The 230,686-nt window shown below is 35.2% G+C and carries 150 protein-coding genes (2 of these 150 only partly in view); 58 read left to right on the forward strand and 92 right to left on the reverse strand.

What is annotated here, in order from left to right; genetic code table 11:
- Positions 1-26, forward strand: partial view of a hypothetical protein gene (locus KFE69_11930; GenBank protein ID UTW42184.1) — the 3' end only. 1,843 nt of this gene lie to the left of the window's left edge; the window shows 26 of its 1,869 coding nt (coding positions 1,844-1,869); its start codon lies beyond the left edge, outside the window; it ends in the stop codon at positions 24-26.
- 18 nt (positions 27-44) lie between these two features.
- Here the strand turns inward: KFE69_11930 and acnA are convergent, their stop codons facing one another.
- A complete protein-coding gene (gene acnA / locus KFE69_11935; GenBank protein UTW42185.1) occupies positions 45-2,735 on the reverse strand; it encodes an aconitate hydratase AcnA in 2,691 nt (896 codons plus the stop codon).
- A 223-nt stretch (positions 2,736-2,958) separates the two neighbouring features.
- Between acnA and KFE69_11940 the strand changes: the two genes are divergently transcribed.
- From KFE69_11940 to KFE69_11950, 3 genes are all read left to right on the forward strand, one after another.
- A complete protein-coding gene (locus KFE69_11940; GenBank protein ID UTW42186.1) occupies positions 2,959-4,104 on the forward strand; it encodes a cation transporter in 1,146 nt (381 codons plus the stop codon).
- A 203-nt stretch (positions 4,105-4,307) separates the two neighbouring features.
- Entirely contained in the window at positions 4,308-5,657 is a 1,350-nt protein-coding gene (locus KFE69_11945; GenBank protein UTW42187.1) for a hypothetical protein, read from the forward strand.
- Between the two features lie 275 nt (positions 5,658-5,932).
- Complete coding sequence (locus tag KFE69_11950; protein ID UTW42188.1) at positions 5,933-7,033, forward strand: hypothetical protein; 1,101 nt, start codon at positions 5,933-5,935, stop codon at positions 7,031-7,033.
- A 4-nt stretch (positions 7,034-7,037) separates the two neighbouring features.
- Here KFE69_11950 and pgsW read toward each other — a convergent pair whose 3' ends face one another.
- From pgsW to sucC, 7 genes are all read right to left on the reverse strand, one after another.
- Positions 7,038-8,168, reverse strand: a complete 1,131-nt coding sequence (pgsW, locus tag KFE69_11955; protein UTW42189.1) for a poly-gamma-glutamate system protein — start codon at positions 8,166-8,168, stop codon at positions 7,038-7,040.
- An 11-nt stretch (positions 8,169-8,179) separates the two neighbouring features.
- Complete coding sequence (gene pgsC / locus KFE69_11960; GenBank protein ID UTW42190.1) at positions 8,180-8,644, reverse strand: poly-gamma-glutamate biosynthesis protein PgsC; 465 nt, start codon at positions 8,642-8,644, stop codon at positions 8,180-8,182.
- Positions 8,644-9,882, reverse strand: a complete 1,239-nt coding sequence (pgsB, locus tag KFE69_11965; protein UTW42191.1) for a poly-gamma-glutamate synthase PgsB — start codon at positions 9,880-9,882, stop codon at positions 8,644-8,646. Before pgsB ends, pgsC begins: the two co-directional genes overlap by 1 nt.
- Positions 9,883-10,009: 127 nt before the next feature.
- Positions 10,010-11,683, reverse strand: coding sequence for a hypothetical protein (locus KFE69_11970; GenBank protein UTW42192.1), 1,674 nt, complete (start codon positions 11,681-11,683; stop codon positions 10,010-10,012).
- A 134-nt stretch (positions 11,684-11,817) separates the two neighbouring features.
- A complete protein-coding gene (locus KFE69_11975; protein ID UTW42193.1) occupies positions 11,818-13,683 on the reverse strand; it encodes a hypothetical protein in 1,866 nt (621 codons plus the stop codon).
- Between the two features lie 142 nt (positions 13,684-13,825).
- Complete coding sequence (gene sucD / locus KFE69_11980; GenBank protein UTW42194.1) at positions 13,826-14,698, reverse strand: succinate--CoA ligase subunit alpha; 873 nt, start codon at positions 14,696-14,698, stop codon at positions 13,826-13,828.
- The gene (gene sucC / locus KFE69_11985; protein UTW42195.1) at positions 14,695-15,870 is read right to left on the reverse strand and encodes an ADP-forming succinate--CoA ligase subunit beta; all 1,176 of its coding nucleotides are present in this window, start codon (positions 15,868-15,870) and stop codon (positions 14,695-14,697) included. The genes sucD and sucC overlap by 4 nt, the downstream gene beginning before the upstream one ends.
- Before the next feature lie 282 nt (positions 15,871-16,152).
- Between sucC and KFE69_11990 the strand changes: the two genes are divergently transcribed.
- The gene (locus tag KFE69_11990; GenBank protein ID UTW42196.1) at positions 16,153-16,863 is read left to right on the forward strand and encodes a hypothetical protein; all 711 of its coding nucleotides are present in this window, start codon (positions 16,153-16,155) and stop codon (positions 16,861-16,863) included.
- Between the two features lie 13 nt (positions 16,864-16,876).
- On the opposite strand, the gene murG is transcribed toward KFE69_11990, so the two are convergent.
- Positions 16,877-17,971, reverse strand: a complete 1,095-nt coding sequence (gene murG / locus KFE69_11995; protein ID UTW42197.1) for an undecaprenyldiphospho-muramoylpentapeptide beta-N-acetylglucosaminyltransferase — start codon at positions 17,969-17,971, stop codon at positions 16,877-16,879.
- A 111-nt stretch (positions 17,972-18,082) separates the two neighbouring features.
- On the opposite strand from murG, the gene purD reads away from it, so the two are divergent.
- On the forward strand, positions 18,083-19,378 hold the full coding sequence (gene purD, locus KFE69_12000; protein ID UTW42198.1) for a phosphoribosylamine--glycine ligase: 1,296 nt from the start codon (positions 18,083-18,085) through the stop codon (positions 19,376-19,378).
- Between the two features lie 13 nt (positions 19,379-19,391).
- On the opposite strand, the gene KFE69_12005 is transcribed toward purD, so the two are convergent.
- Together KFE69_12005 and KFE69_12010 are read right to left on the reverse strand one after the other, a co-directional pair.
- Positions 19,392-20,063 carry an HAD-IB family phosphatase gene (locus KFE69_12005; protein UTW42199.1) on the reverse strand — a complete coding sequence of 224 codons (672 nt, stop codon included), beginning with the start codon at positions 20,061-20,063 and terminating at the stop codon, positions 19,392-19,394.
- Positions 20,064-20,089: 26 nt separating this feature from the next.
- On the reverse strand, positions 20,090-20,875 hold the full coding sequence (locus KFE69_12010) for a hypothetical protein (GenBank protein UTW42200.1): 786 nt from the start codon (positions 20,873-20,875) through the stop codon (positions 20,090-20,092).
- A 12-nt stretch (positions 20,876-20,887) separates the two neighbouring features.
- On the opposite strand from KFE69_12010, the gene KFE69_12015 reads away from it, so the two are divergent.
- Together KFE69_12015 and KFE69_12020 are read left to right on the forward strand one after the other, a co-directional pair.
- Positions 20,888-21,607: a ComF family protein gene (locus KFE69_12015; GenBank protein ID UTW42201.1), complete on the forward strand. Its 720-nt coding sequence runs from the start codon at positions 20,888-20,890 to the stop codon at positions 21,605-21,607.
- Positions 21,608-21,928: 321 nt separating this feature from the next.
- Positions 21,929-22,261, forward strand: coding sequence for a hypothetical protein (locus KFE69_12020; protein ID UTW42202.1), 333 nt, complete (start codon positions 21,929-21,931; stop codon positions 22,259-22,261).
- 186 nt (positions 22,262-22,447) lie between these two features.
- On the opposite strand, the gene KFE69_12025 is transcribed toward KFE69_12020, so the two are convergent.
- Both KFE69_12025 and KFE69_12030 read right to left on the reverse strand, forming a co-directional pair.
- Positions 22,448-23,719, reverse strand: a complete 1,272-nt coding sequence (locus tag KFE69_12025; protein ID UTW42203.1) for an MFS transporter — start codon at positions 23,717-23,719, stop codon at positions 22,448-22,450.
- Between the two features lie 137 nt (positions 23,720-23,856).
- Positions 23,857-24,711, reverse strand: coding sequence for a hypothetical protein (locus KFE69_12030; protein ID UTW42204.1), 855 nt, complete (start codon positions 24,709-24,711; stop codon positions 23,857-23,859).
- 113 nt (positions 24,712-24,824) lie between these two features.
- Here KFE69_12030 and KFE69_12035 point away from each other — a divergent pair, with 113 nt between their 5' ends.
- Positions 24,825-25,709 (forward strand): LysR family transcriptional regulator, encoded by an 885-nt coding sequence (locus KFE69_12035; GenBank protein UTW42205.1) that lies wholly within the window; start codon positions 24,825-24,827, stop codon positions 25,707-25,709.
- Between the two features lies 1 nt (position 25,710).
- Here the strand turns inward: KFE69_12035 and KFE69_12040 are convergent, their stop codons facing one another.
- Together KFE69_12040 and KFE69_12045 are read right to left on the reverse strand one after the other, a co-directional pair.
- On the reverse strand, positions 25,711-27,219 hold the full coding sequence (locus KFE69_12040) for an MFS transporter (protein ID UTW42206.1): 1,509 nt from the start codon (positions 27,217-27,219) through the stop codon (positions 25,711-25,713).
- A gap of 71 nt (positions 27,220-27,290) precedes the next feature.
- Positions 27,291-28,328, reverse strand: coding sequence for a DUF481 domain-containing protein (locus KFE69_12045; protein ID UTW42207.1), 1,038 nt, complete (start codon positions 28,326-28,328; stop codon positions 27,291-27,293).
- 348 nt (positions 28,329-28,676) lie between these two features.
- On the opposite strand from KFE69_12045, the gene KFE69_12050 reads away from it, so the two are divergent.
- The 3 genes from KFE69_12050 (at position 28,677) to glpX (ending at position 33,740) form a co-directional block, all read left to right on the forward strand.
- Entirely contained in the window at positions 28,677-30,572 is a 1,896-nt protein-coding gene (locus KFE69_12050; protein ID UTW42208.1) for an AsmA family protein, read from the forward strand.
- Between the two features lie 22 nt (positions 30,573-30,594).
- Positions 30,595-32,655, forward strand: a complete 2,061-nt coding sequence (recG, locus tag KFE69_12055) for an ATP-dependent DNA helicase RecG (protein UTW42209.1) — start codon at positions 30,595-30,597, stop codon at positions 32,653-32,655.
- Between the two features lie 107 nt (positions 32,656-32,762).
- The gene (gene glpX, locus KFE69_12060; protein ID UTW42210.1) at positions 32,763-33,740 is read left to right on the forward strand and encodes a class II fructose-bisphosphatase; all 978 of its coding nucleotides are present in this window, start codon (positions 32,763-32,765) and stop codon (positions 33,738-33,740) included.
- A 6-nt stretch (positions 33,741-33,746) separates the two neighbouring features.
- On the opposite strand, the gene KFE69_12065 is transcribed toward glpX, so the two are convergent.
- Positions 33,747-34,961 (reverse strand): hypothetical protein, encoded by a 1,215-nt coding sequence (locus tag KFE69_12065; GenBank protein ID UTW42211.1) that lies wholly within the window; start codon positions 34,959-34,961, stop codon positions 33,747-33,749.
- Positions 34,962-35,100: 139 nt separating this feature from the next.
- Between KFE69_12065 and dsbG the strand changes: the two genes are divergently transcribed.
- From dsbG to mnmA, 5 genes are all read left to right on the forward strand, one after another.
- Positions 35,101-35,922, forward strand: a complete 822-nt coding sequence (dsbG, locus tag KFE69_12070) for a thiol:disulfide interchange protein DsbG (GenBank protein UTW42212.1) — start codon at positions 35,101-35,103, stop codon at positions 35,920-35,922.
- A 6-nt stretch (positions 35,923-35,928) separates the two neighbouring features.
- Positions 35,929-36,291, forward strand: a complete 363-nt coding sequence (locus KFE69_12075) for a hypothetical protein (GenBank protein UTW42213.1) — start codon at positions 35,929-35,931, stop codon at positions 36,289-36,291.
- Positions 36,288-37,406, forward strand: a complete 1,119-nt coding sequence (locus KFE69_12080; GenBank protein ID UTW42214.1) for an anhydro-N-acetylmuramic acid kinase — start codon at positions 36,288-36,290, stop codon at positions 37,404-37,406. The genes KFE69_12075 and KFE69_12080 overlap by 4 nt, the downstream gene beginning before the upstream one ends.
- Before the next feature lie 69 nt (positions 37,407-37,475).
- A complete protein-coding gene (locus KFE69_12085) occupies positions 37,476-39,488 on the forward strand; it encodes an NADPH-dependent 2,4-dienoyl-CoA reductase (protein UTW44072.1) in 2,013 nt (670 codons plus the stop codon).
- A 98-nt stretch (positions 39,489-39,586) separates the two neighbouring features.
- A complete protein-coding gene (mnmA, locus tag KFE69_12090; protein ID UTW44073.1) occupies positions 39,587-40,663 on the forward strand; it encodes a tRNA 2-thiouridine(34) synthase MnmA in 1,077 nt (358 codons plus the stop codon).
- On the opposite strand, the gene KFE69_12095 is transcribed toward mnmA, so the two are convergent.
- The 3 genes from KFE69_12095 to KFE69_12105 form a co-directional block, all read right to left on the reverse strand.
- Positions 40,656-41,546, reverse strand: a complete 891-nt coding sequence (locus tag KFE69_12095; GenBank protein ID UTW42215.1) for a hypothetical protein — start codon at positions 41,544-41,546, stop codon at positions 40,656-40,658. The genes mnmA and KFE69_12095 overlap by 8 nt on opposite strands.
- 193 nt (positions 41,547-41,739) lie before the next feature.
- Entirely contained in the window at positions 41,740-42,210 is a 471-nt protein-coding gene (locus KFE69_12100) for a DUF523 domain-containing protein (protein ID UTW42216.1), read from the reverse strand.
- Positions 42,210-42,458 (reverse strand): hypothetical protein, encoded by a 249-nt coding sequence (locus KFE69_12105; protein UTW44100.1) that lies wholly within the window; start codon positions 42,456-42,458, stop codon positions 42,210-42,212. The genes KFE69_12100 and KFE69_12105 overlap by 1 nt, the downstream gene beginning before the upstream one ends.
- A 284-nt stretch (positions 42,459-42,742) precedes the next feature.
- On the opposite strand from KFE69_12105, the gene KFE69_12110 reads away from it, so the two are divergent.
- Entirely contained in the window at positions 42,743-44,233 is a 1,491-nt protein-coding gene (locus KFE69_12110) for a DEAD/DEAH box helicase (GenBank protein UTW42217.1), read from the forward strand.
- 72 nt (positions 44,234-44,305) lie between these two features.
- On the opposite strand, the gene KFE69_12115 is transcribed toward KFE69_12110, so the two are convergent.
- Positions 44,306-44,998, reverse strand: a complete 693-nt coding sequence (locus KFE69_12115) for a response regulator transcription factor (GenBank protein UTW42218.1) — start codon at positions 44,996-44,998, stop codon at positions 44,306-44,308.
- A gap of 65 nt (positions 44,999-45,063) precedes the next feature.
- On the reverse strand, positions 45,064-46,587 hold the full coding sequence (locus KFE69_12120; GenBank protein ID UTW42219.1) for a DUF4118 domain-containing protein: 1,524 nt from the start codon (positions 46,585-46,587) through the stop codon (positions 45,064-45,066).
- Positions 46,588-46,962: 375 nt separating this feature from the next.
- Here KFE69_12120 and KFE69_12125 point away from each other — a divergent pair, with 375 nt between their 5' ends.
- The 3 genes from KFE69_12125 to KFE69_12135 all read left to right on the forward strand — a co-directional run bounded on the left by KFE69_12125 (position 46,963) and on the right by KFE69_12135 (position 52,385).
- On the forward strand, positions 46,963-48,444 hold the full coding sequence (locus KFE69_12125) for an oligopeptide:H+ symporter (protein UTW42220.1): 1,482 nt from the start codon (positions 46,963-46,965) through the stop codon (positions 48,442-48,444).
- A 201-nt stretch (positions 48,445-48,645) separates the two neighbouring features.
- On the forward strand, positions 48,646-50,091 hold the full coding sequence (locus KFE69_12130; protein ID UTW42221.1) for an oligopeptide:H+ symporter: 1,446 nt from the start codon (positions 48,646-48,648) through the stop codon (positions 50,089-50,091).
- 98 nt (positions 50,092-50,189) lie between these two features.
- Complete coding sequence (locus KFE69_12135) at positions 50,190-52,385, forward strand: primosomal protein N' (protein UTW42222.1); 2,196 nt, start codon at positions 50,190-50,192, stop codon at positions 52,383-52,385.
- A gap of 3 nt (positions 52,386-52,388) precedes the next feature.
- On the opposite strand, the gene KFE69_12140 is transcribed toward KFE69_12135, so the two are convergent.
- Together KFE69_12140 and secA are read right to left on the reverse strand one after the other, a co-directional pair.
- Positions 52,389-53,558, reverse strand: coding sequence for an MFS transporter (locus KFE69_12140; protein ID UTW42223.1), 1,170 nt, complete (start codon positions 53,556-53,558; stop codon positions 52,389-52,391).
- 9 nt (positions 53,559-53,567) lie between these two features.
- Positions 53,568-56,324, reverse strand: a complete 2,757-nt coding sequence (gene secA / locus KFE69_12145; protein UTW42224.1) for a preprotein translocase subunit SecA — start codon at positions 56,322-56,324, stop codon at positions 53,568-53,570.
- A 107-nt stretch (positions 56,325-56,431) separates the two neighbouring features.
- Here secA and KFE69_12150 point away from each other — a divergent pair, with 107 nt between their 5' ends.
- The gene (locus KFE69_12150; protein UTW42225.1) at positions 56,432-56,926 is read left to right on the forward strand and encodes a hypothetical protein; all 495 of its coding nucleotides are present in this window, start codon (positions 56,432-56,434) and stop codon (positions 56,924-56,926) included.
- Here the strand turns inward: KFE69_12150 and KFE69_12155 are convergent.
- The 8 genes from KFE69_12155 to KFE69_12190 form a co-directional block, all read right to left on the reverse strand.
- A complete protein-coding gene (locus tag KFE69_12155; GenBank protein UTW42226.1) occupies positions 56,907-57,674 on the reverse strand; it encodes a glycosyltransferase family 2 protein in 768 nt (255 codons plus the stop codon). The two genes, KFE69_12150 and KFE69_12155, sit on opposite strands and share 20 nt — an antisense overlap.
- A 23-nt stretch (positions 57,675-57,697) precedes the next feature.
- Entirely contained in the window at positions 57,698-60,121 is a 2,424-nt protein-coding gene (gene gyrB / locus KFE69_12160) for a DNA topoisomerase (ATP-hydrolyzing) subunit B (protein UTW42227.1), read from the reverse strand.
- 174 nt (positions 60,122-60,295) lie between these two features.
- Complete coding sequence (locus KFE69_12165; protein ID UTW42228.1) at positions 60,296-60,739, reverse strand: MaoC family dehydratase; 444 nt, start codon at positions 60,737-60,739, stop codon at positions 60,296-60,298.
- A 40-nt stretch (positions 60,740-60,779) separates the two neighbouring features.
- Positions 60,780-61,493 carry a DNA polymerase III subunit epsilon gene (gene dnaQ / locus KFE69_12170; protein UTW44074.1) on the reverse strand — a complete coding sequence of 238 codons (714 nt, stop codon included), beginning with the start codon at positions 61,491-61,493 and terminating at the stop codon, positions 60,780-60,782.
- Positions 61,494-61,578: 85 nt separating this feature from the next.
- A complete protein-coding gene (locus KFE69_12175; GenBank protein UTW42229.1) occupies positions 61,579-62,409 on the reverse strand; it encodes a purine-nucleoside phosphorylase in 831 nt (276 codons plus the stop codon).
- Between the two features lie 155 nt (positions 62,410-62,564).
- Positions 62,565-63,995, reverse strand: coding sequence for a hypothetical protein (locus KFE69_12180; GenBank protein UTW42230.1), 1,431 nt, complete (start codon positions 63,993-63,995; stop codon positions 62,565-62,567).
- 258 nt (positions 63,996-64,253) lie between these two features.
- On the reverse strand, positions 64,254-64,859 hold the full coding sequence (locus KFE69_12185; protein UTW42231.1) for a peroxiredoxin C: 606 nt from the start codon (positions 64,857-64,859) through the stop codon (positions 64,254-64,256).
- 217 nt (positions 64,860-65,076) lie between these two features.
- Complete coding sequence (locus KFE69_12190; protein ID UTW42232.1) at positions 65,077-65,892, reverse strand: hypothetical protein; 816 nt, start codon at positions 65,890-65,892, stop codon at positions 65,077-65,079.
- Positions 65,893-65,973: 81 nt separating this feature from the next.
- Here KFE69_12190 and KFE69_12195 point away from each other — a divergent pair, with 81 nt between their 5' ends.
- Positions 65,974-66,570: an SIS domain-containing protein gene (locus KFE69_12195; protein UTW42233.1), complete on the forward strand. Its 597-nt coding sequence runs from the start codon at positions 65,974-65,976 to the stop codon at positions 66,568-66,570.
- A 30-nt stretch (positions 66,571-66,600) separates the two neighbouring features.
- Here KFE69_12195 and fur read toward each other — a convergent pair whose 3' ends face one another.
- Positions 66,601-67,029 carry a ferric iron uptake transcriptional regulator gene (fur, locus tag KFE69_12200; GenBank protein UTW42234.1) on the reverse strand — a complete coding sequence of 143 codons (429 nt, stop codon included), beginning with the start codon at positions 67,027-67,029 and terminating at the stop codon, positions 66,601-66,603.
- Positions 67,030-67,141: 112 nt separating this feature from the next.
- Here fur and KFE69_12205 point away from each other — a divergent pair, with 112 nt between their 5' ends.
- Positions 67,142-67,603, forward strand: coding sequence for an outer membrane protein assembly factor BamE (locus tag KFE69_12205; GenBank protein ID UTW42235.1), 462 nt, complete (start codon positions 67,142-67,144; stop codon positions 67,601-67,603).
- A 21-nt stretch (positions 67,604-67,624) separates the two neighbouring features.
- On the opposite strand, the gene KFE69_12210 is transcribed toward KFE69_12205, so the two are convergent.
- From KFE69_12210 to KFE69_12250, 9 genes are all read right to left on the reverse strand, one after another.
- The gene (locus KFE69_12210) at positions 67,625-135,745 is read right to left on the reverse strand and encodes a DUF4347 domain-containing protein (GenBank protein UTW42236.1); all 68,121 of its coding nucleotides are present in this window, start codon (positions 135,743-135,745) and stop codon (positions 67,625-67,627) included.
- Positions 135,746-136,294: 549 nt separating this feature from the next.
- Complete coding sequence (locus tag KFE69_12215) at positions 136,295-136,594, reverse strand: hypothetical protein (protein UTW42237.1); 300 nt, start codon at positions 136,592-136,594, stop codon at positions 136,295-136,297.
- Positions 136,587-136,853, reverse strand: a complete 267-nt coding sequence (locus KFE69_12220; GenBank protein UTW42238.1) for a BrnT family toxin — start codon at positions 136,851-136,853, stop codon at positions 136,587-136,589. The genes KFE69_12215 and KFE69_12220 overlap by 8 nt, the downstream gene beginning before the upstream one ends.
- A 163-nt stretch (positions 136,854-137,016) precedes the next feature.
- Positions 137,017-137,433 carry a type II toxin-antitoxin system VapC family toxin gene (locus KFE69_12225; protein UTW42239.1) on the reverse strand — a complete coding sequence of 139 codons (417 nt, stop codon included), beginning with the start codon at positions 137,431-137,433 and terminating at the stop codon, positions 137,017-137,019.
- Positions 137,433-137,687, reverse strand: a complete 255-nt coding sequence (locus tag KFE69_12230; GenBank protein UTW42240.1) for a type II toxin-antitoxin system Phd/YefM family antitoxin — start codon at positions 137,685-137,687, stop codon at positions 137,433-137,435. Before KFE69_12230 ends, KFE69_12225 begins: the two co-directional genes overlap by 1 nt.
- A 146-nt stretch (positions 137,688-137,833) precedes the next feature.
- On the reverse strand, positions 137,834-138,769 hold the full coding sequence (locus tag KFE69_12235) for an ABC transporter substrate-binding protein (protein ID UTW42241.1): 936 nt from the start codon (positions 138,767-138,769) through the stop codon (positions 137,834-137,836).
- A gap of 92 nt (positions 138,770-138,861) precedes the next feature.
- Positions 138,862-139,914 carry an NAD(P)-binding domain-containing protein gene (locus KFE69_12240; GenBank protein ID UTW42242.1) on the reverse strand — a complete coding sequence of 351 codons (1,053 nt, stop codon included), beginning with the start codon at positions 139,912-139,914 and terminating at the stop codon, positions 138,862-138,864.
- Positions 139,915-139,966: 52 nt separating this feature from the next.
- A complete protein-coding gene (argE, locus tag KFE69_12245; GenBank protein ID UTW42243.1) occupies positions 139,967-141,124 on the reverse strand; it encodes an acetylornithine deacetylase in 1,158 nt (385 codons plus the stop codon).
- Between the two features lie 20 nt (positions 141,125-141,144).
- The gene (locus KFE69_12250) at positions 141,145-141,612 is read right to left on the reverse strand and encodes a DUF805 domain-containing protein (GenBank protein UTW42244.1); all 468 of its coding nucleotides are present in this window, start codon (positions 141,610-141,612) and stop codon (positions 141,145-141,147) included.
- 165 nt (positions 141,613-141,777) lie between these two features.
- Between KFE69_12250 and KFE69_12255 the strand changes: the two genes are divergently transcribed.
- The 4 genes from KFE69_12255 (at position 141,778) to KFE69_12270 (ending at position 145,626) form a co-directional block, all read left to right on the forward strand.
- The gene (locus KFE69_12255; protein UTW42245.1) at positions 141,778-143,052 is read left to right on the forward strand and encodes an MFS transporter; all 1,275 of its coding nucleotides are present in this window, start codon (positions 141,778-141,780) and stop codon (positions 143,050-143,052) included.
- A gap of 144 nt (positions 143,053-143,196) precedes the next feature.
- Positions 143,197-143,550, forward strand: a complete 354-nt coding sequence (locus KFE69_12260; GenBank protein UTW42246.1) for a hypothetical protein — start codon at positions 143,197-143,199, stop codon at positions 143,548-143,550.
- A 5-nt stretch (positions 143,551-143,555) separates the two neighbouring features.
- Positions 143,556-144,194, forward strand: a complete 639-nt coding sequence (locus tag KFE69_12265) for a hypothetical protein (GenBank protein UTW42247.1) — start codon at positions 143,556-143,558, stop codon at positions 144,192-144,194.
- Positions 144,195-144,399: 205 nt separating this feature from the next.
- On the forward strand, positions 144,400-145,626 hold the full coding sequence (locus KFE69_12270; protein ID UTW42248.1) for an MFS transporter: 1,227 nt from the start codon (positions 144,400-144,402) through the stop codon (positions 145,624-145,626).
- Positions 145,627-145,634: 8 nt separating this feature from the next.
- On the opposite strand, the gene recR is transcribed toward KFE69_12270, so the two are convergent.
- The 5 genes from recR to aspS all read right to left on the reverse strand — a co-directional run bounded on the left by recR (position 145,635) and on the right by aspS (position 150,296).
- Positions 145,635-146,234, reverse strand: coding sequence for a recombination mediator RecR (recR, locus tag KFE69_12275; GenBank protein UTW42249.1), 600 nt, complete (start codon positions 146,232-146,234; stop codon positions 145,635-145,637).
- A 23-nt stretch (positions 146,235-146,257) separates the two neighbouring features.
- On the reverse strand, positions 146,258-146,590 hold the full coding sequence (locus KFE69_12280) for a YbaB/EbfC family nucleoid-associated protein (GenBank protein UTW42250.1): 333 nt from the start codon (positions 146,588-146,590) through the stop codon (positions 146,258-146,260).
- Between the two features lie 66 nt (positions 146,591-146,656).
- Positions 146,657-147,694 (reverse strand): cysteine synthase family protein, encoded by a 1,038-nt coding sequence (locus KFE69_12285; protein UTW42251.1) that lies wholly within the window; start codon positions 147,692-147,694, stop codon positions 146,657-146,659.
- Positions 147,695-147,707: 13 nt separating this feature from the next.
- Positions 147,708-148,343: a queuosine precursor transporter gene (locus KFE69_12290; GenBank protein ID UTW44075.1), complete on the reverse strand. Its 636-nt coding sequence runs from the start codon at positions 148,341-148,343 to the stop codon at positions 147,708-147,710.
- A 126-nt stretch (positions 148,344-148,469) separates the two neighbouring features.
- Entirely contained in the window at positions 148,470-150,296 is a 1,827-nt protein-coding gene (gene aspS / locus KFE69_12295) for an aspartate--tRNA ligase (protein UTW42252.1), read from the reverse strand.
- A 184-nt stretch (positions 150,297-150,480) separates the two neighbouring features.
- On the opposite strand from aspS, the gene KFE69_12300 reads away from it, so the two are divergent.
- Entirely contained in the window at positions 150,481-151,341 is an 861-nt protein-coding gene (locus KFE69_12300; GenBank protein ID UTW42253.1) for a DMT family transporter, read from the forward strand.
- Positions 151,342-151,359: 18 nt separating this feature from the next.
- On the opposite strand, the gene KFE69_12305 is transcribed toward KFE69_12300, so the two are convergent.
- Genes KFE69_12305 through maf form a run of 4 tightly spaced genes read right to left on the reverse strand, consistent with a single transcriptional unit; the run spans position 151,360 to position 158,115 of the window.
- On the reverse strand, positions 151,360-152,061 hold the full coding sequence (locus KFE69_12305) for a class I SAM-dependent methyltransferase (GenBank protein ID UTW42254.1): 702 nt from the start codon (positions 152,059-152,061) through the stop codon (positions 151,360-151,362).
- Between the two features lie 59 nt (positions 152,062-152,120).
- Positions 152,121-156,005 (reverse strand): hypothetical protein, encoded by a 3,885-nt coding sequence (locus KFE69_12310; GenBank protein ID UTW42255.1) that lies wholly within the window; start codon positions 156,003-156,005, stop codon positions 152,121-152,123.
- A 38-nt stretch (positions 156,006-156,043) separates the two neighbouring features.
- Positions 156,044-157,519, reverse strand: a complete 1,476-nt coding sequence (rng, locus tag KFE69_12315; protein ID UTW44076.1) for a ribonuclease G — start codon at positions 157,517-157,519, stop codon at positions 156,044-156,046.
- A 17-nt stretch (positions 157,520-157,536) separates the two neighbouring features.
- Entirely contained in the window at positions 157,537-158,115 is a 579-nt protein-coding gene (maf, locus tag KFE69_12320) for a septum formation inhibitor Maf (protein ID UTW42256.1), read from the reverse strand.
- Positions 158,116-158,339: 224 nt separating this feature from the next.
- Between maf and KFE69_12325 the strand changes: the two genes are divergently transcribed.
- Positions 158,340-159,533, forward strand: a complete 1,194-nt coding sequence (locus KFE69_12325; GenBank protein UTW42257.1) for a Bcr/CflA family efflux MFS transporter — start codon at positions 158,340-158,342, stop codon at positions 159,531-159,533.
- A gap of 4 nt (positions 159,534-159,537) precedes the next feature.
- On the opposite strand, the gene KFE69_12330 is transcribed toward KFE69_12325, so the two are convergent.
- On the reverse strand, positions 159,538-159,789 hold the full coding sequence (locus tag KFE69_12330) for a hypothetical protein (protein ID UTW42258.1): 252 nt from the start codon (positions 159,787-159,789) through the stop codon (positions 159,538-159,540).
- A gap of 116 nt (positions 159,790-159,905) precedes the next feature.
- On the opposite strand from KFE69_12330, the gene KFE69_12335 reads away from it, so the two are divergent.
- Positions 159,906-161,183 (forward strand): aminotransferase class I/II-fold pyridoxal phosphate-dependent enzyme, encoded by a 1,278-nt coding sequence (locus tag KFE69_12335; GenBank protein ID UTW42259.1) that lies wholly within the window; start codon positions 159,906-159,908, stop codon positions 161,181-161,183.
- On the opposite strand, the gene pckA is transcribed toward KFE69_12335, so the two are convergent.
- Both pckA and grxB read right to left on the reverse strand, forming a co-directional pair.
- Positions 161,178-162,800 (reverse strand): phosphoenolpyruvate carboxykinase (ATP), encoded by a 1,623-nt coding sequence (gene pckA / locus KFE69_12340; GenBank protein ID UTW42260.1) that lies wholly within the window; start codon positions 162,798-162,800, stop codon positions 161,178-161,180. The genes KFE69_12335 and pckA overlap by 6 nt on opposite strands.
- Before the next feature lie 116 nt (positions 162,801-162,916).
- A complete protein-coding gene (gene grxB / locus KFE69_12345) occupies positions 162,917-163,603 on the reverse strand; it encodes a glutaredoxin 2 (GenBank protein UTW42261.1) in 687 nt (228 codons plus the stop codon).
- 200 nt (positions 163,604-163,803) lie between these two features.
- On the opposite strand from grxB, the gene KFE69_12350 reads away from it, so the two are divergent.
- The 8 genes from KFE69_12350 to KFE69_12385 all read left to right on the forward strand — a co-directional run bounded on the left by KFE69_12350 (position 163,804) and on the right by KFE69_12385 (position 175,758).
- Positions 163,804-164,535 (forward strand): hypothetical protein, encoded by a 732-nt coding sequence (locus tag KFE69_12350; GenBank protein ID UTW42262.1) that lies wholly within the window; start codon positions 163,804-163,806, stop codon positions 164,533-164,535.
- Between the two features lie 33 nt (positions 164,536-164,568).
- Positions 164,569-165,315 (forward strand): hypothetical protein, encoded by a 747-nt coding sequence (locus tag KFE69_12355; protein UTW42263.1) that lies wholly within the window; start codon positions 164,569-164,571, stop codon positions 165,313-165,315.
- A 123-nt stretch (positions 165,316-165,438) separates the two neighbouring features.
- On the forward strand, positions 165,439-166,407 hold the full coding sequence (gene ribF / locus KFE69_12360) for a bifunctional riboflavin kinase/FAD synthetase (GenBank protein ID UTW42264.1): 969 nt from the start codon (positions 165,439-165,441) through the stop codon (positions 166,405-166,407).
- Entirely contained in the window at positions 166,404-169,220 is a 2,817-nt protein-coding gene (gene ileS, locus KFE69_12365; protein ID UTW42265.1) for an isoleucine--tRNA ligase, read from the forward strand. The genes ribF and ileS overlap by 4 nt, the downstream gene beginning before the upstream one ends.
- Positions 169,213-169,713, forward strand: coding sequence for a lipoprotein signal peptidase (locus KFE69_12370; GenBank protein UTW42266.1), 501 nt, complete (start codon positions 169,213-169,215; stop codon positions 169,711-169,713). Before ileS ends, KFE69_12370 begins: the two co-directional genes overlap by 8 nt.
- Positions 169,714-169,866: 153 nt before the next feature.
- On the forward strand, positions 169,867-171,330 hold the full coding sequence (locus tag KFE69_12375) for an LbtU family siderophore porin (GenBank protein UTW42267.1): 1,464 nt from the start codon (positions 169,867-169,869) through the stop codon (positions 171,328-171,330).
- 178 nt (positions 171,331-171,508) lie between these two features.
- The gene (locus KFE69_12380; protein ID UTW42268.1) at positions 171,509-172,696 is read left to right on the forward strand and encodes an efflux RND transporter periplasmic adaptor subunit; all 1,188 of its coding nucleotides are present in this window, start codon (positions 171,509-171,511) and stop codon (positions 172,694-172,696) included.
- Between the two features lie 5 nt (positions 172,697-172,701).
- Complete coding sequence (locus KFE69_12385; GenBank protein ID UTW42269.1) at positions 172,702-175,758, forward strand: efflux RND transporter permease subunit; 3,057 nt, start codon at positions 172,702-172,704, stop codon at positions 175,756-175,758.
- 6 nt (positions 175,759-175,764) lie between these two features.
- On the opposite strand, the gene KFE69_12390 is transcribed toward KFE69_12385, so the two are convergent.
- The 4 genes from KFE69_12390 to KFE69_12405 all read right to left on the reverse strand — a co-directional run bounded on the left by KFE69_12390 (position 175,765) and on the right by KFE69_12405 (position 180,004).
- The gene (locus KFE69_12390; GenBank protein ID UTW42270.1) at positions 175,765-176,967 is read right to left on the reverse strand and encodes a beta-lactamase family protein; all 1,203 of its coding nucleotides are present in this window, start codon (positions 176,965-176,967) and stop codon (positions 175,765-175,767) included.
- Between the two features lie 72 nt (positions 176,968-177,039).
- Positions 177,040-177,825, reverse strand: a complete 786-nt coding sequence (locus tag KFE69_12395) for a hypothetical protein (GenBank protein UTW42271.1) — start codon at positions 177,823-177,825, stop codon at positions 177,040-177,042.
- A 126-nt stretch (positions 177,826-177,951) separates the two neighbouring features.
- The gene (locus tag KFE69_12400; GenBank protein UTW42272.1) at positions 177,952-179,175 is read right to left on the reverse strand and encodes a hypothetical protein; all 1,224 of its coding nucleotides are present in this window, start codon (positions 179,173-179,175) and stop codon (positions 177,952-177,954) included.
- A gap of 151 nt (positions 179,176-179,326) precedes the next feature.
- Positions 179,327-180,004, reverse strand: a complete 678-nt coding sequence (locus tag KFE69_12405) for a cyclic nucleotide-binding domain-containing protein (protein ID UTW42273.1) — start codon at positions 180,002-180,004, stop codon at positions 179,327-179,329.
- 185 nt (positions 180,005-180,189) lie between these two features.
- Between KFE69_12405 and KFE69_12410 the strand changes: the two genes are divergently transcribed.
- Positions 180,190-180,954 (forward strand): ribonuclease Z, encoded by a 765-nt coding sequence (locus KFE69_12410; GenBank protein ID UTW42274.1) that lies wholly within the window; start codon positions 180,190-180,192, stop codon positions 180,952-180,954.
- A 7-nt stretch (positions 180,955-180,961) separates the two neighbouring features.
- On the opposite strand, the gene KFE69_12415 is transcribed toward KFE69_12410, so the two are convergent.
- The 11 genes from KFE69_12415 to KFE69_12465 all read right to left on the reverse strand — a co-directional run bounded on the left by KFE69_12415 (position 180,962) and on the right by KFE69_12465 (position 188,641).
- Positions 180,962-181,732 (reverse strand): hypothetical protein, encoded by a 771-nt coding sequence (locus KFE69_12415; GenBank protein ID UTW42275.1) that lies wholly within the window; start codon positions 181,730-181,732, stop codon positions 180,962-180,964.
- A gap of 143 nt (positions 181,733-181,875) precedes the next feature.
- A complete protein-coding gene (locus KFE69_12420; GenBank protein UTW42276.1) occupies positions 181,876-182,805 on the reverse strand; it encodes a DUF4862 family protein in 930 nt (309 codons plus the stop codon).
- Between the two features lie 38 nt (positions 182,806-182,843).
- Positions 182,844-183,269 (reverse strand): ClpXP protease specificity-enhancing factor, encoded by a 426-nt coding sequence (locus KFE69_12425; GenBank protein ID UTW42277.1) that lies wholly within the window; start codon positions 183,267-183,269, stop codon positions 182,844-182,846.
- 8 nt (positions 183,270-183,277) lie between these two features.
- Entirely contained in the window at positions 183,278-183,868 is a 591-nt protein-coding gene (locus KFE69_12430) for a glutathione S-transferase N-terminal domain-containing protein (protein ID UTW44077.1), read from the reverse strand.
- A 161-nt stretch (positions 183,869-184,029) separates the two neighbouring features.
- The gene (rpsI, locus tag KFE69_12435) at positions 184,030-184,425 is read right to left on the reverse strand and encodes a 30S ribosomal protein S9 (protein ID UTW42278.1); all 396 of its coding nucleotides are present in this window, start codon (positions 184,423-184,425) and stop codon (positions 184,030-184,032) included.
- Between the two features lie 16 nt (positions 184,426-184,441).
- A complete protein-coding gene (gene rplM / locus KFE69_12440) occupies positions 184,442-184,873 on the reverse strand; it encodes a 50S ribosomal protein L13 (GenBank protein UTW42279.1) in 432 nt (143 codons plus the stop codon).
- Positions 184,874-185,014: 141 nt separating this feature from the next.
- Positions 185,015-186,199 carry an FAD-dependent oxidoreductase gene (locus tag KFE69_12445; GenBank protein UTW42280.1) on the reverse strand — a complete coding sequence of 395 codons (1,185 nt, stop codon included), beginning with the start codon at positions 186,197-186,199 and terminating at the stop codon, positions 185,015-185,017.
- A 3-nt stretch (positions 186,200-186,202) separates the two neighbouring features.
- Complete coding sequence (locus tag KFE69_12450) at positions 186,203-187,222, reverse strand: tRNA pseudouridine(13) synthase TruD (GenBank protein ID UTW42281.1); 1,020 nt, start codon at positions 187,220-187,222, stop codon at positions 186,203-186,205.
- The gene (locus KFE69_12455) at positions 187,215-187,616 is read right to left on the reverse strand and encodes a DUF1043 family protein (GenBank protein ID UTW42282.1); all 402 of its coding nucleotides are present in this window, start codon (positions 187,614-187,616) and stop codon (positions 187,215-187,217) included. The genes KFE69_12450 and KFE69_12455 overlap by 8 nt, the downstream gene beginning before the upstream one ends.
- 165 nt (positions 187,617-187,781) lie before the next feature.
- Positions 187,782-188,261, reverse strand: coding sequence for a 2-C-methyl-D-erythritol 2,4-cyclodiphosphate synthase (ispF, locus tag KFE69_12460; GenBank protein ID UTW42283.1), 480 nt, complete (start codon positions 188,259-188,261; stop codon positions 187,782-187,784).
- On the reverse strand, positions 188,258-188,641 hold the full coding sequence (locus tag KFE69_12465) for a sulfurtransferase (GenBank protein UTW42284.1): 384 nt from the start codon (positions 188,639-188,641) through the stop codon (positions 188,258-188,260). Before KFE69_12465 ends, ispF begins: the two co-directional genes overlap by 4 nt.
- A gap of 129 nt (positions 188,642-188,770) precedes the next feature.
- Here KFE69_12465 and trxB point away from each other — a divergent pair, with 129 nt between their 5' ends.
- Together trxB and infA are read left to right on the forward strand one after the other, a co-directional pair.
- Entirely contained in the window at positions 188,771-189,730 is a 960-nt protein-coding gene (gene trxB / locus KFE69_12470; protein UTW42285.1) for a thioredoxin-disulfide reductase, read from the forward strand.
- A 98-nt stretch (positions 189,731-189,828) separates the two neighbouring features.
- A complete protein-coding gene (infA, locus tag KFE69_12475; GenBank protein UTW42286.1) occupies positions 189,829-190,047 on the forward strand; it encodes a translation initiation factor IF-1 in 219 nt (72 codons plus the stop codon).
- Positions 190,048-190,123: 76 nt separating this feature from the next.
- On the opposite strand, the gene rpoZ is transcribed toward infA, so the two are convergent.
- Positions 190,124-190,336: a DNA-directed RNA polymerase subunit omega gene (gene rpoZ, locus KFE69_12480; protein ID UTW42287.1), complete on the reverse strand. Its 213-nt coding sequence runs from the start codon at positions 190,334-190,336 to the stop codon at positions 190,124-190,126.
- 200 nt (positions 190,337-190,536) lie between these two features.
- Here rpoZ and KFE69_12485 point away from each other — a divergent pair, with 200 nt between their 5' ends.
- The 3 genes from KFE69_12485 (at position 190,537) to KFE69_12495 (ending at position 193,467) form a co-directional block, all read left to right on the forward strand.
- A complete protein-coding gene (locus tag KFE69_12485) occupies positions 190,537-191,583 on the forward strand; it encodes a glycosyltransferase family 4 protein (GenBank protein UTW42288.1) in 1,047 nt (348 codons plus the stop codon).
- A gap of 80 nt (positions 191,584-191,663) precedes the next feature.
- Complete coding sequence (locus KFE69_12490) at positions 191,664-192,956, forward strand: MFS transporter (GenBank protein ID UTW42289.1); 1,293 nt, start codon at positions 191,664-191,666, stop codon at positions 192,954-192,956.
- A 157-nt stretch (positions 192,957-193,113) separates the two neighbouring features.
- Positions 193,114-193,467 carry an isochorismatase gene (locus KFE69_12495; GenBank protein UTW44078.1) on the forward strand — a complete coding sequence of 118 codons (354 nt, stop codon included), beginning with the start codon at positions 193,114-193,116 and terminating at the stop codon, positions 193,465-193,467.
- Between the two features lie 26 nt (positions 193,468-193,493).
- Here KFE69_12495 and KFE69_12500 read toward each other — a convergent pair whose 3' ends face one another.
- The 6 genes from KFE69_12500 to KFE69_12525 all read right to left on the reverse strand — a co-directional run bounded on the left by KFE69_12500 (position 193,494) and on the right by KFE69_12525 (position 197,705).
- Complete coding sequence (locus KFE69_12500; GenBank protein ID UTW42290.1) at positions 193,494-194,408, reverse strand: SGNH/GDSL hydrolase family protein; 915 nt, start codon at positions 194,406-194,408, stop codon at positions 193,494-193,496.
- Between the two features lie 95 nt (positions 194,409-194,503).
- Entirely contained in the window at positions 194,504-194,821 is a 318-nt protein-coding gene (locus tag KFE69_12505; GenBank protein UTW42291.1) for a hypothetical protein, read from the reverse strand.
- Positions 194,822-194,871: 50 nt separating this feature from the next.
- Positions 194,872-195,771 (reverse strand): ParB/RepB/Spo0J family partition protein, encoded by a 900-nt coding sequence (locus KFE69_12510; protein UTW42292.1) that lies wholly within the window; start codon positions 195,769-195,771, stop codon positions 194,872-194,874.
- A 66-nt stretch (positions 195,772-195,837) separates the two neighbouring features.
- Complete coding sequence (locus KFE69_12515) at positions 195,838-196,476, reverse strand: ParA family protein (protein ID UTW44079.1); 639 nt, start codon at positions 196,474-196,476, stop codon at positions 195,838-195,840.
- A 119-nt stretch (positions 196,477-196,595) separates the two neighbouring features.
- On the reverse strand, positions 196,596-197,123 hold the full coding sequence (locus KFE69_12520) for a carboxymuconolactone decarboxylase family protein (protein ID UTW42293.1): 528 nt from the start codon (positions 197,121-197,123) through the stop codon (positions 196,596-196,598).
- A gap of 12 nt (positions 197,124-197,135) precedes the next feature.
- Positions 197,136-197,705 carry a peroxiredoxin gene (locus tag KFE69_12525; GenBank protein UTW44080.1) on the reverse strand — a complete coding sequence of 190 codons (570 nt, stop codon included), beginning with the start codon at positions 197,703-197,705 and terminating at the stop codon, positions 197,136-197,138.
- Between the two features lie 247 nt (positions 197,706-197,952).
- On the opposite strand from KFE69_12525, the gene KFE69_12530 reads away from it, so the two are divergent.
- Positions 197,953-198,468: a cytochrome b/b6 domain-containing protein gene (locus tag KFE69_12530; GenBank protein UTW42294.1), complete on the forward strand. Its 516-nt coding sequence runs from the start codon at positions 197,953-197,955 to the stop codon at positions 198,466-198,468.
- Between the two features lie 287 nt (positions 198,469-198,755).
- Here the strand turns inward: KFE69_12530 and fabF are convergent, their stop codons facing one another.
- From fabF to KFE69_12570, 8 genes are all read right to left on the reverse strand, one after another.
- On the reverse strand, positions 198,756-200,003 hold the full coding sequence (fabF, locus tag KFE69_12535; protein ID UTW42295.1) for a beta-ketoacyl-ACP synthase II: 1,248 nt from the start codon (positions 200,001-200,003) through the stop codon (positions 198,756-198,758).
- 136 nt (positions 200,004-200,139) lie between these two features.
- The gene (acpP, locus tag KFE69_12540; protein UTW42296.1) at positions 200,140-200,373 is read right to left on the reverse strand and encodes an acyl carrier protein; all 234 of its coding nucleotides are present in this window, start codon (positions 200,371-200,373) and stop codon (positions 200,140-200,142) included.
- Positions 200,374-200,460: 87 nt separating this feature from the next.
- Complete coding sequence (gene fabG, locus KFE69_12545) at positions 200,461-201,207, reverse strand: 3-oxoacyl-ACP reductase FabG (GenBank protein ID UTW42297.1); 747 nt, start codon at positions 201,205-201,207, stop codon at positions 200,461-200,463.
- A 41-nt stretch (positions 201,208-201,248) separates the two neighbouring features.
- Complete coding sequence (gene fabD, locus KFE69_12550) at positions 201,249-202,196, reverse strand: ACP S-malonyltransferase (protein UTW42298.1); 948 nt, start codon at positions 202,194-202,196, stop codon at positions 201,249-201,251.
- Between the two features lie 51 nt (positions 202,197-202,247).
- The gene (locus KFE69_12555) at positions 202,248-203,216 is read right to left on the reverse strand and encodes a ketoacyl-ACP synthase III (protein ID UTW42299.1); all 969 of its coding nucleotides are present in this window, start codon (positions 203,214-203,216) and stop codon (positions 202,248-202,250) included.
- Between the two features lie 3 nt (positions 203,217-203,219).
- Complete coding sequence (gene plsX, locus KFE69_12560) at positions 203,220-204,275, reverse strand: phosphate acyltransferase PlsX (GenBank protein UTW42300.1); 1,056 nt, start codon at positions 204,273-204,275, stop codon at positions 203,220-203,222.
- 31 nt (positions 204,276-204,306) lie between these two features.
- Positions 204,307-204,489, reverse strand: coding sequence for a 50S ribosomal protein L32 (rpmF, locus tag KFE69_12565; GenBank protein UTW42301.1), 183 nt, complete (start codon positions 204,487-204,489; stop codon positions 204,307-204,309).
- Positions 204,490-204,546: 57 nt separating this feature from the next.
- Entirely contained in the window at positions 204,547-205,071 is a 525-nt protein-coding gene (locus tag KFE69_12570; GenBank protein UTW42302.1) for a DUF177 domain-containing protein, read from the reverse strand.
- Positions 205,072-205,179: 108 nt separating this feature from the next.
- Here KFE69_12570 and KFE69_12575 point away from each other — a divergent pair, with 108 nt between their 5' ends.
- The 5 genes from KFE69_12575 to KFE69_12595 all read left to right on the forward strand — a co-directional run bounded on the left by KFE69_12575 (position 205,180) and on the right by KFE69_12595 (position 212,223).
- Positions 205,180-205,644: a peroxiredoxin gene (locus KFE69_12575; protein ID UTW42303.1), complete on the forward strand. Its 465-nt coding sequence runs from the start codon at positions 205,180-205,182 to the stop codon at positions 205,642-205,644.
- 77 nt (positions 205,645-205,721) lie between these two features.
- Positions 205,722-209,195: a transcription-repair coupling factor gene (gene mfd, locus KFE69_12580; protein ID UTW44081.1), complete on the forward strand. Its 3,474-nt coding sequence runs from the start codon at positions 205,722-205,724 to the stop codon at positions 209,193-209,195.
- Between the two features lie 88 nt (positions 209,196-209,283).
- A complete protein-coding gene (locus tag KFE69_12585; protein UTW42304.1) occupies positions 209,284-209,814 on the forward strand; it encodes a sel1 repeat family protein in 531 nt (176 codons plus the stop codon).
- A 114-nt stretch (positions 209,815-209,928) separates the two neighbouring features.
- Entirely contained in the window at positions 209,929-210,945 is a 1,017-nt protein-coding gene (locus tag KFE69_12590) for a succinylglutamate desuccinylase/aspartoacylase family protein (protein ID UTW42305.1), read from the forward strand.
- A 3-nt stretch (positions 210,946-210,948) separates the two neighbouring features.
- Complete coding sequence (locus KFE69_12595) at positions 210,949-212,223, forward strand: MFS transporter (protein ID UTW42306.1); 1,275 nt, start codon at positions 210,949-210,951, stop codon at positions 212,221-212,223.
- Here the strand turns inward: KFE69_12595 and KFE69_12600 are convergent.
- The 4 genes from KFE69_12600 to KFE69_12615 form a co-directional block, all read right to left on the reverse strand.
- Positions 212,217-213,272 (reverse strand): hypothetical protein, encoded by a 1,056-nt coding sequence (locus KFE69_12600; protein UTW42307.1) that lies wholly within the window; start codon positions 213,270-213,272, stop codon positions 212,217-212,219. The genes KFE69_12595 and KFE69_12600 overlap by 7 nt on opposite strands.
- Before the next feature lie 156 nt (positions 213,273-213,428).
- Entirely contained in the window at positions 213,429-214,823 is a 1,395-nt protein-coding gene (locus KFE69_12605) for an ABC transporter permease (protein UTW42308.1), read from the reverse strand.
- 4 nt (positions 214,824-214,827) lie between these two features.
- Positions 214,828-215,805: an ABC transporter permease gene (locus KFE69_12610; GenBank protein UTW42309.1), complete on the reverse strand. Its 978-nt coding sequence runs from the start codon at positions 215,803-215,805 to the stop codon at positions 214,828-214,830.
- 77 nt (positions 215,806-215,882) lie between these two features.
- Entirely contained in the window at positions 215,883-217,154 is a 1,272-nt protein-coding gene (locus KFE69_12615) for an MFS transporter (protein UTW42310.1), read from the reverse strand.
- 93 nt (positions 217,155-217,247) lie between these two features.
- On the opposite strand from KFE69_12615, the gene KFE69_12620 reads away from it, so the two are divergent.
- On the forward strand, positions 217,248-218,393 hold the full coding sequence (locus KFE69_12620; GenBank protein UTW42311.1) for an outer membrane protein transport protein: 1,146 nt from the start codon (positions 217,248-217,250) through the stop codon (positions 218,391-218,393).
- On the opposite strand, the gene KFE69_12625 is transcribed toward KFE69_12620, so the two are convergent.
- On the reverse strand, positions 218,377-220,779 hold the full coding sequence (locus KFE69_12625; protein UTW42312.1) for an EAL domain-containing protein: 2,403 nt from the start codon (positions 220,777-220,779) through the stop codon (positions 218,377-218,379). The two genes, KFE69_12620 and KFE69_12625, sit on opposite strands and share 17 nt — an antisense overlap.
- 147 nt (positions 220,780-220,926) lie before the next feature.
- Between KFE69_12625 and KFE69_12630 the strand changes: the two genes are divergently transcribed.
- Genes KFE69_12630 through KFE69_12645 form a run of 4 tightly spaced genes read left to right on the forward strand, consistent with a single transcriptional unit; the run spans position 220,927 to position 225,254 of the window.
- Entirely contained in the window at positions 220,927-222,534 is a 1,608-nt protein-coding gene (locus KFE69_12630; protein ID UTW42313.1) for an NAD(P)-binding domain-containing protein, read from the forward strand.
- The gene (locus KFE69_12635; protein ID UTW42314.1) at positions 222,531-223,244 is read left to right on the forward strand and encodes a hypothetical protein; all 714 of its coding nucleotides are present in this window, start codon (positions 222,531-222,533) and stop codon (positions 223,242-223,244) included. Before KFE69_12630 ends, KFE69_12635 begins: the two co-directional genes overlap by 4 nt.
- Positions 223,237-224,187, forward strand: a complete 951-nt coding sequence (locus KFE69_12640; GenBank protein ID UTW42315.1) for a branched-chain amino acid transaminase — start codon at positions 223,237-223,239, stop codon at positions 224,185-224,187. Before KFE69_12635 ends, KFE69_12640 begins: the two co-directional genes overlap by 8 nt.
- Before the next feature lie 8 nt (positions 224,188-224,195).
- Positions 224,196-225,254, forward strand: coding sequence for a hypothetical protein (locus tag KFE69_12645; protein ID UTW42316.1), 1,059 nt, complete (start codon positions 224,196-224,198; stop codon positions 225,252-225,254).
- Here KFE69_12645 and KFE69_12650 read toward each other — a convergent pair.
- A complete protein-coding gene (locus tag KFE69_12650) occupies positions 225,244-226,437 on the reverse strand; it encodes a Bcr/CflA family efflux MFS transporter (GenBank protein ID UTW42317.1) in 1,194 nt (397 codons plus the stop codon). The two genes, KFE69_12645 and KFE69_12650, sit on opposite strands and share 11 nt — an antisense overlap.
- Before the next feature lie 62 nt (positions 226,438-226,499).
- Positions 226,500-228,014 (reverse strand): fumarate hydratase, encoded by a 1,515-nt coding sequence (locus KFE69_12655; protein UTW42318.1) that lies wholly within the window; start codon positions 228,012-228,014, stop codon positions 226,500-226,502.
- Between the two features lie 181 nt (positions 228,015-228,195).
- Here KFE69_12655 and KFE69_12660 point away from each other — a divergent pair, with 181 nt between their 5' ends.
- Positions 228,196-228,594: a hypothetical protein gene (locus KFE69_12660; GenBank protein UTW42319.1), complete on the forward strand. Its 399-nt coding sequence runs from the start codon at positions 228,196-228,198 to the stop codon at positions 228,592-228,594.
- A gap of 1 nt (position 228,595) precedes the next feature.
- Here KFE69_12660 and KFE69_12665 read toward each other — a convergent pair whose 3' ends face one another.
- Both KFE69_12665 and grxD read right to left on the reverse strand, forming a co-directional pair.
- Positions 228,596-229,861: a diguanylate cyclase gene (locus tag KFE69_12665; protein UTW42320.1), complete on the reverse strand. Its 1,266-nt coding sequence runs from the start codon at positions 229,859-229,861 to the stop codon at positions 228,596-228,598.
- 126 nt (positions 229,862-229,987) lie between these two features.
- Entirely contained in the window at positions 229,988-230,317 is a 330-nt protein-coding gene (grxD, locus tag KFE69_12670; protein ID UTW42321.1) for a Grx4 family monothiol glutaredoxin, read from the reverse strand.
- A 154-nt stretch (positions 230,318-230,471) separates the two neighbouring features.
- Between grxD and KFE69_12675 the strand changes: the two genes are divergently transcribed.
- Positions 230,472-230,686, forward strand: partial view of a superoxide dismutase [Fe] gene (locus KFE69_12675; GenBank protein UTW42322.1) — the beginning only. Its footprint extends 364 nt past the window's final position; 215 of the gene's 579 nt are visible here — the first part of the coding sequence; the start codon lies at positions 230,472-230,474; the stop codon falls past the right edge of the window.

The following is a 230,686-nucleotide window of genomic DNA, read 5'->3' on the forward strand; positions in this document are numbered from 1 at the left end:
CTAAAGCACAATTACCCCCTTGTTAAAAATGACAATTTAAAAAATTACATCATATTTTTAAGTACGGTTTGTAAGATACCACCATTTTTATAATAATCTAGGTCAATATCAGCATCTAAGCGTGCCAACGCATTAAACTTAACCACTGAGCCATCAGCCTTTTTAGCTTCTACTTCAACATCTGAACGAGGTTGTACGGATGCTAAGTTTTTAATGCTAAAAGACTCACTACCATCTAAGCCCAATGATTTGGCACTATCACCTTTTTTAAACTGTAATGGTAAAACACCCATACCCACAAGATTACTTCTATGAATACGTTCATAGCTCTCTGCAATGACTGCTTTTATACCTAATAAATAAGTTCCTTTAGCTGCCCAGTCACGTGATGAACCAGTTCCATACTCTTTACCTGCTAAAACGATTAACGGTGTATTATTTTCTTTATATTTCATTGCTGCATCATAAACATACATTTGCTCGCCTGTATCATGATACTTCGTAACCCCACCTTCAACACCTGGTGTTAATAAATTACGAATACGAATATTAGCAAATGTACCACGCATCATTACTTCATGATTACCACGACGAGAACCATAAGAGTTAAAGTCTTTTTTCTCAACACCATGTGATATTAAATATTTACCTGCTGGATACTCTGCAGGAATCGCGCCTGCTGGTGAAATATGATCTGTAGTAATACTATCACCTAGTACTAACAATGTACGCGCATCTTTAATATCGTTTAGCTCGCCACTACTATCAGCAAACCCTTCAAAAAATGGCGGGCACTGAATATAAGTTGAATCATTGCTCCACTGGTATAATTTACTTTCTGGTGCATCTAATCGCTGCCATTCTTCTGTACCTTTAAAGACCACTTCATAACAATCTTTAAACATTTCAGCATGAATCACTTGTGATTGAATTTCTGCTATATCATGATTACTTGGCCAAATATCTTTCAAGTAAACATCATTACCGTGCTTATCTTGACCTAATGCATCAGTTTCAGGATTAAAATCAACTGACCCTGCTAATGCATAAGCAACAACATGAATGGGTGATGCTAGATAGTTAGCTTTTACATTAGGGTTAATACGCCCTTCAAAGTTACGATTACCACTGGATACAGATGCAACTACTAAATCACCTTCATCAATAGCCTTAATAACAGGTTCTGGTAATGAACCGCTATTACCAATACAAGTTGTACAACCATAACCGACAATATTAAATTTTAAATCTTCAAGATATTGTAATAAACCTGACTTTTCAAGATAATTGGTCACAACTTGTGACCCAGGTGCTAGTGAAGTTTTAACATAAGGTTTAACTGTTAAACCTTTTTCTACTGCATTTTTAGCTAAAAGCCCCGCACCAATTAGGACAGAAGGGTTTGATGTATTGGTACAAGAAGTAATTGCTGCTATAGCAACAGAACCATGGCCAATATTACAGTCCATACCTTCAACTGCAATTTTTTTAGATACATCTGTTTCTTTTAACCCAAAGCCATGCAAGCCCAATTCATTTGTCAGTGCTTTTTTAAACTCTGATTGTAGCTGACGTAATGGCACTCGATCTTGAGGGCGTTTAGGACCTGCTAAGGTTGAATCAACGGTTGATAAATCTAAAGATAATACAGCGGAATACTCAGGTTCTTCAGCTGAGTCATGACGATAAAGCATTTGTTCTTGTAGTACTTTTTCAACACGATCAACAACATCCGAACGATTTGATTGTTTTAAATAACCAACCGTTACATCATCAACTGGGAAAAAGCCCATTGTCGCACCATATTCAGGTGCCATATTAGCAATCGTTGCACGATCTGGCAGTGACATGTGCTTAATGCCTTCACCAAAAAATTCAACAAATTTACCAACTACACCATGTTGACGCAATAATTCAGTAATCGTTAATACCATATCTGTTGCTGTAACACCTTCACGCAGCTTACCTGTTAATCTTACGCCGACAACATCAGGTAATACCATATAATACGGTTGTCCAAGCATCACGGCTTCAGCTTCAATACCGCCAACACCCCAACCCATTACTCCAATACCATTAATCATCGTTGTATGTGAATCAGTTCCAACAAGCGTATCAGGATAAGCAATTGTTTCACCATGATCTGTTTTTTCCATCACAACCTGAGCTAAATACTCTAAATTCACTTGGTGAATAATACCCATACCTGGCGGAACTACTTTAAAATCGTCAAATGCCTTTTGTCCCCATTTAAGTAAACTATAACGCTCTTTATTGCGTTGATATTCAAGTTTTACATTTAAATCTAGCGCCTTATCATTACCGAAATAATCAACTTGTACGGAATGATCAACAACCATTGCTGTATCTACTAGTGGGTTAATTTTATCAGGATTACCACCGGCATCTTTAAATGCTTTACGCATCGAAGCTAGATCAACTACAGCAGGAACGCCTGTAAAATCTTGCATCACAACACGTGCTGGCATATGAGGGATTTCAGGACGAGACGATGCTTTAGCATCCCACTCTAATACTTTCATTAAATCAGCTTCTTTAACCTTATAGCTATCAATATTTCTTAATTGATTTTCAACTAATACGCGAATTGAATAAGGTAGGCGTTTAATTGATTTTCCAGTAACTGCCTCTAGCTTTTTAAGGCTATAAGCAGAAATGTTTTTGCCATCATCTAATACGATAGCTGCTTTTGTATTTTGTTTAATATCAGACACGATACTCTCCCTATATAAATGTACTTTTATACATAAAATGATTTCGCTATTCTAGCCGAGTTAATTGAACTTGTACAGTCAACGCAAAGTTGCAAATAGTCATACAATCTTTTACACTGAAATACGTTTTTAAGCTTTATGCGCATTATACCTATGAATATGCTTAAAAGCGTAATTATTTATCATTAATTTATAGTTAGATTTTCTAAAGGAAAATCAGAGTATGCATGACAAAGAAGAACGTTATAACATCAGTAAACGAGTTACCTTAGTTGGCTCAGCCATTAATCTTGGTTTAGCGATTATTAAATTGCTTGCCGGTTTTTTTGGACACTCCAGTGCTTTATTTGCCGATGGTATTCACTCATTATCAGATCTTTTTGGTGATTTTTTAGTTTTGATCGCTGCAAAATTTGCTAAAAAAGATGCTGATCATGACCACCCATATGGCCATCAACGCATAGAGACTTTAGCAACGGTTGGTTTAGGTATTTTTCTTATTATCATTGGTATTGGTATTATCTATGATGGTATCTTAGAAGTTGTCAAAGAAGATGCACTTCGTCCTGATTACTTTACTTTAATCGTTGCTGTTATTTCAATTGTTGCTAATGAATGGCTATATCGCTATACCATGAAAGCAGCAGATGAAATTCACTCTGACTTACTACGTGCAAATGCTTGGCACAGTCGTAGTGACAGCCTATCATCAGTAATTGTACTAATTGGTCTAATTGGTTCATTACTAGGTTGGCACTTTATGGACCCAATCGCTGCAATTATCATTTCATTAATGATTATCAAAATGGGAATTAAATGGGGTTGGCGTGGCTTATCTGAATTAGTAGATACCGCAGTTGACCCAAAAACCATTGCTGAGATTGATGCAATTATTGCAAAAACAGAAGGTGTTCGAAGCCACCATCAAACAAGAACGCGATTAATGGCTGGTCATATTTTTTTAGATGCGCATATTTTAATTGATCCATTACTCACAGCATCTGAAGGCCATTATATTGCTGAAACAATTCGTGCACGATTAGCTTGTGAAATTGATCATATTGAAGATGTTACTATTCATATTGATGTTGATGAACACCCAGAGCGAATCCCGACACTTTCTGAGTTACCACCATCACGAGAGAAAATTCTCAATGAATTAATGCCAAAACTGAAAAACTTAATTCCAGAAAATGCAATTGAGCGAATTGATCTTTATTATAATAAAGCAAAAGCTAATGTTAGCCTTATTTTAAATACTGAACACTTATCCTCTCAAGGCTCTTTGGATGTTTTAAAAGCACAGATCAAGAAGATAGCCCGTGAGATTAAAAGTATTCAATCTATTCAAATTCTCTATCTTATCTAAATAGTAAAGTCATTTATCAAACCTTTTCAACAATCAATTAATTTATTTCTATTGAAACAAATATTATCAATATTCTCATTTTACTGCTCAAAAAATCATCTTTAAACAAGCAAAGTTTTAGAAACAATATTCAAATAGCATATTGACTGGCTATTTTTTAAGCTGGTAATGATCATAACAATCTACACCAAGGAGGGATTTAGATGTTGTCTCTAAAAATTCAAAAATTTTTAAATGAACATATTGAAACACTTACACATAAAATAAAAGCAATTGAATTGCTTGAGTCCTCTATTAGCGTAGAAGATAGTATTTATGACTTAAGAGATACACAACAACTTTCTAATCAATATAAAACCTGCTTAACAAAAATTAAAAAATTTATAGATTTACTCAATCAAAAAGCAAATATGCTTCCTATCAAAGATAGCATCTTACCTAGTAAACAAGATCAAGTTATTGCTCGATTAAGAAATTTATATTATCTACAACAAGAGTTGAAAAGCTTAATACCTGAAATTTCTCAACTCAGTGATGAAGATACATTTCATAAATCATTAACTCAATTATCAAGAATACCACCAGAGAGATTAACTACAAATGAAGAACCCTTTTCTTTTGAAAAAGTTTCTCTTAAAACAAAAAGAACTAATTGTATAAACGAGCAAGAGATCATTGAGCTATACAAATCTATACTTCGATCTACCTCTGATAATGACTTGCCATATAGTGAATATTTTAATTATATCCAAAAAATAATCAAAGCATATACAGCTGATAGAGAGCAAGATGATCATACTTCATTTATCAAATTGTTTATCAATTTAACCAATAAATTACAGGATCATAATCAACCCGAAGTTTTTTTAAAAAATCACCTTTTTGTTGGTACGCCCCTTGTAGAAAACATTATTGAAGTGAATAAAGCATTTTTTAATAAAGAACTACAAATAAAACTAGATCAATTACCTGAAACATTACCAGAAGAGATTAAGACAGCTTTAAAGCATGTTTATTTAATGTCAGCTGACTATCAACCCGATAAAAAACGTTCAGAACTTGCAAGTATTGTATTAGCGTTTCATAAAAGGGATAAAGAAGAATTTAATGGCTATTTATACAAAGCATTAGAAAATACGCTTTTAAGATATGAGTCATCCCTTTATGGCTATACCGTTGGTTTCTGTGATGCTGAATATCATATCAATATTAAAAAAGCTAAAGAAATATTTGAACAATTAAAGGAAGATATAATCACTAGCCCCTATGAGATATTATTTATGATCAGTGACAACTGGGATGATAATTCATTTAATGTACTTTTAATGAGTGAATTATTAAAAGTTTTAACGAATGCTACTGATGACGTTGATTTTAAAGCCATTGCTCATAAAGTTTTCACTTTAGTTCCATTGAGCTTAGAAAATAAATCTTTTGTTTGTGACGCTGAAAAACAATGTTCTGATACTGAACAATCAATTCCAAGTATTTTTTGTGATGAAATTATTAAATCAAATAGCCAGCCTCAACTTGATGAAACACCAAACCCTTGATAAAAAAACAAATTTTCCCACCTAAACGATTAATCAAACACCTGATCATAAGTCAAGCATGTTATTTACTTTGTAACAATATTAGTTCAATTTATTTCATTTCTATGGCTATATTTCAAGCAGTAACTTCACTTAAGTTTAGTTATAACTTGTAATAACTTTTAAACATTTTCATATAGTAGAAGAAGGCTAAATATTCTAAGCTATTAAGCGTGTTTATAATCTTTAACACAAGATTTAAAAGGAATTAAAAACCAAACGACAAGGAGTCAATTATGTTACCACAAAAATATCAAACTACGATTGATCAAGCAAATCAATTTATTGAAGAAATGAAAAGGAAAAATAATGGTGAGTTAACAACTAATCAAGCTCGATGGATTGAGATGGTTAATTATCTTGCAAGATTACTAGAAAATAAAATTGAAGCACTTGAAAATGATGGCGATGTACAGAAAGCTAATAGTAAGATTGATGCACAATTTACACGATTTAATGAGCAGTCTATGCCAGGAAAAGTCTACAGAAACCTTCAGCAACTAAATATCCAAATTGACCAAGACTATCTAGCTATTCACACCAAACAAAAAATTGTGCAAGATATTGAATTAAGTACAAGCCAAGACCCAATAACTACACCTCAAAGTGATGTTAAAGAAGAAGTTTTAAATTCAGTTGACTTAACACAATCTAAAGAAAAGCTAACTGAAGTTGAAATAACAGTTGAGGACAAGGTTGAAGTAGTTAAAGATCAAGTTGAAACAGAGATTAAAGAAAAAGAAGAAAAGATTGAAGAGAAGATAGAATGGACACCTGAAAAGTTAGCACAAAGGATTAATGAACTTGGTGATTCTGACTTTGACTTAATTATGAAAAATGCCATGACACAAGGATCAAAAGAATTCCAAGGCTGGGGAATACATGATAAAACTGTTGGCCAACTTACTTGGTTTAATGATCATAAAAAAAGAACACAAGCTGGAGAAAGCCTCCTAGCTAATTTAAATAATCATATTGATAAAGTTGATGATGTAATAAAAATTAGCGGTAGAGAAGCCTTTAAAGCATTAGATACACGTGAAGATGAAGGAAAAGGTGATCTTATTTATGGTCACTGGGAAACAAACCAGCCTGGTATTCTCTATAATACTTATGCATCATTAAATACATGCATTGTAAGAAATGTATGTGAATTAATTGCTGGTGAACCAATCAGTGAGCAAGATGCACTTGCAACTTATGACTTAATTCATCTCCGCCAACCAAAATTGGAAGAAAAAGCTGAGGTATCGAGTAGTTTAAATAGTCCTACTCACTTTTTAGATGAAGGACTTAAACAAGTCGACAAAACACCTGAACGAGTATTAGAACAATAATTATTTATGACTTTTTATAAGTAATCAAATACTTTCTTGATAATACAGCTGCTAATAATAAAACAATAATATTAACAACTAAAGCTAATAAGGCATACATTCTATTATACTCTAGCGCAACATAAATAGGTCCTTGCCCCACTAATGGTTGATATTTAGGTGATTTGGGAAATTGATATTTTTCTACCAGATTTCCAATATCACGCACATTAACAATTGGAATACCTTGTTTTAAATAGCGTACTGCAACATCATCTACCTTGATTAAATCAACTGGTAAGCTTGTAACCACTCCAATACTAATCGATTTAGGTTTAACTGTTGAATCACCAACCTGTTTCAAACCGATTGCAGCCATGGAGCCACCAACATTAATAAAAGCTTTAACACCATCTTTACCTTCATGTTGTTTATATAACTCCATTCGCTTATTGATTGCATCAATAGTACTTTTACTATCGATAAAATGATAACCAGAATCTTTAATCGTATCATTAATAATTTTAATACCTTCTTTTGATAGCCCATAGCCATAATCGCGACTACCACCAATAGAAACACCAACTGGTATATAGTCAAAAATGCCTTGTTTGACTAAGTATTGATACATATCAAGCCAAGTAAGTCCCGGAATATTTGCACCATAATTTGATGCACCAACAGTAAATACCAATAATGGCTTTAACTGTAATTCTTTAATCGCTGCAAGCATTGCTATATCTAAAGCAGGATAAGACCCTGTCATAGTCACTGCAACCGTATCACCTTTTTTTAAACCTAAATCACCTTTTAACCATTGAACAAAAATCGCAGCAAAATTAGGGTTAACACTATCTTGCTTTGCATATATTGAACCATAGTCTGTTGTTATCGGTGATTGTTTGTCACCAATAAGCCCTGATTTAGATAGATCTAACTTTGTATTAATCTTAATATCTTTTTCACTACGTAAACCTTTAATCGCATTATAAGCTGTATAAGTCGTTTTAGCTGCAGCTAACTTATCATAAAAATACTCACCATAACGAACCGTTTTAAATGTTTGCACCAAATATAAACCTAATAAACTAATCAAACAAATTAATAAAATTATATAGCTTGGAAATAGCTTTCTATGCCAATACATTTTCTTCATCATAACGTCCCTTAAACAACTGAAATCGCTGAGCCCATAAGAATAATTAATAATAAACGCACTAAAACAGATGCAATTAATAATGAACCTAGCGTTTCAATAATCCCTTGCCTATCAATTGAAAGCGCAATTAACCCAGGAATAATATAACCAATAACAGTATAAGCTTCACCAAAGTAAGAAACCATATCTCCTGTTGCTAAAGCATCATTAATAATAACCCCAAGTATAAATGCTAACAATACCGTTAATGCAATACGCCTTCTACCATAGATAATTAAAAAATTAGACAAGAATCTAACAATTGCATAGATTAATAGTGCAGAGATAAAAGTAACAAGCACATTACCAGGATGATTCATCTCTAAAGCAATGTATCCAGGTACGACCATACCACCAGCTGATAGGCCAAAGAATGAAACAAAAATTAAACCAACAACCAAACCAACGCCGATTGATAAGGTTAATATATCCATTAGTTTTCCTCTTCTTTATTCTTTTTAATTCCATTAGCTTGATGTAACTGAATAAAATCAATTAACTCTAAGCCAACACCATAAATATTCCCAATTCCTACAAGCAGTACACGCTTAGCTTGAAATTTTTCAGCAATTGTACTGACAATCGCTTGCTCATCTTTTTCTTCCAAATCAATAATCTCTGTCTGAGTTTTTGCCCTACGCTTATAAGCCTTACTAAAAACATCACAACCTGTGCCAATTAGCACAATTGCTTTAGGCTGTCGCCACTTAGGTATCACATCAACAAATTGCAATGTCCTATCTTGACGATCCTCTCGACAGTTAAGCATTAAAACTGCTTCAAAACCATCATGATACTCATCTAATAGCTTATGCCATAAAATCTCAGTTGAAACAGGGTCATTGGCAGCAAAGCCATTGGCAAATAAAATTTCACTACCTTCATAAGCTATATCATGCTTTGTCATCGCCCCTGGATCGGGTTTTGCATCCCACATCCCTTTTAAAGCAACAGCTTTTGCAACACCTAAAGATGCACACACTTTTAATGCTAAGGCAATATTTTCTTTAAATTCTGCATAGCAAAACCCTGCAACATCTTCATCGGTTATCGCATGAATATCATTTTCTGAAATATGAAATAATTCACTTTTTCTATCTTTTGTTGCCATTTGAAACACTGGTAATTGAATACTTTCAGGCGTAAAAAATTTCCCCCTTACTGGTACCGTTGCAGCTAGTGCTAATGCAACATCTTTAGGTTCAGGGCCCATTACATCTAAATGATCTGGTCTTGCATTGGTTAAAACACCATGGGTAGAACGAACAATTTTCAATTCACATAATGACTGTAATAATGGCTGTAGCGCCATACATTCAATTACCAATGCTTGTGTTTGTAGTTTACGTGCTTTACGAATGATTACAACCTGCTCAATAATATTGGTAAAGCCAACACGAAATACAGGTGTTTCATTACCTTTAGTATCAATAAAACGTGCCAATGTCCCTGTTGTTTTACAGCAAGTTGTAATGCCCCCAGATCGAAGGCCTGCTGCAATTAATCTTGCGACTGAAGATTTACCACGCGTACCATTAACATGAATTCGATACGGTATTTTTTTTAATGTATAAAGATGATAAAGCTCTTCTAAAATATAAAAAATCACTAACAGTAAAAAAAATATAATTAAAATCAACAAGATTGGCTTATTGTCAAAAAAAGCAAACATACCCTTGTAGCCCACAATAATTATTATCTCTCTAATGTGTAAATATAGCACAATAAATGCTATTTGAGGGATAGAATTATTAATTGTTTGAATAAAGATATTAAATTATATTTATTTTATAGACGAATTAAGACTTGATCGAAAATGCTACTCTAGGATTATCTGAAGTTTCAGTTGTGTGATGAAATACAGGAACTGGAGAAGCTCCGCCTCCTATCGGTTTTGATAGCTTTTTGAGCTTTATATTATCTGACAATCCTAAGTCATTGATACGCTTACTTATTGAAAATAATGATGATGACTTTGATATCAAATCTGAAACCTCTAAAACCCTCTTAAGCTGAATCATATCTGAATCATTGAGTAGGTCCTCTTGACTAAGATTATCTCTACATATTTTTTCTTCCAAGTTTTTAATCAATATCACTCTATAGTTATCCAACTGTTCTACAATATCAGAATATTGAGATTGCCCATGATTAGCAGATATAATTTGTGAGCTTTCCTTATAAACAGTACTGTACAATGCAGCTTTTAGTGTAAGCGCTTGAACTTGTTGATTCATGTGACCTAATATTGCTAATGCTTTTCCTTGATAAGAAGGGTAGGCTTTCAAATTATGTACAACTTCCTCAATAAAATCATCAAAACTTTCTAATATACTACGCGTTCTAAATCTATCTGAAATTCCTATAAATTCATTAAGATGCACACAACTTATTGCCTCATTTAATGCTTTATTTTTATCACTACCAGATGTAGTTGTTTTTGGTCTATCAGTAAAACGACTTCTAATGCCATGTGCAGCTCTCAAAATTTTTGGATCTTTATGCGTTGGACTAAAGCGCATTGTATCAATAGCATCAAAGAAATCTAAAATTGCGTTTTTAGCCAAGGCCCTAGCTAAATTATCCAAATCAACAGGTGATTTAGTTAATAACTCACTCCATTTATCTACTATAAAGTCATGATCAATCTTGGCAAAAAACTTCTGATCGTCAATCTCACATGAACCAATATTCTCGATATGTAGGTCCTGTTCTTTTAATAAAGCTGCATATAGTAGTACTGAAATAAAGCCTTGAGGTATATTGAACTCTTCTTTATTTAACATTTTCTTATAAGACTCAAACCCATTTAAACCTTTTGATGCAATACCAATAATGTCATTATTGGCACCTATAACTAACACTGACTCTGAAGCAGCTTTACCAATAAAATATCGCCAAAGATGAGAATAGATAATTTCTGCTATTGCATCTTCTCTCTTTTGCTCTAACTCAACAACTCCAAATTGCTTTACAAAATATAAAGTATTATTATATCTATACTTTTTCACATCATGAGCTGATTTAGCCATGTTATTGTCATTTTCAAGTAATGTTAATTCTGATAAATTAATTCTATTTATTTCAGGCTTTGCTATAGAGCTCGGCAAATTCATCGTTATTTCATTTTTAATTTTTAAAAGAGCTTCTCTAAGACCACTATTTTCTTCAATTAATTGTTTCGCATCTTGATTAGTAGTAGTTTGAATATTTTGTACTTTTTTATTAATCACACTTTGATCTAATTGCTCTGAAATTTGACTATGGATTTTAATAACTGTCAATATATGTATTAAACTACTTTCATCTTGATCTATATATGCTGAAATCAATGTTTTTAACTGATGTTCTTCTGATAAGTTAATATAATTTTTCAAGGATTCAACTTTGTTCAGCTGACCAGTTAATAACAATGGTTTTTTATTATTCATTATAAATAATTCAACTGCATTAAGTATTATATTTTTATTCATCATGCGACCCCTTCTGTCTAATTTATAGACAAGAAATCATACATGACAAACAATTAAAACGCAATGCTTTTTATTTTTCTCTTAAGAAAAATATATAAAATCAATGTAGGCTTATCAATTAAAGTAATATTATTCTATTGATTAAAGCTATTTGTATCCTCACTAGTCACTCCTTTTTTATTAGAATCATTATTATGTTCAATCTCATGAAAATAAGGCTTTGGCGATGTTGAAACATGGTTACTACTAGAAGAGTTTGATAATGATACTTGTGAGTAATCCACCACTTTTAAATTTATACTCTCAAGCTGACTACAACTAAATTTTGTTACTTCAACTAATTGTTGTGCCTGTGCAAAGGTTATTTCAGGTTTTATTAGCTCTCCTAATAATGTTTGAGTCAATTTAAGTTTCTGAAATTCCGTATTTTGATGCAAACTCATATTAGAAATACAATCTTCCCCTATTTGCTTTGTAATTGAAGTAATTAATTTATTTCTTTGCTTTAATGTATCTTCTATTAAATCTTTATTTTGGTGAAACTTGTTATAGACTACATTAGTATCATATTGGTAAACCTGACTAAATAGCTGAACCTTCTGAGAAAAATTAACTACTCTAAGAAACATATGATGAAATATTTCATATGCCTTACTACATTGTTGATCATTAAAACCTTCATTAGAGAATGCATTATCGATGTGTTTTTTAAATGCAAATAAATTTTCACTAACCATTTCAAAGTTTTGAAAAGCTTTAAATAACATTTGAAACTCTTCATTAGTCCCTATCGTAGATAGCTCACTTAATACTCTAGCTTGATCTTCCTTAGAAACCGTTGTATCACTTCTATCTGTCAACTTTGATCTTGCATAATGGCCTGTCTGTAAAATTCGACTATTTATTGTCACAGGTGAAAAACGTACTGTTTCAAGCGTATTAATAAATTTAGATAAACTTCCAGTTGCTAATGCTTCTGCTAAATGGTTCATATTAGCAGTTTCTTCTATTTTGGATAGTTTATCCCAATTAGCAATAATCATATCATGATCTATTTTAGAAATATTTTTAATATTCTCTGTTGAAACTATACCAATATTCTCTATTGAGCTTTTACCAATATTATGAATATGTAAATCCTGCTCTTTTAATAATGGTGTTAATAGAAGTATTGTAAGTAAGCCAACTAATCGTCCAAAATTCTCATTGTTATCTAACATACGATACAAAGACTCAAAGCCCTTCAAGCCAATTGAAGCTACTCCAATAATATTTTTTTTATCGTCAATAACTAAAGCTGTTTCTGAAACAATGGCATTATTACCTGCTAATTTTGCAAGTGTCATCCAAAGTAAAGCATATGTTGCTTCAGCAATAGCATCTCTAGCTTGTTGATCCAAATCTTTACTACTATCAAACATTTTCACAAAATATAAATTATCTTGCCCTTCTAGTGTACATACTTGTACCTCATGAGCTGATTTTGCAGCATCTTTGCTTTCTTTTTTTCTGATTAACTTATTATTATCTATTAATTTAATATTAATAGTATCTTGTAAAAAGTTTTTTACATCTTCTTGATTAGTGACTTCAGCAACAGGCGTTGTATCTGCAACATTACTATGAGTATTATTTGCATGAGCTACCATAGTCCTCAATGAAGACTGTTTGTCCTCTCCCTTACACAAATCTGCTGCATGCTTCTGAAGCTCATTTTGAAATTTTTTAACATCTGGATAATTAATATTTCCTGCACTTTTTGAAAGCATCGTACTATTATTGATAAGCAATAATTGTGTCAATATCTCTTGTTTATTTTTATTTAAATATGCAGTAACTAATTCTTCTGCTTGCTTATCATTAGCAAGATTAAGATAATATTTTAACAGATCAGCCCTATCAACTCCATTAAAGCTATTAACTGATATTCTATGGCGTTTTTTACTTTCTACTATTTTAACATAAAGATCAATTGCATCTAATACGGCTTTTTTATTCATAACTCCCCCCTCAAATATTTTATTTTTCCCGATCTATTATAAATAAAATATATATTGTGTCAAATAATAAAAAAAGCCACCACTAAATACTTTTAATGATGGCTTTTATAATGCTATTAAGCAATATTAAGTTAAAACGTACTTACCAACCAGTAACTTCAGCTAAACGCTGACCAATTTCTGCTGGTGATTTTGTAGTTGCAACGCCTGCTGCTTCAAGGTGAGCAAATTTCTCTGCTGCAGTTCCTTTACCACCTGCAATAATCGCACCAGCATGTCCCATACGCTTACCAGCAGGCGCTGTAACCCCTGCAATATAAGAAACAACTGGTTTTGTAACATTTGCTTTAATATATTCTGCAGCTTCTTCTTCTGCTGAACCACCAATTTCACCAACCATGATGATGGCTTCTGTTTGTGGGTCATTTTGGAATAAGGTTAATGCATCAATAAAGCTTGTACCTGGGATTGGATCACCACCAATACCAATACAAGTACTTTGACCAAAGCCTAAAGCTGTTGTTTGGTTAACTGCTTCGTAAGTTAAAGTACCTGAACGAGAAACAATACCAACTTTTCCAGGTTGGTGAATATGTCCTGGCATAATACCAATTTTACATTGTCCAGGTGTAATAACGCCTGGGCAGTTTGGTCCAATTAAACGAGAACCTGAATTTTCAACATAACGTTTGACTTCAAGCATATCTAAAACAGGAATACCTTCTGTAATACAAACAATCAATGGAATACCGGCATCAGCAGCTTCAATGATTGAGTCTTTACAAAATGGCGCTGGTACATATATAACTGTCGCATCTGGCTGAACTTGATCAACTGCATCTATCACTGTATCAAACACAGGCAAACCTAAATGCTCTTGGCCACCTTTACCTGGTGTAACACCACCAACCATTTTTGTACCATATTCAAGTGCCTGCTCTGAGTGAAATGTTCCCTGTTTACCAGTGAACCCCTGACAGATGACTTTCGTTTCTTTATTAATTAATACACTCATGCTTTGGCCTCTTCTTTCACTGCTTCAACTACTTTCTTAGCCGCATCGGTAAACCCATCAGCTGCAATAATATTTAAACCACTGTCTTGTAGTTTTTTAGCACCTAATTCTGCATTAGTCCCTTCAAGACGAACAACCACAGGTACTTTAACACCCACTTCTTCAACTGCTGCAATAATACCTTCTGCAATCATATCACAGCGAACAATGCCGCCAAAAATATTAACTAAAATCGCTTGGACATTTTCATCTGAGAGAATAATTTTGAACGCTTCAGATACACGTTCCTTTGTCGCACCACCACCAACATCTAAAAAGTTAGCTGGCTTACCACCACAAAGTTTAACTAAATCCATTGTTGCCATAGCAAGGCCTGCGCCATTAACCATACAACCAATATTACCTTCTAGGGCAACATAGTTTAAATCCCATTGGGCAGCACGTTGTTCACGTTCATCTTCCTGAGATGGATCATGCATCACTTGAATTTGTGGTTGACGATATAAAGCATTACTATCAATGTTAATTTTTGCATCTAAACAATGAAGATTACCTTCATCTGTAATCACTAATGGATTAATTTCTAAAAGTGCTAAATCTTTTTCTTCAAATATTTTGGCTAAACCTAAGAAGATTTTAACAAACTGCTTAACTTGATCGCCTTTTAAACCCAACTTAAATGCTAAGGCACGACCTTGATAAGGTTGTGCACCTACTAATGGATCAATGGTTGCTTTATGAATTTTATCTGGTGTCTCTTCTGCAACTTTTTCAATTTCAACACCACCTTCAGTTGATGCCATAAAAACGATTCTACGGCTTGCTCTATCAACAACAGCTCCTAAGTATAATTCCTTAGCAATATCAGTACAGGCTTCAATTAATATTTTACTAACTGGCTGACCATTTGCATCTGTTTGATAAGTTACTAGTCTTGAACCCATCATTTTCTTAACAAATGCTGCTATGTCATCTTTAGAAGAAACTAGCTTTACACCACCAGCCTTACCACGACCTCCTGCATGTACTTGGGCTTTTACAACCCACATATTGCCACCAATTTTATCTGCAGCAACTAAAGCCTCTTCTACACTATCAACAGCATAGCCTTTTGATACAGGCAAACCATACTCAGCAAATAGTTGCTTGCCTTGATACTCATGTAAATTCATGACATCTTCTCACTTATCTTTGTTTTACTTTAATTGATTTATTGAAAAACGTAAGCAAGTATAAAGGATATTATCAATATCTGTCACCCTTTTTTGTATAAAAGTAACTCAAATGATCGAAAATATACTTAAATACAGCATTGTCTTAATCTATGATCTAATCAATATTAAAGATGTTCTTTTCTATTAATAAGCTCTATACTCATAGGTTTAATTGTTGAAATATTTAAATTTAACGGCTTAAATTATTAATGATAAGTAAAATAAAGGTGCTTTTAAGAAATGAATAATCAAGTAGTAGACCCGGAACTAAAACTTAAGAAAAAATTTTTAAAAAAGTTTAAACTTTCTAATCCTACTATGATTTTACTTGCTTTAATTATTCTGTTATTAGTCATCATATTAGTACAACAGTTCTCTGACTCTTCCAAAACTAAAGAGCTCCATAATCAAATTAATAAAATTGCTTCATCAATAAAAACCAACCATCAAACACAAAATCAAATCTTATCTAATATAAATAAACAAACAAAAGCCATTACTTCAATTGATAACAATTATAACCAAGTTAATCAAATGATTAATAGTGCAGTCAAAAATCAAAGCCTAATACAAAGTAAACTCAGTCAACAATTTGAACAAACAAATAAAGCCATTAGTAACAATGCTCAATCTTTAGCACAAATTCTTAAATTGTTAAACATGAAACTAGGTCAGTTAAGTGATCAAAATTCATCACTTCATTCTATTTTAAATACTCCTCAAGGCTTTAAACGAACAGATCAATACACCATCAGTAGCATTGCCCCTTACGGTGTAATTATCCAGGACAAACAAGGAAATTTTTTAATTGCTAGATTAAATAAGCAACTATCAGTTGGTGTTATCACTGCCATTACTGAACATTATATTATTGCAGGCAATTATGTAATTACCAATGAAAGCTCTAAAATGCATAATAGTGTCTCTATTATAAAAAAAATGACCCCCTAACTAATCTTTAAGCTTAATGAGATAATACCTGATAAACCGTTTTAATAACTTGCTCTGTGGCATCGATTTTTGCTTGAGCTTTAGCTTGATATGACTTGATACTTAGTACTTCTTTTTGTTTAAGCCAAACTGTTAGAATAGATACTAACTTTTCAGCTGATAACTCAGACTGACGAATACAAATAGCGGCATCTGCATTCACTAACATTTGTGCATTATAATATTGATGATCATCAACTGCATAAGGATAGGGAATAAAGATTGCAGGTAAGCCACAGGCTGCTACTTCAGAAACCGTTAAAGCACCTGCCCTACAAATAATCATATCAGCCCATTGGTAAGCATCGTTCATTCGATCAATAAAAGGCATCACTTGTGCGTTAATTTGATATTTTTGATAATGAGCAGTCGTTTTTTCAAACTCAGCTAAACCACTTTGATGATGCACTAAAATAGAGTGATTTTTTGTAACTTCTTTAAACACTTCAGGTAATAGCTGATTAAATACTTGCGCACCTTGGCTACCACCTGTTACTAGAATACGGCAAGGGCGTTCTATATTGCATTGTTTATCTTTTTTATAAAGATCAATGATATCTGTGCGCAAAGGATTACCTATCACTTGAAGTTTTTTTGATAGATTAGGAACTTCAAAGGCACTTAACACCGCATTAGCAAACTTAGATAATACTCGATTGGTAAGTCCACTTCGAGCATTTTGTTCATGTATGATTAATGGCTTAACTAAAAGTTTTGCAGCTAAACCGCCGGGTGCTGCAACATAACCACCAAACCCCAAAACAAGCTCAATTTTATGCTTTCTAAAAATTTTGACACAAGCTAATATGGACTTTAACAATGTAATTGGCATAAGCATATAGCGTATTAAGCCTTTATTTCTTAAACCTTTCATTTGAATATAATCAATCTGAAAACGACTTTCGATTAATTTTTTCTCTAAGCCTTTCTCTGTACCAAGCCAGAAGATTTTACAACCTAATTGTTCTAATCGTTCAGCGACTGTCTTAGCTGGAAAAATATGCCCGCCAGTACCACCAGCTAAAATCATGATACGTTTATTCTTTAAATATTCCAGTTCATTTTTCATCTAAGTTTAATCTTATCTCTTTGAAAATTTACCAATTTAGCCTAACATATCCATTAATTGACAACGAGTAAAACAAATTAAAATTTTTAACGATCAATAAGTGAGAGTCAAATGAAAATCCTGATTGTTGGTGGAGGTGGACGTGAACATGCATTAGCTTGGAAATGTACACAGTCCAAACACGCAAAAGAAATATTTGTCGCACCTGGTAATGCAGGCACCGCTAAGGAAGATAAAGTAACCAATATTGATATTAAGGCAACTGATATTGACGCATTAGCTCAATTTGCTAAAAGCCACCATATTGATTTGACCATTGTAGGACCTGAACAACCTTTAAGCCTTGGCATAGTTGATTACTTTCAAAGCCAAGGTTTAAGAATATTTGGCCCTAGCCAAAAAGCGGCACAATTAGAGTCATCAAAATCTTTTTCAAAAGATTTTATGAGTGAGTGTCTTATTCCAACTGCGATCTATCAAAAATTTGATGATGCAAATCTTGCAAAAGCTTATGTTTCTAATCAAACATTTCCACTCGTTATTAAGGCCAGTGGCCTTGCATCTGGCAAAGGTGTGATCATTGCGCATACGTTAGATCAGGCACGCCAGGCTATTGATGAAATGTTATCTGGTAATCGCTTTGGTGATGCTGGTAAAGAAATCATCATTGAAGATTTTCTTCAAGGTGAAGAAGCAAGTTTTATTGTAATCTGTGATGGTAAAAATGCTTTACCAATGGCAAGTTCACAAGATCATAAAGCATTAAACGATGGTGATCAAGGACCAAATACAGGCGGTATGGGTGCCTATTCTCCTGCACCCGTTATTACTAGTTATATTCATGAAAAAGTGATGCAAACAGTCATTCAACCTGTACTTGATGGTATGGCTAAACATGGTACACCATTTGTTGGCTTTCTCTATGCGGGGCTTATGATTGCACCCGATGGTAGTATTAAAGTATTAGAGTTTAATACACGCATGGGCGACCCTGAAACACAGCCGATTATGATGCGCTTAGAATCTGATTTAATTGAGCTAATCTCAACGGCTTTAGATGGAAACATAAACCAAGCTAAACCATCATGGAGTAACCAAACGGCACTAGGTGTTGTACTTGCTTCTAAAGGCTATCCTGATACCTTTCTTAAAGGTGAGCCTATTTTAGGTGTAACTAGTGATAATGGTACTACCAATAAAATATTTCATGCCGGCACATCTATGCAACATCATGTAGTCATTACTAACGGCGGTCGAGTATTATGTGCTACAGCTTTAGGTGACAATATTCAACAGGCCTTTGATAATGCTTATCACTTAGCTGAGCGTATTCATTGGGATACCATTTATTATCGCAAAGATATTGGCATGAAAGCCATTAATAGAAAAAAGATGTCTAATTTATAAAGTACATCATTTATTATAACGCGGTACTTTTTTCTAAAATTAATTTTTCAAGCGCTTTAGCTGAACTTATACTTTTATCAGCTAGTGATATCACTTGATCTCTTTGGACATGCTCTGTATAGCAAATAAAATAATCTGCTATGCTTGCTTCTTTTAACTGATAATCTGTATAACCATCGCCAACGATAATCACTGGATTTAGCCATTTTGCTTGATAGTCTTTAGCAGCATCTACTTTTGATAATAAAGCAGGTGTTTTTATGATTTCAACAAAATTACCTTCACTATCCCAGCACCCTTCTAAAGCAATGACTTTTTCGTTTTTAATTCCCAAGTAATTTGCAAATGGTTGAATAACCCTACCCAAGCCACCACTAATAATCCAGATATCAATATTTGATGCCTTAAGCATTGTAAATAGCGTTTTAAACCCATCGCTAATAATACTTGGCAGTGCATTATCAACAAATCTCTCTATATCAGCTAGTGAAGGGGCTGCTAGATCAAATCGCTTTTTAACTGATTCTGAAAATATAATTTCTCCTGCCATGCCCATTGCAGTAATTTGTTCAATTTTTGCTAATACTTTAGGTATATGTTTCAATTTAGGCATAAGCATTAGTTCAAATGACTCACCTTGAATAATGGTTGAGTCAAAATCAAATAAAACCGTTGCTTGATACATGAGTACTAATTCCCTTTGATTTAAGCTTAAGGCTTATTTTTAGTTAGTTTTAATTGATCTAAGCTAATATAAACTTCATTATCTGACTGTACTTGTTTTAACGGTTGTTGCCAAGCATGCCCATAAATAATTTCAACTGGCATTGTTGTTTGGTTTTTTAATTCTAATTCCATATAGAGCACTTTTTTATGCTCTTTATCTAGTCGATTAATCGCTAAAATATCACATAGCATATCTAAATCTTGACTAAATTGTTGTTGGCTTTGATAGCTTATTTTTAATACCTCTGCATCCATCACGGGATCTTTAAATAATAATTTTCTTAAACTATCCCCAAAATCATGCATATCTACCCAATTATTAGGGCGCTGTATTTTACTGGTTTGTGGAAATAATGTAACTGGTCCAATCGTTGTAAAAAACAAGCAGCCATCTTGTGATAAAAGATGCATAAATTGAGTCAGTGGTGATTCAATTGTTTGAAAGTGATGTAAGTACAGATTTGATAAAATCAAATCAAATTTAATATCTGATTGTGCTTGTGTATCGATTAATGTCATTTCGTCAAATTCAGAAGACAAACTAAAATCTTTAGGCACTTGATAAAAAATCTTACTATTTGAAAAGCGTTTAATTAAGGCTTGAATAGCACTTTCACTCCAAAAGCCATCGATAAGAATCGATTGATATGAATGATTAACAAAGTCTAGCTTTTCAAGCAACCTAGATGCAATTTCATCAATTAAATAATAACTTAATTGATTTTGATCATGCTTTTGTGTATCAAAGATAAAATAATTCATTAATGGCATAAAAGGTAACCCATGTTTCAATTTAATGATATTCTAAAAAAGTCTTTTCAACTTGTAAAACCTATTTTTTTAGAGTCTTTATGCCTTAGTTGTGGGCAAAACAGCGATCAATTATTATGTCGCTATTGTTATAAGCTTATTAAAAAACTGACTTACCCAAACAATGCTTGTCAAACTTGTGGCAACTTAACTATAAAAAATAGGCAATGTGATCAATGCCTTTTAAAACCGCCCCCTTGGCAAAGCCTATCAATTGCTTTTTACTATGACAGCTTAATCCAGAACCTATTTCAGTCGTTTAAGTTTAATCATAATTTTAAAGCCGCAGCTTTTTTATGTGAGCAATTTAGTCAAGCAATCATAAAAAAGTCACACTTAGAAGCTGATATTATCATCCCTGTACCCATTCACAGACAAAGAAATATCACAAGAGGATATAATCAAAGCATTATCTTAGCAAATGCTTTAAGTAAGGCATTAAACATTCCTTTGAATACAAAATACATCAAACGCAGCAAATATACAAAGGCGCAAACTTTGCTTGAAGGCAAAGTAAGAAAAGATAATGTAAAAGAAGCATTTTCTATTCGATCAAAAAAAACTTATCAACATATCATCGTTGTCGATGATATTATCACAACAGGTAGTACTTTAACCTCATTTTGTAATACTTTATCTCAAGCTGATAATCCTAAAATACAAACTGTTACTTTTGCAAAGCCTTTAAAATAAGTAAATTTAGCATATTTAAGCTTTAATTAACTCCGTGTTCTATTTGAAATATTTTAAATAGGAGAAAAACCTCAACAGCGCAAAATATTTAGTGATACTACAGGCACACCAAAGTATAAAACTATAGAAAACGCTGCTTACTTATCAAGTAATTTATCAGAGCTATTTGAGTTTTACCAGCAATCACCAGATGGTATTGTTGCAAAAGCAAGTGGTACACTTGGCATAGGTAATCACTTTATCCAACCAAATTTAGCATATGATAAATTTGTTGAAACAGTAAGTTCAACAAAGCCTCCTTTTACACTCGAGTATTTACAAATGGCCTATTCTGAAGAACATAAAAAAAATATTAAACAACGTGCTTTATTTTTTTATGACACTGAAACTGGTAAACAAGTTATTATTCCCATTCATGCAAAATTACTTGGTAACGGAAATTATGACTGTCATAAAATTAGACCTAATTCTAAAGACTATATTGGTTACTTACCTAAGATTACTCAACTTCAAAATCCACTACTACAAAAATGGGCAAAGCAAGTTAGTGAAAAAGTTGTTCAACATTATAAAGAGCATTATAACTCGATTAGTCAAGAAAGTAGTGAAATTATAATAAAATATAAGAGGATATTGGTGGACGCAAATACTTAGGCAGACATTCTCCAAAAGAAGAAAACTGTGATTTCTTTCATTCAGCAAACCCAGGATTACTTACGACACATGACCAATTTGATTACTGTACAGCATTTTCTAATATACAAAGTAAATTTTACTCAAACTTTAACCAACCAACAACACCATTTATACAATATAGTACTCAACCAGCCAAGAGAAGTTTTATACCACCTGAACGTTCGCCGCCTTAATTGGGCTAACTAAAATTTCAGGCTTAATTAAATAAATCATATACATACCAATTACACCAATAACCAATAAAACAAGAATAAAAATACTCATTCCATAAAGTGGATCATAATGGGACAGTATTTCTGCGATTAATGGTGCAGCACCTGCAATACCATTACCGATACTATAAGAAAAAGCACAGCCAGTTGTACGCCAATCCTTATTAAAAACTGAGGCAAATAAAGGTGAAATTGCACCTTGGGTTGCAGCCATTAATAACGTAAAAGCATACAGTGCAATTAAAGCATTAATCATGACCTTTGTCTGAATTAACCACATTAGTGGCATTGTTAAGATTAACAATAAACTCATTGCGATAACAAAAAGTTTTAAATAACCCACTCGATCTGCAACCATACCAAAGATTGGATAGACTAAACAAGCTAATACTAAAGCAAATGTATTAACTAAATAAGCAGACTCAGAACTCACTGATAGATACTCAATCTGATAATTAACAATATAAGTAAAAACAAGAAAATATAATGATGCTGCCATTGTCGTTAAAGCAACAACTGCAACAATTGAACGCCATTGTAACATGAGGGATCGAAGCACATTTTTTTTCTTTTTTACTTCAACTGACTGAGCGCCTGCTTTTATTTGATAACGATTCATATAAAGGAAAATAACAAATAAAATACCACTTAATGCAAAAGGAATACGCCAAATGAGTTGCGATTGTGTTTGAAATACCAATGAAGCTAAAAAGCTTACCAATGATGCGCAAAGAAAGCCTAATGATGAAATACTATAAACCATACCAATGGTAAAGCCTTTGGTTTTTTTATAATCATCAACTGATAAACTTAATAATCCTGGGAATTGCCCACCAACTGAAATACCTTGTGCAATTCTAAAGGCGACAAGTAAAGCTGGCGCTAATATACCAATTTGCTCATATGTTGGTATAAAGGCAACTAGAAATGTTGTAATACCCATTAAAATAACACACAAATTAACAGAGTATTTTCTGCCATAACGATCACCAACCCAGCCCATTAATAAACCACCTAATGGACGTGCAACAAACCCAAGAAAAAAAGTAAAAAAAGCTAATAACATACCAATATAATGATTTTGTGATGGGAAAAATGTTAGCGCAATACTACTGGCAAAATAGATATATAAAGAAAAGTCATACCATTCAAGAATATTACCAAATGAAAGTTTCAAAAATGGTGCAATTTTTTTGTTTTTCATTAAAACTTTAACTTATTTTAATCAAATTGCAGCCTAGTATAACAGATTAATAACCTAAAATAAAATAATACCCTAAAAACAAAACCATCATATAAAATTACCATATAACAATTATTTTAAATTTTAGCTAGAAGTATTTAGGTTTGGTAGTTAAATACAGAGGCATATTGATTGTGTAAATGCCTATTAAGAACCCAAGGACATTTACCATCATTACCCATAGTTTCCTGACATAAAAAATAAACCTTATCATTTAAATAAGCATACCCTATGTTATCTTGGCTACACTGAATATTTGTTATGTCATCACTATTATTTTTTGTATTTATCTCAATTTTACAATAACCTAACATTTTAGTGAATCTAGCATCAATAATTACTGAGTTGCTATAATGGCACATCAAATAAAGCGTACCATCAGGTGCAGGGTATAGATTTCGCCCACAGGCTGTTAAATTGACTTGCCCAATTCCTATGGCATTTATTTTTCCTTTTGCAAAAGGATATCCATTTGGATGAATAACAACATTAACTATTTGAGTAGCGTTATAACCTTTTTTACAGCTGTCACTTCCTGAGACAGCAATATTAGAAATATTCTGGTAGTTCCAACTAAAATCACATGAGTTATAACCACTTTCATATAAAGATACCCCAACATCTCCTGATTCAGCAGATAGAGCTTTTAAATATAACCAAATACTAGATCTGACAAAATGATTACCATCATAAATGATTGTAAATGTCATACTTTTCCCTGGTAATAGTTTTTTTCTTTGATTAAATATCTTAACTAATTGACTCATTTCCCAATATTTACTTGGTGTTACCCAACTAAAGGGCTCACCCCCATTATTATAGCCATTTGGAACTTTTTTAAATGCGCCTGCCATATAGACTGTATTTGTATCATTTGTTATCGTTAGCTTCCATATATGTGCATAGACACAATTAGACATTAGTAAAGTTATTGTGAACAATATTATTTTCATACATATCTTATTAATCTCTTTAGTTAGTTTAAATAAAACTTTTTGCAGTCTACTAATTAATCAACCATAATAAAATTAGAAATAACTTAAGAAATTTGGTTAACTAAAAGTTTATGAAATATACAATCAAACAAATCGAAGTATTTTTAAGTGTTGCTGAAACACTTAGCCTAACTCATTCTGCTGAAAAGCTTTTTATGAGTGTTCCTGCCGTATCAAAGCAATTAAGAAACTTTGAGCAGCTTTGCTCTGAAAAACTATTTACAGTAAAAGGAAAGCAGTTACATATGAGTGCATATGCAACCCAACTTGTTACACCCGCTAAAAACCTACTCGAACAAGCACAAATTGTTCAAGCTTATATGAATCAAAAATCTGCCTCTGAAAAAATTATTAAACTAAATATTGATAGCGCCTATCAACAACTTATTTATCCAATCTTACGTAAATTTAACCAACTTCACCCTGATGTGGTCTTTCGACTTGAAGTTGCTGCTTGGATTCAACAGCATGCGGCTCTTTCTAAAGAAAATGATGTCCTTTTTATTACCCGCGAAAAAGATGTTTATGGTAGAGATTTACACACAGAGACTTTTTCTTTGATGCCATTTGTCTTTATAACAAGTGTCGATCATCCGCTAACTAAAATTGGTGGTTTAACAATCAATCATTTAGTCTCTCAAGTTTGGTGTCTTGCAAAAGAAGTTACCAATACTCAGATTGAACTCAGAAATTGGTTAGATCAATTAAAATTAGAAAAACCGATTCTTTTTGTTAATTCATTAAATTCTATTCCTTATGTTGTCGAATCAGGGCTTGCTGTGGCATATTTACCAGAGAACATCGTTGAAAGTCAACTTAAAGCTAATCAAGTAATTAAATTACATATTCCTAATCTACCTAACCTTTCATTCCCATTGGCATTACTTTATCATCATGATATGCCATTAAATGAAATTACCATTCAATTTATTAAGTTTTTACACCAACATTTATAAATCATTTAAGCACTTTATAAATAACAAATGCTAAAACTGTGATGCATAATAAAATAAATGCAATTGATATATAACCTGACAAAAATGATTGTTGGTAAATTTTAGCTAATTCTGTTGATGGTAATGAAGCTATTTGATCTAAAATTTGCTGTTTCTTTTGAGGGTCATTAACTAATTGATTAATCAAGCTTACTTTTTCTTCAGTTAATTGAACTTCTTTCAGTTTAAATGAACTAATTAAAACTGACTTTTGGATATGATAGAAAATGATACCTGCTAGCGTTAAGAAAATGACGCCTAAGGTATTAAAAACGGTTAATACTGCACCACTGACCACACCAACATCATCATTACTCTCTAATTTCGATAATGATACTGGCATACCAATACCATTACCAGCACCCCAAGCAACACCAAATAAAGCAAAAGCAAAGATTAATACCCACAAATTTGTTGTATAATACAATGCTATAAATAATATATAAGACAGTATCAAAGGGATAAATACTAATCGAACTGCTACATGCAGCCCTTTCTTATCATAAAGCCCTCCTGCAAATGCAGGTATAATTGCCGTAAATACAGTCATTACCAGCATCATTAAACCTATTTCTCCAGGGTTAAATTTAAATACTGTTGCTAAATATAATGGCGAATAAAATGAAATTACCCAGGCAGAACTAACGCAAATCGTATAAATAATACAACCAATTAAAACATAATGATTTTTAAATAAACTTAAAGGTAGTAAAGGAGATTTAGTTTTATATTCAGTGATAATAAAAAAAATAAAAGCGAGTAATGACAGGGTAAATATACTGATGGTCGTTAATGATGACCAGCCATATAAATCACCTTCAGTTAAAATATAAATTATACTTGATATAAAAATCGTTAACCAAAACATGCCCCACCAGTCGATTTTAGGTTTAACGGCCAATTTAGATTCTCTCGCTGTTAAACTAATAATAATAAAGCTTGCAATCATTAATGGTACACTGATATAAAATACCCAACGCCAAGAGGCAACTTCAGTAATTAAACCACCAAGTAATGGGCCAAATGCTAAACCAATACCCATAATGGAACCATAAATACCTAATGCTCTGCCTTCTTCCTCTTTTGGAAATGCATCGACTGTAATTGCCATCCCTGCAGGAAAAATTAAAGCGCCAGCAATTCCCTGTATTAATCGACAAATAATCAGTTGTATTGATACATCAGATACACCTGCACCAATTGAGGCAATCGTAAAAACAAACATACCAACATATAATAATTTTTTACGCCCTAGCATATCAGCTAGCTTACCCATAGTTGTCATAAAGCTACAAAAGGTGATGCCAAAACCTGCAATAAACCATTGAAGTTCATGCATTGATGCACTCAAATCATATTGCATATCACTTAATACTGTATTAACAATTGTAAAATCAAGTGCAACAACTAAACCTGCAATGCAAGTACCTACTAAGACCCACCATTTATGTTTTGTTTGATGATGTGACATAACAACCCCTAACTTTAAAATATTCTTACTAAGTGTAGCAAAGATTCAAATAAATATATTAATGAGCAATTTTAGAAATTATAAACAAATGACAGTTGTGTCGTTGTATCAAGCTTTTTCAATTGACTACCATCAGAATTAACAGGTGGATTTGAATCATAGTTTAATGTAAATGAAGGCTGTAAACCAAAGCTATTATATAATGAAGTCGTTAATGACATGGTTAAACCAACGGTATAATGGCGTGGTGTTTTAATCCATTGTATTGTTTGACTATAACTTGTCTTATCATTCATTTGCCATTTGTATTGTGTTTTTACTTGAACAGATGGTTCATTATGGAAAGTACCACCTGTCTCTTGTGTTTGACGTGTCTGTTGCATACCTGGGCCAAAGAATAAATCTAATGTCATGCCATTATTTTTATATAATCGGCGCTTATACCCTACGTTTTCATTAATTTGATAAACATAACCACTTAATTGGTCATTTAAGTATTGGATATTAAGATATACACCATTATATTGACTAAAATCATATTCGCTTTGACCAGTTGCAAAGAATTTATTTGCCGTTGTCGCATCTTTATTATAATCAAATGCATTTTGATAATTCATAGAAAGCGTATGCAACCAATGCTTATCTGCTTTATAACTAACATTAGTTGACGCTGATAGATTTCGTTGAAACGTATTACCTGTATTATATTGAAAACCTAATGTTGCATTTGTGCCATTCCATGGACTTTGTTTCGGTTTTTTACTTGCATCTGCAGGCTTAGTTTCTGCCTTTTTATCTGCTTTATTTGATTTAGCGTCTGCCTTCTTAAGCGTTTGATCGTCTTGCTTAGCTTTGTCAGACTGGGCATTACTTTGAACCAAAACACCTGCTGTCGCTTGAAATTGAGCTTCATTTTGATGTAATTGGGCTGCCTTAGCTTGGTAGTATTTTGCTAACGCCGTATAAGTGGCAGCTAATTGGCTTGCATCTTCTGCTGTCATCTGGTTATTACTATTTTTAGTATCCGTTGTTTGTGCAAACAGCGGTTGATTAACCAGACAAATCCCAGCTAATATATTTACTGACAATAACTTACGCTTAAAAGTCACACTTAAGACTCCTTAGATTGATTGATATGATCAGAGCTACTAGTAGCATTTGAGACACTGTTTGAGGTTACATTTGAAGTAGATTTGCTCGATTGATTTGTTTGATCATCTTTTGGCAAGTATAGTGGTCCCATTTGCCCACACCCGTTCAAATAAGTAATTAAGCTTAATAAGCTAAGAATTTTTAAAAACTGACTCATTTTTTTAGTTCAATTTGTTTATAATAAGTTCCAATTATTCATTGCATTGTAACGAAAGCCCGTGGCGGATTCAATAATGCAAGAGAAAAGAAAAAATATAGTACTTAAACATTAACGATATAAACGTATAAAAAGGAGCCTAATTACGATGCGTTTGATTCGCTGGATTATTTATACACTGGCAGCATTAATTGTTCTAATACTTATTGGCGTAAGTATTATCTGGTTTAGTGTTGATATTAACCAATATAAACCACAAATTGAAAAACTAGTTAAACAAACAACAGGTAGAACCTTAACACTACAAGGTGATATTCATTGGAGTTTTTCTGGTTTAGATCTTGATATTGATATCGGCAAAGGTAAATTATCTAACCCACAAGGCCTTAGTGGCACATTTGCTCAATGGGATGCTGCTGATATTCATATCAACCCTTGGCCTACGATTGGTTACTATTTAGGACTAACTGATAAAAAAATCATTAAAATAAATCAAATCATCATTGATCGTGCTCAAGCTTATCTTAATATTTATACTGATGGCAAAAATAATTTAAGCTTTAGCCCAGCTCAAACACCTAATGTGCAATCAAAGCAAATTATAAAAAACCAAGACAGCGCTTCTACAGACACATTAAAAATACAAACACCTAATAGAGCGTTATTTTCAAAAACTCAGTGGTTGCCAATATTAACTGGTACTGTGAACATACAACATGCAACGATTCAATATCATGATCAAAGAAACAATCAAAAATTTCGCATTTATAATACTGATTTATTACTTGATTCAGATCAAAACACACCTTCATTGAATCTAATTAACTTAACATTAAAAACAAAGTTACTCCTAAATCAAAAAACCTTTAATATTCATTTAAAATCAGTACTTGCTATTTATCCTCAAAGCATTAACTTTAATAATGTCAATGCAACAATCACCTCACCTAGTAATCAGCAACAACAAAGCCTTTTAGTTTCAACTAAAAAAATTACGCTAAGTTCATCTACCATTTCAACTGAATCTTTAAAATTTGTGGTTAATAACTTACTGTATATCACACTAACAGATCTAAACTTTTTATTTAAAGATTATTCTTATTATGGACATCTAGCACTTAAAGGTGAGAACTTAGAAGATATTTTAAAGTCACTTAATATTAACCTAATGACTTTAGTTAATCCAAAAGCACTAGATGACCCTAGCTTAAATGCTGATTTTTTTGGTGATAAGCAATCTCTACTTTTAAAAAATATTCGAGGAGCTATTGGCCCTAGTAATATCAGTGGTAGTATTAAACTTGCATCATTTAACCCGATAGATTTAAAATATAGCATTGATATTAACCCATTTGTCTTATCTGATTACCTAGATCTTAAAGGTGCATTACTTACATTTAATCTATTACACTCAACTGGCAAGCTTACAATTTCTAAAGATCAAAAGCAAAACTACCTAATCAACGGTGAAAATCAAATTACCTCACCAAAAGCTTTATTAAAAGGTATTGATCTTAATCGTATTGCAACCGATGTTCAAAACTTATTAAAATCACTTAAAACGATGAGTGGTTTTAAGGATTCATTAAATAAAATCAAAGATGAGTTACAAACACTTAATATTAAAGACAAACGCATTAATCCAAATGATGGCCTTACAACTGAAATTGAAAAAATTAATATCATCAATCAGTTTAAAGGTTCTGAAGTTGACACAACTACAATCTCATTAGAAGGCAATAACTTTTATTTAAATGGTAATGGCGAATATAATTTAATAGATAAAGGACTAAATTACAAATTAAAAGCGTTTGTTTATAATCCTAAAAGCCCTAATTTAGAAGATTATCAAAAAGTCTATATCCCCTATCATATCTGGCGTAAAAATACTGATGATGCTATTCACTCAACTGTGAATTACAATGAATTATTTAAACAAGTACAGCCAATTGCACTTCAAGGCTTAGGTAAGCAATTATCTGAGCAGCTTAAAAACAACAAACAATTAAATGATAAAATTAATCAGTTTTTAAATAACCTATAGAAACTAAAAGAGACTAAGTAAAATGCAGTTAGATCAAATTAAAGGTATCGGAACTCATTTAATCAATAAATTTTCAAAGTTAAATATTTATACAGTCAGTGATTTATTATTTCACTTACCAAGAGATTATCAAGATCGAACTAAGCTTAATTCAATCAAAACGTTATATTATGACCAAATGGCTCAGCTTGAAGGTGTAATTACTCATACTCAAGTTGTTAAAACGCGTAGAAAAACGCTTAAGCTTCTGATTACAGATAATGATCAGCAATCATTAGAAGTCATTTTTTTTCATTTTTTTCCAAATCAAATTAGTCAACTTAGAGAAGGACAAAAAATTCGCTTATTTGGTCAAATTAAGCGACAATCACAAAGCTGGCAAATGATTCATCCAGAATACAAAATACTATACCCAAATAAAACCTATGCATTACCTGATCGCCTAACATCTGTTTATCCTGCAACTGATGGCTTAAGCTCACAAGTTATTGCCAAATATATACAGCTTGCTTTAGATAATATTGAGTATCGTTTAAATGAAACATTACCCCAATGGCTAACCAAAAAATACCAATTAACCGAGCTATATGAAGCACTTAAATTTATCCATCACCCACCAAAACAGACAAATCTCAACCAATTAAAAGCATTTCAATATGAATCACAAAAACGCTTAATTATTGAAGAGCTAATTGCGCATCGCTTAAGCATTCAACTAGCTCGCAGTAATAATGAACAATCTCACGCACATACAATAACCAATATCCAATTACTTGGAGAATTTATTCAAAGCTTACCCTTTCAACCAACACAAGCACAACTAAGGGTCATCGATGATATCCAAGCTGATCTAAAGAAATCAAAGCCTATGGCTCGACTAGTTCAAGGCGATGTTGGCTCTGGTAAAACAATAGTTGCCGCTGCTGCTGCTTTATTAATAGCAGAAAATCACTATCAAGCGGCCATCATGGCACCGACTGAAATTTTAGCTGAACAACATTACCATAATTTTAGTCAATGGTTTGAACCACTCTCTATAAAAAGTGCGTTAATCACTAATAAAACCACGCAAAAACAACGTAAATCAATCTTAACTGCATTAACCAGTGGTGAAATTGATATTCTAATTGGTACACATGCACTCTTTCAAGCGCATATTGAATTTAATAGTTTAGCTTTAGTCATTATTGATGAGCAACATCGTTTTGGTGTTCAACAACGTTATGATCTATTAAATAAAGGCAAAAAAGATAATTTTACTCCACACCAATTAATTATGAGTGCAACACCAATTCCGAGAACTTTAACAATGACAATCTATGGTGATTTAAATACCTCAATCATTGATGAATTACCTAAAGGTAGAGCTGGCATTCAAACAGCTGTATTATCAGATCAAAAGCGCAATGACTTAATTAAAAAATTACAAGCTGAATTTAAAAATGGTATACAAGCCTATTGGGTTTGTCCCTTAATTGAAGAATCAGAAGCTTTAAGTGAGTTACAAGCTGCTGAAAATACGCTTGCAATGCTACAAAAAGCTTTTAATGAAGTTGCAATCGCTTTAATTCATGGCAAGATGAAAGCCAAAGAAAAATTAGATATTATGCAGCGCTTTAAACAAAATGAGATTCAGTTATTAGTTGCAACAACTGTCATTGAAGTTGGTGTTGATGTACCAAATGCATCCGTTATGGTGATTGAAAACCCTGAACGGCTTGGCTTATCACAACTACATCAACTAAGGGGTCGTGTTGGTCGCGGCAAACTTAAAGGTACTTGTATTTTATTATATCACCCACCATTAAGCCAAACTGCAAAGGCACGCCTTGATGTTATGAGAAAGCATCATGATGGTTTTATCATCGCTGAAAAAGACTTATCTATTCGTGGCCCTGGGGAATTACTTGGTACACGCCAAACAGGTAATATCACCTTCAAAGTGGCTGATCTAATCCGTGACCGTGATGAATTAAGCTTAGTTGAAACAATCTCCGATCAGTTAATTGAAAAAGAACCAAACATCGTACCGCAATTAATCCAACGTTGGTTAGGTGATGGTGTTAGGTTTAAGGAGATTTAGACTATTTTAAACCTTTATATTGGTTTTTTCTTTGTCTAAAAAGACGCAATCGGCTAAAATAGCCTCCAATTAACCTAGTTTAATAACTTTATGGAGTGATCATACTTATGGATCGTAATCTTGCACTTGAATCTGTTCGTGTTACTGAAGCAGCCGCCCTTTCCGCTTGGAGATTAATGGGTAAAGGTGATGAAAAAGCAGCTGATCAAGCAGCTGTTGATGCCATGCGCCGCGCCTTAAATGGCTTATCGATTGATGGAACGGTTGTGATTGGTGAAGGTGAACGAGATGAAGCACCAATGCTATATATCGGTGAGAAAGTTGGTAATAATCCAACAGGTCCTGAATTAGATATTGCTTTAGATCCATTAGAAGGAACAACCATTACAGCAACAGGTAGACCGAATGCATTAGCGGTGATCGCTATGGCAGAAAAAGGCGGTTTTTTAAATGCACCTGATGTTTATATGGAAAAAATCGCCATTGGTGGTAAGGACGTTCCAGAAGATCTTGTTGATCTTGACTTTACCCCTGAAGAAAATGTTAAACGCTTAGCTGAATATAAAGGTGTGCCAGTTGAAGCATTAGTTGTCTGTATTCTTGATCGTCCTAGACACCAAGAACTTATTCAAGCAATTAGAAAAATTGGTGCTCGCATCGTTTTAATCGATGATGGTGATGTTTCTGCTGTGATTGCTACGGCTCAGTCTGATAGCGGCATTGATCTTTATATGGGTACAGGTGGTGCACCTGAAGGTGTCCTAGGTGCTGCAGCCTTAAGATGTTTAGGTGGCCAAATGCAAGGTAGACTTTTATTTAGAAATGAAGATGAAATTGCTCGCGCACATAAATGGGGTATTTCAGATCTTAATCAAAAGTATAACTTACACGAATTAGCAGGTGGTGATGTCTTATTTGCTGCAACTGGTGTTACTGATGGGCAGTTTTTAGATGGCGTTAGAAGAGATGGCAAACTAGCCAAAACCCATAGCATTGTCATGCGCTCTAAAACCGGTACTGTCCGTCATATTGAAGCACAACATAATTTTAATTTTAAACGTGGATTTGAGTATTTAGAAAACTAAAAAAGACTAAAAAACATATTCAAGTTTTAATTCAATAATATTATCATTTTTTACTTCTGATGCTGCTAATAAGGCATAATCTATACCAACTTTTACACCATAGAATTTAGATTTCACACCAATTAAATATTGGTTATAATGGCCTGTTAATGCATTTAAAGCACTATAATTTAAAAATAATTGATAGCTTTTAGATAGAATACTCGTTTTATAAATCCCTGCAACTAACCAAGCACTTGAATTTCTATCATTGTCTGTCTGTATTGTTTGGGTATATTCGCCACTATACTGTAAAGAATTTTTCGCATTAATTTTAATGATACCACCTGCAAAAATATCCATAGCTGGCGTACGATTATGATCCGTTAATTCAACTGATGTTGAATTTTCAAGTTTTGCTGTTCTTCTAATTGCATTAATATAAGCACCGCCCAAGTGAAATGTCATTTGTGTTGTAGGCTTAAATTGATAGTAAACCGTCTCAGCATGATTAGAAATTTGATCCGTATTGGTGTTGGTTTTACTACTACCATTAAAAACTGTCGCTTGTGCATTTAAGTTTGAACTATAATAGCCACCTTCGATTTGACTAACATCATCTGATATCCAAAAGACGCGATTTAGTGGCTTAATGCTAACACTAAAGCGTTGAAAATTACCAAAATCTACGTATTTTGATCCCGCAATAACATAAAATGAACTCTCACCATTATTAAATAATAAATAATTTTCTTTGGCTGAAACTGATGTACCTCCATCTGTCGCCTGCAAGCTAAAAAACCCACTAAGCCATGGTGATATCCGCGTTAAAAAACCTAATTTTATTTTGGGGCTGAATTGAGTGCTTGAATTATAACTACCATCACTATTTGGCAAATCTGAATTATAGGTTGTCACATGCTCAAGCTTACCACCTAGATAAAGGTGATGATTTTTAACATTATCTGCTGCAATTGCATCAAGTAATAATTGCTCACGCGCATAAGCTGCACCACCTGCTGATAATAACTTTGCAATTACTGGATTAGCCTTAACAAATGACTGTGAATCATTTTCTATAGGCTTGATAGATTTTTGTTGTGCAACTTGTGATTTTAATTGTTCTATTTGATGCTGAATTGCTTTTAATTTAAATTCAGTTTGATCTGAAGCCATCAGTTGATTCGTATAAAAAATACTTAAACAAACAATCATTAATTGAGTTTGTTTTATCATCTTCATCTTTATATCCTTATCCTGCCTAAACTCTTTTATTCTTAATGACAACACTAATGAATTAATTCCCTTGAATATCAGCTAAACTATACGCTATGCTTACAATCAATAACATTATTTATAACTTGATGAAACAGGATCATATATGAAAAAAAAATTCTCCATCAAACAAGGTTTATTGATCGGGCTATTAGCAAGTACTTTAACACTAGCTGGATGTTTTTCATCGAATACAGCAAACCCTAAAAAGGCTGAAAAACTAGTTAATAAAGTGACTTATGGACAAGCTAAAATTATACGCAGTTTTGATGCTAATGATCAATTATATGGCTATGTTATCCAGTCAAAAGGCGGTCAAGAAGGCATTTTATACGTGGCAAAAGATGGTAGTTTCTTATTTAGTGGCTCTTACTATAATCAAGATGGTGTCAATCAACAACGAATTGACTATGAAAAGTATATTCAACCTAAAACTGCGATTGCAGCGTTTAAAGAAGCTAAAAATACACATTATATTGAACAAGGTAAGCAAAATGCTCCACATAAAGCTTATATTATAGCAGATCCAAATTGTCATTTTTGTCACTTACTCTATCAGTCTCTACAACCAGAAATTCAAAGTGGTAATTTGGCTGTTCGTTGGATTTTAATTGGTGCAGTTAAACCAGATAGTGCTGCAAAGACAATGGCTATTTTTGATAGTGCCAATCCATTAAAAGCCTTAGAAGAAAATGAACATAATTTTAATGAAAGTAGAGAAGAAGGTGGCATTGCACCTGATGCAAAGCCATCCGCCCAAGCGAAAGCACAATTAGACAAAAACATGCAATTTATGATGAATAATAAAATGTATGTCACACCAATCATTTTATATAAAACTGTCAACGGCCTTGTTAAAATGGATCAAGGCATGCCACAACAAAATACACAAGCATTAGTTAATAATTTGAGCAATAAGTGGGAATAGGTAAAAATGCTATTTCTACTTTGTTATGCAGTTATTACATTTATCGCTTGGATATTAGCACTGAATATTCGACCAGATCGTTACCTAAATGCATCAACTGAAGCTGTATTTGAATGGAAATACCGCCGTATTAGAAGCTGCAAAATCTACTCTGCTTTAACGCTTATTTTTTTAATTGCATTAATTGCTGTTAATTTTATCGCAAGCTATGTGATTACACCTGAAAATCTTCATGGTACACAAAGCATCCCGCTTTATTTGAGTATTTTTGTTTTTACCATTTATATTTATATGGCATACATGGTGTTTATTTTATGCTATCGCGCATATAAAAATTACCAACTTGGAAAAGATTTAGGCATATTATGACTTATTATATAGGGATTATGAGTGGTACAAGCTTAGATGCCATCGATAGTGTAATTATTTCTTTTAATGATGCACACCCTCAATTATTGGCAACTAACTCGATTGCTTTTCCACAAGAATTAAAAAAAAATTTGACACAGTTGATTACCTCAACTGAAGGGAGTTTAAAAGAGATTGGTACTTTAGATACCCAGTTAGGTGAAATTTATGCTTATGCAGCCACTCAAATTATCCATCAATCAAATCTATCAAGGCATGAAATCACAGCCATTGGCTGTCATGGGCAAACCGTATACCATCAACCAAACCAGCCCTACCCATTCACCTGGCAATTAGGGAACATGCATCTAATTGCTAAAACTACTCAAATTACGACAGTTGGTGACTTTAGAAAACTAGATATGGCTTATGGTGGTCAAGGCGCACCACTTGCCCCTGCTTTTCACAAAGCAGTTTTTAGTGATGATACTGAAAAAAGAATGATTGTTAATTTAGGTGGTATTGCGAATATCTCATGTTTAAATCCTAATAATAAGCATGTTATTGGCTTTGATACTGGCCCAAGTAATGCGCTTTTAGATATCTGGTATCAAAAAAATCATCCAAATCACAATCAGCTATATGATGATCAAGGCTCGTGGGCATCGACAGGTTTAGTCAATGAAAACTTACTTACTTTACTGTTAGCTGACCCATATTTTAAAGCGCCTTTCCCCAAAAGTACTGGCAAAGAGTACTTTAACCTACATTGGTTAGAATACTATTTAGATTTAATAGATCAACCGTTAAAACCTGAAGATATCCAAGCAACTTTAAGTCAGTTAAGTGCTAAAAGTATTGCTGATGCAATTTTTAAAGCACAAGCTGATACAAAAACAATTTATCTTGCTGGTGGTGGCGTATTTAATATTGACTTAGTTAATCGAATTAAAACAGAACTTCACACAATAGCTATCCATACAACTGCAAAGCTTGGTATTGACCCACTGTGGGTTGAAGCATCTCTTATTGCTTGGCTCAGTATGATGCGTCTTGAGCACAGAAGATCAAATATTATTTCTGTTACCGGTGCAAGTGAACAATTAAGCTTAGGCACGATTTATCTTCCAACCTAACTCAGGTAAAATATCCCTTACTAGGTAACTATCAATGGACTTGAAAAGATAAGCATCATGACTGAGAAGATCAATTACTTAAACCAACCACTTGACCTTGGCTTTACACAGTTAAAAAATCGTATCATCATGGGTTCAATGCACACAGGGCTTGAAGAAGATAAAAAAAGCTTACATCGATTAGCTAAATTTTACGAAGCTCGAGCTAAAGGTGGCGTTGGCTTAATTGTTACAGGAGGTATCTCTCCATCTAGGCGAGGTTGGTTAATTCCATTTGGTGCAAAATTAACTACAAAAAAAGAAGCAAAAAAACACAAACTCATTACTGAGAGCGTTCATCAATATGATAGTAAAATCTTACTACAGATTCTACATGCTGGACGCTATGGCTATCATCCACTTATTGTTGCACCTTCAAAAATTAAAGCACCAATTTCACCATTTACACCAAGGGCACTTAATCGTTTTGGCATAAAACGTATTATCAAACAATTTGCTCATAGCGCATCTTTAGCACAACTTGCAGGCTATGATGGTGTTGAAGTAATGGGCTCTGAAGGCTATTTAATCAACCAATTTTTAGTTAAAAGAACCAATCTTCGTGATGATACTTATGGTGGTGATTTTAATAACAGAATGCGTTTTGCCGTTGAAACTGTCAAAGCAATACGTAAAGTGTGTGGTAATGAATTTATTATTATGTTTCGATTATCAATGCTTGATTTAGTTGAAAATGGTTCAAGTTGGGATGAAGTTGTCTTATTAGCAGAAGCATTAGAAGATGCAGGTGTTAGTATTATTAATACAGGCATTGGCTGGCATGAAGCACGTATTCCAACGATTGCAACTATGGTACCACGCGCAGCCTTTAGCCCGATTACAAAAAAACTTAAGCCCTTCGTCTCTGTACCTTTAGTTGCAACTAACCGCATCAATCACCCTGATGTAATTGAGCGAGTATTAAAAGAAGAGCATTGTGATTTAGTTTCTATGGCAAGACCTTTTCTTGCAGATGCTGAATTTGTTAATAAAGCTGTCAGTCATCAAAAAGATGATATCAATACGTGTATTGGTTGTAATCAAGCCTGCCTTGATCATGTATTTTTAAAAAAAGAAGCATCCTGCCTTGTTAACCCACTGGCTTGTCGTGAAACTGAGCTAAGCATAACAGAAGTACAGACACCTAAAAAGATTGCAGTTATTGGTGCGGGGCCTGCAGGTTGTGCATTTGCAATTACAGCCCAGCAACGAGGGCATCATGTAACCTTATATGAAAAAAGTCAATCGATTGGTGGTCAGTTTAATTTAGCCAGTGAAATTCCAGGAAAAGAAGAGTTTAAAGAAACACTACGTTATTTTAAACATAAAATTAATCAATTAAATATTGATTTAAAGCTTAATACTGAAGTTGATTTATCGACATTAAGTAATGGTAGCTTTGATCATGTGATACTCTCTAGTGGTGTTAAACCACGCATTCCAGATATTGATGGTGTTGATCATCCTAAAGTTGCAACTTATATGGAAATTTTAACTAGAAAGAAAGAACCTGGTAAGAAAGTTGCCATAATGGGTGCTGGTGGTATTGGTATTGATGTAGCAGATTATCTTGCTCACGGCACCAAAACCAATGGTTTTGATTGCGGTCATTTTTACAGTGAATGGGGTATCGATATTAATGCTCAATCCAGAGGTGGTCTAACAACGCCAAATATTACCCCATCCCCTTATGAAATTCATTTATTACAACGTAAAAAGGAAAAAATTGGTAAACGCTTAGGCAAAACAACTGGCTGGATTCACCGTATGACATTAAAGCATAAAAATGTCCAATTACATTCAGGCGTTAGTTATCAAAAAATTGATGATGCAGGCTTACATATTACAGTTGATGAAAAACCGCAATGCCTTGAGGTTGATACTGTTATTTTATGTACTGGTCAGCTATCTGTTAACGAATTATATCAACCACTGAAAGATAATAATATAGATACGCATATCATAGGTGGTGCAGATCTTGCTGCTGAATTAGATGCTAAGCGCGCCATAGATCAAGCAACTCGCCTAGCTTTGAGTATTTAAGATATTTTACCCTTTCATTAAAACTATGTTAGAATTGCCTTCGAATAATTCATTTCTATTCATTATTAGATAAGAACAAATAAAAACCAATAAGTAAAATTATGAGTAAAAAAGTTATTTTAGGACTATCCGGTGGTGTTGATTCTTCTGTCTCTGCCCTACGCCTATTAGAAGCAGGTTATGATGTTACAGCTGTGTTCATGAAAAACTGGGAAGAAGATGATAATGATGAATATTGTAGCGCATCAGAAGATATCAGTGATGCCGAAGCGATTTGTCAAAAACTTAATATTCCATTTAAAAAAATTAATTTTGCCAGTGAGTATTGGGATTATGTTTTTGAATATTTTTTAAAAGAGTATAAGGCTGGACGTACACCAAACCCTGATATCTTATGTAATAAAGAAATCAAGTTTAAAGCTTTTTTAGAGTATGCCTATATGCTAGGTGGTCAATATATTGCAACAGGTCATTATGTAAGAAAAGATTTTTATAATGGCAAGTATCGCTTACTTAAGGGGCTAGACCCTCAAAAAGATCAAAGCTACTTTTTATGCGCACTCAATCAACAGCAATTAGAGCCTGCCATTTTTCCAATTGGTGAAATTGAAAAATCTCAAGTTAGAGCAATCGCTGAAAAAGCAGGCCTTATCACACACAATAAAAAAGACTCAACTGGTATTTGTTTTATTGGCGAGCGTAAATTTAAGGATTTTTTAAATCGCTATATTCCAGCACAACCAGGTAATATTGAAGATGAATTTGGTAATGTTATTGGTAAGCATGATGGTTTAATGTATTACACGCTAGGACAACGCCAGGGCTTAGGTATTGGTGGTGTTAAAAATCGTCCTGAAGCACCATGGTTTTCAGCAAAAAAAGATTTAGAGCGAAATGTATTAGTTGCTGTACAAGGTACAGATCACCCACTCCTTTTCTCACAAAACTTAAAAGCCAACCAATTTAATTGGATTTTAGATGCACCCCCTAAATCAGAATTTCAGTGTCAAGCTAAAGTCCGTTATCGTCAAGGTGATCAAAATTGTACAGTTAAAGTACTAGATTCAGGTGATATAGAAGTTTCTTTTGAACAACCTCAACGAGCCATCACCCCCGGACAGTCGGTTGTTTTATATGATGGTGATATCTGTCTTGGCGGTGGGGTGATTATTTAAAGGCTTCCCAATGATTTAAGTTTGATGTGACTGCAGACTTATCATCATGATTATTACAAAATGGACTTGGCACATTTATTTTTTTTGCTGTTGCATTATTTTTTAACTTAAGCTCAGTTAAACTATCAATAATCGCGCTTTCTAGATTTTCTACACTATCTTTTTTGTTGGAATCATATGCTAAATTAACTAAGCGATCTCCTAATAAATATCCTGCTTTTCCACCTGCTGTCTCTAATTTTTGAATAGTTCTAATATTCTTCATTAAATTATTATACTTATCTAAATCAATATTTGGAGCTGCTAATAATCCGCATTCTTTTTTAAATAAGCAACTTACTCTAAAATCAAGTGCACCATCACTTTCTTTATAATATTTACTATAAAAGCTTATAATATTATCAAAATGTGATTTTTGATCTGCCAATAATGTAACATCTTCTGACTTTGCAAAACTTGCAACTCTTCTATTATACTCAATAGAAGAAAGTTTTTGATCAAAATCATCACTTTCAACAGATAGCGCCATTTTTTGTGCTGCTAAATAGCCAGAAACACCATCTTTTATTGCATGTAATCGCTCTAATTGTAGTTGCTGCTCATCTGTTAAGTTTTCATACTCATCTTGCGTAATTCTATTACGCTCATCCCAACCTGAGAATTGATCTTTTTGAATCAATTGTTGTACTTTAATATAAGCCATATTAAGTCGTTGCCAAGTTAAATTATTATGATCAGTATTGGCTGCTGATAAATACCTATCTCCTTCAAGCCTATTATAATATCTTTGACCTGGTTTTTCACCGATAGTGGCTTCTTGTACTGAGCCAATAGTATGCTCAATAGCATATGTTCTAGGAATTTTAATTTTTGTTTTTGGCATTTTACAACTCCCCAATTTTCAAATTAAACCATACTGTTCATATTTCAATCTATCAAAATATGAAGCATTGCGCAATATATTTTTAATGTCTTTGCACCTTTTTTTGTTTTTTCAAGTATCGCAAAAGAATAAATTAATGATATAAAATATATTTTTTATTTATGAAAGAGTATGCTCAATAAAACCTTTTTTGTTAAATATTCTTTAATAATTGATCAATTGTCTCTTCTGAGTAGACTTTGATTCCATGTTTTTTTAATAATCTTGCAGTAATTCCATCACCTTCGATCACCTTACCTTGAAAGCTACCATCATAAATAAAATTAGAACCACAACTAGGACTACGCTCTTTTAATAGAGCATATTTAATTTTATGTTTTTGACATAAAGCTAAAGCTTTTTGAGCACCTTTTTGAAAATAGCCTGTGACATCTTTCCCTTGATTATCTTTAATAACAGGTATTTGATCTTTTAAATCTAAGATGATTTCAGCAGCGGCTCTTGGCGTAAACATACCGCCTGCAACTTCTGGACAAATAACAATTAATTTGAAATGCTCTTTTAATGTCTCTATTTGATCAATTAATTGGCCACTTCCATCATATCTAACTTTATTGCCCATTAAACAAGATGAAATTAATAATTTTTCTTTTACTTTAGCCATTATGCTGACTTTCTACATCGCGCTAATTTACTGTTAAAGCTATCACCTCTTTTGCCATCACTTAACTTATTTACTAATGTTGCAAGCTTATTAGTTGCTGTATCTTTAAATAAAAATGGTAATAAGGCATGAATGAAACATGCAAGACTCGCACAAAAAAGACAAAAACCAAATGATAATGCGTTTTGCATATGTTTAAAATAACTCTCGCCAATGCTATGTGGATGTTCTGTGAATGGATTTTTCATTTATTATCCTTAAGTGTTTATTAAAACCTATACGTTAATTTTGATTTATTCCAGTAATCTTAACTATCTTATATTAAACTGATCAAATGATGATATTCAAATAATTAACTTTTTATTTAAAAAAAATGAATTGCTGTTATAATGCGAGTGCGAAAGAGCCAAAATAGAATAAATTTTAACCATAAAAAGTTACTATTCCGTTTTAAAATGGTATTTCTATATCTTTCAAAAGAAATAAAGAAAACCATTATTTAATATAAACAAATATAAATGAAGATACAATTATGACAGAGAAAACATTCCAAGAATTAAACCTACCTAAGTTTTTACTTAAACCTTTAAATGAACTAGGTTATGAAACACCAACACCAATTCAAGCTGCTTCCATCCCAACCTTATTAGAAGGCAATGACCTATTAGCACAAGCACAAACAGGCACAGGTAAAACAGCTGCATTTGCCCTACCTACCTTATCTAATATTGATTTAACACTTAAAGCACCTCAAGTACTTGTTGTTACACCGACAAGAGAGTTAGCTATCCAAGTAGCTGAAGCTTTCCAACGCTATGCACAAGAACTAAAAGGCTTTCATGTGACTGCTATCTATGGCGGTCAAGATTACTCAAGCCAACTTCGTAGCCTTAAACGTGGTGTACATGTTATTGTTGGCACACCTGGTCGTCTAATTGATCACTTAAAACGTGGTACATTAGTTACTGATGAATTAAAAACCGTTGTCTTAGATGAAGCTGATGAAATGTTAAAAATGGGCTTTATTGATGATGTCCAATGGATTTTTGAACAAATTGAACATCCACACCAACGCGCTTTATTCTCAGCAACCATGCCACCATCGATAAAAGCAATTGCAAAAAAATACCTTAATGCGCCAGAAGAGATTTATATTAAACCAACGCATAACTCAGTTGATTTAATTGATCAAAACTTCATTCGTGTTAATGGCCATCAAAAAATGGATTTATTAACGCGTATTCTTGAGGTTGAACCAGTAACAGCAGCAATTATTTTTGCTCGTACTAAAAATGCATCCGTTGAAGTAGCTGAAAAATTACAAGCACGTGGTTATGCAGCTACGGCGCTTCATGGTGATATGAATCAATCACTGCGCGAGAAAACCATTCAACGCTTAAAGGATGGTTCATCTGATATTATTGTTGCAACTGATGTTGCTGCCCGTGGTATTGATGTTGAGCGTATTAGCCATGTTATTAATTATGATATTCCTTATGACACAGAATCTTATGTACACCGTATTGGTAGAACAGGGCGTGCAGGAAGAACAGGTAAAGCATTATTATTTGTCACACCTAGAGAGTTTCATCTACTACGTACCATTGAGCGCATAACAAAAAAGACTATTAAACGCATTCAACCGCCAACGGCTAAAGAGATAAAATCTTCAAGAAACCGTCGTGTTATTGAAAATATACTGCCAATTTTGCAAGATGATAATGCACTTAATCAATACCGTCATGTAATTGAAGATGTTCAAGCTCAAACAGATGCTCAAATAGAAGATATCGCTGCAGCTTTAATCTACCAATTACAAGGCCCTGAAGCAGAAATTAAAGATCTTGTTGTTGATGAACCAAAGAAAAAGCGTACTAATACTAATAAAAGATATTCTGATCGCAAACATGGCAGCAAACCTTATCACAAATCATCTTCTAGTCGTAATAAGTATTCTAAAGATAAAAGTCCTCGCAAACATCATGCATCAAAATCGCGTACATCTAGTACAAAACAGAAATAACAATCATATCCATCTAGGATACTTTATATCAACAAGCATATAAGGCGCGATAATAAATATCAATCGACGCCTCTATTCTCTATGATCATATTTAGCAAAGCGATAGCCTATACCGCTTTCTGTTTCAATTAATGGCTCAATATTACAATTAGATAGCTTTTTGCGTAATTGACCAACATAAACTCTTAAATACTGTGGCTCATCTGAAAACACACTACCCCAAATTTTTGTTAGAATTTGCTGTTGAGTAACTAACTTACCTGCATATTTAATTAATAAGCTTAAGACCTGAAATTCTTTTTTTGATAATGAGATAATTTCATCATCAATCATAATGCGGTGTTCAGGAATATTCACTGTCATATTAGCAAACTGATAGACTGTATACTCTTGCGTCTCTTGTGTCTGACTTCTTAATACCGCTCGAATACGTGCCATTAATACAGGCATTTCAAATGGTTTTGTTACATAGTCATTTGCACCTAAGTCAAGCGCTTTAACAATTTGACTTTCTTCATCCCGAGCAGATAATACAATAACTGGTACATCTGACCATTGCCGCATTTCATCTAACCATTGAATACCATCTTGATCAGGCAGCCCCAAATCTAAAATGACTAGTTCAGGTTTTTCATTAACAAGTAGTCGAGTCGCATTGGTTGCATCAATCGCTTCAAGAATATCGTAATCATGTGCATTAAGCGTCATTTTTACAAATTTTCTAATTTGTGCTTCATCATCAACAATTAATACTTTCGTTTTCATTCTATCCCCTTGGATAATACATACGCCCTTAACAATAACTTTATACTAATTTGATTGATTCCTCACTATTTTATGTTAACTAATGGTAAGATAATTTCAAAACAACAGCCTTTATTCTTTCCTTCGCTATAAGCATGAATTTCACCTTGATGTGCTTTAACTACTGCTTTACAGATAGCAAGTCCTAAACCTTGACCACCTGTAGGACTATAATCGCGTTTTTCAAATCGATAAAATAAATTAAATACTCGAGATAGTTCAGATTCCGGTAAACCTGGTCCTTGATCAATAACACGTAAGACCGCATTATCATCTTTATGTTCTAGTTTAATCATCACAAGTTTGTCTTTAGGTGAATATTTAACTGCATTTTCAACCAAGTTAACCAAAACTTGTTTAAATAACAAATCATCTACCTTAACAAATAGCTCATGTTCAAAATTAAATTCAAATGGCTGATTTGGATAATATATTTTAAACTGACTAATCACATCTTGAATAATTTCGTTTAATGATGCTAATTCTAATTCTGGGTTGATTTGCTCATGTTCAACACGTACTAATTGCAATACTTTATTAATATACTGCTTTAACCTTTTTGCTTCATTTTGAGCCACATCTAATAATTCATCTCGTTCTTGGGCACTAAACATTTCTCCATATGCTTGTAAACTAGAAATAGCACCCATGATTGATGCAAGTGGTGTTTTAAAGTCATGGGAAACTGAAGATAATAATAGTTTTTGCAAATGTTGCTGTTCTTTTAACATTTCTTGGTGTTTTTCGCGTGCTTCAATTTGATGTTTTAATATTCTATACGCTACCTGTGTTAACATCGTTTTAAATAAATACTGTTGCTCTGGCATTAAGAACTCTTTATGCTTAGCAACTTTTGCAGCCATGATACCTACATATTCATTTGATGCTTTCATTGGCATAAAATACCAATCGATAAAAGGATAAGCTTCCGTGCTAATACCACAAGGTTTTTTATGTTTCCAAGACCATAACATCGCATTATGAACCTTACCCTCTATAGAAAGTTCATCGTTAGTCTCAGGATAAATATCGGTTAATTTTTCTCCTTGGCGATCAGCTGTAATCATAGCAAATGGTATACTAAAATAATAATTCAATAATTGAATCACTATTTGATAAAAATCTTCAATTCGATGTGTTTTTGATAATGATGCTGAAAAGTCATACAGCGTTGATAATTCCGACTCACGAGCTTTCAATTGTTTTAAAGATGATTTTAAGCGTGCGGTTAACTGACCAACTGTCACAGAAACAATGATAAAAGCAACCAATGTAACAACTTCTGACGCTGTATCAATATTAAATGTAAACTGCGGACTGGTAAAAATAAAGACATAGCTTAAAAAAGATAAGAAATTTGCAATTATACTAACAACAAAGCTATATCTAATGGCACACCATACAACTGTTAGTAATAATATCATCACTTGCGTTGTTAAGCTGATATGTTTGGTCAACAATGCAGCAACAATCGTTGCAATTCCGATTAAAACAACCGTTTTAATTATCTCAATTAATAGTAAATGATCAAACTGTATTTTTAATTTCAATCGATTAAACCTTACTAAGTCTTTGTTAATGGTTTAGCATAAAAAAATAAAATATACATAATCATATTTTATCACATAATATAATTATTTTTAGTTATCTTATTCCAAAATAGTATATTAATACTTATAACTTAAAATCACCACTATCAATCGCATTTTTATTCACTTTTAAAATATATATCATAACTTTAACCAAAATTCACAATTAATTACTTGTAAAAAAAATAACATATAAATTAAAAATAATTATTGCCAAAAGAATAAAAACAAGATAAAACTGATTGGATGTGTATTTTATATTTAATTTATAGTAAAACCTAAATTAATGAATATTGGAGGACGGAGCCTATGACAGTAACGGGAGAACAAAACACAATGAAACAAACAAAAAGTGGTTATCCACTACCGTTTTGGGTTGCATGGGCAATTGAGCTATGGGAGCGCTTTGGCTTTTATGGAATGCAAGCAATCATTGCACTTTACTTTGTTCGTTCTCTAGGTTATTCATCACAAGAAAGCTTTTATATTTTTGGTTCATTCTCCGCTTTTTGTTATGGGTTTATATGGGTCGGTGGCTGGGTTGGTGATAAATACTTAGGCGCTAAACGTAGTATTGTTATTGGCTCTGTAATTTTAATGTTATCCTATGCAGCGATGGCACTTGCAACCAAGGAAACTATCTTTTTTGCACTTGCTGGTGTTATTGTTGGTAATGCATTATTTAAAGCTAACCCCTCCTCATTAATTTCTAAAATCTATGGTCAAGGTAACCCTCAACTTGATGGCGCAATGACAATGTATTATGTTGCTGTCAATGTTGGTAGCTTATTGTCGATGTCTATCACCCCAATTATTGCTGAAATCTGGGGTTGGCACTACGCATTTTGGGTCTGTTCATTTGGTCTATTATTAGGTATTATTAATTTCTGTATTTTCTTACCTAAGATGCAGGATTTATCGACTGAAGCTGGTAAGCGCCCTTTTAGTATTGCACGCATCTTAATCGTTATTATTGCATCGATCATAGCAACAATCGTAATTGGTAATATTCTTGAATTGACTGCACTTATTACAACTGCTACGTTCATTATTAGTGGCTTATGCTTTATTTATTTTCTATACTGTGCTTTTAAGCAACCTAGTGAAATTCGAAATCGCATGATTATTTCACTTGTGTTAATGTTTCAAGCAATTGTCTTTTTTACACTTTATCAGCAAATGCCAACAAGTCTTAATTTCTTTGCTGCACATAATATCGACCGTGCTGTTGGCTCCTGGATGATTCCAGCTGCTGAGTTTCAACTACTAAACCCATTAGTTATTGTACTAATGGCGCCCGTATTAGCCTTTTTCTATCGTAAAACACCTGGCACACATGCAACTAAATTCTGCTTTGGGATGACTTTATGTGCTTTCGCATTTCTAGTACTATACATCCCTCAATTTACAGCAGGTAGTGATGGATTAGCCTCCCCATGGTGGTTAGTTTTATCCTATTGGTTACAATCAACAGGTGAGCTTTTAGTCTCTGCATTAGGCCTTGCAATGGTAGCTGAGCTATGCCCTGCTAGTATGAGTGGTTTTGTTATGGGTATCTGGTTTTTAACTTCTATGCTATCTGGTCCTATTGGTGCTTGGGTAGGTAATATGACACAACCTGTTGGCAGTGAAACTTTAACTGCCGTTGAAAGTATTAGTATTTATAGTAATGCATTTGGTGAAATTGGCCTTGCTACTGCCATTGTTGCAGTCATTATGTGGGCAATGCGCCCACTACTTAATCGCTATACAAATCCTGAAATTGAGCAACAAAAAGCCGCTGAAAAAATCTTTGAAGCAAAACCTGCTACCGTTTGATTTTATAAAATAATACTCTTTTCATATCCAAATCATAATTTAACAATATAAACTTAATTTCAAGTTATCTTTATATATTATTTTTCTTTTTATATTGCATTTTTACCTTAAATAGGATAAAAATAGTAATCTTATGCTGTATGGTTACAGCAATGCAGAATATTTAATAAAATAAAAAATAAAATAGCCTAAGGTGATATTTTGACAACTACACTATCAAACCATCTTCATTCAAATACTTTAAGCCAAGAAAAATCAAAAGCATTTCCACTACCTTTTTGGATTGTTTGGTCAATTGAGTTTTGGGAACGTTTTGGTTTTTACGGTGTTCAAGCAATATTAGCCTTATATATGTCAAACCATCTAGGCTATTCGTCAACGCAAAGTATGATCATATTTGGTTCATTTTCTGCCTTTTGTTATGGTTTTGTCTGGGTTGGTGGCTTAATCGGTGATCAATATTTAGGTGCCAAAAGAACCATTTTAATTGGTGGTATTATCTTAATGCTCTCTTATGTGCTATTGGCGCTTGGTGATAAAGCCACTTTCTTTTATAGCCTAAGTGGTATTATTATTGGTAATGCATTATTTAAAGCGAATCCATCTTCATTAATCTCTAAATTATATCAGCCTAGCGATACTCGATTAGATGGTGCAATGACATTATATTATTTTGCCATTAATATTGGTGGCTTTATTTCAGTATTATTTACACCAACACTACCCTATATGGATGCATTTTTACTCTGTGGAATCGGGCTTTTAGTTGGTATTAGCATTTTTAGTATCATGTTTAACAAACTCAATACAGTCTATACTAAAGCAGATCAAAAAAGCTTTCACTTAACTAGATTCATTCATGTTATTGGTGCAGCTATCATTGCTATTATTGTCGTTGCACAGCTACTTAATCACTCTAATTTCGTTACTAGTTGTGCTTTTATTATCAGTAGCCTATGCTTTATTTACTTTATTATAAAATCATTTAATTTTACGACTACTGAACGAAACCGTATGCTCATTGCCTTGATATTAATTATTCAAGCTATTTTATTTTTTGCGCTTTATCAACAAATGCCAACAAGCTTAACCTTCTTTGCTCAACATAATGTCATGCGCGAAGTTGGCAGCTATACGATTCCTAGCGCTTATTTTTTTAATCTTAATCCTTTCTTTATTATGCTAATGTCACCTCTATTAGCTTACTTTTACAAGAAATCACCATCAACTCATGTAACTAAGTTTGCACTCGGTATGACATTATGTGCATTTGGGTTTTTAATCTTATGGGTTAGCCAATTTTATGCAACTGACGGCATTGTTTCACCGTGGTTTTTAGTACTAAGCTACTGGCTACAGTCAACTGGTGAATTATTTATTTCAGCGCTTGGTCTTGCTATGGTTGCAGCCCTTTGCCCTAAAGAAATGAGTGGCTTTGTTATGGGGCTATGGTTCGTCTCAGTAATGTTAGCGGGACCTGTCGGTGCATGGCTTGGAGAATTAACCCAGCCACCACAACATAGTCATTTATCTACCATTGAAGCTCTTTCTCTTTATACGCATGCTTTTGGAGAGATTGGTCTTATTACACTAATTGTTTCATTAGCGATGTGGTTATTTAGACCTTTACTGAATCGCTATATATAAGGTGATTACTTGTTAAATTAATTTCTAGCATCCATTAACAGCCCACGCTATACTTTGACAATCATTTACTTAACTTAAGCCATTAAAATTTATTAAATATGACTAAAATTGCCGAAGTAATCGTCATTGGGCCATTTAAAGAAGGATTAGATTATCTAATAGCTGACAATCAAGCTATAACAATTGGCACTCGAGTACTTGTTCCACTAAGAAATAAAAAAGTTATTGGCTTTATTATCAATATTAAAAATGAAAGTCAGTTTGATACTAAACGATTAAAATCAATTTTAAAAATAATTGATCAACAACCCATTTTAGATACATTACTTATAGATTTAGCCCAATGGTTACGACGCTATTATCATAGTAATTACTATGAAGTATTACAAAGCATGTTACCTAATTTGATTTTAAAAGGTGAGGCATTAACAAGCTTTGAAGCCTATTGGCAAGTGATTAACACACAACTAAATATAAATGAGTGCTTTAGTAAAAATGCTAAAAAACAAATTACAGCCTATCAACTACTTAGGCAGTATCCTAAAGGCATAGCCTATACTCAATTAAAAGAAGAAGGCATTGATCAGCAAATATTAAATAAACTAAAAGCTAAAAACCTTATTGATTCATTTTCTCAAATTAAACCACCAACATTGCCTAAGAATTTAACCAAACAAGTCATACCTAATTTCACCCCCAACGAAGCACAACTAACAACAATAGATAAAATAAAAAATAAACTCGGCCAATATCATACATTTTTACTCGATGGTGTTACAGGCAGTGGCAAAACTGAAGTCTACCTACAGGTTATTGATACGATACTTAAAGCTGAACAACAAGTTTTAATTCTTGTTCCTGAAATTGGCCTAACAAATCAACTAGTCAAACGCTTTGAGAGTCGATTTGACTTACCTGTCATTACTTATCACTCTTATTTATCTGATAAAATACGCTTAAACAACTGGGTTTTAGTTAAAGAAAATCAAGCAAAAATTATAATTGGCACTCGTTCTGCTGTATTTCTTCCATTCGCTAATATAGGGGCAATTGTTGTTGATGAAGAGCATGACCCTTCTTATAAACAACAGAGCCAATTGCGCTATCATGGCCGTGATATTGCAATTCTACGGGCAAAATTTCTAAATATCCCAATTGTATTGGGCAGTGCGACACCTTCATTAGAATCCTTACATAATGCTAATGAGAAAAAATTTACTAAACTTACTTTATCTAAGCGCGCAGGCGATGCACAAGCAATTACACCATTTGTCATTGATATGCGTCATAACGCGGTACGTTGCGGCTTATCCCAACAACTAATTGATCAAATTAAAAGTCATCTTAATGCTAGCAACCAAGTACTATTATTTTTAAACAGGCGTGGCTATGCACCGATTCTAATGTGTCAAAGTTGTGGTCATATTAGTCAGTGTCCAAACTGTGACAACCCGTATACTTATCATATCAACCCTCAACGTTTGTGCTGTCATTTTTGTGAATCAACTAAACCGATTATTACCCATTGCGATCACTGCAAATCAAATGAATTACATTTAGTTGGCCAAGGCACAGAACGAATCGAAGAGTATTTAACTGAAACTTTTACAGAATATCAAATTATTCGTATCGATCGTAATACAACCACAACTGAAAAAGCATTGAACCAATCATTTGAACAAATTAACTCAAATAAAGCTCAGATTATTATTGGTACACAAATGATGGCTAAAGGACACCACTTTCCAAATGTAACTCTAGTTGGCATTATCAATATCGACTCTGGTCTTTATAGCCATGATTTTCGTGCACTTGAACGTACTGGACAATTAATTACCCAAGTTGCAGGCAGAGCTGGTAGAGCCGATAAAAAGGGCCAGGTTTATATACAAACGCATACACCTGATCACCCTTTACTTAAAACATTATTAAATCATGGTTATGCTGAATTTGCTAAAGTGTTAATTGCTGAGCGAAAACTTGCGCAATGGCCTCCCTATACTAACTTAAGCTTAATCAAAGGAGAATCAACATCAGAAGAGTTCTTAGAAAATCAAATGCAGGAAATTAAATATAAAGCACAAGCATTATGTAATGATGAGCAACTAATTATCGGCCCTTTCCCAGCAATTCGTTATAAACAGCAAAGCCGTTATCGTATGATACTATTACTACAAAGCAATACAAAACTGCTGATGCAGCATGCCTTAGCTAATATTGAAACTGTATTATCTAGTTATAATAACCATAAAGTTAGGCTGACACTTGATATTGACCCAAATGATTTAATGTAATGCTCAGTGCCTTTTAGCCACAAAAACAAACCATAAATACACAATAATTGTTACAATAAAATAGCATAATGCTAAAGGCAGAAGTGAGTGTACTTTTAACCAAGTACCAATTAATGAAAATAAACTAAATACAATCCATATTAAAGCAAATAACAAACCATTAGCTGATGCTGCCTGGGCTCTAAAAATAGATAAACATTCCCCCACATAAATTGGAAATAAAAAGCCACCACAAAATATCATAACAAATACTGGAACGATTAATTTGAAAATATTAAGTTCCCCATAGCTTAGTATTAACATGGCAATTGCTGCAATGAGCATAATAATTAGCATAATATTTGTTTTAGCATAGCGAGAATATTTAAAAAATATTCGACTTGTCATATTACCTGAAAACCAAGCAGCGCCCATAACTAGAGCCATATAACCATAAAAAATTGCACTTTTATCTAAAACTTCTTGAATAATAAATGGCCCAACAACATTAAAAATTGCAACATAGCCTAAAAAGAAGCTAACTAAAATACCGCCAGTTAAGAAGAGCTTATTCTCCAAAACTGTCATATAACTTGAAGTGATATGCATAAGCGAAAATGGTTTTTTTTGCTCAATAGACTCATCAATAAATAAGACCATAAAAATAAGCAGAACGATTAAATAAATCAAAACAAAAATAAAATTTGCTTGCCAGTTAAAATAATGTTCAAGATAGCCACCAATAAAAGGTGCAATAATTGGCCCAAGAGCAAATGCTGCGGTAATGTAGGTATATTGTTTTTTTAGTGCATCCCCTTCAAATGTATCATTTAAAATAGCTCGAGCCGGCACCATCATAAATGCTGAACCAAAGCCTTGAAATAATCTTGCAATAATCAATGCATTGACAGAGTGTGTTGTTAAAATAAATATAACGGCAATAATCTGCAATAAAAGCCCAAACAAAAAAGGACGCTTTCTACCTAAAGCATCAGATATGGGACCCGCAACCGCTTGTCCAATGCCTAGACCTAATGCAAATAATGTTACGGTTAATTGGACCATCATTTTTGACACATCAAAATAATGCGCCATTGATGGTAGTGAAGGTAAATAAATATCTGTACTCACTCCACCTAAAGGAATGGTGAAATTAACAAATAATGCAATAATTATCGGATGTTTAATTTTCATTGTCTTTTACTATTGAAGTGCACCATGGCAGTGTTTATATTTTTTACCAGAGCCACATGGACAAGGCTCATTTCGACTGACTTTACGTTCAGGTCGAACAAATGGTTGTGGCTTTTCTTGTGGTTCTTGAGGCCCTTCATCAGAAGGCATATTAACAACATTAGATGCTTGATTTTCTTGCGATTGTTCAAGTGTTGCCACTTCTTCATGATTAAATGCTAAATTACCGACTGAGTGACGCCATTGATCTTCAACTACATGCACCTCTTCTTCAGGGCGTTCAATATGAATTTTAGTCAGTGTCGAGACAACTTCGTATTTAAAGTTATCTAACATACTGGAAAATAGTTCAAATGCTTCACGTTTGTATTCTTGTTTTGGATCTTTTTGTGCATAACCTCTAAGATGGATACTATTTCTTAAATGATCTAAACTACTTAAATGTTCACGCCAGTGTGTATCTAAACTTTGTAATAAAACGACCTTCTCAAATTGATGGACGGCCTTTTGATCCAGTGACTCAATCTTTTGATCATATTCATCCATTAAGGTATTAATAACACGCTCTTTTAATGTTTCTTCATGTAAAGATTCATCATCTTCTAACCATTGATTGATTGAAAGCTTTAATCCAAAGTCACTATCTAGGGTATGCGTTAAACCAGTGACATCCCACTGCTCTTCAATACTCTGCTTAGGTATATGATTATGAAATGTAGCATCAGCAACATCATAACGCATTGATTTTAATACTTCTGAGACATCGATTGATGAGAGTAATTCATCCCGTTGACCATAAATCACTTTACGTTGTTCATTGGCCACATTATCGTACTCTAACACATTTTTACGCATATCAAAGTGATATGATTCAACCTTTGCTTGCGCTTTAGCAATTGCTTTAGTAATCATCTTACCATCAATCACTTCACCTTGTTTTTTCATCATGCCACGCAACATACCAATCATTCTTGGTGGCATAAAGATGCGTAATAAGTGATCATCTAATGATAGATAAAATGAACTTTCTCCTGGATCACCTTGACGAGCTGCACGGCCTCTTAACTGATTATCGATTCGACGTGAATCGTGGCGTTCAGAACCTAAAATACATAATCCACCTGCATCAATTACCTGCTGATTGCGCTTTTGCCAATCACTTTTAATGCGTGCAATTTCAATCTCGGATGGCTCTTCTAACTCATTAATTTCTTCCTGCCAACTACCCCCTAAAATGATATCAGTTCCACGTCCTGCCATGTTGGTTGCAATGGTAACATTACCCGGCTTTCCAGCTTGGGCAATAATTTTTGCTTCTTTCTCATGCTGTTTTGCATTTAACACATTATGTGGAATTTTTCTTTTTCGCATCATGGTTGAAAGTATTTCGGATGTTTCAATGGATGCTGTACCCACTAATATAGGCTGCCCTGTAGCAATACGCGTTTTAATATCATCAATTAATGCTTGAAATTTTTCTTTTTGAGTTGAATAAATCAAGTCAGAATGATCAATTCGTTTCGGTGGCTTATTCGTTGGAATTACAATCACTTCAAGGCTGTATATTTCATGAAATTCTGATGCTTCTGTATCGGCAGTTCCAGTCATTCCTGAAATCTTATCATACAGCCTGAAAAAATTCTGAAAAGTAATGGATGCTAATGTTTGGTTTTCACCTTGTATTTTAACACCTTCTTTTGCTTCAATTGCTTGATGTAAGCCATCTGACCAACGTCTTCCTGGCATTGCACGTCCAGTATGTTCATCGACAATAACAATTTCATTATTTGCCACCATATAATCAACGTTTTGTTGATATAGTGTAGTAGCTCTTAAAGCTGCATTTAAATAGTACATTTTTGTAACATGTTGTGGGCTGTAGAGATTTTCACCCTCCGCTAAAATACCTTCATCAATTAACCAAGACTCAATCTTACTATGGCCTGCCTCTGTCAAATGCGCTTGCTTTGATTTCTCATCTAAGTAATAATCACCTTCGCCTTCACCATCTTTATCTTCACAAATTTCTAATTTTTGAACTAAACGGGTAAATAATAAGTAAAACTGCGAAGAATCTTCTGCTGCACCTGAAATAATTAACGGTGTTCTAGCCTCATCAATTAAGATTGAATCGACCTCATCAATGACAACAAAATTGCGACTTCGCTGTACTTGTTCATCTTTAGAAAAAGCCATATTATCGCGCAAGTAATCGAAACCAAATTCATTATTAGTACCATAGGTAATATCACAAGCATAAGCTTCTTTTCTTTCTTCTGGTGTCAAACCGGAAACAATAACCCCTGTACTTAAACCAAGAAACCCATATAACTTACCCATTAACTGAGCATCACGAGAAGCCAAGTAATCATTGACTGTGACAACATGAACCCCTTTGCCAGATAATGCATTTAAGTAAACAGCTAAGGTTGCAACTAAAGTTTTACCTTCCCCTGTACGCATTTCAGCAATTTTACCCATATGAAGCACCATGCCACCAATCAGCTGTACATCATAATGGCGCATTTCTAATACACGTTTAGATGCTTCTCTAACAACTGCAAATGCCTCAATTAATATATCATCTAACTTAGAAGTTTCTAATTGTGCTTTTAAAGTCTCAGTCTCAGCTTTTAATTCATCATCGGTTAACTTTTCGAACTCTGCTTCTAAGGCATTAATTTTTTCAACTTTTTTTCTTAACCTCTTTAAAATGCGGTCATTACGACTACCAATAACTTTGGTTAATAATGTTTTTGTTAGCATTGATAAATTATCCCATTAATTTCTTTTTAATGCATAAATTTGCATACTATTTTTAGACTGCCTCAAGTATAATCTAAGTTGAAGCATAACTGAATGACCTTTGCACCATGAACACCAAAAAAGATACAAAAAAACGCTTACAATCGATCAATACTCTGATTGATAAAACTTCATTTTTGCATCAAATTGCGAAAAGGTCTGAAAATATCAATAAAGCACAACAATTACTTGATAACGTTAATTTTGCATTATTATCAAATACTAGAGTTTTGAATTATGAAGATTCCAAATTATTACTTGGCACGGAAAGCCAAAGTATTATCGCGAGATTCTATATGCAACGCAGTGAAATTTTAAAACTATTAAGACAAAAACGTGAATTTTGTGATCTTTTAAGTATTGAGCTTAAGTTATTTATTGAACCTATGGCAAAAGTAGAAAAATTAATTCCACCCAAAAGAGATGATATTCCAGATAACATCTCATATAAAGCAAGTAAAACGCTATCTCAGCTATGCAAACAAACTAAAACACCCAAAATCCAAGAGTCATTAACTAAGTTTTTAGCTAAACATGGAAAATTTAAGACTGACAACGATTAAGCTTCTGATTTAATTCTGCTAGCTTAACATATTTCAAATAGGTACCGAGCGCAATAGAGCCTGCCAAAATAAAACCATATTTACCATCTAAAAAGCCACGTTTTATGACATAGCTTCTTATAAAAGACCAAGTGCCTTTAATAACAGCTAAAATTAAAGAAGATTTTTTACCTTTTTTATACAACTTCTGGGCACTTAAACTACTATATTCATTAGCCTTAGCTATCGCATCAGCTATTGTATTATACGTATAATGAAATAAAAATGCTTTTAGCTTTTCTACTTGGCCATCAACGATGATACTCTCATGTACAATCTCATCAGAAAAATGACCTTTAACTCGCTTTAATAGTCGAATAGGTGCATCATCTTTCCAGTCACCATAACGAATCATCTTTAAACCAAAAAAAGATTTTCGAGTAATTTTATAGGCATCTATCTGAGTATCACTTAAGCAAATTGATTGAATTTCTTTAGCTAATGCAGCTGGAACTTCTTCATCAGCATCTAAGGATAATACCCACTTTTTTGTTGCCTTTGATAATGCAAACTGCTTTTGCTTACCATAACCTAACCAATCTTGGTGATAAATAGTATCCGTATATTCTTTTGTAATAGATAGTGTTTGATCGCTACTGCCTGAATCAACCACAATAATTTCACCAGCCCAACTTACTGACTCAAGTGCACGTCTAATATTTTTTTGTTCATTTTTAACAATAATAATTACACTTAAATCAAATGCCATAACTAATCAACTTTTCTATTAAGCTATACATCAATATTTTTAACATTTAAGGCATTTTGCTCAATAAATTCGCGTCTTGGTTCAACGTGATCGCCCATAAGTGTAGAAAATAACTCATCTGCAGCCACAGCATCAGAGACAGAAACTTGAAGCATACGTCGAGTTTCAGGATCCATAGTCGTCTCCCACAATTGCTCAGGATTCATTTCACCTAAACCCTTATAGCGTTGAATACTTTGTCCACGCTTGGCTTCTTTTAATAACCAATCAATTGCTTGCTCAAAATGATCAATTGGCTGTGATTTTTCACCACGTTCAACCCTTGCATTATCACCAATTAAATCATGCAATGACTCACCTAATTCACAAATTACTTTATAATCTTTCCCCTCAAAAAAAGTAAATGGAATAATATAAGCAGTTTCAACACCATGAAAGTAACGCTTAAGCACTAACTGATGGACAGTTTCATTATCATCTTCATGTCGAATGGCTGTTGTTGTCTTATAAGACTCATAGCTTAATGCTCGTTTATTTAAGTGTGCTTCTAGTGTTTGCCACCATTGGTCTAATGCTTGGCTTTCAGAGTGCCAATCAGTCTGATAAGGTTGATAGTAAATTAATGATTTTAAAAATGACTCAGGATAACGCCTAGATAGTTGATTTACAATTTGTATCACTTTTTGATATTGCGTATATAGACTTTCTAAGCCAATACCTGTTATAGGTGGTGCTTGATCATTTGGATAAAGCTTTGCACCTTCAAGACCAATTTGACCTAAATAATCATTTAAGGCTGGATCATCTTTTAAGTACATCTCTTGTTTACCTTTTTTAACTTTATATAACGGCGGCTGCGCAATATAGATATGACCACGACTAACTAATTCAGGCATTTGTCTGTAAAAAAAAGTTAATAATAATGTCCGAATATGTGAACCATCAACATCCGCATCTGTCATAATAACAATATAATGATATCTTAGTTTATCTGGATCATATTCATCACGGCCAATACCACAACCTAATGCTTTGATTAATGTACCCACCTCTTGAGATGATAGCATTTTATCAAATCGTGCTTTTTCAACATTTAAAATCTTACCTTTTAATGGCAAAATAGCCTGACTTCTACGATCACGCGCTTGTTTTGCTGAGCCACCAGCAGAGTCTCCCTCAACAATAAATAATTCCGATTTAGCTGGGTCTTTTTCTTGGCAATCTGCTAATTTCCCTGGAAGCCCTGCAATATCTAGTGCACTTTTTCTTCTTGTAACTTCACGTGCTTTTCTTGCTGCTTCGCGGGCTCTTGCTGAATCAATTACTTTATTGGCAACCGTTTTTGCATCACTTGGATTTTCTTGCAAAAATTCAGATAGTTTTTCATAGATTAATGACTCAACGATTGGTTTAACTTCTGATGAGACAAGCTTATCTTTGGTTTGTGATGAAAATTTAGGATCGGGTACTTTTACCGATAAAACAGCCGTTAAGCCTTCTCTTGCATCATCGCCTGTAACACTGACTTTATGGCGTTTCGCTAAACCTTCTTGCTCAATATATTGGTTAACCGTTCTAGTTAACCCAGCTCTAAAGCCAGATAAATGCGTCCCACCATCTTTTTGTGGGATATTATTGGTAAAACAGAAAATATTTTCTTGATAACCATCATTCCACTGTAATGCAAGTTCTACAACAACACCTTCTTTTTCACCTCTAACAAATACAATTGAGTCATGCAATGCAGTACGTTTAAGATTAAGGTGCTCAACAAATGACTGAATACCGCCATCATACTGAAAAACCTGATCACGATCTTCATTTAGATCTTTTAGATGAATTCTAACGCCAGAATTCAAAAATGCTAATTCTCTAATTCGTTTAGCTAAAATATCGTATTGAAACTCAATTTGACTGAAGGTAATAGGACTTGGTTTAAAGCGAATCATCGTACCTTTTTCATCTGTATTACCTACTTCTTCTAACGGTGCTTTAGGCTCTCCATCATTATAAAATTGTTGATATGCTTTACCATTTTTCCATACCTTTAACTCTAAAGTTTCTGATAGGGCATTAACAACTGAAACACCAACACCATGTAGTCCACCTGATACTTTATAAGCATTATCATCAAACTTACCACCAGCATGCAATACTGTCATAATGACTTCAGCAGCAGAACGCCCCTCTTCTGGGTGAATATCAACAGGTATCCCCCGGCCATTATCTCGAATTGAAACACTACCATCGGTATGTAAAACAACCTCAATATTAGAACAAAAACCAGCTAACGCTTCATCAATCGAGTTATCAAGCACTTCAAAAACCATATGATGCAAGCCTGAGCCATCATCTGTATCACCAATATACATTCCTGGACGCTTACGAACTGCATCTAAACCTTTTAAGACTCGAATATTTGATGAATCGTATTGTGTCTCTGCCATAAATTTATTACTCCACGTATTATCTATTCTCTCATCTTGAAGCATCAGATAAGTTTAAATTTGTCAGTTATTTTATCAGAAATTAGCCACAGATACTCTTATAAAATACCAATGTTATAGATTAAATCAGCATAAATGATTATTATTGTCACCAAAGTGTCAGAAACGGTTAAATTAACCTACTTCTTTTAATGATCGCTCCTTTAATGGTGGCATAACCAATGCATTACCTTCAACGACTAGTTCACCATCTTGGTTATAGCAGAAAGTATCCAATTTTACTCGGTTTTTATCAACATCAACTGATGTAATTTCAACAACCGCCTTAATCGTATCACCAATATAAACTGGCGCTTTAAAGCGAATAGATTGTTCCAAATAAATCGTACCAGGACCAGGTAATTGCATTCCTATGACTGTTGAGATAAAACTAGCTGTTAACATACCATGAGCAATTCGCTTCTTAAAACGTGTATCTTTAGCTTTTTCTTCATTAATATGCGCAGGATTTAAATCACCGCTAACACCTGCAAACAAATAAATATCCGTCTCTGTAATTGTTTTACTAAACGATGCTTTTTGACCGACTTCAATTTCAGTGACATTTTGCCCAATCATACAATCCTCCTTAAATAATAATCCACTGACTTAAGGATTTTTATTTTTTAATTAATCGCCATACTGCCCCGTTTTTTGATTTTTTATCTAATAAATCTATATAAGCTTGATGTGCTTTTTCACTATCTTCTGACAAATTAGCTAGCTTAAAATTAAGCTGGCTAAAATCAAGCGATTTTGATTGATCATTACCTCGCTTAACTTCTGAAGCTTCATTTAAAGCTAGTTGCGTTTGCCCACCTGTCATTGCAAAATAAACTTTTGCAAGTAACTGAGCATCTAATAAAGCTCCATGCAAACTACGATGTGCATTACTAATCATATAGCGTTTACATAACGCATCTAATGAGTTTCTCTGCCCTGGGTGCATCTTACGTGCCATTACCAAGGTGTCAACAATACCACAATGCTCTTTTAGCATACCCCAAGTATTATTTGACATTCGGCTTAGTTCATAATCTAGAAAAGGCACATCAAATCCAGCATTATGAATGACAAGTTCCGCTCCTTTTAAATAATTCATAATCTCATCAGCTTTATCTTCGAACACTGGCTCATTTTCTAGCCGCTGATTTGAAATACCATGAACTTCAAAGGCACCCGCTTCAATCTCAATATCTGGCTTAAAATACAAATGTAAGTCGTTACCAGTTAATTTACGGTTAATTGCTTCAACACCACCAAATTCAATGATTCGATGACCATTTTTAAATTCAAAACCACTGGTTTCTGTATCTACAAATATCTGACGCATACGCACAAAAAATTACATATTCCTTTTTGTATTGTAGGGAAATTATAGGATTTGTAAAGTCGTGACTTAATGATTTTAGTTTTAATTAAGTTGTTAACTGCAATGCTAAACGCTCAATACCAAGCCCAACAAGCTTAATTAATTTTTCACTGGCTTTATTGGCATAGACTAAAACATCTTCATGCGCAATTGGTTCATCAGTAATCCCTGATGCCATATTAGTAACTGCAGCAAAGCCTGTTACTTTCAAACCACAGTGTTTAGCAATGATAACTTCAGGTACCACAGACATCGCCACCACATCAGCGCCCATAAGCTTAAATGCTCGAATCTCTGCTGGTGTTTCAAAAGAAGGTCCTAAAACTGCTAGATAGACACCTTCAGGCAAATCAAACTCCATTTCTTGAGCAATCTCTTTAAATAAAACCCGCGCGCTTTTATCATAAGCTTCTTCCATTGGCACAAATCTTGGTCCAATTAAGTCATCATTCGGACCGACTAATGGATTACCTGGTTGTAAGTTAATATGATCTTTTATCAATACAACATCACCAGGTTTATTCTCTGGATTTAATGAGCCTGCTGCACCTGTTACAATTAAATGCTCTATTCCCAAGCCTTTCATTATACGAATGGGCAAAGCAACTTCTTGAAATTGAGCCCCTTCGTATAAATGTACGCGTCCACTCATACAAATGACTTCAACGCCCTTATAAAACCCAACAATATACTCTCCAGCATGTCCTTCTACACTGGAAGTAAAAAATCCTGGTAGCTCTTCATAAGGCACTTTTGCAACAACATCAACTTCATCCGCTAAAGGTCCTAAACCAGAGCCCAAAACCAAACCAAATTTAGGTCTAAAGTCACCAATTTTTTGCTTTAAAATAGATAAGGCATCATTATAAAAAGTCATTTTCAAATCTCATATAAAGTTATTTTAATAGCAAAGATTATATATTAAATCACTTTATTAATCTAAAAATTTGTTAATAACATTTAAAACGAAAAAAGTCGCCAAAAGGCGACTTAATAATAGATAGTCTATATTGATATAAGCAAAAGCTACAATTAGAAGTAAACTGTAACGTCTGCTTGAACAATATTTGATGCTTGAAGTGAGTTTGTATTAAGCTTACCACCAGCAAAGTTATAAGCAAGACCAAACCACAATGTATCAATAACGTTAGTACGAGCACCAGCTGTAAATTGATAAATATTGTTGTCAGTATCTTGAAATAACTGGCTATAGCTGAAGAAGAACACAGAGTCATGTCCCATCAACGGCATAGAGTAAGATGAATTCACATCCCAAGCTTTTAGAATAGCACCACCACTGAAAGCATTGGTCATTTGGCCTGTATAACCAACAATCCAAGTCCAGTTAAATAAGTTAGTATTCTGCCATGGGCTACCAGAAGAGTTAGTTTGATCAACTGGATTCAACGCACTATTATTTGCTAGACCATAAACACTTTGAGTTGTCATTACAAAGTCAGTTGATAATGCAAAACCTGCAACATCAAAACCAGCATTCGCAGTCCAAGCACCAACACGATCACCATGACCAGTTGCTGTATTATAATTGTCACCACGGAAGCCAGTACCATTAATATAGCCTGTACCAACATGATAAGTAAACTTACCATTTAATGTTTGCTGATACATAACATTAGCAGCAAAGTTATTAAGTTGGCTTTGATCGCCTGGATTAGAAGCATTTAAGCTTCCATTTGCATTACCATTCATTAATGTCACAGTTGCTGTCACACCATAATTATGGAAACCAACACCAAACTGACCACCTGAAGCTAAGAAAGCTGCACGAGTAATTCCAGGGATATAGGTGTTATCCATAGAGAAATCACCGAAGTCAACAGTTTTCACACCACCCCAAGCATAGACAGGTGCTTTATCTAGATTACCGACAACAAAGTAAGCATCCGGCATAACCACATCATTAGTTACAGGGTTAAGTACCGCCATATTAGCATAACCTGTTACCCAGTCACCAATTGTTGATGTAAAGATCACATTGGCATAAGGTAATTCAATTGCAGTTGAATTATCAGCACCAATTTCTGTACCTGTTGTGCCTACAGCAGATCCTGCAGCCACATTATTACCTTGATTGACACTATTCATGCGACGGAATTGAGCTTGAAGCTCACCTTTTCCACCAAGATAGATTGAATTAGATGATAACTGACCACTTTCACGTGAGTGTAAAATAGCTAATTCACGGTTAACACCTGAATCTTGGTTATTTAACATCTTTTGAGTATAGTCAGCATCGTATTTAACAAATGAAACACCACCTGTGTTGCCACTTGATTTGCTCATAGAAGAACTGCTAGATCCGCTGTTCACCTGAGCCTGAAGCTGTTGAATTTGTTGTTGTAGGTTTGCAATTTTAGCGTCGACATCCGAAGAAGCCGCCATTGCTGAACCTGAAACAATCATACCGGCAGTCAATGCAGTAACAATTGTTTTTACTCTCACGTCCTTTCTCCTCATTTTTGTTATGATAAATGTTAACCAAAAGCGTCCTTTTGATTCGGCAACTGAATTTTATGCGCCACTTTCTTCAATTTCAAGCAAAAAATCCAAAACTAGCACTTTATTACCACCTAAGTTAGTCAGTATCAAAATAAAATGCAAGCCTGATTACATAAATTATTTACTTTTTTGCAGCACAAAGATAATTATTACCAAACCCTTAATCTTTAAGTTTCCTAAATTTGTCAAATTTTACTCTATCTATAGCTCTTCAGCATTGCTTTTTAAGTAAGCTGCTACACCTTCAGGTGAGGCAGTCATACCTGTATCACCTTTATTCCATCCAGCTGGACAAACTTCACCATGCTCTTCATGAAATTGTAATGCTTCTACCATACGCACAAGCTCATCCATATTACGACCAAGTGGTAAATCATTAACGATTTGATGGCGAACAATTCCGCCTTGATCAATTAAAAACGTACCCCTAAATGCAACACCAACTTGTGGATGTTCTACACCATAAGCTTTTGTAATCGTATGATCAATATCTGCAATCATCGTATATTTTACAGGGCCAATACCACCTTGGTCAATTGGTGTATTTCTCCACGCATTGTGCGTAAAGTGCGAATCGATTGAAACGGCAAACACTTCAACGCCAAGTGATTGTAGAGCATCAACACGCCTATCCAATGCAATTAACTCTGATGGGCAAACAAAAGTAAAATCAAGTGGGTAAAAAACAATCGCTGCATATTTACCACTACGTGCTTGATTAAAGTTTAATGCTTCAACAATCTCGCCTGTTGCTGAGACAGCCGGAGCAGTAAAGTCAGGTGCTTGACGCCCAACTAATACTGTCATTTTAATTCTCCTTATAAATTAATCCAAATATTGTAATTTTCTAAAAACCAGTCAAATGGTAATTATGGATGCTAGTTTCCCTTAGGCTTAAGAATTTGTCAACTCATTGCAAACAAAAAGCAATACTTTTTCTTCATTTTAGTTGGAAGGTGAAATTATAAGAAAATATGGCTTTTTTTTGATATATTAATTTATTTTATTATTTGTAAAACTATTGTTAATTTAAATTGCTATTTTGAACCTTCAAATTATAGCGTCTAGCTTTTAATGCATAGTATAAAGCTAACTTTAAAATAGCAACCAATGGCCAAACAAATGCAGAAAGAAAAATAGTAACAACTTCATCAATCCCAAATATCAAGGAATTATCCGTACCTGTTGCACTTTGTATTAACCACTCTCCAATTGATGGAATATTAAGTAAAATATAACAGATAAACGCTATACCCAATGACTTAGTATATGCACCAATTGTTAGTTTAAAGCTTTCACTAATTGAACTAAACGCACTTTTTTGATCATATAGTATCAGTGGTATATAAATGATTAAAGCAGCATAAACAAGAATACCTAATATGCCAAAAATCATGCTTGATACCATTACTGAGAGCATTAATAGTAAATAGACAAATAATGTCGCTATTGCAATAACAATAAGACGAGATAAAACAAATTGAACATGTTTAGTTATTGGCTGAGAACGTCCTTGCCAACTCTCATCAACAACGTTTTGAAAAAGTGCTGTTGCAAAAGGAAGAATTACTAAATAAAAAACAATACCAGTAGCAATAACCAAATGCATTGTTGAGGTGACTTTATCTGCAAATGCGGATAAATCTTGACCCTTAGCATTTTCTTGCATCATTTGATAGATCAAATCGATCATACCTGAACGCTGCATAAATATAATAAACAATTGATATAACACTGACACAATCAAGGCAATAATAAACAGCCGTTTAATGTTCTGTCGGTACAATTCCCATGTTCTTTGAATGATTTCACTAAAACTTGGCTCATTCAATAATTTCATCAGATTCCTCGTTTGACCTTTAACCCATATTGTGGCAGAGTACCGAAAGTTTTATCATTTATCAATAACAAAGGGAAAATTATGCTACTGAGCGAACGGGTAAAAGAACATTTCTCAAATAGCATTCAAATGATGATCTCATCAGCTGATACCTTAAGTGAGCCAATTGCTCAAGCTGGTGATTTAATTGTACAAACCTTACTAAATGGTGGTAAAATTTTTACTTGTGGAAATGATGGCGCAGCTGCAAATGCACAACACTTAGCGGCTCAATTATTAAATCGTTATGAGATGGAACGCCCATCATTACCTGCAATTGCATTAACTTCAAACGTCTCAACATTAACTGCTATAGGTAGTGGTGATCATTATCGTGAGATTTTCTCAAAACAAATTTATGCACTCGCTTCTGAAGTTGACATTTTAATTGCAATATCTACTGATAACTTTGCTGAAAATATTATTCAAGCAATCCACGTTGCTCATGAAAAAGGCAGTAAAGTAATTGCCATTACGGGCGGCAAATCAGGCGGCATTGACAATTTATTAGAAAATAATGACATCAATATTTTAGCTCCTTCAGAAAAAATACCACATATTCAAGAGTGCCATACATTAATCATCCATATACTCTGTGACTTAATAGATCAAAAGTTATTTGGCTCAGAAAGCTTTTAAAGCGCTAATATTTTAATAGAACTACAAAAATTATTTTCGTTCTCTTTTCTGACAATCCTTACAAATCACATAAAGACATAAACTATGATCTACCAAATCATAGCCTTTTTGATCAGCAATAATATGCTGACGTTGCTCTATCAGCTCATCATAAAACTCTTCTACCTTACGACAAGAAACACAAATCATATGATCATGATGATGATCAGGTACTAACTCATACACTGCTTGATCATCTCCCAAATTCAATCGATTGACTAACCCTGCACTTTCAAACTGGCCTAATACACGATAAACCGTTGCTAAAGCAACTTGCTCCCCTTGCTTTTGTAATTCATAGTGAACCTCTTCAGCAGAAAAATGACGATCACCTTTAGATGCTTCTAATAATTGCAATATTTTCACCCTTGGCTGAGTTACTCTAAGGCCTGCCTCTTTCAATTCTTGTTGTTTTGACATATTGCTAAACTCGCTTTAATTAATGTAATGTTTTTACTAGTTATTGAGTCATGCGCGTGATTCGATTATCATGTCATAACTTTATAAAATAAAATTAAGTGCGTATTATACTATGATCAGTCAAAAAGCGTTAGCCCCATTATTAGTCGCCATCACTTTAAGCTTAAATGCTTGTAGCTTATTTACACCTTATACCGCTCCCGTACAACAAGGTAAAATTATTACTCAAAAAGATATTAAACAATTAAAACCAGGAATGAGCCAATCACAAGTTCAATTTATTCTTGGCTCACCTGATATTGTCGATCCATTCCATAAAAATACTTGGTATTATGTTTATACCATTAAACACTACAATACAACAATGGAAGAAAAACAGTTACACGTTAATTTTAGTGATGGGAAACTTGTTAGTATCTCTGGTGATTATCCACCACCACAAGTTATTGAGTATACAAAAAAAGACAATGATGAAACTAAAACAGATACGCCACAGAACACTAAAGATAACAAAACCCAATCCTCATCTAAATCTTCATCACCTTCTAATGCTAATACAGCAAAAAATAAATAACTTTACTTTAATCACCTAAGCTTACTTTTTACCAAACAGTTTTAATAAGTAATGTTTGGTTTGCTCTATCTGATAACGATAGCCTAACTCACGCTCTTTATCCCGCTCAGCAATCAACTGCTCAATATCAATTGATTGGTCATTTAAAAGCTTATCTTTAATGCTTTCTAATAAGCCAGGTGTTAAGAAAGTAGTAACATTATCTTGCGTAACTTTATCTAGCAGCTCAGCAATCATTGCTTTAACTTCACCTTGACTACTTTCCACACTAATGTTTTCTAGCTTAGCAATAGCTTCTTCTAAATTAGCGTCATTAAATAACTGATAAACTTCATTAACCTGAGCTTGTTCAATCACTGCACCATTACCATTTGCATGCCCATTACCATTTAGTGCAGCTTGCTCAATTTGCTCTACTTTATCAGAGCTTAATGAGAAATGAAGCTCATGATACATAACATTATCTTTATAAATTCTAGCAATAAAGTTTGTATCTCCATCATAATCAGAGTTACCAACATACTTCACGTTAACCTCATTTGCATTTGTTGATATTTCAAAACTTCCCTGATGAGGCTCAACGCCTTCGATTGACATTGTAACACCAGGCTGATTATAAACTGTAAATAAGTTTATACCATCTGTTTTTGGCACTAACGCTTTGAATGGATCAGATATAGTTCCTTGAGCAGTTAAAGCTGTTTCTATTTCAATTGAAATTGTAATTGATATCGTTGCATCAAGACCTGTAATATCATCACCAATACCTTCAGATGAAACCACTCCTTCATCTGGTGATGTTATGCCAACAAATAATGGTGGCCTATAATCTATAATATCAATTCTACTCAAGCCATCACGAGGTAAGAATACTTGACGATGCACATCAGATATAAAGGTATCACCACGATCAAAGCCATTTAACTGAATTAATCCACTATCTATAACGTGTGTACCATCTGTTACATGAAAGCGGAAGCTTGGTGCATTAAATGAATCATCGTGAAGGAAGCCAACTGTACCATTTAAAATTTCTTGGAAAGTAAATGCAGTGACTGGCGCACCTGTCGCTATATTAACAAATGATGCACTATTAATCTCAGTTAATGTAATAATTAAATTAACTGGAATTGTATCAAGATCAATAATATCAACAATGCTATTATCAAATACAACTAATACACCTCTATCTATCGTAAATGGTGTAACTGTTAATTGTGGTACATCTGCAATGTCAATAACATTAATCGCTACCGTATCAACATCTAAAAGACTTGTTGCATCGGTTGATGTAACAACCAATAAATCTGAACCAAAGTAATTTAAATCACCTAAATACTGTAAGCTTGCTAAGGTCGCATTAATATCTGCTTCACTACCTGTGATAGTTAAATCACCACTGCCATTACTACCGGCACTTATTGTCGCACTGCCTGATAAACTAACCGTTAAGCTACCATTACTTACTTGTAGACGTGTTGATGATAAATTACCATCTGGATCGGTAACACTGATACCGGCTATGGCTGTTAGTGTATCCTCTGGAATACTTTGAGCACCTGGCACTGTATTAATTGGTGCATCATCGGCCGGATTAACCGTAATTGTCACTGTATCTACATCTGTTAAGCTTGTTGGCAAGGTTGCATCGCTTGAAGTTACTGTTAAAGTATCTAAACCATTAAAGTCTTGGCTACCTTGATAAGTTAAACTTGCTAAGGTCGCATTAATATCAGCCTCACTACCTGTGATGGTTAAATCACCACTGCCATTACTACCTGCACTGATCGTTGCACTACCTGATAAGATAACTGTTAAGCTACCATCATTAACTTGTAATTGCGTACTTACTAAATCACCATCAACATCCGTTACACTGATTAAATTACCATTACCCACATTAAAGGCTAAGATTTCATCTTCATTAACACTTTGAGCACCTGGGACACTATTAACTGGAGCATCTGCTGTATTGGTTACTATAATCTCAACCGTATCAACATCACTTAAGCTTGTTGCATCGGTTGAGGTAACCGTTAATATATCTGAACCAATAAAGTCTGTATTACCTTGATAGGTTAAGCTTAATAACGTTGCATTAATGTCAGCTTCACTTCCTGAAATCGTTAAATCACCACTACCATTACTACCACCACTGATCGTTGCACTACCTGATAAAATTACCGTTAATATACCATTATTAACCGCTAATTGAGTGGATGATAAGTTGCCATTTGGATCGGTAACACTAATACTACCAATACCTAATATTGCTTCTTCGGCTACTGCTTGAGCACCTGGAACAGTATTAACTGGCGCATCCGATGGATTCGCTGAATTAACGGTTATACCTAATACATCAACATCTGATAATGCTGGCGCTGCACTGTCAAATGATGTAACTGTTAAGACATCTGCACCAGTAAAGCCTAAACTACCTTGATAAATTAAACTTGATAAGCTTGCATTAATATCTGCTTCACTGCCTGAAATCGTTAAATCACCACTGCCATTAGAACCCGCACTGATCGTTGCACCACCTACTAATATAACAGTCAAGCTACCATTATTTACTTGTAAGCGAGTCGTTGCTAAATTGCCATCAACATCCGTTACACTAATACCTGCAATGGCTAATGGTAATTCCTGATTGGCTGTTTGATTACCTGGTAAACTATTCACTGGTGGATCATTTAATGGATTAACATTAATCGCAACGGTATCTACATCTGATAATGGCGTTGCACTTGAATCTAATGATGTGACCGTTAAGACATCTGAACCATTATAATGTAAGTTAGCTTGATAGATTAAAGTTGCTAACGTTGCATTGATATCAGCCTCACTACCTGAGATGGTTAAATCACCACTGCCATTACTACCTGCACTTATCGTTGCACTACCTGATAAACTAATGGTTAATGTACCATTATTAACCTGTAATTGAGTCGATGATAAATTACCATCTGGATCTGTCACTGTAATGGCATTACCACCACCTAAGTTAAAGGCTAAGGCTGTATCTTCATCTACACTTTGAGCGCCTGGGACACTGTTAATTGGTGGATCATTATCTAATGAAGTAACATTAATCGCAACGGTATCTACATCACTTAAGCTTGTTGCATCGGTTGAAGTAACCGTTAATAAATCTGGACCAAAGTAGTCTTGATTACCCTGATATGTCAATGTCGCTAAGGTGTTATTAATATCAACTTCACTACCTGAAATCGTTAAGTCACCACTACCGTTACTACCGGCACTGATCGTTGCACTACCTGATAAGGTAACGGTTAAGAAACCATTATGCACTTCTAGGCGTGTTGTTGATAAGTTGCCATTTGGATCGGTAACACTGATACCGCCTAATGCTAAAACTGTATCTTCATTAATACTTTGAGCGCCAGGGAAAGTATTAACTGGGGCATCTGATGGATTCGCTGCATTAACTGTAATTGCAACAGTATCTACATCACTTAAGCCTGTTGGTAAGGTTGCATCAACTGAAGTCATCGTTAAGGTATCTGAACCAACAAAGGCTGCATTTCCTTCATAAATTAAGGTTGCTAAGGTATTGTTAATATCAGCTTCACTACCTGTGATGGTTAAATCACCGCTACCATTACTACCACTACTAATTGTCGCACTACCTGCTAAAGTAACCGTTAAGAAACCATTATTAACCTGTAATTGCGTACTTACTAAATTACCATCTGGGTCTGTAACACTTAAGCCTGTAATTGCATGTGGTAATTCTTGATCGGCTGTTTGAGCACCTGGCACTGTATTAATCGGTGCATCATTATCATTCGCTGTAACATTAATCGCCACTGTATCAACATCTAATAAACTCGTTGCATCTAATGAAAGTACCGTTAAGACATCTGGACCAAAGTAATCTTGATTGCCTTGATATTGTACGCTTGCTAATGTCGCATTGATATCCGCTTCACTACCTGAAATGGTTAAATCACCGCTGCCATTACTACCGGCACTTATTGTTGCACTGCCTGATAAGATAACAGTCAAGCTACCATTACTTACCGTTAATTGAGTCGATGATAAATTACCATCTGGATCGGTAACACTGATACCAGCTATGGCTGTTAATGTATCCTCTGGAATACTTTGAGCTCCTGGCACTGTATTAATCGGTGCATCATTATCTACTGCTGTGACAGTAATATTAATCGTATCTACATCAGTTAAACCAGTTGGTAAAGTTGCATCGGTTGACGTCATCGTTAAGGTATCTAAACCAAAGAAGTTAAAGTTACCTAAATAGGTTAATGAGGCTAAAGTTGCATTAATATCTGCTTCACTACCTGTGATGGTTAAATCACCACTGCCATTACTACCGCTACTTATCGTTGCACTGCCAACTAAGATCACTTCTAAAGTACCATTATTAACCTGTAACTGAGTTGAGACTAAGTTGCCATCTGGGTCGGTGACACTTAAGCCATTAATACCACTAGTAAAGGCTAAGGTTTCATCTTCATTGACTACTTGTGGGCCTGGCACTGTATTAATTGGTGCGTCATTATCTACTGCTGTGACATTAATCGCTACCGTATCAACATCTAAAAGACTTGTTGCATCGGTTGATGTAACAACCAATAAATCTGAACCAAAGTAATTTAAATCACCTAAATACTGTAAGCTTGCTAAGGTCGCATTAATATCTGCTTCACTACCTGAAATGGTTAAATCACCACTGCCATTACTACCGGCACTTATTGTCGCACTGCCTGATAAACTAACCGTTAAGCTACCATTACTTACTTGTAGACGTGTTGATGATAAATTACCATCTGGATCGGTAACACTGATACCGGCTATGGCTGTTAGTGTATCCTCTGGAATACTTTGAGCACCTGGCACTGTATTAATTGGTGCATCATCGGCCGGATTAACCGTAATTGTCACTGTATCTACATCTGTTAAGCTTGTTGGCAAGGTTGCATCGCTTGAAGTTACTGTTAAAGTATCTGAACCATTAAAGTCTTGGCTACCTTGATAAGTTAAACTTGCTAAGGTGGCATTAATATCAGCCTCACTACCTGTGATGGTTAAATCACCACTGCCATTACTACCACCACTGATCGTTGCACTACCTGATAAGATAACTGTTAAGCTACCATCATTAACTTGTAATTGCGTACTTACTAAATCACCATCAACATCCGTTACACTGATTAAATTACCATTACCCACATTAAAGGCTAAGATTTCATCTTCATTAACACTTTGAGCACCTGGAACACTATTAACCGGAGCATCTGCTGTATTGGTTACTATAATCTCAACCGTATCAACATCACTTAAGCTTGTTGCATCGGTTGAGGTAACCGTTAATATATCTGAACCAATAAAGTCTGTATTACCTTGATAGGTTAAGCTTAATAACGTTGCATTAATGTCAGCTTCACTACCTGAAATGGTTAAATCACCACTACCATTACTACCACCACTGATCGTTGCACTACCTGATAAAGTTACCGTTAATATACCATTATTAACCGCTAATTGAGTGGATGATAAGTTGCCATTTGGATCGGTAACACTAATACTACCAATACCTAATATTGCTTCTTCTGCTACTGCTTGAGCACCTGGAACAGTATTAACTGGCGCATCCGATGGATTCGCTGAATTAACTGTTATACCTAATACATCAACATCTGATAATGCTGGCGCTGCACTGTCAAATGATGTAACTGTTAAGACATCTGCACCAGTAAAGCCTAAACTACCTTGATAAATTAAACTTGATAAGCTTGCATTAATATCTGCTTCACTGCCTGAAATCGTTAAATCACCACTGCCATTAGAACCCGCACTGATCGTTGCACCACCTACTAATATAACAGTCAAGCTACCATTATTTACTTGTAAGCGAGTCGTTGCTAAATTGCCATCAACATCCGTTACACTAATACCTGAAATGGCTAATGGTAATTCCTGATTGGCTGTTTGATTACCTGGTAAACTATTCACTGGTGGATCATTTAATGGATTAACATTAATCGCAACGGTATCTACATCTGATAATGGCGTTGCACTTGAATCTAATGATGTGACCGTTAAGACATCTGAACCATTATAATGTAAGTTAGCTTGATAGATTAAAGTTGCTAACGTTGCATTGATATCAGCCTCACTACCTGAGATGGTTAAATCACCACTGCCATTACTACCACTACTAATTGTCGCACTACCTGCTAAAGTAACCGTTAAGAAACCATTATTAACCTGTAATTGAGTCGATGCTAAATTACCATCTGGATCAGTTACTGTAATAGCATTACCACCACCTAAGTTAAAGGCTAAGGCTGTATCTTCATCTACACTTTGAGCGCCTGGGACACTGTTAATTGGTGGATCATTATCTAATGAAGTAACATTAATCGCAACGGTATCTACATCACTTAAGCTTGTTGCATCGGTTGAAGTAACCGTTAATAAATCTGGACCAAAGTAGTCTTGATTACCCTGATATGTCAATGTCGCTAAGGTGTTATTAATATCAACTTCACTACCTGAAATCGTTAAGTCACCACTACCGTTACTACCGGCACTGATCGTTGCACTACCTGATAAGGTAACGGTTAAGAAACCATTATGCACTTCTAGGCGTGTTGTTGATAAGTTACCATTTGGATCGGTAACACTGATACCGCTTAATGCTAAAACTGTATCTTCATTAACACTTTGAGCGCCAGGGAAAGTATTAACTGGGGCATCTGATGGATTCGCTGCATTAACTGTAATTGCAACAGTATCTACATCACTTAAGCCTGTTGGTAAGGTTGCATCAACTGAAGTCATCGTTAAGGTATCTGAACCAACAAAGGCTGCATTTCCTTCATAAATTAAGGTTGCTAAGGTATTGTTAATATCAGCTTCACTACCTGTGATGGTTAAATCACCGCTACCATTACTACCACTACTAATTGTCGCACTACCTGCTAAAGTAACCGTTAAGAAACCATTATTAACCTGTAATTGCGTACTTACTAAATTACCATCTGGGTCTGTAACACTTAAGCCTGTAATTGCATGTGGTAATTCTTGATCGGCTGTTTGAGCACCTGGCACTGTATTAATCGGTGCATCATTATCATTCGCTGTAACATTAATCGCCACTGTATCAACATCTAATAAACTCGTTGCATCTAATGAAAGTACCGTTAAGACATCTGGACCAAAGTAATCTTGATTGCCTTGATATTGTACGCTTGCTAATGTCGCATTGATATCCGCTTCACTACCTGAAATGGTTAAATCACCGCTGCCATTACTACCGGCACTTATTGTTGCACTGCCTGATAAGATAACAGTCAAGCTACCATTACTTACCGTTAATTGAGTCGATGATAAATTACCATCTGGATCGGTAACACTGATACCAGCTATGGCTGTTAATGTATCCTCTGGAATACTTTGAGCTCCTGGCACTGTATTAATCGGTGCATCATTATCTACTGCTGTGACAGTAATATTAATCGTATCTACATCAGTTAAACCAGTTGGTAAAGTTGCATCGGTTGACGTCATCGTTAAGGTATCTAAACCAAAGAAGTTAAAGTTACCTAAATAGGTTAATGAGGCTAAAGTTGCATTAATATCTGCTTCACTACCTGTGATGGTTAAATCACCACTGCCATTACTACCGCTACTTATCGTTGCACTGCCAACTAAGATCACTTCTAAAGTACCATTATTAACCTGTAACTGAGTTGAGACTAAGTTGCCATCTGGGTCGGTGACACTTAAGCCATTAATACCACTAGTAAAGGCTAAGGTTTCATCTTCATTGACTACTTGTGGGCCTGGCACTGTATTAATTGGTGCGTCATTATCTACTGCTGTGACATTAATCGCTACCGTATCAACATCTAAAAGACTTGTTGCATCGGTTGATGTAACAACCAATAAATCTGAACCAAAGTAATTTAAATCACCTAAATACTGTAAGCTTGCTAAGGTCGCATTAATATCTGCTTCACTACCTGAAATGGTTAAATCACCACTGCCATTACTACCGGCACTTATTGTCGCACTGCCTGATAAACTAACCGTTAAGCTACCATTACTTACTTGTAGACGTGTTGATGATAAATTACCATCTGGATCGGTAACACTGATACCGGCTATGGCTGTTAGTGTATCCTCTGGAATACTTTGAGCACCTGGCACTGTATTAATTGGTGCATCATCGGCCGGATTAACCGTAATTGTCACTGTATCTACATCTGTTAAGCTTGTTGGCAAGGTTGCATCGCTTGAAGTTACTGTTAAAGTATCTGAACCATTAAAGTCTTGGCTACCTTGATAAGTTAAACTTGCTAAGGTGGCATTAATATCAGCCTCACTACCTGTGATGGTTAAATCACCACTGCCATTACTACCACCACTGATCGTTGCACTACCTGATAAGATAACTGTTAAGCTACCATCATTAACTTGTAATTGCGTACTTACTAAATCACCATCAACATCCGTTACACTGATTAAATTACCATTACCCACATTAAAGGCTAAGATTTCATCTTCATTAACACTTTGAGCACCTGGAACACTATTAACCGGAGCATCTGCTGTATTGGTTACTATAATCTCAACCGTATCAACATCACTTAAGCTTGTTGCATCGGTTGAGGTAACCGTTAATATATCTGAACCAATAAAGTCTGTATTACCTTGATAGGTTAAGCTTAATAACGTTGCATTAATGTCAGCTTCACTACCTGAAATGGTTAAATCACCACTACCATTACTACCACCACTGATCGTTGCACTACCTGATAAAGTTACCGTTAATATACCATTATTAACCGCTAATTGAGTGGATGATAAGTTGCCATTTGGATCGGTAACACTAATACTACCAATACCTAATATTGCTTCTTCTGCTACTGCTTGAGCACCTGGAACAGTATTAACTGGCGCATCCGATGGATTCGCTGAATTAACTGTTATACCTAATACATCAACATCTGATAATGCTGGCGCTGCACTGTCAAATGATGTAACTGTTAAGACATCTGCACCAGTAAAGCCTAAACTACCTTGATAAATTAAACTTGATAAGCTTGCATTAATATCTGCTTCACTGCCTGAAATCGTTAAATCACCACTGCCATTAGAACCCGCACTGATCGTTGCACCACCTACTAATATAACAGTCAAGCTACCATTATTTACTTGTAAGCGAGTCGTTGCTAAATTGCCATCAACATCCGTTACACTAATACCTGAAATGGCTAATGGTAATTCCTGATTGGCTGTTTGATTACCTGGTAAACTATTCACTGGTGGATCATTTAATGGATTAACATTAATCGCAACGGTATCTACATCTGATAATGGCGTTGCACTTGAATCTAATGATGTGACCGTTAAGACATCTGAACCATTATAATGTAAGTTAGCTTGATAGATTAAAGTTGCTAACGTTGCATTGATATCAGCCTCACTACCTGAGATGGTTAAATCACCACTGCCATTACTACCACTACTAATTGTCGCACTACCTGCTAAAGTAACCGTTAAGAAACCATTATTAACCTGTAATTGAGTCGATGCTAAATTACCATCTGGATCAGTTACTGTAATAGCATTACCACCACCTAAGTTAAAGGCTAAGGCTGTATCTTCATCTACACTTTGAGCGCCTGGGACACTGTTAATTGGTGGATCATTATCTAATGAGGTCACATTAATCGCAACGGTATCTACATCACTTAAGCTTGTTGCATCGGTTGAAGTAACCGTTAATAAATCTGGACCAAAGTAGTCTTGATTACCCTGATATGTCAATGTCGCTAAGGTGTTATTAATATCAACTTCACTACCTGAAATCGTTAAGTCACCACTACCGTTACTACCGGCACTGATCGTTGCACTACCTGATAAGGTAACGGTTAAGAAACCATTATGCACTTCTAGGCGTGTTGTTGATAAGTTACCATTTGGATCGGTAACACTGATACCGCTTAATGCTAAAACTGCATCTTCATTAACACTTTGAGCGCCAGGGACAGTATTAACTGGAGCATCTGATGGATTCGCTGCATTAACTGTAATTGCAACAGTATCTACATCACTTAAGCCTGTTGGTAAGGTTGCATCAACTGAAGTCATCGTTAAGGTATCTGAACCAACAAAGGCTGCATTTCCTTCATAAATTAAGGTTGCTAAAGTATTGTTAATATCAGCTTCACTACCAGTAATGGTTAAATCACCGCTACCATTACTACCACTACTAATTGTCGCACTACCTGCTAAAGTAACCGTTAAGAAACCATTATTAACCTGTAATTGCGTACTTACTAAATTACCATCTGGGTCTGTAACACTTAAGCCTGTAATTGCATGTGGTAATTCTTGATCGGCTGTTTGAGCACCTGGCACTGTATTAATCGGTGCATCATTATCATTCGCTGTAACATTAATCGCCACTGTATCAACATCTAATAAACTCGTTGCATCTAATGAAAGTACCGTTAAGACATCTGGACCAAAGTAATCTTGATTGCCTTGATATTGTACGCTTGCTAATGTCGCATTGATATCCGCTTCACTACCTGAAATGGTTAAATCACCGCTGCCATTACTACCGGCACTTATTGTTGCACTGCCTGATAAGATAACAGTCAAGCTACCATTACTTACCGTTAATTGAGTCGATGATAAATTACCATCTGGATCGGTAACACTGATACCAGCTATGGCTGTTAATGTATCCTCTGGAATACTTTGAGCTCCTGGCACTGTATTAATCGGTGCATCATTATCTACTGCTGTGACAGTAATATTAATCGTATCTACATCAGTTAAACCAGTTGGTAAAGTTGCATCGATTGACGTCATCGTTAAGGTATCTAAACCAAAGAAGTTAAAGTTACCTAAATAGGTTAATGAGGCTAAAGTTGCATTAATATCTGCTTCACTACCTGTGATGGTTAAATCACCACTGCCATTACTACCGCTACTTATCGTTGCACTGCCAACTAAGATCACTTCTAAAGTACCATTATTAACCTGTAACTGAGTTGAGACTAAGTTGCCATCTGGATCGGTGACACTTAAGCCATTAATACCACTAGTAAAGGCTAAGGTTTCATCTTCATTAACTACTTGCGGACCTGGCACTGTATTAATTGGTGCATCATTATCTACTGCTGTGACATTAATCGCTACCGTATCAACATCTAAAAGGCTTGTTGCATCGGTTGATGTAACAACCAATAAATCTGAACCAAAGTAATTTAAATCACCTAAATACTGTAAGCTTGCTAAGGTCGCATTAATATCTGCTTCACTACCTGAAATGGTTAAATCACCACTGCCATTACTACCGGCACTTATTGTCGCACTGCCTGATAAACTAACCGTTAAGCTACCATTACTTACTTGTAGACGTGTTGATGATAAATTACCATCTGGATCGGTAACACTGATACCGGCTATGGCTGTTAGTGTATCCTCTGGAATACTTTGAGCACCTGGCACTGTATTAATTGGTGCATCATCGGCCGGATTAACCGTAATTGTCACTGTATCTACATCTGTTAAGCTTGTTGGCAAGGTTGCATCGCTTGAAGTTACTGTTAAAGTATCTGAACCATTAAAGTCTTGGCTACCTTGATAAGTTAAACTTGCTAAGGTGGCATTAATATCAGCCTCACTACCTGTGATGGTTAAATCACCACTGCCATTACTACCACCACTGATCGTTGCACTACCTGATAAGATAACTGTTAAGCTACCATCATTAACTTGTAATTGCGTACTTACTAAATCACCATCAACATCCGTTACACTGATTAAATTACCATTACCCACATTAAAGGCTAAGATTTCATCTTCATTAACACTTTGAGCACCTGGAACACTATTAACCGGAGCATCTGCTGTATTGGTTACTATAATCTCAACCGTATCAACATCACTTAAGCTTGTTGCATCGGTTGAGGTAACCGTTAATATATCTGAACCAATAAAGTCTGTATTACCTTGATAGGTTAAGCTTAATAACGTTGCATTAATGTCAGCTTCACTACCTGAAATGGTTAAATCACCACTACCATTACTACCACCACTGATCGTTGCACTACCTGATAAAGTTACCGTTAATATACCATTATTAACCGCTAATTGAGTGGATGATAAGTTGCCATTTGGATCGGTAACACTAATACTACCAATACCTAATATTGCTTCTTCTGCTACTGCTTGAGCACCTGGAACAGTATTAACTGGCGCATCCGATGGATTCGCTGAATTAACTGTTATACCTAATACATCAACATCTGATAATGCTGGCGCTGCACTGTCAAATGATGTAACTGTTAAGACATCTGCACCAGTAAAGCCTAAACTACCTTGATAAATTAAACTTGATAAGCTTGCATTAATATCTGCTTCACTGCCTGAAATCGTTAAATCACCACTGCCATTAGAACCCGCACTGATCGTTGCACCACCTACTAATATAACAGTCAAGCTACCATTATTTACTTGTAAGCGAGTCGTTGCTAAATTGCCATCAACATCCGTTACACTAATACCTGAAATGGCTAATGGTAATTCCTGATTGGCTGTTTGATTACCTGGTAAACTATTCACTGGTGGATCATTTAATGGATTAACATTAATCGCAACGGTATCTACATCTGATAATGGCGTTGCACTTGAATCTAATGATGTGACCGTTAAGACATCTGAACCATTATAATGTAAGTTAGCTTGATAGATTAAAGTTGCTAACGTTGCATTGATATCAGCCTCACTACCTGAGATGGTTAAATCACCACTGCCATTACTACCACTACTAATTGTCGCACTACCTGCTAAAGTAACCGTTAAGAAACCATTATTAACCTGTAATTGAGTCGATGCTAAATTACCATCTGGATCAGTTACTGTAATAGCATTACCACCACCTAAGTTAAAGGCTAAGGCTGTATCTTCATCTACACTTTGAGCGCCTGGGACACTGTTAATTGGTGGATCATTATCTAATGAGGTCACATTAATCGCAACGGTATCTACATCACTTAAGCTTGTTGCATCGGTTGAAGTAACCGTTAATAAATCTGGACCAAAGTAGTCTTGATTACCCTGATATGTCAATGTCGCTAAGGTGTTATTAATATCAACTTCACTACCTGAAATCGTTAAGTCACCACTACCGTTACTACCGGCACTGATCGTTGCACTACCTGATAAGGTAACGGTTAAGAAACCATTATGCACTTCTAGGCGTGTTGTTGATAAGTTACCATTTGGATCGGTAACACTGATACCGCTTAATGCTAAAACTGCATCTTCATTAACACTTTGAGCGCCAGGGACAGTATTAACTGGAGCATCTGATGGATTCGCTGCATTAACTGTAATTGCAACAGTATCTACATCACTTAAGCCTGTTGGTAAGGTTGCATCAACTGAAGTCATCGTTAAGGTATCTGAACCAACAAAGGCTGCATTTCCTTCATAAATTAAGGTTGCTAAAGTATTGTTAATATCAGCTTCACTACCAGTAATGGTTAAATCACCGCTACCATTACTACCACTACTAATTGTCGCACTACCTGCTAAAGTAACCGTTAAGAAACCATTATTAACCTGTAATTGCGTACTTACTAAATTACCATCTGGGTCTGTAACACTTAAGCCTGTAATTGCATGTGGTAATTCTTGATCGGCTGTTTGAGCACCTGGCACTGTATTAATCGGTGCATCATTATCATTCGCTGTAACATTAATCGCCACTGTATCAACATCTAATAAACTCGTTGCATCTAATGAAAGTACCGTTAAGACATCTGGACCAAAGTAATCTTGATTGCCTTGATATTGTACGCTTGCTAATGTCGCATTGATATCCGCTTCACTACCTGTGATGGTTAAATCACCACTGCCATTACTACCGGCACTTATTGTTGCACTGCCTGATAAGATAACAGTCAAGCTACCATTACTTACCGTTAATTGAGTCGATGATAAATTACCATCTGGATCGGTAACACTGATACCAGCTATGGCTGTTAATGTATCCTCTGGAATACTTTGAGCTCCTGGCACTGTATTAATCGGTGCATCATTATCTACTGCTGTGACAGTAATATTAATCGTATCTACATCAGTTAAACCAGTTGGTAAAGTTGCATCGATTGACGTCATCGTTAAGGTATCTAAACCAAAGAAGTTAAAGTTACCTAAATAGGTTAATGAGGCTAAAGTTGCATTAATATCTGCTTCACTACCTGTGATGGTTAAATCACCACTGCCATTACTACCGCTACTTATCGTTGCACTGCCAACTAAGATCACTTCTAAAGTACCATTATTAACCTGTAACTGAGTTGAGACTAAGTTGCCATCTGGGTCGGTGACACTTAAGCCATTAATACCACTAGTAAAGGCTAAGGTTTCATCTTCATTGACTACTTGTGGGCCTGGCACTGTATTAATTGGTGCATCATTATCTACTGCTGTGACATTAATCGCTACCGTATCAACATCTAAAAGGCTTGTTGCATCGGTTGATGTAACAACCAATAAATCTGAACCAAAGTAATTTAAATCACCTAAATACTGTAAGCTTGCTAAGGTCGCATTAATATCTGCTTCACTACCTGAAATGGTTAAATCACCACTGCCATTACTACCGGCACTTATTGTCGCACTGCCTGATAAACTAACCGTTAAGCTACCATTATTTACTTGTAGACGTGTTGATGATAAATTACCATCTGGATCGGTAACACTGATACCGGCTATGGCTGTTAGTGTATCCTCTGGAATACTTTGAGCACCTGGCACTGTATTAATTGGTGCATCATCGGCCGGATTAACCGTAATTGTCACTGTATCTACATCTGTTAAGCTTGTTGGCAAGGTTGCATCGCTTGAAGTTACTGTTAAAGTATCTGAACCATTAAAGTCTTGGCTACCTTGATAAGTTAAACTTGCTAAGGTGGCATTAATATCAGCCTCACTACCTGTGATGGTTAAATCACCACTGCCATTACTACCACCACTGATCGTTGCACTACCTGATAAGATAACTGTTAAGCTACCATCATTAACTTGTAATTGCGTACTTACTAAATCACCATCAACATCCGTTACACTGATTAAATTACCATTACCCACATTAAAGGCTAAGATTTCATCTTCATTAACACTTTGAGCACCTGGAACACTATTAACCGGAGCATCTGCTGTATTGGTTACTATAATCTCAACCGTATCAGCATCACTTAAGCTTGTTGCATCGGTTGAGGTAACCGTTAATATATCTGAACCAATAAAGTCTGTATTACCTTGATAGGTTAAGCTTAATAACGTTGCATTAATGTCAGCTTCACTACCTGAAATGGTTAAATCACCACTACCATTACTACCACCACTGATCGTTGCACTACCTGATAAAGTTACCGTTAATATACCATTATTAACCGCTAATTGAGTGGATGATAAGTTGCCATTTGGATCGGTAACACTAATACTACCAATACCTAATATTGCTTCTTCTGCTACTGCTTGAGCACCTGGAACAGTATTAACTGGCGCATCCGATGGATTCGCTGAATTAACTGTTATACCTAATACATCAACATCTGATAATGCTGGCGCTGCACTGTCAAATGATGTAACTGTTAAGACATCTGCACCAGTAAAGCCTAAACTACCTTGATAGATTAAACTTGATAAGCTTGCATTAATATCTGCTTCACTGCCTGAAATCGTTAAATCACCACTGCCATTAGAACCCGCACTGATCGTTGCACCACCTACTAATATAACAGTCAAGCTACCATTATTTACTTGTAAGCGAGTCGTTGCTAAATTGCCATCAACATCCGTTACACTAATACCTGCAATGGCTAATGGTAATTCCTGATTGGCTGTTTGATTACCTGGTAAACTATTCACTGGTGGATCATTTAATGGATTAACATTAATCGCAACGGTATCTACATCTGATAATGGCGTTGCACTTGAATCTAATGATGTGACCGTTAAGACATCTGAACCATTATAATGTAAGTTAGCTTGATAGATTAAAGTTGCTAACGTTGCATTGATATCAGCCTCACTACCTGAGATGGTTAAATCACCACTGCCATTACTACCTGCACTTATCGTTGCACTACCTGATAAACTAATGGTTAATGTACCATTATTAACCTGTAATTGAGTCGATGATAAATTACCATCTGGATCTGTCACTGTAATGGCATTACCACCACCTAAGTTAAAGGCTAAGGCTGTATCTTCATCTACACTTTGAGCGCCTGGGACACTGTTAATTGGTGGATCATTATCTAATGAAGTAACATTAATCGCAACGGTATCTACATCACTTAAGCTTGTTGCATCGGTTGAAGTAACCGTTAATAAATCTGGACCAAAGTAGTCTTGATTACCCTGATATGTCAATGTCGCTAAGGTGTTATTAATATCAACTTCACTACCTGAAATCGTTAAGTCACCACTACCGTTACTACCGGCACTGATCGTTGCACTACCTGATAAGGTAACGGTTAAGAAACCATTATGCACTTCTAGGCGTGTTGTTGATAAGTTACCATTTGGATCGGTAACACTGATACCGCTTAATGCTAAAACTGTATCTTCATTAACACTTTGAGCGCCAGGGAAAGTATTAACTGGGGCATCTGATGGATTCGCTGCATTAACTGTAATTGCAACAGTATCTACATCACTTAAGCCTGTTGGTAAGGTTGCATCAACTGAAGTCATCGTTAAGGTATCTGAACCAACAAAGGCTGCATTTCCTTCATAAATTAAGGTTGCTAAGGTATTGTTAATATCAGCTTCACTACCTGTGATGGTTAAATCACCGCTACCATTACTACCACTACTAATTGTCGCACTACCTGCTAAAGTAACCGTTAAGAAACCATTATTAACCTGTAATTGCGTACTTACTAAATTACCATCTGGGTCTGTAACACTTAAGCCTGTAATTGCATGTGGTAATTCTTGATCGGCTGTTTGAGCACCTGGCACTGTATTAATCGGTGCATCATTATCATTCGCTGTAACATTAATCGCCACTGTATCAACATCTAATAAACTCGTTGCATCTAATGAAAGTACCGTTAAGACATCTGGACCAAAGTAATCTTGATTGCCTTGATATTGTACGCTTGCTAATGTCGCATTGATATCCGCTTCACTACCTGAAATGGTTAAATCACCGCTGCCATTACTACCGGCACTTATTGTTGCACTGCCTGATAAGATAACAGTCAAGCTACCATTACTTACCGTTAATTGAGTCGATGATAAATTACCATCTGGATCGGTAACACTGATACCAGCTATGGCTGTTAATGTATCCTCTGGAATACTTTGAGCTCCTGGCACTGTATTAATCGGTGCATCATTATCTACTGCTGTGACAGTAATATTAATCGTATCTACATCAGTTAAACCAGTTGGTAAAGTTGCATCGGTTGACGTCATCGTTAAGGTATCTAAACCAAAGAAGTTAAAGTTACCTAAATAGGTTAATGAGGCTAAAGTTGCATTAATATCTGCTTCACTACCTGTGATGGTTAAATCACCACTGCCATTACTACCGCTACTTATCGTTGCACTGCCAACTAAGATCACTTCTAAAGTACCATTATTAACCTGTAACTGAGTTGAGACTAAGTTGCCATCTGGATCGGTGACACTTAAGCCATTAATACCACTAGTAAAGGCTAAGGTTTCATCTTCATTAACTACTTGCGGACCTGGCACTGTATTAATTGGTGCATCATTATCTACTGCTGTGACATTAATCGCTACCGTATCAACATCTAAAAGGCTTGTTGCATCGGTTGATGTAACAACCAATAAATCTGAACCAAAGTAATTTAAATCACCTAAATACTGTAAGCTTGCTAAGGTCGCATTAATATCTGCTTCACTACCTGTGATAGTTAAATCACCACTGCCATTACTACCGGCACTTATTGTCGCACTGCCTGATAAACTAACCGTTAAGCTACCATTACTTACTTGTAGACGTGTTGATGATAAATTACCATCTGGATCGGTAACACTGATACCGGCTATGGCTGTTAGTGTATCCTCTGGAATACTTTGAGCACCTGGCACTGTATTAATTGGTGCATCATCGGCCGGATTAACCGTAATTGTCACTGTATCTACATCTGTTAAGCTTGTTGGCAAGGTTGCATCGCTTGAAGTTACTGTTAAAGTATCTAAACCATTAAAGTCTTGGCTACCTTGATAAGTTAAACTTGCTAAGGTCGCATTAATATCAGCCTCACTACCTGTGATGGTTAAATCACCACTGCCATTACTACCTGCACTGATCGTTGCACTACCTGATAAGATAACTGTTAAGCTACCATCATTAACTTGTAATTGCGTACTTACTAAATCACCATCAACATCCGTTACACTGATTAAATTACCATTACCCACATTAAAGGCTAAGATTTCATCTTCATTAACACTTTGAGCACCTGGGACACTATTAACTGGAGCATCTGCTGTATTGGTTACTATAATCTCAACCGTATCAACATCACTTAAGCTTGTTGCATCGGTTGAGGTAACCGTTAATATATCTGAACCAATAAAGTCTGTATTACCTTGATAGGTTAAGCTTAATAACGTTGCATTAATGTCAGCTTCACTTCCTGAAATCGTTAAATCACCACTACCATTACTACCACCACTGATCGTTGCACTACCTGATAAAATTACCGTTAATATACCATTATTAACCGCTAATTGAGTGGATGATAAGTTGCCATTTGGATCGGTAACACTAATACTACCAATACCTAATATTGCTTCTTCGGCTACTGCTTGAGCACCTGGAACAGTATTAACTGGCGCATCCGATGGATTCGCTGAATTAACGGTTATACCTAATACATCAACATCTGATAATGCTGGCGCTGCACTGTCAAATGATGTAACTGTTAAGACATCTGCACCAGTAAAGCCTAAACTACCTTGATAAATTAAACTTGATAAGCTTGCATTAATATCTGCTTCACTGCCTGAAATCGTTAAATCACCACTGCCATTAGAACCCGCACTGATCGTTGCACCACCTACTAATATAACAGTCAAGCTACCATTATTTACTTGTAAGCGAGTCGTTGCTAAATTGCCATCAACATCCGTTACACTAATACCTGCAATGGCTAATGGTAATTCCTGATTGGCTGTTTGATTACCTGGTAAACTATTCACTGGTGGATCATTTAATGGATTAACATTAATCGCAACGGTATCTACATCTGATAATGGCGTTGCACTTGAATCTAATGATGTGACCGTTAAGACATCTGAACCATTATAATGTAAGTTAGCTTGATAGATTAAAGTTGCTAACGTTGCATTGATATCAGCCTCACTACCTGAGATGGTTAAATCACCACTGCCATTACTACCTGCACTTATCGTTGCACTACCTGATAAACTAATGGTTAATGTACCATTATTAACCTGTAATTGAGTCGATGATAAATTACCATCTGGATCTGTCACTGTAATGGCATTACCACCACCTAAGTTAAAGGCTAAGGCTGTATCTTCATCTACACTTTGAGCGCCTGGGACACTGTTAATTGGTGGATCATTATCTAATGAAGTAACATTAATCGCAACGGTATCTACATCACTTAAGCTTGTTGCATCGGTTGAAGTAACCGTTAATAAATCTGGACCAAAGTAGTCTTGATTACCCTGATATGTCAATGTCGCTAAGGTGTTATTAATATCAACTTCACTACCTGAAATCGTTAAGTCACCACTACCGTTACTACCGGCACTGATCGTTGCACTACCTGATAAGGTAACGGTTAAGAAACCATTATGCACTTCTAGGCGTGTTGTTGATAAGTTGCCATTTGGATCGGTAACACTGATACCGCCTAATGCTAAAACTGTATCTTCATTAATACTTTGAGCGCCAGGGAAAGTATTAACTGGGGCATCTGATGGATTCGCTGCATTAACTGTAATTGCAACAGTATCTACATCACTTAAGCCTGTTGGTAAGGTTGCATCAACTGAAGTCATCGTTAAGGTATCTGAACCAACAAAGGCTGCATTTCCTTCATAAATTAAGGTTGCTAAGGTATTGTTAATATCAGCTTCACTACCTGTGATGGTTAAATCACCGCTACCATTACTACCACTACTAATTGTCGCACTACCTGCTAAAGTAACCGTTAAGAAACCATTATTAACCTGTAATTGCGTACTTACTAAATTACCATCTGGGTCTGTAACACTTAAGCCTGTAATTGCATGTGGTAATTCTTGATCGGCTGTTTGAGCACCTGGCACTGTATTAATCGGTGCATCATTATCATTCGCTGTAACATTAATCGCCACTGTATCAACATCTAATAAACTCGTTGCATCTAATGAAAGTACCGTTAAGACATCTGGACCAAAGTAATCTTGATTGCCTTGATATTGTACGCTTGCTAATGTCGCATTGATATCCGCTTCACTACCTGAAATGGTTAAATCACCGCTGCCATTACTACCGGCACTTATTGTTGCACTGCCTGATAAGATAACAGTCAAGCTACCATTACTTACCGTTAATTGAGTCGATGATAAATTACCATCTGGATCGGTAACACTGATACCAGCTATGGCTGTTAATGTATCCTCTGGAATACTTTGAGCTCCTGGCACTGTATTAATCGGTGCATCATTATCTACTGCTGTGACAGTAATATTAATCGTATCTACATCAGTTAAACCAGTTGGTAAAGTTGCATCGGTTGACGTCATCGTTAAGGTATCTAAACCAAAGAAGTTAAAGTTACCTAAATAGGTTAATGAGGCTAAAGTTGCATTAATATCTGCTTCACTACCTGTGATGGTTAAATCACCACTGCCATTACTACCGCTACTTATCGTTGCACTGCCAACTAAGATCACTTCTAAAGTACCATTATTAACCTGTAACTGAGTTGAGACTAAGTTGCCATCTGGGTCGGTGACACTTAAGCCATTAATACCACTAGTAAAGGCTAAGGTTTCATCTTCATTAACTACTTGCGGACCTGGCACTGTATTAATTGGTGCGTCAGGTAAATTGGTTACTCGAATATTGGTAAATAAAGCTAACTGATCATTTGTATCATCTCCGCCATTGGCAACCCCACCACTATCTTGAATACTTTCAATTCTAAATGATTTCATAGTCTCAGTTGGTGCTAGGCTTGTATTTTCATAAGCAATTGCATCAACTAATGCTTCTGCCTGAGCCGTTGTTATTGAGGCACTATCAAAAGTAATTGTTGCAATGCTACCAGCAACAGATACACCATAACTAAAACCATTAGTTGCCGTTGTACCTGAATTTAAATCAACCAAGTCAATCGCTGTACCATCAATATGCATTTTCTCATCAATGCCATCAAATACATTAAATAACTTGAATTCAAAGCCTATAATTGATTGTCCTGCTTCAACTGTTGAAACACTGGCATTTTCAAATAAGCTAACTGGGGTATCGCCTTGATTAAAGTCTACAAATACATCATAAACTTGCAACTGTCCTGCATTGGAACCACTACCATCATTTAATGGTGCACCAATAATAATACGAGAGAAACTTTCACTTAATGCAACGGCACTTCCTAAACGGTCACCTGCCGCTTCTCCATTAATGGTTGATCCATATTGGCCCCAAGTAGTACCATTCCACTCAAAGATACGTACCTGACCTGCTTCAGGGCCATTAGCATCATTCTGATCTGCGCCGATAACAACAAAGTTACCTCCTCCACTCATTGAAATTGAGCGGCCTGAGAAATCTTGTGCAGCTGAACCATCAATATCACCGCCTAATTGAACCCAATTAGTACCATCAAAATCAAATATTCTAACACTACCAGCATGTGTACCTGCACCATCATTATTCGGTGCACCTACTGCTATTCTGCCACCATCAAAACTAATAGCAACTGAACTACCAAAACGGTCATCTGAGCCTTCTCCTTCAATGTCTGATCCTACCTGATTCCAGCTAGAACCATCCCAACTATATACACGCACATGTCCGCTATCAAGTCCAGCCACACCGTCATTTAATGGTGCGCCAATAATAACAGTAGTTCCATCATCACTAATTGCTACAGAGCTACCTGAGAAGTCTGTTGAAGACTCACCATTAATTCCTAAACCTAACTGGTTCCAAGAAGAGCCATCCCAATCAAAAATACGTACCTGGCCACTGTTTGAACCATTACTATCATTATTTGGTGACCCAACAACTAAACGATTACCACTACCATTAAATGATACGGCAAAGCCTGCTTCATCACCAGCAGCTAGACCATCAATATCACTACCTGCTTGAACCCAATTTGAACCATCCCAGTCAAATATTCGTACATGACCACTATTTGAACCAGCATCATCATTATGAATTGCACCAATGGCTATACGATTACCATCATCACTCATAGTTAATGAATAAATCATATCACCCGCGGCTTCAGCTGAGATATCACTACCTACTTGTGTCCAATCAATGCCATTAAGCTCATATATTCTAACATAATCACCATTAATTGAGGCTGCTGCAACACGATTACCATTTGCATCTGAAGCAACAGCTGAACCAAAGTTATCACTGCCAGCTAAGCCATCTAAATCACTACCTAACTGTTGAACTGTACCTAATGAATCAGCTGTTAATATTGGTTCATCATTAACTTCTGTAATATCAATTAATATTGTTGCTACATTTGACTGGGCATCACCATCATTAACGTAAAAGTCAACTTGACGCTGTGTTGCATCAGGGTCTTCTGATGTATTTTCATAACGCACTGTTGCTAATAATTGTTCATACTCAGACTTAGTCACATCATTAACTACATCTGAGCTAAAGGTAATTGTATTACCAACTATATTACCAGTAACACCGATTGAAGTTGCAAATGTTGTATCATAAGTTAAGACATCTTCAGCTGCCTGATAACCTGAAGAAATAACAACCGTTGCTGATTCCATAAAGTCATCATCAACATCAGTAATTGAAAATTCAGGATGAATCACTGTTGCTGGATCATTTTCTGTATAGGTAAGTGTTTCTTGTAATGAAACTAGCTCAAAAATTCTAACATGGCCTGCGTTATTACCCGCATCATCATTAAAAGGTGCACCAATGGCAACTCGACTGCCATCACTACTAATCGAAATTGAAGCACCACTACTATCAACTGCTGCTTCTCCATCGATATCCATACCACCTATTTGTATCCAATCTGTTCCATTAAAGTCATAAATACGTACATGACCACTACCTAAACCATTACCATCATTAGAACTTGCACCAATCGCTATTCGAGAACCATCTCCAATTAATGAAATTGAATTTCCACTACTATCATTATCTAATTCACCATCTATGTCCGTACCTACTTGTACCCAAACTGAACCATTCCAATCGAAAACACGAACATGACCACGAAGTGAACCACCACCATCATTAAAAAGTGCACTAATGGCAACACGATTACCATCTGAAGTTAATGAGACTGAAGCTCCACTACTATCACCTGCTGCCTCGCCATCTATATCTAATCCTAATTGTATCCAAGCTGAACCATTATATCGATAAATACGTACATGACCGCTATCTGCACCATTGCCATCATTAGTTCGAGAGCCAATAGCAACTGTACTTCCATCTGTACTTAATGAAATTGCAAGCCCACTTTGATCTCCTGCTGCTTCGCCATCTAGGTCTGCCCCTACTTGTACCCAATTGCTTCCATCCCAATCAAAAATTCGTACATGACCAGAATCTATGCCATTAACTCCATCATTTAAATGAGCACCAATAGCAACCCTTGAGCCATCAGAGTTCATAGCAACAGAATAACCACTACTATCTCCTGCTGCTTCACCACTGATATCTGCTCCTACCTGCATCCAAGCTGAACCATTATATTCAAAAATTCGTACATGGCCACTTGAACTACCAGTATCATCATTAAAGATTGCACCAATGGCAACTCGGTTTCCATCATCACTTAAAGATACTGAGAAACCACTCCAGTCATCTGCTGCTTCTCCATCAATATCAGAACCCAATTGCGTCCAAACACCTGCAATTAATTCATAAATACGTACATGACCACTATTATTACCATTACCATCATTTGTAAATGCACCAACTGCTGCACGAGTTCCATCACTACTTAGTGATACTGAACTACCACTACCATCATCTGCCGCTTCACCATCAATATCTGAGCCTAATTGCTCAAAATCAATCAATTCTAAAACTGGTGCGTCATTCACTGGCGTAATATTTATTAATACTTTTGAAAGATTAGAAGTATCATCTCCATCATTAATATAAAAATCAACATGGCGTGTTGTTAAATCTGGATTATCTGAAATATTCTCATAAGTAATACTTGCAAATAAGTTTTCATATTCAGTTTTAGTCACTGTCTCTACAGTATCTGAAGTAAAGGAAATTGTATTACCAACAATAACACCTGTCACTCCAATTGATGTTGCATATGCCGTATTATAAGATAATCTGTCTTCGCCTGAATGATAGCCTACAGAAATTGTAACTGTTGCTGATTCCATAAAGTCATCGTCAACATCGGTTACTGAGAACTCTGAATAAACAATTAATGCACCATCGCCTTCTGTATAGCTAAGTGCTTCTTGTGTTGAAGTTAAATTATAAACTCGTACATGACCTGCATCTAGCCCAGTTGCATCATTTAATGGTGCACCGATCGCTAACCTTTGACCATCGCGACTTAATGAAACTGAGAAACCACTAATATCATCTGCAGCCTCTCCATCAATATCCATAGAGCCAATTTGTACCCAATCTGTACCATTATAGTCATAAACTCTTACATGACCTGCATTATTACCATTACCATCATTATTAATCGCACCAACTGCTAATCTTTCACCATCGGCACTTAAACTAACTGAATAACCACTTTCATCGTCGGCTGCTTCACCATCAATATCACTACCTAGTTGATTCCAACTACTTCCATCATATTCAAAAATACGCACATGACCGCTGTTGTTGCCGCCATCGTCATTTTCAACAGCACCTATAGCAACCCTTGAGCCAGTTGCATTAAAGCTAACTGAGTAACCACTTTGATCACCTAATGCTTCACCATCAATATCTGCACCTAGCTGATTCCAACTACTACCATCATATTCAAAAATACGTACATGACCACTTTGAGAACCAGTTCCATCATTATAACGTGCACCAATGGCAACTCGATCTCCTACATCATTAAAGGTTACTGAGAAACCACTTTCATCACTATCTATTTCACCATCAATATCTGCACCAATTTGTCCCCATGAAGTACCATTATATTCGTAAACACGGACATGGCCTTGATTCACTCCGCTACCATCATTTGAACTGGCACCAATAGCTACACGTGAACCGCTAGCATTAAAGTCAATTGATGCACCACTGAAATCACCAGCTGCTTCACCAACAATAGCTGAACCTAATATATTCCAACTAGAACCATCCCACTCAAAAATACGTACCTGACCATTACTAGCGCCTGCAGGCTCACCAATAGCTACTCGAGTACCATCAATACTTAAAGTAACACTTCTACCTGTTTGAGCAGATACACCAGTACCATCAATATCAGCTCCCATCTGATTCCAGCTTGAGCCATCCCATTCGAAAATTTGTACTTGACCACTATCAACACCATTACTATCACTAAAGACAGCACCAACAGCCATACGACTACCATCGCCATTTAATGAGACTGACCAACCGAATCGATCACCTAATGCTTGAGCATCAATATCTGAATCTAATTGTTCAAAGTCTATTAATTCTAATACTGGTGCATCATTAACACCAATTACATTAACAAACGTTGATAAGCCAATTTCACCAGTATCATCACCACCATTAGCTGTACCACCATTATCTTGTAAGCTAACAATCTCGATTTCTCTTAAACCATTTGTTGGGTTTTCACTAGTATTTTGATAGCTTAACGTATCAATAACATTATCTATAGCTGCTTCAGAGGCACCACTATGCGTTAAAGTGATTGTCGCAACACCTGCAGCATATGAGATACCAATAGTAAATCCATTTGTTGTTGGCCCTAAAGAGACTGATGATTTTGTAATATCAACTCCATAACCATCAATAACTAAAGATTCATAAGCAATATCAGAGATCTGAGATACTTCAAGAGTCAATGTTGTAATCGTTTGCCCTGATTCAACCGTTGAGGTAACTGTATTATCAAAAATCAAATCAACTGCTGGGTCGCCTTCAGTATAATCAACTGCTGTTGTATATACTTTAACTTCCCCACTATCTAAACCACCACTATCATTTAAAGGCGCACCAACAACAAAGCGTGTACCATCATCATTAATTGCAAGCGCATGACCAAAGTTATCTCCAGCAGCTTGACCATCGAGATCATTACCATGTGCCCATTCAACCCCATCCCACTGATAAACTCTTACTTGACCTGCATTAACACCATTATCATCATTAAACGGCGCACCAATCACTAGGCGATTACCAATTGAATCTAATGATACAGAGAAACCACTTTGATCATTTGCTAACTCCCCATCAATATCACTACCGACTTGATTCCAAGCTGAGCCATCCCAATCATAGACTCTTACCTGACCTGAATTTGCGCCATTATCATCATTGAAAACAGCACCGATGGCAACGCGAGTTCCATCAGCACTTAATGAAACTGAATAGCCAGATGAATCACCACTTGCTTCACCAACTATATCTAAACCTAATTGAACCCATGCTGAGCCATCCCACTGATAAACTTTTGTATAACCTTCATTACCCGTTCCAATTGCACCAATAGCAACTGTATTACCATCATCACTTAATGAAGTTGACCAGCCTAAGATATCTAAAGCTATATTACCATCAAGATCTAGGCCACGTTGTACCCAGCTGCCAGCAATTAAATCATAAATACGTGCATGACCTGCAAATAAGCCTGCATCAGCATTTTCTATAGCACCAATTGCAAGCGTTGTACCAGCTGCATCTAAAGTCACAGAAAAACCACTTCGATCACTTGCTACTTCACCATCAATATCTAAACCTACTTGTGTCCAAACACCTGCAATTAATTCAAAGACACGAACATGACCACTATCAACACCATTTCCATCATTAAATGAAGCACCAATTGCAATACGACTACCATCTGAGTTTAATGAAATACTATCGCCAAAACTATCACCTATGACCTCAGCATCTAACTGACTACCAATTTGAACCCAACCAATACCATTAAACTCATATATTCTAACAAATTCATTCACTAGTGAGCTTAATGCCATGCGTGTGCCATCGCCAGAAATCGATACAGCATAGCCCGTTTGATTACCTGGGCCAATATTGATATCATTTGCCAAGTCAACTGCTGTATCAGTAATTAAGGTTGGTTCATCGTTAACTGATATGATATCAATAAATATCGTTGCGACATTTGATTGAGCATCACCATCATTGACATAGAAATCTACTTGACGTTGTGTTGCATCAGGGTTATCTGAAGTATTTTCATAACGAACCGTTGCTAATAATTGCTCATATTCTGACTTAGTAACATCATTAACAGTATCTGAAGTAAAGGTAATTGTATCACCAGAGATCACACCGGTAACACCAATTGAGGTTGCAAATGTGGTGTTAAAAGTTAAAACATCTTCAGCTGCCTGATAACCTGAAGAGATTGTAACTGTTGCTGACTCCATAAAGTCATCATCAGCATCAGTAATTGAAAACTCTGGATGAAGTACGGTTACTAGATCATTTTCTGTATAAGTAATCGTCTCTTGTAATGAAACCAGTTCAAAGACTCTAACATGGCCAGCATTGTTACCGACGCCATCATTTAACCTTGCGGCAATAGCAACACGCGTACCATCAGAACTAATTGTTGCAACATGCCCAGAGAAATCACTCGCTGCCTCACCATTAATATTAATACCAATCTGAACCCAATCTGAACCATCCCAGTCATAAACTCTAACCTGACCTGCATCTAAGGCCGTAGCATCATTGGTTTGTGCGCCGACTACCAAACGCTCACCATCACTGCTTAGTGATACATAAGAACCTGTATCTTCACCGGCTTCAGTCCCAATAATATCTGTACCTGTTTGTACCCATGCTACACCATTCCAGTCGAACACCTGCACAAAGCCTTCATTAGTACCTACTCCAACATCATAGCCAACACCACCGATTGCAAGGCGATTACCATCTGAATTTAATGAAACACTAAAGCCATACTGGACACCTGCTGCTGGCCCATCAAAGTCAGTACCAACTTGCATCCAATCTGAACCATTGAAATCAAAGACTCGTACTTGACCACTATCAACACCATTGGCATCACTGAATCTTGCAGCAATTGCAATACGATTACCATCAGCTGTAAATGAAAGGCCTTTTTGATCTGCTAATTGATCACTTGCTACACCATCAATATCACTGCCTAATTGTACCCAGGCACTACCATTATATTCATAAATTCTGACATGACCTGCATTAGCACCAGCACCGTCATTATATGGTGCACTAACGGCTAATCGCGTACCATCGCTATTTAAATAAACTGAAGAACCGAGGCCATCACCTGAAGCTTCACCAATGATTTTAGCGCCAACTAAGTTCCAAGAAGAACCATCCCAACTATAAACGCTAGCAGAACCATTAGTTGACTCATCTCCAGGTGCGCCAATGGCAACTGTGAGACCATCGCTACTTAAAGATACGCTCTGGCCTAGAATATCTATCGCATTATCACCATCAATATCTGCACCCATTTGATTCCAAGCTGAACCATCCCATTGATAAATACGAACCTGACCTGCTGATAAGCCTCCTGCATCATTTTCAGGTGCACCAATCGCTACAATTGTGCCGTTTTCATTAAAGGCAACAGAACTACCACTTTCATCATCAGCAGCTTCACCATCAATATCTAAACCTAACTGTTGGAAATCGATTAAAGCTAAATCTGGGGCATCATTAACTGCTGTAATATCGATTAAGACCGTTGCAACATTTGATTGTGCATCACCATCATTAACATAGAAGTCAACTTGTCGTTGTGTTACATCAGGGTTATCTGATATATTTTCATAACGAACGGTTGCTAATAACTGTTCATACTCTGACTTAGTAACATCTTCAACTACATCTGATGTAAAGGTAATTGTATCACCGGAGATCACACCTGTAACACCAATTGAGGTTGCAAATGTAGTATCAAAAGTTAAGGCATCTTCGCTTGCTTGATATCCTGAAGAAATTACAACCGTTGCTGACTCCATAAAGTCATCATCAACATCGGTAACACCAAAGTCTAACTGTAATGCTACTTCTCCATCATTTTCTGTATAGGTAATATTTGATAATACAGCGGTTGTAAATTCATATACTCTTACCGTACCTTCATCTTGAGGCCAGTCTCCAACAAATGGATTATCAGCTAATTTACTTGCAAGTGGAGAGCCAACAATAAAGCGAGTACCATCTCGACTAACCGCAACATTAGCACCATAAAAATCAGTTTCATAGTTTCCTGTTAATGTTCTATTCATCGCTACCCAAGTGACACCGTCAAAATCATAGACTTGAACTAAACCTACATCTGCATCTCCATCAATGTCTAAATCAGTAGAGCTAACAACAAGTCTTAGACCATCACTACTCAGTGAGACACTTGAACCTGTTGCATAATCTGCACCTACCTGAATATTTGAACCAATTTGATTCCAGCTTGAACCATCCCATTGATAAACTTCAACTCTACCTGTATCAGCTCCAAGAGTATCAATTCCTGGTGTACCAATAGCTAATGTATTACCATCTGCACTGAGTGATACACTTGACCCCAGAGCATCACTGGCATTAGTGCCGTTAAAATCACTACCAACTTGTACCCAAGCTGCACCATTCCACTCATAGACACGTACTTGACCACTATTACTAGCAACATCATCATTTCCAGCTTCACCTAATGCAATACGACGACCATCATCACTTAATGCAATAGAAACTAAATTTTGTGATGCACTTTGACCTACAATCGTACCACCAAGTTGATTCCAACTTGAACCATCCCAAGTGTATAAGTTAGTATAGCCACTATCATCACTACTTCTGGCTGATACAGCCAATGTTAAGCCATCTGCACTTAATGCAATTTCACGAGCGAACGCATCATTTGCAGATGCACCGTCAAGCTCTAAGCCCATTTGCACCCAACTACTGCCATCCCACTGAAATACTTTTACACTCCCTGTATCAGTTCCACCATCATCTTTTAGTTCTGTTCCTACCGCTAGGATAGTACCATCTGCACTTAAAGCTATACTACGAGAGAACTGATCATCTGGGTTATCACCAATTAAATCTGAGCCAACTTGGTTCCATGATGAACCATCCCACTCATAAACTCGTGCTATCCCTTTATTAGCATTCGGATCAAATAATAGTTGAGAACCATATTCTCTTGGTAGGCCAACAGCAATACGATCACCATCGCTAGAAATTGCAACAGCAGTACCTAAAAATGATGCATTATTAGGCCCTTGAATCTCTGAACCTAATTGCTCATAATTGATGAAAGCTAAGTTTGGTGAATCATTAACCGGTGTAATATCAATCAATATCGTTGCAACATTTGATTGAAGATCACCATCATTAACATAGAAGTCAACTTGACGTTGTGTTGCATCAGGGTCTTCTGATGTATTTTCATAACGCACTGTTGCTAATAGTTGTTCATACTCAGACTTAGTCACATCATTAACTACATCTGAGCTAAAGGTAATTGTATTACCAACTATATTACCAGTAACACCGATTGAGGTTGCAAATGTTGTATCATAAGTTAAGACATCTTCAGCTGCCTGATAACCTGAAGAAATAACAACCGTTGCTGATTCCATAAAGTTATCATCAACATCAGTAATTGAAAATTCAGGATGAATCACTGTTGCTGGATCATTTTCTGTATAGGCAAGTGTTTCTTGTAATGAAACTAGCTCAAAAATTCTAACATGGCCTGCGTTATTACCCGCATCATCATTAAAAGGTGCACCAATGGCAACTCGACTGCCATCACTACTAATCGAAATTGAAGCACCACTACTATCAACTGCTGCTTCTCCATCGATATCCATACCACCTATTTGTATCCAATCTGTTCCATTAAAGTCATAAATACGTACATGACCACTACCTAAACCATTACCATCATTAGAACTTGCACCAATCGCTATTCGAGAACCATCTCCAATTAATGAAATTGAATTTCCACTACTATCATTATCTAATTCACCATCTATGTCCGTACCTACTTGTACCCAAACTGAACCATTCCAATCGAAAACACGAACATGACCACGAAGTGAACCACCACCATCATTAAAAAGTGCACTAATGGCAACACGATTACCATCTGAAGTTAATGAGACTGAAGCTCCACTACTATCACCTGCTGCCTCGCCATCTATATCTAATCCTAATTGTATCCAAGCTGAACCATTATATCGATAAATACGTACATGGCCGCTATCTGCACCATTGCCATCATTAGTTCGAGAGCCAATAGCAACTGTACTTCCATCTGTACTTAATGAAATTGCAAGCCCACTTTGATCTCCTGCTGCTTCGCCATCTAGGTCTACCCCTACTTGTACCCAATTGCTTCCATCCCAATCAAAAATTCGTACATGACCAGAATCTATGCCATTAACTCCATCATTTAAATGAGCACCAATAGCAACCCTTGAGCCATCAGAGTTCATAGCAACAGAATAACCACTACTATCTCCTGCTGCTTCACCACTGATATCTGCTCCTACCTGCATCCAAGCTGAACCATTATATTCAAAAATTCGTACATGGCCACTTGAACTACCAGTATCATCATTAAAGATTGCACCAATGGCAACTCGGTTTCCATCATCACTTAAAGATACTGAGAAACCACTCCAGTCATCTGCTGCTTCTCCATCAATATCAGAACCCAATTGCGTCCAAACACCTGCAATTAATTCATAAATACGTACATGACCACTATTATTACCATTACCATCATTTGTAAATGCACCAACTGCTGCACGAGTTCCATCACTACTTAGTGATACTGAGCTACCACTACCATCATCTGCCGCTTCACCATCAATATCTGAGCCTAATTGCTCAAAATCAATCAATTCTAAAACTGGTGGGTTATTAACGCCTGCAACATTAATCAATACGGTTGCTATATTCGATACATCATCACCATCATCAACCGTATAATGTACCTCACGTGGTGTCGTATCTGGATCCATAGATGTATTTTCATAACTAATCGTTGCAAATAAAGCCTCATACTCTGCCTTGGTAACTGTATTTGCCACATCTGAAGTAAAGTTAATCACATTGCCAACTACATTACCGGTAACCCCAATTGTGGTTGCAAGCACACTACTAAATGATAAGACATCTTCAGCACCATTATAAGTTGCAAGTGTCATTGAAACTATTGCTGATTCCATAAAGTCATCATCAGCATCAGTAATTGAGAACTCATCATAAATTGGGACAACACCATCGCCTTCGCTATAGCTGACTGTCTCAGAAATTGAAACAAATTCAAAAATTCTGACATGTCCTGCATTGTTACCAGCATCATCATTCCATACCGAGCTAATTGCAACACGCTTACCATCAGCACTAATCTCTGCAATATAGCCAGATAAATCAGCTGCAGTTTCACCATTAATATTAACGCTTACTTGTACCCAATCTGTACCATTAAAGTCATAAATACGAACTTGACCAGCATCTATGCCATTATCATCATTACCAGTAGCGCCAACTACCAAACGTTGACCGTCAGAACTCAATGAAACATGCCCTCCAGCAAGTTCACCGCCAATATTACCAATAATATCCGAACCTACTTGAACCCAGGCAGCTCCATTCCAATCAAACGTTTGGACATACCCTTCATTTGTATCACCTGGTCCGACATCATATGAAATCCCGCCAATTGCAAGACGATTACCATCTGAACTTAACGATACACTAAACCCATACTGTTCACCTGCAGCTGAACCATCTAAATTTAAACCTGCTTGGACCCAATTGGCACCATCGAAATCATAAACACGAACTTGACCACTATCGATACCATTGACATCGCTAAATCTTTCTGCAACTGCAATTCGATTACCATCAGCTGTAAATGCAATACCTTTTTGATCAGCTAATAAACCACCGGTAGGTAAACCATCAATATCACCACCAAGTTGAATCCATGCATTACCATCATATTCATATACTCTTATATGACCTAAATCTACACCTGCACCATCATTAGATGGACCACTAATTGCTAATCGAGTACCATCATCATTTAAATAAACTGTTGAACCAAAGTTATCGCCTGCTGCTTCACCAACAATCTTAGCGCCAACTAAATTCCAACTTGATCCATCCCAATTATAAACACTAACTGAACCATTCACTAAATCAACTGGTGAGCCAATAGCTACAGTTAAACCATCACTACTTAATGAAACACTATAACCTGTATTATCTAATGCACTGTCGCCATCAATATCGGCACCTAATTGATTCCAGCTTGAACCATCCCATTGGAAAATACGAACATGGCCAGCTTGAGCACCACCAGCATCATTTTCAGCTGCTCCAATAGCAACAATACTACCATCTGCACTAAATGAAACTGAATAACCACTTTCGTCATCTACTGCTTCACCATCAATATCTGCACCTAGCTGTTGTGCTGCAATAATTAAGTCTAAATCTGGTGCATTATTAACTGCAGTAACATCAATCATCACCGTAGCAATATTTGAATTAGCATCGCCATCATTAACAAGATATTCAACAACACGCTGAGTGGTATCTGGGTTACTTGAGGTATTTTCATAAGTGACGGTTGCCAATAATAACTCATACTCTGATTTGGTTACTGTGTTAACTGTATCTGAAGTAAACGTTAATACGCCATTAAAGAAGTTACCGCTTACACCAATTGAAGTTGCATAGGTAGTATTAAATGCTAAATAATCTTCACCACCTTGATAAGTTGCTGGCGTAATTGTAACTGTTGCTGACTCCATAAAGTCATCATCAATATCGGTAATTGAGAATTCATCATAAATTACAATATCACCATCACCTTCGTTATAGCTTATTGTCTCAGAAATTGAAACTAATTCATAAACTCTTACATGACCTGCATTACTACCTGTATCAGCATTTAATGCTGCGCCAATTACAACTCTTTTACCGTCAGCACTTAATACAACACTTGAGCCACTTCGATCACCTGCAGCTTCACCAACGATGTCGCTACCACCGATTAAAACCCAATCTAAGGTAGAACCATTCCAGTCATAAATACGTACATGACCACTATCTGAACCATTTGCATTATTAAATGGTCCACCAATGGCTAAGCGCTCACCATCAGAACTTAAAGACATATAATAACTATCATCACCAACACCATCACCTGGAATTTCTGTTCCTGCTTGAACCCAATTTGTACCGTTCCAATCATAGACATAAGTATAACCAACTAAATTTCCACCAGGTCCACCATCAAAGCGATCTTCACCAATTGCAACACGATTACCATCAGCACTAATTGACACTGTAATACCAAATCGACCTTCAAAATTAGCACCATCAATAGTAGCACCAACCTGAGTCCAATTAGTTCCATCCCAATCATAAATAACGGCTTGACCAGAATTTGTATCACCCACATCATTTAAAGGTCGCCCAACGATAATTCGGTTACCATCAGAGCTCATAGCAACCACACCACTTTCATCACCAGCTAATGCGTCAATATCAAGCCCTCGTTGATTCCAGCTTGAGCCATCCCAATCATAAATTCTAACATGACCTGCTGATGCATTATTAAACGTTGCACCAATTGCAACAGTAAACCCATCTGCACTCATTGAAATGTGTGAACCCGACTCATCATTTGCAGCTTCACCATCAATATCTAAACCTAATTGATTCCAACTTGAACCATCCCACTCAAATACTCGAACATGACCTGCAGTTAAAGCCGCACCATCATTTAGATCTGCACCGATGGCAATACGCATGCCATCATCACTCATAGCTACAGCTGTCCCTGAATTATCACCTGCTAACTCACCATCAATGTCACTACCAACTTGAACCCAGTTAGTACCGTTCCAGTCAAATACTCGAGCATGTCCCGCATTAGGCCCTGTACCATCATTTAATGCTGCTCCCACTACAATACGACTACCATCAAGATTGGTTGCAACACTTATACCAAAGCGATCCTCTGCAGCTTCTGCATCAATATCACTTCCTAATTGTTGTAGTAAATTAACTAAACTTAAATCTGGTGCATCATTAACCGCTACAACGTCAATTAATACCGTTGCAAGATTTGACTGAAGGTCACCATCATTAACATAAAAATCAACGCTTCGTTGTAAAGTTGATGGATTATCTGAAGTATTATGATAAGTCACTGAAGCTAATGCTTGTTCATATGCCAACTTCGTATCCGTACCAATTAAAGTTAATATACCAGTAATAGAATTAAACGTTCCTGTAATATTAACTGTATCAACAAATGTAAGCCTATCTTCACCTTGAACATAATTGCCAGTAATTGCAATGGTTGCACTTTCCATATCGGTATCATCTGGATCAGTAATTGAAAACTCTGGATGAATAACCATTACTGGATCATTTTCTGTATAAGTAATCGTTTCTAATACTGAGACCAAATCATAGACACGTACTTGACCACTGATAAAACCATTATCATCATTGCCATTTGAACCAATAACTAAACGCTTACCATCTAAGCTTAGTGAAACTGAAATACCACTTTGATCACCTAAAGCTTCACCATCAATATCCATACCACCGATTTGCTGCCAATTAGAACCATCCCAGTCATAAACTCTCACATGGCCACTATCTGCCCCATTACCATCATTATATAATGCGCCAATTGCTAAACGTTGACCATCTGCGCTTAGAGAAACTGAACGGCCACTTTGATCACCTGCAGCTTCACCATCTAAATCAGAGCCAATTTGTGTCCAAACACCAGCAATTAATTCATAAACACGCACATGGCCACTATTAGCACCACCATCATCATTAAATCTCGCACCAATTGCTACACGAGAACCATCGGCACTTAAAGCAATTGAATAACCACTTTCATCATCTGCTGCCTCACCATCAATATCAGCACCAACTTGAACCCAGCTAGAGCCACTCCAATCATAAATGCGAACATGACCGCTAGTTGCACCACCAGCATCATTACCAGTTGCACCAATCGCTACGCGAGTACCACTTGCATTGAAAGAAACAGAAGAACCACTTTCATCATCAACAGCTTCACCATCAATATCTAGGCCTAACTGTATCCAATTAGTTCCATTATATTCATAAATTTGTACATGACCAACATTAGAACCAATATCGTCATTACTATTAGCACCAATCGCTACGCGAGTACCATCTGAATTTAAGTCAACTGACCAACCAGCAGAATTTGCAGGATCTTCACCGTCAATATCTACACCCAACTGATTCCAGCTTGAACCATCCCATTCAAATATACGTACATGACCACTATTAACACCATTATCAGCATTACTAATCGCACCAATAGCAACACGAGTACCATCTGCATTTAATGAAACTGAATGACCACTTCGATCCCCTGCAGCCTCACCATCAATATCAGCACCCATCTGTGCCCAAACACCGGCAATTAATTCATAAATGCGTACATGACCACTTAAAGCACCATTACCCGCATTTTCATGCGCGCCAATGGCAATACGTGTACCATCTGCATTGGCTGAGACTGACCAACCACTTTGATCATTTGCAGCCTCACCATGAATATCTGCACCTAATTGCTCAAAATCAATCAATTCTAACTCTGGTGCATCAGTAGCTGCTGTAATATCAATATTAACCGTTGCAACATTAGACTGATCATCACCATCGTTGACATAGAAGTCAACTTGTCTTTGTGAGGTTGATGGATTATCTGAAATATTTTCATACGTAATACTAGCTAGTGCAGCTTCATAGGCAGCTTTTGTATCTGTTCCTATTAAGGTTAAAACTCCTGTAGTTGCTGACCAAATACCTGTAATATTTGCAGTATTAGTAAAGTTTAATATATCCTCACCACTGACAAAGTTACTAGTAATTGCAATCGTTGCACTTTCCATATCGGTATCATCAAGATCACTAACTGAGAACTCTGGATGTATAATTGTTGCTGGATCATTTTCAGTATAAGCTAATGTCTCTAATACTGAGACTAATTCATACACTCTAACGTGACCGCTTTGTGCACCACCATCACCATTTAATGTAGCTCCAATTGCAACTCGAGCACCATCTGCACTTAATGAAACAGCAACAGCACTATTATCACCTGCTGCTTCACCATCGATATCCATACCACCAATTTGAGCCCAGTCAGTGCCATTGAAATCATAAATACGCACATGGCCTGAATCTATACCATTACCATCATTTAAATAAGCACCTATAGCTATACGTTCACCATCTTCGCTTATAGAAACCGATGCACCGCTTCGATCTCCTGCAGCTTCACCATCAATATCACTACCAACCTGATTCCAAGCACTACCATCCCAATCATAAATACGCACATGACCAGAAGCTGCACCTGCATCAGCATTTAACCATGCACCAATAACAACTCGCGAACCATCTGCATTAAGAGCCATAGATATACCTGACCCATCACCTGCATTCTCTCCATCAATATCTAAACCAAGTTGACTCCAGTCAGAACCATTCCATTCATAAATACGTACATGACCACTATCGGCACCATTACCATCATTTAATATTCCACCAATCGCTACACGTTTACCATCTGAACTAAGTGAAACTCTTCCTGCAAAGTCATTTGCACTCTCTCCATCAATATCCGAGCCCATTTGCACCCAAGCTGTGCCATTAAACTGATAAATTCTAACATGACCACTGTCTACACCATTACCGTCATTACCAATTGCACCAATTGCAAGTGTACTTCCATCATTACTTAATGAAATAGAAAAGCCGCTATTATCATCTGCTGCTTCACCATCAATATCACTACCAACCTGATTCCAAGCTGAACTATCCCAATCATAAATACGTACATGGCCTGCATCACTGCCATTACCATCATTATCAGACCCACCAATAGCAACTCGAGAACCATTTGCACTTAATGAAATTGAATAACCACTAATATCACTCGCAGCTTCACCAGCAATAGCCAACCCTAATTGATTCCAAGCACTACCATCCCATTCAAAGATACGCACATGACCACTATTTAAACCACCGTCATCATTTAGCCAAGAGCCAACAGCCATTCTTTGACCATCTGAACTTAAAGAAACCGAACGTCCACTTTGATCTCCAGCTGCATCACCGGCAATATCTAAACCTAATTGTTCAAAATCAATCAAATCTAACTCTGGCGCATCATTCACCGCTGTCATATTAATTGTAACAGTCGCTATATTAGATTGACTATCACCATCATTGACCGTAAATTGAACTGTTCTTTGTAAAATTGATAAATCATCTGAAGTATTTTCATAGGTAATTGATGCTAAAGCTGATTCATAAGCTGCTTTTGTATCGGTTCCAACTAAGTTTAAAATACCCGTAGATGAATCATAACTACCTGAAATATTAGCCGTATTAGTAAAGCTTAAGAAGTCCTCTCCTTGAGTAAAGTTACCAGTAATAGCAATTGTTGCACTTTCCATATCTGTATCATCAACATCAGAGACATCAAATTCAGTTGCAAGAATTACTGCGCCATCATTTTCTGTATAATTTAATGATGACGTAACTGAAGTTAATTCAAATACTCTAACTAAACCACTTTGAAGCCCAATAATACCATCATGTAAATGAGCACCAATAGCGACATGCTCACCATCACCACTCATTGCAACATCAAAACCAAAAATTTCATCAGTTGCAGGGCCATCAATATCGAAACCAATTTGCACCCAATCTGAGCCATCCCAGTCATAAATTCTTACATGGCCTGCTTGTGTACCATTGATATTATCATTTTTCCCAGCACCAATAGCTAATCTTAAGCCATCTGCACTGAATGAAATACTGTTTCCTGATTCATCCGTTGCAGCTTCACCATCAATATCAGAACCGATTTGAATCCAGTTTGCACCATTAAACTCATAAACACGAACATGCCCTGAATTTGCACCATTTCCATCATTGAAAATTGCACCAATGGCAACACGAGAACCATCAGCTGATAAAGTAACACTACTACCAGATTGATCCTGGTTGGCTTCACCGTCAATATCAAGACCGACTTGAACCCAAGCTGTACCATTCCAATCATAAAGACGCACATGACCTCTATTGGCACCTGCATCATCATTTAATGTCGCACCAATTGCAACACGATTACCATCAGCTGATAATGCAACACTATTACCAAAATTATCACCTATAGCTTCACCATCTAAGTCAAGCCCTAATTGATTCCAAGCACTACCATCCCATTCAAAGATGCGCGTATGTCCCTGACCAGAATTATTTTCAACAGCGCCAACAGCTAAACGGCTACCATCTGAGTTTAAGGCAACACTGCCACCAAATTCATCGCCTGCTGCCTCACCATCTAAATCTATTCCAAGTTGATTCCAAGCACTACCATCCCACTCATAAACGCGTACATGACCACTATCAGCACCATTACCATCATTAAAATCTGCGCCAATCGCTAAGCGTAATCCATCAGAGCTAAGTGAAATACTATTACCAGATTGATCAAAAGCTGCCTCACCATCAATATCAGCGCCTGCTTGAACCCAATTAGTACCATCCCAATCAAAGACTCTAACATGACCACTACTTGCACCATTACCATCATTTAAATGTGATGCAACTGCAACTCTTGAACCATCTAAACTCATGCTCACTGCACGGCCTAATCGATCATCTGCTGCTTCAGCTTGAATATCTGCACCTTGTTGATTAAAGATAATAAATTCAACCTCTGGTGGGTCATTAACCGCTGTAATGTCAATTCTAGTTGTTGCAGCAGTTGATAATGCATCACCATCATCAACAAAGAAAGAGACTGTTCTTTGATTCGTATCTGGCGTATCTGAATTATTTTGATAAGTAACAGAAGCAAGCGCTATCTCATAATTTTCTTTACTATCAGTACCTGATAAGACTAAGACACCCGTTGTCGCATTCCATACACCTGTAATTGAAGCTGTATCACTAAAGTCTAATACATCCTCACCTTGAACATAATTATTAGTAATTGCAATTGTTGCGCTTTCCATATCCGCATCATCAAAATCAAGAATTGAGAATTGTGGATGCAATGTTTGCGCACCATCACCTTCTGTATAATCTAATGATGGTATAGGTGATGAAGTTGGATCAACATCTAAAATTGTAATATCAAATACACGCACCTGACCATTCGATGCAGCACCTTGCTCGCCAATGGCAAGTCGCGTACCATCACCACTTAAGCTAACATCCTGACCTGATAAGTCTCCTGCAGCTTGACCATCAATATCGACAGCCCACTGAACCCAACTAGTACCATTCCAATGATAGATACGCGAATGACCACTACTAAAACCACCACCATCATTACTTTTAGCACCAATAACAACGATTGAACCATCAGCACTGATATCAATTGAACCATTTGTTAATGTATCATCATCAGCTTCACCTTCAATAATTGCACCACGTTGCACCCAAGAGGCACCATCCCAATCATAAATGACAGCATAACCACTATCAACTGTACCTGTCGCATGACGCTTAGTTAAAATAGCAATACTATCACCATCTGCAGTAATTGCCACATCTGAACCTAACTCATCAGAATTAGCTAAACCTTCAATATCTAAGCCACGTTGTACCCAAGCGATACCATCCCAATCATAGACTCTTGCCTGACCTCGGTTAAGACCGCCTGCATCATTTAAATCTTCACCAACAACAACTGTTGTACCATCACCATTTAGATCAACACCACGTATAGAACTTGTTTCTGAAGCTTCACCATAAATATCAGCACCACGTTGTTGCCAATTAAAGCCATCCCAATAGAATAAGCGTAATTGACCTGTTTGTGCACCTGGACCTGAGTGTAATAACGCACTAATCGCAACAACATTACCATCTGAACTGAAACTAAGGCCAGTACCTGATAGATCAAAGTCAGCATCGCCATCAATATCGCTACCGCGTTGTACCCAATTAGAGCCATCCCAATCAAAGATACGCACATGACCACGATTATTACCACCAGCATCATTAGCAATTGCAGAAATTGCAACTGAGTCACCTGTGGCACTTAATACAACCTTATTACCTGAGTTATCGCCTGCTGCTTCACCATCGATATCATTACCACGTTGCACCCAATTTGTGCCATCCCAATCATAAATACGTACATGACCACTATTAGCGCCATTACCATCATTATTGCTAGCACCAACAGCCAATACTGTACCACTAGCATTAAATGATACCGCATCACCAAATACATCTGATGCTGCCTCTCCTACTATATCAGCACCGACTTGCTCAAAGTCGACTAATTCAACTGAAGGGTCATTATTCACTGCATTAACGGTTAAATTAATCGTTGCAACATTTGAGTCATCATCGCCATCATTAACAACAAACTCAATGATACGATTTGTTGTATCTGGATCTGCTTTATTATTTAGGAATTCTACTGTCGCTAATAATGACTCATACTCTGCAATTGTTGCAGTACCTGTAAATAATAATTCACCGGTAGAACCAACATAGAATGAAGAAGAAATACCTAATGACGTAGCTAGTGATACACTAAAGTCTAAATAATCACCTTGCTGGAAGTTAGTAATTGTCACTGTAGCACTTTCCATATTGGTATCATCAACATCAATAATTGAAATCTCAGGATAAAGTACAACAGGCCCACCCCCTTCTGTATACGTTGCGCTCTCTAGCGTTGAAATTAAATCAAATACACGGACACTACCGCCATCACTACCTGGTGCATCATCATTAAATGGCGCACCTGCAAAGACTCGCGTACCATCGGCTGATAAGACAACACTACGACCTAGTTTATCTTCAGCTGCTTCACCATCAATATCAGAACCTGCAACCGTATTGATACCTAATAATGTCCAATCTGAACTATCAGGATTCCATTCATAAATACGTACCTGACCGCTATTTGAGCCGTTACCATCATTTTCACTGGCACCAATTGCTAAGCGAGAACCATCTTCACTTAAAGAAACAGACCAACCCGACCAATCATCAGCAGCCTCTCCATCAATATCTGAGCCTAGTTGATTCCAAGTAGCACCATCCCATTCAAATACTCTTACATGACCACTATCTGGTGCACTTCCATCATTTTGAATTGCACCAATAGCTAATGTTGTTCCATCATCACTTAAATCAATCGAATGCCCACTTAGATCATTTAATGCTTCACCATCAATATCTGAGCCTAGTTGATTCCAAGCTGCACCATCCCATTCAAATACTCTAACATGACCGCTTTCATTAGCAGTACCATCATTATTTCTTGCACTAATGGCAACTCGCATGCCATCTGCACTTAAATCAACAGCCCAACCACTAAAGTCATTTGCAGCTTCACCATCAATATCTAAGCCAACTTGATTCCAACTTGAACCGTCCCAATTAAAGATACGCACATGACCACTATCAGCTGCAAAATCATCATTTGATCTGGCACCTATGGCAACCGTATTACCATCTGAACTGATAGAAACTGCATGGCCACTTTGATCACCTGCAACTTCACCATCAATATCTAAACCAACTTGACTCCAACTTGAACCATCCCACTCAAATATTCTTGCATGCCCCTGAAGTGCATTATTTCCATAAGCACCAATAATAACACGCGAACCATCTGCATTCATCGCAACTGAAAAACCACTTAAATCACCGGCAGCTTCTCCATCAATATCACTACCTAACTGCGTCCAAACACCTAACTGTAGCTCATAAATTCTAACATGCCCTGTCGTACCATTATTACCTGGCGCACCTATGACAATGCGACTACCATCATCACTTGCATCGATTGAAACACCGCTTATATCACTGCCTGCTTCACCGTCGATATCACTACCCACTTGATCGAACTTAACAAAACCTAACTCAGGCGCATCATTAACTGGGCTAATTGTAATACTGATATTATCAATATCACTTTGTATACCACCTGTACCTGTCTCGCCTAAATCATTCGTATCAATGGTTAATGTATCAGCTCCATTATAATTATCATCTGGAGAATAAATTAAACCGTTTAAGGCATTATTAATATCTACAATCGTACCACTGAAGGTCATTGAACCTTCACCATTACCACCACTACTAAAGGTTAAACCTGTTACTTGTGATAAAGTTAAAATACCGTTTAATACCGACAATGATACTTCAGCATTAGTAGCATCATCATCTGAAATACTAATTAAATTACTATTACCTACATTAAAGACTAAGTCGGTATCTTCAGGCGTATTTTGTGCACCTGGCACACTATTAACTGGTGGGTCATTAACTGCTGCAACATCAATTAATACTGCCACTGTATTTGACTGATCATCTCCATCATTAACATAGAAGTCAACTTGTCTTTGTAACGTTGATGGATTCTCTGATAAGTTTTCATAAGTCACTGATGCAAGAGCTAATTGATAATTTGCTTTGCTATCGGCTCCGGTTAAGACCAAAGTACCTGTTGCTGCAGTCCATGTTCCAGTTATTGTACCTGTATCAACAAACGCTAGAACATCTTCACCATTAACATAATTACCACTAATGACAATCGTTGCACTTTCCATATTGGTATCATCAATATCAGTAATTGAGAATTCTGGATAAATAATTGTTGCTGGGTCATTCTCTGTATAACTGATTGTCTCTTGAATAGATGCTAATTGATAAACACGCACATGACCTGAATCAGCACCATTACCATCATTTTGAAATGCGCCAATTGCTAATTGTAAACCATCTGCAGTTAAAGCAATGGCAAAACCGCTTTGATCATCGGCTGCTTCACCGTCAATATCAACGCCGAATTGAGTCCAACTACTGCCATCCCAATCATAAATGCGCACATGACCTGAATCAGCACCATTGCCATCATTATCCTTAGCACTAATTGCAAGTCGATTACCATCTGCACTTAAATCAACTTCCCAACCAAAGCTATCACCTACAGCTTCACCAGTAATATCACTACCTGCTTGCACCCAACTAGAACCATTCCAGTCATAAATACGCACATAACCTGTACCAGCACCATTGGTAGTTGCACCAACTGCCAAACGATTCGCATCATCACTGAAAGTAATTGAAATACCAAAGTTATCAAAATCTGTTGTTCCATCAATGTCTGTGCCAGCTTGCACCCAACTAGAACCATTCCAATCATAGACTCTTACATGACCTCTATTATTACCACCTGCATCATTTGCATTAGCACCAATCGCAATTCTATTTCCATCTGAGCTAATTGTAACACTACTACCAGCACTATCTCCTATAGCCTCACCATCAATTGCTGAACCTAATTGAACCCAAGCTGTACCATTCCACTCAAAGATACTAGTCTGACCACTATTTAAACCATTAGCAGAACTTTGCCATGAACCAATAACTAAGCGATCTCCATCTGCGCTTAAGTCAACTGAGAAACCACTTTGATCACCAGCTGCTGCACCATCGATATCACTACCTAATTGATTCCAAGAAGAACCATCCCACTCATAAACACGTGTATGACCACTTTGTGCACCATTACCATCATTTAATTCAGCACCAATCGCTAAACGCGTACCATCTGAACTTAATGAAACCGAACGGCCACTATCATCTAATGCAGCTTCACCATCAATATCTGCACCTAGCTGATTCCAAGTAGAACCATCCCATTGATAAACTCGTACATGACCTGTAAAGCCATTATTACCTGTTGCACCAATGGCCATAATGCTACCATCATCACTTAAATCAACTGAGATACCACTAAAGTCTCCTATAGCCTCACCATCAATATCTAAGCCTAATTGTTGGTAATTACCCAATAATAACTCTGGTGGGTCATTCACTGGTGTTACATTAATAAACACCGTTGAAATATTTGAATTGGTATCACCATCATTAACCATATAATGCACTTCACGTGGTGTCGCATTTGGATTTTCTGATGTATTTTGATAAGTGACTGTCGCTAATAATTGCTCATATTCTACTTTAGTGACATCATTTGGCGCATCTGAAGTAAAGGTAATCACATTACCAACGACATTACCTGTCACACCAATTGAACTTGCAAATATGCTATTAAATGATAAAACATCTTCACCTGCCTGATAGGTTGCAAGTGTAATTGAAACCGTTGCTGATTCCATAAAGTCATCATCAACATCACTAATTAAATATTCTGGATAAATAATTGCTGCTGGATCGTTTTCAGTAACAGTAATGCTCTCTGAATTTGAAACTAATTCATAGACTCTAACATGACCTGTCAAGCTATTATTAATTGGTGCACCGATAGCAACTCGAGTACCATCATCATTTAATGAAACTGAGAAACCACTAAAGTCAGAAGCAGCTTCGCCATCAATATCTGAACCAAAGACAGTACTTGCACCTTGCAATTGCCAACTTGTACCATCGAATCGATAAATACGCACATGACCGCTATTAGCACCATTATCTGAATTACCAATAGCACCAATGGCAATAATTGAGCCATCCGCACTTAAAGAAACTGAAATACCACTATTATCTCCTGCAGCTTCACCATCAATATCTGCCCCTACTTGTACCCAAGCAGCACCATTATATTCATAAATACGTACATGGCCACTTAATGCGCCTGTACCATTATTTTGATGTGCGCCAATGGCGATACGAGAACCATCTGAACTTAATGAAACTGAAATACCACTTTGATCACTATCAGCTTCTCCATCGATATCTGCGCCAACTTGTACCCAGTTAGTACCATTATAATCATAAATACGTACATGACCGCGATCTGTGCCTGCACCATCATTACTGATTGCACCAATAGCAACTCTAAAGCCATCATCACTTAAATTAACTGAGTAACCACTATTATCATTGGCAGCTTCACCATCAATATCTGAGCCTAACTGCACCCAAGCCGTACCATTATATTGGTACAATCTAACATGACCACTATTAGCACCGCTATCCGCATTTAATCTTGCACCTACAGCAATAATTGAACCATCTTCATTGGTTGCAACTGACCAACCACTTTCATCAGAAGCATTCTCGCCATCGATATCACTACCTAATTGATTCCATGATGAACCATCCCACTCGTAAATACGTACATGACCTGTACCTGCAGTATTTTGAGGTGCACCAACAACTAGGCGAAGTCCATCATCACTTAAGGCAACCGAATAACCACTTTGATCACCTATAGCTTCTCCATCAATATCTAAACCTACTTGATTCCAGCTAGAGCCATCCCAATCATAAACACGAACATGCCCCCCTGCTGAATTTTGGAAAGCACCAATTGCAACTCGACTACCAGAAGCATCAAATGAAACAGAGCGACCACTTTGATCACCTGAAGCTTCACCATCGATATCAGCACCTAATTGTGCAAAGCTTATTAAATCTAAATCTGGTGCATCATTGGTTGCTGTCATATTGACATAAACCGTTGCAATATTAGAATTAACATCACCATCATTGCCAATAAACTCTATTTCTCTTTGTGTTACATCTGGATTATCTGAAGAATTTTCATAAGTCACTGTATCGAAAAATGCTTTATAGTCAGCCAACGTTGCTGACCCTGTTGCTAAAAGCGTTCCTGGTGCAACATTTGTAACTGTAATACCTACAGGTGCAGAACCAAAACTTAAAACATCTTCACCTGCTACATAATTTGTAATTGTAATCGTTGCACTTTCTAAATTAACATCATCAACATCAGTTATTGTAAAGGCATTATGCAAAATAGTTGCTGCATCATTTTCAGTATAATCAATACTTTTCTCTACCGCTTCAAGATTATAAACTTCTACATAACCTTCCGCAGTACCAATCCCTCCCGAAACGACCTGGGTACCATCTGCACTTAGGGAAACAGAACGTCCAAAAGCACCATTACTAGATCCAACAATATCTGTCGCTAGCTGTACCCAATCAGAACCATCATACTCATATAATTTTACAGTATGAACACTTGGATTTCCTACAGCAAGTCGACTGCCATCAGCACTTAATGAGACTGTATTAACAGTACTAACACCATTAATAACACTACCGACCTGTACCCAACTAGAACCATTCCATTCATAAACACTTGCTTCGCTACTAATTATTGTACCAACTGCAATACGATTGCCATCTGCACTTAAATCAACACTAAATCCACTTTGAGCATTAGCTGCACTACCTTCAATATCAATACCTAATTGAACCCAGGCAGAACCATCCCATTCAAAAATGCGTGTATGACCTGCATTTGAAGCAAATCCATCATTATACCTACTACCAACGGCTATTCGACTACCATTAGCATTGATTGTAATTGAATCATCACCTCCAAGCCGATCTTGTGCTGCCTCACCATCAATATCTAAACCCTTTTGAACCCAAGCTGAACCATTCCATTGATAAACACGCACTTGACCCGCTTGTGAAGCACTCTCACTATTTGATAGTGCACCAATAATAACATGACTGCCATCGCCACTTAATCTAACTGTAGAACCACTTGCTTCGGCCACTGTCTCACCATCAATATCTAAACCTAACTGATTCCAAGAGAAGCCATCCCACTCATAAATACGCACATGACCTGAATTACTACCATTATCATCATTCCCTCCTGCCCCAATCGCCAAACGATTACCATCATTACTTAAATCGATAGCAATACCACTTCCATCGCCTGCTGCTTCACCGATAAACGTAGCACCTAACTGCACCCAACTACCAGCAACTAACTCATAGACTTTAGTATGCCCACTATTTGCACCATTATCATCATTAGATCTTGCACCTACAGCAATTCGGCTACCATCAGCACTCGATGAAACAGAATGACCAAAATTATCACCTGATGCATCACCTACTAATTGTTGACCGATTTGCAATAAACCTAAGCTTATCTCTGGTGGGTCATTAACCCCAATCACATCAATTTGCAGCGTTGCTATATTAGAGTTGACATCGCCATCATTTACGATATAATGCAAAATGCGAGAAGTTGTGTTTGGATTTTCTGAAGAGTTAGAAAAAGTAATGGTGGCCAGTAATTGCTCATACTCTGACTTGGTGACTGTATCTGCTGTATTGGATGTAAAAGTAATCACATTACCAACCACATTACCTGTAACCCCGATTGACGTTGCTAATGCATTGTCAAATGATAGTGTATCTTCTGCTGCTTGATAAGTTGCAACGGTGATAGAGACTGTTGCTGATTCAATATAATCATCATCAACATCATTAATTGAAACATCTGGATAAACATTTACAACGCCATCACCTTCAGTATAAGTAACCGTCTCTGACGTTGAAGTTAATTGATAAACACGAACTTGGCCGCTATCATCTAAATTACCTGCAAATGTACCAATGGCTACACTTGTACCATCTGCATTTAAAGAAACTGAATAACCACTCCAGTCATCGCCATTTTCACCATCAAGATCGATATCTAATTGATCCCAGACTAAATCGACTTCATTCCAACGATAAATTCTTACTTGACCTGCGTTATTAGCACCATCATCATTTAATGGCGCACCAATCGCTAAAGTTGACCCATCAGCACTTAATGAAACAGAAAAACCACTTTCATCGCCTGCGGCCTCACCGAGTAAATCACTACCACGCTGAACCCAAGCTGCACCATTCCAGTCAAAAACTTTTGCTAAACCACTTTCAGCACCACCGGCATCATTTAAAGGCGCGCCAACAGCAATGGTATTACCATCTGAACTGATTGATACGCTCTCACCCAAACGGTCGCTATCGGCATCACCATCAATATCTAAACCTAATTGACTCCAAGAACCACCACTAAATTCATAGACTCTTGCATGACCACGATCTGTGCCACCTGCCGCATTGGCTCTTGCACCGATAATCACACGATCACCATCTGCGTTTAAATCAACAGACCAACCGCTATTATCACCTGCAGCTTCACCATCAATGTCACTACCTGCTTGCGCCCAAGCTGTACCATTCCAGAAATAAACGCGAACATGACCTGAGTCTGCACCATTAACACCATCATTTAAGTAGGCACCAATGGCAACGGCATCACCTGTATCACTTAATGATACGGCAACACCACTTCGATCTGAGGCTGTTTCACCTAAAATATCACTACCACGTTGCACCCAAGCAGTCCCACTGTAGTCAAAAATTCTAACATGACCACTATCTGCGCCACCTATATCATTATCAAGCGCACCAATCGCTAAAGTCATACCATCAGCACTTAATGCCATACCACGACCGTTTGAATCATCTGCAGCAACCCCTTCAATATCTAATCCTAACTGATTCCAACTAGAACCATCCCATTGGAAAACACGTACTAAACCACTATCAGCACCTGCAGCCCCATCATAAAATGGTGAACTTGCAGCAACAATTAACCCATCAGCACTCATTGCGACATTAAAACCAATTTGGTCATTGGCTAATAAACCATCGATATCACCACCTAACTGCTCAAAATCAACCAATGCAACTTCCGGTGCATCATTGGTTGCTGTAATATCAATAAATATGGTTGCCAGATTCGATGGGTCATCACCATCATTAACATAGAAATCAACTTGACGTTGAGTTGTATCTGGATTATCTGATAAGTTTTGATAAGTAATACTCTCTAATGCTGTCTCATAAGCAGCTTTCGTATCAGTACCTTGTAAGAGTAATCTGCCGATGTTTGGCATCCAGGTACCTGTAATATTTGCCGTATCAGTAAAGGCTAAGATATCTTCACCAATTACATAATTACCTGAAATCTCAATCGTTGCACTTTCCATATCCGTATCATCGACATCATCAATTGCCACAGTATCAGCAACAATTAATGCCCCAACACCTTCACTATAATCAATATTTTTTGTTGTTGCTTCAAAAGTATAGACCCTTGCATGCCCACTATTATTACCATTATCATCATTATTATGTGCACCAATAATCACTCGACTACCATCTGCGCTTAAGCCAATTGATCTACCACTTTGATCAGAATTCGCTTCTCCATCAATATCAATAAATAACTGATTCCAAGCTAACCCATCCCATTCATAAATTCGAACAGAGCCTCTATTTGAACTACCGACACCCTCACCATCATTATCATGGTCACCAATGGCAACTCGACTTCCATCTGCACTTAATGAAACTGAAGTACCAAAAGCACCACCGTCAGAGAGCTCTCCATCAATATCCAAACCTACTTGCACCCAATTGCTTCCATTCCAATCATAAATACTAACTTGACCTACAGCGCCTGCATTATCAGCACCAATGGCAACTCGATTTCCATCTGCACTTAATGAAGTAGACCAACCAAATCTATCACCTGCTGCACCACCATCAATATCTACCCCTAACTGCACCCAAGCTGCACCATTCCAGTCAAAGATGCGCACATGGCCACTATCAGCACCATTACCATCGTTATAAGGTGCACCAACTGCTAAACGACTACCATCGGCATTTAATGAAACACCAGCAACGTTACCACTTCGATCACCTGCAGCTTCACCATCAATATCCACACCCATTTGATTCCAGGAAAAACCATCCCATTCAAAGACTCTTACATGCCCTGCAAATAAAGCTGAATCATCATTAAAATGTGCACCAATGGCTAGTCGTAATCCATCAGCAGACAGTGATATTGCACTACCACTTTGGTCATTTGCTGCCTCACCATCGATATCTGCACCTAATTGCACCCAAGCAGCACCATTCCAGTTATAAATTCGCACATGACCACTATTAGAACCATTACCATCATTCCCAAATGCAGCGATGGCTACTGTATCTCCATCAACACTCATTGAAACCCTAGAATGATTAGAACCACTAAAATCATTTGCTGCTTCACCATCAATATCTGTGCCTAATTGTACCCAAGCTGTACCATTCCAATCAAATATTCTTACATGACCACTATTAGAGCCATTACCATCGTTATTAGGTGCACCAACTGCAATTCGAGTTCCATCACCATTAATCGCAACAGCAGAACCACTTAGATCATCAACAGCTTCCCCATCAATATCTAAACCTAACTGTTGAAGTCCTAAACTGATCTCTGGCGGGTCATTGACTGAAACCACATCAATATTAATTGTCGCAATATTTGACTCTGTATCACCATCATTAACGCTATATCTTAATACGCGCGTTGTTTCATTCGGATCTTCTGAAGTATTTTCATAAGTTACTGTGGCGAGTAAAGCCTCATACTCTGATTTAGTCACCGTATTGGCTGTATCAGAGGTAAAAGTAATCACACCACTAACAATATTACCTGTAACCCCCATTGAGGTTGCTAAGGCTGCATCATAAGATAAAACATCTTCACTAGCCTGATAAGTAGCAACCGTCATTGAAACCGTTGCTGATTCGATATGCTCATCATCGATATCTGTCACTGAGAATTCATTATTCAGCGCTAAGACACCATCATTCTCATTATAGGTATAGGTTTCAGAAAGCTTAACAATATCATAAACACGCACATGGCCTGAACCAGTGCCACCATCATCATTACCAGGCGCACCAATAATTACTCGATAACCATAGGCACTTAAAGCAATACTATGACCACTTTGATCATCAGCTGCCTCACCATCGATATCCATACCACCGATTTGTACCCAATCAAGTGTATCATTATTCCAATCAAATATTCGAACATGGCCTGCATTATTACCTGCATCATCATTATTTTCAGCTGAAACTGTAATGCGCTGACCATCACGACTGATTGAAACTGAAGTACCGAACTGATCGCCAGCATTTTCACCTAATAAATCACTACCAATTTGATTCCAATTAGCACCATCATATTCAAAAACACGAGCCTGCCCTGCAAATGCACCAGCATCACTATTGAAAACATCACCAATAATTAAACGATCTCCCTTACCATTGAACGCAATTGAAGTCCCTGAGCGAACACCGGCTGCCTGACCATCGATATCAGCTCCTATTTGTACCCAGTCTGTACCATCATATTGATAAATACGCACATGACCTCTATTATCTGTTCCAGCGCCACCAGCATCATTTAGATCACCACCGACAGCAATACGATTTCCTGCTGCATCAATTGCAACTGAACGACCAAAGGCATCACCTGCAGCCTCTCCATCTAAATCTGAACCTAGCTGAATCCAAGCCGTTCCTGTCCATTGATAAACACGTGCATGACCTGAATTTGCACCATTAACACCATCATTTTGCCAAGCACCAACAATAACACGGTCACCATTTTGAGTTAAAGCAACTGACTCACCAAAACGATCCCCTGCAGCTTCACCATCTAAGTCAAGACCTAATTGAACCCAATTAGAACCATCCCACTCAAAGATACGCACTTGTCCTGCATTAGAACCTGCGTCATCATTAAAGATTGCACCAATGGCTAAACGTTGGCCATCTGCACTTAACGTAACGCTATAACCACTTTGGTCATCATCTGCATCACCATCAATCGCACTGCCAGCTAAGTTCCAGCTTGAGCCATCCCAGTCATAGACTCTTACTTGACCACGATCACTACCACCACCATCATTTAATGGTGCACCAATGGCAACGCGTGTACCTGACTCATCGGCTGATACTGACCAACCACTTATCTCTCCTGCAACAATACCATCGATATCAGAACCCACTTGAACTAAATCAATTAAATCTAATTCAGGGGCGTTATTCACTGCAGCAACGGTAATATCAATACTTGCATTATTAGACGGATCATCACCATCATCAACAAGGAAATCAACGGTTCTTGTTGCAGTCGATGGATCTTCTGAAGTATTAAAATATTCTACTGTTGCTAGTGCAGCTTCATAATTCGCCTTAGTATCAGTACCGGTTAAAATTAAACGACCAGTAACGGTATCAAAAGTACCTGAAATATTCGCTGTATTGGTAAATAATAATAAATCTTCGTTTTGAACATAATTCGCACTAATTGTAACTGTTGCACTTTCCATATCAGTGTCATCAACATCTGTAATATTAAAATCAGAGAAGATCACTGACGCTGAATCGCCTTCAGTATAGGCTAATGGAGTAGATGAACTTGTTACTTGTATATCAAAAGCGCGCACAGAACCGTTAGGACTCTGCGGAATTGTAGCTGCTAACCTTGAACCATCCCCACTTAAAGCAACATATTCACCCATAAAACCTGAACTAATAGTTCCATCAATATCTGAACCTACTTGCACCCAATCTACACCATCCCAGCTATATAAACGAACTTGACCTGTATTGACACCACCATCATCATTATTCTGTGCACCAATCGCTAATAAATCACCTGCTGCATTTAAACTAACAGCGATACCACTTTCATCATTTGCAGCTTCACCATCAAGATCTGAACCCAATTGAACCCAGCTTGATCCATTCCATTGATATACTCTCACTTTACCTGCATTGGCTAAAGCGCCACCTAGATCATGGCCAATTGCACCAACTGCTAGAATATTACCATCATCACTTAAATCAAGCGATTCACCAAAACGATCACCAGAATTATCACCCAGTATCGTTGTTCCTGTTTGAGTCCAGTTTGCACCATCCCAGTCATAGGCATAAACAGCACCCATTGATGAAGCATTCCATGCTCCTACAGCAACTCGATCACCATCAGCACTTAACTTAAGCTCATATCCAAATGCACTAGCTGCTGGTTCAGCAATCGTAGCACCAACTTGCACCCAGTTTGCACCATCCCAGTCAAATATTTGTACATTACGTTGATTTGTCCCTGCAGCAACTCTTAAGCCATCAGCACTTAAATCAACTGCATAACCAATACGTTGACCTGATGTAGCAGTACCACTTATATCTGAACCAAGTTGCACCCAGTCACTACCATCGTATTGATATACACGTACCACACCTGCGTTAGATCCGTGTGTATCGTTATCAATTGCACCAACAGCAATAATATCACCTGCATCATTAATGGCTACGGTATTTTCCTTACCAAGCTGATCACCAGCCGCATCACCATCAATATCACTACCTAATTGCACCCAGTTACTACCATCAAACTCAAACACGCGTGCATGACCGGCAAGACTACCTGCGCCATCATTGCTCTGAGCACCAAAAATAAGACGACTACCATCAGCATTAAACTCAACACTAGAACCATCATTAGAATCCCCTACTGCCTCGCCATTAATATCCAAGAAGCTTGAAATTTCAGTTAAGGTTAATACCGGTGGATCATTGACAGGAGTAATATCAATATTCACCGTTGCAACATTTGATTGCACATCACCATCATTCACATAAAAATCAACTTGGCGTTGATTGGTATCTGGATTATCTGAAGTATTTTCATAAGTAACTGAAGCTAAAGCTGCCTCATAAGCATCTCTTGTATCAGTACCTGTTAAGGTTAAAACCCCGGTTGATGAGTTATAACTACCGGTAATATTCGCTGTATCAACAAATGCTAAACTATCTTCACTAGCAAGGAAGTTATTGGTTATTGCAATCGTTGCACTTTCCATATCGCTATCATCAGCATCAATAATTGAAAATTCAGGATAAATTGCAACCGCACCTGTATCTTCAGTATAATTAACTGTCTCTAAAACTGAAACTAATTCATAAACTCGAACATGACCAGACTCACCACCATTACCATCGTTTAATGGTGCACCAATAACAACTCGTTTCCCATCACGACTTAAAGCAACACTTGAACCACTTTGATCATCAGCAGCCTCACCATCGATATCATTACCACTGACTAATACCCAATCAGAAATTGAAATATCCCAATCATAAATACGTACATTACCACTATCTGAACCATTACCATTATTAAATGGTCCACCAATAGCCATACGATTACCATCAGCATTTAATGACATATAAAAGCCATCATCGCCATTACCACTACCAGGAATCACTGTACCGGCTTGAACCCAATTGACACCATCCCAGTCATAAACATAAGTCCAACCTCTTAAAGAACCACCAGAGAAACCATCAAAACGATCTTCACCAACAGCTATACGTGTACCATCAGCATTCATTGAAACGGTAATACCAAAACGTCCCTCAAAATTAGTACCATCAATTGTCGCACCAACTTGTGTCCAGCTGGTTCCATCCCAGTCATAAACAACTGCCTGGCCTGAGTTATTACCTCCAACGTCATTTAAGTGTCTACCTACAATCACTCGATTACCATCAGAGCTAATTGCAACTGCACCACTTCGATCGCCACCAGCACCATCAATATCTAAACCTCTTTGAATCCAGCTTGAACCATCCCAATCATAGATTCTTACATGTCCTCTTAAACCATTGTTAAAGATTGCACCAATCGCAACGGTTGAACCATCTGAACTCATTGAGATATGTGAACCAGATTCATCATTACCTGCTTCACCATCTATATCTAAACCTAATTGGTTCCAACTTGAACCATCCCATTCAAATACACGAACATGACCAGCATTTGAGGCTGTACCATCATTAAGTCTTGCACCTATTGCAATACGTAAGCCATCTTCACTCATCGCAACGGCTAAACCAGACTCATCATCTGCCGCTTCACCATCAATATCACTACCGACTTGTACCCAAGCAGAACCATTCCAATCATAAACACGCGTACTACCTGCATTAGAGGCTGAACCGTCATTTAATGTTGCACCGACAACAATACGACTCCCGTCAAGATTTGTTGCAACACTTGAACCAAAGCGATCATCAGCTGCTTCACCATCAAGATCAGTACCTAATTGTTGGAAATCAACCAAACCTAAATCTGGTGCATCGTTGGTTGCTGTAATATCAATAAGTGCAGTTGCAATATTCGATTGATCATCACCATCATTAACCGTATATTGAACGATTCTTTGTAAGATTGATGGATCTTCTGAAGTATTTTCATACGTTACTGAAGCAAGCGCCGCTTCATAAGCAGCAATTGTGTCGGTTCCTGTTAAATACAAAATACCATTTGCATAATCAAAATTGCCCGTGATATTTGCTGTATCACTAAAGGCTAAATAATCTTCACCTTGAACATAATTACCCGTAATTGCAATCGTTGCACTTTCCATATCGGTATCATCAACATCAAGAATTGAAAATTCTGGATAAATTGCCGTTGCTGGGTCATTTTCAGTATAGGCTAAAGCAACAGTTGTTAGACTTTCAGAGACTAAATCAAAGACTTTAACTTGTCCTGCATTATTACCATTGGCATCATTTTCATATGCACCAATAATCACTCGATCACCATTACCGCTTAATCTTGTAGACCAACCAAACTCATCATTAGCTGCATCTCCATCAATATCTGAGCCAACCGCTGTGCTACCACCAACTAAGACCCAATCCGAAGCTGTACCATCCCAGTCATAGATACGCACACTACCTGCATTAAGTCCACCTCCACTATTAGTTCGATCACTAATCGATAAACGTAAACCATCTGAACTTAATGATATACGGTGACCACTTAAATTACCTTCAATAGGCTCTCCTGCAATCGTAGAACCAACCTGATTCCAGCTTGCACCATCCCAATCATAAATATAGGTTGCACCTGTTACACCTACACCGACAGCACCGACAGCAATACGATTACCATCTGCTGTTATTGAAACATCAATTCCAAAAAAACTATTAGCAGCTGCACCATCAAGGTCAGCACCTACTTGAACCCAGCTTGTACCATCAAAATCAAATACACGAACATGACCTGCATTTGATCCACCATCGTCATTTTCACGTCCACCAACAACAATGCGATAACCACTATCACTAATCGCTAAAGCATGACCAAATTCATCACCACTAGCTTCGCCAACAATATCTGCACCCAATTGATTCCAGCTTGAGCCATCAAAGCTATAATTTCTAACCGTATCTGAACCTGCTGCACCAGCTGATAAAATACTACCATCTTTATTTAAAGCAACTCGCGTACCAAGAACTTCATTCACAGCTACGCCATCAATATCAGTTCCTAGTTGATTCCAACTAGAACCATCCCACTCAAAGATTCTGACATGACCTGCATTTGATCCACCTGCATCATTTTCCAAACCACCAATAGCTAAGCGATTACCATCAGCACTGATTGAAACCCAATTACCAAATTCATCACCTACAGCTTCCGCTAAAAAATCTGCACCCATTTGACTCCAGCTTGAGCCATCCCATTCAAAAGCACGAACATAGCCATCACCACCAAGTAGACTCGTATAACCAATCGCAATTCGGTTACCATCTTCACTGACCGTAACAGACTGACCTGCTTGATCATTAGCTGCATCACCTAAAATATCTGCACCCATTTGGGCAAAGTTAACTAAATCCAATTGCGGTGCATCATTAACTGGTGTTACATCAATTTGCAATGTGACTAAATTTGAAGGCACATCACCATCATCGACTAACATATCGATTGTTTTAGTATTGGTTGCTGGCAATGGATTATCCGATAAGTTTTCATAAGTAATCGATGCTAATGCTAGTTGATAATTAGCAATCGTATCAGTTCCTGTTAAAACCAAACGACCCGTTTGTGAATCAAAGCTACCTGAAATATTCGCTGTATTAACAAAAACTAGAACATCTTCACCTTGAACATAGTTTGCAGTAAATTCAATGGTTGCACTTTCCATATCCGTATCAGTTGAATCAACAATTTTATATTCTGGATGTAATGCTACTGCACCATCATTTTCAGTATAAGCTAATGTTTTAAATGTTGAAGTCAAATCAAATACGCGTGCATAACCATCACCTGAGAGCATTGGTGCACCGACAACTAAACGTTCACCATTAGAACTGATACCGACTGATGTACCAAAGTGATCATCATCACTCGTACCATCTAAATCAATATTTAACTGTGTCCAGCTTGAGCCATCCCAATCAAAAATACGTGCATAACCTTTATCATCTGAAATAGTACCACCAACATCATTAAATGGTCCACCAGCTGCAACTCGATTACCATCACCACTTAATGAAACACTTAAGCCAAGCTGATCGGTATTTCCTTCACCAATCATATCAGTGCCTGCCTGAACCCAAGCTGAACCGTTCCAGTCATAAACTCTTATTTGACCATTATTAGCGCCATTAAATGGTGCACCAATCGCAATACGATTTCCTGCATCATTAATTGCAACTGAAGTCCCGCTTTCATCACTTGCTGCAGAGCCATCAATATCACTACCTAATTGTGTCCAAGTAACACCAATTAACTCATAAACCTGTACCTGTCCTCGATCACCATCATGATGACGCGCTCCGACAACAACAAAGCTACCATCTGAACTCAAAGCAACCGATGACCCCATATTATCACCAGCGGCTGTACCATCAATTTTATTACCTAATTGTACCCAAGCTGAGCCATTCCATTCATAAATACGCACCTGTCCTGCACCTGCACCAGCATCAGCATTATTAACAGCACCCACAGCAACACGTGCACCATCAGCACTAATTGAAACAGACCACCCACTACGATCTTGTGCCGCTTGACCTTCTATCGCACTGCCTAATTGTACCCAAGCTGTACCATTGTACTCAAAAATACGCGCATGACCACTATCAGTACCAGCTGAACCATTATGCACTGGTGCACCGATGACAACACGCATACCATCATCACTTAAGTCAACTGACCAACCTGACTGATCACCATTAGAAACACCACCAATATCATCACCTAGTTGTACCCAGCTACCTGCTTGAAGTTCAAAAATTCTAACATCTCCACGTGCCGAGCCACCTTCAGAATTTGTTCTATCAGAAATTGCAACAATACTACCATCTGAGCTTGCAGCTACTGCATAACCAAAATTATCACCAAAGACTGCTTCGGCTAAAATATCCGTTGAAACTTGCTCAAATGAAACAAAATCTAATTCTGGCGGTGTATTTGGCACAATCACATTAATATCGGCTGTGACATTATTCGATGGATCATCACCATCATCAACAAGATAAGTAACTTCCCTTATTGAAGCTGTAGGGCTTGCACCAATATTTTCATAGGTTACAGAAGCTAAAGCCTCTGCATAGGCTGCCTTGGTATCGGTTCCTGTTAAAACCAAAGTACCCGTTGCTGCTGTCCAAGAAAATGATATATTGACTGTTGGCGTAAAGGATAAAACATCCTCACCATTAACATAATTATTACTGAAATAGATAGTCGCACTTTCCATATTATCATCATCAACATCGGCAACTGCAAGCTCATCTTGCACTACAACCTGACCATCACCAATCGTATAATTTAGTGCAATCGTTGGCGTTGAAGTCGTTAATTGATAAACTCTGACATGACCTGAGTCAGCACCATTAATACCATTATTATTAATAGCACCAATCGCTACACGTGAACCATCTCGACTAATTGTTGTTTGAAACCCTGACCGATCATCGGCTGACTCACCATTAATATCATTACCAACTTGTACCCAATCTATACCGTCCCACTGATAAAGACGCACATGACCATTATTAAATAAGCCATTAAGCGTTGCACCAATAGCTAATAGACTACCATCTCCTGTAATTGATACTCTTTTTCGACCACCACTTAAGTCATTTGCTGCCTCACCAATAATATCTGAACCTGCTTGAACCCAAGCTGCTCCATTCCAATCATAGATACGCACTCGACCTGCATCTGATGCAGCTTCAGGCGAACCAATAGCAATTCGATTACCATCGTCTGTTAATGATATACCAAAGCCTGCTGTGGACGAACCATTACCAATAGCCGAACCGACAACATTCCAACTTGCACCATCCCATTCATAGATTACAACATAATTACCATTTATATCTGGTGCTGCGCCTGCTACACGATTACCATCAGCACTTATGGCAACTTCATCACCCAATTGCTGATTAATCGCAAAACCATCGATATCAGCACCTAACTGTACCCAAGCTGACCCGTTATATTCATAGACACGCATATGACCACTTGAGCCACCACCGCCATCATTATTCGCGGCACCAATCACAACTCGATTACCATTAGCACTTAACGCAACGCTGCCGCCACTATAATCAACTGCTGCTTCACCATCGATATCATTACCAACTTGAACCCAATTAGTTCCATCCCAATCATATATCTTAACTTGTCCTTCATTACTATTACCAACGCTGGCATCATAAAATATAATACCGACAGCTAAACGATTACCATCATCACTTAAGGAAACAGAAGTACCAAACGAATCATTACCATTTTCACCATCAAGATCAGAACCAACTTGCACCCAACTTGAGCCATCCCAGTCAAACACTCGAACATGACCCGCTAAAGCCGCACCATCATTATTAACTGGTGAACCAATTGCTATACGTGAACCATCACCACTTAGTGAATTTGCATGACCAAAATGATCATCTGCTGCCTCACCATCGATATCAATACCTAATTGACTAAATTCGAAAATACCTAATTCTGGTGGGTCATTAGCCGCGACAATATCAATCAGTGATGTTGCAACATTTGATTGTGCATCGCCATCATTAACATAAAAAGAAACTGTTCTTTGATTGGTATCTGGTGTATCTGAAGTATTATTATAGGTTACTGAAGCTAAGGCCTGCTCATAAGCAGCTTTTGTATCAGTTCCTGTTAAGGTTAAGATACCTGCTACTGGATTCCATGACCCTGTAATATTTGCTGTATCAGTAAACGCCAGAACATCCTCACTAGCAACAAAATTATTAGTTATTGCAATCGTTGCACTTTCCATATCCGTATCATCTGGATCGATAATAGAGAATTCTGGATAAGCTGCAATTGCACCTGCATCTTCAGTAAAGGTAACGGCTGTTGTTAGAGTCGCTGAAGTTAATTCAAAAACTCTTACATGACCACTATTAGCACCATTACCATCATTAAATGGCGCACCGATAACAATACGACTACCATCGGCTGTTAATGCTAAAGACCAGCCTAATGCATCAGGTGATGCTTCACCAAGAATATCAGCACCAAAGGCTGTACTTGCACCAACTAATTCCCAGTCATTGGTATCAGCATTCCAGTCATAAATATTTACTTTACCACTAGAAGAGCCATTTGTATCATCGCCGATAACACTCAAAGCCATACGCAGCCCATCAGAACTTAAGGAGACTTGTTGGCCTAAATTATCTTGAATTACAACACCATCTATTGTGCTTCCTGCTTGAATCCAAGCTGCACCATTCCAGTCATAGACAATTACTTGACCACTATGTAACGCACTAACATCACTTCTAAAAGCACCAACAGCTAAACGGTTTCCATCTTCACTTAATGAAACAGATTTACCAAACCAATCATCAGCTGCTAAACCATCTAAATCTGCGCCAACTTGAACCCAGTTTGCACCATCCCAATCATAAACTCTTACATGACCTGCATTACCACCAGCATCATCGTTCCTATAACCACCAATTGCAAGTCTTGTGCCTTCTGCTGCAAATGAAACGGCATTACCAAACCAGTCATCTATATTTTCACCATCAATATCGCTGCCTAACTGAACCCAACTTGTGCCATTATATTCATAAATTCGCACATGACCACTATCATTACCAGCATCATTATTACCCGTTGCGCCAATGGCAACTCGGCTACCATCAGCACTTAGTGTAATTGCATCCCCACCAGAGAAATCATTTAATCCTTCACCATCAATATCAGCACCGACTTGTACCCAAGCTGAACCATTCCAGTCAAATATTCTGACATGGCCTGCATCCGTTGCACTACCATCATTATATCTAGCGCCAACGGCAATGCGATCACCATCAGCACTAATGGATACTGTTGTACCAAATTCATCACCAGCAGCCTCTCCATCAAGATCAGCGCCTAGTTGATTCCAGGTTGTACCATCCCACTCATAGACACGTGCTTGACCACTATCAGATCCGTTACCGTCATTATCTTTTGCACCTACAACGATTCTTAAACCATCATCACTGATATCAACGGCAAAACCGGCTAAATCCCCTGCTGCCTCACCATCAAGGTCAACACCTAACTGATTAAAGTCTACTAATTCTAAATTGGGTGCATCATTGACTGGTGCGACATTAATATAAGCAATCGATGCATTTGACTGTGTATCACCATCATTGACATAAAAATCAATTTGTCGTTGTAAAACTGAAGGATCATTCGATATATTATCATAAGTCACTGAAGCTAGTGCTAACTCATAATTCGCTAATGTATCTGTGCCGGTTAAAACTAGACTACCTGTTGTCGCATCAAATGAACCAATAATTGAACCAACCGGTGTAAAGCTTAAGAAATCTTCACCTTGGACATAGTTTGCTGAAATAGCAATTGTTGCACTTTCCATATTGGTATCATCAATATCCAAAATCGTAAATGAATCATCAATGGTTAATGCACTATCATTTTCAGTAAAGGTTAATGTTTTTTCTGTTGTTTCTAATTCATAAACACGCACTCGACCTCTATCATTACCAGTATTCTCAGCATTAATTGCACCAACAACAAGTGTTGAACCATCACCACTAACCATCGCATTTGCATGATATTCTGAACTTGAGTCACCTGTAACTTTAGTGCCATTTTCTACCCAAGCTGAACCATTCCAGTCAAATACTCGAACATGACCTTCATTAGAAGCTTCCCCTAGTCTTGAACCAATAACAATTCGATCACCATCATTCGTTAATGAAACCGTCCAACCAGCTTGATCTCCTGCTGCCTCACCTACAATATCACTACCGACTTGCACCCAAGCTGAACCATTCCAGTCATATATACGTGCACGACCTTCACCCGTACCACCACCTGCATATGTGCCAACAGCCACGCGACTACCATCTGCATTAACAGATACGGAGTTCCCGCTAAAATCACTATTTGTATCGCCGTCGATATCACTACCTTGTTGCACCCAAGCTGAACCATTCCAGCTATAAACCCTAGCATGGCCGGCCTGCAAAGCAGCATCATCATTAAATGGTGCTCCAATAACTAAAGTTAACCCATCTGAACTAAGCGCTACTGAAGTACCACTTTGATCACCTGTCGCCTCACCATCAATATCTGATCCTGCCTGCACCCAAGCTGAACCATTCCAGTCATAGACTCTTACCTGACCACTATCAGGACCATTACCATCATTAAATATTGCACCGATGGCAACTCGAGTACCATCTGCGCTTAAATCAATATCATCGCCACTAAAATCGCCGCCTAATTCACCGCTAATATCTGACCCTAATTGCACCCAAGAAGCACCATTCCATTGATAAACTTGTACATAACCTTGTTGCACAGCTGGGCTGTTTGCATAAGATGCTCCAACTGCCACAATGCTACCATCGGCACTTAAAGACACTGCATGACCTAGCCTTGTAGCTGATCCACCTGTAATATCTGAACCAGTCTGAACCCAGTTTGTTCCATTCCAGTCATAGATCCTAACACTACCAACATTAAAAGGTGTTAAAGGAGCTCCAACTGCAATTCTTGTACCATCATCACTAATAGAGACATCTTCACCAAAAAGACCAAAGTCAGTCGTACCATCAATATCAGCACCTAACTGAGCATTACCATAACTAAAATATAATTCTGGCGCTTCATTGATATCTGTTACTGTAATATCTCTTTCTGCGATACTAACTGAATTACCATCACCATCATTAACATAGAATTCAACCGTTCTCGTTGAAGTATTTGGCGTTGTTGAAGTATTCTCAAAAGTTACAGCTTCTAGCGCTGCCTTATAATTTGCTAGCGTATCAGTCCCCAATAATACTAAGGTACCTGTTGCTGCAGTCCAAGAACTTGTAATACTACCTGTATCAACAAAGTTAAGTATATCCTCACCGTTTTGGTAATTAGTGGCTATAACAATCGTTGCAGTTTCAATATTGGTATCATCTGGATCTGAAATATTAAATGATGTATGAATAGCAACAGCGCCATCACCTTCGGTATAATCAAGTGCGGTTAATGCGGTTAAATCAAATATTCTTACCTGACCGTTATCACCTGAAAAATCACCAACTTCACCAATAGCTAAACTTAAACCGTCACCTGATAATGAAACACTTGCACCTGAGTGATCATCAACATTACCAGTTATAATTTCTCCATATTGCATCCAAGCTGATCCATTCCAATCATAAATCGTTACATGACCTGATTGATTACCATTTTGATCAGACTCTAATGCGCCGATGGCTAATCTTGTACCACTATCACTTAACGAAACACTGAAGCCTGCCCAGTCTCCACCATCAAGTCCATGAATATCAGATCCTTGTTGCACCCAAGCTGAACCATTCCAGTTATAAACTCGAACGGTACCTGCATCTAAATTCGTTGCACTATCACCATAGAATGAACCAATGGCCACATTATCCCCTAAAGCATCCAAAGCCACAGAATAACCACTGAATTCATCATTTTGGCTACCAACAAGATCACTACCTAATTGAACCCAAGCCGAACCATTCCATTCATAGATTTTAACTTCACCAACTTCAGCTCCAAAAACACCATCACCATGTGCAGCTGCACCAATTGAAATTCGACTACCTGTAGAGTTCATTGCAACTGAAAAACCAAACTGATCGCCAGTTGCAGCTGCTGCAAATGTAGTACCTAATTGAACCCAGGCTGAACCATTCCAATCAAAGACTCTTGCCTGACCATCATTTGATGCACCAAATCTTGACTCACCGATAATAATACGATCACCTGCATCATTAATGGCGACAGCATTACCGCTTTCATCATCAGCATTTAAACCATTAATGGCTGCACCTCTTAATACCCAAGCTGCACCATTCCACTCAAATACATTTGTTTGTCCACTATCTGAACCACTACCATCAAATTGTGAATCACCAATAACAACAACCGTACCATCAGCATTTAATGCAACAGACTCACCAAAGTTTTCAGATGATGCAATGGTAATATCACTACCTAACTGCACCCAGTTTGAGCCATCCCAATCATAAACTCTAACCACATCGCCTGAATCAGGGCCACCAATAGCAACTCGGGTCCCATCATTACTAAATGATACTGACTCACCAAACCGCTCAAATGCACCACCTGAAATGGTTGAACCTAACTGTTCAAAAGTATTGATTTTTGCTAAATCATTAATAGCAACAAGACTTGTAATTCTTGTTATTATTGATGAGGTTGCAGTACCATCATCGACTGTCCATTTAATTGTACGCTCTAAATCTGTTGGGTCATTTTTACCATTTTCATATTGAATATTTCTCAATAAATTCTGATAAACGGCGACCGTTGCTGTACCTGATATTTGATAGAGACCTGAAGGTCGATCAAATGTTGTTTGAATCCCTGCAGGCAATGGTAAAGCTGACGTTGCAATACTTAATATATCTTCAAAAGCTTGATAATTTCCTGTAATTTGAATCGTTGCGCCAACAATTGAGTCATCAGTATCGGTAATTGTTAATAACGGCTCTAAAGTTAATAATGTGTTTTCGCTATACGTCGCATGTGTTGTACCAACTCCATCTAAACTATATAATCTTACTTCACCTCTGTTACTACCTTCTGTTAATGAACCACCACCAACAACACTACCATCGCGGCTTAATGAAACTGACCAACCAAAGGCATCACCTGAAGCACCACCATCAATATCTGGACCCACTTGAATCCAATCTGATCCATCCCAATCAAAAATTCTGATATGTCCAGATCCTGAACCATTTCCATCATTATCATGTGATCCAATGGCAATTCGATTCCCATCACCACTCATAGAGACAGATCGTGAGCCATCATTTTGAAACCCACCACCTGATAAATCATTATTTGCTTCACCATAAATATCGCTGCCTAGTTGAACCCAGGCTGCACCATTCCAATCATAGACTCGCACCGTACCTGTATTTGAACCACCCGCATCATCTATTGGTGCTGATAAGATAATTCTTGTACCATCAGAATTCATTGAGACACTATGGCCAAGCATATCGCCGCCACCACCGGCAGAGCCATCAATTTGAGAACCCATTAAGTTCCAAGTTGAACCACCTGCATATTCATAAACACGAACATAACCAGCATTAGAATTTGCAGTATGTGCACCCATTACAATACGATTACCCGTTTGACTAAACTGAATATCCATACCCAATCGGTCACTACCGCCTGCGCCAACTATCGATCCTCGAGAAACCCATGCTGAACCATTCCATTCATAAAAATTAACTTGTCCAGTATTTGCCGTAGCACTAACAAATTCACCCACTGCCAACCAATCACCTGTGCCATCAAGCGTCACACTCCAACCAAATAAATCGGCTGTTGATGCACCGGTTAAATCTGTACCCTTTTGTACCCAAGCTGAACCATTCCATTCGTGAACTTCAACGGTTCCTGTAGAGTTAAGGTCTTGATCAGCCCCTGCTGCGACTGTCAGCCCATCATCACTAATTGTAACACTACGACCAAAATTAGCATTCGATGTTGGCGTAACTAATGTAATATCACCACCGACTTGAACCCAGTTGGATCCATTCCACTCATAAACTCTAACAGCACCTTTATTCGTTCCAGCTATATCTGATTGCATTGCACCAACAACAACATGTGACCCAGTTGCATTGACTGCAATATCACTACCAAACTGTTCATTGTTCAATGATGGATTAATATCAGAACCAATCTGAGTGAAACCGCCTAATTCTGGATCGGCTAAAATATGGCCAAAGTTACTAAAAGTTACAATCTCGTCCACTTCAACTTGTTCATCAATTTCTAAAATACTATCACCACCTAAATGATCGGCACCTGTAATATCTGTTGATGCTGCAATATCGGCACTGGTGTAACTTTTCAATGCATCAATAAAGAGCATTCCTTTTGAACCTTCAGCAACATTACAACCATAGAATAATAAATCACCACTGGATGAAATTGCATTACCCCATTGGCCTAGTTGCATCTGATAGGAAGATAAACTATCAAGATTTAGCACACTACTACCTAAATACAACTCACCTTGACTACCGTGTGAAATAATGTGAATTGCGTCAAGATTAGAATATTTAGATAACATTTGTGTAATTGCATCAACACCATTCTCGTCAACATCGATTACCTCAACGGAAGCTTTACGTGAAATATTTTTAATTAAGGTCTGAGGGTCTTTGACTCGAGAATCGATAATGACTACTTCCTTGTATACTGAATAATCTGTTTCTTGATTAAGGGCTTCGGTTTTGATTGCTTCTATTAAACTATCGGATGCGTCTGCTTTATCATTTGAATTAAGGGCTTTTAGGATCTCACTTTGCTCGGTTTCGGAAACACCATCTGCAATATCAACGGTCTCTACTGCTGCGCCATCGAACATAAACCTTGGTTCTAATGGTTGCATCAAAGTTGAAAGCTCTGTTGACCTATCCTTATCCTTTACAGAGAGAATGCCGAATATGATATCGACTAGCTTTTTCTTTTGTCTTTTTGCTTTCTTACTTTTATTGATAATCTGACTTTCGTTATCATCTAAATGTTTCATAGCAGACCCTTATATTTTTCCGAGGTTTTAAACTAAAAAATGCTTAGAAAATTTAGCGAATTTACCCACACATTCTTTATATTAAAAATATTTCACACCTATAATAAATATATCTAATATTAAATTTATTGCATATTTGTGATTAATTTATTTACAATATTAAATTAATTTATTTTTATTTATATTTATATTTCAATAAATTAACATTTGAAATTATTTTATTGTGCAAAGTTAAAAATTGTGATAGTAGAAAAAACATGATTTTAGCCATATTTTATACAATACGCCATAAAATATGATACGAATTTAATGTAATTTTAGAAAGATTATTAATTATAATTTGATATGATTAACAGATGAAAAAAAGACTTATTAGAAACACCCCGACTAACTCTTAAACCTATTTCAATTTGAAAGAAGAATTGTCTAATTAAAAACACCCCGTCTGCTTCGCAGCCAGCCCTCTAAAGATGGGAATAATATACAAATCGACCTTAAATTCCCCTCTAGTTTAAAGGAGTGCCCGTTAGGGCGGGGTGTGTGAAAATATTATTTTTTAGATTGCCTGATTTGAACACTAAAGTTTCCTTCGACATAGTGCTTCATTAATAAATTCAAAAGGGTTTGATAAGGAAAACCTTCAGCTTGGGCTTTTTCTTTAAAAGCTGATAAAATATCTGGATCTGGTTTAAAGGAAATTGGCTTTCTGGTTTTACTCATTGTCGCTTTGGCTTTTGATTGTAACTCTGCCTTACGCTTTTCAAGCGCAGCACCTTTAAGTGATATATACTCATCTTTTTTAAGTGACTCTTTAATTTTTTTTTCTTCTTTATCTAATAGTTTATTCATTATCATCCATCCCATATTTTTTATTTAATCTTCTATCTTTAAAAGCCGTAACCAAACGAATATTATTTCCTCTCTCTTCAATTGGCACAGCATAAATATATCCTCTAACCTTAATGCACAATATCGATTGATGTGGATATTTTTTGCTAACTTCAATACCAACAATTTGGTCATTTTCTATTGCTTCTATAATTTCCTCAAATGTTATATTCCTTGTTTTTTTCAAGATGTGATTTTTCTTTTTATCCCATTCAAACATACAAATCCATTTTCAATTTGAGTATGTACTAAGTATATCTTCAAAAATTGTAAACTTCAAATGGCGTGTACTCTACTTCAAAGCAAAAAAATAAACATGAATAATTAATTATTTATCACCAAGGCGCGATACATCGCATCTCTACAAACTAAGATTACACAACCTATTTCCAAGGATTTAATAATCTAACATCCGTTTTAGCAAAGTCCTTTGTATTTCGAGTCACAATAGTCATATTATGCACTAATGCCGTAGCAGCAATAATTGCATCTCGTTCAGACTTAGGGTTAGGAATATGTAATTTTGCACAGACTTGTGCCACATCAACATCTAAAGATAAGATTCTTTCATTGAACGTAGGTAGAACAGAATCATTTAACCATTTTCTTAAAATTTGACCTTGTTTTTTATCTTTCCTTTCTCTTTGCAATATTCCTATTTCAAGCTCTAAAATCGTAATGACTGAAACAAAAAAATTTGTTAACGAAATACTTTGTGCCCATTCAATAACATTTGAATTTGCCTTGCCTGATTTCGCTTTTCTTAATTCTGAGATAACATTTGTATCTAATAAATACATTACTCAAAATCCTCTGGCTTATATAAGCGTTTAGTTAATTTTGGCGCATCAAAATCAATATCACAAGCTTCAGGCATTGAGAGTAAATTAACGATATTGTCTTTTTTCAAAAGCTTTTGATAGGCTTCAGCAGTTAGTAAAACATGTGCTAACTTACCACGATCAGTAATAAATACAGGACCTTTAGTCGCACTTTTTTTTGCTTTGCTAACATCTTGGTTAAACTCTCTGCTGGTGATAGTCTTTACAGTCATATTGCACCTCATTGTAGTTACAAACCTACAATAAGTATACATAAAATGTAGAAACATATCTACATATATCAAATTTTATTACTTTAAACATTCTAGTTTCATAAACTAACCACGCAAAATTAAAAGAAAATAATTAAATTCAACAATCAAATCATGACAAATTTTTCTAGTGCTAAAAAGCCAGTTTTATTTGCCTGAGTTAGTGCCATTGCAATGGCTTGAAGGCCATGAATATTTAACCAAATATCCTTATCCATATAATAAACATGATGATATTTAACTGCTTTTAAATCTTTCCACTTTGGATTGTCCAATAATGGTTTTAATGAGCCAATATCAGCATCCTCAACAAGTAAAATTATCTGATCTGGATCTTTCGCTTTAATTTCAGCTAAACTAATTTTAATTAATTTCTGAGCTTCTCTGTGCTCATTTGATTCTTTAAGATCAATTACATTATCTTTGCCTAAACGTTTTAACAACTTTGAAGCAAATGTATTATTTGTCACCGCATATAATTGATTATCTTTTTCTAGCATCATAAGCGTTGTGGCTGGATAGGCTTGACCTAAATTTTCAGAACGTTTTAGTAGTGCTTTAAAATTTTCAATTGCTTCTTTTGCTTTTTGTTGTTGTTTAAAAGTAATGCCTAAGATTTTTAAATTTTCAATCTGAGCGTTAATACCACCCTGTGCATTTAACAACATTGTAGGTGCCATCTTTTGTAACTGATAAACAAACTTTTTATCATAGGATTTTTCACCAATAATTAAATCTGGACTTAAATAAAAAATATCCCAAGTAGATGGATTATCACCTGGACCAACAAAAGCAACACTTTTTAAATTCATCTTTAAATAATCTGGAATAATATCACCTGCATAACCAACAGGCTTAATGCCTAATAACATTACATCATCTAATAGGTTTGGATTTAATACTACAACACGTATTGGAGCACGATCTATTGAGCTATTTTTCTTATTCGATACTGTATCAGCGTAACTTAATATGCTGATTGAAGTTAACACCACCACCATTGTAATTTTTATAAAAACAGATGAAATCTTAAACTTTGCCATTGACTCAAAACAACCCTATCAGTTACTTATGCAATATAATAATCGAAAAGTATGGTTTACGGCAAGCATTAATGTGTGCAGATGCGTTATAATTAATTATACCTAAGCCAAATTGGCATGACTTGATCGAGATACTTTGAAAATTTCCATAAACCAACATTACCTTCAACCGTACCGACAGGGGATGTAACCATCTGAGGGTAGGCAATACCAACGCCAAAAACACCAGGCGCAATAATACCTGTTTGATGGCAATACTGATCAAATGCAACACCATCAATTGTCACCTCTCGACGATTAAAACCAACTGCATAAACTGCATACTTACACTGTGGCAAATATTGCTCAACCTTCTCTTTTGTAGAAAGTAGTCGTAAGCACCGTGGTTGATACTGTGAGTTTTCAGCTGAATATTCATATAAATGCATTTTTGACCACTGTGCAACCGGTCCTTTTAAACCGGTATTATCGTACAAAATCCAACCATCCATTTCTAATGCATAGCGTAATGGTGAAAGATAAAAATTAATAACATTAAAACCATGTGATAACAAATTTTTAACCGCTAAAATTGCTGAATGAGAGCTACCAAAAACAGCTACTGGCTGATCAGTCTCTAATGCTTTAAGTTTCGATTCATTTAACACCGTCTCAAGGGATAAAACTTCAGGATCATATGGCAAAGATTTAGCATAGGCTCCTTGAGCAAAGACAATTTTTTTTGCATAAAATTTTTGCTTCACATCTGTATTGATTTGCCATTTATCTTTTTGTTGATCAATACCCTTAACATAACATTGGTTACTATCAACACAATTAACAAACCGATCGCTAATCACTTGTAATGGTTGGTAAACATCACCTAAATGACAACACTTACTTTTATCCATTAAAGTAATAGGAAACTGCTCTTTAATTCGGTCAAACTCAAAAGATTTAACAGAATTAAGATAATTTAAAAATATAGATACTTTGGTATTACTTGGTACTTCTTGCCAGCGAAGACCAATATCTCCAACATTAAAATGATCTGACAACCACAAAATAGATTCAGATTTAATCCCTTGATCAAGTAATTTTCCAACTGCTGTAATACCAGCAGGACCACCACCAATCACACACCAAGGATAAGTTTTTTCCACCATAATTTTTAACGATCCATTGTACAAATAAATTTTTATTATATTAGACTAACACTTAGATTAGTCGGTTGCGAATCATTTGTAATAATTTATCTGAGTAAGAAACAAGCTGATTAATTTCAATATATTCATCAGGCTTATGCGCCTGCTCAATACTCCCTGGGCCAAAAATGACAGGCTCTATATTTAACTGTGCTAAATTACCACCATCAGTACAATAAGCAACAGCTTTTGGATCTTTATCTGTCACATAAGATTTTAACCAATTTACACAAGATGCATCATTTGATGTTTTAAGGCCACAAGATGTAATACCTTCAATAATTTCAAGCTTTGATTGAAGCTTTAATGCATATAATCTTGTAAAAATAGTCTCTTTAATTGACTGTATCGAGGCACCTGGAATGGGCCTTACTGAAATACCAATTTTACAGTCTTCTGGCACAATATTGTATGCTAAACCACCTTCAATGGTTGCAATATTAATGCTGGTATAAGGATCAACCAAGGACTGTTTTAAAATTTCATCCGGTTGGATATTTTTAAAATTTTCTGCGATATCTTCTAACTCATTCATGATTTTATTGGCATCATTAATGGCGTTAATACCCCAAGATGGTTGTGATGAATGTGCTGCTTTTCCTTTTAAAATCACATCAAATAAACAAATACCGCTATGTTGAATAATCATTTGTTGATTCGTTGGCTCACCAATAATGCAATGTGTAGGCAAAATACGCTTGTTTTGCATCGTTTGATTAAACTTTTTAACAAATGCTTGACTACCTAGACAACCAATTTCTTCATCATAGGTAAACAATAATACCAACTCTTTTTGAATATTTACTAATTTCATTGACTTTAAAACGCTTATTACTGTCGCAATAAACCCTTTCATATCAACACTACCACGGCCAAAAAAACGATCTTCTTTCTCAATTAATTTAAAAGGATCACTATGCCAATTCTGTCCATCTGTCGGCACAACATCCATATGCCCTGATAAGAGTAAACCTTGTGTATCTCTAGGCCCAATAGATGCTAAAAGATTCGTTTTTGTTGGATCATTAACATCATAATGATATTCAATTCTAAAACCTATTGACTCTAAAAAATCTGCTAAATAAGCAACAATCGCATCAGTTGGTCGGTTTGAAACTGTAGGAAAACTAACTAATTTTTCTAGTTCATTTTTAATTTCATGATAACTCATTAATATGCCCTCAATCTAAATTAGCCAAAGGCTTTTGATACAATATCAATCAACATATAAGCCAACCACACTGAAGATAATATAGTTACAACTGCACTAGAGAAAATCACCCAAAGCATTTTTTTAGTTGGTTTTTTTGCTAGAATACCAAATCGATTAATACCTTCTGTTCCTGGAATAAAGCACAGTATGACAATTGCCAGATAGCCAATCGCAGGAATTAAAGTAACCAGTGTAAACCAGCCACTTAAATTAATATCATGAAATCGTCGAATCATACAAATGATTACTTTAAATACAAACCATAAATATAGCGCGCAAGCAATGGAGATTAAAAAATTACTCAAGCTTAAATATTGCGTATAATTATTGATGATAAATGCTAATAAAAGCACGACTTCAAATAACGCTCCCCAAAATAATATTAAACTTAAATACTCTACCCTTGCAAGCCTTCTGTCTAATTTAAAATATTTATATATACTCAAAACATAACCCTATTTTCAATGTCATAACAATTTGATTATATTTGAAACTGACTTAGTTGTCTTGAGGATTTAGCTTGACTTTATCCAACAAAAAAATTCGCATTTTGTTAATTTTACTGTTAGACTAATTTGATTCTTTCATAAACGATCTAACTATTATTAACTATGGAACAAAGAAACTCACTACGGATATTACTTGTTGCTTCAATGACTTGGTTTGTTGCTGCACTTTTTTATGGTTTGGAATTTTTTCAACGCGTCTCACCAGCAGTTATTAGCACCGATTTAAGTAATCACTTTCAAATACCGCCTGCTGAATTAGGTACGATTATGGCATTATATTTCTATGCTTATGCCGTTGCTCAACTGCCTGTTGGTAGCTTAATTGATCGCTATGGCGCAAGAATTTGCTTATCATTAGCTTGTCTTGTTTTATCATTCGGTGTCTTACTATTTGCTACAACAGAAGCTGTCTGGTTACTTGCTCTTGGACGAATCATCGTTGGTGTTGGCTCAGCTTTTGCCTTTATTGGCACATTAAAATTAGCACGCCTTTGGTTTTCAGCTAAAATGTTTCCATTTATTGTTGGCTTAACCAATACCCTTGGTGTATTAGGTGCAATATCAGGTAATGAGCCTTTGGCTTATCTAATGCAAACCTATGGTTGGCAACAATGCTTAATTGCTTCAGGTATGATTGGCATTGTATTAAGTGCGCTTATTTTTCTTATCGTGCGTAATAGACCACCTGAACATACAAGTGCGCGATTAGAGTCAGCAACAACCAGTATGGCAATGGTATTTAATATGGCTAAAGTGCCTAGTACTTGGCTTTTAGGACTTTATGCTGGCTTAATGGTTGCTTCTGTTATTTCATTTGCTGAATTATGGTCTGTACCCTTTTTAAATAAAGCTTACCCACACTTTAGTCACTATAGTTCTCAAATCAATGAATTTATTTTTATTGGTATTGCAGTTGGTGGACCTGTTAATGGTATCTTATCCGGTATTTTTAAACGTCGAAAAATTCCCATGTATATTGGGACTATAGGCACTTTTATTGCATTTTTATTAATCTTACTGCAACTACCAGATACGTTATGGTTACTTGAGTTAATTTATTTTTTATTTGGATTTTTTGTCTCAAGCATGTTGGTTTGCTTTGCCATTGCAACCGATATTCATTCTGCAAAATTAAGTGGTATTTTAATGAGTTGGATTAATATGTTAATTGTACTTATTGGCGCTTTTTTCCAACCTTTAATTGGTATATTGATTCAATATGCTGCACCAATACAGCACACAACAATTACAGATTATTCTTTAAGTGATTTTATCTATGCAATCAGTGCTTTACCGATTGCATTAGCCATCGCTATGATCTTACTTTTTTTCATTCCTGAAACTTATGCTAAACACTTAAATAAAGAACAGTTATAGATATAATCTCAAAGTGTTTTTCTCTTTTTCTGACACTTAAATCGATTAAATCTTAATCAAATAAACGTTTTTTTCATCTTGGCAGATAAGCTATTTTAATGAAATAATAAGAGTATCGAAATTAACAATAAAAGGATAAAGGCGATGACTCAACATCAGATGCAACACCATTTAAATTTAATTGCTGCTGCGCAAGTGCCTCATTTAGAAACTTGCTGGATGGAAGGCTATGCCTACAGTCAACGTTTTGCCGAACATATACACCATAATGAGCGTTATAACCCTTATCCTAAAGGCTCCAAAGCTTATAACTACTGGCAAGAAGGCTTTGATAGTGGTATGTTTGATGAAGCACCTTTATTTCCTGAACATTCTATTGATTTAGCAAACGCTAAAGTAGACCTTGACCAGCCTAATACTCACTGGTTCTATAAAGCAAGTATCATTGCAGGTGGTGCAGCTTTATGTATTGCAGCTATTTTGGAGATTGCTGCTTAACATAAATGCCATATAACTCAGATATTCATCATCGTAGATCAATTCGTTTAAAAGGCTATGATTATTCATCAAAAGGCTTTTATTTTATTACGATTTGTACCCAAAATCGCCAACATTTCTTTGGCAAGATAATTAATGAAAGACTATATCTGAATGATGCTGGGAAGATGATTAATCATATATGGCAACAAATACCTGAAATTGATAATCACATTAATTTACATGATTATATAATTATGCCTAACCATTTTCACGCAATTGTAAAAATATCCGTACGGGCAGAATCTACTGCCCATTTAGAAATTTCTGCCCACTCTAAATCCATTTCTATTCCCTCAAAACATACAACTACTTCAAACAGGGTAAATATGGAATTTGCCCCAACAAATCTCAGCAAGAATATAAAATCTTCCCCAACAGGAAAAATATCTGGATTACCTCAAATTATCCAAACATTTAAACGTTATACAACCATTGAATATATTAAAGGCGTTAAATCAAAAAATTGGCAACCATTTGATAAAAAATTATGGCAACGCAATTATTATGAACATATTATTCGCAATCAACATGCTTATTTAAACATTTCAAATTACATCAAAAATAACCCTAAAAATTGGAAAAATGATTCTAATTATAAATAATGTACGGGCAGAATCCATTTCTGCCCATTTAGAAATTTCTGCCCACTCCAAATCCATTTCTATTGCCTCAAAACCCACAACCACTCCAAACAGGGCAAATATAGAATTTGCCCCAACAAATCCCAACAATAATAAAATTTTCCCCAATCATCTTTAACTTGGTATACTAATAGCCCAATAAAAAATCAAACATCCATTAAAATTCATGAAAAAAACACAGCTCACTCTTATTACTACCAGTATTGTTTTTATTGAATGGGTAGAATATAGCCTTTATCTTTATTTAGGTGGTGCGATAAGTCATAGCTTATTGCCAAAAGACTTAGGTCATAATGCGCTAATTATTACATTTAGTATTTTTGCTATTTCTTATCTAGCGCGACCGCTTGGTGCCTTATTTTTTGGTCTATATTCAGATTATCGAGGTAGAAAACAGCCGCTGTTATTAAGTGCTTTATTCATTGGACTTGCAACGATTGGTATAGGAGTCATTCCAAACTATCAAGCTATTGGTATTCTAGCACCAATTCTTCTTTTAGGGTTTCGTCTTATTCAAAGCTTTGCGATCTCTGGAGAATTTAATAATTCAGCGATATTTTTAATGGAGCATACACCTAGGCGCCAAATTTTAGCAGGCAGCTTTATTGGCTTTGCTTCATCTTTAGGTATGTTTATTGGTGGTTTATTTGCAGCAACAGTTGGTTGGTTTAATTCTGAATTAAGCTGGCGTAGCGCCTATATTATTGTTGGCATTTTAACTTTCTTTTTTATGCTTTTACGTACAAAACTACAGGAATCACCTATATTTCTTCAGTATATTAACCAGCTTAAAGATCAAAAATCTTTACCCTTTGTAACACTATTAAAACAACATAAATTAGGCCTTTTAAAAATTGCAGCGGTTGCAAGTTTTATGAGTGTTTATATTTACACTTGTAATTTCTTTTTTATTGCATATTTACAAACGAACAATGGTTATTCGTTGTCAACCACCACATTAATTGCCGCCATAGTTCAAGGGTTCGTAACCATTCTAACACCTATAATTGCATTGACTGCTGAAAGAATTAACTTTAGATCAATCTATCGTATTGGCGTGATTATATTAGCCTTTATGGCACCGACTTTATTTATTAGTGCTAATTATCACAGTAATATTGGCATTTTGATTGGCTTTATTTTATATGTCATTGGTAATGGTATTTTGACCGCCGTTATTTTTAAACTGATGTATGATTTTTTGCCTGCTGAAATTCGTTGTACTGGCACAAGTTTTACTTGGAGTTTATCAGCTGCGATTTTAGGTAGTACTGCACCCATTCTTGCAACTTATTTTATTAATAATTTAAATCTTTTCTACTTGCCTGCCATCTATGTGATAGGATTGGCTGTATTTGCTTATTTGGCAAGTTTTGATAAATTTTCTAATTAATATGACGCTTAACAATCAAGCCTTGAATTAAATGCATGAAATAGGGTTTGCTGATCTAAATATTCTAATTCACCACCAAATGGCACACCATAAGCTAGACGGGTAATTGAAATATCTTTTTGATTTAATATATCATTAATATAATGTGCAGTTGCTTCACCTTCAACTGTTGGACTGACTGCTAAAATTAATTCATCAATGGCATATTGATCAATACGCTGAACCAAATGATCAATTTTTAGTTCTTTTGGGCCAATTCCATCTAAAGGTGATAAGCGTCCATTTAATACAAAATAACGTCCCTTAAATACACTCGCATTTTCAAGTGCAATTAAATCTAGTGGTGACTCTACCACGCACAGTTTATGCTTTTGGCGTTCATTATCACTGCATATTGGACATAAGGGCTGGTCAGCTAGTGCATAACATTGTTGGCATTGACCAATTTCTGTTAATGCATGTTGTAATTGTTTAGCAAGTTTCTCTGCACCTTGAATATTTTTTTCAAGTAAAAAAATTGCCATCCGCTGGGCAGTTTTTTGGCCAACACCTGGTAGAATTCTAAATGCATCAATTAATTCAACTAATGCTTGTGGTAATTGCTTCATAAACAAATAATAGATAAAAATAATTAAAACGGCATTTTAAAACCAGGCGGTAATCCCATACCACCTGTAATATCTGCCATTTGCTTTTGTGTTTCACCTTCAACTTTTTTCACAGCATCATTAAAAGCTGCAGCGATTAAATCTTCAATAATCTCTTTTTCTTCAGATAATAATGATTGATCTAGTTCAACTTTTTTACACTCATGCTTGCCATTAAGTGTTACTTTTGCAAGACCTGCACCTGCTTCTCCTGTAATCTCCATCTGCTGGATTTTTTCTTGCATCTTTTTCATTTCATCTTGCATCTTCTGAGCTTGCTGCATTAATTGACTTAAATTCGGCTTCGTTGAACTCATAATATTATACCTTTTTAGTTTAACTTAATTTCATATAACTTATTAATGCACTCATTGTAGCGCCTTTTAAGCAATTTGAACATCCATGTGTTTTATTATTTCTGAAGGTTTTGACATCTCTGATATAACCGAAAATCCATTTAAAATTATATTTTTTGGTAATTTTAAATTACTACCATCTTTTGCAAATAAATCACTGGATAAGTACTTTAAAGCAGAATCTGCAAACGTTGTTACAATGACATCATCTGGATAAGTCTTTAATAATTCAATTGCACCTAGAAAATTAGCACCACTTGAAAGCCCAACAGATAAACCTAAGCGATTTAAATGGTAGGCAATACTTAAAGCTTCCTCTTCATCAACTGAAACAATTTCACCTAATTGCTTGAAATCCATTAACTGTGCAATAAACTCGCCATTAAGACCCTGTACTTTATGACTACCACCTACACCTGTCGATAAAATTGGCGCATTTTTCACTTCTAATGGATGACTAGTTACTTCTAAATTCAATTCATTAAAGTATTCGCTAATACCCATTACCGTTCCGCCACTACCAGCACCAGCAACAAAGCGATTGAGTTTAAGACCAAGCTTTTCTAATGCATAGTCAATTTCAAAGGCTGTTGTTTCTTTATGTGCTTGTATATTAGATTGATTTGAAAACTGATCAGGGTAATACATCCCTTGACGTTTTGCTAAGTCTTTAGCAATGGCCATTGATTGAGCAAAACCATCTTCTTTATTGGAAACTTTAATAATCTCAGCACCCGCTAATCGCATCAGCTGATAACGCTCAGGAGATAGCCAATCTGGCATAACAATATGTACTTTATGCCCCAATGCACGACCAAGCATTGATAATGCAATACCACTATTGCCACTAGTAACTTCTACAATCGGCTGTTTTTCTTGTAACATGCCTGTTTTATAAGCATTTTCGAATAAATAATAAGCCATACGGTCTTTGATTGAGCCACTAAAGCTTAAGGCTTCATATTTTGCATAAAGCTGTTTTGATTTGCCATTAATCATCAAATCAATGACAATTAAAGGGGTATTAAAAAACAATCCTTTTAAACGCTTAAGTTCTCTAAGCATTTAGTCTTTACTCCTATATTTCTTTAAAATGATTATCTTCTTGTTGATAATGTGCATTTAAATTAAACAAATTAAATTTCGTTCTCGTATCATAAATATCTAATTTTTCATATTTTTTCAATCGATATGCCAAATAAACAGATAAGGGTAAACCAATTATTTCAATAACAACTTTAACTACCCACATCGTAATAATAAATAAAACCAAATGCTTTAAATCCAGAATCGATGAAAAAGCAATGATTGAAAAAATACTTGTATCAATGATTGCTGCAAGCATCGTTGAGATAACAAAACGAAATGCGATAAAACGTCCATTGAGCCATATTTTTAATTTTGCTAGAAATAAGGCATTAAATGGCTCTGCAATTAAATAACTGATAAATGAAGCACAGATAATTAAAATATTAAACTCAAATAATTGATCAAATGATGAATTTAATGGTGCTTGGCTTGGTGAAGGTAAATGAACAACTAATTGTCCATAGAGAATAAAAATTAAATTAAATAAAAATCCAAGCCATATCGCACGACGTGTCCTTTTATAACCGTAGACTTCAGTAATTAAATCAGAAAGTAAAAAAGTTAATGGGAAGATAAGTGTTCCTGCATCGGTTGATAAGTCAGACCCAAGACTAATTAAACGCATATCAAACCAGTTCGCTAGTAATAATACAACGACATAGCTTAAGATTAAAAAGCCCAATGCTTTTGGTTGCTTTTTACTTAGTTGATTAACAGACACTTAAACCTAATTTCCTTAATTTTAATCTTCTCAAGGATTAACAATTTTTTCAGTTGTTGATTCCTGAGAAGATTTCATTGCTTTTTCTTCTTTTTTAGGCACAACAATACCTAATTCAAATAACTGCTCTTTAGATGCGTGCGATGGTGCCTCTGTCATTAAACAGCTCGCTGTTTGTGTTTTTGGAAATGCAATTACATCTCTTATATTATCTGTCTCTGTCATTAACATGACAATACGATCCAAACCAAATGCAATGCCACCATGAGGTGGTGCGCCAAAGCGCAAAGCTTCTAGTAAAAAGCTAAATTTCTCATTCGCTTCTTCTTCTGAAATACCTAATAGTTCAAAGACAGCCTTTTGCATTTCATTTTGAAAGATACGAATTGAACCACCGCCAATTTCATAGCCATTTAATACCATATCATAAGCACGAGATAATAAGTTTAGCGGCTGGGTTTTATTTAAACTTTCAACATCTTCAACTTTTGGTGCTGTAAATGGATGGTGACATGCATATAAGCGACCATCAGCTTCTTCAAACATTGGAAAGTCAACAACCCATAGTGGTTGCCAAGTATTAGAGACTAATGATAAATCATGGCCAATCTTAATACGTAGTGCACCAAGCGCATCTGAGACAATCTTTTTCGTATCTGCACCAAAAAAAACAATATCACCATCTGCTAACTCTAAACGTTCAATCATAGTACTAAGCGCATCATCAGATAAGTTTTTGATAATTGGTGATTGCAAGCCATCACGCGCTTTTTTTACGTCATTAACTTTAATATACGCTAAGCCTTTTGCACCATAAATTTTAACAAAATCTGTATAGCCATCAATTACCTTACGTGTAAGCTTTGTCGCACCTTGGGGTACTTTTAAGGCACTAACTCTTGAATTGGGACAATTTGCAGGCACTGAAAATACTTTAAAATCAACATCTTTCACCAAATCATCAACATCAACTAACTCTAAAGGAATACGTAGATCTGGTTTATCTGAACCATAACGACTGATTGCTTCTTCGTAAGAAATACGTTTAAACGGTGTTAGAATATCAACATCAAGTACTGACTTAAATAAACCTTGAATCATCTGCTCCATTAAGGTCATAATCTGATTTTCATCTAAAAAAGAGGTTTCAATATCAATTTGAGTAAACTCAGGCTGACGATCAGCACGTAAATCCTCATCTCTGAAACACTTAACTATCTGATAATAACGGTCAAAGCCTGACACCATTAACAACTGCTTAAATAATTGAGGTGACTGTGGAAGCGCAAAAAACTCACCCTTATGTGTTCTTGATGGCACTAGATAGTCTCTTGCACCTTCAGGTGTTGCTTTTGTTAGTACTGGTGTTTCTATATCAATAAAGCCACGGCTATCTAAAAAATTTCTGATAAAACGAGCAATTTTAGCTCTTTGGATAAAGCGTTGCTGCATCTCTGGGCGTCTTAAATCAATATAACGATTTTTAAGACGTACTTCTTCAGAGACTTTTTGATGCTCATCAATTTGAAAAGGTACGACATCTGCTGTATTTAAGACTTCTAGGGCTTGACCAACAATCTCAATTTTTCCCGTATTTAGATTTGGGTTTGCTTGCCCTTCTGGACGCAATCTTACCAAACCTTTTGCTTTAATAACATATTCGTTTCTTAAATGATCTGCTCGATCAAATAACTCTTTATCTTCAGGTTCAAAAACGAGTTGAACCAAACCACTTCGATCACGAATATCCAAAAAAATAACACCACCATGATCTCTGCGGCGATGAACCCAGCCACAAATTTCTACAACTTGCTCTAAAAACTGCTCAGTGATTTCTCCACAATATTGAGTGCGCATCAAACTACTACTCCCACAAAGGCTAATGAACCTTTCATTCTTTTATATAATTTAGTTAATTTAAAACCTTAAAAGAATATAGGATTATGCATCAGTTGACAATCATTTAACGTTGCAAAATAAAAGCTTTCCGGCTAAAGTGTCAGTTTTCACCTAAATACTTGTTGGGAATCCTCTTAAGCCAATGGAACAAAACACAAAAGCAGCATTAGCATTACTGATTACTGTGATTTTATGGGCCTCAGCATTTGTTGGCATTCGCTTTGCAGTTGAATCTTATTCACCTGGTGGACTTGCACTATTACGTTATGCTGTAGCATCGATTGTAATTTTTATTCCATTTTTGAGATTAAAACAAAGACAAAAGCCACACTTTAAAGATCTAGTTTATTTTTTGATTTTAGGGTTAATGGGTTTTACGTTATATAATATTTTTCTAAACTATGGCGAACAAACCACAAGTGCAAGCGTTGCTAATTTTATTATTGCCCAAATTCCAATTTTAGTATCATTAATTGCATTTTTTGCTTTTAAAGAGCGTATTTCGAAAAAGGGTATCATTGGTTTTATTTTAAGCTTTATTGGCATTTTACTGATTTTACTAGGTGAAAGTGAGCATCATTTAGATATTGGTATTATCCTTGTGATCCTAGCAACATTTTGCGGTGGCATTTATTCCATTTTACAAAAACCGCTATTAAAACGTTATCATCCAATAGAGATAACAAGCTATGCTATTTGGGCCGGTACCTTATGCTTATTAGTTTTTACACCGCAAATGATGATTGATATAAAACATAGTCACTTTGATGCCACAGCTTCTGTTATTTATATGGGTATTTTTCCAGGTGCAATTGCCTATTCCTTATATTGCTATGGCTATAAATACTTTCCTGTTGCCAAAGCCTCAAGTTTTCTTTATCTAATGCCATTTTTTACACTTATCCTTGCTTGGGGATTATTGGGTGAATTACCGCATATGCTTGCCATTTTTGGTGGCTTAATTGCACTTTTAGGCTCGATTGTTGTCAGTCGGGCACGCTAATATTTAAAAGCATACTTTCTATTTCACAGCCGTTACACAAATCTGCTCACGACCATCAAAACAAATCACATGCTCTGGGTCTAAATGTATTGGATAAGCCTCATAATAAGCTTCGGTAACTTTAAACTGATTTGCTTCTAATACAGAAACCATGACATCTTTATTCATTAAATGTAATTCATTGGGTAGCTTATTTTGTTCTTTTACAAAGGGGCGGCAATCCTTAATATAACCTGGATATTCAATCTCTTGATCTAATCGCTTTTCATATTCAGGAATAAAACTTTCTAAAAAATCATGGTAAGGTGTGAAATTTAGTGTATATAACACACCTTGAGGCTTTAATAACGCATAAAGTTTTTTAATTGCTTGATTTAAACGCTCAGGCGCTAAAAAATGTAAAATTCTTGAGCAAAGAATATAGTCAAACTGGTCATTGATTTGATCGACATCTTCTGGAAAGATACCATGAACTAATTTTAAACGCTGTAGATCTTCTGCTGCCACTTTATGTTTAATTGCATTTAAGTGGCTTTCTTCCATATCCATTGCTGTCACTTTCGCACCATAATCAATACAAGGAATCGTTGTAATGCCAAATGCAGCGCCAATATCAAGCACATCACAAGACGCTTGTTTAATGTGGTTTAAAAACTTTTCGATATATGGCGTAATTGGAAAGGTAGAACCATGTTGATTCTTTGTTTCAATAATAGACATAACAAACCCAAATAATTTCCTAAATTTTACAAATTATATACTAATTTTTTGCAGTAACACTACTTACCATTAATCAATGGCTTATCCCAAGGCCCTTTGACTGTAATTTTAGCAACACCCTGGTTTTTCAAAATAGAAGCGCCCGCTAATTTATCTGCAACATAAGTTGCAAGACCTGCAATGGGTCCACCTATAAGGCTTGCAGCAATAGCCATCGTCCCTGAAAAGTGTGGCTGAACAATAATACTTTGGTCAATCGTCTGTTTAACAAAATTAATTTCTCCTGAAATTTGCATATCGAATGACGGTGTATCCACTAATATATCTTGTGTTGTTTTCATCACACCATTTTTAATTAAATATTTACCGTAAATACGGTTAAAATATAAACCTTCTTTACCCAAATCATTTACACCAGAGCCAAGGCGATCTAGCATTGCCTCAAGACTAAAAATACCCAATAATTTAGACAATCCTGGTTTTAATTGAGGAAACTGTCCCTTATTAATGCCAAACATTAACTTACCATTTAATGTCTCAAGCTTAGGATCTAAGCCACCTATAAATGAAACATCAAATACAACAGGGCCTTGACCACCTACTAAAATATCATCAAAGCCTAAACTATTAAAAAATGCACCCCAATTATCACTTGTTGTACTACCGTTAATTTGTGTCTTATTAGTAGCACCATCCCAGTTTGCTGTTCCTAAAAGAAAAATATGATCCCCTTTAAATAAATAATAAGGAATATCTAATATATTAGCTTGACGTTTGAGAATTAAATTTGACTTTTTAAGCAAATCAACTTTTTGATAGTTAAAGCGGTTAATTAAAAGATCAATTGATGGCATCCACCAAGGAAAGTAATCTATTACAGTTGAATTATCTGATATAAAATCAATGTCTTTAATTGTACTTAACTGAAGATCATTAATACTTAATTGCCAATAATTTTGTTTAAATGGTACTGTTAAGGTAAGATTGATATTATCTTTTGTTTTGTCTGAATTGACTGTCATAAGCCATGCTGAATTTTTAATCTTCGATGTTATTACCACCTGGTCAAACACTTGCCCAAAACCAAATAATTGATTAATCTGCATGCCAATTTTTGGTTGGAAACCTTGAATCAAATTGGTAAGCCTTTGATCTATCGTTAGTGGACTCTGTAAAAGAATCGATGCTATTTCTTTGCTTTTCACTTCATAATCTGAAATGCTAAATGGCGCTAAAAAGTTAAACTTTGATGGCTGAATATTTTGTTTATCTAATGATTGAATCAAATCAAACCAACCCGACATATCAAGCCGATTTAACTTAGTAAATAATTTAAATACTTTAGATGAAAAATTAAACTCACTGGATAATGATAACTGGTCATTTAATTTTGCATCAATATTAAAGCTTGTTAATTGATTATGGTGGTTTTTCCAGCTAAATTTGACATCTGTTGGGAAATTAGTTTTTTGTTGTTCTTTAGTTAATGGTTCGGGCAATTGAAATGATAAACCATTAAATAAAGAATTAAATTTCATCTGACCACCTGCATCTTGCCAGTTGGCTGTGAAATTAACTTCAGATTGGCCTTTTAGTTTTGAGCGTATGACTTCAGGTAAGCTCATTGAATCTGTAAGGGTTGCTTTTGAAATTACTTTAAAGTGACCCTTTGGTATTTGTGTATAATCAATACTAAATGGTGCATTTAAGCCTAACCAGCCATTAACTGATAGCTTAGTTGCATAGTCATCATTAAACTTAATTTGCCCAGAAGCATTGTAAATATTAATCATAGAAGGAAATAATTTTAAGCCAAATTGACCTTTACTTAAGCTTAGTTGACCATCAACATGCATTGGTTTTTGATTACCTAATGGCACTGACATTTTCACAGTAGACTCAATGTCACCTTGATACTGCATCCAATCAAACCAACCTTTAGCATTATCATATAATGGTGAATGAATAATATAATTTTTAGCATCTTCACTATTTGTCTTAGTATGAATATTAATAAGCATTTCTGAGACAATATGTGGTCTTATATCGCCAATGGTTAAATCAGACGGCAATAATTGCACACCTAGGGTTTCACCACTTGAGGCACTGACACGAAAACGCCCTCGATCAAAATCAAGCTTGCCATCTGCATTTGTTATTAAAGGCCAACCTTCCCAAGGTGTTAATTGTGCATCTTTTGCTTTAGCTGTTAGTTTAAAAATGCCATCGCCATCAACATATGGAAAATCACTTAAATTTCCTTTTAATCTTAAACTTGCATCAACTTCCTTTGCAGCATAAATATTTTCATATAACCACTCATGTAATTTAGGCGTCATATGTGTTTTAGGCAAAAAGCCTCTGACCTTTGCTTGAGTAATATCATAACCATAAGCGTTAGCGGTTAAATCAAGCGTTGGTAATTTATCTTTAAAACCCCATACTATTTGACCCTTAGCATCAGCTTTAAACCATTGGCCTGTTAAGATTAATGAACCAACATTTACTTCTAATTGATCACGACCTACTTGCCAAGCAATGTTTGTTTTCCCAGAAGCTTCTGGAAAATCCTTCATACCTATAATCGATTGCTTAATCTGCAATGATTTTGCCGTAATATCTAATTTCCCACTTGTGTTCGTTATATGGACATCACCATCAATACCTAAAAGATTAAGTTTTAATTGATGATTTAAATAACTGATATTAGAAAAATCTGCATCTAATATAAATGGCGTATCTAAATCAAATAGATTACTTCGCTTTATTTCAAGTTGATTAATACGACCTGATAGCTCACCTGACTCGACAAAGGGCCGCATAGTAGATAATATCATTTTTTCTGGAATGATATTGCGAATATCACTTAATACGCCCAACTGACCATAGTAAAGACGCATTTGCCACGGAAATTTTTTATTTAATTGATATTGAATCTCAAGCTGTTTTAACAGTCTTTTATGATGATTAATAATTAGTTCATGCGGTACAATTTGAAATTTAAACTGGCCATTAGAGTCATATTGCCCACCAATATCCATAATAAGACGATTCAACATCAGCTTAGATTTACGCTTAATATTTTCAATCAATAGGTCATTACCTTGGAGCTTAATGGCTAAATGAGACTTACTATTTGGCTGAAAATTAATATAACCACTAGCACTTAGATTTTTACCACGAACATTAAACATATCTAAACCTAAAAAGCTAATCGCCTTTTGTAAATCTAGAGTGGCAATATCAAAATAACCTTCTAAATAAGCTTGATTATTACTATGGCCAATTTCAAAATCAAAATCAAAATGACTATTTTTTAATGCTGTATCAACTTGACCTTTAAAATAATAACCTCCAGAGCCTCTATGACGTATAGAGATATTACCCATTAGTGCAATTTGTTTATTATCTTTACCAAATAAATTTAGTTTTAATGCCTTAACAATAACTTCAGGCTGTACACCATCAATATAACTTAATATTTGAGTTAAAGTTGCTTGTGTAGTTTTCTGTACTGCTTGCCAATCTTCAGTCGCTTCTTTTGATGTAAAGTCATAATGATTTGTTTTACTTTTTTTATTGAAATAAATATTAATCGCTAATTTATCAATTTGAACACTCTCTGGGGCAATATGCCATGATAGTATTGATTTTAAAAGACTTATTTTAACACTTAAGCCTTTTAATTGACTTGAGAAATCAGCAGATTTTTGACTGATTTGTATGGTTTTAAATGTTAAAACAGGATTAATTCCTTGCCAACTGACATCAGTTAAATCAAGTTGAATCTTTGAATTGAGTTTATCAGATAAATAAGCTGAAAGCTCATCATCATAATGCGTCATTCGCCAAGTAAATAAACTACCTAAAATAACGATAAATAAAGATAAAGTAACCAAAATGCCTAAAAAAACAAATGTAACTCGCCCGATTGCTTTTTTCAATGAATTTGCCTATTTACCAATTAAAAGTTTCTTAGCCTCTATAATAAAACTATATCATATTGTGCCTGAGGGTAACTGGTTTCTGCCTGTAATTTAATTGGTTTGCCAACTCGAAGCTCTAATTCACCTAACCCCATAGATTCATCATTCATCAAAAGTTCAATGACACCAGGGGATGCAACGATTAAAAAGCCATCAGCTGCATAAGCTCGAGCTTCACGTTGAATTTCACGAAAAATTTCATAACTGACTGTCTGTACCGTTTTAATACTACCACGACTTTCACATACAGGGCAGGGCTCACATAGATACTGCGCTAATGATTCTTGCGTTCTTTTTCTTGTCATCTCAACTAAGCCTAATTCACTTAATTGGGTAAATTTAGTTTTTGCATAATCACGTGCCAAAGCCGATTCTAATGCTTCAATAACTTTTTCTCTATGCTCTTGATCTGTCATATCAATAAAATCGATGATGATGATACCACCGAGATTACGTAGACGTAATTGACGACCTATCGCTTTTGCAGCCTCTAAATTAGTTTTAAAAATGGTCTCTTCAAGATTGATCATACCAACATAACCACCTGTATTAACATCAATTGTGGTCATAGCTTCAGTTTGATCAATAATTAAATAACCACCTGATTTTAAAGAAACTCTTCTATCTAATGCTCGTGATAACTCTTCTTCAATCCCATACATATCAAAAATAGGGTCTTCACCTGCATAGTAACTTAAACGCTCTCTAACACCCGGAACAAATTTATCTGCAAAATGACAAAGCCTACTAAATGTATCTAAATTATCCACCCGAACTTTATCAACATTGTCATTGACATAATCTCTTAATGTACGAATATCTAATGGCAAATCTTCATACACCAAGCCTGGTGTTGTCACCGTTTGCGCCATAGCTAAAATATCTTGCCAAAGTCGCTGTAAGAAACTAATATCTCGATTTAAATCATTTGCAACTTCACCATCTGCTGCGGTTCTTACAATAAACCCGCGAGGCTCTTCTAAATCAAGCGCTTCTTTCATTACATCTTGCAAACGTTCACGTTCAGCCTCATCTTCAATTCTTAATGAAATGCCAATATGATCTAAATCAGGCATATAAACCAAAAACCTTGAAGCTAAGGATAGGTGTGATGTAAGGCGTGCCCCTTTAGTACCTAATGGGTCTTTCATTACCTGTACAAGGACTTCTTGACCATCTCTAAGCCAATTTCTAACATCAGCCTCACTACTGTTAAGATCAATAATATCACTTTCATCTGAACAAAATGGCATAACATCTGAAACATGTAAAAAACCAGAACGCTCTAACCCTATATCAACAAAGGCTGCCTGCATACCTGGTAAAACTCGTGTAATTTTGCCTTTATAAATATTACCAACTAAGCCTCTTTGATTTTCTCTTTCAATATGTACTTCCTGAAAAACACCATTTTCGATAATTGCCACACGCGTTTCATAAGGCGCTACATTCATTAATATTTCTGCACGTATTTGCAGGTCCATACTTACTACTCCGATTCATTCAAAACGCTAATGCCAAATTTACTTAATAGCTGTGCTGTCTCAAACAATGGCAACCCCATAATAGCAGAGTGACTACCACAAATTGACTCAACAAAAATACTACCTAAGCCTTGAATACCATAAGCACCTGCTTTATCACAAGGCTCTCCACTATTCCAATAAGCTTTTATCTCAGTTTCATCAATCACTCTAAATTTGACTTGACTAATGCAATTAAGCTTTTCACTATGATTACCTTGGGCAATACAAACTGTTGTATAAACTTCATGTTCGTTACCTGACAACAGTTTCAGCATTCGTTTAGCGTCGTTATAATTATTTGGTTTTCCTAAAATTTTTCCATTTAATGTTACCATTGTATCAGCAACTAGAATGGTATCTTTTAATTTTACTTCTTGTTGTGCTTTTATCTTTTTCATCTCTACAACCCGGTTAATGTATTCATTGGGCTGTTCATTGTTTAACACAGATTCATCAACATCTACACTAAACTGTTGAAAATCAATATTTAATTGCTTTAAAAGCTGATATCGCCTGGGTGACTGTGACGCTAGATATAACATAAACCCAAATGACCCTTATAATCCTTAGTAAATCTTTAATCTAAGCATTATATCCCTTATTTGAATAGATAATAAAGGGTTAAAATGCAAATAATACTTGCAAATTCATTTTATTTCGGTTAAAAAGATGCCAGCGAATAAACTAACTAGATAACAACCAAAATATTTCGCTAATAGCAATAATAAAAATATAAAAACAATAACAAGCAAACTTGAAGAAAACCATGAAGAACAAACATACTTTTTTTGGCGTACTGTTTTTGTTATTAACCTTAACAGCCGCAGGCCAAATTACCAATACCGTTTACCTACCAGCTTTAACAAGCATGGCTTATGACCTTAATGTTAACCCTGGTCGCATGCAAGCAGTTATATCGTGCTTTCTATTTCCTTATGGATTATTACAGTTTGTTTATGGACCTTATTCAGATTACTATGGTAGACGACCTCTAATCCTTATCGGTACAGTTATTTTTGCCATTGGCTCTATTATTGCTTACTTTGCTACTAATTTCGATATATTACTACTAGCAAGCTTACTACAAGGCAGTGGCATTGCCGTAGGTGGTGTTATGGCACGAACTGTTATGCGAGATTTATACTCAGGCAAAGCCTTACAATCTGCTAATAGTTATATGGCAATTGCATTGGTGTTTGCACCATTAATTGCACCTATATTAGGCGGATTTTTAACTGATCTTTTCTCATGGCGTGCAATCTTTTTATTTCTCTTTCTCTATGCAATTGTACTTTTTTTCATTCAATTTTGTTTATTTAGAGAAACTAATACTCACTTAAGAGAAAAACAACCACTGATTCAGCGTTATAAAACGATTTTATCGAGTACCAACTTCCTTGTTAACTTAATTTTACTTGTTATTGCTTTAGGCGGTATTGCCATCTTTGAAGTTAGTTCTGGTGCTATATTTACTTCGCTATTAGATCTATCACCTACAGAAGCTTCACTTGTATTTATTATTCCCTTACCTGCTTATATGTTTGGCTCATATCTTGCTAATATTTTAAGCAATAAGATGAGCATTCCTAAGCTATTAATGCTTGGCAGTTACATCCTTGTTATCAGTAGTTTATTAATGATTGTATGGTATCATTTCTTTGGATTAAGTTTATCTGCTGTGATTATTCCTGGCACAGTTTATTTCTTAGGCTGTGGTATCGTCTTTCCAAGCGCAACGACACAAGCACTTGAAGAATTTCCAAAATTAGCAGGGACTGCAGGCGCACTATTAGGTGGTATTCAAAATGTTGGTGCGGGCATCTTAACTGCAATTGCAGCACTGATTCCATTAAAGAATCAATTACCATTAGCCATTATTCTTTCAACTCTGGCAATTTTTGCCGTATTGATATTATTTTCAACAAAGAAATCACTTTCATTAAATGAAGCTACCAAGTAAAAGCCTAACCTTTTGATAACCAAATTCGACAAATACCATACAAACTAATCAAAAGCCAAGCAACTTCTATAATAAATGCAGATAAATTAAATGCAAAATACAACGAAAATATAATCATTAACGAACCAATAAAATTAAAAATACTATAAGGCATTTTTCTAGGATTAATCTTGCCTGTTTGAATACCAAAAAAACAACCTAAACACAATACAACACCAATATTACCAACTACATTATATACCCATGAACTAATCATAAATCACCATTTATATTAAAAAACAATTAACTTAGCGTAACCAACTTTTATCACTATTTATTCAATGCTATGGTTAAGTATTAAGCCAATTATTGCTTAATGCTTAAGGATATCCAATGATACAAATTAATCCACGAATTAGCCAGGTAAAAGAATCAGCAACCCTTGCAATTAATCAAAAAATTCAAACTATGCGATCTCAAGGTCAAAGTATATGTCATTTAGGTTTTGGTCAAGCACCATTTAATATTCCTAAACTCATTCAAGAAAGTTTAAAAGCACATGCGCATCAGAAAAATTACTTACCAGGTAGCGGTCTACCCGAGCTTTGCCAAGCAGTTGCCAACTACTATCACAGTGAATTTGGCTATCAATACACAAAAGAGCATATTTTAATCGGTCCTGGCAGTAAAGAGTTATTATTTCAGTTATTTTTTATGCTTGAAGGACCGGTATTAATACCGCAATCAAGCTGGGTAAGCTATCGACCACAGATGGCATTATTAAATAAATCGTATCATATCATTGATACGTATGAAGAAGATAATTACTGTTTAAAACCAGAAGAGCTTGAAGCAGCTTGTCTTAAATTAGCACAAAAAGACAGTTCAAAACAAAAAATACTGATTATCAATACACCAAATAACCCAACAGGTGCAATTTATCCTAAAGATATATTAATTCAATTAGCTAAAATCTGCAGTAAGTATAACATCATCGTTATATCTGATGAAATCTACGCCAATATTGACTTTAGTAGCAAAAACCATACTTCCATTGCTCATTTTTACCCTCAAAGAACCATTGTCACAGGCGGCTTATCAAAATTATTTTCAGCCGGCGGTTATCGCCTAGGTGTATGCCTTATACCAGAAGCTATGCAGCAACTCTATCAAGCATTAAAGGTTATGATTAGTGAAACTTATAGTTGTGTTTCAAGCCCTATTCAATATGCAGCACTAACAGCTTACAGTCAGTATAAAAAAATTAAACCTTATTTAGATGATTGCACTAGAGTACATAAAATTGCCTCATTATACCTCTATAAACGCTTTATCAATATGGGATTAAGCCTACCTAAACCACAAGGTGCATTTTATCTATTTCCTAATTTTAAAGCCTATCAAGCATCATTTGATCAATTGAATATTAAAAGCAATACTCAATTAGCTAATATGATTTTAGAGCAAACACAGGTAGCGCTTTTACCTGGTGAAGACTTTTATCGCAATGTGAATGAATATACCTTTAGGGCTGCATCAACAGATTATAATGGTCAAAAAGCTTTAGAAGCCTATCAACAAGGTGACACAAATGATGCAATCATTAATCATCATATGAAGAGTTTAGTTGAAGGCTGTAATCGTTTAGAGAGATGGTTAGATAACTTATAACTTAGGCCCATAAGCTTCAAGCATTTGACCAATTTCTGTTTGCGTAAAACGTTTAAAATTATGAATAAATTTTTCAATTAATTGCAGATACGTTTTATCGTATGCACCTTTATCAGCCCATGTATTTCTAGGATTTAAAATACTTGGATCAACATTGGCTAACTCACTTGGCACTTCAAAGCCAAAATAGCTATCAACATACCACTTAGCATCCTCTGTAATACCATTTAATACCGCATTGATAATTGCTCGTGTCTCTTTAATTGAAATACGATGGCCATTGTTAAAATCACCACCGGTCCAACCAGTATTAACAAGATATGCTTTTGTACCATGCTGCTGCATTTTATGACCTAAAATCTCTGCATATTGTGTTGGGTGCAATAATAAAAATGGCTGACCAAAACAAGCTGAAAATACAGCTGTAGGTTCTTTAACCCCTAATTCAGTACCTGCTACTTTTGCTGTATAGCCTGATAAAAACTGATACATTGCTTGCTCTTTGGTTAGCTTAGCCACTGGCGGTAAAACACCATAAGCATCACAAGTTAGAAAAATAATCGTATCCGGATGCCCTGCTTTTGAAACAGGTTTAACAATATTATCAATATGGTAAATTGGGTAAGAAACTCGCGTATTTTCAGTCTTTTCACTTGAATCAAAATCAATTTTTCCATCTGCATCAACAACTACATTTTCCAATAATGCATCACGACGAATTGCTTGATAAATTTCAGGTTCATCATTTTTTGATAGACGAATGGTTTTTGCATAACAACCACCTTCTAAATTAAAGATACCATCATTATCCCAACCATGCTCATCATCACCAATTAAAGCACGCTCTGGATCGGTTGAAAGTGTTGTCTTACCAGTACCTGATAGACCAAAAAATAAAGCTGAGTCACCATTTTTAGCAACATTTGCTGAGCAATGAAATGAGCCAATACCATCTAATGGTAAAAAGTAATTCATAATCGAAAAAATACCTTTTTTAATTTCACCACCATACCAGGTTCCACCAATAATCGTCATACGCTCATCTAAATTAAAACCAACAAATACTTCAGAGCGCAAGCCCCACTGTTGATAATCATCACAGGTGATTTTACAAGCATTTAATATAGTCCAATCAGGCTGAAAGTTCTCAAGCTCACTGTCAGTTGGGCGAATAAACATATTCTTAAAAAAATGTGCCATCCAAGCAATTTCAGTGACTAAGCGTACTGATAAGCGTGTTTGAGGGTTTGCACCACAAAATCCATCGATTACATATAATTTTTTTGCATTTAGCTGTTTTTGAGCAAGTGATTTAACATGATTCCATGTATCTATAGACATTTTTTGATTATCTGAGCCATCTTCATCCCACCAAACAGTTTGAAGTGCTTTCTCTGTTGCAACAATATATTTATCTTTTGGTGAACGGCCAGTAAAACGCCCTGTATCTACTGTCACAGCACCTAATTCAGTTACGATACCTTTAGCATACCCTTCTGCTTTTTCTGATGTTTCATCTTCAAAAAGCTGTTGATACGATGGGTTATACACAATCTCTTTTGGTTCATGAACTCCTACATCAGATAAATTCACTGCTAATTCAGTTGACTCAGTCATTACTAACACACTCCTTTTAAGTCGCTAATCATAAAAAAATTTAATGCCCGATATCATAACTGATAAAAAGGCGAAAGGTAACTAAAAACGCTTGAATTCTCTTTTGAGTTAACTACTTAACAAGCATAATCAAAAGGTGCATATAACTTAACTTTTGATATTTCAGATAATTTTTCCAAATAAATTAAAATAGGTTCTGGTAATTTAATCACATCTACAGCTAATGTGAGCAGGCGCAACAGAGGGAAAAACTCAATATCATCATATGAAAGTAAAAAGTTACTCACACCATTACTAGCATCAACTATACGTTGCTCAAAAAATGGCATCACTTGACTTAGTAGATTTTCAGTATCGGCGATATATAAATCTGAATGCTTCAATGCATAATCAAAGTCAATTGCCATTTTTTCTTCTTTAGGGACTTTAAAATAGCTAATTGCAGAATCTGTTGGAAACACCCCTTTATTTTGAGGATGGTGATAGAGTCTCGGGTAAGTTAAATATCGAATATAATAATGTAATTTATCCATTAATTGATCAAAATTTTTATTTGCCTTTTTAGACTGAATAATAGATTTACCATCTAACGCATCTAAATAGCTACATATATCAATACTTTCAGGCATAAAGCTTAAATCTTCTTTTTGTAGAATTGGTGCTAATTTTTTACCAATCATATTCATTGGTGTTTGTACATCATCATAAACTAAATCAATAATTTTCAAATTAATATTATTAATTGCAGCTGCTAGTCGTGGCCTTACACAATAAGGACAATGTTCATATTGAAATAATTTCATTTAAGACCTCTAATTTCTTCAATACAAATGACCAATAACATTAAATTTAAGCCTAAAATCATGATTATCCATAAATATAATGTCTGATTATTTAAATTTATTGTTTTTTTGCTTACTTTTAATATATAATAAATTTAATGCTAAAAACTGGCAAGTATTCTAAATACCGTAAATTCAAATTTTAGGTTGAGGTTGCAACAATGAATAAACTTCAGAAGACTTCATTTCTCACGTTTTGTCTTAGTCTATTTTTAATTCCAACTAGTCTTTTTGCTTGTAATGCCAGTGTGAAATTTCATGCACAAAATAATTGTCCCTGGCCTGTTGATTTCAAGACCCATTATGATGGTAACAAATACTCTAGTCAAAGCTTTACCCTACAACCAGGAGAAAGCTATAATATTGGTGAAAAATGGGAAACAACAATTAATGTTTCAGACTCATATGGCGATAGAGCAACTGTTTGGTTGCATTCAAAATATACTGCACGTTGGCCTTGGGAGAATCAATGCACCTATTATTACTCACCAAGAAACGTTGTAGGTTATTATCTCTCTGGACATGATTGGCACGGCTCCGCGCCAACAGTGACTTTTACAGCTTGTCAAAGTGGTGCTATTGCTAAAATTAAAACCATCGGCTTAGGTAATACTAGCATCTCAAAAAATGGCCTACTACAAAAAGACAGTCAAACCATTAATCTAACCAGTGATAAAGATACTTATAAAATTCACTTCACTTCTACAGGCAGTTACTGCACTTTTAAACTTGGCGAAGGTATTTATTGTGATCAAAATGATGTTGGCGCAATTTTTACAACGGGTAATCTAATCTTTGCTTGTCAACAAGTAAACCCACAACAAGGCCGATGTGGCTGGGCTAATAAAAAAGACTCAGTATCATCAAGTGGTTACATTAACATTCATTCATAACAACGATTATATTGCATAGGAGCAATTTCTAAAATGATAAAAACTATAACAATGACAAAAACAGTTATACTATGTTTGATGCTTTGGCTACTATATCCATTTGCCTATGCATGTAATGCCAGTGTTAATATTAACCTTAAAAATAACTGCCCTTGGCCAGTTGATTTTACTTATCAAAAGTCAGGTTCAAGCCAAGCTGACCACTATACACTACAACCTGGTGGTAGCCACTCAGTTGGTAAAAAAACGGAGATTACTTTTACCGTTACTGATACCTATGGTGATAAAGCAACGGTATGGCTACACTCGCATTATCACTTTCATTGGGGCTTTGGTAATCAATGTAACTACTATTATTCTCCAAGAGATTTAGGTTCTATTGGTTATCCAATATCTGAACACGAATGGAGTGGTTCAACGCCAACGCTTGATTTAACTGCATGCCAAAATGGTGCTCAAGCCCAAATTAAAACAATTGGACTAGGTAAAGTGAGTATTTCTAAAAATGGCTTATATCAAACAAATGATCAAACGATTAATATTACAAGTGGCAGTGATACTTATAAAATTAATTTTACTGGTACTGGCACATACTGTACATTCAAATTAGGTCAAGGAATTTATTGTAGTCATGATAATGTTGGTTCAATCTTTACAACAGGTAAACTGATATTTGCATGCCAACAAGTTACATCTGGTGAAGGAAAATGTGGTTGGGCTGGCAATACTCAATCAAGCTCCAATAATTATGGCGCTGTTAACGTATCAGGCATTAGTTAGATAAATAAATAATTTTTTCTTTAATATTCTTTAACACAAAGATTGAAGCTTAAGATAATCTTAGTGATAATAGGTCAGTTATTAAAAACTTTAAGAAGAATAATTAAAATTAAGCAACAATCTATGCAAATTTTAAGAAAAGCTAGCCTTAGAACATTCACTAAGCCAACTGCTGTTACCATCGGTTCCTTTGATGGTATTCATAAAGGCCACCAATTTGTACTTCAAAACTTAAATAAGATAGCTCAAAGTAATAACTTAACACCTATTGTCATCTGTTTTGAACCACAGCCAAAAGAATTTTTTTTAAAAGATAAAGCACCAAAACGTTTAACAGCACTACGAGATCGAATCCAGTTGATTAAGCGCTCAGGCATTGACACCATCTTGGTCCTTAGATTCAATGAACAATTAAAAAACTTAACTGCTAAAGCATTTATTGAAACTATTTTAGTTCAAGGTGTTAATGTCAAACACATTTTAATTGGTGATGACTTTCGTTTTGGTAAAAATCAACAAGGGGATATTCAATTACTTGAATCTATAGCAGATGCTTATAACTATACGGTTGATAAGCTTGAAAGTTTTCTTTATCAAGATAAGCGAATTAGTAGCTCCATTATTCGTCAACTCATTAAAGACGGCAATTTCACTGACGCAAAGCATTATTTAGGCTACAGTTATCGAATTACGGGAAAAATTATACATGGTGACAAAAACGGCAGGAAACTTGGATTTGCAACAATCAATATTCCACTAAAACAAGCAATGGCAGTTGCTGGCGTTTATGTTGTAAAAGTGAGTATAGATGATAAGTCATACTTTGGTGTTGCCAATGTAGGCATTCGACCCACGGTAAAAGGGCTTAAACGTTTACTTGAAGTACATATATTTAATTTTAATCGATCAGTTTATCATAAAGTTGCACAAATAGAGTTTTTACATTGGCTTAGAAATGAAGTAAAATTTGCCAGTTTAGATGATTTAAAAACACAAATAGCACTTGATACTCAACAAGCACAGTCATGGTTAAATGATCATCAATACCAATTAATAGAAGAACATCAGAGAGTTAAAGAGGCAACTAAATGACCGACTATAAAGATACGCTTAATTTGCCTAACACATCATTTGCGATGCGTGGCAATCTTGCTCAAAGTGAACCAAAGCGTTTGAAACAGTGGCAAAATGATAATCTTTATCAAAAAATTGCTAACCATACAAAGGGTCGCAAACAATTCATCTTACACGATGGCCCACCCTATGCTAATGGCGATATTCACGTTGGACATGCAGTCAATAAAATTCTCAAAGACTTTATTTTAAAAGCCAAACGTTTAGATGGTTTTGATACGCCTTATATACCTGGCTGGGATTGCCATGGCCTACCGATTGAAGTTCAAATTGAGAAAAAGATTGGTAAACCTGGTGTTAAAGTTGATGCTAATAAATTTAGAGCAGAGTGCCGAAAATATGCTAAAGCCCAAGTAGAGCGTCAGAAAAAAGATTTTATTCGCCTTGGAATCTTAGGTGATTGGGAAAACCCTTATTTAACTATGGATTATACCTATGAAGCGGATATTGTTAAAAACTTAGCTAAAATTGTTAAAAATGGTCATTTAACCAAAGGATTTAAGCCTGTTCACTGGTGCTTTGATTGTAGAAGTTCATTATCTGAAGCTGAAATTGAGTATAAAGATAAAGAATCTCCTTCTATCGATGTTAAATTTAATGTTACCAATGCTCAACAATGGTCAGATGCATTAGCACTAGAATCCTTGCCTGAGCATACATCTGTCATTATTTGGACGACAACACCTTGGACATTACCTGCAAACCAGGCAATTACCTTTGGTCGCGATATTGATTATGTTTTAATTGAACTAGCTAATACCAATGAAGCAATTATTGTTGCTAAGCCTTTATATACAGAAGTTTTAGATCGTTGTGGTATTGACCAATATCATATTAAAGCTCAATTTAAAGGAAGTATATTTGAAGGCTTATCCGTTAAACATCCTTTCTATGATAAAACCGTACCACTACTTGAAGCAGAACATGTGACAACCGATTCCGGAACAGGCCTTGTACACAATGCATCAGCCCACGGTGCTGAAGACTTTGTAATTGGAGAAAAAAATAACTTAAAACTTGAAAATCCAGTTGGCGCTAATGGCTGCTATATTCAAGGTACTGAATTATTTGAAGGTCAATTTATCTTTAAAGCCAATAATCATATTATCGATGTCTTAGCCGAAAAAGGCAACTTACTACATGCTGATGCCACTGTTCATAGTTACCCGCATTGTTGGCGACATAAGTCACCTGTCATCTTTAGAGCAACACCGCAATGGTTTATCAGTATGGATAAAAAAGATCTACGTACTCAAACATTAGAAGCGGTTAAAGATATTAAGTGGCTGCCTACATCCGGTGAAAAACGTTTTAGAAGTATGATTGAATCTCGTCCAGACTGGTGTATTTCTAGACAACGTACGTGGAATACGCCAATTGCTTTATTCGTCCATAAAGATACGGGGGAACTACACCCAAATACCAATGACATCTTTGATCAAGTAATTAAGAAAATTGAGCAAGGTGGTATTGAGGCTTGGTTTAACAGTGATGATGCTGAGTTTATTGGCAGTGATACGGATACTTATGTACGCTCAAGCGATACACTTGATGTTTGGTTTGATTCAGGTAGCTCAAATTACTGTGTTGTTGAAAAAAGACCAGAATTAAGCTTTCCAGCTGATTTATATTTAGAAGGTTCTGACCAACATCGAGGCTGGTTTCAAACATCCATGTTAACCTCAATAGCAAGAGAGGGTATAGCACCTTACAAGCAAGTTATTACGCATGGCTTTACCGTAGATAAAGATGGTAGAAAGATGTCTAAATCACTTGGTAATGTCATAGCACCTCAAGAAATTGTCCAAGAATTAGGTGCTGATATTTTAAGGCTTTGGACGGCATCTGTTGATTATCAAACTGAGATGACCATTTCAAAAGAGATATTAAAGCGCACTTCAGATACTTATCGTCGTATTCGCAATACAGCGCGCTTTTTATTAGCCAACCTTCATGGGTTTAATCCTCAAGAAGATCAAGTTGATTTTAATGATATGGTTGAACTAGATAAATGGGCTGTAGCAAGAACCTCACAATTACAAAAAGAAATTATTCAAGCTTATGAAAACTACCAATTCCATCATATTACTCAATTAATTCATCATTTCTGTTCTATTGAGATGGGTAGTTTTTATTTAGATATTATTAAAGATCGACAATATACTACCAAAGAAAATAGCTTAGCTCGACGCTCTGCACAAACTGCAATGTATCATATCATTCAAGCACTGGTGCGTTGGATTAGTCCAATCTTAAGTTTTACTGCTGATGAAATTTGGCAAGCCATACCAGGAGAAAAACTAGAGTCAGTCTTTTTAAGTCAATGGTATGAAAATTTATCTGACTTTGATGATAACACCGCAATTGATTTAAATTTCTGGCAAGAGATTATGCCACTTCGTGATAAGGTAAATGTATTAATTGAAAAGAAGCGCAATCAACAATTAATCGGTTCATCACTTGAAGCACAAGTTACCCTTTATGCCAATGGCACACTATATGAGAAATTATTAACCTTAAAAGATGAACTTCGATTTGCATTAATTACATCAAGCGCCATTGTTAAGCCGCTTTCAGAATCACCTCAGACACTTGATGTATCTGAAATTGATGGTTTAAAAATTGAAGTTACTGCTATAAACTACCCTAAATGCCAGCGCTGCTGGCACAGAAGAGAAGATGTTGGTAGTAACCCAGAATTTCCAGATATCTGTAGCCGCTGTGTAACGAATATTGTATCTGAAACTGGAGAAGTTCGTCATTATGCCTAATCAAAATAAAGGGCAATTACGTTGGTTATGGGTTTCAGCTTTAATGCTTGTAATGGACTTTACAACCAAGCTCTATGCTTTACAGCATCTCACCTACAATGAACCTGTAAAAGTCTTGCCATTTCTAAATATTACATTAGCTTTTAATCGTGGCGCTGCATTTAGTTTTTTAGCTTATGAGGATGGTTGGCAGCTGTGGTTTTTTTCAAGTATTGCAATCATTGTCGCTATCGTTATTTTATATTGGTTAACACAAGTCCCTAGAAATCGTAACCTACAAGCGATCTCACTCTGTTTGATTTTATCGGGTGCAATTGGTAACGTTTTTGATCGAATTAATTATGGCTATGTGATTGATTTTATCGATCTGCATTATAAAAGTTATCACTGGCCAACATTCAATATTGCCGACTCTGCTATTTGTATTGGGGCCTTTTTCTTTGTTATATCTTCAATTTTTTGCCGCAAAAAAGAAAAAAATAAAACCAACTAAAAAAATTTAAAAATATATTACTTTATGGTGTTTTCAATCATACTTTCTCATGATAGTATCGTAAATCTGCCTTTCATTAAACATGATGAAACTCATCTGAAAGGTTAAGAAAAGTACAGTATTGATTTAAAACGGTCCAAGGGAGAAATCTTTATGTTTAAACGGAGTGTCGTCTCTGTCTCTACAGCAATCACAACTGCAATTATCGGGCAAACATCATTTGCTCAGACTCAAGAGAATCAAAGCACACAAATGGTTGAAGTATCTGCAGCTGATCTTCAAGCATTAAAAGCACAAATTACAGCTCTAACTAAAAAAGTTGACAAGCTAGAAGCAAATCAACAGCACCAAGCTAGTGAAGTAGTCATAACAGAGCAAGGCTTATCAACTCAGTCAAATCACGGTAAACCCCATGTTCATACTGTTACACATACTTCAACAGACAAATCGACAAATGAAGAAGACTCTACTCGACCTCAGCCTTTATTTAGAGGTGAGCATGTCTATATTGAAAGTGATGCAGAGTATGACGATACACTACTTGAACAATTGTCCTCTTCTCAAATGCCACTAGGCACCTTAAAATTACAAGAGCGCTTCCATCAACCTTCACTAGTTCTAGGTGGCTCGATTGAAGCTGATGTTCAAGGCTGGTGGGGAGATCAAACAAGTGCCCAGAATGCAAGTGGAAAAACAGTTACTTATGGTAATGGTGCTAGTGCCTCAATTACGACAGCTAATCTCGATTTATTAGCGAATGTTAATGAATGGGTACAAGGCTATATTACCTTAGCTGGTACTGAAAATGGTGTTGGCATTGATAATGCCTTTATTAATTTTGGTAATTTAAGCCAATTCCCATTTTTTGCCTCTGTCGGTAAAAACCGCCCACCGTTAGGTTCTTTTGGCGGCGGCGGTGTCTGGGCAAGTAGTATTGGCACCATGCTATTTAGACCAACCAAATTAACTAATGTGACTGTAGGTTATAATCATGACGGTTTAACAACCTATTTAGCTGGCTGGAGAAATAATTCTAGCCATAATAGCGATGATGCTACATCAACAATGAACGAATATAACTTTGTTTATAGTGCTTTCTATACAGCCAATATCACCAAAAAGCTTGCTTATAGTGTTAATGGTGGCTATATGAACAATATTATTGGTTCGGGTGCTGGCGCTGATGGTATTAAGAGTCTTGATGGCGGACAAAGCACTGACAGAAATCCAGTTCTAAACTTTGAAGGCTCATTAACTTATGATGACTATGGTTTATATGCTGGTATTGCAAGTACCTTATTTAAGCGTGACTACTCTGATCATGAAAGAGCTGGCACTTGGTATGTTCAAGGTGTTTACTCGCCTGATCTTTACGGCATACCAACAACGTTTGCCTTAAGTTATAATGGAGCTTATCATACGCAAAACTTTACAGGCATTGTCAATGGCGATGCCATTAACGAAATTGAAATCACCGGGCCTAAACAAGAAGTCATTGCCTATGTCCAATCAGAAGTATTAACCAATGTTTATCTAACGCTTGAATACGCTTGGTTACAAACTTATAATAATGGCAAAGGTAATACCATTACAGGTGATGCAACGATTTATTTCTAAATAAATCTTACATCACTTAGTCCTACTATTTTTATATCTTCCTATACTTATATACCCATTATTGATTTTAATGATTGATTAATTACAGTCTTATCCCTACGCATCAAGCAATATTTACTGATATAATTATTGCTATACGAATAACACATATTATTAAAACCATTCGGAATCATATTATATGAGGCAAATAAGTATTAAACGATTGTATATTCTTTTCTATCTATCCATTAGCTGGTTATTATTTAGTAATACAAGCTATGCCAATATCCAAAAACCAATTAGTGTTAATATCGCTAAGGCAACTATGATCACCGTACCAGAAGAGATTAATGCCGTTGGTCATATTCAAGCAATCCAACAAGTAAATTTAAGCTTTGGTAATGATGGCAAGCTTACTGAAAAGTATTTTAATAATGGTGATCGCGTATTAAAAGGTGAAGTCATTGCTAAGTTAGATACCACTCAAGATGAAGCAGATTTACAATCATTACAAGCAAAATTAAATATTGCTCAACAAACCTATCAACGAATGCAAATTTTAGCAAAGTCAGGTGCCGTATCAAAAGAAACACTTGATCAAAAAAAAGCCATCCTAGTTGAAGCACAAACAGAACTTGATAAACAAAAAAATGAACTACAAGATGATATTCTAGTTGCACCATTTTCCGGTGTTTTAAGTAGCTTCCAATATGATGTTGGTGCCTATATCACATCGGGTACAACGCTTGTACAATTAACACAACAAGCACCTGTTAAAGTTGACTTTTCAATTCCGGCAGATCTAAAACCTAAAATTGCACTTGGTGATCAAGTATTAGTTAGCTCTTCAATCTATCCTAAAAAAAGATTTCATGGTGTTGTAAGCTACCTATCGCCTACCATTAATAGTGCAACTGGCACTATCGCACTAGAGGCAAATATTGCGAATAAAAATTATCTATTAACCCCTGGCATGTTTGTCGATGTCTCTCAATTAATCAATTCAGATAGAAAAATATTAACCGTACCAGATACAGCCGTTCAAGCTGATCAAAATGGCCAATTTGTATTTGTTGTTAATAAAAATAATACGGTTAAAAAAGTCTATATTAAACAAGGCATAGTGAGAAATGGCTGGTCACAGATTTTAAGTGGTATTCAAAGTGGTACAAATGTTGTTAGCATCGGTGCATTTAAGTTAATAGATGGCGATCATATTACCGTCTCTAAAATATCACCACCACCTACAAGCAAACATTCACTACTGCCTCATATTGAGCATAATGCTACTGATGCTACAATAATACCCAATCAAAAACATGATGCTAATGAAGAGCAACCAACGAATAATACGCCAAGTACCCAACAACCAAATCAAAAGAATTAACGCTTATGAAGCTTTCTGAAATTTGTATTGAACGTCCTGTATTTGCTGCTGTATTAAGCTTATTAATTATTGTGTTAGGCTTAGTTGGTTTTAGCTATCTTGAAACCCGTTATTTTCCAAAAATAGAAGAAAACACAGCTTCTGTATCAATTAGTTACTCTGGTGCAAGTCCCTCACTAATGCAAACTAGCATTACCATCCCTGTTGAAAATGCGATCTATTCTGTTGATGGTTTAAAATCAATGACATCAACAAGTGCCTATGGAAGCACAACAATTAATCTCACCTTTTATCCAAACACCAATATGACAAAGGCTGTTGGTGATGTTAGAGATGCTATTGCAAGCATCACTGCACAACAACTACCACCGGATGCAGATACGCCTACAATTAGCACCGATGGTGTTGAACGCCCTGTATTAAATATTGGATTTATCGACAACCAATTAACACCAGCACAAATCAATGATTATGTTTCACAATATATTGTGCCACAGTTTCTTGAAATTCCAGGTATGGGTGCAGCATGGACTTATGGCGCAAGTAGTTATGCAATGCGTATCTGGCTTAATCCAGAAAAAATGGCAGCTTTAGGCATTACTGTCTCTGATGTACAAAATGTGCTTAATAGCAATAATATTTCCTTCTCAGGTGGTAGTATCCAAGGCAAAAGCCGAAATTTCTCAATTGTTTCAGATACTGATTTAAAAACACCTGAACAATTCAAAAGAATGATTATAAAAACAACTAACAATCAAATCGTTCGCCTAGGTGATATTGCAGATGTGCAACTTGGTAGTCGTAGCTTAATTGACTCACCCATGCGTATTAATGGTAAAAATGCAATTGACCTTGAATTAAGACCTACAGATCAAGCCAACCCAATTAACGTTGCTGATTTATCTAAAAATGTAATGAAAAAAGTACAGTCTAAATTGCCTAAAGATATGACGATGTTTATTACCTATGATCAGTCAACTTTTCTACTACATTCTATTGATGACAGTTATAAAACATTAATCGAAGCCATTCTACTTGTGATGCTGGTTGTTTTTGTATTTTTGGGCTCAATACGCGCATCTTTTATTCCCATTGTCACCATACCTATCTGTGTTATTGGTGCATTTGGTATTATGTTATTATTTGGTTTTTCGATTAATGTGATTACCCTTTTAGCAATTATTTTAGCTATCGGCCTTGTGGTTGATGATGCTATTGTTATGCTTGAGAATATTCACCGTCATATTGAGATGGGCAAACCACCTAAAATTGCTGCCATTGAAGGTAGTAAAGAAATTGGCTTTTCAATTATTGCAATGACATTAACATTAGCTGCTGTTTATGCACCAATTGGTTTTTCTAGTGGCTTTACTGCTGCTGTTTTTAGAGAGTTTGCTTTTACACTAGCTGGTGCTGTTGTCATTTCAGGCTTTGTTGCATTAACTGCCTCACCTATGATGTGTTCTTTAATCCTACGCTCAAAGCAGAAAGAGTCAAAAATTGAACGCTTACTTGAACGAATATTTGAACGTGTAAACCAAAGCTATCAACGCTTACTCAGCCAAGCATTAAAAATACGTTACTGGATTGTTGGCATATTAGTTGGACTTGCTTTTATCGGTTATGCACTCTATAACATCACACCACAGTCTTTTATTCCTAAAGAAGATATTGGTTACTTTACTGCTTCAATTACATCACCCCCAGGTGCTACTGTCCCTTATACCAATTATTATATGGAGCAATTAGAAAAACATGTTTATCAAAAAAATAAGGATATATTAAGTAATGCAGCATTTATATTCTCTGGTAGCGCTGATAACTTTGTTACGATGAAACCTTGGGGCATTAGAGATCAATCAACTTTTGATGTAATCAAAGAACTAACACCATTGGTAGATAGTATCCCTGGTATTAAAACAAATTTTTCAATTCCAGACCCTGTAAGCTTTGGCTCTGATACCGATAGCTCAGATATTATTGTCTATATTATGAGTTTAGGTAATTATAATTCTTTACTTAAATCTTCAGATAAAATTACCCACGCATTTAAACAATTACCAGCGCTTATAAATGTTGATAATAGCCTTAAATTTAATAATTATGTTTATCAGATTTCATTTAAGCGCAATCAAGCAGCTATGGTTGGAGTTAACCCTCAAGATATTGCCGATACATTTAGTTTACTGATGAGCGGTAAGCACATTACCAACGTTTTAACACCGACAACAACCTACCCTGTTATTGTACAAATGAATTTAAAAGATTTAAGAACATTTGGCAGTCTAAATAAAATCTATGTCCCAAGTAAAACTAATCAAATGATACCGCTTGCTAATCTCGTTAATTTTGACACAAGCATCCGTCAAAGCAGTTTACTACGCTATAACCGCATGAATGCTGCTAAAATATCTGCAAATCTTGCACCAGGTTACAGCTTATCTGAAGCTCAAAGTGAAATTGCTAAAGTATTAGCCCAAGACTTAAAACCCAATGAACGTTCTACCTATGGTGGTAGGCTACAAGCTTATTTAGACTCAGCTGGCACAATGGTTGGGTTATTTGCGTTAGCTATTGTATTTATTTACCTGGTTTTAGCAGCACAATTTGAAAGTTTTGTTGACCCATTTATTATTCTTCTAACCGTACCTTTATCAATTGTTGGTGCATTAATTACCATCTTATTAATTGGTGGCAGCTTAAATCTATATACCAATATTGGCTTAATAACACTTGTTGGTTTAATTAGTAAACATGGTATCTTAATTACACAGTTTTCAAATGAGTGTTTAAATAAAGGCCTTAGCTTAAAAGAGGCGGTTATTAAAGGTGCTGTGATTCGACTAAGACCCATTCTTATGACAACCTTTGCTATGGTTTTAGGCTCAATTCCTTTAGCACTTGCTTCAGGCCCAGGCTCAATTAGCAATTCACAAATTGGTGCGATTATCGTTGGTGGCTTATTATTCGGTACATTATTTTCATTATTTATTGTGCCAGTTGCTTATCTTTTATTATCTCCATTAGATCACAAAAAACGTCGTTTAATGAGATTAAAATAGACTAATTTATGATTGGCAATTAAGTGATGGATCTTGTTTAAGCAATCCTTGATAAACATTCACAACTAAATTATGCAAATGATCATTTTCGCCATTTGTTGCACTATTAATTGTTGCAGCAATAATAACTTGATTACACGGAATATAAATATACATTGACCTAAAACCTAATGTTTCACCTTCATAGAACCAGATACGCCCTAAACCTTCACGATAAGACTGAATAACGCCTAATCCAAATCCACCAGGATCACCTTTTGTTACTTCTTTTATTTTTTTACCTGTTTTTGTAGAGACAAGTGATGTTAGTGCTGTACGTTGTTGCGTATTTAAAAATGACCGATCAATAAATAATGCTCTTACCCAATGAACAATATCCACTGCATTAGAAACAACTGCACCTGCAGCGCCAGCCCATGATAAATTATTATTATAGATATCCACACCAACTAGTTCAGGGTTATCATATTGGTTATAACCGTAACCATGTACAAGTGCTTGCTCTTTGGCAATTTTTAAATCAGGCAATGGATAGTAGGTATACTTAAGATTTAGTGGTTTTATAATATCTTTTAATATTAGTGCTTGCAGAGATTGACCTGTCTTATCTTCTACTGCTAATCCAGTAAGTAAATAACCCGTATTTGAATAATAGTAACCGCCTTTTAGTGGTGGGTTAAACTGTGCTTTAGGATAAACTATATTAATCAACTCTTTTGCTTTCCAGTGATAGGCAAGATCTTTGGTATCTGTATAATTAAATGTCGGTGAATCTGAATAATTAGGTAAGCCACTAGACATATTTAAAAGTTTTTCTACACTAATTGAACCCCATTTTTGATACTCTGGGAAAAATTCACCAACTGTACTAGTTAAAGTAATACCATCATCTTTTGATTTTAATACAATAGCTGCTAGATAAGATTTGGTAATACTACCAATTTGAAATAAAGAATTTTCATCAACTTTTTGACTATTTGGTTGATGAGATTCATTACCAATATAAACACTTTCAATGGGTTTATTCTTAATACCTACAGCTAGTCCAACACCACTGAAGTATTCAGCATCTTTATACTGATTATAATACTGTTGTATATTTTCATTTAGGATATGCTGTGTTGATTTTGTATTGACTACATCATTAGCATAGCTTACCCCTATCATAGATAATACACCAATAGATAAGATAAGTTTTAGATTAATCATTATCATTCCTTGATTAAATTAGCTTAATATATATTCTAAAGCAATATCAATAAGTGGCAACTAAGTTTTAAATTAAGCCCAGCATTGCATAAAATAGTCATAACATTTTAATATAGTTGATACCCGATCTTTCGTACCAAGTTTATCCTTTAAATAAGTAAAATAATCATCTACTGTTCTAACCGATAAGCCTAACCCTTTTGCAATCGATTTTGATGATAAATCATCGGCTTGGGCTAAATATTTAGCAAAGTGATATTGTTTTAGTGATAATTCTGGCTGTTGCATCTGAATTACTTTCAATGCCTTTTCATCTAGTTTTGCCATTTGATAATCAAAATCAGCACGTAAAAACGAAAATTTCTCCCAAAGTGCAGACATCTGAGCAATAATAGAAGCAATATTATCTAAGTTTTCAAGCGATTTTTTTCTATCTTTTAATGTCTGTTGTATCATATAGCCTTTATCATATGTTAGTGCTAAGCAAATATAAGTATTACGACTAATGCATTTTGATATAGTAATGCCATTACCGCCTTGACCATAGACTTTATGATCGATAAGTCCCTGCCCCCAGACTCTATCTTCTGGTTTTCGAAGCAAAAATTTATCTACTTCACTCATAACACCTGGAATCAAATCATAGCTTTCAGGATACAAAGATGGGTGTTTATAATAATTTTCATCAGAGAATAAATCATAATAGAGATTAATATGGCGAATCGGTATTGGGATAATCGCAATTTTCTGATCAGATGTCAAACAAAAATGCATCATATCGCATTGAAAATAATCAATTATACCCTTAATTTTCCTAGATAAATTCCAAGGTATATTACTTTCATCGTATGCAATCATAGACTATTCGCTCCAAATTTAAGTCAATAAGAAATAATTTATTATTAGAATAATGTCTGATTATTCTACATAAGTCATTGGTGAAATGCAATCTTAATTACAATTTATGTAACTATATATTAGTTTTTAGCTTAGCTTCCAATCACATAATGGTATATTTTTAAGCTGATTTTGATGATAGGCCAACACAAGCTCATTAAAATTCCCATCTAACTGCATTAATTTTTGTTTTTGCCAATCACTGAGGTTACATTTATTTTCTAAGCGTAATTGAATTATATCTATAAAATATTGATTATCAAATGAATCCACTTTTAGCTTTGCTAGTCCCGCCCTTGCCATTGGTAAAATTATTTCATTTGCCTTGTTATAAACATCATCAAACCAATAGAGATTGGCATGGATACCTTTCTGTGCTATTAGATAAAAATTACATAATATTTTTTCAAATGGTAACAATAGCCGATAGTTTGAATAACTTGAGACTATCTCATGGACTAAACCAATGTAAAATGCGGTATTAGCGACCGTATCAATCACAGAAGGGGCTGCTGATAATACTCTATTTTCTATTCCTAAATGAAGCTTGTTGTCATTATTTGTATCAATTACTGGCCTATTCCAACGCCAAACTGTACCATTATGATACTTCAAATGCCAAAATGGATCTTCTGATTCTAAATTAAGATCACATAAAAGTGGTAAATGCTGAATATTTTCTCGATATAACTCAAGAAATGAGCCTTCTAAATAGCCATCACCTAAAAATACCCTTGGACAATGACCACGCCTAATTAAAAAGTTAAGATGCTCAAAAATAGCAATTCGACTTTCATGCCATAATTCATGTGATAAGAAATATAAGGAGTTAGATGATATCGCAATTAAAATAGCTGATGCAATTAAAGATGCATTATAGTAATCTACATAATTTTTAAAAGGAACTCTTAAGTGTATATGCTGTGCGCTAGCTGCACCCATAAAATCAAGCCCATTTGATTGAAATAGCACACTTTCTTTACCCTGTATGCTCATCAGTCTATTAACATTGTAGCGATTCAAATTAATATTGTTTACAAGGTTTCTATAGCGATAGGCCTTTGTAAGATTTTTATCCGCTAAATGTTTATGTATAAATGTTGGCAAAGAACCAATACCACATAAGATACAATTATACTTTTGTACCGCTTCACTATAGGTTTGCCAATAAGTAAAAAGATACTCATCTAATAAAAAATAATCACTATTTGCTTCAACAACAGAAGATACTTCCTCTGGTACTAATAAGCACTTATCTAGCTTTTTATCAATTGCTTGTATAATTTCTAAATTTGCAAAATATGGGTTCATTTCTTGATCTAATAGACGATATTCTAGCTCAAGCCCAACATCGATTTTATCTTCATTAAAATTATGTGATTCAAAGTAATTTTTAATAAATCAGTTTCTTTGATTACTTGCTGCATATATTGCTTTTCGTTATCTTTCAACCCTTCATACCTTAGTTATTAATTACATTTAAGTTCATATTTTTAACTTTTATTACTAACTTTTCAGATACAATTGTATAAAGTAATGTATAAAGATCTGTATTTTTATCTTTTAGATGCTCTATATCTGATATTTTTAAGCAAATACATTTTACTTCCTCTATTGCCTTTACAGTTGCAATTGCTTGTGAACCTGTAAGCCATTGCATTTCACCAACAAACTGATATTTGCCAATACTTGCCACAATTCGCTTATCTTTGACGACATCACATGTGCCATTGATAACTAAGTATATTTCATTACTTCTGTCATCATCTGAGATTAAAATATCACCATTTTTAAATGTTTTATAATGCCAGTATTGTGATAGCTTATATAACTGATTAGGAGAAAATAGATGAAATACATGTTGATGTAATGCTAGTAATTCTTTATTTAACTTAACTGGTCGATTTTCAAGATACATAACACTAATTAAAGTTATATTAATAATTAATATTAAAAAATTACCTGCGGCAACAAGATATAAGTCTAATGATAAACCTGCAATAATAGAACATACACTACTAACAACAAAGATAACTCTTAAAGTTAAAGCATTTTTAAATAAAAAAGAAACCATAGCAAAAATATAAGCTAAAGTAAGAAAAATAGTAAATGTCAGATTAATAACTTCTATATTTTGCATCTTCGTTTCATTTTTTTAATAGCACATACATTTCTATTCAACGTTTTCTTTAATTTTAGAATAAATTTCACAATATTGATTTTCATTAACTATAATCAAAGTAATTTAGTTATATAAAATATTAATTTATCTAAGCTTATGATAAACAAAAAAATGACTACTATTAAGCAGACAAGAGAATTGATATGAAGCTTATATTTATTGGATCAGGATCAGCATTTATTACTGGCGAAGATAATTATAACTCGAATATGCTACTAATAGATGAAAGAACTAAAGCTAAATTATTAATAGATTGCGGCAGTGACGCCAGACACTCATTATATAAAGCTGGCTATTGTTATAACGATATTACTCATGTCTATATTAGTCATTTACACGCTGATCACTCAGGAGGTTTAGAATGGCTTGCATTAAATAATAAATTTGATCCAAAATGCGATAAAGTTAATCTATTTGCCAATGAAACTATTATCAAAGAAATGTGGCAGCACTCTCTAAAAGCAGGACTCAGCACACTGCAAAATGAACACTGCACATTAGAAACGTTCTTTAATGTATTCCCTATTGAAAGTAATGGTACTTTTACCTGGAACAAAATTGTTTTTCAAACTGTACAAACTGTACATGTTGTCTCAGGATATAATCTAATGCCAAGCTTTGGTTTAATTTTCACTATTAATAATAAAAAAATATTTATAACTACTGACACTCAATTTGCACCAGCTCAATTAATTGACCTATATAACGACGCTGATATTATCTTCCAAGATTGCGAAACTAGTACAATTAAGTCCGGTGTTCATGCTCATTTTGATGAATTAACCACTTTAGATCACAGTATCAAATCCAAAATGTGGCTTTATCATTATAATAATGGCAAGTTGCCAGATGCAGTTAAAAATGGTTTTAAAGGCTTTGTCGAAAGAGGACAAATATTTGGATTTTAATTGTCTACTATAGCCAAAAATTTTCAAAGTACTCTCGGCATTTTAAAATTGTAGAAATTCGATCTTTTGTATTTAACTTATCTTTTAAAAACAAAAAATAATCATTAACAGTTCTTGATGATATCCCTAATGCACTTGCAATTGAGAGAGATGAAAATTCATCAGCTTGCGCTAAATACTTTGCAAAATGATATTGTTTTAATGTTAAGTTAGGATGATTTAACTCAATTATTTTTAAGGCATTTGCATCTAGCTGTGCCATCTGATACTGGTTTGGATTATAAGCAAATTGTTCTAATAAATCTGGAAATTTTCTAATCTCATTATATATTTCTTTCAAGCATAATAGTGATTTTTGTTTATTATGTAAAACCTTATTAATCATATAGCTATTATCATAGCCTATAAATAACTTAACATAAGCATGTTCACTTAAAGGATGAATCACCGATATTGCATTACCACCACCTTTGTACATCTCAGATATAGCACAAGTTAATCTATCCGATTTTTGACATAATAACAGACGATCATATTCACTTAAAGTATGTGGTAACATATGATAACTATCAAGAAAAAAATTCGGATGTATATAAAGCTTTTCATCACAATACATTTCTCCATAAGAATCGAAATGTTGAATTGGAATGGGAATTAAAGAGACCTTTTCTTTTGAAATATAGTCAAATGTTATGAAATCACATTCTAAATAACTTAAAACACCTTTAAGCCTATAGGATAATATCCAAGGCATAAACCGATCATCAAACTTAATCATACTAACCCCACAATAGATTTATAATTTTGATTTGTTATAGTTAATAAATATTGCTGTTTGATTATTTTATTTATTCTAAATAACATCGAATACCGTGAAATTACGGTAAAAATACAAGGTTACTTGTTTTAGTAGAAATAAACTTAACTTAATATAGCGATACTTTTTTCAGTCATAGATAAAAGAGAATTTAAATCAAATTGTTTAACACTTGGAGATACTTTAATTCCTAAATAAGTGTTAGGTATTAATTGTTGATAGACTTTAGAGATTTCAATCTCATTTAATAAGCTATCTTTAGTGTCATCTTCATTATTTAGCTTTGGCGGCATATGACTATCCTTAAATGCGCCATAAGCACTTGATAAATTACTAGTGCAGCCAGAGAAAAAATAACCACTTAAACAATTAGATTGAGATGCGAATTTAATATGTTTTATTGCTTGCTCTATACTATGGCCTTCAATAACAGAGCGCCCCCAATTCAACATTAAACCAAAACCACCAACTTCTGTAATTGCATCAATCTCATCTTCTAATGACAAAAAGCCTTTCTCTGGCACTCTATCATTCATTTTTGCATCACAGTGCTCAATATTTAATTGGGCTAATTGCCAATCCCATTTTCTAATTTCCTCTAAAGAGTCAATTAAAGCTCGTTTTGAGCCTTTCATATGATTATGGTTTGTTGGTGCTGTTTGAAAATGAATAGCTTTTACTACCTGGCGTTGAAATAAATTATTTAATTCAGTAACTTTATGATTGATTTGATGCATTACATCAATTGCTTTTTGACGAGAAGACTCAACACTTGAAGCAAGCCCAAATGATTGATCTTCTTTTAATGACTGCATTGTAACTGGCAGTGCTGTTATAATAATCTGCCAATGATCAGGAATATTCATCTTGAGAAATTTATTTGAATAAACTGATTTATCAAATAAAAATGGATGCTCAATACCAGTAATTTTTTGATACTGACTAAGCCTTTTAAAATATTGAGACTCGAATGATTCATTAAATTGATCTAATGCCGGTGTCATTGCATAGCTTGAAAAGTAAAACGTTTTCATTACATCTACTTAACCAATCATTTATTTATTATTAATTACTAGACTAACCTTAAACCACTATTCGGAGAATTAGGATCATCATCCCCATCCTGGTTAACAGGATCTGGATTTAAGTCTTCTTCATTATCACCCTCATTAACGACCATACCATAGCCATAATCACGACCATAGAGGCCTTGACCTGTTTCCTTTGCGTATAATGCTGATATTGCCTCTAGCGGTACAAACACTTGCATTGATTCACCATCAAAAGAAGAATGAAATGAAACATACTCATCATCACAATTATAATCAACAATTGCCTCAGGTGCTAAGTTCAATAAAATCTTACCATCATCTTCAACATAATCCCAAGGTACTTCTACACCATCAAATTCTGTATCGACTAACAAATAAGGTGTAAACCCATGATCTAAAAGCCAATCATAAGTTGCATCAATTAGATAGGAACGTAACATTGCCATGATTAAAGCTAACCTCCTTTCATCATTTCAATTGATGTAATAAATGATTCGCGATCAAATATACGCTTGGCATAGTTTTTAATTGATTGTGCTTTTTCAGGTAACTGAATACCTAACTCAGGCAATCGATACAAAATTGATGCTAATGTACAATCAACAATACTGAATTCATCACTCATAAAATATTGATAACGCTTAAAAACAGGCAGCATTTCTAAAACGGCTTTCATCAAAGCAAGTTTTGACTGGTATATCGTTTTATCATCATTAGCATGTAGCGCCTGTGATAAATAAGGAATCCAGTCTCGATCAATACGTTTATTCAATAGCCTAGCCTGAGCACGTTCTATTGGAAATACGCTTAACAATGGCGGATGTGGAAAACGCTCTTCAAGGTATTCAAAAATAATTTCAGACTCATAAACAATGACATCACGATCCACTAATGTTGGTACCTGAGCATATGGGTTTAATTCCAATAATTCATCAGGCTTTTTATCTAAGTCAATCAACTTAACATCAGCGACGACCCCTTTTTCTGCTAAAACCATCATCACTCGGTGACTAAATGGACAGTTTTTACTTGCATATAACGTCATCGTTGAACGTTTATTTTGGGTTGTCATAAACTTAAAGCTCTCCCTTTGCACCTTAAACAAGATTATCATATCAAAAAAATATGAAAAAAGCTCCTAAGCTAATATGCTTAAGGAGCTTTAATGATTATATAATAAAATATATTCCGCAATTTCCAAAAAAATTAACGTTTAGAGAATTGTGGACGTCTACGTGCTTTACGCAATCCAACTTTTTTACGCTCAACACAACGTGCATCACGAGTTAAAAAGCCAGCTTTACGCAATGTAGGACGTAATGCCTCATCATAATCAAGTAATGCTCGAGCAATACCCAAACGAATTGCGCCAGCTTGACCACTGATTCCACCACCGTGAACATTTACTTTAATATCAACTTGATCTGTCATCTCAACTAACTCTAAAGGTTGAAGAACCACCATAGAGGCTGTTTGACGAGCTAGGTATTGATCTAGTGGTAAGTTATTAACCACGATATTACCCGAACCTTTTTTCAAGAAAACACGAGCAACTGAACTTTTACGGCGACCAGTCCCATAATTATAAACTGTATTAGACATAATAAATCATCACCTCTTAATTAATCGTTAATTCTGTTGGCTGCTGTGCCGTATGCGGATGCTCAGAACCAGCATAGACTTTCAACTTTTTAATCATTTGACGACCTAATGAGTTTTTAGGAAGCATACCTTTAACAGCTGACCTAACAACACGATCTGGATGCGTTTCAATTAATTTATCAAATGTAATTGATTTTAAACCACCAATATAACCTGTATGGCGATGGTATACTTTATCTTTACGCTTATTACCAGTTACATGAACTTTTTCAGCATTAATCACAACCACATAATCACCAATATCTACATGTGGTGTGTACTCAGGTTTATGTTTACCACGTAAATGTTTTGCAATTTCAGTGGCCATACGACCTAATGTTTTACCTGAAGCATCAACAACAAACCAGTTGCGATTTACTTGATCAGGTTTTGCACTAAACGTTTTCATCTATTAGTTACCTTACATTTGTGTTTAACTACTCAGTTTAAAATGCTCAACTTTTTGAACGCAACGATTTTAGCAGATTTAGCCAGGTAAATAAAGCTTATTAAAATCTTTTTAACAATTTTTATCAAATAAAAAAATAATCTAATTTAACTTAAGCTGTGCACTATGCGCTAAACAGTCCTCTATTGCTAAGCGTCGAAAATAATTTCCAGTTAATGAAAGCTCTTTGCCATGAAGTAGTTGTTGTAATTTATCCAATCGCTTTTTATGAGTAACTGTTAAGATTGGCACCTTGTTTTCCTTAAAAAAGGAATTGATTAAAGCTTGTTTATTCACCTTTAATAGCTGACAGATAAAATCCAAATAAGCATCTTTATTATTAAATGCATTTGCTTTGAAATGAAATACAAAGCCACGATAATCTGCATGTTCAACTACATCACGTGAAATCATAGAATAAAATGATGCATTATCTTTAGCAATTAAACCCGCTAGTACTTTAAAATGCACTAAATCTTTACGCTGAAAAATAACCCCAACACTATCAATTGTTGATAGCTTAACTTCACCTAATAAACTACTTATATCTGGCATAACTACTGATAACAGCTTACTTGCAGTTAGTACATCTGTTGCAATGGTTATATGCTTACTTTTAAATACCCCTTGATTGGTTATCACTTGCCAATGATCAGCTGATTTTTCAATCATTTTAACCGTATGATTTAATTTAATAGCAAAGTCTTTTTTTTCAACTAAGGTATCAAACAAACTTGAAATCCCTTGAAAGAGCGTAAATGAGCGTGGGTATGCATCATTACGCTTTTTTTTATTAAATAAAAATTCTGCTGGAAATTTAGCAGCATCTTGAGATAAAACGGCGTTAAAACAATCTTTTAGTACACGTTTATAATTGCCTTCGCCAAATAGTTTGCCATAATAGGATTCAACACTTTGATCAGTTTTATCCTGAAACGGCAATTTTATAACGCCATAGATAAAACTAATTGGGTTTATATAGCGAAAAAGAGTGTGAATCTGTCCTTTATCATAAATCCGAAATGGTAATTTTGTACGTTTAAGTAACTGCTCTTTTAGATTAAGTGATTCGATTAAGTCTATAACATGCGCATAAGAGTTATATAATGTATGTGCGCCCATCTCAAGCCAAAAGTCTTTTTTTTGATCTAAATAGACGCTATGGCATAAGCCTCCTGGCTTATTGTCTTTTTCTAAAACAAGTACCTGATATTTCTCTTGAGCTTTAAAATAGGCATAGCCTAAACCACTAATACCCCCACCAATAACAATGTCATCATAAATCATATGCTACTCTTTAACCAAACTACCTAGATAATCTAATACGGTCGTTGCATAACCACCTGCTGGTAGCATAAAAGTAAGTTTTAGAGTTTGACTATTAAGGTCATAATGTGCTGTTAATTTTTTAGGCATTAAAATTAGACTTCGAAAATCAAGTTCTAATTTAAATGGTTTTAGTTTTGGTGGCTCTAACCATTCAGAGCTAATTAATGCAAAAGCTTTTTCTAATACTTCTTTTGCATCATCTGTGAAAAACAGTTTACCCTTTTGACCCCATAATGGCCCCACCGGATAAGCTTGATGACTTTTAATCCTCATTTGTGCTTTGATTAAGTCTTCATTATTTGCTATCTGATAGACGCTATTTGACTGATCAAACTGCATGATATCACCTAGCAATACTTCATTTAATGGACAATATTTTCGCCGATAGTCCAAATAATGATTAAATAAATAACTGCGATAAACAGATAATAGCCATTTCTTTCTTTTTAGTGGTGGATTTACCTCTCCTTTAAACCAACGTTCTAATAGTTTAATATTTGAGTTGTCATATCCAAAACGTTGTTGAGCATAATAGTTAGGCACACCATCTGTTTTTACTGTATGAATGGCTTGTGTTAACTTTACATAATCAAGCGTTGCATTTCGAATGGTTATATTAAACCAATTACCATCATGCAGCTTGCGACGCAATTTTTTTTGGTGCTGTGCTGTTTTCAGTATGCTTATACCTTGGTGATTAAATTGTTGCCAACAAGGTTGCCGCTGGCCTGGCAAGTATAAAGAAAACCATTGCTCTGTAATTGCATATTTATCTTTCATACCTGAAAAACCAACATCTTTTGCTGGAATATTAACAAATTTGGCTAATACCTTGGCTACTTCTTCTGTATGTAAATTATTTTTTTGAATATAAACCCAGTGATGTTCGCCAGAGCCGGTAAACTCGACATTAAGTAACTCAGTTACTAAAAAGTCATCAACTAAAGATTTAAATTCACCAAGCGGGGTGATTTCAGGCATGCTCTTTACTTTCTACATAGTCTTTTGGTGGTTGTGTTGACTTTTCTTTTACGGATTCTTCTTGAGCTTTGGACGGTTTCTCATGCGTAATGCGTCCCTTTTCGCCTTCAGTTAGCTGATAGCCCCTACCGCGATACTCTAGTTCTTTCGTTACTGCATAATGATGCTCTTGCAACTCTAGCATTGCATCACTGATATTATGAATCAAGTCATCTGTTTTATGCATATGCCCTTTTAGTTTGCCATGATATTCTCGTAGCTCTTTTCGAGCATTCGATGCATCAGCTTGAAGCCTTGCCATTTTCCCTGTACTTCGTGCAATAAAAAAACCTATCACAGTGCCAATGATAAGACCTGCTACAAGGCCAATAATTATCATTACTGCTATTAACATCGCCTTTCCTTTATCTGTTTTGATTGTATGTCTATGTTTAAATCAACTTTCAATACATACATTATTTATCGTATTTACTATCAATAATTAAATTATACGCTGATTTAAGGTATTTGGTAAACTATTGGTCAAATTTATTCTTTAAATAAATAGGCTCCCTAAAGCTTACTGGTTTTGAATCAAGCACACCGCATAGACTGCAATACCTTCTTTGCGACCCACAAACCCTAAACGCTCAGTGGTAGTTGCTTTAACATTAATTTGATTGCGTTTGATATGCATTAACTCTGCCAAATAAAGACAAATTGCTTCAATATGGCTAGATAGTTTTGGCTTTTGAGCAACCACTGTAATATCAATATTATTAATTTTATAGTTATCTTTTATAAGTAATTGCATAATCTCTGTAAGAAAATAGCTACTTGATTTATTTTTATTTTTAACATCTGTATCAGGAAAGTGATAGCCAATATCACGTAAAGCTAAAGCGCCTAAAAGTGCATCACATAGTGCATGAATAATCACATCACCATCTGAATGTGCTTCTACACCTGATACTTGATCAATTTCAATACCGCCTAAAATCAGTGGTTTTGGTACTTGACTAAATTTATGTACATCATAGCCATGACCAATTCTAATCATTTATTTTCCTTAACTACATCAAAACCTGCTTTAACCCAACCTTTATATCCCTGATTCATTGAGCGTACATGCTGATAGCCCATTTTATTTAGATTTTCAGCTGCTAAAGCAGAGCGATTACCACCACCACAATATAAAATAATATCGGCATCTTTATTAGGGATTGTTTGAATAATTTTAACTTCTAACATACCTCGTGATAAATGCATAGCACCTTGAATAAACCCTTGGCTGTACTCTTCTAAATCACGCACATCAATTAATACAACATTATTTTGGCCTTGATCAATTAAGTCTTTAACATCCTCTAATTCACAAGTATCTATTCGACTTAATACATCATTAACTAAGGCTATAAATTCATCACTATGCTTCATCATTTACCCTTATATCTTTTAATTATCATAACAATATCTAAGTTATTTTATCGCAAAACACTGTACAGCTCTAATCTTTCCAAGTTAAAATTAATAATATTTTTTAAGATAAAAATTTAGGATATATAAACAATGACTGATAAAGCACATCAACATCATAAATTAATTATACTTGGCTCAGGACCTGCAGGCTACACTGCTGCTGTTTACAGCGCAAGAGCTAATTTAAACCCTGTAATTATTACCGGCATGCAACCAGGCGGTCAATTAACAACGACAACCGATGTCGATAATTGGCCAGGTGATGTTGAAGGACTACAAGGTCCAGATTTAATGAATCGCATGCAACAGCATGCTGAGCGCTTTGAAACTGAAGTGATTTATGATCACATTGATAAGGCAGAATTAAATCAACGCCCCTTTATACTCCATGGCGCTGAAACAACCTATAGCTGTGATGCATTAATTATTGCAACAGGCGCTTCTGCTAAATATTTAGGTCTTGATTCTGAAGAAAAGTTTATGGGTAAAGGTGTTTCGGCATGCGCTACCTGCGATGGCTTTTTTTACAAAAATAAAAAAGTAGCTGTGATTGGCGGTGGTAATACGGCAGTTGAAGAAGCACTTTATTTATCTAATATTGCTAGCGAAGTTGTTTTAGTTCATCGCAGAGATCAATTACGCTCAGAAAAAATTCTAATCGATCAATTTATGAAAAAAACTGAACATGGCAACATTACACCTGAATGGTTTTATGTTCTCGATGAAGTACTAGGAGATAATTTAGGTGTTACCAGCATGCGAGTTAAAAATGTTAAAACCAATGACACCAAAGAAATTAAAGTAGATGGTGTCTTTATTGCCATCGGCCATAAACCAAATACTGATTTATTTATTGATCAATTAACCATGAATAATGGTTACATTCATGTTCAGTCAGGTTTAAATGGTAATGCGACTCAAACTTCTATAGAAGGTGTCTTTGCAGCAGGTGATGTTATGGATCACATTTACCGCCAAGCAGTTACATCTGCTGGTAGCGGTTGTATGGCAGCGCTAGATGCCGAACGATTTTTAGATCAGATGAATTAAATGATTGCATTTTGTTGTACTTTCGGGCATGATTGCCACCAAAAATTGCAATTAACCCTGTTTATTTAATTTTTTTAAACATAAAGGTAAAGATTAACATGGCAAAAGAAGACCAAATTGAACTAGAAGGTACAGTAATTGAAACTTTACCAAATACCATGTTCCGTGTTGAGTTAGAAAATGGACATATTGTAACAGCACATATCTCAGGTAAAATGCGTAAAAATTATATTCGCATTCTAACTGGAGATAAAGTAACTGTTGAAATGACCCCTTATGATCTAAGTAAGGGACGAATTATTTATCGTAATAAGTAAAACACTTGTCGTTATAAAAACAAAAATTTAGTTAAATATTTTAAAATTCACAATCAAATTATTCTTTTATATATTATTAATCGTGCGGATTATCACGTAAATAAGCTTTTGTAACTTGGCCATCGGCTACTTCACGCAAAGCAACAACTGTCGGCTTATCATTATCCCATTCAACTAGTGGATCCTCACCAGATACCATTAAATGTCGCGCACGCTTTGCAGCTAATAAAACCAACTGAAAACGATTATCAACATATTCCAAACAATCTTCTACTGTGACACGAGCCATTTAAATCTCCTAAGTTAAAAATTTTTCATGAGTATATAAAAAAGTCAATTGATGCGATTTTAGACGATTTTAACTAATTTGCCAAGTATTGGTTCATTGTTTATACCAAAGGGCATTACATTTTTACTTTCTAGCATCACTTATTGCAAAGCTTATTTAATTTCATTACACTTCGAATTCAAAGTATTAAGGATAAATCGATGCAAAAAATCTATTTTATCAGAAGAACAAAAACACAATTTGGTGGTGCTGAAAATTATTTATCCCGACTGGTTGAAGCTTTAAAACTTAAAGACATACAATGCGAATTAATTTATGGTAATTTACCAAAATGGCTGCCTACCTGGCTTAAAGCATTATTATTTAATTTTAATGTCATGAAACGAAAGAAAAACAAATTCTATTTTTCACTCGAGCGTATTACTCACCCTGATGTCTACCGCGCAGGTGATGGCGTTCATAAAGTTTATATGAAATTGAAAAACTCAAAATTTAACCCAACTAATACGGTTTATTGCTATCTTGAAAAACGTTGTTTTAATAATGCCAAGCTGATCATTGCCAATTCAAATTTTATTAAAAATCAAATTATTGAAACTTACCAAATTCCAGCAAATAAAATAAAAGTCATTTATAATGGTATTGCTATAAAAAAACCAGATCATGAACTTGCTCAAAAAACACTTAAAAATGAATTTCCAATCATTGAAAACAAAAAGATTATTTTATTTGTAGGCAGTGACTTTTATAGAAAAGGGGTTGATATTTTTTTAGCCATTCTAGCTCAACTTAAAAGCGACAGTTTTCATGCCTTTGTTATTGGTAAAGATAAACAAATCAATACATACAAAAAACAAGCTGACTCACTAGGTTTAAATAAACAAGTTACATTTACAGGTTTAAGAAAAGATGTTGAGCACTTTTATGCACTCAGTGATATTTTTCTCTTTCCAACACGTTATGAACCCTTTTCAAATGTTGTACTAGAAGCGCTTGCTACAAATAATGTCACCTTTACTTCAGATTCTAATGGCGCCAGTGAAGTATTGCCTAATGACTATACTATTAATAAAAACAATCACAACATCATTGCTGAAAAAATTGATACCTTACTTAATAATAATCATTTATTAGAAGCTGAAAAACTAAAGCATAAACAAATTGCTCAATCTTTGAGCATTGAAAAAAATGCCAGTGAAACATTAAATGCTATCTTACCAATTATAACTACAACAAATAAAAACTAGAATCTCTACTACGCAGTTCTACAGCAAATACGTTATGATAGAGCTATATCGTATTAAATAAGGACATTGATTTAAATCTTATGTCACAGCTACCACTACGACAAACAAGCAAAAATAAGCCTTTAGTTGATGATATTATAACCGTCATTACCTCTCGTAAAATGATAGTGATGCTATTATTAGGCTTTTCATCTGGCTTACCATTATTATTAAGTATTTCAACGCTTATTGCTTGGTTTAGCCAGTCTGATATTTCAACGGAAAAAATTGGTCTTTTAACATTGATCAGCGCACCTTATACCTTTAAGTTTATCTGGTCACCGATTATGGATCGATTCTCACTACCTTTTTTAGGTCATCGCCGTGGCTGGATACTAGTGATGCAAATTCTATTAATGCTTACTGTCGCTTTAAATGCCTTATTTACCCCTGAAAATAACCCATGGGCATTAGCATTTTTAAATTTAATTATTGCTTTTCTATCTGCTACACAAGATATCAATATTAATGCCTATCAGGCTGATGTTTTAAAACCAGATGAGCGTGCATTAGGCGGCGCAGTATCTACTCTAGGCTATCGAATTGCTATGTTTGCATCTGGTGCTGGCGCATTACTGATTGCTTCAAGTTTTGGTTGGCACAATGCTTATATTGTTATCAGCTTACTATTCATTATTGGTATTATTGGGACCCTAGTTGCGCCAAAGGCAATTAAAGTGAGAACCCATGCACCAAAAACACTCTTTCAAGCAGCTATATTACCCTTTATCGATTTTTTCCAACGTCATCATTTTATTAGTGCAATTTTAATTCTGTTACTAATTATTGTTTATAAGTTAGGTGACCAACTTGCTTTTTCTCTTAATACTGTTTTTTTCCTAAGAGGACTTAATTTTTCACTTAATGAAGTAGCCATTGCATTTAAATTTAGCGCCATGATCTTTACGATTTTAGGTACCTTAACCGGCGGCTTTATTATGAAACGCATTGGCATTTACAAAGGTTTTTTATATTTTAGCCTTGCTATGGCATTAGCGAATCTATGCTATGCCATCTTAGCAATTGTTGGTAAAAGCTTTTATCTAATGACGCTATCGGTTGCCGTTGAGTATTTTGCAGGTGGGCTTGGCTCGGCTGCATTTTTAGCCTTTCTATTTTCCTTATGTAATCAAAATTATAGTGCAACGCAATTTGCTCTTTTTAGTTCACTTGATTCGTTAGGACGCGTCTTTATAGGACCATTTGCAGGTTTTATTGCAACAACGTATAACTGGGCAACATTATTTTTATTAAGCACATGCATTGGCATAGCTGTGAGTATTTTTATCTTATTTAGTAAACGAATCATTACTAGTATGATCGATGTAAAATAGCTTAAGTCTAATATGACATGATTGATATTATGTTTCTTCTAACCGTACAATAATAAGCTTTGTAATATTATATATTTATTGGGGAGGAAATATGAACCAGATAACAGAGCCAAAGAATCAAGAGTGCGAAATAGTATCTGAAACAACTAAACAACAGATAATACAAACTGTTCAAAAAGAAAGCACAACGTGGAAAAAAGCCTTTAATAGTCAAGACGCCTTAGCCTGTGCAAATCAATATGAAGATGATGCGATCATGGAGGTTAAATCGATTGGTACATTTCAAGGTAAAAAAGCAATTCAAGCATTTTGGCAAAAAATCATCGATGATGGTTTTTTAGATGTTGAGTATCATAACCCAACAATTGAGGTAATTGATCAAACGTGCGCTATTTTATCATCGAAGTGGAAAATGAATAAAGCCTACGGTGTTATTTATAAAGAACTATGGGTTATACAACCTGATGGAAGTGCAAAATTAAAAGAAGATGTATTTGAAATCTTAGGTTAAAGATAACATAAGCTATAAATAACGTATTACTGTATAAAGTATTTTAACCATTCATTGGCTACAACTTGATGCGCTTTTGTTGTTGGATGCACCAAATCCCAAAATAAATGCGTATCAGGATTCTCTTGCACCAAAATATCTGTATCCGACTGGATATTACCTTTTAAATCAAATCCACCAACACTTAGAATTGATGGGTTTGTCGCATTTTCAAACCCAAATTCAAACGGTTTATTCATTACACGTCGCATAAATCGAAAACCATCGAATAGATGAATTTGGCTATCTCTATATTTTACTTTTAATTGATCGATTTTCTTATCTAGTTTAGCGTTTTCTTTAGTTAAACGATTCAGATAATAACGTTTAACTATACTTCTTATTTTGTAAATAATATGTCTTTTAGCTAAAGGTTTAATCTTTTTACCTTCTGGCACATAATTGAAAACTGGAACAGCAGTAACATCTGGAATGTTTGATAATAAAATTTCTTTAGCGCCTAAACGACAAACTCGATCAACAATGCGCTCTAAATCATTGGCGACGCGATAAATATTACCTAAATGCAGATAAGGATAATCAGGCACAATTGAAAAAAAGAAATTATTACCACCACCTGTTATGACAATTAAATCATCATCATTAAAACGCCCAAACTGATGCTCAAATCTATCTACTTGATCAGCTACGGCTAACGATTTATCCATTAATAAAGGATTTGGGTTTAGTGTTGCTGCTAATGCACCAGCAACTGCAAAATTATGAATATTAATGTCATCATTATAATACTGGCTTAATCCATCTCTCAAATAATACACAGCAACTGGGCCATTGGAAAAATAGCCATCATGACAAGCTTTGGGTGATAAGGGTAATAACTTGGTTAAATTACCATGATCTTGAAGACTATCTCCAAATATAATTAGCCTTTTTATCTTCATTAAGTAACCTTAAAATAAATTATCAACCATCAGATGGACAAAACAATAAGTGATTTTCTAATCAAATGCAAGATTATACAAATGATTGCTATAAGCTAGATTGTACTTGTATTAACCCAATAAATAATACTTGCGATTAAATAATATAAAGCGATACAAAGAAAAAGAAGATGCAAACAATAATAGACTAAATGCTTTAACAAACCAAAAGGCAGCAACATACCAATTTCAATTAAAGCTAAAAATAATAATGAATAAAAAGTAAAATAATAGCCATGGGCTGTCACAAGCTCTGTTAAAAAAAACAAGGAAATATTCATCAATATTAATAAGTTACTTAATCGTGATAAATGATTCCAATACACAGCATAATCTTTGGCAAAGGATAATTTTAACCATTGATACAGTTTCATAAAAATAGATCACTTACATTACACTTTATGCCTATAAGTATAGAATGTAATTAGTCATTTTGTTTTATTTGACTGAGTATATGCGCTTTTATCTGACTACTTAGCTTAAATTGATAAGGTTTCTTGCCTGAGACATAAACAGTTAAAATATTACCATCGATATCGACTTGTTCAGTATCAACTGCTTGTTGTAACTTTTCATTATCTTTTTGTTTTCTTGCGCCTGATCTTGCACGCGAGATAGCCTGACGATAGGAACCTCGAATACGGCTTTCTCTTATTTTTCTGACAAAATCTTTTGCTAAATCCGGGGTTTCATCTTCAAATTTTTTTAATTCATATAATGTTCTTACATCATCAATAATGCCATCATCACTTAAACGCCTGATAAGTGCTGAACCTTCATTTAATTTTAAACGCATAGAAACCCAAGATAGTTCACGCCCTAATGATTTAGCAATCTGGCTTTTTTTCATTTTTTTATGTTTAATCAACTCATAAATCGCATCGGCTTCTTCAAATGGAGATACTTTCTCACGTTGATCATTTTCAAGTAATTGAATAATCAAGACATCTGAGTCTTTTTCTTGGCGAACAATTGCTGGAATCGTAACAAGTTGAGCCATCTTAGCTGCACGATACCTACGCTCACCTGCAATTAATGTATAATCACCATTATCATTACGCCTAACAATAATTGGCTGTAAGACACCTTTTTCTTTAATGCTCGCAGCTAATGATTCAATATTTCTAAATACTTTACGAGGCTGATTTGGATCTGGTTTAACTTGAGTTAAAGATAATTCAAGCAATGAACCACCACTTTGAGCTTCTGTATTTAACTCATTTAGCTTCATTGCCAAAAGCTCATCTTTCTTTAAGTCTGCTTGAGTATTGACAACACCTAAGTCACTTAAACGTTTACGATTGGATAATAAGCCTTTACTCATTTGCCGGTTAAACCTTTAAATAGTTAAATTTAATTTTATGATAAACTCTCTTTTATCATATTACTATCAATGCTTTTTATCAAAAAAAGTCAATACTTCTTTTGCAAGTTTCTTAACTTGAATATGCGCCCATGAACCTTTTGCGTATTCTCCAATATATAAACCTTGGGCCTCTGCTTCAACAAATTTCACACTTTGAGGTATTGATACATCAAATGCATTACCTTCACCTTCTAACTCAACTAACAAACTTTTTGACATTTGTGTATTTTTAAGAATTCTATTGGCTAATAAACGGTATGGTCTCTCTGCAGTAACAGCTAAATCTTTTGCTTCTAATAAACCTGACATATCCATACCACTAGGTGCAGCAGGAATAACAACCAAATCAGACCATAATGCAGCTTTTAATGCTGCTGTCTGAAAATTTGGCGGTGTATCAATAATCAAAAACTCACAATGGTTTTTAAGCTCATTAATCTGATCTCGCGCATTTTTTTCATCTATCTGGTATACAAAATTACCCATTTCATCATTTTTTGCAGACCAAGCCCATGCATCGGGCTTATCTTTATCCATATCAGCAACTAAGACATTATATCCTAACTCACGTAAGCCACCTGCTAAATTCATTGCCGTTGTCGTCTTACCTGAACCGCCCTTTTGTTGCAACAGGGCAATTGATTTTGCTTGTGTCATCCTTATCTACTCCTAAAAAAGCAATCTTTTGCTATTCTAGCAGTCCTTTGGAAGTAATTTAAGGAAATTGAAAATTTATTCTAAAGAAATTGATAAAAAAATATCAAATTGACTAAAAATTAGCACTAATCAGTAATAACTGATTGTGCTAATGCATGAATAACTGCTGCAATTTTAATTGCATGCTGAATTGCTTGTGGATCAATATTTGCTTTTTCTAGCACTTGAACATGACTATCAATACATAAGCCACAACCATTAATTGCAGAAACCGCCAATGAATATAGTTCAAAATCTACCTTTTCAACACCTGGATTTGCCAAAACATTCATTCTTAGCCCTACCGGCATATTTTTATAGCTTTGTTTTGATACTAAATGCACAAAGCGATAATAAATATTATTCATACCCATAATTGTTGCTGCAGCTTTTGCTGCTTGATGTTCATTCTCACTAATCTTATTTAATGCATAATCATTAATTGCCTCAATTACTTTTTCATCTTTTGTTGCATACGCACATGATAAAGCAATCGCTGCGATTTGGTTCTCAGTTAAGTGATTTTGCTTTGAAAAGTCTAAAACATTTTTTATATTTAGACGAATGTCTTTTGCATAATCACCCATTGAGCTTAATAGTGTTTCATAAGCCATTTGAATTACTCCTTATGCTTCTACTTCAGACTCTGTTTCTAATGGATTTATAGTTTCTTGACCTTGCTGCCAGTTACATGGGCATAATTCATCTGTTTGTAATGCATCTAACACACGTAAAACTTCATCTGGGTTACGCCCAACACTCATATCAGTAACCATTGAAAATCTAATCATGCCTTGAGGGTCGATAATAAACGTTGCACGTTTGGCTACGCCTTCAGCTTCATCTAAAACACCTAATGCTTTAGATAGTTGACGATTAATATCTGATAACATTGGAAATGGTAAGTCATTTAACTCTTCTTTTTGTTGACGCCAAGCCAAATGTACAAACTCAGAGTCTGTGCTGACACCTAAAACTTGTGTATCACGGTCTTTAAACTCCTCATTCAAATTACCAAAAGCTTGAATTTCAGTTGGGCAAACAAAAGTGAAGTCTTTTGGCCAAAAAAATACAACCAACCATTGATCTGAGTAAGACTTTTCATTGACATCAACAAATGCATTATTCATATCATTAGATACAACGGCCTTCATTTGGAATTGTGGGAATTGATCACCTACAGTTAACATGGTTATGTCTCCTTTTATTTAGTTTACTTACTTTATGCTTACGAATTAATCGCTACATGAATAAGGATAATAAAATACAAAAAATAAATAAAATATATGTCTTTTATAAACTTGATAAATATTATTTATTGAAATATATATCTAGCTAATGTATCTGATTTTATTTTGCTATTCATACTAAATTTAAGTAGTCTAAAACTAACCATAATCGAAAAATAGCTTTACTTGCCAACATAAAAAGGATTTAAAGGCCATGAAAAAATATCCTATCTCAATACGGATCTTACATTTTCTCTTATTGTTAATTATTTTTGCACAACTAATTGTTGGTTATGGCTTTGATCTTATTTTTGAAAAATTAGGTGCTGATCGATTTCTTATTTTGCACAAATCACTTGGATTATTAGGCTTAATCGTTATTGTATTATTAATCATAAGACGCCTATTTTATACTAAACCACCTTACCCATCATCAATTTCCAGTGGACAAAAATATCTAGCTAAATTAGTTCATGTTTTATTATATTTAACTGTAATTATCATGGGCTGTAGTGGCATGTTAGTCTCGATGCTTTTTAATAGCCAATGGCAATGGTTTTATATCATACCACTACCTCAAGTTATCATGCCCAACCCACAACTAGGTAGTGAGATTTTCCCTATTCATATTTATGGTGCAGTTATCTTAAGCATTTTAGTTGCACTACATATACTAGGGGCAATTTTCCATGGTATTAAAAAAGATGGTATTACCAAAAGAATGTTTTAATAATTTAATATAAACAAATTTGCTAAAAAAAGCTTTGCTTCTGAATTAACACCCTATAATATATGAGTTAGATTATAGATGGTGGCACAATGCAAAATTTATCAATCAATAAAAAATCAAACATTATTAAGTTTTCACTAGCCACTTTGAAATAAACCATTTATAATTGATTTCGATTTTGGGCATTGGAGCAATCATAGCATCAATGCCCTACGCTACCTGGACTCCCCCCACCCCTACTGTTATATCACACGTTCAGGTAGCTCTAATTTAGAATAATTGCTTTTTTATATTTTCTTAAATACCAATGCACCATTTGTACCACCAAAGCCAAATGAATTAGACATAGCAATATCTATCTTCATATCACGTGCATTATTAGCTGCATAGTCAAGATTACAGCCCTCACCTGGTTCATTAAGATTAATCGTAGGCGGTGCAATCTGATCTTTAATGGCTAAAATTGTAAAAATCGCTTCAACTGCACCAGCTGCACCTAATAAGTGGCCAATCATAGATTTAGTTGAACTAACAACAATATTATTAGCATCATGAGCCATTAATTTTTCAATGGTTTGACTTTCATTTAAATCACCAATCGGTGTTGAAGTACCATGTGCATTAATATAATCTAATTCTGATGCATTAATTTGAGCATCATTTAGTGCATTGTCCATACATAAATAAGTACCCGCACTATCTGGCGCTGTCATATGATAGGCATCACCTGAAACACCATAACCAAGTAACTCTGCATAGATTTTAGCACCACGACGTTTTGCATGCTCATATTCTTCAATGACTAAAACACCTGAACCATCGCCTAATACAAACCCATCACGATCTTTATCCCACGGACGAGATGCAGCTTGTGGATCATCATTACGAGTTGACAGTGCTCTAGCTGCAGCAAAGCCTGCCATACCAACTGCTGTTGATGCTTTTTCAGCACCACCAACAACCATAACATCAGCATCACCATAGGCAATTAATCGAGCGGCATTACCAATATTATGTGTGCCTGTACTACAAGCTGTTACAATTGCAAGGTTTGGTCCTTTAAAGCCATATTTAATGGATGCATGACCAGAAATCATATTGATCAAACAAGCTGGAATACAAAATGGAGAGACTTTAGTCCCCTTATTATCTAGCTGTTGGCGAATTGTTTCAATCGTTGTAATACCACCGATACCTGAAGATACTGACACGCCCATACGATGTGCATTTTTATCCGTTACTTCAAGTTGAGCATCTTTAATTGCCTCATCAGTCGCAATTAAACCATATTGAAGTACCACATCTAATTTTTTAAGCTCTTTCGTATTAAAATAATTTGCAGGATTATAACCTTTTACTCTAGCAGCAATTTGTGCTTTAAACTCACTTAAGTCAGGCCCAGGCAAATCAAAACCATCTAACTTTTCAACACCACTTTCACCTGCTTTTATATTCTCCCAGCTCTCTTTTAAATCAAGCCCTACCGGAGAAATCATACCTAATCCTGTTACAACAACACGCCTTGGTGATTTCATCTGATCTTACTCCTTAAATTTTAAAACAAAGAAATAATATGCTTAAAACAAAATCAGCGCTTAAGGACTATCCCTAAAAGCGCTGATCTAACTAAAAATATTACAAAACCTAAGTATCGTTTGATAAAAATAACGATTACTTGTTCTCATTAATGTAATTAATAACATCCTGAACTGTCTTAATTTTTTCTGCTTCTTCATCAGGAATATCAGTTTCAAACTCTTCTTCTAAAGCCATCACTAATTCAACTGTATCTAAAGAATCAGCACCTAAATCATCGATAAATGACGCATCAGGCACAACATCTTTCTCATCGACATTTAACTGATCTGCAATGATTTTTTTAACTCTTGATTCAATTTCGCTCATTTTTTTATTTCCTCATGTTTTTCTAAAGAATTAACTTTATCAGTGCCATTTTATTGAACTATGGCAGATTTGCAAGGTTTTTATCACCTATGCCATATAAAGGCCGCCATTAACATGTAGCGTATGACCTGTTACATAACCTGCTTCATTAGAGGCTAAATAAATAGCAGCAGCAGCAATATCTTCTGGATTACCCATCGATTGTGCTGGCACTTGAGTCATAATGGCTTGCTTCTGTGCATCATTTAATTCAGCAGTCATATCTGTTTGAATAAATCCAGGCGCAACAACGTTTGCAGTAATACCGCGCGATGCTAATTCATGGGCTAATGATTTACTTAAACCAATTACAGCTGCTTTTGCAGCACAATAATTTGCTTGACCAGGATTACCCATACTGCCAACAACAGAGCCAATCGTGATAATACGCCCCCAACGTTTTTTCATCATATCTCTTAGTAACCCACGAGTTAATTTAAAAACACCCGTTAAATTTGTATTGAGCACCTCATCCCATTGATCATCTTTTAAGCGCATTGCCAAATTATCTCGCGTAATTCCTGCATTATTAACTAAAATATCAATACTAATTTTTTCTGCTTTAAATGCCTTTAATAACTCATTTATGCTATTTTCATCGGCAATATTAAGTTTAACACCACGACCTTTAACCCCTAGCTGATCAAATCGTTGTGTAATTTTATGGGCACCATCATCTGTTGTTGCAGTACCGATTACATAAGCACCATGTTGAGCTAATTGGTCAGATATTCCTTGCCCTATACCACGACTAGCACCTGTAACAAGTGCTGTTTTATTTGATAAATCAAACATAAATAATAATCTCCTAAACAATTAATTTCTTATAATCGAACTTAAAGTGATACTAAACACTCTAGTACTTGATTAAATCCTCCAACAGAATCGCTCGCCAAATAATGCTTATCTTTTACAATCCTTTTATTTAAACCAGTTAGAACTTTACCGCTACCTAGCTCAATAAATACATCAATACCTTCAGCTGCCATTAATTGAATTGTTTTTGACCACTTAACAGGTGAATATAACTGATGCACCAATGCTTGGCGTATTTCATCTGCGTGATTATGTATTTCTACATCAACATTATGAATCACTGGTATCTTTGGTATCTCAAGCTGGATTTTTTCCAAAGCTTCTGCTAATTTTTCAGCTGCTGGTTTCATAAGCATACAATGAGAAGGAACTGAGACAGGTAAAATCTGTGCCCTTTTAGCGCCACTTTGTTTTGCTAATTCAGAGGCATTAATCACTGCATTACGCTCCCCTGCAATAACAACTTGCCCTGGTGAGTTAAAGTTAGCTGCTGTAACAATGCCTTCATTAGACGCTTTTTGACATACTTCTATAACTGTTTGATCATCCAAACCTAAAATAGCACTCATCGCACCAACATCAGAAGGTACAGCCTCTTGCATTAACTGACCACGTAAATGCACCAGTTTTAATGCATCAGAAAAATCCAAACTACCTGCTGCAACTAATGCTGAATATTCACCTAAGCTATGCCCTGCCATTAAAGTAGGCTTCAACTCACTTTTAGCTAACAGCAGACGATAAATTGCAATAGAACCTGCAAGTAATGCTGGCTGAGTATATGCTGTTTGAGATAACCTATTCTCATCATTTAAAATAATATTCCACAAATCAAACCCTAAAGCCTCACTTGCCTCATTAAATGTATCTCTAACAAGACTAAATTCTTGATAATAATCACTTAACATCGCTTTTTTTTGTGAGCCTTGACCTGGAAAAACATATGCAATCTTAGAATTTGCTGACATAATCTATGATCCTTTATCCTATTTTTATCAAAAGATAACCTTTAAATTGACTTAGAATGATAACACCATACCACCCCAAACAAAACCAGCACCAAATGCTTCAATTAACAAATTTTGTTGAGATTGGATTTTGCCACAGTTAACCGCATGATCGAGCGCCAACGGTATGGATGCAGCTGAAGTATTTCCATGATATTGAAGTGTTACAATAACTTGTGATAGTGGTAAAGAAAGCTTCTTAGCTGTTGCTTCTAATATACGTAAGTTAGCTTGATGCGGGACTAACCAATCTAGCTGACTCTGATTAAGCGATGCTTTTTCTAACAATTCATCGGCCAAAAAACTTAAACGAGCAACCGCTTTTTTAAACACCTTATTACCCTGCATATGTAAAAGTGTTGTCTCTGCATCTTGACCATATAACGACTTAGGTAGTGCATTAGGCACATTCAACAACTCAAGATCCTGACCATCACTATGCAATATAGATGCTTTAATGCCATGTTCTTGATCAGCACCTAAAACGACAGCACCTGCACCATCACCAAAAAGCACACAGGTTGAACGATCTTTCCAATCAAGCACTCTTGATAAGCGCTCTGCACCAATAACTAAAGCATACTCAACTGTTTCATTTTCAATATATTGGCGTGCAACATCTAATGCATAAACAAACCCGCCACAAGCGGCACTAATATCAAAGGAAGGCGTACTTTTGGTACCTAAGCGATGCTGTAATAATGATGCAGTTGATGGCATTAAATAATCAGCAGTACCCGTTGCAACAATAATTAAACCAATATCTTTGGGATCAATTGCAAGCTTTTTCAATGCATTTTCTGCTGCGTGAAAAGCTAAATCGGTCGTTGACTCTTTTTCTGCTACATGTCTTGAGATAATACCAACACGTTGGCGAATCCATTCATCTGAAGTCTCAATAAATTGAGCTAGATCATCATTAGTAACTACCTTTGGAGGTAAATAACTACCTGTAGATAAAATTCTTGCCCTAAGTGGCATAATTTATTCTTCCTCTTGCATACGCTGCAATAGCGTACCCACTTCGGCTTGTATTTGGTTAGGCACATCTTTTTTAACTTCTTTTATCGCCTCTGTAATAGCCGTAGCAAATGCTGAGGCATCAGCACCACCATGACTTTTAATTACAATACCTCGAAGCCCAAGAAAAGTACCACCATTATATTGACGCGTGTCTAATCGTTTTTTTATTTTACGCAAAACAGGTGCCGCACACAATAATGATAATTTAGACAATAAACTAGATGAAAATGCATCTTTGATGATTTTTGATATCAGTGAAGCAACACCTTCTGTTGTTTTTAATGCTACATTGCCAACAAAGCCATCACAAACAACGACATCAGCGCGATCAAAAAAGATATCATTACCTTCAACAAAACCAACATAATTAATTGAATCTGTTGCATAAAGCATTTTTGAAGCCTGCTTGATACTATCAAGGCCTTTCATATCTTCTTCGCCAATATTTAACAAACCCACTCGAGGTCGATCATTACCTGTCACTGCTGAAACTAAAATACTACCCATCACTGCAAATTGAAACAATTGCTCAGATGTACAATTTACATTAGCCCCTAAGTCCAACATATAAGTAGATTTCATCTGTCCTGATTCTTTATTCATACCAGGCATAGGGTAAACAATTGCAGGGCGGTCAATATCAGCTAATGTTTTCAACACAAAACGCGACGTTGCCATTAAAGCACCCGTATTACCAGCACTGACACAAGCATCGGCTTTGGTATCTTTAACTAAATTAATAGCCACGCGCATTGATGAATCTTTTTTATTTCGTAATGCAACTGCAGGAGACTCTTCCATAGCAACAACTTCTGAGGCATGTTGAATTACAATTCGATGATCAAATTTAGCAGATTTATATAGTTTGAGGGCTTTTTTAAGGCGCTTCTCATCTCCGACAAGAATCACATCAAGCTCAGGATGTTCCTTTAATGCAAAAATAGCAGCAGGAACTGTCGATTTGATGCCATGATCTCCACCCATAGCATCTATTGAAAGGGTAATACGCTCAGTCAACGTCTACCACCTATAATTCGTTAATTGTTAATTAATCTTCATCACTATGATTAACCACTTTACGGCCACGGTAATAGCCATCAGGGGTTACATGGTGACGCATATGGACTTCACCTGAAGTTTTATCTACTGATAATGATTGCGCTTTTAATGCATCATGTGAGCGACGCATACCACGTTTAGAACGTGTTTTACGATTTTGTTGTACAGCCATTTTTTATGCTCCTGATCTTTATATCTAAAATTTTAAATTATATAAAATTTCAACTAACTATTGCTTTATCATATCGATAAGCCCAGCAAAAGGTCGCCGCACAGTGCTTTGAACCTCTTCATTTAAGATGCCGTAGTATGCCTTATTTTTATTCAAATCACAATCTTTTAATTCTTTTTTTGCTACCAATGGTAAACTTAATAAAATTTCTTCTTCTATAATCTCTAAAGGTGAAACCAGCCCATTTTCATCATAAATACAAGGCTCATACTCTGCAGATAGTGCATCTGCCATACGGTCATCTGCAACAACAACTAATTTAAATGTTGATTTAACTGGATATTCAAAAGGTTCTAATGTTCTTTGACACTCCAAAACAACTGTTGTTTGAATATTACCCTCAATTACAACAAAACCTTGCCCATCAACGCTAAACGACAAAGTAGCATCTATCATATTATCCGTAGCGCACAATGCATCTTCCAAGCGAGGTAGGACACTTTGCGGCACTTTACCCATAAGCACTCTCGCTTCTCTAGCAAAACGAGCAGGGTCAATCTGAGTCGGTAATCCAGTTTTCATGTTGCTACACCTTAATAACGTTTACGCCAAATCATAGTTTTACTTGATTTTAAACTATCATTATGACAATTTGTTAACTTTGCGAATACTACTACAGGAGCCACACTTATGGCAAGTACATTTTTTGATCAATCAATCCCTCCGTTTAGTTTACCTATGACATCCGAAAAAACCTTTAGTCTTGATAACTACCATGGTAAGCATCTTGTCATCTACTTCTACCCTAAGGATAGCACACCTGGCTGCACAAGCGAGTCAAAAGATTTTAGGGACCTATATATCGCTTTTCAAACCAATAATGTAGAGATTATTGGCATTTCGCGTGACAGCATCAAATCACATAAAAAATTCAAAGAAAATCTTAAATTACCATTTGAATTAGCTTCTGATAAAGATGAAATTGCTTGCAAATTATTTGATGTGATTAAAGAAAAATCAATGTTTGGTAAAAAATATATGGGCATTGAACGTAGTACCTTCTTAATCAATCCAGAAGGCAAAGTTACTAAAGAATGGCGAAAAGTCAAAGTTAAAGGTCATGCTGAAGCCGTATTAAAAGAGATTACAGGGTAAACTTGCCCTTACCCACAAAAACGTTATAATAATAATCGGCAAAAATTCTTGATTAAATGAAAGTTGAATCTAAAACTATGTCTTATCTTAAAAACTTACCAAAGCTAAAACCAGCTACTAAACCAATACTCACCTCAGCAGTTGGTAGCGCACGTGCCTTTGTTTTAAAAGAGTTATATGATCAATATAGTCAAAATCAGCATAGCTTACTTATTATCACTGATAGCTTACAAAAAGCTAATCAGCTCTATGATGAATTAACTTATCTAGTTGATGAGGATAAAGTTTACTTATTTCCTGATTTGGAGACATTACCTTACGATCGTTTCTCACCTAGTGACGATATTATCTCAGAGCGTTTAAAAACATTATATGCACTTAAAAATAGCCAAAATAACTTACTTTTAATTGCGTCAATTACAACTTTACTTAAATATCTACCACCTGTTAATTATCTTGAACAATCAACGTTTATTTTAAAATGTCATGATAAATTAAATATTGATCAATACCGCTTAGAACTTGAAAAAAGTGGCTATCATTGTGTCAATCAAGTCAGTAGTCGTGGTGAATTTGCCATTCGCGGTAGCTTATTTGATATTTTCCCAATGGGTTCTGATTATCCATTTCGTATCGATTTATTTGATGATGAAGTTGACAGTATCCGCATCTTTAATATTGATACTCAACGCTCTGAAAAAGCCATCGAATCAATTAACATCCTACCAACAAGAGAAATAAAATTAGAACACAACAGTATTAATCTTTTTGCTAGTAACTGGCAAGATACATTTAAAGACCGTGGTATTAATGATGAAACCTACCAAGATATTTTAAACAATCGCTATATCGGTGGTATTGAATATTATTTGCCCTTGTTTTTTGAAAGCGTTAGTACAATCTGTGACTTTATAAATGATAATACGATCATCGTACACTTAAACCAAACTTTCGATGCAGCTGAACACTATTGGCAAGATATCAATCATCAATATGAACAACTCAGATACGATACAACAAAGCCAATTTTAGCACCTGCTTGTGTATTTTCTACACCCATTGAATTTTTTAGGAAAATTAAATCTTTTCCTCAATTACATATCTATCAGGATGATACTAAAGAAAAAGGCCAATTACTTACATTTAAACCATTAACTGATTTAACTGTACACTATCAATTTAAACAACCTTATAAACGTCTACTTGAATTTATTCAATCCAATGACAATCAGAAAATTATTTTTAGTGCTGACTCATTAGGCCGCGCTAAAATCTTAGAAGAGCAGTTAACTTCATCAAACTTAAAAATTGAGTTTTGTGATACATTTAACCATGCAATGAATGCTAGTTCTAATTTAACTTTGATTCATGCGCCATTTAGTCGTGGCTTTCGCTCTGATACTTTATCTTTAATTACAGAAAGTGAGCTATTTAGTAATCATGCACCTAATTATATTAAAAGTAGTAAAGATAAAAAATATAAAGATCATGAACATACTCAATTAAAAGATTTATCTGATTTAACAGAAGGCTGTGCAGTTGTTCATATTGATTATGGTGTTGGTCGCTATGAAGGCTTAACCATACTTGACTTAGGTGCTAAGCCTCAAGAATATTTAACCTTAAACTATGCTAAAGGTGAAAAGCTGTACGTACCGATCCAGTCATTGAATTTAATCAGCCGCTATAGTGGTACTGAGCTTGAAAATGCACCTTTAAATCAATTAGGTACTGATAAGTGGGATAAAACTAAAGAAAAAGCTGCAAAGAAAATTCAAGATGTTGCAGCAGAACTACTCGATATTTATGCCCAAAGAGAGTTAAAATCAGGTTTTAGCAACCAATTTTATGAAAAAGATTATTTATCATTTGCACAGAAATTTCCATTTGAAACAACCCCCGATCAACAAAAAGCAATTGATGCAGTATTAGCTGATATGCAACAGTCACAACCAATGGATCGCCTAGTCTGTGGTGATGTTGGTTTTGGTAAAACAGAAGTTGCAATGCGAGCAAGTTTTGTTGCTGTAAATAATAATAAACAAGTTGCTATATTAGTACCGACAACGCTCTTAGCCCAGCAGCATTATAATAACTTCAGTGACCGTTTTGCCGATAGCGCTATTCGCATTGAAGTTTTATCACGCTTTAAAAGTACTAAAGAGCAAAATAATATTTTAAAACAACTTCATTTAGGTCAAATTGATATTATCATTGGCACACATAAATTATTATCACCAACGATTAAATTTGCAAATCTTGGGCTGTTAATTGTTGATGAAGAGCACCGTTTTGGCGTAAGCCACAAAGAAAAAATCAAAGCATTAAAAACAAATATTGATATTTTAACAATGACAGCAACGCCTATTCCACGAACATTAAATATGGCCCTATCGAGCATCCGTGATTTATCCATTATATCTACCCCACCATTAAAACGCCTATCTGTTAATACATTTATACGCCAAGATCATAGCTCAGTGATTCGTGAAGCCATTACTCGTGAAACATTAAGAGGTGGTCAAGTTTATTACCTACATAATAAAGTCGAGACAATTTTTCAAAGAGCTGAAAAATTACAAAGTTTATTTCCTGATTTAAAAATTGTTACAGCACACGGTCAAATGCGTGAGAAAGAACTTGAACGTATTATGTTTGATTTCCAACACAAACGCTCACATATTCTTGTTTGTACAACCATTATTGAAACTGGAATTGATATTCCTAATGCTAATACGATTATTATCGATCGAGCAGATAACTTTGGACTTGCACAACTACACCAATTAAGAGGTCGCGTTGGTCGCTCACATCACCAAGCCTATGCTTATTTATTAACACCACCATGGAAGTCATTAACCAAAGATGCACAAAAACGCCTAGAAGCATTAAGTGACCATGAATCCTTAGGCGCAGGCTTTATTCTTGCATCACATGACCTTGAAATTAGAGGTGCTGGCGAACTATTAGGTAAAGAGCAAAGTGGTAATATTGAAGGTATCGGCTTTAATTTATATCTTGAGTTACTCAACCGCACTGTAAAAGCTTTAAAAGCTGGCAAAACAGTTGATTCGATAGACTTTGATTTAATTAAAAATCATACTGAAGTAGAGCTACGGATAGCAGCTTTAATTCCTGATGATTATATGCCTGATGTTCATCAACGATTATCATTATACAAACGTATTGCTTCATCAGAGACACATGCACTACTTAATGACATTAAAATTGAAATGATTGATCGTTTTGGTATTTTACCTGAAGCAACTAGTCATCTATTTGAGATCTGCCATTTTAAAATCGATGCCAACCAATTTGGTATTGCAAAAATTGAGCTTAATAGCTCAGGTGGCAGAGTAGAGTTTATTGAACCTTTAATATTTGATCCAATTAATTTAATTAAATATGTCCAAAAAAATCATCAAAATTTTCAACTCTCCCAAAATGGTAGACTTTTAATTAAAGAAAAATTACTGACTGCCCAAGAAAGAATAGATTTTGTTAAACAGTTATTAAAACAATTTAGCACTTTTAATTCAGTAGCCGCTTAAAAATAATGCAACCTCTGATTGAACGAATATGTAAATTTCAGTAAGCTATAGCCAAACTTAGCTTGTGCTAAAAAATAAAGGTAACTATATGCTTAAAGCACTTATTAAAGTAATACTCTATTTTAGCTTTATTATGCTAAGTGCCTGCGCATCAAACAACACCAATACCAATCCGATACCAACATCACTTGATCAAGTTGCAGCCAATCAAAAACTCTATCAATCTAATATTCCTAAAGATAGCACGATCTCTGCTGAAGCAGCTTATCAAAAAGGTGTTGATTACACTACAGGTGAAAATAATACAACACCAGATCTAATCGCTGCAGTTAACTGGATTAAATACTCTGCAAGTAAAGGTTATGCTGAAGCTCAATTTAAACTTGGTTTAATGTATTTACAAGGTATTGGCGTACCTGTAAATAAAAAAAATGCTTTTTTATCAATGCTAATTGCAGCCCAATCTGGCCAACCACAAGCACAGTATTATTTAAGCTACTTCTACCTTAAAGGCATTGGTACTGAAGAGAATTTTATTTTAGCTGACTATTGGCTATCTCAAGCAAAGCAAAATGGCGCCATTATTGAACGGCTAAATTTAAAACATATCGATCAATAAGCTATATTCCTATGTTATTGCATTATTGTATGCGGTATGGCCAACGGTTGAATCGATATACCCTTTAATGTTAGCATATGCACCATTAGCTCAAAATCTTTGTTAAGGCTTTTTATGAAAAATCATACACTAAAAATATGTAATGCAAATATTCATCCAGGTGAAAAAGCCACCTTAGCCTTACCATTACCTGAGCAATACTCTTGTTCTCCTATGTATATGCCAATTAAAGTGATTAATGGTAAACATGAAGGGCCATGCCTATTAACATTTGCAATGATTGATGGTAATGAGTTTAATGGGCTTGAAATTACTAATCAACTTTATGATATCATTGAACCTAGTGGGCTTAATGGCACAATGATTATCATTCCAGCATTAAATGTTTATGGTCTTACACATTATCCTAAAACTACGCCTTCAGGCGTTTCAATTGATAATAGCTTTCCAGGTAATGAAACAGGTAACTTTAGTGAACGAATCGCCTATATTTTTACAGAAGAAATTCTTAAAAAAGCAGACTACTGCATTGAATTACAGACAGGGTCACTTAACCATGAAATTTTACCTCAAGTTTATTGTAACTTTGATAATGCAAAAACTAAAAACCTAGCTAAAGCCTTTCAAGCACCGGTAATAACTGAAGTTGAAACCTCCAAAAGTGCACTAAGACAAACGACGGAAAATCTCAATATTCCATTGTTAGTTTATGAGGCAGGTGAAGCAATGCGCTTTGATCAAGAAGCGATTACAACTGGCTTAGAGGGTGTGCTTAATGTTATGCGCAAAATCAAGATGATTGACGAAGAAGCTGATGATCAAGTCTCTCCTTTATTCTCTAAAGATGAAGATTGGCTAACCTCACCTTCATCAGGTATTTTACATACTGAAGTAAGCCTTGGCGAGTATATTAAAAAAGGAGAAAAGATTGCGCGGCTTTCTGACCCATTTAGTAATGAAAATACAACCGTTGTTAAATCGCATATTGATGGTGTTATCGTTGGCATTAATCGATCACCTTTAATTCAAGAAGGTGCTTCTATTTTTAAAATTGATTCATTTATTGATAATGTTAAAGCTGAAGCATTAATCGAAGAGTGGGAAGAATCACAGCCAGATATAAACGAGTAACTTATGATTGATAACCAAAAAGTTAGTGTCATTGGAACAATCATTTGGCTTATTTGTGCCTTATTTTTTATGTATGAATTTCTTTTGCGTACATTACTTGGTACTTTTGAGCACCCAATTATGCATGATCTTGAACTAAATTTTATAACCTTTGCTATCTTAAGTTCAACAGCATATCAACTTATTTATGGCCTTATGCAAATTCCAGTTGGTTTAATCACTGATCGCTTTGGCTTAAAACGAACTTTATTTATTGCAACGGTTATCTGCTCTATTGCTGTGATTGGCTTTGGCATGACCCATACATTTAATACAGCCGTTATTTTTAGAGTATTAATGGGATTTGGCTCAGCTTTTGGCTTTATTTGTTTACTTGTTGCCGTCTATGACTGGATGCCAAGAAAAAATATTGCATTGTTTATTGGTATTTCACAATTTATTGGCACCATGGGTCCTATGCTTTCAGCCGGCCCTATGAATGCCATTGCGAATGAATCTCATATAAGTTGGCGCTATATTTTCTATATTCTTGGCATTATTGGCATCTTTATTGCTATTTTGGTTATAATAATCGTAAAAAACAATCAAAACCAAGTAGGTAGTTTTCAAATACTAAAACGGCCACGGCCATTAGCAAGAGATATCTATGGCTTATTTAGACAACCTCAAGTTTGGTTGATTGCAGTTTTCTCGGCCTGTGTTTATTTCTCTATCGAATATTTATCAGAAAATAGTGGTAAAGCATTTTTGATGCTGCACGGCTATAGCTCTAATAGTGCATCTTATTTATTAACAATCTCATGGCTTGGTTATGCCATAGGCTGTCCGCTTTTAGGCTTTATTTCAGATTTAACCTCTAAGCGCAAACAAATGATGGTACTTTCTGCTATTTGTTGCATTATTTCAATCTGTATTATTATTTATTTTCCATTGAATCTTACTATTTTATACATTGCGTTTTTCTTACTTGGAATCGGTGCAAGTGGCCAAAGTATTGGCTTTGCGATTATGGCTGAACAATGTAATCATAATTACCTTGCTGCAGGCCTCGGCCTAAATAACGCAATGATTATGCTTGTCACTTCAATTAATGCACCCATTATTGGTTGGTTATTAGCCTCTGTATCGGATAACTCCAAAAACATAACCATCGACAATTACCAACAAGCCTTTATTATCATGCCTATCTTAATGGCTATTGCGCTTATTATTTCATTATTTTTTATTAAAGAGACCTTTTGTAAATCAACAAAAGAGATTACAAAGCTTAGTTATTGATCAAGTTGATGTTCTACTTCTTGATTCTTTTGATCTGCATAGCTTGAGAAAACAAGTCGTTCATCGTTTATAGCTAACTGTTCAAATGCATTAGGTTTATTTTTTAAAACACCTCGCCAGTTAGCATCTGAAATATTTAACAGTTCTCTGGCTTTTTCAAAATAAGGTTGTGCTGCTTGATAGGCCTTTGGCATAGTTGTAGTTGAACGTGATTTAAATAAGTTTGTATGATGGGACATAGCTCGAGCACCATTACATAATGTTTGAACTAAATCATTATCAGCCATATTAGTTAACAAATGATCTGCAATTTTGCGTTTATTTAAATCTCCAGTTGCTGTTTGTGCTTGTTGCAAGCCACCTCTAATTAATAGTTCTGCTGCAACTATTTGAGGTTGCTCACTTTCAATAATATTAATTACATTTTCTTCTGTCAGCAATTGGTAATTAGCTTTATCAATAGCGGATAAAGCATTAGTAATCATAAGGATATCATCAATTGATAATTGATCTAAATCTATATGAAGATCTATATCAGGCATTTTTTCTTGTTGCCATTGAAATAAAGAATTTCTAGCTGCCGCATCAAAATCTTTAGAAGTTGGATATTCAATTCCAAATTTTTGACAAGTATTAGGGTACTTCATAAAAACATTCGCATTACCCATTACTTCCATAGCAATTTCTTCACCCTGAACTGCATTACCACCCTGTCCGCCAATACTACGTAGGTTTGAATTGATTTCTTGTAGTTTAAATGCATCAATGAATGATTTATTACTATTTAACTGACAAAGAATATAAGCTTCATCTGCTGAATGTAAATTAAATAATTCATTAGCCTCTGTGTTTAGTTTTTCCCAACCATCTTGCATTTTCTCATGATTTATTAGTAATGAACTTCTTTCATTTGTCGTCAAAAAAACCACATGATCATAAATATTTTCAAATTGAATTTCTTCTTGGTTTTGATATGCTAGATCATCAACCTTATGATAAATAATTTTTGCTCTCTCAAACCAATCTTGTTGTTCTTGAGTTAAAGCCATAATAACAACCTCCTATATTGAAAAATTGAATAGTTTCTAAATAGATAAAATTCCTTTTTTACCTACACAAGCCAATGATAGAGGAATCATTTAAATAAAAATAACGCTTATTTTAAGGTAAAAATAAATCAAGTTTTATGATAAAAGATATCTGTTTTAATTAAGCTTTGGGTCCAATGCATCTCGTATTACATCAGCAAACAAATTAGCTGCTAAAACGAGTATAAACATAAATACAAATGCCGCTAATAATGGCCACCAGATAATTGGTTCACGTGCAAGCTCTAATCTTGCACTATTAATCATATTTCCCCATGATGCCATTGTTGGATCAACACCAATACCAACATACGATAAAATACTTTCTGCTAAAACCAAACTACTAAAATCAATCACTATAGATATTAAAATAAGATAAACAATATTCGGTAAAATGTGTTTTCTTAAAATAGTAAAATTAGATGAACCAAGTGATTTAGCTGCCATAATATAATCTAACTGCTTTACTTTTAAAGTCTCTGCCCTTAATAAACGGCATAAGCTACTCCAGCTTGTGATACCTAAAATAATGCATAAACCTAAAAGACGTAAATCACTTCTTTGCAAACTTGATGCAAAATGCTCACTGTATTTACTCATAATTACGGTTAATAATAAAGAAAACGATGCGATCAATAAAATACCTGGAATTGAATTTAATGTGGTATAAATATATTGAATAATATCATCGACAATTCCACCAAAATAACCACTTAATACACCAAAAATAACGGCTAATGGCAATAAAATTAATGTTGTTAGAGTACCAATGATTACGGCTGTACGAATACTTTTAACAGCTTGATATAATACATCATTGCCAACTTTATCAGTGCCTAAAAGGTGAAAATACGGTAACAGATGATAAACAATAAAGATCAAAGATAACAAGATTAATAAAGTAAACCAAAAACTTAGCCAAGCGCTGTCAAACTTTCGCCTAACTAAACGTGCTAATACATCTCGATAACTTGTTTCTAGGCGAAAACGACAATAGAGTACCCATAATATAAATAACACACCAACAAATACTAGTGCTTTCAAAAAACCATGTAATGAAAGTAAGATTATATTATTTAACCTTGATAAATTTGTATAAGGCAATGGTTTTAAATGCTGTAGTGGTGCATATGCTCTATGTAATTTAGCATGTTTATCAACTTCTGATGACTTTACAAATGATGCTTTACTAAATGGCATTGAATAAGTAGTTTCACTTAGATCATGCCAGGGCGATAAATATAAATCTAATAGTGTCTCACTATACGGCTTTGTACTCACTTGAGCACTATCAGTAACTATAATACGTTTAAAATGAACCGAATCACTCAAAGCAATAATTAAATACAGGGCTAATATCAATCCACAGACAACACCTAACTTTGATGATTTAACATGATAAAATATTTGAGCTAAATAAGGTGTTTTTCTAAAAACAAAAATTAAACCAACAAAAATAATGACTAATAACCACAATAACAAATCAGTATATAGAAAAATAAACTCTACCATAGATTTACCCTAACCTAATTCTAGGGTCTACTAAAGCATAGGTAATATCGGTTAAAATAAGTCCTAAAATATATAAGAGACTACCTAAAAATACCATTGCTCTTAATGCAGAGAAATCTTGTTGAGTAATCGCATCAAGTGTATAACTTCCAAGACCTGGAATACCAAAAAAACTCTCCATAACCAACGACCCCATAAATAATGAGGGAATAATCACAACAACACCAGTTAATATGGGTATTAAACCATTTTTTAGAATATGAACAAACATCACTCGTCGCTCACTTAAACCTTTTGCCCTTGCAGTTTTAACATAGTCTTTTGACATTTCTTCTAAAAATATGACACGATACCAACGAGTACCAGAGCCAATACCACTGATAATACCAATAACAACGGGTAATATAACAAATTTCCAAGCATCAATACTGCCCTGATAGCCTGATATGGGCGTTAATTTTAAGACTTTGCCAATTAGATATTGGCCTGCGATAATATAAAATAATCCAGATATTGACATTAAAGCAACACAGAGAAAACTACCCCAAACATCCAAATAGGTACGCCGAAAAAAAGCTAAAATCAAGGCAAAAGTAATATTGGTTAAAATACCTAAGATAAATGCTGGTATTGCTAATGCTAAAGATGGCCCAATACGATGACTAATATCATAACTAATATCACGTCCATCATCCCCTTGACCAAAGTCAAATATAAATAATTTCAGTGATTTTTGAAAAAATATTGTATCTGTAATTAATCCTACACCAGAATTTTTTTCATTGATAAATAAAGGCTTATCATAACCATGAACAATTTTCCAGCGTTCAATTGATTCGTTAGATACATGCTTTTCTCCCAAATGAATTCTAGCCATATCATCAGGTGTATTAACAATAAAAAATAAACAAAAAGTGATGATATTAACGCCAATTAATATAGGTATCGCATATAATAGGCGCCTTATAATATAATAAAGCAATAATAATTCCCTTTATATTTATTCCATACTATTAAAACTAGACAAGCTTTTCAATAAAATAAAGTAAACACTGATGATTAAACTAATCTTTTCTCCGCATAAGGGTAAGATTCTGCCAACTTAAATAAACTAATATATAAGCCAATAACTGAAAGTATAATATAAGGCATAAAACTCCAAAAATAAGGGTCTGAATAATTATAAAAACAATAGGTTAATAACCCTCCTACTACAAGTTGCATCACACCTCCGCTTAATGCAGCAAACATATTAAGCATTCCACTTAATAAGCCAAAATTTTCTTTATTATACTGATCTTTAGCAATCACAATAATAAAACCTTGAAGTGGGCAAACTAACCCTAATATTAAAAGACAAAACAAAAAGACTAACTCTGGCAATTGCAGACTAATTAATAAGATTAAGGTAATTGATTGCAGCATAAACCCTACAACTACAATTGGTTTTCTTTTTTTAATATAATCAGAAATAATTGGAATAATAATTGCTCCAAGAATCATTCCCAGCCAAAAAAAACCAATCATAAACCCAGCTTCTATTGCAGTTATTTTATAATTAAAGGCCAACATTGGAATCAACCAAAACCCTGCTAATGATGCAACTGGTGACCAAATAATAAAACCGAGTAAAGACAATTTAAGTAGATGTTTATCACATAAAGCAGCTATTACTAATTTAATCATTGTCCGTTTTAAATTTTTATTAATGTCCATTTTTACTAATTTAGATTTCTTTTTAATTGGTGAGTCGACAAATAAAAATAAAATAAAAAGAACTAAGGAGATAAAACAAAATACAATTGAAATTTGATGCCAATTATAAAACTGACTTAAATAAGCAATGGGGCTTTGCCCCATAATTGCACCAATACCTAACAATGCCTGTAAAACACCGACAAAAAATGAAAAACATGTTACAGGCAGCCACTCAAGTATGGCACGTATGGCACATAAAAATGCAATGCTTGAACCTAAACCTATCAATACTCGAGCTATTAATAACATCCAGAAACTACTTGTGACATACATCAATAAAGTACCTAAAAAACAACACAACAACATCCACAACGTAATTTTCTTAACACCAAAACAATCAATTAAATATCCCCCTGGCATCTGCATAATAATATAGCTTATAAAAAATACTGCTCCCATCAAACCAAGCTTAAAATCAGTAATATAAAACTCTGATTTAATTTCTTGTAAAAACACACTAATTGAAATCTGTAAAAAGTAGTCAAAACAATAAAATAATGCAAACAAGCTAATAACTATTAGTCCTATTTTACTTATATCGTCCTGGTATTTCTGTTGATATTTTAACAACATATTTAGCTATCCTTGAAAATTAATCACACCAGATTAATTAATTATTACTATAGTTATAGTAAAGCTAACCTAGTTAGATAAAAAGGATGTTTTATGAAATATCGTACTCTGGCAAGTGTGCTATTTTTTAGTATGATTTATATAAATGGTTATGCTGGCAATACTGCTGTAAATTCACTTGGATTTAAAGGCACTGCTATGCAAGCTTTTGTCGCTGTTGCAGATGACCCATCAGCAATTTATTATAACCCAGCAGGCATTACACAAATCAAACAACCCATGCTTGAAACTAATATTGAGCTATATCATCCGAATGTAAAATATGAAAATAGCAATAATAATACTACAACTACTTCTAATCCTTATGCTATCAGCCCAAATGTCTTTTTTGTCACGCCAATTAATAATGATTGGTATTTTGGCATAGGTTTATATACTCCATTTGCTCGCTCAACTGATTACGACACCAATGCAGCAACTTATAACTCAAGAATGAGATCAACTTTTTTAAGAACTGATTTAGTACCTACACTGGCCTGGCAAGTTACGCCTTATTTGTCAGTTGCACTAAGTGCTGTTATCTCTTATGGTGAAGTAAAGTTAGATGTATTAGGGCAAAATGAATCAGCCGATGGTTTTGGCGCAACAGCTCAAATAGGTGCATTATGGAAAGTAACACCAACTTTTCAAATTGGCCTTGATTATCGTGGACCTGAAGTCATTCATATGGATGGTTCTGGTTCATCTTCTCTAGCGAGTGGAGACTTTACAACTGACGTTAAATATCCAGGCGTTTTAAGTGCTGGATTTGCTTGGCAATTATTACCTAAATGGTTAATTAGTTTTCAATATGACTATGAAATGTGGTCCTATGTACAAGGTGTTACTAGATATTATGGTAATACAGGAGTTACTAATTCCATCGATGCACATAATTCAAGTAATTACCGCCTGGGTACTGCTTATACAATAAATGATAAAAATAAAGTATTTGCTGGCATGAGTTATAACCAAGCAGCAATACCAGCTGATAACCTAGTACCTGCAGTGCCTGATTATGATGCAGTTATTGCTTCATTAGGCTACAGTTATACACTAAATCAATGGCAATTTAATCTTGCCTATGAATTTGCTTATCTTATCTCGCGTACGAGTAATGCAACAGGATTCTTTAACTTTGCTGGTCAATACTATGGATATAATCAACATATTGTTCTAGGCATTAATTACCTTTGGTAAATTGTTTATCTTCTAACCATTTTTCTAGTTGCTCATAAGCTAATGGCCTCGAGAAATAAAACCCTTGAATCTGATCGCAACCGAGTTCTTTTAAGTAGTTAACTTGACTTAACTTTTCAACACCTTCTGCAACTGTAACTAAGTTAAATGTTTTAGCCATAGCAATAATTACAGTTATCAAATCTTTATCAATTGACTTGGTATTAATTTTATCAATAAATGACTTATCAATTTTTAATTTACCTAAAGGGTATTGATGTAGTGTCCCTAAGTTAGAATAGCCTGTACCAAAATCATCTAATAAAAATTCAACATCTAGCTCTCTTAGTTTATTCATTAAATCTAAACTATTTTGATCGTTTGAAGCCATAAATGTCTCTGTAATTTCTAACCCTAATAAATTTGCAGGAAACTTCGTTTCTTTTAATACTTGTTTAACATATTGAACAAAAGCCATATTTTTAATTTGTGCTCCTGCGACATTAACGGATAACTTAAGATTTAATCCAAAAGCATCATTTATTTTCTTAAGATCATCACATGCTTTCTTTAATACCCAATTACCAATCTCTAAAATTAAACCAAACTCTTCAGCAATATCAATCACTCGCCTTAGTTCAATATTACGTTGTTTAAGAAAGTTAAAACGTACTAATGCCTCAACAGAAACGATCTGTTCTGTCTCAATATCAATAATTGGCTGATAAACTAAATGCATGTCTTGTTTTTCAATCGCCTCTTTTAATGCTTTATCAATACTTAATTGCTCTGCAAATAAACGATTCATGCTTTTTCTGAAGAACTGCAAGTTACCTCTACCTGAGTTTTTTGCATGATACATTGCAATATCAGCATTTTTCATCAAGCTGGCTGCTTTTTTACCATCTGATGGATAAACACAACAACCAGTACTTGCTCTAACACTGATCTCTTGTTTATTAAATCTAATCGGAGAAAGAAAAACAGACTCTATATTTTGAACTAAAGCTAGCGGCATATTTTGAGGCTCAAATAACTCTGAAATAATAAAAAACTCATCACCACCTAATCGACCAACGGTATTAATTCCTTTTAGCTCTGCTTTCAATCGATTTGCTACTGATATTAATAGTTCATCACCAGCACCATGGCCTAAAGTATCATTTACGAGTTTAAAATGATCTAAATCAATAAAGAAAACAGCAAATGAAAGTTTTCTATTTCGTGCATTAACAATTGCTTGATTAAGACGGTCTAAAATTAGTGAGCGATTCGGTAATTCTGTTAATGTGTCATAAGTAGCCTTTTTCAATAACTCTGCTTCAAGTTGCTTACGCGCATTAATATTCATCAACATGCATACATAGTGATCAACTTTTTTATCTTCATCTCTGACAGGCGTTAATTGCAATTCACACCATATTTGATTTGCATATTTACCTTGAATTAACACTTCACGCATTACATGTTTATTGTTTTTAACTGCTAATTCTAATGTTGATATATCCACATTTAAATTCATATTATGTTGTTTGAAGAAGCTAAAAACGCCTTCACCAATAACCTCATCTCTTTGAATTCCTGTTAAATCAGTAAATGCTGGGTTAACATCCTCAATAACTAGTGTATTTTTATCTTTTTCTGCAATAATAATGCCATTAGTACTTGCATCAATTGTTTGTTTTCTTAGATTCAAATATTTCTCATGACGTTTTTTCTCTGAAATATCTCTAAAACTCCAAACATGGCCAATGACTTCATCAGAGACAATTTGTGGTTGGTAGTATCGCTCAACAATACGGCCATCTTTAAATAACATTTCTCCACAATTGCCTTCTACTGGGTTGGTATATTTTTCTGTTACTAATGTAACTAATTCTTGAGGGTCAACTACTTGAGATAAAACATAATTTAAGCCTGCTGTTTCATCTTGAGAATTTAAAACTTCAGGTGGTATTCGATACAAATCTATAAATTTCTGATTAAAACCAATAATTTTACCTTCTTTACTAATCATTAAAATACAATCAACAGTTGCTTCAATGGTTGCCTTCATCATGGCTAACGATTCTTCTAACTGTTTTGACTTCGTTAATAATTGAAGGTGATTGGCATTTTTTGTATCAGAAGTGACTTCAATTTCACTGTCCATATCAAAATTTAAATTATCCAGTGAAATACTTGCATGGCGCATCTCCCAAATATGCAAATAGTATTCAATGACATTATCTTTTTTATTATCTTTAACATTTAGCTGTTTTCTTATACTATTTAAATCAGGTCTTTGACCAGCATTTAAAAGCTTAGTAATTGCCTCCACAACTTGATCAAAATCATCTTGATAATTGTTTTCAACTGAAACTTTTCCTACTTTAGATACAGTTGCACCTGTTTTAGGTTTACTCATTTACTGTCACCATCACTTTAATTTAATTACAGCTTATAAATAAGTATAGATAACATTCAAACTTTTTTCTTCTTTAAATAAAGTTGTTAAAAATGCCATCTACTGCTATGAAATAAGTTATGGGTAAATTACTTTAAGGCAAAACATATGAATGAATATCATCAATTTATCATTATTGGCGCAGGACCTGCAGGCCTACAGATGGGCTACGACTTGCAAAAATTAAATCTTGATTATGTAGTTTTAGAACAAGATCAATCAGCAGGTGGTTTTTTTAAAAAATTCCCCATCCATCGAACACTTATTTCCATTAACAAGCCAAATACAGGGTTTGATAATAGAGAAAAAAATTTACGTTGGGATTGGAATTCACTATTAAGTGAAGATGATGGATTATTGTTTGAGCAATTTTCTAAAGATTACTTTCCCAATGCTGATTTCATGCTTGACTATCTAAATGAATTTCAAAATAAATATCAAATTAATACGCACTTTGACACTCAAATTACCGAGGTGAATAAAGAAGGGGATTTATTTATTATAAAAACCAATACTCAAAAGACCTATAGCTGTCATGTATTAATTGTTGCAACCGGTGTCTCTAGTGCCTATATCCCACCAATTAAAGGCTTTGAATTAACTGAGAAATATTTTGATTTAAGCCTAGATAAATCAAAATATAAAAATAAACGTGTATTAATTATTGGTAAGGGTAATTCAGCTTTTGAAACAGCAGATTACTTAATTGATACCGCAAGTCATATCCACCTTGTAAGCCCAACACCTTTAAAATTTGCCTGGAAGTCGCATTATGTTGGTCATTTAAGAGCTGTGAATAATAATTTTCTCGATACCTATCAATTAAAATCATTAAACGCAGTTTTAAATGCAGATATTGTTGAAGTTAATAAAAAAGATAATGGTTATACCGTCACTTTTAACTACCACTTTGCTAGTGGTGAAGTTGAAACAATCTATTATGACTACATCATAAGTGCAACTGGGTTTAAAATTGATGCTGATATTTTCTCAAAGTCTTTGGCACCTGAGATGACGATTAATAACCGTTTTCCAAAGCTCAAAAGCTATTATGAGTCTACAAATATCAAGGATTTATATTTTATTGGTACCTTAATGCAAAGTCGTGATTTTAAGCGGAAACAGTCAGGGTTTATTCATGGATTTAGATATAATGTACGATTTTTATCTCAGTATCTTAATTGGCGCTATAATAAACAATCTATGCCTTGTGAAACCATTCGTTTAACCATAGAAGAGATTAAAAATAAAATACTATCTATAATCGATACCTCTTCTGCACTTTGGCAGCAGACTGGTTATTTCTGTGATGTCATTGCTTTGGATAAGGCGAGTAATCATGCAATACATTTTGCATCTCTGCCACTTGATTATGTTTATGAAAATCATCTAGGCTATGATGATTATTTGACTATCACACTTGAATTTGGACAAGAAATTATTGATAAACAAGCAGATGTGTTTCAAGTTGATCGGGTACATAAACATGACCATGCCAATGCAGATAAATCAACTTTTATTCATCCAATTATTCGCTATTATCATAAGAATAAACTATATGCTGTTCATCATATCATCGAAGATCTAGAAGCATTATGGATTGAACAAGAGCATACAGAGCCATTGGAGAAATGGTTAGTCAACTTAATTGAAGGTAAGCAAACAAGCTTCTTTGAAAATGCTCAATTATTACCTAAACGAGGTAAATTAACATGAAAGATAAATCACCAATGACACAATTAAGTTCAACAATTACAACGTTTAAGACTAAATTACAAGATCAGCATACGCATATTAGCAATGCACAAGATGTAATCTCTTATAATGAAAAAGCATTTGAAGAGTTTAAACAAGCGCCTTTTTTCAAATTAATTCAAAGTGATTTTTTAATCAATAACCCCTATAAAAGAAAATTATTTTTTAATTATATGCAAATATTCTCTGACCGTTTCCAGTTAATGGTTTTTATGCGTCAAGGTGGATGTAGAGATCAACGCTTTGAAGCATTTTTTCTTTCTCATTTAGAAGATGAAATTGGTCATCATAAGTTACTTCAAAAACACGAACACTTTGAAGAAACATTTGATCCAGTCTTAAATGCTATTAGTATTTGGTTTGTTTATCAAATGCTTACCTTAGATAATATTGAAAAGCTAGTTGTCATGCATTTAATTATTGAAAAAGCAGGCGATTTCTATCATTCATTTTCAAATGAATTTCTAGGAAAATTCTTAGATTCAGACTACTATGAAATTCACTCTGAGATTGACGAAGAACACGCGGATATCGATATCAGCTTAATTGAAAATTATCCAGAATTTGTTTACCACCGCTTAGGGCTACTATCTCATAAATCATGGACTATGATGCATACTATGATTGATCGCGTGTATCATCTAGTTACCAAAGGAGAGAAGCATGATTAATCGAAATATAAGCGTTTGGTTAAATGGTAAGATAATTTCTCAAGAAGCTGCATCAATACCAATTTTATCGCAGACATTACACTATGGTTTTGGCGTTTATGAAGGCTTAAGAAGCTATCAAACCGATCAAGGACCTGCAATATTTAGATTAAATGATCATACAAAACGCTTATTTGAGTCCGCTAAAATATTAAATATTAGCCTTCCCTTTACAGTAGATGAGTTAAACCATGCTCAACTAAAAGTTTTACAAAGAAGTAATTTAGATAATGCATACCTTCGCCCATGTGTATTTTTTTCTGATGATCACTTTGGTTTAAATACACTAAAAAGCAAACCACAGGTTATGATTGCCGTTATTCCATGGGATAATTCCTATCTTGATAAAGAGAAATACATCAATGGAATAGATGTACATATCTCTTCTTTTATAACCAACCCTCCAAGAATGGGTTTAAATAAAGCAAAAGCTAATGGCAAGTATATTCAATCGATTATGGCTAATAACCAAGCACAGCTAGAGGGCTATGACGATGCCATTTTACTAGATCATATTGACTTTGTTGCTGAAGGTACTGGTGCTAATTTATTTTTAATTAAAAATAATCTTCTTATAACACCTGAAGTAACTTCTGCACTTGATGGAATTACAAGAAATACTGTTTTTCACATTGCCAAAAAACTTAACCTCACACTTACAGTGACTAATTTAACTCGCGAAGATCTGTATACTGCAGATGAACTGTTTTTCTGTGGTACTGCAGCTGAAATTTTACCAATTCGCTCTGTTGATAAACGCATAATAGGTTATGGACAATGTGGAGAAATTACACAAAAGATTCAACAAAACTATCGTGAAATCACTCAAGGTAATCTATTGGCGTATATAGATTGGTTAAGTTTTACCAATAAAATGAATATAGCTGAACATGAAATGGAGTAATTAAAATTATGGATACTAAACCACTTACTAGCCAAGTACGTATCATAGCAAAAGAAGAAATACCTGCTATCAGTGAAATTGAATTTGAAGGCAAAATTGAGAAATTAGGTGAAGTACGTGATTTTCTATGGCATGAAGACTTGAAAAACTTTTTACCAAGTGATGGCCGCGTCAGCTTTAGTTGGGTAAAACTTGATTTTGGTGAAGTGCTTGCACCCCATGAACATGCAACAGCTTCAATGATTATTATCTATAAAGGCTCTGGCCAGTTAACTGGTGAACTTAATCTTGCCTTAAAAGAAGGAGATGTTGTTGCAGTCCCAGCTCACTCACTTCATGGCTTTGAAGCAACGAATCAAGAAGGGCTTTATGCAATCTCAGTACAATTTGGTGCAGGCTTATATACAGACCCCTTAAACCCAAGAGTAACCTTTGATCATCAAGACAATAGCTATGAAGCAGTGATTAAGTTAAACCAACAGCGTATAGAACAATTTAAACAATGTCGTTTTTTAAAACTATTAACTGACGGTACCTTAGATCATCCTAAAAAAAGACAAGTCTACCTTGATGCGCTTCAAGTATGGTCAAATAAAAATCAGGATTTACTATTTGCTAGACAAGCTATGGTCTCTGATAGTTATTATGAAAAATTATGTCTTGAACATTTATTTGAAGAAGTCGGCCATGATAAAATGCATCAAACTGAAACAACCGGTAATATGATTACATCCGACCCTGTAATCGAAGCAATTGCTTCATGGTTTATTCTACAGATGTTTAAAAGTGATCATATTATCAAAATTGCTTTGATTCATTTAGTCATTGAGCATGCTAGTGACATTTATCATATTCAAGCACGTCCCATTCTTAATAAAACGGTTGATGATGAATACTTCAAAGTACATGAAGCTGATGAAGCACATGCTGCTATGGGCGTTGATACAATTAAACAATTATCAAAAGCTCAATATAATACAGTCTATCAAATGGTAGATAAAGGCTGGGATATGCTAATAAGTATGACCAATCGTGTATGTGAATTGGTAGATCAGGTTAAGGTGTGATTTTTAGCAATTGCTTTATCATTGAAGTAAAGTAAATTCGACAAACAATCCACATCGAAACAGAAGCTAATACAATTGTAATCAATGAAAACTCAAATGATGTAATTTGATGAAATAAACCAATAACCCAAGTTGAAAATGCACCACCTATAAATGCAAAACCATTATAAACTGCTGCTGCTAAGCCATTTTGATGGGCTTTGACACTTTGCATAGCAAAAGCAGAAGCTACTGGACGAATAATGCCAATACCTGTCGATATGATTAACATAGAGGCAATCATCATTAGATTAGAATGATAATACCAAGCACTGGTACTTAAAAAACATACCCCCCCTATTAATAACAGTAGAACACCAATCACTAACCAACGATTTAGACCAATTTTTAGCACCATCATTGGAGACAAACTACTCATTAAAATAATTGTTATCGCATTAATTGCCATAACATGACTACTATAAATAAAAGAAAGATTTCCTTGTTTTTCAAATAATTGAATAGCTATTGCCATAAATGCAAATAAGATCGCATAAGCACACGCATTAATGATAGTAAATGCTAGAAATAACTCATTTGAACATAGGTGATAATATTTTTTAAATAAATGTTGTTGGTTTATTTGCGTTTCAAAAGTACAAGTCTCTTTATATGCAAAAATAACGACTAAAAAATAGACAAGCCCTATAAAGAATAAAAAATAAAAAACTGCTTGCCAATGAAAAAAATAATAAACCCAAGCGCCAATTAGCGGATTAATAAATGGTAATACTCCTATAATTAACATAATAAAGCTAATAGATTTTACCAGTTGATAACCATTATACATATCACGTGCAATCGCAAATGCGCTAGGAATTAAGCTACTTGCTCCTAATGCTTGAATAAATCTTAGAGTAAGCAAAGTTGAAAAATCATTACTTAATGGGATAAGCATACTTGCTAGTGAAAAAATAACTAAGCTTATAATAAGCACAGGCTTTCTGCCAAAATAGTCAGACAATAAGCCACTGAATAACTGTGGAATTGCCAAGCCAATTAAAAAAATACTCATAGACCACTGAATATGGCTTGTATTAAATACCATTGCCATCTCAGATAGTGAAGCAATAAAAATATTATTTGCCATAGGTGTAAGCACACACACAGATAAAATGATATATAACGAAATTTTTTCTTTCATAAGCTTTACATTAAATAATATTTTTATATATGTAAAGTATAGCGCAATTAACTTAAATTCGTTTAGCTGGCTTTAAGTGCTTCTATTTTCATCTTCCATTCCTTGGGGCCTTCTTTATGCACTGAAGTACCAAATGAATCTACTGCCACAGTCACAGGCATATCTTCAACTTCAAATTCATAAATTGCTTCCATGCCTAAATCTTCAAAAGCAACAATGCGTGATTTTTTAATTAATTTTGAGATTAAATATGCTGATCCACCAACAGCCATTAAATAAATACCTTGATTATTCTTAATTGCTTCAATAGCACTATCACCACGTTCAGCTTTTCCAACCATTCCCATAATACCAACATCTCTTAGCATAAAGTCAGTAAATTTATCCATTCTCGTTGCTGTTGTCGGTCCAGCAGGGCCTACAATTTCATCTCTAACAGGGTCAACAGGACCTACATAATAGATAAAGCGATTTTTCAAATCCACTGGTAAATCCTGACCATTTTTAACCATTTCCATAATACGTTTATGTGCTGCATCACGCCCTGTTAGCATCTTACCGCTTAAGAGAATAGTTTCACCTGCGCGTAAATTCAATATTTCATCTTTAGTTACTGTATCTAAATTAATACGTTTACTTTGTGATTTATCTTTTTGCGCAATTGCTGGCCAATCAGATAAAGATGGTGCCTTTAGTTCTACCGGGCCTGTACCATCTAATACAAAATGTGCATGTCGTGTTGCCGCACAGTTTGGAATTAATGCTACAGGTAAAGTTGCCGCATGAGTTGGATAGTCATGAATTTTAACATCTAAAACCGTTGTCAAACCACCTAATCCTTGCGCACCAATACCTAAGTCATTCACTTTGTTATAAATCTCAACGCGTAATTTTTCAATATCTGTTTGTGGACCACGTTTTAATAATTCAGGCATATCAATTGATTCATATAGTGATTCTTTTGCTAATACAAATGCTTTTTCGGCAGTTCCACCAATACCAATACCTAACATCCCTGGCGGACACCAGCCAGCACCCATTTTAGGCACCATCTCTAATACCCAATCAACGATACTATCACTTGGGTTTAAAACCGTAAATTTTGATTTAAATTCAGAACCACCACCTTTGGCAGCAACTTTTACATCCACTGTATTTCCAGGTACTAAATCAACATGTACAATTGCTGGTGTATTATCTTTGGTATTGCTTCTTTTTGAGGCAGGTGATGTTAGCATTGACGCTCTTAATGGATTATCTTTATTCGTATAAGCACGTCGAACACCCTCATTGACTAATTCAGTAATACTTAAATCCGTACGATCGAAGCGTACATCCATACCAATCTTCACAAATACACAAATCATACCGGTGTCTTGACAAATGGGGCGCTTTCCTTCTGCTGCCATTTTTGAATTAATTAAGATTTGTGCCATTGCATCTTTAGCTGCTTGATTCTCCTCTATTTCATATGCTTTATGCAATGACTGAATAAAATCAATTGGGTGATAATAAGAAATATATTGACAGGCATCATCAATACTTTGAATCAAATCTTCAGTTTTAATTAATGTCATGCTACTAAGGACCTTTTATCTGATTATATTTAAGATTTAGGCATATTTTACGCCTCTGTTTATGAAAGTGCAAATTAAGTAAAAGCATTATCAATATTTGCAATAAAAGTTATGTTTGTATACCAATTTTAATACTTTATAATAAATATTAAATGAAATTGTGAATAAATTAAGGATGATGATGGCAACATATTTTGTATTTCCATGTTCTATTAAAGAGCATCAAAATTCACCTAGCATAGAAATAGCTAAGCAAATCGATAATCTTGAAATTATAGAGATTACTTATAAAACTTATCATACTAACCCTAAGCTTAAGGAAAAAATTAAATGCTGTGATGAATTTGATGTTGCCTTAAACCTTGCTAAAAAAGGCAATCAAAACATTATTGTATTCGCAAATATAAATGCTGGTGAATTAAAAAAAGAAAACATTCTAAGTTATGCTTTCTATAAAGATGGACAATTACACGAAATAGCTAATATGCCTTTTGGCATAAATCAAAAAAAAGCTTTAAATGCCCCAATTATGTTTGATGGTAAGTTTAACGCTAGCTATAGCTCCCCTAGCCCACAATAATTTATATAACCTTATCTTCTTGCTGATAAATATAACAACCACTTCTACCTTGATTTTTAACATGGTACATTGCGCTATCAGCAAAGCGTACTAACTCTGTTGCACTCGATGCTGTTTGTGGGTAGATCGCTATACCAACACTTAAAGTAATATGAAATATTTGTTCATTTAATTCAAACGGTTCTATAAATGCATTCAGCAGTCGTTGCGCTAATGAACTAACGCTATTTTTAAGTAAATCAAATTTAGGAATCAAAATAGCAAACTCATCACCCCCAAATCTAGCAACTGTGTCACCCTGACGCGCAAATGATTTTAATCTTGCTGCTACTTGTTGTAATAATAAATCCCCTACATGGTGGCCAAACTTATCATTAACCGGCTTAAAATTATCTAAATCCATGAAAAATACAACCACATGCCAACGATTACGCTTTGCTTGATAAACTGCTTGTTCTACACGATCGCCAAATAACCAACGATTCGCTAAGCCTGTTAAATGGTCATAATAAGCTTGATGTTCGATGAATTGACGATATTGATGTTCTTCTGTATTATCCAAAATTGAATAGACATAACAGCGTTCTTTTGACTCTAAAGTTACTAAATTAATAGACATTGATACTGGTATATGCTCTTTTGAATGACCTACAATCCAATAATGCCCTTGCCAACGGCCAAACTGCTTTAATGTTTTTAAAATTTGAAAACGTACTTGTTTAATCGCGGGCTCATTAACATCAAATTGTGAAATATGTTTGCCAATCACTTCTTGTGATTCATAACCTAGTATCTGTGTTACTGCTGGATTTACCCATTCAATAATGCCATCTTCAGCGGTATAAAATATCGTTTCAATACAAGATAAAAATGCGCGGTCTAAAAGTCGTCTATGGCGATAGCCTTTAGCCTCATCCATTGCGTGAAGTATAATGTCATAAAAATGATGATTGAGTGGTTTTTTCACAAAACGATAGGCTTGACCATCGGTAATTGCATTAAATGCATTTTGAGCTTGTGTTTTATCTAAAACTAAGATTTGTACACTATAAGGCAATCTCGCTTTAAGACTTTTAATCAAGTCCAAACTTAATTTACTGATATTAAAATCAATTATTGCAACGAATATTGCATATTCTTTGACAATATCAAGTGCAGTTTTATCATCTGATGCAAATAACATTTGCCATTGTGATCTAACTAACTGACGTTTAATTTCCTCTAATACGTCAACATCTGAGGATACAACAAGCACTTTTTCATTCATAACGTTATTGAATTCCTTATAAAACTCAATATTAAACAATTAAAATATAATTATATTAATTGTTATCTCTAAGTATCATTGAAGCGTTTTATGATGAGAAATTCAACGTATTTTTAGCATTTATGTTTATGCAGTTGCTTGTTTGATTATCTCTTGAAGTTCACCTGCTTCAAACATTTCACAAATAATATCACAGCCACCGATTAATTCACCATTCACATATAATTGTGGGAATGTAGGCCAATTCATCATCTGCGGTAAAATCTGGCGAATTTCAGGATGCTCTAAAATATTAACAAATGCAAACTTTTCACCACAAGCCATCAAAGCTTGAGTCGCACGTGCAGAAAATCCACACTGTGGTAAACTTGGCGTTCCTTTCATATAAAGTAAAATCTTATTTTCACTTAATTGCTTTTTAATTTGTTCGATGATTGCTTCTTGTTGTTCTAACATAAATTTTTGCCTTTTATTTATTTTTAATCACGATAAGTATTGCTTATTAAATTTACGCTTTTTAGCTTGCGTAGTACTTGATATCGAGTATCATAACCTAAAACCTTTAAATTCTCAAATTGTGTCGGATCAAATGAAAAATCAGGAGAAAAATATGACATTTGAACTACCTAAACTACCTTATGAAAAAAATGCACTAGCCCCTTATATTTCTGAGGAAACTTTAGAATATCATTATGGTAAACATCACCAAGCCTATGTTACTAACTTAAATAATCTAGTGTTAGGCACAGAATTTGAATCTATGAGCCTTGAAGAAGTCATTATGAAATCTTCTGGTGGTATTTTTAATAATGCCGCTCAAATTTG

The sequence above is a fragment of the bacterium SCSIO 12844 genome (genome assembly GCA_024397935.1).
In the GTDB taxonomy this organism is placed as follows: Bacteria; Pseudomonadota; Gammaproteobacteria; order Francisellales; family Francisellaceae; genus M0027.

Coding starts and splice junctions, on each gene's coding strand:
- KFE69_12325 (UTW42257.1), top strand. CDS start 158,340: ATGAAGAACAAACATACTTTTTTTGGCGTACTGTTTTTGTTATTAACC.
- mfd (UTW44081.1), top strand. CDS start 205,722: ATGTCTTATCTTAAAAACTTACCAAAGCTAAAACCAGCTACTAAACCA.
- KFE69_12260 (UTW42246.1), top strand. CDS start 143,197: ATGACTCAACATCAGATGCAACACCATTTAAATTTAATTGCTGCTGCG.
- KFE69_12395 (UTW42271.1), bottom strand. CDS start 177,825: ATGATTGCATACGATGAAAGTAATATACCTTGGAATTTATCTAGGAAA.
- KFE69_12585 (UTW42304.1), top strand. CDS start 209,284: ATGCTTAAAGCACTTATTAAAGTAATACTCTATTTTAGCTTTATTATG.
- KFE69_12445 (UTW42280.1), bottom strand. CDS start 186,199: ATGATTTATGATGACATTGTTATTGGTGGGGGTATTAGTGGTTTAGGC.
- sucD (UTW42194.1), bottom strand. CDS start 14,698: ATGAGTGTATTAATTAATAAAGAAACGAAAGTCATCTGTCAGGGGTTC.
- KFE69_12150 (UTW42225.1), top strand. CDS start 56,432: ATGAACACCAAAAAAGATACAAAAAAACGCTTACAATCGATCAATACT.
- KFE69_12190 (UTW42232.1), bottom strand. CDS start 65,892: ATGAAATTATTGAATGAGCCAAGTTTTAGTGAAATCATTCAAAGAACA.
- KFE69_12015 (UTW42201.1), top strand. CDS start 20,888: ATGTTTCAATTTAATGATATTCTAAAAAAGTCTTTTCAACTTGTAAAA.
- maf (UTW42256.1), bottom strand. CDS start 158,115: ATGTTATATCTAGCGTCACAGTCACCCAGGCGATATCAGCTTTTAAAG.
- pgsC (UTW42190.1), bottom strand. CDS start 8,644: ATGGATATATTAACCTTATCAATCGGCGTTGGTTTGGTTGTTGGTTTA.
- KFE69_12615 (UTW42310.1), bottom strand. CDS start 217,154: ATGTTGTTAAAATATCAACAGAAATACCAGGACGATATAAGTAAAATA.
- KFE69_12400 (UTW42272.1), bottom strand. CDS start 179,175: ATGAACCCATATTTTGCAAATTTAGAAATTATACAAGCAATTGATAAA.
- KFE69_12505 (UTW42291.1), bottom strand. CDS start 194,821: ATGAAACTGTATCAATGGTTAAAATTATCCTTTGCCAAAGATTATGCT.
- KFE69_12105 (UTW44100.1), bottom strand. CDS start 42,458: ATGAAAAATCCATTCACAGAACATCCACATAGCATTGGCGAGAGTTAT.
- KFE69_12065 (UTW42211.1), bottom strand. CDS start 34,961: ATGAAGATGATAAAACAAACTCAATTAATGATTGTTTGTTTAAGTATT.
- secA (UTW42224.1), bottom strand. CDS start 56,324: ATGCTAACAAAAACATTATTAACCAAAGTTATTGGTAGTCGTAATGAC.
- KFE69_12355 (UTW42263.1), top strand. CDS start 164,569: ATGATAAAAACTATAACAATGACAAAAACAGTTATACTATGTTTGATG.
- recR (UTW42249.1), bottom strand. CDS start 146,234: ATGAAGCAATTACCACAAGCATTAGTTGAATTAATTGATGCATTTAGA.
- KFE69_12655 (UTW42318.1), bottom strand. CDS start 228,014: ATGACATTAATTAAAACTGAAGATTTGATTCAAAGTATTGATGATGCC.
- KFE69_12500 (UTW42290.1), bottom strand. CDS start 194,408: ATGAAGATAAAAAGGCTAATTATATTTGGAGATAGTCTTCAAGATCAT.
- KFE69_12385 (UTW42269.1), top strand. CDS start 172,702: ATGAAGCTTTCTGAAATTTGTATTGAACGTCCTGTATTTGCTGCTGTA.
- KFE69_12455 (UTW42282.1), bottom strand. CDS start 187,616: ATGTTAATAGCAGTAATGATAATTATTGGCCTTGTAGCAGGTCTTATC.
- KFE69_12080 (UTW42214.1), top strand. CDS start 36,288: ATGACTTATTATATAGGGATTATGAGTGGTACAAGCTTAGATGCCATC.
- KFE69_12095 (UTW42215.1), bottom strand. CDS start 41,546: ATGCCAAAAACAAAAATTAAAATTCCTAGAACATATGCTATTGAGCAT.
- KFE69_12050 (UTW42208.1), top strand. CDS start 28,677: ATGCGTTTGATTCGCTGGATTATTTATACACTGGCAGCATTAATTGTT.
- KFE69_12530 (UTW42294.1), top strand. CDS start 197,953: ATGAAAAAATATCCTATCTCAATACGGATCTTACATTTTCTCTTATTG.
- KFE69_12235 (UTW42241.1), bottom strand. CDS start 138,769: ATGGCAAAGTTTAAGATTTCATCTGTTTTTATAAAAATTACAATGGTG.
- KFE69_12390 (UTW42270.1), bottom strand. CDS start 176,967: ATGATTAATCTAAAACTTATCTTATCTATTGGTGTATTATCTATGATA.
- KFE69_12005 (UTW42199.1), bottom strand. CDS start 20,063: ATGTATCAAGCAACGGTTTTATTTGATTTTGACTCAACCATTATTCAA.
- KFE69_12305 (UTW42254.1), bottom strand. CDS start 152,061: ATGTCTATTATTGAAACAAAGAATCAACATGGTTCTACCTTTCCAATT.
- rpoZ (UTW42287.1), bottom strand. CDS start 190,336: ATGGCTCGTGTCACAGTAGAAGATTGTTTGGAATATGTTGATAATCGT.
- KFE69_12510 (UTW42292.1), bottom strand. CDS start 195,771: ATGAGTAAAGGCTTATTATCCAATCGTAAACGTTTAAGTGACTTAGGT.
- KFE69_11950 (UTW42188.1), top strand. CDS start 5,933: ATGTTACCACAAAAATATCAAACTACGATTGATCAAGCAAATCAATTT.
- argE (UTW42243.1), bottom strand. CDS start 141,124: ATGAGTTATCATGAAATTAAAAATGAACTAGAAAAATTAGTTAGTTTT.
- fabD (UTW42298.1), bottom strand. CDS start 202,196: ATGTCAGCAAATTCTAAGATTGCATATGTTTTTCCAGGTCAAGGCTCA.
- KFE69_12640 (UTW42315.1), top strand. CDS start 223,237: ATGATTAATCGAAATATAAGCGTTTGGTTAAATGGTAAGATAATTTCT.
- KFE69_12215 (UTW42237.1), bottom strand. CDS start 136,594: ATGAATAAACTATTAGATAAAGAAGAAAAAAAAATTAAAGAGTCACTT.
- KFE69_11940 (UTW42186.1), top strand. CDS start 2,959: ATGCATGACAAAGAAGAACGTTATAACATCAGTAAACGAGTTACCTTA.
- KFE69_12405 (UTW42273.1), bottom strand. CDS start 180,004: ATGCAAAATATAGAAGTTATTAATCTGACATTTACTATTTTTCTTACT.
- KFE69_12035 (UTW42205.1), top strand. CDS start 24,825: ATGAAATATACAATCAAACAAATCGAAGTATTTTTAAGTGTTGCTGAA.
- KFE69_12625 (UTW42312.1), bottom strand. CDS start 220,779: ATGAGTAAACCTAAAACAGGTGCAACTGTATCTAAAGTAGGAAAAGTT.
- trxB (UTW42285.1), top strand. CDS start 188,771: ATGACTGATAAAGCACATCAACATCATAAATTAATTATACTTGGCTCA.
- KFE69_12350 (UTW42262.1), top strand. CDS start 163,804: ATGAATAAACTTCAGAAGACTTCATTTCTCACGTTTTGTCTTAGTCTA.
- KFE69_12620 (UTW42311.1), top strand. CDS start 217,248: ATGAAATATCGTACTCTGGCAAGTGTGCTATTTTTTAGTATGATTTAT.
- KFE69_12285 (UTW42251.1), bottom strand. CDS start 147,694: ATGCTTAGAGAACTTAAGCGTTTAAAAGGATTGTTTTTTAATACCCCT.
- KFE69_12165 (UTW42228.1), bottom strand. CDS start 60,739: ATGATTGGGCAAAATGTCACTGAAATTGAAGTCGGTCAAAAAGCATCG.
- purD (UTW42198.1), top strand. CDS start 18,083: ATGAAAATCCTGATTGTTGGTGGAGGTGGACGTGAACATGCATTAGCT.
- KFE69_12100 (UTW42216.1), bottom strand. CDS start 42,210: ATGGCTAAAGTAAAAGAAAAATTATTAATTTCATCTTGTTTAATGGGC.
- KFE69_12555 (UTW42299.1), bottom strand. CDS start 203,216: ATGCCACTTAGGGCAAGAATTTTATCTACAGGTAGTTATTTACCTCCA.
- recG (UTW42209.1), top strand. CDS start 30,595: ATGCAGTTAGATCAAATTAAAGGTATCGGAACTCATTTAATCAATAAA.
- KFE69_12195 (UTW42233.1), top strand. CDS start 65,974: ATGCTACTGAGCGAACGGGTAAAAGAACATTTCTCAAATAGCATTCAA.
- KFE69_12665 (UTW42320.1), bottom strand. CDS start 229,861: ATGAATGAAAAAGTGCTTGTTGTATCCTCAGATGTTGACGTATTAGAG.
- ribF (UTW42264.1), top strand. CDS start 165,439: ATGCAAATTTTAAGAAAAGCTAGCCTTAGAACATTCACTAAGCCAACT.
- KFE69_12590 (UTW42305.1), top strand. CDS start 209,929: ATGAAAAATCATACACTAAAAATATGTAATGCAAATATTCATCCAGGT.
- KFE69_12575 (UTW42303.1), top strand. CDS start 205,180: ATGGCAAGTACATTTTTTGATCAATCAATCCCTCCGTTTAGTTTACCT.
- KFE69_11970 (UTW42192.1), bottom strand. CDS start 11,683: ATGAATAAAAATATAATACTTAATGCAGTTGAATTATTTATAATGAAT.
- dsbG (UTW42212.1), top strand. CDS start 35,101: ATGAAAAAAAAATTCTCCATCAAACAAGGTTTATTGATCGGGCTATTA.
- KFE69_12040 (UTW42206.1), bottom strand. CDS start 27,219: ATGTCACATCATCAAACAAAACATAAATGGTGGGTCTTAGTAGGTACT.
- KFE69_12465 (UTW42284.1), bottom strand. CDS start 188,641: ATGATGAAGCATAGTGATGAATTTATAGCCTTAGTTAATGATGTATTA.
- ileS (UTW42265.1), top strand. CDS start 166,404: ATGACCGACTATAAAGATACGCTTAATTTGCCTAACACATCATTTGCG.
- infA (UTW42286.1), top strand. CDS start 189,829: ATGGCAAAAGAAGACCAAATTGAACTAGAAGGTACAGTAATTGAAACT.
- glpX (UTW42210.1), top strand. CDS start 32,763: ATGGATCGTAATCTTGCACTTGAATCTGTTCGTGTTACTGAAGCAGCC.
- KFE69_12335 (UTW42259.1), top strand. CDS start 159,906: ATGATACAAATTAATCCACGAATTAGCCAGGTAAAAGAATCAGCAACC.
- KFE69_12010 (UTW42200.1), bottom strand. CDS start 20,875: ATGCCATTAATGAATTATTTTATCTTTGATACACAAAAGCATGATCAA.
- KFE69_12255 (UTW42245.1), top strand. CDS start 141,778: ATGGAACAAAGAAACTCACTACGGATATTACTTGTTGCTTCAATGACT.
- KFE69_12490 (UTW42289.1), top strand. CDS start 191,664: ATGTCACAGCTACCACTACGACAAACAAGCAAAAATAAGCCTTTAGTT.
- KFE69_12605 (UTW42308.1), bottom strand. CDS start 214,823: ATGGTAGAGTTTATTTTTCTATATACTGATTTGTTATTGTGGTTATTA.
- KFE69_12225 (UTW42239.1), bottom strand. CDS start 137,433: ATGTATTTATTAGATACAAATGTTATCTCAGAATTAAGAAAAGCGAAA.
- KFE69_12520 (UTW42293.1), bottom strand. CDS start 197,123: ATGGCTTATGAAACACTATTAAGCTCAATGGGTGATTATGCAAAAGAC.
- KFE69_11990 (UTW42196.1), top strand. CDS start 16,153: ATGAATAATCAAGTAGTAGACCCGGAACTAAAACTTAAGAAAAAATTT.
- grxB (UTW42261.1), bottom strand. CDS start 163,603: ATGAAATTATTTCAATATGAACATTGTCCTTATTGTGTAAGGCCACGA.
- fabG (UTW42297.1), bottom strand. CDS start 201,207: ATGTTTGATTTATCAAATAAAACAGCACTTGTTACAGGTGCTAGTCGT.
- KFE69_12220 (UTW42238.1), bottom strand. CDS start 136,853: ATGTTTGAATGGGATAAAAAGAAAAATCACATCTTGAAAAAAACAAGG.
- KFE69_12300 (UTW42253.1), top strand. CDS start 150,481: ATGGAACAAAACACAAAAGCAGCATTAGCATTACTGATTACTGTGATT.
- KFE69_12265 (UTW42247.1), top strand. CDS start 143,556: ATGCCATATAACTCAGATATTCATCATCGTAGATCAATTCGTTTAAAA.
- KFE69_12125 (UTW42220.1), top strand. CDS start 46,963: ATGAAACAAACAAAAAGTGGTTATCCACTACCGTTTTGGGTTGCATGG.
- pckA (UTW42260.1), bottom strand. CDS start 162,800: ATGACTGAGTCAACTGAATTAGCAGTGAATTTATCTGATGTAGGAGTT.
- KFE69_12280 (UTW42250.1), bottom strand. CDS start 146,590: ATGAGTTCAACGAAGCCGAATTTAAGTCAATTAATGCAGCAAGCTCAG.
- KFE69_12380 (UTW42268.1), top strand. CDS start 171,509: ATGAGGCAAATAAGTATTAAACGATTGTATATTCTTTTCTATCTATCC.
- grxD (UTW42321.1), bottom strand. CDS start 230,317: ATGTTAGAACAACAAGAAGCAATCATCGAACAAATTAAAAAGCAATTA.
- KFE69_12020 (UTW42202.1), top strand. CDS start 21,929: ATGGCCTATTCTGAAGAACATAAAAAAAATATTAAACAACGTGCTTTA.
- pgsB (UTW42191.1), bottom strand. CDS start 9,882: ATGTTTGCTTTTTTTGACAATAAGCCAATCTTGTTGATTTTAATTATA.
- fur (UTW42234.1), bottom strand. CDS start 67,029: ATGTCAAAACAACAAGAATTGAAAGAGGCAGGCCTTAGAGTAACTCAG.
- KFE69_11945 (UTW42187.1), top strand. CDS start 4,308: ATGTTGTCTCTAAAAATTCAAAAATTTTTAAATGAACATATTGAAACA.
- KFE69_12485 (UTW42288.1), top strand. CDS start 190,537: ATGCAAAAAATCTATTTTATCAGAAGAACAAAAACACAATTTGGTGGT.
- KFE69_12155 (UTW42226.1), bottom strand. CDS start 57,674: ATGGCATTTGATTTAAGTGTAATTATTATTGTTAAAAATGAACAAAAA.
- fabF (UTW42295.1), bottom strand. CDS start 200,003: ATGAAATCACCAAGGCGTGTTGTTGTAACAGGATTAGGTATGATTTCT.
- KFE69_11975 (UTW42193.1), bottom strand. CDS start 13,683: ATGAATAAAAAAGCCGTATTAGATGCAATTGATCTTTATGTTAAAATA.
- KFE69_12450 (UTW42281.1), bottom strand. CDS start 187,222: ATGCCTGAAATCACCCCGCTTGGTGAATTTAAATCTTTAGTTGATGAC.
- KFE69_12270 (UTW42248.1), top strand. CDS start 144,400: ATGAAAAAAACACAGCTCACTCTTATTACTACCAGTATTGTTTTTATT.
- KFE69_12650 (UTW42317.1), bottom strand. CDS start 226,437: ATGAAAGAAAAAATTTCGTTATATATCATTTTATCTGTGTGTGTGCTT.
- KFE69_12175 (UTW42229.1), bottom strand. CDS start 62,409: ATGACTTTTTATAATGATGCCTTATCTATTTTAAAGCAAAAAATTGGT.
- KFE69_12025 (UTW42203.1), bottom strand. CDS start 23,719: ATGAAAAACAAAAAAATTGCACCATTTTTGAAACTTTCATTTGGTAAT.
- KFE69_12330 (UTW42258.1), bottom strand. CDS start 159,789: ATGATTAGTTCATGGGTATATAATGTAGTTGGTAATATTGGTGTTGTA.
- ispF (UTW42283.1), bottom strand. CDS start 188,261: ATGATTAGAATTGGTCATGGCTATGATGTACATAAATTTAGTCAAGTA.
- KFE69_12110 (UTW42217.1), top strand. CDS start 42,743: ATGACAGAGAAAACATTCCAAGAATTAAACCTACCTAAGTTTTTACTT.
- KFE69_12375 (UTW42267.1), top strand. CDS start 169,867: ATGTTTAAACGGAGTGTCGTCTCTGTCTCTACAGCAATCACAACTGCA.
- KFE69_12240 (UTW42242.1), bottom strand. CDS start 139,914: ATGGTGGAAAAAACTTATCCTTGGTGTGTGATTGGTGGTGGTCCTGCT.
- dnaQ (UTW44074.1), bottom strand. CDS start 61,493: ATGCGTCAGATATTTGTAGATACAGAAACCAGTGGTTTTGAATTTAAA.
- gyrB (UTW42227.1), bottom strand. CDS start 60,121: ATGGCAGAGACACAATACGATTCATCAAATATTCGAGTCTTAAAAGGT.
- KFE69_12430 (UTW44077.1), bottom strand. CDS start 183,868: ATGACGTTATATGCAAGTAAAAACTGTCCATTTAGTCACCGAGTGATG.
- KFE69_12290 (UTW44075.1), bottom strand. CDS start 148,343: ATGCGTTTAATTAGTCTTGGGTCTGACTTATCAACCGATGCAGGAACA.
- KFE69_12635 (UTW42314.1), top strand. CDS start 222,531: ATGAAAGATAAATCACCAATGACACAATTAAGTTCAACAATTACAACG.
- rplM (UTW42279.1), bottom strand. CDS start 184,873: ATGAAAACGTTTAGTGCAAAACCTGATCAAGTAAATCGCAACTGGTTT.
- KFE69_12185 (UTW42231.1), bottom strand. CDS start 64,859: ATGACAGTATTAGTTGGGCGTCAAGCACCTGACTTTACTGCTCCGGCT.
- KFE69_12140 (UTW42223.1), bottom strand. CDS start 53,558: ATGAAAATTAAACATCCGATAATTATTGCATTATTTGTTAATTTCACC.
- KFE69_12425 (UTW42277.1), bottom strand. CDS start 183,269: ATGGCAATGTTACGTTCCTATCTAATTGATGCAACTTATGATTGGCTT.
- murG (UTW42197.1), bottom strand. CDS start 17,971: ATGAAAAATGAACTGGAATATTTAAAGAATAAACGTATCATGATTTTA.
- sucC (UTW42195.1), bottom strand. CDS start 15,870: ATGAATTTACATGAGTATCAAGGCAAGCAACTATTTGCTGAGTATGGT.
- KFE69_12210 (UTW42236.1), bottom strand. CDS start 135,745: ATGAAACATTTAGATGATAACGAAAGTCAGATTATCAATAAAAGTAAG.
- KFE69_12115 (UTW42218.1), bottom strand. CDS start 44,998: ATGAAAACGAAAGTATTAATTGTTGATGATGAAGCACAAATTAGAAAA.
- KFE69_12600 (UTW42307.1), bottom strand. CDS start 213,272: ATGGCTTTAACTCAAGAACAACAAGATTGGTTTGAGAGAGCAAAAATT.
- KFE69_12205 (UTW42235.1), top strand. CDS start 67,142: ATGATCAGTCAAAAAGCGTTAGCCCCATTATTAGTCGCCATCACTTTA.
- KFE69_12660 (UTW42319.1), top strand. CDS start 228,196: ATGGCAACATATTTTGTATTTCCATGTTCTATTAAAGAGCATCAAAAT.
- KFE69_12030 (UTW42204.1), bottom strand. CDS start 24,711: ATGAAAATAATATTGTTCACAATAACTTTACTAATGTCTAATTGTGTC.
- KFE69_12420 (UTW42276.1), bottom strand. CDS start 182,805: ATGAAAACGTTTTACTTTTCAAGCTATGCAATGACACCGGCATTAGAT.
- KFE69_12230 (UTW42240.1), bottom strand. CDS start 137,687: ATGACTGTAAAGACTATCACCAGCAGAGAGTTTAACCAAGATGTTAGC.
- KFE69_12410 (UTW42274.1), top strand. CDS start 180,190: ATGAAGCTTATATTTATTGGATCAGGATCAGCATTTATTACTGGCGAA.
- rpsI (UTW42278.1), bottom strand. CDS start 184,425: ATGTCTAATACAGTTTATAATTATGGGACTGGTCGCCGTAAAAGTTCA.
- KFE69_12415 (UTW42275.1), bottom strand. CDS start 181,732: ATGATTAAGTTTGATGATCGGTTTATGCCTTGGATATTATCCTATAGG.
- rpmF (UTW42301.1), bottom strand. CDS start 204,489: ATGGCTGTACAACAAAATCGTAAAACACGTTCTAAACGTGGTATGCGT.
- aspS (UTW42252.1), bottom strand. CDS start 150,296: ATGCGCACTCAATATTGTGGAGAAATCACTGAGCAGTTTTTAGAGCAA.
- KFE69_12595 (UTW42306.1), top strand. CDS start 210,949: ATGATTGATAACCAAAAAGTTAGTGTCATTGGAACAATCATTTGGCTT.
- KFE69_12370 (UTW42266.1), top strand. CDS start 169,213: ATGCCTAATCAAAATAAAGGGCAATTACGTTGGTTATGGGTTTCAGCT.
- KFE69_12645 (UTW42316.1), top strand. CDS start 224,196: ATGGATACTAAACCACTTACTAGCCAAGTACGTATCATAGCAAAAGAA.
- KFE69_12135 (UTW42222.1), top strand. CDS start 50,190: ATGACTAAAATTGCCGAAGTAATCGTCATTGGGCCATTTAAAGAAGGA.
- KFE69_12630 (UTW42313.1), top strand. CDS start 220,927: ATGAATGAATATCATCAATTTATCATTATTGGCGCAGGACCTGCAGGC.
- pgsW (UTW42189.1), bottom strand. CDS start 8,168: ATGAAGAAAATGTATTGGCATAGAAAGCTATTTCCAAGCTATATAATT.
- acpP (UTW42296.1), bottom strand. CDS start 200,373: ATGAGCGAAATTGAATCAAGAGTTAAAAAAATCATTGCAGATCAGTTA.
- KFE69_12075 (UTW42213.1), top strand. CDS start 35,929: ATGCTATTTCTACTTTGTTATGCAGTTATTACATTTATCGCTTGGATA.
- KFE69_12570 (UTW42302.1), bottom strand. CDS start 205,071: ATGAAAACTGGATTACCGACTCAGATTGACCCTGCTCGTTTTGCTAGA.